This window comes from Candidatus Uabimicrobium amorphum, from assembly GCF_009002475.1.
Lineage (GTDB): Bacteria > Planctomycetota > Uabimicrobiia > Uabimicrobiales > Uabimicrobiaceae > Uabimicrobium > Uabimicrobium amorphum.
In genome coordinates this window covers 2941245-3171930 of the sequence record NZ_AP019860.1, presented here as the reverse complement: position 1 = coordinate 3171930, position 230686 = coordinate 2941245, and the positions used below count along the sequence as shown (strand labels likewise).

At 39.5% G+C, this 230686-nt stretch carries 168 protein-coding genes, 1 tRNA gene and 3 pseudogenes (2 of these 172 only partly in view); 84 read left to right on the top strand and 88 right to left on the bottom strand.

Translation table 11 applies throughout. From position 1 onward, the window contains the following. The 6 genes from UABAM_RS11290 to UABAM_RS11265 all read right to left on the bottom strand — a co-directional run. Positions 1-191, bottom strand: the 5' end (the start) of a protein-coding gene (locus tag UABAM_RS11290; RefSeq protein ID WP_151968108.1) for an aromatic ring-hydroxylating oxygenase subunit alpha. The gene continues 925 nt to the left of window position 1, outside the view; only the first 191 of its 1116 coding nucleotides appear in the window; its start codon is at positions 189-191; the stop codon falls past the left edge of the window. Next, entirely contained in the window at positions 192-1781 is a 1590-nt protein-coding gene (locus UABAM_RS11285) for an ATP-binding cassette domain-containing protein (protein WP_151968107.1), read from the bottom strand. Between the two features lie 74 nt (positions 1782-1855). Then, a complete protein-coding gene (locus UABAM_RS11280; protein WP_151968106.1) occupies positions 1856-3118 on the bottom strand; it encodes a hypothetical protein in 1263 nt (420 codons plus the stop codon). Further along, on the bottom strand, positions 3108-5156 hold the full coding sequence (locus UABAM_RS11275; RefSeq protein ID WP_151968105.1) for an adenylate/guanylate cyclase domain-containing protein: 2049 nt from the start codon (positions 5154-5156) through the stop codon (positions 3108-3110). The genes UABAM_RS11280 and UABAM_RS11275 overlap by 11 nt, the downstream gene beginning before the upstream one ends. A 102-nt stretch (positions 5157-5258) precedes the next feature. Beyond that, the gene (locus tag UABAM_RS11270; protein ID WP_151968104.1) at positions 5259-6965 is read right to left on the bottom strand and encodes a HEAT repeat domain-containing protein; all 1707 of its coding nucleotides are present in this window, start codon (positions 6963-6965) and stop codon (positions 5259-5261) included. 84 nt (positions 6966-7049) lie between these two features. Continuing rightward, a complete protein-coding gene (locus UABAM_RS11265; protein WP_173013251.1) occupies positions 7050-8648 on the bottom strand; it encodes a DUF4331 domain-containing protein in 1599 nt (532 codons plus the stop codon). Between the two features lie 364 nt (positions 8649-9012). On the opposite strand from UABAM_RS11265, the gene UABAM_RS11260 reads away from it, so the two are divergent. From UABAM_RS11260 to UABAM_RS34160, 6 genes and pseudogenes are all read left to right on the top strand, one after another. Further along, positions 9013-9684: a response regulator transcription factor gene (locus UABAM_RS11260; RefSeq protein WP_151968102.1), complete on the top strand. Its 672-nt coding sequence runs from the start codon at positions 9013-9015 to the stop codon at positions 9682-9684. Then, positions 9668-11050 carry a sensor histidine kinase gene (locus tag UABAM_RS11255; RefSeq protein WP_151968101.1) on the top strand — a complete coding sequence of 461 codons (1383 nt, stop codon included), beginning with the start codon at positions 9668-9670 and terminating at the stop codon, positions 11048-11050. The genes UABAM_RS11260 and UABAM_RS11255 overlap by 17 nt, the downstream gene beginning before the upstream one ends. Positions 11051-11097: 47 nt before the next feature. After that, positions 11098-11451, top strand: coding sequence for a hypothetical protein (locus UABAM_RS11250; protein WP_173013250.1), 354 nt, complete (start codon positions 11098-11100; stop codon positions 11449-11451). A 22-nt stretch (positions 11452-11473) separates the two neighbouring features. Then, positions 11474-12292, top strand: a complete 819-nt coding sequence (locus UABAM_RS11245) for a tRNA pseudouridine synthase A (protein WP_151968099.1) — start codon at positions 11474-11476, stop codon at positions 12290-12292. Between the two features lie 144 nt (positions 12293-12436). Further along, positions 12437-13120, top strand: a pseudogene (locus UABAM_RS34165) (endonuclease I family protein); the annotation flags it as partial. Continuing rightward, a complete protein-coding gene (locus tag UABAM_RS34160; protein WP_229759421.1) occupies positions 13115-13432 on the top strand; it encodes a DUF6359 domain-containing protein in 318 nt (105 codons plus the stop codon). The pseudogene UABAM_RS34165 and the gene UABAM_RS34160, both read left to right, overlap by 6 nt. 39 nt (positions 13433-13471) lie before the next feature. Here UABAM_RS34160 and UABAM_RS11235 read toward each other — a convergent pair whose 3' ends face one another. The 7 genes from UABAM_RS11235 to UABAM_RS11205 all read right to left on the bottom strand — a co-directional run bounded on the left by UABAM_RS11235 (position 13472) and on the right by UABAM_RS11205 (position 25544). Further along, on the bottom strand, positions 13472-15088 hold the full coding sequence (locus tag UABAM_RS11235; RefSeq protein WP_173013249.1) for a tetratricopeptide repeat protein: 1617 nt from the start codon (positions 15086-15088) through the stop codon (positions 13472-13474). Positions 15089-15288: 200 nt separating this feature from the next. Next, positions 15289-16002: a transposase gene (locus UABAM_RS11230; protein ID WP_151968096.1), complete on the bottom strand. Its 714-nt coding sequence runs from the start codon at positions 16000-16002 to the stop codon at positions 15289-15291. A gap of 566 nt (positions 16003-16568) precedes the next feature. Next, complete coding sequence (locus UABAM_RS11225; protein ID WP_151968095.1) at positions 16569-17774, bottom strand: PQQ-binding-like beta-propeller repeat protein; 1206 nt, start codon at positions 17772-17774, stop codon at positions 16569-16571. Between the two features lie 9 nt (positions 17775-17783). Then, entirely contained in the window at positions 17784-18881 is a 1098-nt protein-coding gene (locus UABAM_RS11220) for a coiled-coil domain-containing protein (RefSeq protein ID WP_151968094.1), read from the bottom strand. Positions 18882-18896: 15 nt separating this feature from the next. Next, positions 18897-23738, bottom strand: a complete 4842-nt coding sequence (locus UABAM_RS11215) for a serine/threonine protein kinase (RefSeq protein ID WP_151968093.1) — start codon at positions 23736-23738, stop codon at positions 18897-18899. Between the two features lie 59 nt (positions 23739-23797). Beyond that, complete coding sequence (locus UABAM_RS11210; protein WP_151968092.1) at positions 23798-24892, bottom strand: hypothetical protein; 1095 nt, start codon at positions 24890-24892, stop codon at positions 23798-23800. A gap of 10 nt (positions 24893-24902) precedes the next feature. Then, entirely contained in the window at positions 24903-25544 is a 642-nt protein-coding gene (locus UABAM_RS11205; protein WP_151968091.1) for a hypothetical protein, read from the bottom strand. A 291-nt stretch (positions 25545-25835) separates the two neighbouring features. On the opposite strand from UABAM_RS11205, the gene UABAM_RS11200 reads away from it, so the two are divergent. Further along, positions 25836-27254: a sodium:solute symporter family protein gene (locus UABAM_RS11200; protein ID WP_151968090.1), complete on the top strand. Its 1419-nt coding sequence runs from the start codon at positions 25836-25838 to the stop codon at positions 27252-27254. Further along, positions 27238-27633 (top strand): hypothetical protein, encoded by a 396-nt coding sequence (locus tag UABAM_RS11195; RefSeq protein ID WP_151968089.1) that lies wholly within the window; start codon positions 27238-27240, stop codon positions 27631-27633. The genes UABAM_RS11200 and UABAM_RS11195 overlap by 17 nt, the downstream gene beginning before the upstream one ends. Before the next feature lie 69 nt (positions 27634-27702). Here UABAM_RS11195 and clpA read toward each other — a convergent pair whose 3' ends face one another. From clpA to UABAM_RS11180, 3 genes are read right to left on the bottom strand one after another with little or no spacing between them, the layout of a single operon-like run. Next, positions 27703-29943, bottom strand: a complete 2241-nt coding sequence (clpA, locus tag UABAM_RS11190) for an ATP-dependent Clp protease ATP-binding subunit ClpA (protein ID WP_151968088.1) — start codon at positions 29941-29943, stop codon at positions 27703-27705. Between the two features lie 13 nt (positions 29944-29956). Then, complete coding sequence (locus UABAM_RS11185; RefSeq protein ID WP_173013248.1) at positions 29957-30304, bottom strand: metal-sulfur cluster assembly factor; 348 nt, start codon at positions 30302-30304, stop codon at positions 29957-29959. 12 nt (positions 30305-30316) lie between these two features. Next, entirely contained in the window at positions 30317-33421 is a 3105-nt protein-coding gene (locus UABAM_RS11180) for a hypothetical protein (protein WP_151968086.1), read from the bottom strand. A gap of 217 nt (positions 33422-33638) precedes the next feature. Between UABAM_RS11180 and UABAM_RS11175 the strand changes: the two genes are divergently transcribed. Both UABAM_RS11175 and UABAM_RS11170 read left to right on the top strand, forming a co-directional pair. Beyond that, a complete protein-coding gene (locus tag UABAM_RS11175) occupies positions 33639-35828 on the top strand; it encodes an alkaline phosphatase family protein (RefSeq protein WP_151968085.1) in 2190 nt (729 codons plus the stop codon). Between the two features lie 5 nt (positions 35829-35833). Further along, positions 35834-36454: a hypothetical protein gene (locus tag UABAM_RS11170; RefSeq protein ID WP_151968084.1), complete on the top strand. Its 621-nt coding sequence runs from the start codon at positions 35834-35836 to the stop codon at positions 36452-36454. A gap of 32 nt (positions 36455-36486) precedes the next feature. Here UABAM_RS11170 and UABAM_RS11165 read toward each other — a convergent pair whose 3' ends face one another. From UABAM_RS11165 to UABAM_RS11140, 5 genes are all read right to left on the bottom strand, one after another. Next, the gene (locus UABAM_RS11165; RefSeq protein ID WP_151968083.1) at positions 36487-37404 is read right to left on the bottom strand and encodes a leucine-rich repeat domain-containing protein; all 918 of its coding nucleotides are present in this window, start codon (positions 37402-37404) and stop codon (positions 36487-36489) included. A 17-nt stretch (positions 37405-37421) separates the two neighbouring features. Then, positions 37422-38435, bottom strand: a complete 1014-nt coding sequence (locus tag UABAM_RS11160) for an SGNH/GDSL hydrolase family protein (RefSeq protein WP_151968082.1) — start codon at positions 38433-38435, stop codon at positions 37422-37424. A 152-nt stretch (positions 38436-38587) separates the two neighbouring features. Continuing rightward, a complete protein-coding gene (locus UABAM_RS11150; RefSeq protein ID WP_151968081.1) occupies positions 38588-40717 on the bottom strand; it encodes a molybdopterin oxidoreductase family protein in 2130 nt (709 codons plus the stop codon). A gap of 10 nt (positions 40718-40727) precedes the next feature. Further along, positions 40728-42212, bottom strand: a complete 1485-nt coding sequence (locus tag UABAM_RS11145; RefSeq protein ID WP_151968080.1) for a serine/threonine protein kinase — start codon at positions 42210-42212, stop codon at positions 40728-40730. Between the two features lie 42 nt (positions 42213-42254). Further along, on the bottom strand, positions 42255-43631 hold the full coding sequence (locus tag UABAM_RS11140; RefSeq protein ID WP_151968079.1) for a S1C family serine protease: 1377 nt from the start codon (positions 43629-43631) through the stop codon (positions 42255-42257). Between the two features lie 331 nt (positions 43632-43962). On the opposite strand from UABAM_RS11140, the gene UABAM_RS11135 reads away from it, so the two are divergent. Together UABAM_RS11135 and UABAM_RS11130 are read left to right on the top strand one after the other, a co-directional pair. Beyond that, positions 43963-46479 carry a TIM-barrel domain-containing protein gene (locus UABAM_RS11135; protein WP_151968078.1) on the top strand — a complete coding sequence of 839 codons (2517 nt, stop codon included), beginning with the start codon at positions 43963-43965 and terminating at the stop codon, positions 46477-46479. Positions 46480-46542: 63 nt separating this feature from the next. Further along, positions 46543-47085: a hypothetical protein gene (locus UABAM_RS11130; RefSeq protein WP_151968077.1), complete on the top strand. Its 543-nt coding sequence runs from the start codon at positions 46543-46545 to the stop codon at positions 47083-47085. Positions 47086-47300: 215 nt separating this feature from the next. Here UABAM_RS11130 and UABAM_RS11125 read toward each other — a convergent pair whose 3' ends face one another. The 6 genes from UABAM_RS11125 to UABAM_RS11100 all read right to left on the bottom strand — a co-directional run bounded on the left by UABAM_RS11125 (position 47301) and on the right by UABAM_RS11100 (position 52398). Further along, complete coding sequence (locus tag UABAM_RS11125) at positions 47301-48686, bottom strand: leucyl aminopeptidase family protein (RefSeq protein ID WP_151968076.1); 1386 nt, start codon at positions 48684-48686, stop codon at positions 47301-47303. A 101-nt stretch (positions 48687-48787) separates the two neighbouring features. Then, positions 48788-49213 carry a Fe-S cluster assembly sulfur transfer protein SufU gene (gene sufU / locus UABAM_RS11120; RefSeq protein ID WP_229759388.1) on the bottom strand — a complete coding sequence of 142 codons (426 nt, stop codon included), beginning with the start codon at positions 49211-49213 and terminating at the stop codon, positions 48788-48790. Then, positions 49203-50420, bottom strand: coding sequence for a cysteine desulfurase (locus UABAM_RS11115; RefSeq protein WP_261343981.1), 1218 nt, complete (start codon positions 50418-50420; stop codon positions 49203-49205). Before UABAM_RS11115 ends, sufU begins: the two co-directional genes overlap by 11 nt. 184 nt (positions 50421-50604) lie before the next feature. Continuing rightward, positions 50605-50916, bottom strand: coding sequence for a hypothetical protein (locus UABAM_RS11110; RefSeq protein ID WP_151968075.1), 312 nt, complete (start codon positions 50914-50916; stop codon positions 50605-50607). Between the two features lie 4 nt (positions 50917-50920). After that, positions 50921-51988, bottom strand: a complete 1068-nt coding sequence (gene hpnH, locus UABAM_RS11105; RefSeq protein ID WP_151968074.1) for an adenosyl-hopene transferase HpnH — start codon at positions 51986-51988, stop codon at positions 50921-50923. Between the two features lie 14 nt (positions 51989-52002). Beyond that, positions 52003-52398 (bottom strand): RrF2 family transcriptional regulator, encoded by a 396-nt coding sequence (locus UABAM_RS11100; RefSeq protein ID WP_173013247.1) that lies wholly within the window; start codon positions 52396-52398, stop codon positions 52003-52005. Positions 52399-52639: 241 nt separating this feature from the next. Here UABAM_RS11100 and UABAM_RS11095 point away from each other — a divergent pair, with 241 nt between their 5' ends. The 7 genes from UABAM_RS11095 to UABAM_RS11065 all read left to right on the top strand — a co-directional run bounded on the left by UABAM_RS11095 (position 52640) and on the right by UABAM_RS11065 (position 60586). Continuing rightward, positions 52640-53485, top strand: coding sequence for a serine/threonine-protein kinase (locus UABAM_RS11095; protein WP_151968072.1), 846 nt, complete (start codon positions 52640-52642; stop codon positions 53483-53485). 32 nt (positions 53486-53517) lie between these two features. Beyond that, the gene (locus tag UABAM_RS11090) at positions 53518-55548 is read left to right on the top strand and encodes a trypsin-like peptidase domain-containing protein (protein WP_151968071.1); all 2031 of its coding nucleotides are present in this window, start codon (positions 53518-53520) and stop codon (positions 55546-55548) included. Then, entirely contained in the window at positions 55545-56333 is a 789-nt protein-coding gene (locus UABAM_RS11085; RefSeq protein WP_151968070.1) for a MotA/TolQ/ExbB proton channel family protein, read from the top strand. Before UABAM_RS11090 ends, UABAM_RS11085 begins: the two co-directional genes overlap by 4 nt. Then, positions 56330-57772: a hypothetical protein gene (locus tag UABAM_RS11080; RefSeq protein ID WP_151968069.1), complete on the top strand. Its 1443-nt coding sequence runs from the start codon at positions 56330-56332 to the stop codon at positions 57770-57772. Before UABAM_RS11085 ends, UABAM_RS11080 begins: the two co-directional genes overlap by 4 nt. Positions 57773-58148: 376 nt before the next feature. Further along, positions 58149-58397: a sigma factor-like helix-turn-helix DNA-binding protein gene (locus tag UABAM_RS11075; RefSeq protein WP_151968068.1), complete on the top strand. Its 249-nt coding sequence runs from the start codon at positions 58149-58151 to the stop codon at positions 58395-58397. 15 nt (positions 58398-58412) lie between these two features. Continuing rightward, positions 58413-59615 (top strand): hypothetical protein, encoded by a 1203-nt coding sequence (locus UABAM_RS11070; protein WP_151968067.1) that lies wholly within the window; start codon positions 58413-58415, stop codon positions 59613-59615. A 146-nt stretch (positions 59616-59761) separates the two neighbouring features. Next, positions 59762-60586: a hypothetical protein gene (locus UABAM_RS11065; protein WP_151968066.1), complete on the top strand. Its 825-nt coding sequence runs from the start codon at positions 59762-59764 to the stop codon at positions 60584-60586. A gap of 43 nt (positions 60587-60629) precedes the next feature. Here the strand turns inward: UABAM_RS11065 and UABAM_RS11060 are convergent. Next, a pseudogene (locus tag UABAM_RS11060) lies at positions 60630-60836 on the bottom strand (hypothetical protein); the annotation flags it as partial. Between the two features lie 18 nt (positions 60837-60854). After that, the gene (locus tag UABAM_RS11055) at positions 60855-61571 is read right to left on the bottom strand and encodes a hypothetical protein (RefSeq protein WP_151968064.1); all 717 of its coding nucleotides are present in this window, start codon (positions 61569-61571) and stop codon (positions 60855-60857) included. 223 nt (positions 61572-61794) lie between these two features. Between UABAM_RS11055 and UABAM_RS11050 the strand changes: the two genes are divergently transcribed. The 4 genes from UABAM_RS11050 to UABAM_RS11035 are packed head-to-tail and all read left to right on the top strand — an operon-like array spanning position 61795 to position 66199. Continuing rightward, positions 61795-62823, top strand: a complete 1029-nt coding sequence (locus tag UABAM_RS11050) for a potassium channel family protein (protein WP_151968063.1) — start codon at positions 61795-61797, stop codon at positions 62821-62823. 21 nt (positions 62824-62844) lie between these two features. Then, on the top strand, positions 62845-63402 hold the full coding sequence (locus UABAM_RS11045; protein ID WP_173013246.1) for an LON peptidase substrate-binding domain-containing protein: 558 nt from the start codon (positions 62845-62847) through the stop codon (positions 63400-63402). Then, positions 63399-64973: a sulfatase-like hydrolase/transferase gene (locus UABAM_RS11040; RefSeq protein WP_151968061.1), complete on the top strand. Its 1575-nt coding sequence runs from the start codon at positions 63399-63401 to the stop codon at positions 64971-64973. The genes UABAM_RS11045 and UABAM_RS11040 overlap by 4 nt, the downstream gene beginning before the upstream one ends. Next, entirely contained in the window at positions 64973-66199 is a 1227-nt protein-coding gene (locus tag UABAM_RS11035) for a glycosyltransferase family 4 protein (RefSeq protein WP_151968060.1), read from the top strand. Before UABAM_RS11040 ends, UABAM_RS11035 begins: the two co-directional genes overlap by 1 nt. A 474-nt stretch (positions 66200-66673) precedes the next feature. Here the strand turns inward: UABAM_RS11035 and UABAM_RS11030 are convergent, their stop codons facing one another. Beyond that, on the bottom strand, positions 66674-68302 hold the full coding sequence (locus tag UABAM_RS11030) for a hypothetical protein (RefSeq protein ID WP_151968059.1): 1629 nt from the start codon (positions 68300-68302) through the stop codon (positions 66674-66676). Positions 68303-68397: 95 nt separating this feature from the next. After that, complete coding sequence (locus tag UABAM_RS11025) at positions 68398-71430, bottom strand: serine/threonine-protein kinase (RefSeq protein WP_151968058.1); 3033 nt, start codon at positions 71428-71430, stop codon at positions 68398-68400. Positions 71431-71692: 262 nt separating this feature from the next. Here UABAM_RS11025 and UABAM_RS11020 point away from each other — a divergent pair, with 262 nt between their 5' ends. The 3 genes from UABAM_RS11020 to UABAM_RS11010 all read left to right on the top strand — a co-directional run bounded on the left by UABAM_RS11020 (position 71693) and on the right by UABAM_RS11010 (position 76176). Beyond that, a complete protein-coding gene (locus UABAM_RS11020) occupies positions 71693-72823 on the top strand; it encodes an RNA polymerase sigma factor (RefSeq protein ID WP_151968057.1) in 1131 nt (376 codons plus the stop codon). A 171-nt stretch (positions 72824-72994) separates the two neighbouring features. Next, positions 72995-74959 carry an SUMF1/EgtB/PvdO family nonheme iron enzyme gene (locus UABAM_RS11015; protein ID WP_151968056.1) on the top strand — a complete coding sequence of 655 codons (1965 nt, stop codon included), beginning with the start codon at positions 72995-72997 and terminating at the stop codon, positions 74957-74959. Beyond that, complete coding sequence (locus UABAM_RS11010; RefSeq protein WP_151968055.1) at positions 74956-76176, top strand: serine/threonine protein kinase; 1221 nt, start codon at positions 74956-74958, stop codon at positions 76174-76176. The genes UABAM_RS11015 and UABAM_RS11010 overlap by 4 nt, the downstream gene beginning before the upstream one ends. Before the next feature lie 64 nt (positions 76177-76240). Here UABAM_RS11010 and UABAM_RS11005 read toward each other — a convergent pair whose 3' ends face one another. Next, on the bottom strand, positions 76241-77053 hold the full coding sequence (locus UABAM_RS11005; protein ID WP_151968054.1) for a YceK/YidQ family lipoprotein: 813 nt from the start codon (positions 77051-77053) through the stop codon (positions 76241-76243). 279 nt (positions 77054-77332) lie between these two features. On the opposite strand from UABAM_RS11005, the gene UABAM_RS11000 reads away from it, so the two are divergent. From UABAM_RS11000 to UABAM_RS10980, 5 genes are all read left to right on the top strand, one after another. Then, positions 77333-79291, top strand: a complete 1959-nt coding sequence (locus UABAM_RS11000; protein WP_151968053.1) for a Kelch repeat-containing protein — start codon at positions 77333-77335, stop codon at positions 79289-79291. Positions 79292-79346: 55 nt separating this feature from the next. Then, complete coding sequence (locus UABAM_RS10995) at positions 79347-80375, top strand: Fe(3+) ABC transporter substrate-binding protein (RefSeq protein WP_151968052.1); 1029 nt, start codon at positions 79347-79349, stop codon at positions 80373-80375. Next, entirely contained in the window at positions 80356-82011 is a 1656-nt protein-coding gene (locus UABAM_RS10990; protein ID WP_151968051.1) for an ABC transporter permease, read from the top strand. Before UABAM_RS10995 ends, UABAM_RS10990 begins: the two co-directional genes overlap by 20 nt. Continuing rightward, on the top strand, positions 82008-83033 hold the full coding sequence (locus tag UABAM_RS10985; protein WP_151968050.1) for an ABC transporter ATP-binding protein: 1026 nt from the start codon (positions 82008-82010) through the stop codon (positions 83031-83033). The genes UABAM_RS10990 and UABAM_RS10985 overlap by 4 nt, the downstream gene beginning before the upstream one ends. A gap of 219 nt (positions 83034-83252) precedes the next feature. After that, positions 83253-83906, top strand: coding sequence for a hypothetical protein (locus UABAM_RS10980; protein WP_151968049.1), 654 nt, complete (start codon positions 83253-83255; stop codon positions 83904-83906). Between the two features lie 77 nt (positions 83907-83983). On the opposite strand, the gene UABAM_RS10975 is transcribed toward UABAM_RS10980, so the two are convergent. Together UABAM_RS10975 and UABAM_RS10970 are read right to left on the bottom strand one after the other, a co-directional pair. Continuing rightward, the gene (locus UABAM_RS10975) at positions 83984-87709 is read right to left on the bottom strand and encodes a hypothetical protein (RefSeq protein WP_151968048.1); all 3726 of its coding nucleotides are present in this window, start codon (positions 87707-87709) and stop codon (positions 83984-83986) included. Positions 87710-87712: 3 nt separating this feature from the next. Continuing rightward, a complete protein-coding gene (locus UABAM_RS10970) occupies positions 87713-89014 on the bottom strand; it encodes a DUF5690 family protein (protein ID WP_151968047.1) in 1302 nt (433 codons plus the stop codon). 109 nt (positions 89015-89123) lie between these two features. Here UABAM_RS10970 and UABAM_RS10965 point away from each other — a divergent pair, with 109 nt between their 5' ends. Further along, entirely contained in the window at positions 89124-90086 is a 963-nt protein-coding gene (locus UABAM_RS10965) for a CDP-alcohol phosphatidyltransferase family protein (RefSeq protein WP_173013245.1), read from the top strand. A gap of 66 nt (positions 90087-90152) precedes the next feature. Here UABAM_RS10965 and UABAM_RS10960 read toward each other — a convergent pair whose 3' ends face one another. Both UABAM_RS10960 and UABAM_RS10955 read right to left on the bottom strand, forming a co-directional pair. Beyond that, entirely contained in the window at positions 90153-93077 is a 2925-nt protein-coding gene (locus UABAM_RS10960) for a calcium-translocating P-type ATPase, PMCA-type (RefSeq protein WP_315854379.1), read from the bottom strand. 68 nt (positions 93078-93145) lie between these two features. Then, positions 93146-94057, bottom strand: coding sequence for a serine/threonine protein kinase (locus tag UABAM_RS10955; protein ID WP_151968045.1), 912 nt, complete (start codon positions 94055-94057; stop codon positions 93146-93148). A gap of 306 nt (positions 94058-94363) precedes the next feature. On the opposite strand from UABAM_RS10955, the gene UABAM_RS10950 reads away from it, so the two are divergent. From UABAM_RS10950 to UABAM_RS10915, 8 genes are all read left to right on the top strand, one after another. After that, on the top strand, positions 94364-94720 hold the full coding sequence (locus UABAM_RS10950) for a hypothetical protein (RefSeq protein WP_151968044.1): 357 nt from the start codon (positions 94364-94366) through the stop codon (positions 94718-94720). 15 nt (positions 94721-94735) lie between these two features. Next, entirely contained in the window at positions 94736-95635 is a 900-nt protein-coding gene (locus tag UABAM_RS10945) for a hypothetical protein (protein ID WP_151968043.1), read from the top strand. Positions 95636-96015: 380 nt separating this feature from the next. After that, on the top strand, positions 96016-97623 hold the full coding sequence (groL, locus tag UABAM_RS10940; protein ID WP_151968042.1) for a chaperonin GroEL: 1608 nt from the start codon (positions 96016-96018) through the stop codon (positions 97621-97623). Positions 97624-97665: 42 nt separating this feature from the next. After that, positions 97666-97953: a co-chaperone GroES gene (gene groES, locus UABAM_RS10935; RefSeq protein WP_151968041.1), complete on the top strand. Its 288-nt coding sequence runs from the start codon at positions 97666-97668 to the stop codon at positions 97951-97953. Positions 97954-98051: 98 nt separating this feature from the next. After that, positions 98052-99659, top strand: coding sequence for a chaperonin GroEL (groL, locus tag UABAM_RS10930; protein WP_151968040.1), 1608 nt, complete (start codon positions 98052-98054; stop codon positions 99657-99659). 150 nt (positions 99660-99809) lie between these two features. Beyond that, a complete protein-coding gene (gene dnaJ, locus UABAM_RS10925; RefSeq protein WP_151968039.1) occupies positions 99810-100940 on the top strand; it encodes a molecular chaperone DnaJ in 1131 nt (376 codons plus the stop codon). Positions 100941-101028: 88 nt separating this feature from the next. Next, on the top strand, positions 101029-101694 hold the full coding sequence (locus UABAM_RS10920) for a nucleotide exchange factor GrpE (protein WP_151968038.1): 666 nt from the start codon (positions 101029-101031) through the stop codon (positions 101692-101694). 188 nt (positions 101695-101882) lie between these two features. Then, positions 101883-103580: a SpoIIE family protein phosphatase gene (locus UABAM_RS10915; protein WP_151968037.1), complete on the top strand. Its 1698-nt coding sequence runs from the start codon at positions 101883-101885 to the stop codon at positions 103578-103580. Here UABAM_RS10915 and mnmH read toward each other — a convergent pair. The 3 genes from mnmH to UABAM_RS10900 form a co-directional block, all read right to left on the bottom strand. Continuing rightward, a complete protein-coding gene (mnmH, locus tag UABAM_RS10910) occupies positions 103557-104570 on the bottom strand; it encodes a tRNA 2-selenouridine(34) synthase MnmH (RefSeq protein WP_151968036.1) in 1014 nt (337 codons plus the stop codon). The two genes, UABAM_RS10915 and mnmH, sit on opposite strands and share 24 nt — an antisense overlap. An 87-nt stretch (positions 104571-104657) precedes the next feature. Next, on the bottom strand, positions 104658-105977 hold the full coding sequence (locus tag UABAM_RS10905; RefSeq protein ID WP_151968035.1) for a family 10 glycosylhydrolase: 1320 nt from the start codon (positions 105975-105977) through the stop codon (positions 104658-104660). A 118-nt stretch (positions 105978-106095) separates the two neighbouring features. Further along, a complete protein-coding gene (locus UABAM_RS10900) occupies positions 106096-106734 on the bottom strand; it encodes an HD domain-containing protein (protein WP_151968034.1) in 639 nt (212 codons plus the stop codon). A gap of 169 nt (positions 106735-106903) precedes the next feature. On the opposite strand from UABAM_RS10900, the gene UABAM_RS10895 reads away from it, so the two are divergent. From UABAM_RS10895 to UABAM_RS10870, 6 genes are read left to right on the top strand one after another with little or no spacing between them, the layout of a single operon-like run. Then, positions 106904-108835 (top strand): protein kinase domain-containing protein, encoded by a 1932-nt coding sequence (locus UABAM_RS10895; RefSeq protein WP_151968033.1) that lies wholly within the window; start codon positions 106904-106906, stop codon positions 108833-108835. Next, the gene (locus UABAM_RS10890; protein ID WP_151968032.1) at positions 108832-109992 is read left to right on the top strand and encodes an aminotransferase class V-fold PLP-dependent enzyme; all 1161 of its coding nucleotides are present in this window, start codon (positions 108832-108834) and stop codon (positions 109990-109992) included. The genes UABAM_RS10895 and UABAM_RS10890 overlap by 4 nt, the downstream gene beginning before the upstream one ends. Continuing rightward, positions 109985-110365: a TFIIB-type zinc ribbon-containing protein gene (locus UABAM_RS10885; protein WP_151968031.1), complete on the top strand. Its 381-nt coding sequence runs from the start codon at positions 109985-109987 to the stop codon at positions 110363-110365. Before UABAM_RS10890 ends, UABAM_RS10885 begins: the two co-directional genes overlap by 8 nt. After that, positions 110365-110772 carry a type II toxin-antitoxin system death-on-curing family toxin gene (locus UABAM_RS10880; RefSeq protein ID WP_151968030.1) on the top strand — a complete coding sequence of 136 codons (408 nt, stop codon included), beginning with the start codon at positions 110365-110367 and terminating at the stop codon, positions 110770-110772. The genes UABAM_RS10885 and UABAM_RS10880 overlap by 1 nt, the downstream gene beginning before the upstream one ends. After that, on the top strand, positions 110773-111933 hold the full coding sequence (locus UABAM_RS10875; RefSeq protein ID WP_151968029.1) for a THUMP-like domain-containing protein: 1161 nt from the start codon (positions 110773-110775) through the stop codon (positions 111931-111933). Next, a complete protein-coding gene (locus tag UABAM_RS10870) occupies positions 111920-113218 on the top strand; it encodes a serine/threonine-protein kinase (RefSeq protein WP_151968028.1) in 1299 nt (432 codons plus the stop codon). The genes UABAM_RS10875 and UABAM_RS10870 overlap by 14 nt, the downstream gene beginning before the upstream one ends. A gap of 41 nt (positions 113219-113259) precedes the next feature. On the opposite strand, the gene UABAM_RS10865 is transcribed toward UABAM_RS10870, so the two are convergent. From UABAM_RS10865 to UABAM_RS10825, 9 genes and pseudogenes are all read right to left on the bottom strand, one after another. Then, positions 113260-113778, bottom strand: coding sequence for a roadblock/LC7 domain-containing protein (locus UABAM_RS10865; protein ID WP_151968027.1), 519 nt, complete (start codon positions 113776-113778; stop codon positions 113260-113262). A 254-nt stretch (positions 113779-114032) separates the two neighbouring features. Further along, positions 114033-114611 (bottom strand): annotated as a pseudogene (locus UABAM_RS10860) (GTP-binding protein); the annotation flags it as partial. A 20-nt stretch (positions 114612-114631) separates the two neighbouring features. Next, positions 114632-114991, bottom strand: coding sequence for a roadblock/LC7 domain-containing protein (locus UABAM_RS10855; protein ID WP_151968025.1), 360 nt, complete (start codon positions 114989-114991; stop codon positions 114632-114634). A 33-nt stretch (positions 114992-115024) separates the two neighbouring features. After that, positions 115025-116113, bottom strand: coding sequence for a tetratricopeptide repeat protein (locus UABAM_RS10850; RefSeq protein ID WP_151968024.1), 1089 nt, complete (start codon positions 116111-116113; stop codon positions 115025-115027). Between the two features lie 593 nt (positions 116114-116706). Continuing rightward, positions 116707-119901, bottom strand: coding sequence for an outer membrane protein assembly factor BamB family protein (locus UABAM_RS10845; protein WP_151968023.1), 3195 nt, complete (start codon positions 119899-119901; stop codon positions 116707-116709). An 83-nt stretch (positions 119902-119984) separates the two neighbouring features. Continuing rightward, positions 119985-120485 (bottom strand): hypothetical protein, encoded by a 501-nt coding sequence (locus UABAM_RS10840; protein WP_151968022.1) that lies wholly within the window; start codon positions 120483-120485, stop codon positions 119985-119987. A 79-nt stretch (positions 120486-120564) separates the two neighbouring features. After that, the gene (locus UABAM_RS10835; protein ID WP_151968021.1) at positions 120565-122028 is read right to left on the bottom strand and encodes a serine/threonine-protein kinase; all 1464 of its coding nucleotides are present in this window, start codon (positions 122026-122028) and stop codon (positions 120565-120567) included. Between the two features lie 2 nt (positions 122029-122030). Further along, entirely contained in the window at positions 122031-122396 is a 366-nt protein-coding gene (locus tag UABAM_RS10830; protein ID WP_151968020.1) for a response regulator, read from the bottom strand. Then, positions 122371-125358, bottom strand: coding sequence for a response regulator (locus UABAM_RS10825; protein WP_151968019.1), 2988 nt, complete (start codon positions 125356-125358; stop codon positions 122371-122373). Before UABAM_RS10825 ends, UABAM_RS10830 begins: the two co-directional genes overlap by 26 nt. 604 nt (positions 125359-125962) lie before the next feature. Here UABAM_RS10825 and lepB point away from each other — a divergent pair. Genes lepB through UABAM_RS10805 form a run of 4 tightly spaced genes read left to right on the top strand, consistent with a single transcriptional unit; the run spans position 125963 to position 128513 of the window. Next, a complete protein-coding gene (lepB, locus tag UABAM_RS10820; RefSeq protein WP_173013244.1) occupies positions 125963-126490 on the top strand; it encodes a signal peptidase I in 528 nt (175 codons plus the stop codon). Positions 126491-126510: 20 nt separating this feature from the next. Next, positions 126511-127995, top strand: a complete 1485-nt coding sequence (locus UABAM_RS10815; protein ID WP_151968017.1) for a hypothetical protein — start codon at positions 126511-126513, stop codon at positions 127993-127995. A 12-nt stretch (positions 127996-128007) separates the two neighbouring features. Further along, positions 128008-128337: a hypothetical protein gene (locus UABAM_RS10810; RefSeq protein ID WP_151968016.1), complete on the top strand. Its 330-nt coding sequence runs from the start codon at positions 128008-128010 to the stop codon at positions 128335-128337. Further along, on the top strand, positions 128334-128513 hold the full coding sequence (locus tag UABAM_RS10805; protein WP_151968015.1) for a hypothetical protein: 180 nt from the start codon (positions 128334-128336) through the stop codon (positions 128511-128513). Before UABAM_RS10810 ends, UABAM_RS10805 begins: the two co-directional genes overlap by 4 nt. 30 nt (positions 128514-128543) lie before the next feature. On the opposite strand, the gene UABAM_RS10800 is transcribed toward UABAM_RS10805, so the two are convergent. Both UABAM_RS10800 and UABAM_RS10795 read right to left on the bottom strand, forming a co-directional pair. Further along, positions 128544-129458: a ribonuclease Z gene (locus tag UABAM_RS10800; RefSeq protein ID WP_151968014.1), complete on the bottom strand. Its 915-nt coding sequence runs from the start codon at positions 129456-129458 to the stop codon at positions 128544-128546. Between the two features lie 70 nt (positions 129459-129528). After that, positions 129529-130950 (bottom strand): ICP22 family protein, encoded by a 1422-nt coding sequence (locus UABAM_RS10795; protein WP_151968013.1) that lies wholly within the window; start codon positions 130948-130950, stop codon positions 129529-129531. A 219-nt stretch (positions 130951-131169) separates the two neighbouring features. Here UABAM_RS10795 and UABAM_RS10790 point away from each other — a divergent pair, with 219 nt between their 5' ends. Both UABAM_RS10790 and serA read left to right on the top strand, forming a co-directional pair. Further along, positions 131170-132480 (top strand): TPR end-of-group domain-containing protein, encoded by a 1311-nt coding sequence (locus tag UABAM_RS10790; RefSeq protein ID WP_151968012.1) that lies wholly within the window; start codon positions 131170-131172, stop codon positions 132478-132480. Between the two features lie 47 nt (positions 132481-132527). Then, complete coding sequence (gene serA / locus UABAM_RS10785) at positions 132528-133751, top strand: phosphoglycerate dehydrogenase (RefSeq protein WP_151968011.1); 1224 nt, start codon at positions 132528-132530, stop codon at positions 133749-133751. 150 nt (positions 133752-133901) lie between these two features. Here the strand turns inward: serA and UABAM_RS10780 are convergent, their stop codons facing one another. The 3 genes from UABAM_RS10780 to UABAM_RS10770 form a co-directional block, all read right to left on the bottom strand. Further along, on the bottom strand, positions 133902-134696 hold the full coding sequence (locus tag UABAM_RS10780) for a DUF11 domain-containing protein (protein WP_151968010.1): 795 nt from the start codon (positions 134694-134696) through the stop codon (positions 133902-133904). Positions 134697-134777: 81 nt separating this feature from the next. Further along, entirely contained in the window at positions 134778-136142 is a 1365-nt protein-coding gene (locus tag UABAM_RS10775; RefSeq protein ID WP_151968009.1) for a M56 family metallopeptidase, read from the bottom strand. Position 136143: 1 nt separating this feature from the next. Further along, complete coding sequence (locus tag UABAM_RS10770; RefSeq protein WP_151968008.1) at positions 136144-136524, bottom strand: BlaI/MecI/CopY family transcriptional regulator; 381 nt, start codon at positions 136522-136524, stop codon at positions 136144-136146. A 380-nt stretch (positions 136525-136904) separates the two neighbouring features. Here UABAM_RS10770 and UABAM_RS10765 point away from each other — a divergent pair, with 380 nt between their 5' ends. Genes UABAM_RS10765 through UABAM_RS10755 form a run of 3 tightly spaced genes read left to right on the top strand, consistent with a single transcriptional unit; the run spans position 136905 to position 139779 of the window. After that, positions 136905-137480, top strand: a complete 576-nt coding sequence (locus UABAM_RS10765; RefSeq protein ID WP_151968007.1) for a hypothetical protein — start codon at positions 136905-136907, stop codon at positions 137478-137480. Positions 137481-137484: 4 nt separating this feature from the next. Then, the gene (locus UABAM_RS10760; protein WP_151968006.1) at positions 137485-139056 is read left to right on the top strand and encodes a tetratricopeptide repeat protein; all 1572 of its coding nucleotides are present in this window, start codon (positions 137485-137487) and stop codon (positions 139054-139056) included. 27 nt (positions 139057-139083) lie between these two features. Next, complete coding sequence (locus UABAM_RS10755; RefSeq protein WP_151968005.1) at positions 139084-139779, top strand: rhomboid family intramembrane serine protease; 696 nt, start codon at positions 139084-139086, stop codon at positions 139777-139779. 508 nt (positions 139780-140287) lie between these two features. Here UABAM_RS10755 and UABAM_RS10750 read toward each other — a convergent pair. The 3 genes from UABAM_RS10750 to UABAM_RS10740 all read right to left on the bottom strand — a co-directional run bounded on the left by UABAM_RS10750 (position 140288) and on the right by UABAM_RS10740 (position 144546). Beyond that, entirely contained in the window at positions 140288-140899 is a 612-nt protein-coding gene (locus UABAM_RS10750; protein WP_151968004.1) for a hypothetical protein, read from the bottom strand. 1 nt (position 140900) lies between these two features. Continuing rightward, positions 140901-142289, bottom strand: a complete 1389-nt coding sequence (gene rlmD / locus UABAM_RS10745; protein ID WP_173013243.1) for a 23S rRNA (uracil(1939)-C(5))-methyltransferase RlmD — start codon at positions 142287-142289, stop codon at positions 140901-140903. A gap of 79 nt (positions 142290-142368) precedes the next feature. Then, the gene (locus UABAM_RS10740) at positions 142369-144546 is read right to left on the bottom strand and encodes a hypothetical protein (RefSeq protein WP_151968002.1); all 2178 of its coding nucleotides are present in this window, start codon (positions 144544-144546) and stop codon (positions 142369-142371) included. Between the two features lie 294 nt (positions 144547-144840). Here UABAM_RS10740 and UABAM_RS10735 point away from each other — a divergent pair, with 294 nt between their 5' ends. From UABAM_RS10735 to UABAM_RS10700, 8 genes are all read left to right on the top strand, one after another. Next, positions 144841-145128 carry a hypothetical protein gene (locus UABAM_RS10735; RefSeq protein ID WP_151968001.1) on the top strand — a complete coding sequence of 96 codons (288 nt, stop codon included), beginning with the start codon at positions 144841-144843 and terminating at the stop codon, positions 145126-145128. A gap of 10 nt (positions 145129-145138) precedes the next feature. Beyond that, a complete protein-coding gene (locus UABAM_RS10730; RefSeq protein WP_151968000.1) occupies positions 145139-146077 on the top strand; it encodes a potassium channel beta subunit family protein in 939 nt (312 codons plus the stop codon). Between the two features lie 36 nt (positions 146078-146113). Next, the gene (locus UABAM_RS10725) at positions 146114-147433 is read left to right on the top strand and encodes a 6-phosphofructokinase (protein WP_151967999.1); all 1320 of its coding nucleotides are present in this window, start codon (positions 146114-146116) and stop codon (positions 147431-147433) included. A gap of 70 nt (positions 147434-147503) precedes the next feature. Then, positions 147504-148754, top strand: a complete 1251-nt coding sequence (gene tyrS / locus UABAM_RS10720; RefSeq protein WP_151967998.1) for a tyrosine--tRNA ligase — start codon at positions 147504-147506, stop codon at positions 148752-148754. Between the two features lie 63 nt (positions 148755-148817). Further along, complete coding sequence (locus UABAM_RS10715; RefSeq protein WP_151967997.1) at positions 148818-149540, top strand: hypothetical protein; 723 nt, start codon at positions 148818-148820, stop codon at positions 149538-149540. After that, entirely contained in the window at positions 149524-149916 is a 393-nt protein-coding gene (locus UABAM_RS10710; protein WP_151967996.1) for an HIT family protein, read from the top strand. Before UABAM_RS10715 ends, UABAM_RS10710 begins: the two co-directional genes overlap by 17 nt. A 1-nt stretch (position 149917) precedes the next feature. Beyond that, positions 149918-153052 carry an isoleucine--tRNA ligase gene (ileS, locus tag UABAM_RS10705; RefSeq protein ID WP_151967995.1) on the top strand — a complete coding sequence of 1045 codons (3135 nt, stop codon included), beginning with the start codon at positions 149918-149920 and terminating at the stop codon, positions 153050-153052. Between the two features lie 61 nt (positions 153053-153113). Next, on the top strand, positions 153114-153563 hold the full coding sequence (locus UABAM_RS10700; protein WP_151967994.1) for an MAPEG family protein: 450 nt from the start codon (positions 153114-153116) through the stop codon (positions 153561-153563). 411 nt (positions 153564-153974) lie between these two features. Here the strand turns inward: UABAM_RS10700 and UABAM_RS10695 are convergent, their stop codons facing one another. The 7 genes from UABAM_RS10695 to UABAM_RS10665 form a co-directional block, all read right to left on the bottom strand. Next, the gene (locus tag UABAM_RS10695) at positions 153975-154619 is read right to left on the bottom strand and encodes a chloramphenicol acetyltransferase (RefSeq protein ID WP_151967993.1); all 645 of its coding nucleotides are present in this window, start codon (positions 154617-154619) and stop codon (positions 153975-153977) included. Between the two features lie 36 nt (positions 154620-154655). Next, entirely contained in the window at positions 154656-156056 is a 1401-nt protein-coding gene (iscB, locus tag UABAM_RS10690) for an RNA-guided endonuclease IscB (protein WP_151967992.1), read from the bottom strand. Positions 156057-156315: 259 nt separating this feature from the next. Further along, a complete protein-coding gene (locus UABAM_RS10685) occupies positions 156316-158817 on the bottom strand; it encodes a DUF4132 domain-containing protein (protein WP_151967991.1) in 2502 nt (833 codons plus the stop codon). A gap of 4 nt (positions 158818-158821) precedes the next feature. Continuing rightward, complete coding sequence (locus UABAM_RS10680) at positions 158822-159214, bottom strand: hypothetical protein (protein ID WP_229759385.1); 393 nt, start codon at positions 159212-159214, stop codon at positions 158822-158824. Positions 159215-159434: 220 nt separating this feature from the next. Further along, complete coding sequence (locus UABAM_RS10675) at positions 159435-159962, bottom strand: flavodoxin domain-containing protein (RefSeq protein ID WP_151967990.1); 528 nt, start codon at positions 159960-159962, stop codon at positions 159435-159437. A gap of 16 nt (positions 159963-159978) precedes the next feature. Further along, on the bottom strand, positions 159979-160929 hold the full coding sequence (locus UABAM_RS10670; RefSeq protein WP_173013242.1) for a Kelch repeat-containing protein: 951 nt from the start codon (positions 160927-160929) through the stop codon (positions 159979-159981). Between the two features lie 145 nt (positions 160930-161074). Continuing rightward, a complete protein-coding gene (locus tag UABAM_RS10665) occupies positions 161075-161950 on the bottom strand; it encodes an ankyrin repeat domain-containing protein (protein WP_151967988.1) in 876 nt (291 codons plus the stop codon). Between the two features lie 108 nt (positions 161951-162058). On the opposite strand from UABAM_RS10665, the gene UABAM_RS10660 reads away from it, so the two are divergent. After that, on the top strand, positions 162059-162898 hold the full coding sequence (locus UABAM_RS10660) for an EamA family transporter (protein ID WP_151967987.1): 840 nt from the start codon (positions 162059-162061) through the stop codon (positions 162896-162898). A gap of 17 nt (positions 162899-162915) precedes the next feature. Here the strand turns inward: UABAM_RS10660 and UABAM_RS10655 are convergent, their stop codons facing one another. The 4 genes from UABAM_RS10655 to rsgA form a co-directional block, all read right to left on the bottom strand. After that, positions 162916-164259, bottom strand: a complete 1344-nt coding sequence (locus tag UABAM_RS10655; protein ID WP_151967986.1) for an SBBP repeat-containing protein — start codon at positions 164257-164259, stop codon at positions 162916-162918. 110 nt (positions 164260-164369) lie between these two features. Beyond that, positions 164370-168488, bottom strand: a complete 4119-nt coding sequence (locus UABAM_RS10650) for a serine/threonine protein kinase (RefSeq protein WP_151967985.1) — start codon at positions 168486-168488, stop codon at positions 164370-164372. Positions 168489-168550: 62 nt separating this feature from the next. Then, positions 168551-169159 carry a YigZ family protein gene (locus UABAM_RS10645; RefSeq protein WP_151967984.1) on the bottom strand — a complete coding sequence of 203 codons (609 nt, stop codon included), beginning with the start codon at positions 169157-169159 and terminating at the stop codon, positions 168551-168553. A 60-nt stretch (positions 169160-169219) separates the two neighbouring features. Further along, the gene (gene rsgA, locus UABAM_RS10640) at positions 169220-170284 is read right to left on the bottom strand and encodes a ribosome small subunit-dependent GTPase A (protein ID WP_173013241.1); all 1065 of its coding nucleotides are present in this window, start codon (positions 170282-170284) and stop codon (positions 169220-169222) included. 319 nt (positions 170285-170603) lie between these two features. Between rsgA and UABAM_RS10635 the strand changes: the two genes are divergently transcribed. Further along, positions 170604-172757, top strand: a complete 2154-nt coding sequence (locus tag UABAM_RS10635; protein ID WP_151967982.1) for a helicase HerA-like domain-containing protein — start codon at positions 170604-170606, stop codon at positions 172755-172757. After that, positions 172754-173392: a thiamine diphosphokinase gene (locus tag UABAM_RS10630; protein WP_151967981.1), complete on the top strand. Its 639-nt coding sequence runs from the start codon at positions 172754-172756 to the stop codon at positions 173390-173392. The genes UABAM_RS10635 and UABAM_RS10630 overlap by 4 nt, the downstream gene beginning before the upstream one ends. Positions 173393-173728: 336 nt before the next feature. Here UABAM_RS10630 and UABAM_RS10625 read toward each other — a convergent pair whose 3' ends face one another. From UABAM_RS10625 to UABAM_RS10605, 5 genes are all read right to left on the bottom strand, one after another. Then, positions 173729-174466: a lipopolysaccharide kinase InaA family protein gene (locus UABAM_RS10625; protein ID WP_151967980.1), complete on the bottom strand. Its 738-nt coding sequence runs from the start codon at positions 174464-174466 to the stop codon at positions 173729-173731. A gap of 17 nt (positions 174467-174483) precedes the next feature. Next, positions 174484-175269 carry a lipopolysaccharide kinase InaA family protein gene (locus tag UABAM_RS10620; RefSeq protein ID WP_151967979.1) on the bottom strand — a complete coding sequence of 262 codons (786 nt, stop codon included), beginning with the start codon at positions 175267-175269 and terminating at the stop codon, positions 174484-174486. 140 nt (positions 175270-175409) lie between these two features. After that, positions 175410-176120 carry an FAD-binding domain-containing protein gene (locus UABAM_RS10615; RefSeq protein WP_151967978.1) on the bottom strand — a complete coding sequence of 237 codons (711 nt, stop codon included), beginning with the start codon at positions 176118-176120 and terminating at the stop codon, positions 175410-175412. Positions 176121-176156: 36 nt separating this feature from the next. Continuing rightward, a complete protein-coding gene (locus UABAM_RS10610; protein WP_151967977.1) occupies positions 176157-177392 on the bottom strand; it encodes an MFS transporter in 1236 nt (411 codons plus the stop codon). A gap of 114 nt (positions 177393-177506) precedes the next feature. Next, entirely contained in the window at positions 177507-180113 is a 2607-nt protein-coding gene (locus UABAM_RS10605; RefSeq protein ID WP_151967976.1) for a GAF domain-containing protein, read from the bottom strand. Between the two features lie 629 nt (positions 180114-180742). On the opposite strand from UABAM_RS10605, the gene UABAM_RS10600 reads away from it, so the two are divergent. The 7 genes from UABAM_RS10600 to UABAM_RS10570 all read left to right on the top strand — a co-directional run bounded on the left by UABAM_RS10600 (position 180743) and on the right by UABAM_RS10570 (position 193182). After that, positions 180743-186064, top strand: coding sequence for a hypothetical protein (locus UABAM_RS10600; protein ID WP_151967975.1), 5322 nt, complete (start codon positions 180743-180745; stop codon positions 186062-186064). An 8-nt stretch (positions 186065-186072) separates the two neighbouring features. Beyond that, on the top strand, positions 186073-187839 hold the full coding sequence (locus UABAM_RS10595) for a P-loop NTPase family protein (protein WP_151967974.1): 1767 nt from the start codon (positions 186073-186075) through the stop codon (positions 187837-187839). Positions 187840-187856: 17 nt separating this feature from the next. Beyond that, positions 187857-188336, top strand: coding sequence for a hypothetical protein (locus tag UABAM_RS10590; protein ID WP_151967973.1), 480 nt, complete (start codon positions 187857-187859; stop codon positions 188334-188336). A 14-nt stretch (positions 188337-188350) separates the two neighbouring features. After that, positions 188351-190141 carry a hypothetical protein gene (locus tag UABAM_RS10585; protein WP_151967972.1) on the top strand — a complete coding sequence of 597 codons (1791 nt, stop codon included), beginning with the start codon at positions 188351-188353 and terminating at the stop codon, positions 190139-190141. Between the two features lie 219 nt (positions 190142-190360). Next, complete coding sequence (locus UABAM_RS10580) at positions 190361-191599, top strand: coiled-coil domain-containing protein (protein WP_151967971.1); 1239 nt, start codon at positions 190361-190363, stop codon at positions 191597-191599. Between the two features lie 124 nt (positions 191600-191723). Further along, entirely contained in the window at positions 191724-192908 is a 1185-nt protein-coding gene (locus UABAM_RS10575; RefSeq protein ID WP_151967970.1) for an ArnT family glycosyltransferase, read from the top strand. Between the two features lie 67 nt (positions 192909-192975). After that, positions 192976-193182: a lipopolysaccharide assembly protein LapA domain-containing protein gene (locus UABAM_RS10570; RefSeq protein WP_151967969.1), complete on the top strand. Its 207-nt coding sequence runs from the start codon at positions 192976-192978 to the stop codon at positions 193180-193182. Positions 193183-193280: 98 nt separating this feature from the next. On the opposite strand, the gene UABAM_RS10565 is transcribed toward UABAM_RS10570, so the two are convergent. Beyond that, entirely contained in the window at positions 193281-193742 is a 462-nt protein-coding gene (locus tag UABAM_RS10565; protein ID WP_173013240.1) for a Dps family protein, read from the bottom strand. A gap of 394 nt (positions 193743-194136) precedes the next feature. Between UABAM_RS10565 and trmB the strand changes: the two genes are divergently transcribed. Next, on the top strand, positions 194137-194802 hold the full coding sequence (trmB, locus tag UABAM_RS10560; RefSeq protein WP_151967967.1) for a tRNA (guanosine(46)-N7)-methyltransferase TrmB: 666 nt from the start codon (positions 194137-194139) through the stop codon (positions 194800-194802). Between the two features lie 14 nt (positions 194803-194816). Here the strand turns inward: trmB and UABAM_RS10555 are convergent, their stop codons facing one another. The 5 genes from UABAM_RS10555 to UABAM_RS10535 all read right to left on the bottom strand — a co-directional run bounded on the left by UABAM_RS10555 (position 194817) and on the right by UABAM_RS10535 (position 201597). Next, complete coding sequence (locus UABAM_RS10555) at positions 194817-197279, bottom strand: serine/threonine-protein kinase (protein WP_151967966.1); 2463 nt, start codon at positions 197277-197279, stop codon at positions 194817-194819. Positions 197280-197288: 9 nt separating this feature from the next. After that, positions 197289-198797, bottom strand: coding sequence for a TolC family protein (locus UABAM_RS10550; protein WP_151967965.1), 1509 nt, complete (start codon positions 198795-198797; stop codon positions 197289-197291). Positions 198798-198911: 114 nt separating this feature from the next. Further along, a complete protein-coding gene (locus tag UABAM_RS10545; RefSeq protein WP_151967964.1) occupies positions 198912-199727 on the bottom strand; it encodes an FkbM family methyltransferase in 816 nt (271 codons plus the stop codon). 1 nt (position 199728) lies between these two features. Then, the gene (gene gcvT / locus UABAM_RS10540; RefSeq protein ID WP_151967963.1) at positions 199729-200820 is read right to left on the bottom strand and encodes a glycine cleavage system aminomethyltransferase GcvT; all 1092 of its coding nucleotides are present in this window, start codon (positions 200818-200820) and stop codon (positions 199729-199731) included. Positions 200821-200832: 12 nt separating this feature from the next. Next, positions 200833-201597, bottom strand: coding sequence for an SDR family oxidoreductase (locus UABAM_RS10535; protein ID WP_151967962.1), 765 nt, complete (start codon positions 201595-201597; stop codon positions 200833-200835). 308 nt (positions 201598-201905) lie between these two features. Here UABAM_RS10535 and UABAM_RS10530 point away from each other — a divergent pair, with 308 nt between their 5' ends. From UABAM_RS10530 to UABAM_RS10510, 5 genes are all read left to right on the top strand, one after another. Next, positions 201906-202568 (top strand): succinate dehydrogenase cytochrome b subunit, encoded by a 663-nt coding sequence (locus UABAM_RS10530; protein WP_151967961.1) that lies wholly within the window; start codon positions 201906-201908, stop codon positions 202566-202568. Further along, positions 202565-204481, top strand: a complete 1917-nt coding sequence (locus tag UABAM_RS10525; protein ID WP_151967960.1) for a fumarate reductase/succinate dehydrogenase flavoprotein subunit — start codon at positions 202565-202567, stop codon at positions 204479-204481. Before UABAM_RS10530 ends, UABAM_RS10525 begins: the two co-directional genes overlap by 4 nt. Continuing rightward, complete coding sequence (locus UABAM_RS10520; protein WP_151967959.1) at positions 204481-205236, top strand: succinate dehydrogenase/fumarate reductase iron-sulfur subunit; 756 nt, start codon at positions 204481-204483, stop codon at positions 205234-205236. The genes UABAM_RS10525 and UABAM_RS10520 overlap by 1 nt, the downstream gene beginning before the upstream one ends. 114 nt (positions 205237-205350) lie before the next feature. Further along, complete coding sequence (locus UABAM_RS10515; RefSeq protein ID WP_151967958.1) at positions 205351-206640, top strand: efflux RND transporter periplasmic adaptor subunit; 1290 nt, start codon at positions 205351-205353, stop codon at positions 206638-206640. 20 nt (positions 206641-206660) lie between these two features. Then, entirely contained in the window at positions 206661-209954 is a 3294-nt protein-coding gene (locus UABAM_RS10510) for an efflux RND transporter permease subunit (RefSeq protein ID WP_151967957.1), read from the top strand. 31 nt (positions 209955-209985) lie between these two features. Here UABAM_RS10510 and UABAM_RS10505 read toward each other — a convergent pair whose 3' ends face one another. The 7 genes from UABAM_RS10505 to paaI form a co-directional block, all read right to left on the bottom strand. Then, a complete protein-coding gene (locus UABAM_RS10505) occupies positions 209986-210918 on the bottom strand; it encodes a hypothetical protein (RefSeq protein WP_151967956.1) in 933 nt (310 codons plus the stop codon). Positions 210919-210988: 70 nt separating this feature from the next. Continuing rightward, entirely contained in the window at positions 210989-211627 is a 639-nt protein-coding gene (locus UABAM_RS10500; RefSeq protein ID WP_151967955.1) for an EI24 domain-containing protein, read from the bottom strand. 523 nt (positions 211628-212150) lie between these two features. Further along, on the bottom strand, positions 212151-213107 hold the full coding sequence (locus UABAM_RS10495; RefSeq protein WP_151967954.1) for an SDR family NAD(P)-dependent oxidoreductase: 957 nt from the start codon (positions 213105-213107) through the stop codon (positions 212151-212153). Positions 213108-213471: 364 nt separating this feature from the next. Beyond that, the gene (locus tag UABAM_RS10490; RefSeq protein WP_151967953.1) at positions 213472-214278 is read right to left on the bottom strand and encodes a TerD family protein; all 807 of its coding nucleotides are present in this window, start codon (positions 214276-214278) and stop codon (positions 213472-213474) included. Positions 214279-214332: 54 nt separating this feature from the next. Then, complete coding sequence (locus UABAM_RS10485; protein WP_229759384.1) at positions 214333-214779, bottom strand: acyl-CoA thioesterase; 447 nt, start codon at positions 214777-214779, stop codon at positions 214333-214335. Then, the gene (gene pcaF, locus UABAM_RS10480; RefSeq protein ID WP_151967952.1) at positions 214779-215990 is read right to left on the bottom strand and encodes a 3-oxoadipyl-CoA thiolase; all 1212 of its coding nucleotides are present in this window, start codon (positions 215988-215990) and stop codon (positions 214779-214781) included. Before pcaF ends, UABAM_RS10485 begins: the two co-directional genes overlap by 1 nt. Before the next feature lie 11 nt (positions 215991-216001). Next, positions 216002-216415 (bottom strand): hydroxyphenylacetyl-CoA thioesterase PaaI, encoded by a 414-nt coding sequence (gene paaI, locus UABAM_RS10475; RefSeq protein ID WP_151967951.1) that lies wholly within the window; start codon positions 216413-216415, stop codon positions 216002-216004. A 538-nt stretch (positions 216416-216953) separates the two neighbouring features. Between paaI and UABAM_RS10470 the strand changes: the two genes are divergently transcribed. Continuing rightward, a complete protein-coding gene (locus tag UABAM_RS10470; RefSeq protein ID WP_151967950.1) occupies positions 216954-218939 on the top strand; it encodes a protein kinase domain-containing protein in 1986 nt (661 codons plus the stop codon). A 99-nt stretch (positions 218940-219038) separates the two neighbouring features. On the opposite strand, the gene UABAM_RS10465 is transcribed toward UABAM_RS10470, so the two are convergent. Both UABAM_RS10465 and UABAM_RS10460 read right to left on the bottom strand, forming a co-directional pair. Continuing rightward, the gene (locus tag UABAM_RS10465) at positions 219039-220400 is read right to left on the bottom strand and encodes a M1 aminopeptidase family protein (RefSeq protein WP_151967949.1); all 1362 of its coding nucleotides are present in this window, start codon (positions 220398-220400) and stop codon (positions 219039-219041) included. 98 nt (positions 220401-220498) lie between these two features. Next, the gene (locus UABAM_RS10460) at positions 220499-225748 is read right to left on the bottom strand and encodes a HEAT repeat domain-containing protein (protein ID WP_173013239.1); all 5250 of its coding nucleotides are present in this window, start codon (positions 225746-225748) and stop codon (positions 220499-220501) included. Between the two features lie 39 nt (positions 225749-225787). Between UABAM_RS10460 and UABAM_RS10455 the strand changes: the two genes are divergently transcribed. From UABAM_RS10455 to UABAM_RS10440, 4 genes are all read left to right on the top strand, one after another. Beyond that, positions 225788-227695 (top strand): serine/threonine protein kinase, encoded by a 1908-nt coding sequence (locus tag UABAM_RS10455; protein WP_151967947.1) that lies wholly within the window; start codon positions 225788-225790, stop codon positions 227693-227695. Positions 227696-227790: 95 nt separating this feature from the next. Further along, on the top strand, positions 227791-228261 hold the full coding sequence (locus UABAM_RS10450; protein WP_151967946.1) for a hypothetical protein: 471 nt from the start codon (positions 227791-227793) through the stop codon (positions 228259-228261). 151 nt (positions 228262-228412) lie between these two features. Beyond that, positions 228413-228485 (top strand) — tRNA-Ala (locus UABAM_RS10445). Positions 228486-228588: 103 nt separating this feature from the next. Further along, positions 228589-229569, top strand: coding sequence for a hypothetical protein (locus tag UABAM_RS10440; RefSeq protein WP_151967945.1), 981 nt, complete (start codon positions 228589-228591; stop codon positions 229567-229569). A 99-nt stretch (positions 229570-229668) separates the two neighbouring features. On the opposite strand, the gene UABAM_RS10435 is transcribed toward UABAM_RS10440, so the two are convergent. Then, a protein-coding gene (locus UABAM_RS10435) for a serine/threonine protein kinase (protein WP_151967944.1) crosses the window boundary here: on the bottom strand, positions 229669-230686 show its 3' portion. The gene runs 17 nt beyond the window's last position; the window shows 1018 of its 1035 coding nt (coding positions 18-1035); its start codon lies off the right edge, out of view; the stop codon is at positions 229669-229671.

Genomic DNA, 230686 nt, shown 5'->3' with positions numbered 1-230686 from the left:
CCGCTGAAATAGCTCCCAGGCTCCTGGAGTTCGTCAGAGCGCCCCACGTAAAGCCAGCTATCGATAAAAACACTACGTTGTTCTAGTTCTAAAAATCGCGGATCAGTATACCACGAAGACGGGGGAGTAAAACCGGATTCTACGGTTTTCTCGATATCAAAGACTTTTAATTCACGTTGTAAATAATCCATTTAATACACTTTCTTTGAAAATTCAAGAAAAGCAAAAGCTGCATGCGTGACCATCACAAATAAGGTTCCCCAGATAACGGTAAATGTGATGTCGCGACTAATGTCCTTTGCCGAAGATTTTGCACGCATACCAATGTAATAACAAATATTGGCAAGTCCCCAGCCACAAACGAGACTCTTGGCAATGAGCCACCCTGTTCCACGGTAGAAAAAACTACTTCCCTCACGCAGTAATTTATGAAAAATGGCATCGCCCAATATGGGGTGGTATTCGGGATGCATAATGGAAAAGACACCGAGGCAGAAAAAGCGCGCGACAAGAAAAGTCATGAATGTGAGTAACGGAATCGATACGAGAAAGGCAAGAATACTTCCTGTTTGTAAATACGACGATGGAGCACATGCCATCGAACGCATGGAGTCTGTTTCTTGTAGATATACGCGATTACCAATATCAGATGCTACCGCGGCACCACTACGGGCTGCGATGAGAATCGAGGCAAATATTGGTATGATCACGCGATATAAACCAAATCCCAAAGCGGTGAGCACGTCTTCGGTAATAAGTTGACGCGTAATGTGACGGTACGGTAGAAATTTAAAGCTAAAATAAGCACATACACTGCCAATAATCGCTCCGGCCATTGCCAGGTAAAAAATAGATGATAAGAATGAGAGCATTTTGAAGTAGTGAACAAAAAAGCGCGTTCCCCATTTAAATGAACGCCACAGAGGTAAAGTTCTCATGATTGCCTGCGCAAGGCGTATAGGTGTTTGTATACTCCAGTTGCAGGTGGCGATGAAAAAATGTTCCGTCTTGCGTAGCCATTTATTTTTTTGCGTTTGTTTTTCCATAGGAACTTGCAGGTATCCCGCAGTAATGAGTTCTTGTAATTGATCTTTGGATACTTCGTAGACTCTTTTTTTGGCAGGATCTAAGAACAATACATGATCGGCGATGGGCAAGAATTCTTCATAGTCGTGGGTAACGATGAGTGAACCTTGCTTGCTAAATTCATTGTGGGTTTTTTGTATGAGTTGTGCGACATTCTGTGCCATCTGTGGGTCGAGTCCTGCGGTGGGCTCATCGTAGACAATAACTTCAGGATTGTATGCCAATGTTCGCGCGATCGCGATACGACGCTTTTGCCCGCCGCTGGCATGTTGAATGTGTAAGTGGGGATTTATACTGAGTTTTTCTGTTAGACGTAAAAACATCGCCTTGCGTTGTTTTACTGGAATTTTGTTGCGACTATGGCAAAAGGCAAAATCAATGTTTTGCTCTATGGAGTAGTTGTCGAGTAACCCATAATCTTGGAAAACAATCCCCACGTCTTGTGCTTTGGCATGGTTTTGCCACTGTAAAATATTCTTGTCTTCAAATAGAATTTCGCCGTCTATATAAAAGCTAGGATGACTTTTATGCAGTAAACCGGACAATATTTTTAAAAGTACTGTTTTTCCCCCACCACTTCCACCGATTAACAATGTGATCTTACCGCGGTTAATTTGGAAATTGGTTTGGGTTAAAATAGAACGTGTTTCTGTACGAATACATAAGTTTTTTACTGTAATTAGCGCTTCGGACATGAAATTTCTTCCTAAGGAAAACTAGGACGTGTATGACGCCCTAAGCTGGAGGGATGTAGCTTTTTGCACTAAAACTATTCATTTGATCCACGAAACTCGAGTGGACTAGAGGTGTCAATGGCGTTGTGTCCCATCGTTGCCATCAGAAAGTATTTATCTTTGTAAAGGATTTGACGCCGCAATACTTGTGCTAGCTCTGGACGAATTTGGCGTTCTTCGTCAATGAGGATATGGTTGATCATTTTGATTAAGTACGGTTCAAAATTGTCAGAGATCTCTGCCAGCGAGTTGCGTACTTGGGGATCACTCCATTTTTTCTTTAATTTTTCGGTTAGAGTATCACGGTTGATTTTGTACAGCTCTATCATGGTATTTTTGAGTATTTTCAGGAGCGCTTCATCGGTGAAAACATTTTTGAGCATTTTGAGAAAACTCGCCTTTACTTTTTTTTCTTTACTCAAACGGTTGGTAATGGTAACGAGTAATTTTCCCAACTCTTCTTTATGTTCTTCCACGATGGGAATCGCCTTGTCTTGGAGATAATCTTCTACTTTCTTTTGTACATGATCATTGTCTGTTCCTGGAAGAGATTGATAAATCCATAGCATGACAATTTTTGCTTTGGGAAATTTTCCCCATAGTTTTTGAACAATCGGAGCAATGACCGGGTCACTTTCCTCTAAAACAATGGGCCAAACAACATCATCCCACAATTTTTGTAGTTCTTTATCGATATGTTTTTTCTCGGCTTCTTGTAAACGCTTTAACAATTCGTCCTTATTTTTTTCCATAATGACTGAAAAGTTTTTTTGTAGTAGAGTGTAGGACTCTTGGGCCACTTCGGTAAAAATGGGAAGCAATTGTTTTTGAATTTCTTCGGTGTGTATACGTAGGTATTCGTCGATGATGTCTTTAATATCCTCGCGACGCTGTTCAGGTAGCAATTTACTCACTACCCAGGCCGGTGTTCCGTGTTCACTTTCCAGATAGAACTTGCTGTCAGAACCAATTTTACTTTTATGTTCTGGATAAATATTGATATACAGATTCCACACCATGTTTTTCTCGGAGTAATCTTTGGCGTAAACGGCTCCTATTTCTATACGCTCATCTTTTTCTATGGTGTAAACTTTGTCCCCCGCGCGAAGGGCGATCCAGTCATCAAAAATTACCTTGAGTTTAAAGGGCAGGGAAAAATGCCTACGTTGTTGTTTTTCTATCCAAGAGGTCGAGGATTGCCAAGTGTCTTGAGGTATTAAAATCCATACCGCAAGAAATGTCGAAAAGCAAACGCCCCAAGCGACACAACCAATGATTATTTTGGTTTTATTTCTCATTGCTCATTCCCAGAACTTCGTCGAAAAACTTGCGTAAGTCGTCGGGTAAATCAACGACGTTTGCGCAAACTTCGATATAGTCATCGCGATCATTGTATTTTTCAAACACGCACTGTTCTACCTTTAGGGTAATCGGTGTTTCTGGGATAATTTTTGGCATGTCAATGATTACCTTTAGTTCACAGCCTTCGGTAATACTGTCGCATGGCTCTATGTGCAAAGTAAACTTGTTGAAATCGAAAATGTCTATAAGTCCTTCGAGTTTTCCTTCCCCATTGGGTTTTTCGACAAGTATGGGGAGAAATTTGCACAAATAACCATCCATCTCAATTCCCACAACCCCAAAAATGCGAATAGGACGATCTATTCCTTTCACCTTTGTTGGCTCCAACTCTACGCATTTTACGATACCTTCGGTTTCGTTATAGGTATTCTCGGAGATCAAAACATGATTGCGCGATGTTAGGTGCTCGACACGCGAAGCTAAGTTGACATCAGGGCCAATTACAGTGTACTCCATACGCTTAGGAGAACCCATATTCCCCACAACGACATCACCGGTGTTGATACCAGCCCCCATTTTGAGGGTACTTTTACCGATTTTGCGTTGCGACATGTTGAAGTAAAACAATTCATTTTGCATTTCAATGGCTGCTTGAACCGCAAGCCCCGGATCTTCTTGGTGAAAAATTGGAAGACCCCAAATTCCCATAATCGCATCACCCATGAATTTGTCAAGGGTTCCTTTGCGTGCAAAAATAATGTCCACCATGCGTGTAAAGTAATCGTTTAAAATCGATACCACCGCTTCCGCACCGATATTTTCGGTCATTGAGGTAAAACCGCGTAAATCGGTAAACAGAATGGTCGCTTTTTTTACCTTTCCGCCCATGTCGAGGTCGATTTGTCCGTTGACCACCCGTTCTACTAAGTCGGGTGAGAGATAACGCTGTATATGACCGCGAGTTTCGGTTTCGCGTTCGATGTCTTTGATGAGTTTGGCATTTTCAATGGCAATGGCCGCTTGCCCTGCAATTCCCGTGAGAAGTTCTAAGGTGTCTTCGTTAAACGAAGCTGATTTTTTACTGGTGTCAATGTGTAGTACACCTAAGAGGTTATCTCTGGTGATGAGTGGCACACTCATCGCCGAGCGTATTTGCCCCATGACACTCGCCGCGGTTTTTAAATTTTCGTCGAGCATGGTGTCCATCGTAAGGACAGACTTGCGTTCCTTGATAACACGGTCCATCAATGTGTTGGAGATATGAATGGTTTTTTGCTCTTCGGAGTTTGCCACTTTGGTGACCGCAGTGTGTAACGGTGGATCATCTTTCTCATTGTACATGAGAATCGCTCCGCGTTGTGCGGGAATGTATTGGAATACCGTTTCCAAAATGAGAGATAGTACCTCTTCCAGAGGCAAAATCGATCCAATGGCATTGTTGACTTCGTAGATAATACGCAGTTTTTTGTTGGCCTTCTCTACTTCAATAATAGAGTTAAAGTCATCTTGCGACATCATAAACGAGTGTTGGGTGTTGTAGTTTAGCTCTGCTTTTGTCAGTTCATACGCAGATTTTTGCCCTAGTACTGCTTTTGGTAAGTCTTCACTTGGGGTGTTAACAGGAGAATATTGGTATTGATTGCGAAACATTAGGGTCGCGTCACCAATGCGAATTAAGTCTTTGTCATTTACTTCGACAGAAGCAATCGCGGCACCATTCACAAAAGTACCATTACCACTATGTAGGTCTGCGACACGATAGCAACCGTCGGAAAATTTGATGGTAGCATGCTGACGTGATGCCTTGGGCTCCATAATTTTGATGGAGTTTTGGTTCCCGCGCCCAATGGAATTTTCCTCGGTAATCGTAAATTCTTTTCCCTTATTGGCTCCTTGAATTATAAGGAGTTTTGGAAGATAGTCCTCTAGTTTTTCCAGAGGAATTTTCGCACCACAAGATGTGCATGTAAGGGATTTATCGTTATCTTGTGCATGGTTACTCGTTTTGCAACTAGGGCATAATATGCTAAACATGGATACACCTAACTGGATCAGGTCTGGTTTGAGAAATTGTGGAATTTTTATTTATTATAACATAGGTGAAAATGCCATGTCAATTTAAAAGGAAGACACCACCTATTGTGATTTTCCTTTGTTTTGTTGACGTTGTTTTTGTAAATGTTTGTGCAGGAGTTTGAGGTACCTTCTAAAAAGAGGTGACTTTTCCTGTGCAAGAGCTTTTTCTGTGGCTCTCCAAACTTCATCTGTGGCGGACACTTTCTTTAAGCCTGATACGGAATAAAGTCTGACGATATTGCTTGTTGAATCAAGACCTTTTAAGAAATGTGGAGTAGCTTCATCACCTATACTGATCATCGCATGCAGTGCGGCATGCTTGTTGCGACGTTTGGGGTCGTTGTGAAAAATTTGTGCAAGACGTGGCAATGCCGGTAATGATTTGGGACCAATTTGTTTCAGGGTATTTGCCGCCATAACTAAAAACTTTTCTTTGTTTAAAAATTCAATGAGTTTTTCTACGGCAGGGGCACCTTTTTCTCCCATCGTACCTATGTCAACCATCGCCCATTTTGCCGTCTTTTCGTCTTCCGTAAATGCTTGAAGAAGGATCTCTAGTATTTCGGGATGTTTAGGGGCAAATTTTCCGAGCACTCTATACAAAACTTTGCGTAGATTCGTATTGTTTTTCCATAACTCTTTTAATTGTGGAACAAAAATATCGAGATTTAGTGCCGAAATAGCGGAGATAGAACGTTCTAGTGTTTCTTTTTCAGTAAACTGTTTTTTTATATACTCTGTAATTTCTTTTGGAACACTTTGTGGAGACCTAATAGCCCCAAGGCAAGCTCTATGGACGAGATTACTTTTGTCTTCAATACACATTTGCGTAAACCGCAACATGAATTCGTGGTGGCAATTAATTTTCTTTATCATCGAGACCGCTTGCGAACGTTCTAAATCATTTGTACTATCAAGTAGTTTTTTCAAATGTGGTAAACAGGGCTTTCCTATTTTCCCCAGTGTAGTTTCGGCATAGATGTATAAATTTTTATGTTTTAATAATTTGATAATATTAGGTACAACAGATTGCGAAAGCTCTTTGACCATTCCAAAATCAATCAATACGTTCATTGCCACCTTGTTATCTGGGCTGTTTAAGAGTTCCAAATACAATGGTTTTACTTGTTCGAAATTTTGCGCAGACAACCGAAATAGCTGTGTCGATAAGAAGCGAACGTCTTTATCTGGATGTTTCAAACTGGGGATGAGTATTTGTGAAACATCTTCGTTGTACGGGCGAAGTCGTAAACTACTGATGATTGTTTTTTGAACAATGGCGCTTGGATCTGCCGCGTGCTTTTTTAGGATTTCAATAAAGTTATTGGGCGAAATGTTATTGAGTGACCAAATAGCGGCGGAACGCATATTGGGATCTTTGTCTTTTAATGCGTTTGTAATGACATGTATAGGTCTTTTGCTTTTTATGTCGCCAAGGGCAATGATGATGTAGTAGCGCAGTGAAAAGTCATTACTCTTTTTGTATAAGGCCACAAGATCGTCGACATACGGAGAAGATTGACTCCCAACATGCCCTAGGGCCCTAACCGCTAAATATTGGGTTTGTCCTTGTGTCGTTTTCACTATGTGCACTAATTCTGGTAATAAAGGAGCAGCTTTTTCGTACATGAGAAGAATTTGTTGTAAAGTTTGAGTTTGCAAGGCAAAATTATTTTCGCGTAAAGCTTCGCGCATGTCTTCAAGGTTGTTTTCAGCAAGTGGCAAACTGATAGATAAAAATAGCAAAAGAAAAACGATAAACTTCATATTTAGCTCCTATAAATAATAAAGCACAGAAAACGATAACTGTTTCCTGTGCTTTACGATTACAAATGTGTTGTTTATTGGTTGTTATGGATTTCCAGAGATCGGAATACCTAGGAATGGGAATTCTACAACACCATTGCCAAGCGGATCATCTAATCCCTCAACACCATTATCAACATCTGCGGCATCTGCTAGAGCACCAGCGCCTGCATCACCATTGATTTGTGTTTCACCAGCGGTTGGCACACTATCAGTCAAATCGTCTGCAAGTAGACCGCCTACTACCTTAACCGCGATATCCACGACATCATCACCTGGGCGACGACCATTCGGAAATCCCGCGTCATCTCCTGCTGCGATTCCTAGAGTTTCCTGGTTACCAAGTTCTACAGGAGGAATAGAAACATCAAGTCTTTGGTATTCGGCAACACCTGGACCAAATACATTGTTTACCTGACTGTTTAAATTCGCAACTCCTCCATTGGCATCATTAGGAAAGTCAACACCTTGGGCAAATATTTTCACTAAGTCAAGACGGTTTTCTTCCGGAGCGTTAGCTGTTAAACCAACAATGTTAAAAAGTGCCGCCAAGCTAGAGTTTAAAACGAAGTCTGCAAACTGAACATCGCCACTTGGAACGCTGTTGTTGAAACGATCTTTAAAACTAACACCAATAACCGCTTCGTTTACAAGGGGCATTCCCAAACGCGATACTTGCTTGAATATTGTTCCACGGTCAGGCAAACCGTTGTTTTGTAGATTTGCGGACCCCACAGCATTGAAAACAACTGTCTTTCCACGAGCAAGAGTGGTTGCCCATCCTGCAAATACATTGTTGGTAACAGCATCGCCATCAAGAGCGAGAAAAGAGTTGGGAACTTCTATACAAATAGAAGTCACATTTTTTACTGCGATGGCATCACCACCATCAGCGATTGCTAAGCCGTCAAATATTTCGCCAAGATTCACAACGAAAGGATCGTTTCTTTGTCCAACGAAAACTTTTCCTTGTTCACCAAAGGCTCCGAATGCGTATACGTGTTGCTCTACATAATCATTGTATAGAGGTATTGTGGTTGCACCAATATTGTCAACAGGTTTGACAAAAGTGGTTGTGCCTGCAAATTGTGAGTTAAGGGTTAGGTTGTTTAAATTTGTTGCATTGGCGATCGCACCATTTTTTATTACAGTTAGAGTATATGACTCTACTATGTTAAGGTTGGCATCGGCTTCATCGGCAACTCCAGGAAGGGCGATCAGGGGAATTTCTGTGTTTACAGCACCTGTTGGAACTGCAAGTTTACGGAAGTTGTCGCCTTTGAAGTTGAATTGAATCTGGAAAATGATATCTTCGACACCATCACCGTTGTTATCGATATTGATACGATACGCAGCGTTTTCGTCAGCGAAAAAGTAGTTTGGGCCACCGAAAGCATCCTGTAAAGGATGAAAGTTCATTATAAGAGTGGTGTTGCGCTGATTTACATCATTCTCTGCAACGTTAGCAGCATCATAAGACTGAAACATATAGAAGTCGGTGATGTCTAACTTGGGAGCAGTTGTCATAAACGGTGCTTCGCGGTGACTAGAAGCTTCGATCTTATTTGGGGAAATAAGGGAAAAAATTGCGGAAGAAACCACAAGGCATATTGTTGCCTTTGCGATAAAAGACATTTTATTCATATGTAACTCCATGGTTAAATATCTAATGTAAGAATTAGATACACAGTAGTTTTATTTACATTGATTTATAATCTAAGGTTTTTGTGATTATACAAAATAAACATTACAGGAACATTAAACAAACATTAAAGATCACGGCAAATGTTAAATTGTAGTTTATCTTTAATGATGTGTTCATATAATAGTGTTGGAAAATATCCGGTATATTTCATAAATATAAAATACTTATCTGTGGTATAGAACTATCAACATTGTAAGTGAAAAACAAAAAAAAACAACTATTTAAGCAATAAAGTTAAAATAATTTAAATTCGGCAAAGTTCATAAATAAAACTAGTTATGTATGTTTTAGCTCGGAGAAAGTATGCGTATTTTGCTTGTCGAAGATGACCATAAAATAGTTTCCTTTGTGAAAAAAGGACTACAAGAAAGCGGTTTTGCTGTAGATCATGCACCAGATGGTGAGGAAGGTCTGCATATGGCTTTAAAAGAATCATATGATGTAATGATTATTGACTTAATGCTACCCAAGAGAGACGGACTTAGCCTTATTGAGACATTGCGCCTACAAAAAGTCACAACACCGATTATTATTCTCAGCGCGAAACGCTCCGTAGAAGAGCGCGTAATAGGATTGCAAAAAGGCAGCGACGACTACATGGTAAAGCCATTCGCTTTTACCGAACTTCTTGCGAGAATCCGCGCTCTTTTGCGCCGTGGAACGAGCAACGTTAACAGTTATAGTTTGCAAGTGGGGGAACTATACTTAGATCGCTTGACATATACCGTGAAAAGAGGAGAGGCAGATATCGAGCTAAAACCCAAGGAATTTGATATTTTAGAATATATGATGAAACACAGTGGCCAGGTAGTGACGCGAACCATGTTGATGGAACATGTGTGGAATTTTCAATTCGACCCATCGACAAATGTTGTTGATGTACATATGTGCCGTTTGCGCGACAAAATAGATAAAAAATTTGCTCATAAAATGATTCACACAATAAGGGGAGTTGGCTATGTTATCAAAGAGTAGGTTGTTTCACTCGATCGCATTTCGCAGTACCATCTTGTACACAATAATTTTCGGCGTTTTTCTCTGTGGAGCCTTTGCCAGCATTTATTTTTTTGTCGCAGACTACATCGCAAATATCGAAGACCAGTGGCTTATCCAAGAAGCCAAACAAATACACGAAATGTCTAAAGACCCTCAATCCCTACCTAAAACACTAGCGAAAATGAAAGAAGGTACAAAAGCCTTAGGTGCATACCAAGTATTCTATTGTTTAAAAGATGCCAACAACAAAATAATTGCCTCGACGGACCAGTCTATATGGAAAGAAGTACTCACATCGACATACCAAGACATGGGAAGTGGTTTTTTTATAGAAACGCTACTAATAGCCCAAGGTCAGCATCCTCTACGCATTATCTACTTTCCCTATAAAGATGGTCGTATACTACATGTAGTCTACTCACTACGCAACAGCACCGCATTTCTCAATCGCTTACTGCGATCTTTTATTTACATTTTCCCCGGCCTACTGATAGTTTTTTATATTTTAGGCTTTATCATGATGCGCAATACCCTAAAACCAATAAGAGACATGACGCAAAGTGCACACAAAATAGCCATAGACAACCTGAATCAGAAGATTCCCGTAAAAAATCCCAAAGATGAACTAGGGATGCTAGCCATAACTCTAAACAAGATGCTGTCACGCATTGACAGCCTAGTAAACAATATAAAAGAAATGTGCGACAACCTAGCACATGATATCCGTACACCCATTACGAGGATACAAGGAGCATCCGAAGTCGCCCTTATGCAAAAACGCTCTAGTGAAGAATACTGCGAAGTACTGTATGACTGCGTTTCAGAAAGCAAACGCTTACTTCACTGGCTAAATACCCTACTAGATATTTCAGAAGCCGAAGCGAAAATATCTATTCACAGAGAAAAGTTTATCATTAACGACCTTATCGACGAAGTTGTCGAAATGTTCGAACCAATAGCACAGCACAAAAATATCGAGTTATCTTACGAAAGTGTTGATGAAAAGATATGCATATTTGGCGATATAAAAAAATTACGCCGTGCAATAGTGAACTTAGTTGATAATGCCATAAAATACACCTCTACAGGAAAAGTGACTGTGGGTATCACAAAAGAAGAAGCGCGTGTGGGACTTTTTATTAAAGACACAGGGATGGGTATTCCCAACAAAGATCTACGCTTGATTTTTAACCGCTTCTATCGCTCCGATACTTCCCGGTCAATGTCTGGATCTGGTTTGGGACTTGCACTTGTTAAAGCCATTGTTCATGCACACCGAGGGAAAATATTGGTTCAAAGTAAGGTAAACCATGGTAGTGTGTTTAAGATATTGTTGTCAGCTTAAACTGTGTGGTGTTAGAGCAAAAAAAGAGTGGTGTCAAAAAAAGAGTGGTGTCAGAGCAAAAAAAGAGTGGTGTCAGAGCAAAAAAAGAGTGGTGTCAGAGCAAAAAAAGAGTGGTGTCAAAAAAAGAGTGGTGTCAGAGCAAAAAAAGAGTGGTGTCAGAGCAAAAAAAGAGTGGTGTCAGAGCAAAAAAAGAGTGGTGTCAGAGCAAAAAAAGAGTGGTGTCAGAGCAAAAAAAGAGTGGTGTCAGAGCAAAAAAAGAGTGGTGTCAAAAAAAGAGTGGTGTCAGAGCAAAAAAAGAGTGGTGTCAGAGCAAAAAAAGAGTGGTGTCAGAGCAAAAAAAGAGTGGTGTCAGAGCAAAAAAAGAGTGGTGTCAGAGCAAAAAAAGAGTGGTGTCTTTGTAAAATAAGTTTGTGAGTAGTCGTAATGAGATATTTTTTTCACATTGGGTACTGCGGCGCTGACTATCGTGGCTGGCAGCGTCAACCTCAATCTATAAGTGTACAGGAAACTATTGAACAAGCCTTGCGGAAAGTTTTTGCTCGTCATATTGCTTGCATAGGCTGTGGGAGAACCGATTCACTTGTTAATGCTCAGCAATATTTTTTTCACAGTGATATACCTGAAGGTTGGAATTTTGATTTGGTATTTCGTCTGAACAAAATATTACCTGATGATATAGCAATTTTTGATATTCATCCTGTTTCTCTGAAAGCGCATGCACAGTTTAGCGCTACTCATCGGACTTACCACTACTACATTCACACCCAAAAAAATCCTTTTTTAAGTCGTGTAAGCGCTTTATATTTAGAAAATCATTTAGATCTTGAAAGGGCAGGAAAAGCGTGTATGCTTTTGACACGTTACACAGACTACGCTGCTTTTTGTAAGTCGCCAAAAAAACACAATCATACAACATGTAAGGTATATAACGTTCGACTATCCACGAATATTACACAAACGCGTATTCGTTTTTCGATACGTGCAGATCGCTTTTTGCGTAGTATGATTCGCATTCTTGTTATGAGGATACTTTTTGTTGCTCAAAAGCGTCTATCTATCCCTGAATTTGAAAATTTATTTTGTTCACCGTGTGAGGGACAATTCTCTACTATTGCTTACCCTCAGGGACTACATCTTGCCAAGGTAGAATATCCTTTTTTGACAGTGCCTGCACAGTCATCTGTCTCAGAGGTTGAATGGATTGATGTTTGCCATGTAAAGCGTGGACATGAAAATGTTTGATGATCATAGAAAACGTGCTATAATAAATATGCAAGCTTACTAGACTATACCTATATAAATCTACTTATGAAGGTCAGAGTTATGAAACAATATTTATGTATTTTTGTTGTTTTATCATTACTTCCTATTTGGGGACAGGGAGACTACTATGAAGGAACAACCGGTTTAAAGGGGAAAGCCTTAAAATCGAAGCTTCACCAAATTATTAGCGGACATAAATCATATTCTTATGGTGAGTTGTGGAATCACCTTGCCTACACTGATGCCGACCCATCCAATGCAAATAATGTTATTTTATTCTATACTGGATGGTCGCGTTCTAAAAATGCTCATGGTGGAGGGGTTTCGCAGTGGAATCGTGAACATACTTGGGCAAAATCAAGAGGACAGTTTGGGACCGCACAACCTGCGGGTACTGATTTACACCACATTCGTCCTACAGATGTTTCTGTAAATAGCAAACGTGGGCATCTTGATTTTGACAATGGTGGTGAAATCTATCAAGACAACGACGGCCTTACTGAATGTCGTTATGATAAAGATTCTTGGGAACCAAGAAAAGCAGTCAAAGGTGATGTTGCACGCATTATTTTTTACATGGCGACTCGTTACGAAGGGCAAGAAGGAAATGTACCTGATTTAAAAGTGACCGATATAATTATGGTTGATACCAAAAAAGGTTTTCATGGTAAGCTCTCTACGTTATTAAAATGGCACAAGGAAGACCCTGTCGATTATTTTGAGCGACGTCGCAATGAGCGAGTGTATGAGCTGCAAAAAAATCGTAATCCATTTATTGATCATCCTGAATTTGTAGATCAGATATGGAACGGTTCTGATCCAGACCCAGATCCGGACCCAGACGCATTAACAGTTACTCAGGCTCTACAAAAAGCCCATGATCAAAAAGTTATTGTAGAAGGTGTTATCTCCGGTGGTTTCAATGGCATATATGGTCTTTCTATTGCTGATAGTAAAAGTACACTAGTTATACAGCTACCTTCACAATATCGTCAACAATTCAATCCCAACTTAAACCCTGCTGCTTCGGGAAAAAGAGTTCGTATTGTGGGTACACGAGATCTTTATGCTAGTGAAGAGGGGATAAAAAAACTTGAGAGTATCGAGTTTATTAAATAAATAACAGAATTCAGTAAGTCGTAAAACAGAAAATTTGTTTTACGGCTTATTCTTTGCCTTAAAACTCTCATACAAATCGTAATATTTTTTTGCCTCTTTCCATTTGTTTTGCGCAGTATATAGCATTGCTATATTGTGGCATGCAACACTTAAACCCTGTACGTCTCCTAACGAGCGTGATATTTCTTCGTATTGTTTATAGTATTCTAGGGCTTTGTCTATTTCCTCTCGTTTGGTATACACATATGCAATGTTATTTAAGCGTGCTGCAAAATTTTGTCGATCTCCACGATCAAAAGCTATCTTTTTTGCCTTCTCATAACATTCGAGTGCGTCATCATACCTATGTTGTTTACTGTAAATAGCCCCAATGTTATTGAAACTCGCAGCAATTTCTTTTTGGTAGTTGTTGTCTAGAGCAATTTGTTTTACCTGCTCAAAGCATTGCAGTGCTTTTTCGTAGTGATTTTGAGAACCATGAACTACACCTGTATTGTTCAATGAGGCCACTGTTTCCTTAATATAGTGATTTTCCTTTGAAATAATTCGCGCTTTTTCAAAATACTCAAGAGCTTTGTTGTATTGTCCCCTATGTTTACAAACAACACCTATGTTTAATAACGCTTCTACGTTCTCAATATTAGGTGATTTGCAAATTTCTAAACAGTGATGGAAACAATATAGGGCTTCATCTAGTTTACCGCTATGTAAAAGCAACCTCCCAAGCATATTTGAAGATTTCTCTGAAGTTAAGTATTTTTTACTCCATTCTTGCAAAGCAATACGTAATTCTTCATTTTTATTCTTTTGCCACTCACGCCTTTGTTGGTTACTGTATTCAACAATATCTGTTTCTTTGATAAAATTGTAAAATAATTTCGGCAGTTTTCCTTGTGTAATAACAGCTTTTTCTCTATATAAATGAGCTAGTCTTTTTACATAAGTATTTTCTTCATCTTTTTGCCAAAAATCCCACATAAATCCTTTGGCGTTATCTACACAACTCTCCATTTGTAGATAATCAAGATTAATTTTTAAATCCGCGCCACTGTATCCCCAAAATAGAAAGTAGTATTTTCCAAGTAAATAGCGAAGAACTTCCCTTTTCGGAGAACATAAACCTTTTGCTTCTTGTTCTATTGTTGCAGTAATGGAGCGAGGTTCACTAATACAGCCATGCAATTTGAATAAGTGAATACCCCGATCGTTTTTATCAAACGTTGCAAATTCTTCCGCAAAACGATACGCTTTAAATGTAATATTTTTTTCTAAAAGCGCTTTTTCAATAAAAATATCAAAATTAGTAGTAACGATATAGCGCAAGCCACTAGCAGCAATGCAGAGATGGTTTACATTTTCTTTACCATTACGCAGAGAGCGAAAACTTTCAAAATAACCATTGCTGTGGTTGGCAATTTCAGACGCGACAACTTCAGGGGTTAGACCTTTTTTGCCAGGATCTGCAAGCATGTCCATGTTTAGTAATACAGGAACAACAATTTGTAGGTGTGGATCTAAAGAAGCAACAGCTTCAAGAGTATAATCTCGCAATTTATGCCAATCTGGTAAACCGGCCGGAGGATCAAGACTAATACCTGCTCCACAAAATAATACTAATTGTTTTTCTTGTAACATTTTGAGTATCTTTTGTTCCATAGTTACTCCACGCATTATAATAATTTAGTTTGGACGTACTTCACTACGTAAAATCTACTATACTGTGAAAACATGAAAAAACACCAGAAAATTTATAGGATGTTTGACTCAAATCGCTAGTTATATCTGAGAAGTTTTAGAATGTTACTAGTCCATAGCCTTTACAAAAGTAGTTAAAATTTTTATAAAATTTTAGCTTGCTAACTGGAATCTACCTTACCTCTATAGAGGCCATTGGATGTAAAGAGCCGATTACTCTTGTAGTATGAATGATTCGTATATTTATTTATAATATCTTCGATAAATTGTTGTGAACCACAGATAGCCACTTGGAACATATGTGTTTGTTTTTGAAGCAATCCTTTTTCTTTTATTTTTAAATTCATTATGTTTTCATATTTTTTTTGCCTTTCCATACTAGATTTACCAAGTAGCATGTATTGGTGATGGTAATCTATTTGGAAAATGCCTTTTCCTTCAGCGTGTTGAGAATAACTAGAGTATTTCCAGTATTTTGGATGTTTTTTAGCAACATTACGAACCATGTTTAATTCTATGTACATTAAACAATTCATATAGTATTCTTCTGATTCTATTACTGTCGATTTATAACGACCACTCCAAAAACTACCCATTTTATTGTATTTTTTATTATATGCTCTAGCAAAATGGCCTTGAGCGTACTGCATAAACAGTGATAAATTTTTATTATGTGGTGTACCTATGATTAAGTGCACATGATTGTTTGTTAAACAAAAAGCATGTATAGAAACATTATATTTTTTTCGGGCTTTACCAAGTATCTTTAGATATAAATCGAAATCTTCATCTTTTTTGAAAAAATATTCACGGTTGTTACATCTAGCAATAATATGATAAACACCGCCGACATAAATAATTCTGGGGGGACGCATCTTTTCTCCTTTTCTCTTGAGTACTTACTAATGGATTTTTAACATTATATATACAACTTTGACAAATTAGCATTTTGTGATGCATGAATTTATGTTGTAACCACAGATAAAATTGGCAAGGTGTCATTCGTTGTATATGAATTAGCAAGGTCAGAGTAGATAAAATTAGCAAGGTGTTAGAGCAAAATAAAAATTAGCAAGGTGTCAGAGCAAAAGTAAAAATTAGCAAGGTGTCAGAGCAAAAGAAGGTGGTCCTTTGTATATAAGGGAAATAGAATAGGCGTCAGAGCAAATGTGTGCCAGAGTAGAGAAGGTGTCAGAACAAATGTGTGCCAGAGTGAGCAGGTGTCAGAGCAAGTGTGTGCCAGAGTAGAACAAGTGTCAGAGCAAATGTGTGCCAGAGTAAAACAGGTGTCAGAGCAAATGTGTGCCAGAGTAAAACAGGTGTCAGAGTAAGTGTGTACCAGAGCACTATGCCAGAGTAAATTTGCGCCAGAGTGTTATAGTGTTACAGTGTTAAAATATGAAGTAAGCGTCACCGTTTTTTATAACGGAACGCTTAACGCCTATTTAAGAAAGTTAATGCACATTATTTCTTCTTCATTACGCAAATAAATACAATTATTGGCAATGGTTGGTACGCTCCAACATCTTGTGTTTGGAAATGCTGCCATTTGCGCTTTTTCTTTGTAGCTTTCAGAGTTTATCTCAGCTAGGGCTAATTTGTTGCCATTTTCACTTAAAATGAGTAAGTGGTTGTTGACCGCAATTAAGGATCCTTTACGAAAACCACGTTGTCGCCATTTTACTTTGCCGTTTTTTAAGTCGATGCATGTTAGAATTGAGTTATGAAAGCCATAAAGGTGCTCTTTAAATAGGATTGAGGAGGAGAAGTGATTTTTGAGTTTTTGGGTTTCCCATATTTTTTCGGTGGTGAATTTTGCTTGTTGCTGTTTTATGGCGAATAGTGCGGAGCCACTGCTGTATCCTGAGGAAATAAAAACTTTATTTTTGTGTACAATGGGGCTTGCGGCGTGGACATTGTAGGATGTTGTCCATGGGTAACGCCATAAAACATTTCCATTGTCGGGGTTGACTCCTACTGCTCCACTTGCACTAAAAAAAACAGCGTGGTCCATATTGTGTATTTTTGCTATTAAGGGCGTACTGTAGGCCGCTTTATCATTAGCACTTTGCCATATTACTTCACCGCTATTCTTGTCGAAGGCAACAAAAGCGTTTTTGGGGCCACCTACATTGTAAAGAACTTTATTTTTGTAAATGATTGGAGATCCTGCAAAGCCGTGGTGAGGTATTGATGTTGTGAACTTTTTAAGTAAGTTTACATGCCATATACTTGTACCGTCTTCTGCATTTAGACACCATAATTCTCCACGGCTGCCTATGGTGTAAATTTTATTTTCGTGAAATGTTGGAGTGGAGCGAGGTCCATCTCCCCAACTACTGGTAAACATTTTGCCAACACGTTTTTTCCATATAATTTTACCTGTGTCACAGGCATAGGCGGTACAATACACATCGCTTTCTATACCGCAAAGCGTATACGCACGAGAATTTGCCACGGAAATTCCTGAATATCCGGCACCGCTTTTGGCGCGCCATAGTACGGGAAGACCACTTTCTGGCCATTTTACGGGGATATTTCTTTTTACTGAAACAATACCATCTCCGTTATTACCACGCCATTGTGGCCAGTCGTCTGCAACTAAGAACGAAATTGCGATTAGAAGGGGAAGTAATACCTTTTGCATGTAACTCTCCTACACGGAATTCTCTGTGGGAATGCCTTGTGAACGGTCAATTTTTCTTTGTATTTTCGCTTCAAATTTTTGTAGTACATCCAAGTATTGCGCCATAATGCTATCGCGGTTTTCTAAATGTTGCTTGATTTCACTGACAACAGCGTTTTCTTTGTTTTTTTGTTCTTTGACAAGAACTTGTTTCTTTAAATCACCTTCTAGGGTGAATTTGCGAGTATTTTTTAAATTGGTATTCATGATACTATTTGGTGAAGGTAAGCTGGTTAACCTCTGTAGTAGAGCACTGATTTCCTGTAGAGTTTTACTACGCACTTGGAGATTTTCCTCATATTGTTTCTCCAGTTGAGAAATAAAATCTTTATGCTCTTGCTCCTGCTCTGTTTTGTTTTGCAACTGCTCTTTTAGTTGGGTATTTTTTTCTTCGCGTTGTTGGATTTGGTCCATGAGTTGTTGCTGTTCTTCATTGCGTTTTTGTTGTTCTTCGTTACGTTTTTGTAGCAGCGAACGTATTTCTTGGTCTTTTTTCTCCACTAAGCTATCTTTTTCTTCTAGCTTTCCTTGCCATGCTTCTTGTTCTTTTTTGGCTTGCTCAATGAGATTTTTTTGTTCTTGTAACTTATTTTCGAGAACCTCTATATTTGCTTTAAGATCTTGTTTTTGCTGATTGGTTTGGCGTAGTTGTTCTTGAAAATTTTTACTATTTGTTTCTAGCTCGTTGAGTTGGCTCTCCAATATATTTTTTGTTTGTTGCGCGGAAGCCGTTTTGCTTTCTATTTTCTTTTGTAAGGTATCTACTTGTTGTTGATGCGATTTTTCTAATTCTTCGTTTTTTTCCAAAGCTAACTGGCACTGTTGCGCTTTTTCCTGTAGCTGTTGGTTTAGCTCTTCTATTTGACTGGTACTTTTTTCTAGTTGTTGCTTTTTTTCATCTTGTGTTTTCGTCAATTCTGTTTCAACGATCGATTTTTGATTTTGTAACTCATCGAGTTGTTTTTCGATATTTGTTAACTGATCCTTGTATTCTTGTTGTTGCTTTTGTGCAATTGTGTAGTATACGACTAAAGCTAGTACAGCTACACCAAATAGAGCCATCCACATTTCTTACTCCCTACTCTACTTACCTTTAAAATTTTTCAATATTTGTTCAAAACTCTTTTGTCCGTTTGTGAAAAGTTCTGCCTTAACCAAACCTATATTTGGAGCATAGTACTCATAACGAACTACTTTGAGATCAACTCTTTCAATCTTGACTTTCAGGCATTTCACATTTTTATATTCTTTTACTGGTACATTGTAACCTACTAGACGTGCTCTAAAAGGCTGAGCTATTTTTCTCTTCCATTTTGATTTGATATTTACTTTTTGCGGAATGATCTCAAAATAAGCGTTGGGTATTACTATTTTCTGTTTGATCATTCCCTTTTCAATAAAAATGGTTATTCGTGCAGCAAACGAGTCCCCTTCGTCTTGCTCTAATCGTGTGTAAGTATTGCCTTTACGTTTTTCAATAGTATGCACCGGTTGTTTAATATTTTGGTCTTTTAAATTTCGCGTTTCATATGCCCATGCATAGCCCACTTTTAAAGGAAAGAAGTTTTGCAGAGCTAGCCACTGATTTATTACGTAGGTGTCTGTTTTTGTAAGCTTATCGCGAATTAATAGACCTTGGGTTTTCTTTTGAATTGCTTTGAGATAAAGAGAAAAATATTTACTGGCTTGCGACTTACTTTTACGTAGTTTCATGTCTCCTAAATCTTTGTAGTACTTGTATTGACTAGGGAACAAACGAATAAATTTTAAAATAATTTTCTCTTTGCTTTTTGACATTTTAATCAATAATTCAAAGGCTTCCTGGTATGCTTTTCTCTGAATTTTATCCATGTTGTCAATTTGCAAATCGCGCAGGTGGCCTTTCAAAGATGACAACAATTTTTCTGAAGTAGAGCGATTTTTTTTGCTGTAGGCAACCGCTAGATATAGTCTTGCTTCCACTGTTCTGTTATCACGAGAAAGATGTAGGGATTTTCCCAATAATTGTTGCCATTGTTTTTCTAAGGCAAATATTTTTTTGTCGCGATTGAAATAATAAATTCGCTCTAGCATAGTTAATGCATTACTTTGAAGACTTTTGGGTGTGGTCGCAAAAATAGGGCTACCTACAATATTTTTTACTATTTCTAGAGCGGTGTCATACTTTTCTGCAGCGTATTTTTGTTGTGCTTTTTGAAATTTTTCCTGTAAATCTTCACGCAATACCGATTCTATTTGATAACGATGCTGTGTTCGTGGAGCCGCGGATAAAAACAGTTCGTACGCCTTGATTCGATCTTTCTTGGGTTGTTTTTTTATCGCTAAAAATCGTTTCTCCTGCGACAGGAGCTCACTGTATTTTTGCTTTGTCTCGTAAGGAACCCCTTGAGACTGGTCAAGTTCTTTTAATAAGCGTTCTACTTTTTTTGTTTTGCTTTGTTGCAATGCTTTCTCAATGTTCGCAATAATGATTTTTGCTTTGGCATTATCTTCATTTTGATTGGTTTTGTTTCCTAGTTTTTGCGAAATTTGACGAACCTTATTGCTGAAGTTTCGCAAAGAAAATTTACTACTTAGTATTGATAGGCCAGGTGAAATGTCTATCTCAATGATGCGTTTTGCTTCTTCATACTTTTTGTTACGCAGACTTTCTTGCAGATTAATGTAGTAAGTAATTAGCTCGTTGAGTTTTTTTCCATTTTTTGTTTCGAGCTTGCGTAGCATTTCTTGGGCAGCAACAGGCTGTAGTTTGTTTAAAGCTCTGACCACTTGGTAGAGAGCAAATTTTTTATTGCGCAAAGTATCCAATTGTTGTTGCAATTGGATAAGTAACTTTGGATTGCTTGAGGGCATTTTTTGTATTTGTGTATATAAGTTTTGCGCCTTGTTCAGATCTTCATTGTGCAGGGCACGTTGGTATTCTATTTGTAGTGAAAGTCGCGCAATTTTATTGGGGAATACAAATTTGTTAACGCCAAAAAAAGCGTTTTTAATTTCATCTAGATAAATATTTGCTTGTTGTTCACTAAAATTGGCAACAGCAACTTGAAATTTTTGCTCTACTTTACGATTTTCTTTGTCAATATGCAGGAACAAAAATGCAGTGGCGGCGATGGTCGCTAAAAACATGAGGCTCGCAACGAACCGCATAACCCGACGTACTTTATTGCGGCGAAGGAGTTTCTTTTCGCGTTGTTCTATGTTGTCAATTGCAGCAATAAATTCTTCGGCATTGGCAAAGCGCGCATTAGGATCTTTTTGCAATGCCCGTAGCATGAGTTCTTCAATTGCCAAAGGTAACTGAGGCTGTAATTTTGAAGGCTGTGGTGGTTTTTTTAGCATGTGAGCCACAAGAACCTCTTTCGTACTTCCATCGAAAGGAACTTTGCCTAACAACATTTCGTAGAAAATGACACCTACAGAATAGAAGTCAGTTCGGAAATCTATGCTTTCTCCACCAGCTTGCTCCGGAGACATGTAGTGAGGTGTACCAATCACACTTTCTTGGGTAACTTTTTGCGAGCCATCATCATCCAAAATTTTGGCAATACCGAAATCGAGAACGAGAGCATGGTCACTACTATTGCGATTTTCAATAATAATATTGTCTGGTTTCAAATCGCGGTGGGCGATATTTTTTTTATGGGGACCTTTCAATGCCGAAAGTACTTGACGTATAATGCTAAGAGAACGCTTTGTACTTAATTTACCATTTTTTGCAATAACATTTGTGAGTGTTTGACCCCGTGAATAGTCCATTGTGTAGTAGTAATGACCTGCGTCTGTATGCCCAAAGTCACGTATCTGGATGACGTTTTCATGAGTAAATTCCATCGCCATTTCGATTTCGCGAACAAATCGATCTTTAAAACTACTATCTGTGGAAAGTTTGGGATCGAGTAGTTTTAAAGCAAAAAAACGTTTACTGGAAGATAGCTCTAAATGTTCTACTTTATATACGATTCCCATACCACCTGAACCAAGAACATCGACAATTCGATAACGGTTATTAACAACATCTCCCGGAGTAAATGCTTGATGTGCTTGTAGGGTATTAGCGCTTTTATCTGCTGCTTGGAAAGTTGATGAATCCAAAGCCGCGTGGATTGCTTCGATAAACTCGTCGGCAGATGCATAGCGCTCATCTATTTTTTTGTTCAAAGCTTTGAGAACTAAAGCATCTATTTCAGGTGGTATACCTTTACGTACATAACTCGGTGGTAAAGGATTTTCCTGCACAATTTTTATAATAACTTCTTGTTGTGTTCCTATGAATGGCGGACGACCTGTCAACATATGGTACAGTGTTGCCCCTAAAGAATAAATATCGGTGGCTATTGTAAGCTCTTGTGCAGTTGCTTGTTCCGGTGACATATACAACAGAGTTCCAATAACTCCCTGAGTAAGTTTTTCGGTATACTCTGTGGTTAAACTTTTTGCGATACCAAAGTCAAGAACATAAGTAAATGGTTCATCATTGCGCATTTCCAACATGAGATTTTCAGGTTTTAAATCGCGATGAATGATATTTTTTTTATGCGCCTCATTTAAAGCTTCTAGAGTTTGCATCGTCACTTTTAACGCGACTTCAATATCAAGGGCACCATGCTTTTCTATCAGGCTTTTGATAACATCGCCACTGCAATAGTCCATGGTAAAGTATGGTTGATTATCGGGTGTTACGCCAAAATCGCGAATAGGAATGACATGAGGATGCGAAAATTCCATCATTACCGCTACTTCGCGTTTGAAACGTTTGGAAAACTCTTGTTGTTTACCTGCGTAGCCACCTAAAACCTTCAGAGCAAAATGTTTGTCTCCGGCCAGTAGTTGATGCTCCACTTTGTATACATATGCCATACCACCACGGCCTAAGAACTCAACAATCTTATAGCGATTGTCAAGAACATCTCCGATGCCAAAAGGACTTGTTGTTGGCATCGGAATTTGTACGCGATTTATCTCATCTGAGGTAAATGGCATATCTTGCGTTGGTAAGTTTTGTGAAGAACTCGCTTGTAGCGAATAATCCATATCTTTGGTTTGCCCGAGATCTGATTGTGCCTTTGGAATAAATTTTGAGGCTAAATCTTGTGTGGGAGCGGCCTGGGCTGATATTTCGCCACTGCTTTGTTCAATGTCATTTGTGGATTTTGTCGCGGCTAGAAAAGTATCTTCTCCAACGGATTCTGCCACAAATGTGGACGAAATTGTACCATCGGCATACATTGCCTCTTCCACCGTCACATCTAGTTCGTCGACTTCCTGGGCAGCAAGAATTGCGCTATCCTCCGCTCTGTCTTCAAACAACGCAACAACATCAGGATCTGCAACTGTTGCTTCCATTGCCGAATCTAGTATCCCTGGGGCAGTTTCGGTATTTCCGACTTCTTCTGTGTTTAGAATGGCCTCTTTGCCCACGGTGGGAATTTCTGGAACAGAGTCTTCCTCTTCGATATCTGTAGAACAGATAATCGTATCGGCGATAGGGTCATCCTCTTCTTCTTCATACTCGTTTTTTTCAGATAATTTGACGTTTTCAGGCTCTTCGAGAATGGGGGGGCCTTCAAACTTTTTTACGGTAACTTGAAAATCACTAGGTAATGCAAGATATTGTGAATTCATTAATTCTGGTTGTTGGATGTTGGAATCTTCGGAATCTGATTTGTCTGACGAAGATATGATATCAGAGTAGTCTTCATCTGATCTATCGGATGAAGATATAATATCAGAGTAGTCGTCGTCCGATTCGTTCGGTGTAACTAACTCGCTATCGACGGGTACGGCGTCCATGTCTAAATTGCTAATAATTGAGTCATCTTCAGCATCAAATTCATTCGAGGGAATTGCTTCGATGGAGTCGCCATATAACTGGATGTCTTGGTTCTTGTTTTTTTTCTTTTTATTCTCTGAGGAGCGTTCCATTGATTCCTCCTAACAATATCAAATTTATTATAGTGATCTCAAATACCGCAAACAACAAACTATTCTTCTGTCAAATCAATTAGAGGAGTCCCGTCATAATCGCATGTTTTTTGTTTCCCGTCCTTGTAAATGCGGCCGCATACAGGGCAGGTGAGTATTTTTGTAGATGTACCGGTATTTTTTAGCAACGGATCGTTCAGGTACTTAGCATTTTCGGCTTCGGCTTTGGCTTTTTCCGCTTCGGCTTTGGCTTTTTCCGCCTCAGCATCGGCAATTGCTTTTCGTGCTTCGGCATCGGCTAAGGCTTTTTGCGCTTCTAGTTTTGCCTGCGCTTTGGCTTTTTCTACCTCAGCTTTTATTCTTTCCAGCTCTATTTGAGCTTGCTCCGCCGTTATTTTTTGTTGTTCTACAAGTTGTTGTTGTTTGCGAATTTGAATTTGTTCGTCAAGGTATTGTTTTACTTCTGGAGATTTACCACCTGCGGCAAGATATTCTTTGTAATGCTTTATGGCTTTATTAGGAACATCTAGTTGTCTCCAGGTATCTCCTATACTTTTAAGGACGTCTGTGTCTGTTGGATCTTGGCCAAGTACTTGTTTGTACTCTTTTATTGTGAGGGAGTTTGGGCCCATTTTTTTTTCGCGTAACAGCGCGTTTAAATAAATGATGCGTCTGCTATCGGGGGAAACTTTTTTGGCTTTATCTATGTAAGTTTGAGCATCCTCGTGCAAGCCTAAGTTGATTTTTGCAATGGCTTTTCCTAGATAGATTTCAAATTTTTGCTCTGTCGATGGTTCCAGTTTTAACGCTTTATTGTACTCTCCCTGGGCCTTTAAATTTTCTTCGAGCTGTACAAGAGCTTTTCCTCTTAATATAAATGGTTGAGGAATGCTATTATCTAAAGCAAGAGCTTTGTCTATACTTTCCAATGCCCCATGTGTCTGACTTCTGTATACTTTATACTCTGCTAATTTTAAATGTGCGTCTAAAAATTTTGGGCTATCGGCAACCGCCTCTTCCAACAAAATAATCGGATCGTTGTAGTTGCCATCATTCCATTCGTTAATTGCTTGGTCGTAATTTGCTTGTGCTTTTTTTGATACACTTGAGCATCCAATGATACACAAAGCAGCAAAGATTAACAACTTGTACATTTTTTTCCCTCTAATCTGTAGATAGTGATAAGATACCTTCTAGTGTTTCTGCCATTTCGCCTTGCTTTGCTTTTTTGACTACATTCACTTTCAAAATAGCATCACTTAGAGATGCTTGTTCTTTTCCTGCCGGTATTTTAAAAAATACAAATCCAAAAACTTTTTCCCCTTTTACAATATTAAAATCGCGTAATGATTTTGCATTGTAATCTTTTTCTAATTCATAGTTGGCACTAGAAACAGAGGAACCAATTATGAAGGCGGGGAAAATCAGCAGTGGTATTCCGAGCAAAGCACGTCCATAAGAATTTTGAGTGTCTTCTATTACACTTTTTGCGCCGACTAATGTTGCTTGAGAGCCGTCTTCGTAAAAAAATGTAATGTTATCTTGGCGTACGGTAAACTCGTAATCCGAATCGTTTGCAAAACTCAAATATATAGGTAGGTAACCATAATCTCGTAGGTCGCGATCGAAATATTTTTGTGATTTTTCTACCGATGAATAATCTTCTGCCGCAACAACTAAACCTTTTAAGTCTTTCTTTTTTACGTGTTGGTGAGCTGGGCGTGAAATATCTTTTTCGTAAGCGCGGTAAGACGCGCAACCTACAAAAATACAACTTAAACTAACAAGACACAACAGTCTTAACATGTGATTATCCTTGAAAAATATATTGAAAAATGTATTCATAATCAATAAAAATTTAGTAGGTATTCTTGGTTATACTAACTCTTTTTTTATCTATGTCCCTTATAAACACTTGCTCTGTTACTTTTTGGAGCCATAACTTAGCTGTGTGAGTTTTTTCTGTGTTTTCTGAATTTACAAGACCCAAAACAATATTAAATTGGTGACACACCCTATTGAGCGCTGGTATTATACCACTAGAATTATAACATATTTACAGCTAAATTTAAAATTTTGTTTATCAAAGGAGAAAACATGACTTTAGGAACGGGCGACTGGATTGTTATAGCTGTATATGTCGGAATTGTTGCCATGATAACTATTTGGCATACCAGGAAAACAACAACCACAAATGAGTTCTTGTTGGCTGGAAGACGTTTAACACTACCGGTCTTTGTCGCAACTTTGGTCTCAACTTGGTATGGTGGCATATTTGGCATCAGTGAGTTTACGGAATATTATGGTTTAGGTGCATGGCTAGTGCAAGGAATATTTTGGTATATTATTTATGCGGTTTTTGCGTTATTTTTAGCTGAAAAAATTCGTAATATGCCCTTTTACACAATACCGGATATACTCGAAAACAACTACGGGAAAAAGGTGGCTTTTGTCGGAGGTATTTTTACCTATATCATGGTAAATCCCGCTCCTTATTTATTGTCCCTTGGTATTCTCATTGCTTACTTTTCTCCTTTATCTCTATTACATTCCATTATTATATCTACCTCTTTGTGTATAATCTATACTTATTTGGCAGGTTTTCGTGGGGTTGTATATACCGATTTTTTTCAATTTATATGGATGTTTTTGGCGTTTATTGTTCTTTTCTACTTGGCATGCGACACTTGGGGAGGAGTGGAGTTTTTACAAAATAACTTGCCAAAAGAAAAATTACAAATTACAGGAGGAATGAGTACCTCGGTAATTTTAGTATGGGCAGGTCTTGCATGTTGGGTGTTTGTCGACCCCAATTTTTACCAAAGGTGTTCTGCGGCAAAGACACCACAAACAGCAAGGCGTGGGATTCTCATTTGTATTGGTTTTTGGTTAGTTTTTGACATTGTGGCAATTGGTTCGGCCATGTACGGTTTTGCAGCACTAAATGCTAAAGAGTTGTCGGTATCTCCGCAAGACCACAAATATATGTATTTGATCATGGCGGAACATTTGATGTCTTCGCCAATGAAAGGTCTATTTGTCGCCGGAATCGTTTCTACAATTATGTCAACAACAGATTCCTTCTTGTTTGTGGCAGCGGTGAACATTTCTCGTGATTACTATTGGCGTTTTTTGAATCGTGAAGCGAACGACAAACAAATCATCACCGCAACGCGTGTCGCCATTATTGCAACAGCACTACTGTCGGCGTTACTGGCAATAGCTCTTCCCAAAGTGACGCAACTATGGTATGCTCTAGGTAATATAGGACTTAGTGGTCTTCTTGTTTCTATGCTGCGTACTTTTTTTGGTACAAAGCGCAGTGCGGATGCAGCTTTGATGTCTATGTGGGGTGGGTTCATCAGTGCGTGCGTGTGGTTGGCGATCGGTCTTTTTAACATGCAGGGGGGATTTCCCGTTTACCCTATGGGCATAGAACCTTTGTATCCAGGTATAATTACAAGTTTAATTGCATATGAATTGTTTGGAACGGCACAACATGAAAAAGAAAAGTAATTTACAAAGAAAATTGCGCAAAATGAAAAGAAGAGCCTCTCGCAAATGGAAATCCACAAATATAAAGTGGAAAAAGACATGGCGAAGGACAAAGAAAAAGATTTTGGCGAAGAGAAATCGACCTAAGTTAATCGCGGCATGTGCAACGGTTGTATTTTTAGGTGCATTGTGGTGGTATAGCCAGACAAAACCTTCATATGCGCCATATACAACATATTCGAATTCGAATTTAAATTCAACAACGCGAAAACAAACACCGCGTAGCTCTACCCAAAAAACAGGCATGAAAAAGCGCCATGATTCTGTTTATTACAATAACTCTGCCCCAAAAGCAAAGAATTCAACGACGCAAAATTACTCATCGGCGTATGGTAATTGAGTAATACAGGAGGTTTGTGAGTGGTCGCATTGATTCTCACGGATAATACCGTGAGAATCAACATGCAAGTTACTTATAACGAAAATCCAATTCACCGTCCTTTAGACCAATGGTGATTTTTTGATCTTTGGCGAGTTTGTCAAATAATATTTTTTCTGACAATACCTGGGCTATGTCTTTTTGAATTAGCTTTTCGATAGGACGAGCACCATAGGCTGGTTCATAGCCTTTCTTCGCGAGATGTGTTCTCGCGGCTTTTGTTAGAGAAACAGACAGCTCTTTTTCTTTCAAACGATCATTGAGCGCTTTAATGGCCTTGTCTACGATTTTTTCAACAAGTTCAATCGTGAGCGACTTGAAGCGAATGATGTTTGTCAAGCGGTTGCGAAACTCAGGAGAGAACAGTTTTTCTATTGCTCCCATACTTAGCTCTGCTGTTTCTATTTCCTGATTAAAACCAATTACCCCGCTACTCATTTCCTTGGCACCTGCGTTGGTGGTCATAATGAGAATTACATTGCGGAAATCGGACTTGCGACCATTGTTATCTGTTAAGGTGGCATGATCCATCACTTGTAGTAGTATATTAAACAAATCTATGTGTGCTTTTTCTATTTCGTCTAAAAGTACTACGCTATGTGGGTGACGGTGCACTGCGTCTGTGAGTAGACCACCTTGGTCAAATCCTACGTAGCCTGGAGGAGCGCCAATTAATCGCGACACGGTGTGTTTTTCCATGTACTCACTCATGTCAAACCGAACGAGTTCTATTCCCATAATGCTAGAAAGCTGGCGTGCTATTTCTGTTTTTCCAACACCTGTTGGGCCAGTAAACAAGAAGCTACCTATTGGTTTGTTTGGCTCGGTAAGACCGGACCGCGAAAGTTTAATTGCCGTAGTGAGTTCTTCGATAGCATTGTCTTGACCAAAAACAACTTTCTTAAGCTCTTTGTCGAGGTCTTTGAGTTTTTTCTGATCGTCTACCTGTACTGTATTTGGTGGAATTTTTGCCATTTTGGCGACCATATTTTCCACATCTAACTTTATGATGGTGTTTTCATCGCTATCTAATAGTTTTTTTTGTGCACCAACCTCATCGATAACATCAATGGCTTTATCGGGGAGAAAACGATCGTTGATATATTTTGCGGAAAGTTCTGCTGCTGTGCGAAGAGCTTCATCCTTATACACAACTTCGTGGTATTCTTCGTAGCTCGACTTTAAGCCTTTTAGAATTAAGTAGCACTCTTCGATACTTGGTTCGGGAACCTCTACTTTTTGAAATCTGCGTGTCAAGGCGCGGTCTTTTTCAAAATATGATTTGTATTCTTGGTAGGTAGTTGAACCAATACAGGTCAGCTCTGAGTTCGCAAGCGAAGGCTTTAAAATATTCGAAGCGTCAAGACTTCCTCCTGAAGTTGCTCCCGCACCAATGATGGTATGAATTTCATCAATAAATAATACGGCATGCTCTTGTTTTTTGAGTACGGTCAAAATCGCTTTGAGTCGTTCTTCAAATTGTCCGCGAAATTTTGTACCAGCGATAATGCCACCCATATCCAATGAGTAGATTTTCTTCTCAAGAAGACTTTTGGGAACTTCCTTCTTGACAATTTTGAGCGCAAGGCCCTCGACGATCGCGGTTTTTCCCACGCCGGTGTCACCTACTAATATAGGATTGTTCTTGCGTCTTCTTGCAAGTATATGCACAATGCGTTCGATTTCGTGTTTGCGTCCAATGAGAGGATCTAATTTGCCATCTTTTGCTTTTTGATTTAGGTCAACGCAGTAGCGTTCGAAGACTTTCTTCATATCGATGTCTTCATCTTCGGAGCCCTCTGGTAATGCTGGCTGCAGATCATCTTCTACATCTACTTTGGAAATACCATGAGAGATGTATCTCGTAACATCTAGACGTTTTATGTTTTGTTTACCCAAAAAATAAACAGCATGGGATTTTTCCGGCTTAAAATGAAAAAAAGCGACCAAAAGATTGCCACTATTTATTTCTGCTTTACGCGAGGATTCTACACTGTACGCTGCAATTTGCAAAACTTTTTGTACAGTTACCGTGTAGTTAGGATCAGGTTCTTCTTTTTTGGAAACTTTGAGGGTAAAGGTTTCCAAAAAACCTTCTAAATCTTTGCGTAGTTTTTTGATGTCGGCACCACAGCTTTTTAGCAACTTTGAGCCATAGGGCTCAAAAGTAATTGCATATAGCAAGTGTTCTAAGGTAATTGCTTGATGACGGCGATCAAAAGCTTCCTTGTACGCTCGTTGTAATGTTTCTTCGAGTTCTTTACTTATCATTAAATTTCCCTATTTACCAAATACCTAGCTCCATTTTTATCTCATCACTTGCCATTGTTTTTGGGTCCCATGCAGGCTCCCATACAATGTCTACTTTGGAATTTTGTATTCCTTCTGCAGCAGAAACGATATCTTCCACTTCCTTTACAATAACAGGACCAAATGGGCACATTGGGCTAGTTAGAGTCATGCAAACTCTCGCTTCACTATTGTCTTCATTGCAGTGAACTCCGTAGACTAAACCTAAATCCACAATACTTTTGTATATTTCAGGGTCTTGAACTACGCGAAGTGCTTCAAATATTTCTTGTTCTTTTTCTGTTCGTGTTTCAGGCTTTTGAAAGTTTTTATGTTCAACCATCTCCATACCTTTCTATAGTTTGCTCATAATATTGTTCAGTAATTTTTGGTCTTGTTTGAGATATTGTTGGAATTCGTTCCACATAATTTTCCACTCATAGCGATTGATTTGCGGTGGAAATAAATCAAAGCTTGTTACCCACGTATTTAGAGTTTGTGATTGCGTGTTTACATATTCGCCTAGAGCAATTAATTGTTGCTCTGTTTTGGGAAAAACAGGTATAAAATATTTCACTTGCAGCTCTTTGTTTATTTTATCTTGTTTTTCTTGCCATTTTTGATGCCATTCTGGATATATTTGTCGAATTTCTTGGGGTTTTCGTTTTAGCATTCTTTCGAGACTTTGGTTTTGCTTAAATATTTTTTTTGCCAATTGTTGTATGCGTTGTTTTTCTGTACCCAGTGAGCGTGCAATATCATTTTTTGGTTGATTGGATTTGGAGTGCAAGTAAGAAATCCACCACTCCTTGGCTTTCTTCAGTTGATAAAACCTACGAATGCCATTGGTTTGCTCGCTAGGAATAATCGATACTTTGATATAGTATAGCCCCGCACAAAGAGTTTTGTCCAGTGGCCCGACAATAATATTGCATTTTCCATCTTTCGTTTTCCCGTACTCTTGTTTGTAGGGCTTATTTTTGAAGGCGTCATATAATTGTACTTTGATGTTGAGCTTGTAAGCCCCAGGAGGCTTTTCCATATCGAATAGTAACGAGACAATAACACCATAAGAGGAGTTGCGTCGTAGGAACTCAATGCGATTTTTTTTCAGCGATATCGGAGTTGAAGCGCGCTTGTTTTTGTTGGGATCTTTGATTTTATTTAGTTGATCCTTTTTCAATACGATACCTTTGATATTGACATTGTCTTTTTTAGGTTTGGTCGTATTTACTTTTGTGTTGGTATTCGTATTTGTATTCGTGTTTGTATTGTTTTTCGCCACTTGGTTCTGGTTTTTTTGGCTATTATTTTGATTACTTTGATTATTTTGTTTTGTAATTTTTGAGCTGGATCTTTCAATGGCGACACCGTAGTAAAAGTTGAAAAAATTGTAAAACGAAAACCCAAAAAGTAAGACAACTCCTACCACAAGGCCTACCGAATACTGTGTGCTTTTTTGCGCTGTTGATTTTATAGGCTCATTCGATAGTTGCATTTCTTGATCAGATACGGATTTACGCAAAGATTGTTTTATTTTGGCAACGACAGGCTCAACAATGTCTGCAGGAGCTATTTTCATTTGTGTTAGTAAACTATCTACGGATTTTGAGATAAACATATGCTGCAAAATACGTTGTACACGAAGCACTTTTTGAACTTGTTCTCTCGTTACCATGTTGTGGTTAATGAGTTCGTTGCTGATTTTTAAGTCCATATTTTTTGAAAGTATGGGTAGTTTCGCTTCGGCATCTTCGAGAACACCGTTGATCAATTCATCGTATTGTTCTTGGTTGAGGTGGTTTTCTGCGTGTAAAATGTCTACGACTTTAGCACCGTAGTGAGAAGATGAATTGTCACCCTGTAGGATGGCAGCATCGATCACCATTTCTTCCGTCAAATATTCCTTCTTTAAAGCTGCCCGCACCATAAGGGAGTATTTGGATATTTTTGCTTGAATGGTTTGTATAGAATCTTCTTCTAAGTGTCCCTCCACAGCAAGAACCGTTAAATCCTCTTTCTTTTGCTGCGCTTTGAGTACTCTTTGACGTATTCTTTCCGCCGCTGATGACCGCGTGATCGTCTTATCTAGCGATTGCATATTTGAATCAGGCGCGCTTGCACTGCCCTTGAGAGGACCAGTGCGCGAAATGGTTTTGTCCAATGATTGCATGTCCGCGTTTGCCGTATTGCTTCCTTTTAAAGAGCCTGTGCGTGAAATAGTCTTATTCAAGTCCTGTAATTGGCCGGAACGCGAAGCGGTTTTGTGTACGCGTTTGTTACGTCGTGGGCTTAGATTGTCTAGTGACATTGTTTTGTTTAGATAACCCATTTGATCGTTACTGGAATTGGATGATAAAGAGATATTCATAAGAGGAGGTGCTTCCTCTATTTTTTCATCCACATCTTCGCTGTATACGGTGTTTACAAAAGTTTTTGCTTGTTTTTCTGGTACATTGTAAATGTTTTTCAGTATTTCAAAAAATATTTTGCCCTCGGAAACAACGTTTGTAAACGCAACAATCTTCAACAGCGAAAAAGGAAACTTTTTTTGCGCGAGTTGTTTACGATTATTTATTGCTTTATTCCACTCGTTAGGCAAGGCGTATTTTTGGATATTTTCGACAACAACAACTTCTTTTTCCAAGCGAAAACCCAAAGAATGCATCACGAATGAAGTTTCGAGAAATTCGGTCAATGTTTTTTGTGCCGTTAGAAATTGTTTTTTTGTCGCGGCATTAATATTGTGACTTGAAATAAAATTGCCACCCAACCACAGTTCAATTTTATCGCTCTCAATACGTGCTTGCGAAATTAATATGGCATGTAATAAGTAAGGCTCTATTTTATATTTCTTTACTAGGACATGGATGAGCGGTAAAGACATTTGCTGTGCGACTTTTTTTTGTAAATTTTGTGCTTTCTCTATGGTTTCAAAGGGAATCGTTTTTCCGCACAACTTTTGAAGAGTACTATTTAGAGGCATAAGTTGTTTGTTTTTTACCGTTTGCAGTAGGTTAGATATATTGATATCCCATTTGTCTAAATTATTACGACGGATTTTTAGCTCTACCAGTGAACGCAACTCACTATTCTTCAATACGTTTGTATAGCTTTTGGGAAATACCACACCGTTTGCAAGCAAACTTTTATGTAGTTCTGTGTCCTCGGCTTTGTGACTTGTGAAAATATTTTCGCAATTTTCACCTAGTTCAAGGGTGCAAGGGTCTATTAGTTTTGAAATCTCAGGGGTTTCTAGAATATGGATTAATATTTCTAGATAGTTTTGCCGGCTGAAAAAATGTTTTGGAAATTTGTGAATGATGATTTCGTGCAATGAAAGTTCCATTCCTAAATCATTGCAAAACTTTTGAATTCCAAAGCATTCTTGAAGGCCTGCGTCATCTACAAAACCTTCCGTTATCAAGCGTTGCTTTATTTTTTGTTCTATCCCAACCATTCTTGCACCTCAAATTACTCTTGTGTTATAATCCGTAAATTGTTAAATAAGCCTATTGTTTTTAATAATACTACATTTACAGGGCGACCACAACGAAAATTTATGTCATGTACAGGGTTTGATTTTTAAGTTTTCCGTTTTTTATTTAGGGCGTGTTGAGTAATAACCAACAAAATAAATTTTGCATGATGATATACCTAATCACAAAGGAAAAATTATGCGGTATACAGTTTTAATATTTATCATGATGTTTGTAATTGTTAGCGAGTTTTTTGCCAAACCACGAGTGATTGTCCTTGGCTTCGATGGTGCAGACCCTCAGCTCATTGAAAAGTGGATAGAACATTTGCCCAACATTCAAAAATTACAGCAGCAGGGCACCTTAACTTCTTTGACCACTACAAATCCATCGCATTCACCTGTTGCTTGGGCGACTTTTGCAACCGGAAATAACCCAGGAAAACATCGCATTTTTGGTTTTTTAAAAAGAAGTATTGGTGAATATAAGCCACAGTATGCTGTGGCCAAAGCAGAAGATACGCTTTTTTTAACGTTATGGCAAAAAATTATGTTAGGGGCCGTTCTCGTCGTTGTTGTTTACATCATTCTTTTTATTTTTTTGCGTCGCAAAAAATGGGGGAAACTCATTTCGTTGGTAATAGCTACTTCACTGGGTTTACTGTGCTTTTACATTAGCGGTTATCTTATCCCGCAAAAAATACCCCGTGCTGTTCCCTTAAAACAAGGAACTTCCTTTTGGACGCGAACGGGAGAAAATAATATTAAAACCGATGTGATTATGGCTCCAATTGCTTTTCCTGCTGAAAAAGTGGCTTGTGGGCATCTTTTATGCGGTTTTGGCGTACCTGATGCGTTAGGCACCAACGGCACTTGGGTGGTGTATAGTAGTGAAAGTCGCAAAGTTCACAGCACTGAGACGGGGGGATGGTATCGACCTCTTGTATGGAAAAACAACGTATACAATGGCGTTCTCAACGGACCAAAGAATTTGCTTGCCCATGAAGAGTATCGCGAACTACGAAAAAAAGAACAAGACCTTCGCGCAAAAAAGAACAAAGATATAAATCTTCTCTCCCAAGTCCGCAATCGCATTTCGCAAGTGCGGCAGAAATTACATTTGAAATTACCCATGAAGGCAAGAAAAATTTCTAACAATGAGGTGGAGATTGTCATTCAAAACAACAAGCAAGTTGTTAAGAAAGGACAGTGGAGTGAGTGGTTCTTTCTACGTTTTGATATGACGCTAGCTATTTCGCTTCATGGTGCCATTCGCATATATGTTTCTTCGTTAGAAGAAGAGGTCAATTTATACGTGACACCTATACAGTTTTCACCAAGAAATTTACCGCCAAATGTAAAACTTTCTCATCCGCGAAGTTTTGCAAGTGAGGTAGAAAAGCGTGTGGGGATGTACCCTACTTTGGGTTGGGCGTCGGCAACAAATGCTTTGAAAGACGAAGCGATATCTGAAAGAGCTTTTCAGCAAGATTTGCAAAACATTTTACACAGTCGCGAGAAAATTTTCCAACATACCCTAAAGCAAAAGCAAGATTTGCTGGTGGCTGTCTTTTATTTTACAGACCGCGCTAGTCATATGTATTGGCGTTTTATCGATGAAAAACATCCCCTACACGAACCAAATCTCGAACACAAACTCTTGGATGTTTATAAAGAGATGGATCGCATCATTGGAATTGCGCACAACAAACTCAACAAAAATGACATTCTACTTGTTGTCTCTGATCATGGATTTAAATCATTTCGTTGGCAAGTAAACGTAAACACATGGTTACAAAAAAATGGTTACTTGTTTTTAAAAGATGACAAAGAGCGTAGTAATATGCAGGTGAGAGACTTATTTGAGCGCTCGCGTCTGTTGCAAGATATCGACTGGAAACGCACAACAGCTTATGCCATAGGCTTGGGGAAAATATTTATTAATTTGCAAAATCGTGAACCACAAGGTGTTGTGAACCAGGATGATTATTATAAATTGCGTGAGGAAATAGGACGGAAGTTGAAGAGCTTTACGTTCCGCGGTGAAAAAGTAGTGAATGAAGTTTTTATGCAAGAAAAAGTGTTTATCGGCCCGTACTCGCACGAAGCAGCAGACATTGTTATTGGTTTTGCCGATGGATACCGCGTTTCGTGGCAAACATCGCTTGGTGGTGTGCCGAATACGATTGTTGAACCAAATAAATCGAAATGGAGCGGTGACCATTGTAGTGTTGACCCTCGTTTAGTTCCTGGAGTTTTTATGTGTAATCATAAAGTGTCCAGACAAAATATTCACTTACAAGACTTAGCACCCACCATTCTCGGTATTTTTTCCGTAAAAGGACAAAGCATGGATGGGAAAAAATTCCAAATCTTAAATGAAAAGTGAGCAACATGAATCATAGGCAAATATATTTTATAGGAGGTGCTCCTACCTTAGGAAAATCAACGCTTGCACAAATGTTGTCGCAGTATTTGGGGATTCCATGGATTTCAACAGACCAGATACGCGATATTATACGTCGCGCGACAAAATACGAGGAGTTACCAAAACTTTTCCCCCCGAAAGATTACGATTTAGAGCGTTTTTTTTCGGAGTTTTCCCCGCAACAAATAGTACAAATGGAAATAGAACAAGGTGAGTGTGCTTGGCCGGGAATAGTAGATTTTATTGAGAATGACTATACCTGGACAGATGGTTTTGTTGTCGAAGGGGTTAATGTTTTACCACATCTTGTTCATCGTAGTTTCTCGGAAAGGACAAATGTCAAAACGGTATTTGTGAAAAAAAGCTGTTCCGAAAGTATACGTAAAGTTATTTTTGAACGCGGTATTTGCGACACGCAATCGCAAAAAATTAAAGAAAAAGAATTAGAGTGGGTGCTACTTTTCGATCAGAAAATTCAACAGTTGGCGGTGGAGTATGGCTTTTGTTTGCTAGAAATGAACAAAAACGCCAGTGATTTCAGTGACTTATTGCGTTTGTTTGGCTTTGAATCACTGAATCGTTTTTGAGTAAAGAACGGGTAATTTCCTCAAACGATCATTTAAAATTCGGTGAGAAATGCGTGAATTGTACATTGCGGCGGCGTACTGTTGATCAATGTGCGCAGGCTATCGTGTGTAATGTTGGTATTGTTGAGGTTTAGCAACTCAAGGTAGGGAAGTTGTGCTAAATATTCCACTTGCGCGTCACCGACCTTCGTGTATGCCAAGTTTAAATGTCGCAGTTGTTGTAAGTCGACTATGGGTTGTAAATTATCTATATTGACTTTTTGTAAATTTAGATTGCGTAAATTTGTAAGAGATACTAGATGTTCCCAGGCGAAGTTACTAATATTTGTTTCTTGTAAATCGAGTGTATGTAGATGGGAAAGTGGCAACAAGTATTTGAGGCCTGCATCGTTAATTCGCGTTTGTGCCAAGGATAAATGTTGCAAAGTGTCCATTTTGGCAACGGTACGTAATCCACTATTGGTAATGGTTGTGTAGGTTAGATTTAAATTCTCCAGCCGTGCGAGAGGCAAAAGGTGTTGTAGACCCAAGTCTCCTACGGAAGAGAAAGATAAATCTAGATGACGTAGTGAGTGCAGGGAACTAATATGTTGTAGACGGCGATTGTCGAAGGAAGCATTACTCAAAACCAGATGATGTACGTTGGCGAGTTGCCCAATGTTTTGCAATTCACGATCCGTAGCAAATGCTTCACTGAGGTCTAGTATGGCAATATAACCACCGTTGAATTCCACATCGTACATGCGACTTTTAAGGCGAAGAGCATTGAAATTGCAATTGGTAAATTGACAATTGTATACGTTCATAAAGACCGTGTGGTCGTTGCGAAATGTACAGTTTTCAAAACAACAATTTTCTAAATTAGTGACATGTTGTTGTAAATAAAAAGCACAGCCTTGGTATGAATGGTTGTTTTCAATATATTCTAAGTTTTGTTTTTTGTATAGCATGGTTGTTCACTGATCGTTTATAGCTCATTTTTTATGCGAGTGAAAATATAATGGGCGAGTTTAGTTGCTCCTTGCGCGGAGTAATGAACTCCTGTGTGGTAAAATAGATCCATTTTGTTTCCGCGATATTCATCGACAAATAATTGCGCATTTATAACCGTGCACCCTAACTTTTTGGCAGCTTTTAGCCCCTGAGTCGAGTACAAAGTAAGACGCTTGCGTTCTTTTTTTCCGCATGCTTGGGACACAAAAATAACTTTGCCATTATATTGATTGACAAGGCGAATAAAATTTTGGAGAACTTGAAGGTAGTTCTCCAATACATGCGGAAGTGGATTTTCTAAAATTTTTGTTGATACCTTTTTTGGGGAGGGCTTCTTGAAGAGCTTCTTGATTCGATAATCTAAAAGTCTTACGATAACTAAATTTCTCTTAGCCCAACGATTCTGATCGAGATTTTTTGAAAAAAGGCCGTACTTTTTTGAGTGGACATGAGATGATAGATCTATTCCCGCAGCAGCGAGTGTTGTGGCATTTGTTTCCTCGTTTATTCCCGAGTATATAATCACAAAATCGGGCTGTAGTTGCGGAATCTCTTTTTGGGCCCTTGCAAAAGCATGCCCTAATGACCAAGATATGGCCCCGGCGTTTAGAACTTGGTTTTGTCGATGGTGCTTTTCGCGCAGTATTTTTTGCAGTTGTTGTGGCCATGTTTTTTCATCGGATAGGTTGTAGCAAAATGTTGTTGAACCCCCATAGGCAATAAACCTAAGAGCATTTTTCGGTTTGGGCTTTATCACGTCTTCACGATTGCGAAATCCATGATCGTTGGTTTGGGTTAGAGTGTTGTAACCGTTTTCTTGGTGTTGTGCACCTAGTGTTTCATCATAACGCCACAAACCGTAATTCTTCCCAGGTACAGAATACATGGCATACATATAAAACCTAAGGGCTAACTCGGTAAAAACTAGTAAGAATAGTGGGGACATGACGAGTATTATTTTGAACCATTTTTTGCGTTTGTTATTCATTGTTTTGCCCTTTTTACAATTGTCGGATACCGTGAATTGTAATCGTAGTATTCAAATTTTGGTTACGGTCACGGTCACGGTCACGGTGACGATTACGGCTACGATTACGGCTACGATTACGGCTACGGTTACGGCTACGGCTACGGTTACGATTATTTCACAGGAGAGATCTCGACAGGGACACCATTGAGAGCGGCATTACCACTTACTGTATCAATGTACAACTCGTCTGTTAGGTCGTTAATACTCACCCCCGCGTGTTGTTGCGCTGTTTCCAATTGTACACCTTTGCGACCGTGCCCCCATCCATGAGGTATGCTAACAACTCCAGGCATGACCTTGTCGTGGATTTCGACCTCTATTTTTATTTCACCTACGCGCGAGGTTACCACAACAAAATCTCCGTTTTGAATATTTAAATCATGTGCGTCGCAACTATTGATCCACATTGTGCAACGGTTCGGTCCTTTTACTAGGCGTTTACTATTGTGCATCCATGAGTTATTACTGCGTAAATTACGACGGCCAATTAGCATAAATTTACTGCTAGTGTGATCGTGTATTTTGCTCGCAATGCGCTTTTCATCCTCGACGAAAAGTTGTGGTGCGACATCTACTTTTTTATCTTTGGTCATTAATCTTTGTGGTAAACACGCTTCTAGCGCGCCCAAATCTATGCCATGAACACTTTTTTTAACTTTGCGAAGGGAAAGTCCACCAACTAACTTTCCATAGGGGCCGAAACGTAGTCCTAGCGCGATAATTCTTAATGGATTTATGAGTGTATACATGGCACGTAGTAGTAGGGATTTTATCTTGCCACTGAGGCCGCGGTTTACCATTCGTATGTGCAATTCGCGAAAAATTTGCCAATCATGACGCATGTATTTAGGGGGAGGGAATACGGTGGGGGAATATTTGACAAAGTTGCGAACCGCGAGTAATAAAAACACAAAATCGTAATGATCGTGTTCTAGTGTATGAGTGGGAGGCAGAATGATATTTGCATGACGGGTGGTGGCATTTATATAAAAATCAACGGCAACCACATAGTCAAGTTGTGCGATTGCTTTGTCGAGTTTTTCACCATTGGGAGTAGATAGAACAGGGTTTCCAGCAACAGTAAAGAGCGCTTTTACTTGTCCTTCACCCGGAGTAAGTATTTCATCGGCTAGGGTGGCCACCGGGGTTTCCCCATTAAATTCTGGTAGATTGCGCACGCGACTCTTCCACGAAGCAAACTGCCCGTCGCCTGATTTTTGAGAAATATCAACCATATCAAATGCGGGCTTTGAAAACATTGCTCCTCCTGGTTGATCAAAATTATTTGTTACAATATTTAGGGCGGTAATTAGCCACTGGGTTGTGGTCCCAAATTCTTGTACAGAAACACCTAGACGTCCGTAGCAGACGGCGGACCGTGCTTGACAAAATTCTGTTGTTAGCTGTTGAATATTTTGCGCAGATATGCCGGTGATTTCTTGTACTTTTTCGGGCGTGTACTCTGCAACAACATCGTGTAAAACGTGAGCATTTTTATAGTATTTGGGCAAAGAGTCAATACAGTCCCAGTTGTTGCTAAATACAACATTCAACATTGCAAGCAATAAAAATACGTCGCTACCTGGCCGTATAAAATGATGTTCGTCGGCAAGTTCGGCCGTACGGGTGCGCATGGGGTCAATAACAACTACTTTGCCACCACGTTTTTGAATATTCTTTATGCGTTTTGCAATGTTCGGGGCAGACATCAAGCTACCATTTGAAACCGCTGGGTTTGCGCCCATGATGAGGAAAAAATCTGTGCGATCAACATCAGGTACAGGTAGAAGTAAGGCATTACCGAACATCTTGAGCGCAATTAAGTGGTGAGGGACTTGGTCTACTGTGGAAGCGGAATAGCGATTTTTTGTATGTAGGCTTTTGGCAAACAGCAAGCCAAAAATAGATCCGTGGTTGTGTACCACTGGGTTACCCAGATACAACGCAATGGCGTCGTTGCCATGTTTTTTTTGGATTTCTTTTATATTTTGTGTCACTTCTTTGTAAGCTTGTGACCAAGTAATTTTTTGCCAGCCATTTCTTGTGCGTTTCACGGGTTCTTTTAGACGGTCTTTGTCCTCGTATACGTCTTGGAGAGCTACTCCTTTCGGGCAAAGATACCCTTGACTAAATGGATCTTTCTTGTCACCACAAATACGTTCTATTTGATCGTTATTGGTGTGGATTTCTAAGCCGCACATTGCTTCACACAAATTACAAGTACGATAGTGAACCGCCATTGCTTCCCCTTTAAATGAGGTGTCCGGATATTTTCCAGGTATTGCCTTTTTTGGTTAGAGCATCCATTGCGATTGTTTGTTCGCTGTCTATTTTGGCAATATGTCCGTTTTCAATAAATACTTTTGCTAGTAAGCTGTCGTTGTAAATTTCTATCGCAAAAGTCCAGTATTTGCTCTGTGCTAAACTGAGTACCATGTCAACATCTACTTGTACTGCTGTCGATAATGTTTGTGTTGTTACTAATTGATTGAGTTTTTCAGATAAGTCTTCGTAAGGAACGACTTGTATACAGTCTTGCAACTTTCCCGAAATATTTTTTGTTAGTAGTAAAGAAAAACTTTGCGGATGGTTGTTGGCCATTACCGAACAAAATTCCACCGTTTTATTTTCTAGGTAATCACAGTCTAAAATGACAATGGCTTTGCGACGCTCTAGATATAGTTTTAACTCGGCAATGCTACCCATAAAATGTACGCGTGAAAAATGGTAGAATGTCTTGCGGATGTGTTCAACAGGCCACTCACCCACAATAACAATATCCGTATCGTCGTCGAGGTCGAGTTGATGCAACATCGACTCGGTAAATACCTTGAGTTTTTGTGAAATTTTCATCTTTTTGTTACTAACGTGGTTTCTGGCATCCAGAAAGATGTTGTAAGCTGCGTTTTTTGTGGCAAATTTAGCGGATTTCATTTCTAGTAAACAACGAATGTCTAACATTAAATCACCATAGGATTGGTAGCGATCTTCAGGATTTTTTTGTAACATTTTTCCCAGAATGATACTACTTGTGTAGCTAACGCTTGGGTTGTGCATTGTTGGAGGTTTTATGAGAGAGTTTTGATGTTTTTGTTGTATATCTTCTGGACTTTCTCCGACAAAAACGTGCTCTCCTGTAAGGATGTAGTACATGGTAACCCCTAGGGAATATATATCCGCGCGAAAATCGGCACTTTCTCCCGTGTATTTTTCTGGACTAATGTAGCCAGGAGTCCCCAGAATTACCTCACTCTCTCTCTTATTTGCCAATACTTCAGAAATTCCGAAGTCGGTCAATTTGATAAAATCTCCCCGTACCATTAAAATATTTTCTGGTTTAATATCGTTGTGAACAATACCTTCCTGTAGAGCTGCTTGGAGAGCTTGGCAAATCTGAAGAGCAATGGCCCATGCTTGCATTTCAGACAAACCGTCGTGATCCACTTTTTGTTTTAACGATCCTTTGGAGATATATTCGATAGCAATATAGTGAAAATCTTCTTCTTGTCCGACATCATATATACTGACGATATTTGGGTGTTGTAAGGCCGCCAATATTTTAGCTTCACCAAGAGGTTTTTGTGGGTCCAACTTGAGAGTAGGATGCGATGTAGGAGTAACTTTTAGAGCGACTAAACGTCCTAACGGCTGTTGTTTTGCTAAGTATACGTCTCCTGTACCACCTTTGCCCAATAATTTGACTATTTCAAAGCCCTTAAAGTTTTTTCCTATCATATTCTATCCTGAAAATAAAGTTACTTTTTATATATCCCAAAGTTACGAATACAAAAGGTCGGCAGAACGATCACTTTTTATGTTGTAATTTTGTACAATGCGTTCGTTTGCTTGTTGTACTTGTTTGACATCGTAGATGATGATACGACCACTCACTGTTTTTATGGTCACTGTGGTGTCTGTATTTTTTAAGACACGTACGAAATCTTCTATGTTTTGTGGAGAATGATCATTTACTGTCTCGACGACTTCGTTGTAGATATTTTGATAACCAACATTGATCTCGTCGGAAAGTACTTGTGTGAGAATGATGACTTCGTGACGTTGCGCTGTGCGTACACCATAATAAAATAGATCCAAAAATTCAACAGGTGCTTTGTCCCACCACTTGTTCCACGTTGCGATGTAGTCTAAACAGAGTTTTTGGAAAACAAGACCACCATATATGAAATACGAAGGGTTGTTATCATAGTTCCAAAACGGTACAAGCGGTTTACATTCTTTTAAAGTAATTTGTAATTCCATCGTTTGTCCGTTGCGCATTATTTTTAGTGGAATTTCGTCTCCCACAAAATAATCTCCCATGACAACACCATAGGTCGTTCGATATTTATCGCGGTATTTTATGGTACCATTGTTGGCTATTTTATAGCCATCTATTTCGATAAGCACATCTCCACGTTGCAGTTTTTTCCAAGTAGAACCGTCGTATTCGACAGTGGTCACCAAAATGCCGCTGTCGTTCTCTGCTAAGTTTTTATACGTGCGCAGCATGGGGTTTTCCATATTTTGTGTACGAATGCCAAGATGAGGAATTTTGACCACAGGTAAAGATTTTTGTAAAAATTGTTTGATGAGATTTGGTGGTACGAGCTCCCCTATATTTTCAGCAGATTTTAGAGTTTGGAATGCAATACCTATAATTTTGCCTTCCTTGAAAACAGGTCCACCACTGTTTCCTTCATTGATTGCTGCGTCAACGGTGACCGCAAGTAGATTGCGTCGCGAATGACTATATCTTTGTACTTCGATTCGCGAAACAACACCTTCTGTCACTGAAATTTCTCGACCACCAATCGGATATCCTACCACGGTCACGCGGTCTTGTAATGAGGGCAACTCTCCTATCTCCATGATTTCAATACCATCCATAAAATGCGGCTCTTTGACTTCCAAAAGAGCTAAATCCGCGTCATGGCAGATACTTAAAATTTGTGCCGTGAACTTGTTGGGGTCGGAAGTTTTTTGTACTTGTAAAAATGTCGAATTTGCAACGACATGGGCACCCGTTAAAATTTGTCCGTTGCCCACAACAACACCCGAACCTGTACCACTGGAAGGTGTATCTGATTGCCAAGGATTATCATAATCAACTTCTAATGTGGTTGCAAAGATGCGAATTACGGAAGGGTATGGCATAACTATTATTCCTATGTCTAGCTTTAAATGAAAAGATAAGAGGCTTATTGGAAAGCGCTAAATGTACATTAGATTTCAATATCAACGATGCAACTATTTATAACCATAACTAAACACTATTCGCCGAATTTATCAAGTAGTTTGTGACAAACGCAAAAAAATTTTCCGACATATCGTAATTTATGTTATTATAGTTTTTTGAGATAATATACATTTTGTTAATAATATCTCATGGTTTCAGATAGAGACCAAAAGACGTGTTGGCAAATGAATTATTGCAACACGCCTTTATAAAACTATAACGTCAGAGTTTTATTAGGAAGAGATAATTATGCGTTATATTTTCATGGTTTTATTTCTATTCGTACCACTATTCGCAACTGATGTCGATGTATATGACAATGGTAATGAGCTAATTATTCAAACAACAGCTATAAAAATTTCCATTGCAAAAAATCCATGGCATTTACGTGTAATGAATAGTGGTGGAGCTGTTCTAGCTTCTGAGGGAGAAGTTCGCAAAGGTGGATCTTTGCCTGAGCCTCCTGATACTCCTCTTGGATACTACACGGATGAGCACACCTTTGGTCCTTTGGTTTACCGCGTACGTCGCGATAAGCGTATAAAAGCCTTGGGAACCAAGATTAATAAAGGTGAAGCTTTTCACGCTAAAGATGTTCTTGATTGGAAAAAGATTGACAATGGTGTTGAAATCAACTGTAGTACTACAGAAGTAGATGATCCAAGTATTGTCACAATGCAAGTAACAGTGAATTTTTCCGCTGACAATATTTTTCTACTTAAAGCAACACTATCAAACACAAAACAGGTTTGGAACTTTAGCGAAACGTTCAATTCGAGTGAAGATGAACATTACTTTGGGCTCGGTGAGCATTTTAACGCCGCCAATTCTAAGGGATATGTTCGTGGAATGCAGCCAGAATATGCACCAGGAAGTAAATCGGAGCACAGTAAGACCCACTTACTCGTACCTTTTTATATTAGCAACAAAGGCTATGGGGTTTTTGCACCGATTAGACGCCGTGGTTATTTTGATATGGGCGCCTCTTTTGCAGATTTAGCGCGTTTTACTTTTGATACCAATACTCTTGAGTTCTATTTTATCGTAAATGAAGATCCCAAAAAAACCATGACGTCATACATGGAAATGGTAGGAATGCCGCCGCTATACCCGAAGTGGGTATTTGCTCCACACCAATGGCGTAACGTACATAACCATGCCGATGAAGTTTACGATGACATGGAAAAAATGCGCGGTTACGATATTCCAGGAAGCGTTATTTGGATTGACAATCCTTGGCAAACCGAATACAACGATTTTAAATTCAATGAAGAACAATTTCCTAAGATACAAAATCTAATTAAAGACATGCGTGGCAAGGGCTATCGCGTCGCACTGTGGTCGAGTGAATTTTTAAATAGCGAAGCGACAGAGTTTGGCGAAGCAATGGCAAATGGTTATCTACTCAATATGGATAAGAACCACACGCCTTTTGTCATGCCTTGGGCGAATGGATGGGGTGCTCCTGTGAACTTTGTTAACCCTGAAGCTCGCAAATGGTGGCAAAAGAAAATCGATTCGTGCATGGCAATGGGTGTCAGCGGTTGGAAGTTAGACTATGGTGAGATTGAAGACGGTATTACCTCTTCTTCTATTGGTGTTCGTTTTTACAACGGTACAAAGAAAATGGTAGATGTTGGTGAATATCGCATGAATTACCATCGTACCTTTAACGAAATGTTGCAAAAATATGACGGCGATGGTTTTTTGATTTGCCGTACGGGTGCTTTCGGTGACCAAGTAAACGCTCCTTGTATTTGGCCTGGAGACCTTGACAATGACTTTAGCTTCAACGGTAAAGGTGTTGTCGGAGGCTTGCCTGCGGGAATTGCCGGTGGAATTAGTACTAGCATGTCGGGATTTCCATATTATGGTCCGGACATTGGAGGATTTCGCAAAGGAACACCTACGAAGAATTCTTTAATTCGTTGGGCGCAGTTTGGTGCATTTTCTCCGGTGATGCAACTAGGCGGTGGTGGAAATCACTTGCCGTGGGATTTTAAACAATTCGATCGCGAAACTCTCGAAATCTACAAAAAATATGCGCGTTTGCACATGGATCTATTCCCATACCTTTACACTTACGCAAAAATAGCGAGCGAAAAAGGTCTTCCTATTATGCGACCGATGTTTTTAGAATATCCTAACGATGTAGAAGCTTGCAAAGCGCGTTTTCAATATCTATTTGGTGAAAACTTTCTTGTGGCGCCTATCTACCAAGATAACACGCAACGCGAAGTTTATCTTCCACAAGGTGTTTGGGTAGATTACTGGACCGGCAAAAAATATAATGGTCCGGCGAAAATAGAAGTTCACGCTCCTCTAGATACCTTACCTCTTTTTGTAAAAGATGGTAGTCTAATCCCAATGGCTGATCCAACAATTGATACCTTAACAACAGCTACAGATCCTAATATTGTTACTTGGGAGCAGAAACGTGATCATCTAGTTGTTAGAGCGTTTCCTCAGCAAAATTCACAATTCACACTCTATGATGGTACTGTACTGCGTAGTAGTATGCAAGACAAGTCGTCGATTAGTTTCCAAGCGCAAAGCTCTGAATCTAGACGCTACACATGGCTTGTTCGCATGACGCAAAAAAATGCCATTCAGCAAATAGAGAGCAATACAGCTGTTTTGCCTGAATATACTGATAAGGAATCGTTCGAAAAGGCAACTCATGGATGGTTCATGGATGAGGATATGTTAAAAGTTAAAGTGGCCCCAGTAAAGGGCAACTCTAGCGTACGCGTCGTTTTCAAGTAAATAAAAACACAATAAAGATGATGCACTTACAAGTGTGTCGTCTTTTTTTTTGGGGATATGAAAGTGGAATTTGAAGACTTTTCCAAAAAATTAAAGCAGCAAGATCTCATGACAATACTGATTTTACAATTTGCGTTGACAATGGGAGTAATTTTATTTAGTGGGGTTATTGGTGGAATGTTCTTTATGATGGAGAACGAAGTGGTGAATGATAATGTTGATGTTCTCAATATACTCTCTGCTATGGCAGGTGTACTTTCATTCTCGGCGATTATGTTTTTTGTCATGCTTCCCAAATTGCGTTACAAAGAAGACACTTTACGTGGAATTTTTGAAAGTGAAGATCCCGTTGCTAGTTTTATGACACAATTTAGAACCACACGCATTGTGCAAATGGCTGTTCTCGAAGGTGCGGCTTTATTGGGTTTAGTGGCATGCTTACTGGCAATTGTTTTTGGGATTATGGCGGAGAATAGTGCGTATTGGGCGAACTTGATTCCGGCGGTTATTATGGTTTTGATTTCGGCAACGAATTTTCCGACGAAATCTCATCTTTATGGCCATTTTAAGCACTTGCAAGATAATTATTCTTTGGTAAAGCGCTAGGTTATTTTATTTGTAAGTGTCATCCCGTAAAAGCTTTCTTCGTAAAAATTTACAAAGCCGTGTCATTCCCGCGTAAGCGGGAAACCAGCAATATAAAGTTGTCTTATAAGACGCTGGATCCCTGCTTTTGCAGGGATGACACCATAAGAGTTTTACATCTTAACTTAACACGTATGCACTTTTACAGGGATGACGCGTTGTTGATCTATAGCGTTTTACAGCACTTCTAACACTTTGGCCAATAGTTTTACTGGCTCTCCAGAAGCACCGCGTGCTAGATTTTCATCTGACATCGTTGTCATACGTGGAGCGATATCTAAGTGGACCCACGGACAATCGTTTTCGACGAAATAGCTTAAAAAACACGCTGCGGTAATAGGGCTTCCATAACGTGGGTTTAGGGTTGTCGGAATGTTCGCGATGTCCGAATAGTTTCCCTTGAGTTCTTTTTTGTATTCATCCCACAGTGGCAGTGGCCATACATACTCACCGGTTTTTTCTCCCATGTCGCGGAATAATTTTTCCAACTTTGGTTCGTTGGTAAAAAGAGCCGATGCTCTCAAACCTAAGGCAATTCTAGCTCCACCTGTCAGTGTCGCTGCATCGATAATACAACGCGGTTTGTAAAACTTTTGTACATAAGTTAGACTATCTGCGAGGATTAGGCGACCTTCGGCATCGGTATTTAGAATTTCGACTGTGGTTCCCGACATACTGGTAATAATGTCATTCGGACGATAGTTGGTCATGGAAATTAGGTTTTCCACAGAAGGAATAACGGCGACGATATTCTTCTTTAATTTCATTTTTTCTGCCAAAGCAATGGCGTGAATCATCGCAGCCCCACCGGCCATATCCATGTGCATTTCGATAAGAGCAGGTGTTGGTTTTAAGCATAGACCACCGGCATCGAATGTTACTGCTTTTCCTAAAAGAGCGATAGGAGCCTCGTCACCACCGTTGTTATATTCGAGTACCATAAGTTGTGGATGTTGCTCTGAACCACTTGCTACTTCAAGGAGACATCCCATTTTATGTTTGAGAATCTCATCGTACTCTAATACCTTTACCTTGACTTTGGTACCTTTAAACTTCTTCTTTACTTGTGCTGCCATTGATTCTGGACGTAAAAAGTTACTTGGAGTGTTGACCATCACGCGACATGCATTGACTTCTTCCCCCGCAAGCGTACCTTTTTTGACACCGTCACGCATTGCTTTAGTGATGCTTTTACTAATTAAGTGTACCTGTTCAACGAAATTCCAACCTGATTTTGGCGCAGTGCGGTGGGCAACAAATTCAAAATTAGCCATGTGCATGTTGGCAGCGATAATCTCCAACCACTCTAGAGGTTCCATTTTTAGATGTTTGAAGTTCAAATCCTCTAGCTGTACGGCAATTTTCTTGAAGTTATACTCTCGGGCATATTTGACTATTTTGCGTACGATGAGGAAAAAGCTACGTCGATGTACTTTTTGTTTGCCAATACCTATTTTGAGAGTTGCCACATTGTTATTTTTCTCTAAATAAGATTGTTCCTCTTTGGTAAGAGAAACAGTCACTACGTTTTTCTCTATCGTTTTTTTTAACTTTATTTCCATATAAATTCTCTAAATAAAGGTCCTAGAACTAGAGCAGCACAAGGAAAAGTCCAGTTCTATCGAATATTGAAACAGTTGTCTAAAGTTTGGGATAGATTATACTACTCTTGCATCTTTTTCAAAATTTCACGCAGAGCGCTCCAACTTAGACAAGCACACTTTACCCGCAGGGGGAATTGTTTGACGCCTTCAAATATTTCTAGGTCTTCCAGGTCTATTTTTACTTCGCCTTTTCCCGTAATAAAAGAACGGAAACTATCAGCAATCTCTTGAACTTCAGCAAGATCTTTTCCTTGGATGATTTCCGTCATCATCGAGGCCGATGCCTGACTTAAAACACAGCCGTGCCCGTCGAATTTCACTTGTTCTATCTTGCCACTATTTACGATGACTTCAAGATCAATTGCGTCTCCACAAGAGGGATTGTTCACATGTACATGGTAATCGGCGTCTTCTAATTTTCCAAAGTTACGCGGGTCACTGTAGTGGTCCATCACTATTTCTTGATATAATTCTCTAAGAGACACGACGAAACATCTCCTTTACTTTTTGTAATCCTTTTACGAATTGATCGATTTCTTCTATGGTGTTGTAAAAGTAAAAACTTGCGCGTGTGGTTGCAGGGACAGCAAACTTTCTCATGAGTAGTTGTGTACAGTGGTGTCCCGCGCGAATAGCAACTCCCTCATGATCGAGAATTGTCGAAATATCATGGGGATGAATTCTGTTCATGGCAAATGAAATAACTCCCACGCGATTTTGCGCATTACCAATGATTTGTACATCTAGAGATTTTAATTTTTCTAGCGCAACTTCCGTCAATTGCTGTTCATGCGCCGTAATGTTATCTAAGCCAATTTCCTGTAAGTAATCTACAGCAACTCCAAGTCCGATTGCTTGTGCAATGTTCATTGTTCCTGCTTCGAATTTGTTCGGCAACTGAGCATAAGTAGAATAGTCTAGATGAACTTCGTCTATCATGGAACCACCACCTAGAAAAGGAGGCATTGATTCAAGAAGTTGTTCTCTTCCCCATAAAATTCCGACACCAGTGGGGCCGCACATTTTGTGTCCGGAAAAGGCATAGAAGTCACAGCCTATTTTTTTGACATCAATTGCCATATGTGGTACGGCTTGCGCTCCGTCAATGAGGACTTTAGCGCCGTTGGCATGAGCCGTTTTGACGATTTCTTCTACTGGATTGACGGTGCCCAGTGTATTCGAAACATGGGTTATGCTAACGAGTTTTGCACCTTTACATTTTTCTGCTAGGTCGTCGAGTTGCAAAGAACCGTCTTCATCTACTTGTAGAAAGTGTATTTTGAAGCCTAAGCGTTTTTGTAAAAGATGCCACGGAACAATATTGCTATGGTGCTCCATTTCGCTCAATACAACGATATCGTTTTCTTTTAAATTTTCTTGTCCCCATGAATTGGCAACTAAATTAATGGAAGCTGTGGTACCACTTGTGAAAATTACTTCTTGGGGTGCGGCTCCTATGAAATCGGCTACTTTTTTACGGGCATTGTCGTAAGCTTCTGTCGCCATTGCGCTTATTTTGTAAAGTCCTCTATGTACATTGGCGTTATATCTATAGTAGTAGTCTGTGATTGCCTCTACGACAACCTTGGGTTTTTGAGAAGTCGACGCATTGTCGAAGTAGACAAAAGGGTTCCCATTGATTTTTTGATGTAAAATGGGAAAATCTTCTCTTATTTTTGTACTGTCAATCATATTATTTTCCAAATTTAAAACGGCAATAAATATTGAGAGTAAGAAGTGAAAAGCTCGCTTTAGAAAGACAAAGGTAGTGCAGAATTTCTGCACTACCCTTTAGAAACGCATTACATGTATAATGTATTTTTGTTTGTATAGCAACTATTATTTGAGGATGTTTTGAAAATAGTTTTTAAAACCTTTATTCCTCGTTTTGTTGCTGTTCTTTTTCTTTTTTCTTTTTCGCCACCCAGGCTTCCCAACTTTTACCTTCTGCGGTATCTTTACCGGTGACCTCTATTTTAGAGACTTCGGTAAGGGGAATTTCTTTTTTATCACCTTCAATGGGGTAGATATGTAGAGTTTCCGCCACTACGTCAAATATATAGCCTTCCACTGTTGACCCATCTTGCATAAAAACGGTAGAATCACCACGATAATCGACTATCTTATCTAGCGAGTTGCTAAACTCTGTGTCGTCTTTTGCGACGCTGTATCCTTGTTTTACTTCCACTGTTCTACTTACCTCCACTCACACTTGGGATTTTTTGGCTTTCGGGTTTGGGAATTTTCGGACCGAGAAATGTTGCGCGAACGGTTCCTAAGAAACCACCCAATGTTCCAAATGTATGGTCTACTGTTGTGGCTTCATGTCCACTATGTACCATGCAGTTGGCACATTCCGGGTTATTACTTTTTTGCCCATATTCGTCCCAATTGGTTTCGTCGATAAGTTCCTTAAAAGTTTTTGTGTAGCCTTTTTGCAATAGATAACATGGTTTTTGCCAACCAAATATGTTGTAGGTTGGATTTCCCCATGGGGTACACTCGTAATGCCTATGACCGGCTAAGAACTCTAGGAATAAAGGCGAATGGTTAAATTTCCAACTTTTGTTTGGACTGTGAAATATTTCACGGAATAGTTTATAGGTTTCTTTTCTTTGTAAAAAGCTTTCTTGGTCAGGGGCTTTGGAGTAACTGTAACCAGGAGAAAGCATCATTCCTTCGACACCTAGTTTGGTCATCTCGTCGAAAAACATGCGTGTTCTGTCTGGTTTCGCTCCTAAAAACAACGTAGTATTTGTTGTGACTCGAAACCCTTTATCTAAAGCTACTTTAATACCAGCAATGGCTTTTTTGTATATTCCATCACGACATACCGCTTCGTCATGCTCTTCTTCTAGTCCGTCCATGTGAATTGAAAACGTTAAGTATTTGCTTGGCTTGTACTCTTCAATTTTTTTCTCAAGTAAAATGGCATTTGTACACAGATATATGTACTTTCTACGTTTTACTAGTTCTTCAACAATTTTCGGCATGTCAGGATGTAAAAGCGGTTCTCCTCCTGGTATACTAACGATAGGAGCACCACATTCTTCTACAGCTTGAACACACTCATCAACAGATAATTGTCTCTTGAGAATATGACCAGGGTATTGAATCTTACCGCATCCAGCACAACTTAAGTTACAACGAAATAATGGTTCTAGCATTAAAACGAGCGGGTAATGTTTGTTTCGTTTTATAAATTTTTGCTTGAGGACGTATGTTGATACAGTCCACATTTGTGATATAGGTATGCCCATACTTTACCTTTCTCTCATCTGACAAGATCTACCAGGGTAATATCACCAAAGAATTCGCAAAGTTTCTCTTGTACATTAGAAAGAGGACCTTGAATATTGCACACCCCGCATTGCGGACAATGGTCTTTACCTAATACACAGTCTACAATTTCTATGGGGCCATCAATGACTTCGATAACATCCTTCATGCTTATTTCTGCAGGACTGCGCACTAATTTGTACCCACCTTTGGCTCCTTGAATACTCTGAATAAATTGCGCTTTGGCAAGACCTTGAAGAATTTTTGCCATGACTTCGGGAGGAATGCCAAACTTTTTAGAAATTTCTTTTGATTTACACAAAGAGTCTTGTGAGTGTAGATACTTTAAGGCTATAATCCCATATTCTACTTTGCGAGAGATTTTTAGCATTTTTATTCTTTCAAAATACGACTTATAAAGTCGCAATTGTAAACGAATTTTTACCGGTGTCAAGGTAAATTTGTGGGAATAATATTTTTTAAGGATTACAAACGAAAATTGCCTATTGATGTATTGCATGTTATAATTTGCAGTAGTGGAAACCTTGCTGTTGTCTATTTTGTTAGGATTACCCTAGGGCGTGTCACGACTAGCCCTAATTGGGATTTGAAACTAGAGAGTAATATAAATTATGTCTTACATTGTCACAGGATATAAAATCGAAAACCCCATTAAAAGTGGGGGATTTGCCGAAGTTTATTATGCTCTTCGCATAAAAGACAAAAAACATGTTGCGATTAAAGTACTTAACCAAAGTGGTTGTAACAATTCACGTATTCGCAGGCTATTTCAAAATGAAGCCAAACTCATGGCATCTCTTGATCATCCAAACATTATCAAGGTAGACTCCGTCATAAAGGAGTCGAAGCGTCCTGCAATCGCTCTGGAATATTTTGAAAGTGAAACTCTAAAAACATGGATACTCAATAAAAACCCGCTTATATTCCAAAAGGGAATGAAGGTTTTTATCCAAATGGCGAAGGCCCTGAATTATGTACATGAACAAAATATAATTCATAAAGACATAAAGCCTGAGAATATTTTGGTGAACAACGAAGGCGAGTCGCGATTAATTGATTTTTCCATCGCCGAAAAAATAAGTTTTCTTTCAAAATTACGTCCCAAAAAGCGTGAAGGTACACCGTTATACATGGCACCTGAGCAGGTACGTAAAGACAATCTTGATGGACAGTGTGATATTTACGCTCTAGGAGCCACTTTTTACGAAGCTTTCGCTGGTACGCCTCATGTTCAAGGGAAAAGTGAGAAGGCTATTTTGCAAAAGCAACTCAAAGGCCAGGTGCCTAAGATACGTCAATTCAACAAAAATGTTTCTCATAAACTAGAAACAGTTATTATGCGTATGCTGGAAAAAAATAGAGAAAAACGCTATAAAACCATGAGAGAAGTTTTGTACGAATTGGGAAAGTTTGCAGATGAAAATTATCAAATCTCGGTAAACGAAGAAAGTCAATAGGCAAATTTCATAGTTAAGAGGAGAAGATTTAGATGGACGAGCCGCAAGAGGATGTCATTTTTGATCAAAAAGAGCAAGATGAGGAGCAAGAGCAAGAGCAAGAACAAGAAAACTCAAGCGAAATAGAAGCTGGACTGCAATCATCTATGGAACTACAAGGGGTTGTTATTGCTGAATTTAATCTACTTAGTTTAGATTCTCCCAACGCTGCACCAAAGACTTGTGAAATCATCACAACAAAACCTTACTTCTTGATAGGTCGAAGTATACAATGCGATTATCGTATTACTTATAAAGACAAATATGTTGCGGAGGAACAAGCATCTATTGCTTATTCTATTGAAGATGAGAGTTATGTTATTCGTTGCCTTGCAAAAGACAACCCTCTTTTTATCGACGGAAAAAAAGTTGGTAATGACAGTAAACTACAATCTGGAAGTGTCATTAAGTTAGGGGTTGCGGTAAACGCTCCTAAGATCCGTTTTTATATTGAAGGGCATGAAGAAGTTCACAAAGTGCACAAGCGCTTGTCTGATATTGTAGATTCTCTAGAGCGCGACAAAGAGTATACTCTTGGGGGAGATTCTAAACACGATATTTCTATTTCAGATCCTTCCATATCGGGAATGATCGCGCGAATAACCGTACCTGCGGAAGGCAACCATGTCGTTTTGAATAAAGACGATAATTGCAGTGTTGTTGTAAGTATCGATGGTAGCGAAGTTCACAAAAATGAGAATCGTATTTTAAGTTATCAAAAGTGTTTGCAGGTGGGAAGTACATTTACCCTCCTACACGATGTGAACAAATTCCATATGCCACGAATACCTCAGAAGTGTTTAATGTCCGACTTTATCCCCTCTCCAGAAAGAGGTAACGTATATACGATAGGCAAAAACGATGAAGCGACATTCCACATTAACGATGAGCATGCTCCTTTTCTCCTTGCGGAAATAGAAGTGCCTCTTGAGGGGGATTATTTTTCCATTCGCAAAATAGGTGGTTTAGACATACCCGTTGTTATAGATGAAAAGACAATAGACGCCGACCCACGTAATGGTAGTCGTTTTGGGGTAAATCAAATTCTACGCATAGGTGATTATTGGGAAATACGCAACAACCACCGTTCGCTACCGGCGCTAAAAAAATCATTGGGAATGAAAGCTCTCATGACGGGACTCATTACCACGGTAATTATTGCTTTGGTAATTTTAGGTACCGTGTTTGTTTTCAAAAAATATTCCTCGAATTTGCAGCGAATGATCAATCCTCCGAATACAATGCAGCTGTATCAAAAAAATATCTATTATATCGCAACATTTGACAAAAATAGCAAACAGTCGATGGCTTCGGGTACGGGTTTTCTCATTGCACAAAAAGATGCTCAAGAAAAAAACATCTACTATGTTGTCACTTGCAAGCATGTCATCGAATCGTGGAAGTTTGAAAAACATCGCAAAAAAGATGGCAAAATTTTTGATGAGAAGGGTGTTGAGATTGCCGAACAGCATATCGCTCTTTGGCCGTACAATAGTCAAGTGCTAGATCCTAAAAAATCTACATATCTTTTGCAAAATAGTTTCAACACTTTCGGTAACAATACAGGAATTGGTTCTGTAAAAATTCATCGTATGGCCGAGGATGAATACGAAGAGGTTGATGACTTTCTCGTTCACAAAAAAAACAGCAATGGAGATCTTGCAATTTTGAAGATTTCGCTATCCGACAAAGAGAAAAAACAAGAGTATAGTGAATGGCGCATCATTGAAGAAACACAAATCAACGTCGGTGAAGAAGTGATTGTTTTGGGTTATTCTTTAGGTGGGGGAAGGCTACTCAATAAAAATGGGGTAGCAAAACCTGTTGTTTGTGAAGGCAAGGTTTCTAGTGAATCCAAAGCTCCTGATTTTGTTGAATTAGATGTCAATCAAACCAACGGGTCGTCTGGAGGACCTATTATCAACAAAAAAGGAAAGATTGTGGGGGTTGTCTCTTTTTCTGATGGAAAAAAGAACCTCGTTTACGGAATCCATAGCAAAATACTTGAGGAATTAATGCGGTGAGTACGAAAAAAACTTTTTTAGTCCCCAACACATCAGCTTGTTTTTTTATGGGACTTGCAAGTGGTGTACTTTTTTACGCCATACTTTTCTTTTCCGACAAATTTTTAGATGTCTCTCTAGGAAGAATGCTGGGACCAATTGATGACTATGCATTTGCGATGTTTATCTATGCGTCTTTGTACATTCTATTCTTTTGGGGACTCATTAGCATTATCAATAAAAATATATTGATCAACTCCGAAAGAAATGCCTTAACCACCTTAGAAAAAAATCTGGATAGCTGCCGTATTATTAGCCAGAGAAGTGAAGTGGACAATCTACGCAATCGGATTCTTCATGGGGGAACTCAGGTACAAAAAGTACGCAATTCCATGGTTGTGCAGACGTTATTGTTTTTAGTAGATCACTGTCTGGTAACGGAAACTTCCAAAAAAGTCCTTGGTATTTTTACCAAACGACTTGATACTCTAGAGAAACATATAGAGTCTTCCTATAACATATTGCGTTACATCGCTTGGGCGATCCCTTCTTTGGGTTTTATTGGAACTGTTATGGGAATTGGCGCCGCATTGTCAAATGTCGACTTTATCGCACAAGACATTACTTTAGTAACAAAGCCCTTGGGGACAGCATTTGACACCACGCTGATTGCTTTGGTGGAAAGTATGGTTCTAATGTACTTTTTATATAGTACACAACGCAAAGAGGAAGATTTACTCAACTCTGTTGATTTATTTTGCCAAGAAAAATTTATTATCAACTTGAGTCTAGGTGAAAAGAAATGAAAAAACAACGCGAAATAAGTGTTTTTAGTATTTCCTTTATTGATGTATTTTGCTGTGCATTAGGGGCGATGATTCTTATTTTTGTGATCAATAGCCAACACCTAAACAGCACAGTAAACACCACTGTTGAAAAGTATCGTCAGAAAGCTGCCGAAGCAAAAACGGAACGCAACCTTGCGCGAAAATCCCGCGAAGATGCACAAAAAGCGCGCGACATGGCCAACGAAGCACGTAATATCGCGGAATATGCAGAGAAAGAAGCGTTGCATAGTAAGTTTCTTGCAGAACAATCGCGACGTAAGGCCTTAGAAAAAGCCCATGCTGCGGAGCAAGCTCTCCAGCAAGCCGAGGCGTCAAAAAATCAAGCGCAAGTCGCGATGGAAAAACTAAAGAAAGCGCAAATGCGCAGTCAAATAGTCAATCAGGATTTGCAGAGAAAAAATAAATTGTTGGAGGAAAAAAATAACGCTTTGGAGGCGATTACCCAGCAAAAAGAAATCACCAATAAAGAGCTGCAAAAGCTGATGGCACAGTATACAAAACTACAAGCACTATACGATGTTTCGCAAAAAGCTCGTGATGAATTGCGCGAAAATGCCACAGAAGTTGCTTCGAAAAACAAGGAGTTGCAGCAAAAAGTGGAAGATATCAATGATCAGAAACTAGTTGCCCAAAAACAATTAGACGAAATCAATGCTGTTTCCGAAAAAATTGAGCAGCAAAACAAGTCGTTGATAGATCGTCTTACTAGTAAGGAAAAGCAATTAAAGAGCATTGAGGAGCAAATACAAAAACGCGAACAGGAAATAAAAGAAAAAGAAGATGCGATAGAGACTTTAGAAAAGACCTTGCAAAAAAAAGGCGACAAATCTCTTTTTGGTATAAAGCTCAAATACAAACGCATCGTATTTCTTTTAGATAAATCGGGAAGTATTATTGCCAATCATTGGAAAAAAGTTATTATCGATACATGTGGCGAGGTTTTACAGCATTGCGATGTGGAAGAATTTTCGGTGATCGCTTTTTCTTCTACCATGAGGTTTTATCCTTCGAAAAAAGGTCTAATGGCTGCGGGGGATGATTTAAATAAAAACAGGGCTATGTTTTGGTTAAAGAAAAAGTTGCGTTTTGGTGGCTCCACATACGTGCACGAAGCTTTAAAAATTGCCTACGAAGATTATGGTAATCTGGACGCTATTTTCCTCTTAACCGATGGTTTGCCATACGCCCCGAAAAAATCTTCTGCAGATTTACAAAAAGAAATCTTAGACTATATCCGTAAAAAGCAGGAAAAAGGTAGTAAGACGCGTATTATTACTATTGCGATTGGTTACCCCCCTACGGAAGACGGAAACAAAGAAAAAACAGCGTATTCAGACATATACAAATACTTACATACGCTGTCTGATTTGACAAATGGACAGTATGTGGGACGATAAAATCCAACACATTGTCTTTTGTCTACGTTTTATAATAGGTGAAAACACTAAAAGAAAATACTAGTGTCATTCCTGCGAAAGCAGGAATCCACAACACAAAATTTAAGTTTGAAACGTCTGGATCCCTGATCAAGTCAGGGATGACCGTGCCCAACAGCTCGCTGTTGTTTTATTAAAATGAAACTACTTCAACTTGCTGTTGGAATTGCACAATTTGATCGTATAAAGTGTTGTACAGTTATTACTTACGGTCAAAATTGCAAAACCATTTTGTTTTGTAGTTCCAGAGAACATTGCGATTTAGCTTTTGTGTAGAGGAAACCCCAAAGTGAGTTTTCTCGTCAACATAAATACATTTAAACCTAGGAGAAGACAAATGTCTGCCGAACTATACGATTTTCAAGATAAAATTGCCAAGATACCCGAGCAAGAGAAAAAAGCTTTTGTTCTTTACGATGTTTTAGGATATAAATACAAGGAAATCGCCAAAATTATGGACATCAAAGTAAATTCTGTTGGCGTGTATATCCATCGTGCAAGAACTATCTTTTTCGAAGAAAACGACGACAGTAGTTGCCGCTCGCGGAGGCCAATGATGAGTATGGTTTGGCGCCTAGTAGCCTAAAATCATAAGGTAAAAATGAAGCAAAAATTAAATTTTCGTATTCCACTTTGCATCCTGCTTTTAGTAACAGGTTGCTCGTGGAATACATCCCTTCAAGACATTGAGTATTTTTCTTCGCATTCCCCCCAAGAATTACGTCAAAGATTAAGTAAAAATGATCGCATTATAAGTCGACATTTTCGCAACAAAAAAATTTCGCGCAATTTGCGCAAAGCAATTCATAGTAACATACGTATTTATAGTGCTTTGGCATCCTCCCCCAGTTTCTCTCCACAGAAAATTCGCATATCAAATACCGGGGAGACATCGCTTTTTAATCCTACACAAGGCTATGTCTACTTTTACAAAGATGACTTGCGTTATTTCAATATTCATGGTGTCTTGATTCACGAGAGCGTGGGACACCCTGCGGATGAAAACGTCTATCCTCTACGACGTTTTATGAATACACTACAGATTTTTAATCCTTCGCCTTTACGCTTACTAGAGTTTCGCGCCATTGCTTCTGTTCCTGCGGTGTGGAGAAAATTACATGACCATCTACACATACCTTATAAACCGTGGAATATTCTACATCCAGTTGCCGGGAGTCTTGATTGTGAAGACGTCTATGAATGGTTTTATCGCGATAAGCGCGTTTCGTGGGAAGAAGCAAATAATCTTCCACAATTAAAAAGACTAGTTCGTCGTTTTCCCACAGATAGCTTACCCCATCTTTTGGCGCGTATTTACGTATTGATTCTCAGCTTAGACTTCAATGAAAATGAGTTATGGAATTACGCGGCCAATAACGATATTTTTACCATCGAGGCGAAGGTAGATCATATCATCAAAAAACAAAAAAATGCGGAGTTAGCCTTGCATCACGGTTTACAGAAAAAATACCAACAATATTTAGAAGCAACGCAGTTAAATACGATCGCGATCACACAGCATTTGGCTCAAAAGTCTCCTGATACTACACGCGAAAACCTCCGTGTATATCGTCATTACACAACAACACGCGGAATAACTTGGTACGATCACGCTCCTTTTGGAATTACCGCGAATGATAATATCACTTGGAGTTTTTCGCCTACGGACTCTTTTGAAGACCAAGGGGGCGATGGACCGAATTATGAAAATGTGTTAGGCAATGAGGATTGTGACGCAAAACAGTATGTAAGAATTTGGAAAAAATGTGCTGCGTTAAGTGAATTTCTTATGCGGGACCTGTGAAACTTTCCGAGCCCGCTTCCGAGCCGGGAAAATAGGTAATACTTCAAATGATGGCAGACCCTGGTAATTCGCGAAAAATTTTGTATAATAAAAACACATCATTTGTACATTTCAACATGATTTTATTTTATAAGGGGAGTAAGTTTATGAAATATATAACTCTATTTTTCATTGTCATGAGTTGTGTTTTTGCGAACGATATTCAATTGACTTGTTCAGCAAAAGACAACGGCAATATGGGAATTGAAGTTAAGTTACCAGAGAGTCTCGATGGTAAGATTTGGGACACCTACATGTACTACACTGTAGATGGACAAAAATACTATATCACTCTTGAAGGTAGTAGTACAGAGCGTAAAGTTCTTGGTATGCTTCCACAGCAAATGGAACTTGCGGTGCACAATTGGGCGCAAGGAGCAGAAGTGAATGTTGTTGTTGAAGTATGCAAATCAAATACACGCGAAATATTGTCGACAGCAAAGTGTACTGCTCTAGCATCAGATACACCGGCCATTGCTGGTAAAAAAGCGAGCATTGAGTTTGTACAAAAAGTTAGCGATGAGACAGTGCGTTGGTACAGCAATTACAAACAATTTGACTCCAAGTGGAAATATGACAAGATGGGGCAGTACAATGGTACAACGATCGGTAAAGACGGTTGTGCGATGAGTTCTGCGGCAAATATCATCAATTGGACACCACGAGATCTTAACAATCGCTTGAAGAGCAATGGTGGTTATCAAAATAACCTAATTATTTGGACAAAAGTTCCTTATTTGTCTTATTCTGGAAAAAAATCACTTTCTAGCTCATTGTTCTCTAGTTATCACGTGATTGGTTACGTTGGTGGGCATTTCGTACTTCTAACTGGTGCAAAATCAGGCGGGTATGGTTCTCACGATCCAGGAAAAAGTTCAAATCCTGTCTATTCTTCCGGTCAGATATATTCTACTCGTTGTTATTCTAAGTAGAAATGTAAATTACTCCGTGGAAACACGGAGTAATTATAAAATTTTACTTTGCGAACATTTGTTGGTATTTTCTCAAAAGGTTTGATCCACCCTTGTCTACCACTTGTCCTCGTTGATCTGTAATAACAAAATATGGGATACCACGTAGTGAAAATTGTTTCGCAACAGGAGATCCCCATCTTTCAATATTTACCTTACGCAAAGCAACCATATTACTATTTTTGTTTACCATGGCCTCAACCTGAGGCTCTAATTGTACGCAGGCACGTCACCACGGTGCACCAAATTTAAAAATAGTGTATTTGCCAGGAAAAGAGTTCGCCTTTACATCCAATTCACTGGAACCAAGGGATTTGATATTGGGTATTCTTGAGCGCTCTTTTGCTAAGCGTGATTGCTTCTTTTCCTCCCTCGCTTTTTCCTTCGCCTCTAACTCATCTTGTTTTTCTTTTTCCTTAAGTGCAAGGAATTCTTCACGTTGACTGTCGAGGTCATCGGCTACACGGCTTGCATATTCTTTAGACTTGCTATACTTTTGCTTAATAGCGCGATCAAAGTAAATTTTGGCAAATTTTTTCTCGCCTTCGTGTAAGGAGATTAAACCGAAAGAGTGTAGTACCATGCCGTCTTGTTGTTTACTTGGAATGATTTTACTTAGGTATGAAGTACGAATTTTATTGTATTTTATCGTATGCTGCTTACCTTTGTAATCGACAATGGTAAATTTGGTTTTTCCTACTTTGATCACATCGCCACGATATAATTTTCCACCAAAAACTCCCACACTTACTTTGCGTTTTTCTGCGCGCATTTTTTTGAGAGCGGGGTTTATTTTTTTATAAACGTGGATGCGTTCTTTGTTAGAAATCTCCGCTGGCCACTGTGTTTTTTTCTCGTCTGCCCAAGATAAAGAGGTTGTCACAAATGCAAAACACAGTAATACAAGCAGATGCTTCTGACAAAAAAGTGAAAATTTATTTGTCATCTTTCATCCTTTTTTTATCCATAAAACATTATGGAAAAATTATTTAAATAATTTTTGTATTTGATCTCTCATTATTATTCTAAGTTTTTTTATACTTACAAACAAATTTTTTTTAGGATATACTTGAACAAATAAATTTTTACAATAATATATCAAGTGGTTTGGCGGATATGCGCTCCGGAGTTTTTGGTCGCATTCTAAATTTAACTAGAAAACTTGCAAAATGATAATAAGAAAACCTTTTGGTGTCCGACAATCTATCAATCTCGAAAAGAGACTTTTTTTCGTATTTTTTCTGCTGATAATGGTTATCGTTGCTGGTACATTCGGCTATAGTTATATAGAAGGATGGAACATGCTCGATTCGTTTTATATGACATTGATTACGGTAACGACTATTGGCTATGGAGAAATCCATGAATTGTCTGTCTATGGGAGAATGTTTACTTCTGTGGTAATTGTGACGGGTGTGGGAGTTATGGGTTACTTTTTAGGTACCTTTACTCAATATATCGTCGAAGGTGAAATTCGCAGAACTTTTGGACTGAGAAAAATGAAAAAAGATATAAAAAATCTCGCCAATCACTATATTGTGTGTGGCTACGGTAAGGTCGGACGTCAAGTTTGTGAAGAACTTAGATCTCGGGGTATTGAAACAATTGTCATTGAATCAAATCAAGTGATGGCAGAGCACGCTCTTCACGACGGTTTTTACGCAATTCACGACGATGCTGCGGCAGACGATGCTCTAACCAAAGCGCGTATTCTTCATGCAAAAGGTCTCGTGGGGGCTGTTGGTTCTGACGCGGATAATGTATTTATCACGCTAACAGCAAAAGAGATGAATCCTGACATTTTCGTTGTTGTGCGTGCGGAGTCTCCTACTTCGCAGACAAAATTGCGGCGCTCCGGAGCGAATCGTGTCATTTCTCCCGACTTAATCGGAGGAAAAAAAATGGCTCTTGCCGCTATTCGACCAAATATAGTCGAGTTTATGGATATTATCACTCCTGATGAAAAGACAAACTTTACCATTGAAGAAATTATCGTTGCTGACAGTTCTCCGATTGCAGGGATGACTCTTCGCGAATCAAAAGTGCGCCAAACAGCAGGGGTTATCATCATTGGTATCAAAAAAGGTGGTGATTTTATTTTTAATCCTCTCGCCGATGATCTTATTGTTGGTGGAGATATTCTTATTGTGGTGGGCAATGAAAAACAATTGGACGCCATGTACAAAATTTGTAGTTAGGTTGATATGATGGAAACAGTAGTGATTGATCTTTTCCCTTTGCACACAGTTTTATTTCCCTATCAAGTAATCCCTCTGCAAATTTTTGAACCGCGTTATTTAAATATGATATCGCGCTGTTTTGAACAATCACAATCTTTTGGGATTTGTTTGATTGAAGAAGGAACCGAGGTAGGACCTCCAGCGATTCCTCACAAAACAGGAACTTCTGCGCAAATAATTTCACTGCGTTCGCTTGCCGAAGATAAAATATTTGTCTTTGCGCGTGGAGAACGACGGTTTTTGATTCGCAAACTATTGCAGGAACAACCATACATACGCGTAGAGGTTGAGTGGATTGATCCAGAGTTACCATCATTTCCTGGGGACTATGCACATTTGAAGGTGTGTATCGAAAATCTCTTGAAGAAATTACCACAGCAAAATCTCAAAATACCACAAAACGACAACCAAATATTCGGCCTAGTCAGTGCTTTGCTATCTGGACTACGCAACGAAAAACAAGAGCTTCTGCAATTAAACGCGGATGAGATTGTACCGCAAATGATCGAGATCTTAGAGCGGACTACGACATCATGAAAAAAATCGCTATTTTTCTTTGCGCATTTCTATTGCTAAATATAGTCGCAAATATTGCGAATGTATGGCAACACCACAACGTACTCTTTGGGCTGTTTGTCGCTCCCGAAATTTTCGCGGTACTTCTCGCTCTTTTTATTACCATAGAAATATTTCCTTCAAAAAATCCGTGGTTGTATTTTGTTGCGAGTACCACCATTGTTTTGGTGACATTGTGTAAATTAAGTTTCTTTGCTGTGCCGAAGTTTTTTCATCGTTCTTTTAATCTCTACATTGATCTGGCATATATTCCCGATCTTTTACACTTTGTGTACCATTCGCTGCCTTTATGGAAATTCTTATTAGGAAGTGTGGTCACTGTTAGTGTTGTGGGATTTTTGTACTGGGTGCTCCATAAATGTTTACATTGTTGTACAGCCGAGATAAAAGAGCACAAAAAAATTAGTTTGGCGACGATGTCTTTCTTATTGTTACTACATGCAAGCGGGGTGTATGTATTTCATCCATCTTGTGTAAGAGAAATTGCCGCACAAGTCGATTTTCTGAACAATAAACCGCATTACGAAAATCAGTACCGGCAGCTAATTGAAAATGTTGAAGAAACCGCAAAAAATACCTCTTATGATTTAAAATATTTACGTAAAAATAACGTGTTGCTATTTTTTGTGGAATCATACGGAAAAACAATTTTCGACAAAGCCCGTCATCAGCAACTTCTTCAACCACGCTTAGACAGCTTTTCGGCTATGTTAAAAGAAAAGCAATACAATGTGTGTTCGCACTTTATTATTTCTCCGACATTTGGAGGAAACTCATGGCTCGCTCACGGGGCCATGTCGTGCGGAGTGAAGACATTCAATCAAATTATTTTCGATATGCTACTCGGTTCAAAATTGAAGACAATGGCGCATTATTTTCGTCAGGCCGGATACCGTGCTATTTCTGTAATGCCAGGAACAACGAAGCCATGGCCTGCTGGTAAATTTTTCGGTTTCGATCAAAAGTACCATGCGTGGCATTTCGATTACCGTGGACCAAAATATGGCTGGTGCACAATGACCGACCAATATGTGATTGATTATATTCATCGTGAGGAAGTACAAAAAAGCTCTCCGCCTTTATTCGTTGAGTATGTACTTATTTCAAGTCATGCTCCCTTTCACATTCAACCACCGTATATAGAAGACTGGAAAAATTTGAAAGATGGAGCATTGTATCACGATACACAAACAATAACCTATCCGATTGTATGGCCGAATTTGTCAAATGCCACGGAAGGGTATGTGCGTTCTATTGATTATGTACTTCATTCTATTGAAGATTATTTAGCGCAAAAAATAGATGATGATAGTCTGATCATTGTCTTGGGAGACCACCAACCACATGGTACGATCACCGGAAGCAATCCTTCATGGGCAGTGCCTATTCACATTATTTGTCGCGATTCTAAACTCTTGGAACCTTTTATTCGCCAGGGATACACGCCAGGGCTCATTCCCACACAAAAACCGCCATACACCGGAATGGAAAACTTTTTGTATCCTTTTTTACAAAACTTTAGCAGCAAGTAATGAGAAAACCGCAAATTGTCGTTTCCACACCTTTTCGTTTACACTCCCACCAACAAGTATATGCATTGCAACAACAACGGTATTTGCAAAAATACATTTGTTCTACATGGCACAAACCGCAAAGTTTTCCCTATAAGTATTTTCGATATTTACCCAAAGCGCTACAGCGAAAAATAAATGCATTTTGTGCAAAACGTTCCTATGAACCGATAGACGCGTACTATGTCGAGCAACATCCTTTTGCCGAAGTTGTACGCGTGTTACTCAATGAATTGACACGAAGCCGTTTTAACAAATATCTAGTAGACTGGCAACACCAGACTCATGATTCCATTGCCGCAAAAAGGCTCAAAAAATTACATCCTGATATTGTTGTTGGTTACGAAATTTCCTGTGCGGAAACTTTTCGTACCGCTAAAGAAATGGGAATAACCACGGTCTTAGATCTAGCAAATGTACATTATGAATATTGCACACCTTTGGAAAAAATTTTCGATGGTGACGATTTTGATCACCAGTTAACCAAAGCCATTAACCAAAGAAAAGAAATCGAATACCGGCACAGTGACTATATTTTGTGTATTTCGCAGTTAGCATACAATTCCCTGCGTGACAACGGAATACCCGAGGAAAAAATACGCCTTGTGAATCTGGGGGCGGATTTGTCTATTTTTCAGTGCAAAAAACACCAGCAAAATGAAAAGTTTTCGATGTTATTTGTTGGATCTGTTATCAAAAGAAAAGGTGTTGATTTACTACTGGAAGCCCTTCAAGAGCTACAGCTAAAAAACAGTGAGTTGACGATCGTCGGTGCCAACGACCACAACGATATTCTGTCCAAATACGATCAAAGCTTATTTACGCATATTCCTTTTTTGCCGCATAGCGAGCTGGTACAACACTTTCACAAAGCACATGTATTTATTTTACCTTCCTATCTGGATAGCTGGGGAATGGTCGTGAATGAAGCCATGGCTTGTGGAACGCCTGTGATCATTAGCGATAACGTGGGAAGCAAAGATCTCGTGACAAAAGAAAATGGTTTTGTAGTGCCACATGGGAATGTGAAGGCACTACAGGAGAAGATATTGTATTGTTATCACCACCGCGATGAACTTTTCGCGATGGGGCAAAAAGCCGGTGAGAGTGTTGTAAAATTTACCTGGGAACAATATGCACGCAATTTATGTGTGGTTATCGACGATATCTACAAAAACCGAAAATAGCGATCCCGTTTCCGATCCTGGCAAGGTAAGTTTTGCATAAAATATATGATAAAAGGTACTTGTAGTAAAAACAGATGTTGTTTCAAACTACAGTTTCTCCGGGTGTCATCCCTGATCAAGTCAGGGATGACCATGCCCAATAGCAAGCTGTTGTTTTATTAAAACGGAACTACCACAAGGTGTCATTCCTGCGAAAGCAGGAATCCACAATATGAAGTAAACTTCAAAGCGCCTGGATCCCTGATCAAGTCAGGGATGACACTCCTATGGTGGTTTTGTAGTTCCAGAGAACACGAGTAGGCAAGTCTTTTATTATAAGTGTTTACCCTTAAGCCAATGGGCTTGGGATGACAACCTGGGACTTTTTAGTGAAAGAGCTTCTGTTTTTTCTTTATATTTGTTTGACAAAAAACCTACCCCTAACAGGATCGCTACTCAAGAACGGGATCGGTCTGTTCTTTCTCTACAATCGCTTCACTCCGAACATTTTTCATAATCCACAGTGATTTTCGCCAGCCACGGTTGCGCCACATTATTTTTTTTCACAGGGAGAATATGTACTTGCACATTGCCTTGTGGGGTTTTTATTGTGGTAAAATCAACTTTTTCCTGGGTTAACGGTGTAATATTTACATTGTGCAATATGCAGTTTTTCGGCAGTGAAATTTTTATTTCATAAGGAATTTTCTTACTGCCCCACAGGTTTTTATAACGAAAAAATCCTGGTTTGTTTTGCGTAATGAGTCCATGATAACTTATGGAAAATTTTGTATATTCGTTGTCACAATTGTATACCAAAGATCTATTGGTTTTTATCCAACAACTAGTGTATGCTTCGGCGTTGATTACTTTTACATTCTTTTGCTTTGAAAAATAAAATTTTAGAGCTAGTGGACGAGGTAAATCGGCAGAAGGTGCATCTTTTAACCTATTGGTGACAAAATCGTTATCATCAATTTCAATATCTACGGTACGATACCAACCTACAAAACTGGTGTTTGATGTTACTTTCAGTTGTTGGGTGAGAAGTTTTACATATGGCTGCCAAGAGGGAGAGTCTATTTTTTGTAAAATGGTGTACATGTGTACCAATGAATTAAAAGGCAACCGTTGCTGCAAAATTAGGCGATGTTGTTTGACAAGTTCTATGAAGGGTTTTTGAAATTCTTGTAGATCACAAGAAGTCTGTTCGATTACTTTATTCGTTGTAGAGAATAAATGCTTTATGTAACTGCTATCATCATGCTTATGGTAGTTGTCGAGCGCTGGCGAAATTATTTTGGTAATTTTTTTCCATGCATTCGCATTATTTTTTTTGATGTATGCTGTTTCAAGTTGCCCTAAGAGTATATCGAGGTCTAGATTTGACCATGTTTTTTGCTGCGTTTGTTTCTGGTAATTACACACTGTTGGAGTTAGTTGTGATTTTTTTTCTGGCAGTACAGGAACTGACGAAGCTTGTGTAAAAGAGATAGATAAATCGACAATGATGGCAATACCTATGATAAAAAAAACAGAATCATAATGATAGAGTAGGTATAGGGGGCCAATAATTAAAAACGGTAACATACATAGTAATATGGTTGAGAAAGTTTTGTGTAGATATTCATTATGAAACACATTTATACGCTCTAGGAGCCATGCTATAAATATGGAGTAGAATACGACAGGGTGCAGCCATAGATAAATGTTAGGGGAAACCACATGACACAAAGCAACCATCGTCAAAGAGAAAAAACAAGATATCGCAATTAGCTTTTTATTTTCCTTGCCAAAAGCATATAACTGAAAAGTGAGAAAAGAAAATACAATAACGATAATAAGATGATAATAACCGATCACACTGGTGAAGGCATTGGCAATAATTAGTTGTGGAAGTAAGTATAAAGTCATCGTTAAGCCATTTACGTCTTTTATATCTTTTAATGCAAAAAGGCAAACAAGTGACATGATACAATTGGCAACGGGAAAGATATATAGAAGTAAATATGCGCCTAAGTAGTCCAGTAAAGGAAATATCAAAAGCAGCGAAACCATCGTGAAAAACGTAATTTTTTGATGGAAAATGTATGGAAAGTATCCGTTTATTTTTGAATAAAACATAGTACCACCTATGAGAATAATATTTCTATTTTGTTTTTATTTTGTATTCTATACGAGGTGGCTATGCTTTTAGTTTGTTTTTATTTTTTTTTTGATTATTTTATATCTCTGGTCCTATGGCCAAAATCCCACAATAGAATTTCACGGCCTACGGTAACCAATTGACTGCGTTTTTCGAAATAAACACAGTCCTTTATATCGTAGTTGGTATCTAGTTCTAGCAGTAACCTATCTTTCAATAAGTACCCAAAGGTAATGTTCCAAAAAATCACACGATTTCCTTCGTCTACAGACACTAACTTTTTCCCTTCTTGTACAGCAGAAAAACACCTAACGTTATAGCTATGTCTACTTAATGAGAGATGGACATATTCGCCATGCAATAATTGATCGAAATTCCAAACTTGAATGTTTTTTTCAAAAGATAGGATGAGTAAGTTACACTTCTTTGTTTGCGAAATTTGTAAGCGCACGTTGTTGCCGCGATATGGTAGTTTGATTTTGCGATATTTTTGTGTTTTGGTGTCGAAAACAATAATAAAACTACCTTTTACAAAAAAATTAAATGCAAATACAATGTAACGTTCATCTGGACAGATAGTTGCTTCAGGGACATAAACAGTTTTACCTACCGCAGGGATTTTATCGATAACTTTTTTTCTTCGTAAACACCACACATCAATACCCAGTTTGCGATTGTAAATATATAACAAGTTACTTTTCGGAGCATAAATCGTTTTATAAACTCCATCGGGAAAAAGATGTGTAATTTTTTTTGTATGATTGTAAACTTCTTTCGGAGAGGTGGTCATATAGAACACTTCGTTACTTTTAGGTTTAAGAAAGTAGTGATACATACGCGCAAAAGGTTTTGGGGATACGAAAATCTTTGTTGATTTATGATTGTGCAATTCGTAGTGCAGTAATTCATTTAACCCAGGATTTGTATTGAAGGAATTATTATTTTTAGATACAGATGCGGCATCTGTTTTTTCTTTTAGCTTTTTTGGGTTTTCAAGATTGTTGTAGTCATAGACAAAAAGTGTTTTTTGGCTGATACTAACTAACATTTTCTCGTATATGACAAAATCAATGAGTTTCTGTTCGTTGTTCATGCGTCGCACTTTTTTTGTTGTTTTGTTGACAATAAAAATTTCCCCGCGTTGATTTAGTATAAAAATATAATCTTTACTTGTGGATATTTTCACCGGAGTATGAAAATTTTGTTTGGGAACTACCTTTTTCTTGGTAAATGTTTTACTATCCAAAAAATACAGAGTATCAGATGTAGCAGCAACTAAATTGTTAGAGTCGCGATCGTATGCGCTAGTGATAGAATGATTTCCTGAAAAAATAAAACGATGGGAGTTTTTTCTAGAAAAATCGTAGTAAAAAATTCGTTCACCATGAGTGTAAAGTAGTACGTTGCCTTTTTGGGTTATTGACGTTACATGAAATGATCCTTGGCGATGAGAAAATTGTTTTATTTTTAGGAGTTGTGCGTTTTTTATTTGGAAAATTTTGACGTACTTGTTTCCTGATAAAACCAGAATACTGTTAGAATAAAAATAACACTGTGACTCATGCTGGTAATCAAAATTATCGCGAAAAAGAATTTGTTGTGATTGTAAATCATACAGAGTGATAAAGTAAGATTTTTGTCCGTGAACCACAGCCATTGTTTTACTATCAGGGCTGATCCCTGCCGTCATCACATGATCGACAAAAATTTGTTTTTGGGGGTGTAATTTTGCATTATAAAATACAATCGACGATGACTGTATTACAGCAAAACCAGTGGTCATCGTCACAATTTTTCTCCCCTCTACAATTCTTGATTTGTTTTTGTAAAGAGCAATTTTATTTTGTAACCAGTTAATTTCTACCGCCTGTTCGGGGTATTTGTAATGAGCTTTTGCTTCATCTAAGTATTTTTGCGCGGCATTGAATTTTCCTTGTTGCGCTGACAGATAGGATAGTCGTAGGTCTTTTGTTACGTATAGTAGCTCTTTTTGACGTTGTAATCTCTGTTCTGCAGTGATTTTATTTTGGGCAGCCTTTAGTTGGTAATTTTTCTCTTTAAAAGAGATGTACAGCAATAGAGTTACAATGCCAATAACGCACGCTAAAGTGGTTGTCAATAATTTATTTCGCGCAATCCACTTCAACGATTTTTCTATCTTACCAACGGATTTTGCCGAAACCGGTTTACCCGCCATGTACTTTCGTAGATCTTTCGCTAGGCCAGATATACTGGAATAGCGTTTATTTACTTTTTTGGCTAGGCACTTAAAGCAAATGGCTTCGAGTTCTTTGGGTACTTTGGGGTTAATAGACCTAAGTGCAATGGGTTCGTCATGTATGATTTGATAAAATAAATTGACAATTGTATCGTTTTGAAAAATGCGTTGTGCTGAGATTGCTTCGTAAAGGGTAACACCCAGAGAATAAATATCAGTGGTGAAGGTGACGTTTTTGCCGCGTATTTGCTCCGGAGACATATAGATTGGTGTACCAGAAAATTCGTTCGTCATGGTCTTTGTGTCTATTTTGGCGATACCAAAATCCATCACAATAGGGTTTAAGTCACGATCTAACATGATATTCTCAGGTTTTATGTCGCGGTGAACAATACCTTTGCGGTGAACGAAATTTAAAGCATCCGCTATTTTCGCAAAAATGGTGGCTATTTTAAAAAAGTACTCTTTATTTTTGACGTACTTACTATGGTTATATATGAATTGATGTAAAGATATTCCGTTTATTAGCTCCATGGTAAAAAAGAATACCGGACTGTGGTATACTTCAAAAATGCGAATAATGTTTTGGTGACTTAATTGTGCGACAACTTTTGCTTCTTGTAGCAGTTGGTCGGCGCTGTTGCGATTGGGCAAAACGATAATTTTTAGCGCAACTTTTCGGTTTAATTTTGTGTCAAGGGCACTAAATACAACTCCCATCCCTCCGCGACCTAGCTCACTGAGTAAAAGATAGTGATTTATTTTTTTTCCGCAGGACAAATCCAGTTCTAAATCTTTGGGTAGGTTCAGATCCTTAGAAGTTGCATCGTGTTCGTTGCTGAACATTCCTAAACCAAGTAGATCATGTATTTGCTGTGAGTCTCTCATAAGTTTCTTTCTAACGTAAAGTCTTATTCTCCCAGGAGTAATATTTTATTGTTAACACAATATTTGACATGGTTCTCTACTTGTATAGTTGGAAGGATATATTTTTTTATCTGAAGTTTTGCAAAAAAAATGAAAAAATTTTTGCCGTAATAAAATACTATGGTAGTCATATTATATAAATAATATAGAATGAAAAAATATAATAAAATATCAAGCCAAAGCCAACTTGAAAAAATACCACCATTGCAAAAGTAGGTAAATTATGTGGAAAACTACCCATTGGTCGCAAATACTCGAAGCTCAAAATAAGAATAGCGCAGCACTTGAAACACTATGCCGTGACTACTGGTTACCTGTGTGTAAATCTGTGCAAAGATATGACAAGGAAAATGCCGAAGATCTGACCCAGGAATTTTTTACTACTTTTCTAGAAAATAAATGGATTCAAAGGGTGTCGCAAACAAAAGGCAAGTTTCGTACATTTATATTGGTGGCCCTAGCAAGGTTTCTGAAAGATAAGTTTCACAAGAAACAAAATGCATTTGAAAATAGCATAGTGCACAGCTATGACTTTTTAGAAAAAGAAATGGAAAAAGGATTCAATCGTTACTGGATTGAAAAGCTTTTAGACATAGTTGATAATCGCATGCATGTGCAATACGAAAAACAAGCAACCAATGACTATTTTATTTTTAAGTCTTACTACCAATACAGTCATCGTATTTTATTTCAACCTTCCTCTTTTGTACAGATCGATGTGTTGATTCACGAATTACAGAAAGAAAATGTGAATATGCGCAACTCAAACGTTTTAAGTTTGACAAGACGGCAAAAGTACGAATTCATCTCTCAAGAGTTAAATCGAATAATTGAAAACGATCATTTACCGCATAAAGTATTTGAAGAAGACTATTGCTTTTATGGGATCGATTTTAAAAATCGCGATTGGGGTGTTTTAAAAAAACGCCTGGAGGAACATTTTCAACACTTGTCGCCAAATAGCACAATAGTAGCAAACAAGAAATCAATTTGTGCGTATCTCAACAACTTTATTTTAACGAAAAACTCTATATGTGGTTCACTCACAAATTCTGTTTATGATAAACGTTCTTTTTTGGAAGACACATTCTCTGACTATATTGAAAAGTGCATTTTGCGCCACAATCGTGAATATCTAAGTCAAAAATATAAATCTTTCTGCATGCCTCTTTTCCGAGAAAAGCCCTCCTTCTTAGCATTAGCAGAATACTTTTCTATGACGAAATACCAAGTGGAGCAAACCTTGGAAAAAATGATTGACATGTATCGGCAAATTATGCGCGATGAAGTGTCCAGGTATGTCTGCCCTGAAAATGTATCTGAAGAAATAAAATATTTACAGAATATACTTTGATGACAAATGACGACACTTGGTGTTATGGTTTGCAATAATGATATGTCTACTTCAAAATCGCGATGTTATGTGGTAAGATGTACGAAATGATGAGTTGTGTCGTTTACCACGATACTATACTTAGTTATTCGGTGCGAAGACTTAAAATAATTGAAAAAAAGGTATGTGTAGATGACAAGAAAAATTGCTATTGTGGGAACAATTGCGTTGGTAGCGGTGACTGCAACTTTTCTGGCGAAAGAACGACTGTATTCTCATCGCGAGGACATGGAAGAACAGTGGAAGCAGGTTTCTGATGAAGTACAAAGTCGCAAAGCGCATCTAAAAAACATAAAGGCTCAGATCCGCGGTCTCGATGTCGAAATTACCACCATTCAAGAATCTATTTCTACGGCGAAAAATAATCAGGTAGTGACGAATAATACTACGGTGCAGCCCACGGTACAGGAAAATAAAAAAGTGGTAGAAGAAACAAACGTTGTCAAAGAAAACATTGTCAGCGACACAAAAAAAGAAATTTTGCCCAAAAAACCACTTATAGAGAGACTACGCGTAAAAATAGAGGAAGCAAAAGAAGAGCAGCAAGAAGTACCTATTTTCTTAGAAGGCTATACCTACGAAGGAATACGCGAATACACTTGCGCCCGGGTGACAAATGCAGTTCACGAGTACCGCCATACAAAGACTGGGGTAGTATTTGCGCTCATCGAAGATGGTGAATTTCGAATGGGGAGTCGTCGAAGGGCGGAGAGTCCCATACATACTGTGGAACTTTCGGCATACTTGATGACAAAATACGAAATTACACAAGGAGTATGGACAGAAATAATGGGGGAGAATCCTTCCAAAATAAAAGGGCGTAAGCACCCTGTTGAAAACATCACTTGGAATCAAGCGCACACTTTTTGTAAAGATTTAGGGTGGAGTTTGCCATCAGAAGCACAGTGGGAATATGCTTACTACGCAGGTAGTAAAAGAAGACCTTTCTTTTGGGGAGACAAATACAATGGAAAATACTCGTGGACACGACATAACGCAGGGAAAGGTCATCATGCTGTGGGAACGAGAAAATCAAATGCATTTGGCTTACATGACATGGCCGGCAATGTCATCGAGTGGTGCGCGGATACTTATTCCCTTTACGAAGAAGAATACGAGATAAATCCAGTGGTGCGCCGCAAAAAAGGAGCAAAAGTTATGCGCGGTAGTTCGTGGTTTATATCTCCTCAATCTGGCACAAAAAGGCATAAACGCCCGGCACACATCCCTGATAACTTTGTTGGTTTCCGTTGTGTGAAGAACCTTTCTCCTGAGCAACAACAGCAATGGCAAAATTTTAAGGCTCTAAGCGAAGAAGAGGAGCATCGTGACGAACGTCGCGAAGATCGCTTAGATGAACGTGATGAAGATCACTTAGATGAACATCCTGATGAGCATATCGACGAAGAACATCGTGATGACAATGTGATAAAACGTGGCTTAGATATCCTTGATGATGTTTTTGAATTGGTGGAAGGAAACGTTCTCGACCTTGCCAATCGGAATATTAATAATGCGCAGTTGAAAATGATTTTTACGCGTTCGAAGGGGATTTTAGGAGTGAAGGTCCTCAATCTAGAAAACACCAAGATAACGAGTAAAAGTTTGGTACATATTTGTCGATTGAGAAACTTGACATCTTTGAATCTGGCAGGAACGAAAATAACGGACGGTTATTTGGGAAGACTTAAATTTCTTCCTCATCTCCAAGAACTCGACTTATCAGAAACACATATTAGTGGGAAAGCTCTGGAAAAGCTACCCAAGATGCAAAAATTGCACTATTTGAATGTTTCCGCCAATAATATCGGAGATGAATATCTCGCACATTTGGAAAAATTTCCTAAACTTTATTATTTAGGTATGCGTTATTGTCGTATTACGGACGAAGGTGTTCAACAAATACCACATTTAAAACGTTTGGCAGAGTTAGATTTAAGAGATAATAAAATCGAAGGTCATACCATCGAACAGATATTTGGAATGCCACTGAAGAATTTAAATTTATTAGGCAATGAATTGTTGACGCCAGAAATAATCGAACTTTTAGATCGAGGGTTACCTCACTGTACAATAGAACATGAAAGCTTAAAATGACCACACAACTTCTCAAAGAACGATACGCACTAAAAAAAGTAATCGGTAAGGGTGGTATGGGGAAGGTGTATCTGGCACTTGATGTCGTGAGCAAAAAGCATGTTGCCATCAAGCAGATTATCTTAAATGAAACTGCCGCTGTTACGGAACGTTTCAAGCGCGAGTATTATTTCTTGTCCTCTATTCAGCACACCAATGTGATCAAGGCATTAGACTTTTTCCAACAAAAACAATCGTTCTTTCTGGTACTAGAGTACATCGATGGTCTTTTAGTAAAAGATTTTATTTGTGACCACGGTGCACAAACGACTTTGAAAGCGAAGTTAGCGATTGCTTTTCAAATGGCAACTGCGATAGACGTCATCAATACCGCGGGGATTATCCATCGCGATATCAAGCCGACGAACATCATGATTGACCGCCACAAAAAAGTGATCAAAATACTCGACCTTGGTATTGCACGAGCAATACAAAACGAAATGGATGGCTTGACAAGAACGAATACGCCCATTGGTACGCCTGGTTACATGAGTCCTGAGCAAGTGGCTGGGGAAGTTTCGGCGAATAGTGATGTGTTTTCTTTGGGAATTGTTTTATATCAACTGTTTTTGAATATAGCAGACTCTCCGTTTGCGACAGGCAATAATATTGTATCCACCATGGCGGCAATTACTGGCAAAGATTTACCTCCTCTAATAGAGCAAATTTCGCTGGAGATTAGTTGGGAAAGAGAAATTTATACTGAGATATCACATCTTCTGCAAAAGTCATTGCAAAAAGAGCCGGAGCAACGTTTGCCAAACGCACGTATTATGGCCAAAACATTTTACAAGCTGTATAAAGAGTGTAAATCGGAGGATAGTTGGTCACTAACACAACAGTTAGATCCACAAAGTATTGCACATTTGCAGCAGCTGGGAAAAAAATACGGAAAAGATGTTTCCTCTCCCGAACAGGCTCAGCAAACATCAGAATTACCGTTGGGAATTAGCGAAAATCAGTATATCGTTCTCATTGTTATAGTTGTAATGTTGGCAATTACAACTATCGTTTTCCAACGCACTTTTATCGCGGCGAGCATTTACGATTGGGAACAAAAAATAAACGACAAAACGGAAGAACTACAAAAAGTGGAACAAGAAATTGAGGAACAACAGGAAAATCTCCAGCGCAAAGTAGACGAAAAAAAGCGGCTAGAACAAAAAATGAAGAAATGAAGAAGTTGGAGTGCATTAAGAGAAAAAGCCCTTAGTTTTCTAAGGGCTTTTTTTGTGAGAACACTTATTTTTTATTCAACTGTTCTTGGGCATATTTACGAATGACTTCTTCGCTGTCTTTGGTCAGTTTTTGTAATGTCTCTTTGGATGTTGCGGGATTACGTGCCACAGATATGCGTATATCGACATAATCTTCTTCCGCCAATTTGGCTAAGGCTTTTTGCGGAGCATGGGTGTTTTTAGATATTAGCAATTTCACCTTTTTGTTGCGATCATATGCTAAACGCAACAATACCGGTTTGTTTTTTCTCTCGGCAAGACGTACTTTCACATCCAATCCTTCGCTTTTGGCCATTTCGACAAGTGCTTTTTCTGGTGTGTTGGGATTTTCTGCGACGAGCATTTTCACTAAGTTGGAAGGGTCTTTTGCCAATTGTGATAGTGTCTGCGGTGGGGTGTTTGGATTTGCCGCTACTGACATTCTTTTTTGTTCATCTTTGTCTTGCGATAATGTCATGAGTTGTTGCGGTGACTTTTTTTCTATTTTTTGCTCTTTTACCGCAGCAATTTTGCGCTGCGTTTGTTCCTGCTCGCGTACATTTTGCTGCTCATTGGATTCCCAAAATGGAATGAGTGGTAGTGTCAAAGTATCGACCACTAAACTTCCGGGAGGATCTAAAAACATCAGAGGAAACGCCAAAGCAGCGGCATATCCCCAATTGCGAAGATTTAAATCTTTACACGAGTCACCATAGTGACGAAGAGTGATGGCGTTTACAAATCCACCGTAGAACTGCGGCTCTTTTGATCTTAGGTTGCAATACGAACCACAGCCGGTGCATATGGCCAATATCGCAATTATACATATTTTATTCATTTACTTTTCTCTTTGTCGTTAGATATCAAATGTACTTTACTTTTAGAAATCAATATAAGAAATCACAAAACAATTTTCAAAGTCTAATTTAGGTTAGATTTGAGTGAAGTGTGAAATTTTTGTTTTATATATTCATAGAAATGGTTACATTTTTTTTATTTGACTTACATGTAAAAATAACTTAAATAACTAAGTTGTACAAAAATTATCATTTTTTGCGCACCTTTATTGAGACTGATTCTCGATCGCAGAAAAAGAGACTTAACCAAAGGAGTAAAAATGAGAAAATATCTCATTACTTGTTTGGCGCTTTCTTTTATCGTAAACATGTTTGCTGAGGATAGCCTTGTTTTCATGAAAGAATTTGACAAACAAAAGCAAATTGTTTTGGCCAAAGCCAATGGTAAAAATCAAACGCTAGTCACATCTGGCGAAAATTGGCACCTATACCCCGATCTTTCTTCTGATGGACAAAATATAGCTTACATGCAGTCGACAGGAGAATACGGTTTTGCCATTCTCTCCACGAACTTACAAAGTAAATCCGTGCGTAAGTGGAATAAAAATTCAGGCACACATTTCCATCCTCGTTACAGTCGTAATATGCGTTATCTCGCCTTTAGTCAATCTCAAGACTATAAAAATCAAATCGCCATAGTTGACCTACTCAAAGCACAAAACAAAGGTTTGTGGACAACAAATAGCGATAATGTCATGCAGTACAAGGGAAGCTATGAAGTCGTTAAGGATCGAGCTTCTTGTTACTTTCCACATCTTTCTTCTGACGCTTCGTTTTTGGTATATCATAGGACGAAATCTGATGATGGCAGAGAAGTTGTGTTCTATGACCGTGCAAAAAAATCCAAAACGGTGATTGCTCAGGGAATGGCCCCTTCGGTATCTTTCGATGATCGTTGGATTGCCTACACAGCGAAGCAAGGTGAGCATTGGAACGTGTGGGTGTATGATCGCATAGAAGGTAAGCGCTTTCGCGTTACGGAACATGGACATAACGACTATGCGCCGAGTTTTCGTGCTGACAATAGCTTGTTTTTCGCTTCGGATCGTTCCGGTTCTTTGCAGATATATACAGTTGCTAACTGGCAGGCAAAAAATCCAAAAGCAGAGCTGTTTGTAAGTGCAGACAATGCCACTTTTTATGCTCCGCGTTTTAGTGGAAACGCAGTTTACAAACACGAAACTTTTGAACCTTTTCCAGCACCATCACGTTCTTCTTTTGGCTCGACTGTACACAACGGCTATATCTATGTGGCAGGAGGTCATCAAGGGAAAGAACATACCTATCCTCCTGAATCGTTCTCTAATCAAGTGCATCGCTACAATATTGAAAAGAAAACTTGGGAAGAAGTGGCACGGCGTAATCATAAATGTCATGGATTTACTTTGTCTTCCCATGGAAAATACGTATACGCTTTTGGTGGTTTTACCTATTCACCAGACTATACCCCTAAATGGACTTCTTTAGATGTTATCGAAAGATATGACACCGAAAAGAATGTATGGGAAATTGTTGGTCGAATGCCGCGTAAACGTTCTTCTAACGTTGCGGTGAAGGTTCAAAATAAAGTTTACCTCATTGGTGGTTGGGACAGCACACCTAAATTTGAGCATGACTACGATGGAAAATTTCATCGCGAAATAGATATTTTCGATCTCGAATCGGAAACATGCTATGAAGCAGATGTTCTTGCACCTTTACCATTGCGACGTGCTTTTACGGCGGTCGCTCATGACAATAAGATATATCTCATTGGTGGGCTCAGTATTGGAACTCTAGAATTTAATTTTTTAGATAAGGTTACGGAGTTTGATATTGAAAGTGGTTTGTTTAAAGATATGCCACCGCTACCTTTTGCTACGTTTGCTCCTGCAGCAGAGGTAATCGGGGATGATTTATTTGTTTTCGGCGGCATGTTCGAGGTTGGATATTTTTTCGAATACGAATATGCATGCAGTATATACAAATATAACTTCAATTCGCGTAGCTGGAAAAACACCGGACGTTTTTTAACAGAATCTAAGGGGTTTTCTCAGGTAGTTAAACACGATGAAAAGCTATTTATCCTTGGTGGACATTCATATCATTACAATGATAACGGTTTGTTTTTACCCGATGGGATACCAAATACTTTTCGCAAGAAAAGTAAAGAAGCACAAGCAACAAATGACCGAAATAACCCTGTGAGAACTACAGAAATATTCTCTATACAGAAGTAATTTTACCTTTGTTATCTCTACGATTCGTAGAGATAACTACCTAACAGGAGACACCATGAGAATTTTAGCTATTGTTACTTTGATTTTTCTACTGGCGGCCTGCGACCAGAATTCGCAAACACAACAAGATAAAGAAACGGTTACCATTTACACTCATCGCCATTATCCTAGTGATAAAGAACTTTACAAACAATTTACAAAAGAAACAGGTATTGAGGTCATTGTACGTAAGGGCAAGGCCAATGAACTTATCAAAAAAATTGAGATCGAAGGCGAAAAGACCGAAGCCGATATTCTAATTACGGTTGACGTTGGCCGACTACATTTTGCACAACAAAAAGGCGTTTTGCAGGCAGTTTCTTCGGAAACCTTAACTAAGAACGTTCCGGAACATTTACGCCACAAAGATGGTTATTGGTACGCGTTGACAAAGCGTGCGCGTGTTATCGTACATCACAAGGATCGTGTCAAACCTGAAGAACTTTCGACGTATGAAGATTTGGCTTCCGAAAAGTGGAAAGGCAAAATTGCGATTCGTTCTAGTAGTAACGTTTACAATCAGTCCTTACTTGCGTCTGTTATTGTTGCCAATGGTAAAGAAAAAGCGCAATCGTGGGCGAAAAGTGTGGTAAACAATATGGCTAGGAAACCAACGGGGAATGACCGTGACCAAGTCAAAGCGGTGGCCGCAGGAAAGGCCGATCTTGCCGTCGTGAATACCTATTATTTGGGGAAATTACTCAATTCGGACAATGCAGACGAAGTGAGTGCAGGCAAAGCAGTCAAGATATTTTTCCCTAACCAAAACGATCGTGGAACACACGTAAATATTAGTGGTGCGGGCGTTACAAAGCACACAAAAAATAAAGAAAATGCCATGAAACTGATCGAATTTCTCACGGGGAAAGAAGCACAAAAAACTTTTGCTCAAGTCAACTATGAGTATCCGATTCATCCTGAAGTCAAACCTTCTGAGCTTGTTGCCTCTTGGGGGGAATTCAAGGAGGATAAAGTGAATCTGGCAGAACTAGGTGCCAATAACAAAGAGGCGGTGAAAGTTTTCGATGTTGTGGGATGGAAGTGATTTGTTCCACAAAATAAGAAATATACTTTTTCATAGTTGGTACAGCAAGAGATACTTTAACTCTTGGACAATTTCAAGCTTAGCTGTATCTTTACTCATTGCAGCACCGATTTTTTTTATCATTAGCCATGTTTTTTTAGAGCCAAGTGATGCTTGGCTCCACATAAAGAAAACATGGTTAAATGAATATATTCGCAATACGTTATTGTTGGTTGTGGGTACAGCTTTTTTTACGTTTGTGTTGGGAGTTGTTCCAGCATGGCTAGTGAGCGTATACCGTTTTCCCGGACACAAATTTTTTGAGTGGGCGTTCGTTTTACCTTTAGCGGTTCCTGTCTACATTATGTCATATACCTACGCTGATATGTTTAGTAGTACAGGACTTATGCGAAAAATTTTTGGTCGCGAAAGTTTTTTATTGTTTGAATTCAAATCGCTGAGTGGTGCTATTATCTGTTTCTCTTTCTCTCTGTATCCCTATGTGTACTTGATGGCAAAAAATGCTTTCAAGCAGCAGTCCGCTCTGGTACTCAGTGCATGTCGCTTGTTCTGCCATTCTCACTTTTCTATTTTCATCAAAACAGCTATACCGCTGGCTTTTCCGGCAATTAGTGCTGGTTTGCTGCTCGTTGTGATGGAAGTGATGAGTGACTATGGCACTGTTAGCTATTGTACATGTCCTACATTTACTGTTGGTATATTTAAGGCATGGTACTCTTTAGAAGACAGTCAGGCAGCGATGCGCCTATCTGCGATATTACTTTGTCCCGCGTTTTCATTGTGGATTTTACGTTGGTTTGTTGTACGCAACAGGCTCCACGATCATGACGTAAATGTTGGGGAAAATCGTCGATTCGGAAGACCGTCGTTTTTGGCAAATACGATCATCGTGTCTTTGTGTTCGTTGATGTTGTTTTTTACCTTTGTTTTACCAGTATCGCAGTTGATATACTGGGCGTACCAAACAGCGGGTGAAGTGGTGAATTCCGCTTTTTTGTCTTTGGTGAAGACAAGCGTATGCTTGGCGTTGGGTACGGCTTTTATTACGTTAACGATTGCGGTGCTTATCACATATACCGTCAAAATTCGCCACACTTACCTAGCGCAAGGAGTCGCGTTTGTCAGCAAAAGCGGTTATACTCTTCCCGCAGCCGTGGTGGCGATTAGCGCAATGACTATGTGTAAGTGGTTTGATGATAGTATCGGAGAATGGAGTGGCTGGTTTTTGAGTAATAGTACAGCGGCTTTAGTATTCGCTTATGCGGTACGCTTTTTGGCCGTGGCATTTGAACCTGTTAACTCTGGCTTCGTAAATGTGGGACACAGTGTAACCCAGACATGCTTTTCTTTAGGAAGCAAACCACTGCGTACATTAGTTGTTCATTTGCAAATGATGAAAGCATATTTGTTTAGTGCACTGGTTCTTATTTTTGTCGATATTTTAAAGGAATTCAATTTAACTTTCTTAGTGGGACCAACTTACGAAACACTCGCAACAGATGCTTACAGCAGAGCCATTTCCGAAGAGGCCATTCCGCATTCATCGTGTTCTGCGCTAACGATTATTTTTATCAGTAGTGTGTTTTTGTTGTGTGGTAAAATGGGCCTCAATAGATTGAATAATAAACAGTCATGATCGCTTTACATATTGAAAATATTTATAAAAAATACCAGGGGAAACCGGTGGTCGTTGATTTCTCACTCCAAGTTGCTCCAGGAGAAGTCGTGGCGCTGATAGGCGAAAGTGGTTCAGGCAAATCGACGATTTTAAAAATGATTGCTGGGTTTGAAAAACCAAGTGCAGGACAAATTCATTTATATGGTAAAACCGTATACAGTAATGAAATCTTTGTTGAACCAGAACAGCGTCAAGTGGCAATGGTATTTCCCTATCACGCATTGTTTCCTCATTTGAGTGCAGAAAAAAATATCGCGTTTGCATTGCAACACCATAACAGACGACAAAAAAGAAAAATCGTAGAAGATATGTTAAACCTAGTTGGGTTGCTTGAATTTCGCAAACACAAACCACATCAGCTTTCCAGCGGACAATTGCAACGAATTTCGTTGGCACGCTCATTGGCAATAAAGCCCAAGCTCTTACTTTTAGACGAGCCGCTAAGTAAACTAGATGTCATGTTGAAAAAATATATGCGCGAACAAATAAAGCGCATTATCCAACAAACACAGACCACAGCGATTTTGGTTACTCACGACAAAGAGGACGCTTTTGTCATCGCTGACAAGGTTGTGGTCATCAAGGATGGAGTCACACAACAGATTGACACGCCACAAAAAATTTACACTACGCCACATAACGAATACGTGGCGCACTTTTTTGGTGAGGTCAACTTTGTAGAAGGCAAAAAAAGTTGTAATGGCTACAATACACCTCTTGGAATGATCGAAACACTACCTACGACAGAGAATTGTACGGTACTGATCCGTCCCGAAAATGTAGAAATTACGACAGAGAATAGCGATACCATTCCTGTTACCATAGTCAAGACAGTTTTTTATGGAGCGCAACAGGAACTTACGCTTGAGTTAGAAAATGGCAAAAAAATAACTGTTTTTATCCCTCAGCAACAAAAAATAGAAGTAGGGGAGCAACTCTTTTGCAAATTGAACGCTTGGGATAAGATTTTTGAGCGTTAGGCCGAGGTGTAAAAAAACTTTGATACGTTCCTTTCTTTAATAATATGAAGTTTGCCACAAGCCTCCGGTTTTTATACCAGTAAATTTAAAGCTCAGAATATGTATGTTTCTTTCGATTCATATTTTTCAAAGGTTCACGGCTTTGTAGGCAAGACACAAATTTTTGTTTTATAGTTAACTGTACGAAAAACAAAAAATATATTGTATAGAAAGGTTTGTATGAAAAATTCAATTATAGAAGAAATGAAAGAGTTTGGTTTAGACACCAATGAAGCATTCAATATACTTGTAAAAGCAATTTTTCGTTCAACAATGTTTCGCGGAGCGGAATATGACGGTACAATGTATAACGAATTGCCTAATATTTGGGGAAGCGCTAGTGAAAAAGGCGTCGAAAAGAAATATTGTTGCAATTCAGATCATTCTTTTGCAGAGTACTACGAAAATGCAGAATGTGCGATGGATGTCATCGATCGTGTAGAAGCTGACTTTTCTGATATACAGTTTTGCTGGGACTGGGAAGGTGTCGATTGTGAAATCGACGAGTACGAATTAGAAAACGAAGAAGCGATTCTTGAGTATTTGGAAAGTCTTCCCGACAAAGAAGATCAAGTGGTCATAGACAGTATTGTCACCATGAGAAATGATATGGGAGCGAATAGTGATCACCGCGGTTCAGATCATTGTCTTTTGGTGTTGCCGTTTACCACTAGAACGCAAATGAAGTCTCCGACACTACGCGAGTTTATTTCGCATCTTTATTTGCTAAAATCACACAAATTCGATGGTTGGTACGAGATGTATTGTCGTCTATCAGCAAAAGAGTTGGAGTATACTTGCGAGCTAGATTTGAGTTTTGATCACGGATCGTAATTGTTATATAGAAGTCGGTTTGTCACCTCTTGTGCTGTCAGCGCGGGAGATGACAAACCAATTTTTTGTTGTTATATTTAGTGGGGTATTTGCGCTTGTAGGCTAATCACAGGGCTTGAAACCTCGCGATATTGTTGTTCAAATGCGCGCTTGATGGCATCAAGTGCTCGCAAATACTGGCGCAGAGTTTCCTCTTCTATCCATCCTCCTAAACGCAATTCACCGCGTAAATTACTTACCGCAGACTGTAGTTGAAAAATTTCACTGTCTACATTTATATCGATATTTTTTGTCTGTAGGTATTTCGCCAAATCTTTCTTTTTACCTAGTGAAATTTCGTTGGCAATATTTTTGCCTTTTTGTTTGATAAATTCTAGGCTATAGTCGATTTCCGCGATTTGTTGCGGGTATTCGCGGATGGTGCGCATGCGTTTTTGTATTGTCGAATGCACAAAGCGACTTCCGCGTCCTTTTAGAGAACCGACAATTTGCGAAGAAAGCTTTTCGTATTGGTTGAAAACCTGTGTCACGTTGTCATACCAATCCCCAGGGGAACGCTGTAGGTCTTTGAGTCGACGTTCTTTTTGTTGCTGTGCCAACAATTTCTTTTGCACTTGTTGCTTTTGCTGTGGGTTTTGCATTTTCGCGATGAGACTGCGTGAATTCTTTTGCAAAGTTTCTAATGTCGACAACACCGAAATAATCTCTCCGCCTTTTGTGTAAGGTTTTAAGAGTGTGACTACGGCGCTATATTTCTTTTGTACCATAAACAGTTGCGATTCTTGTAGCAGTTCGTTGATCTCTTCGATTTCTTGTTGTGCAAACTGTAGATACTTTTCTGCTCCGCTAAATCCTACGGTTTCTTTTAGAACATTTGGATAGAGGTTGCGCAGAGTCGCCAAGTCACTTTTCAGTGTTGGAATGATTTGTTGTAACTTGGCACGTCTTACGGTTAATTCATCGATCAAAACTTGTGCTTCGTTGGTTTTTCTATTGCTCTGTTTTTGTAACTTTGCTTGGCCAAGTTTGTTATTCAGATCACTTTGCAAGTTCTTGAGATCTTGGACAAAATTGGCAGGACTTAGACGTTTCCCTTCGTATTTAGCCAATACATTAAGGGCTTTTTCGTACATCTTCTTGTTGGTAAATGTTTGGCTTTCTGTTAATTTTTTGCGATAAAAACTATATATGCGACGTGCCAATTTCAATGTTTGTTGCGATGCACTATTGATGTCCTGATAACCTTTACTTGTTGGAAATTCTTTACGCAACTGCGACGCCTTTTTCTCTAGTGGTAGCAATATGTTTTGCAGTCGACTCGTATAGGTTTCTAACTTCTTTTCAATGTGTAGAACGCGTTTGGCAACCTGGAATTGTCGCTTTTGTTGTTCTACCACAGTGATGAAGCGTTTTATTTCGCTAAAAGATTGTGTCATTTCTCCAATACTGTTTTGCGCTTGCTTTGTCAGAGCATTTTTTTCTTTTAAGTGAGTAAGTGCTTCGTTAATTTTTTTATTTTCAAAGTAATTATCGGCGACTGTCAGTTCTCTATCAATGGTTTTTGCCAAGCGCTCGAAAGAAGTATATTTGTTCATGTAACGCTGTAACTCTTTACGGAATGCATGGCTTGGTGGAAGTACTTTGTTGAAATTGTCGATGTTCTTTTTGAACGTCAGCAACATGTTTTGCAAAGTACTTTGCTGCTTGCGCATGTAAACGATGCGTTTGGAATATTCCTTCGCGCGTTTACTATTTTCTATTTGTAAAGCTTTTGCCGTTTGTTTTATTTCTCTCATAATGTCGGATGCGGCAGTGAGTTTTTCCATGATTTTTTCGTATTTGCTCGCGCTTTTTTCCAGCTTTTCTTTTGCGTCCGCGGTTTTGTTGTTGGCCAAGTCTTCATTGGCCGCGGCAATTAAACTTCGTAAATTTTGCGCATAGTTTTTGGCCTCACCAATACTCGCAGCTATTTGTTTGGGAGGAGCAGCAATTCCTAGGTTTTTTGGAATACTTGTCACCTGTCGTAGCAGACTTTCTACCTGCGGTGTCTTATCTTGTAGATCACTGTATTCTTGCGATTTCTGCGCAATCATTTTTAACACTTCACCTTTACTGCTTTTTTTCTGGCGCAATGTTTCTAGCGCTTCAATCTTTTGGTTTATGTCTTCATATATATATGTAAGACCCTTGATAATATCTGATTGAAATTTTTCGTAAGGCTGTAAAATTTCCTCAGCGCTTTGTGAAGACTTTTCACTTCCGCTTAGTATTTTTTCTGCGGCCTCACGATCGTTTTCTTGGAGGAATAGCTTTTCCGCTTTGCGTATAGTGTCCTCTAACTTTTCCACTTGACTTCTGTATATGTTCATCTTGACCGCGACATTAGGGTCCTTAGGGATAGTGTTTTGGAATTCTTGGTACTTTGTGGCGATGAGCATTTGCTCTTCTTCGATGCTATCGATGAGTTCTTGTGCGCTAAAAACATAATTGCGCAACTTACGGAGTGCCGTATTGATATTTTCTTCTTGTAGCCATTCATTTTTCAAAGCGCGATTGATATAACGCGTTGTTTTTAATTTCGAAACAACGCGGCGAATGATGTCAAGGCGTACTTGATATTTATCGTGTTCGTCTTGATGTGGTTGTAGGCTTTTTAAAACTTTTTCGTACTCTTCTTTGACGAGAAGCTCTGCACTAGCGGTTACCATTTTCTCAAAGGTCTTGACATAATTTTTTGTTTCGAGAATCAGAGGCTTAAGTCGTGGGTGAGGATCTATGTAGCCTAGTGTTGCGGGATACTCTTTGACGATCAGTTTATACAAATCTTGTGCTTGCGATGTAGCTTCACTGATATCTTTTAGTTCTTGTTTTGCATTGGCTGCATCTAAGTTTGCGCGTATTTTGTATGTTTGTTGGCCAAAGTAATAACGTATGGCCGGGCCATAAAAATGCCAAGTCACTCCGCCGAGGATGGCGAGAAAAATGACAGAAATTACGAAACGTTTGAACAACATCGAAGGGGTTACTGGTAGGCGAATTTTGCCTTTGGCCTCTCCTGAAGGAGCAAATGTAATGCCGTACTTGCGAAATACCGCAAGGTCTTCGGGAGAAACGGTTACTCCTAGTTTACCATCTGTACTGCATTTACGTACTTGGTCGCAAAGTGTTTTGTATTTGGTCTTACCACAATCCACATGGAAACCATAACGTGTAAATACGGCGCTGTCGTGTTCGTTAATTTCAATGTCGTCTTTTTTGCTTTCTTGCTCGAAAACCATCAATAATGGTTCGATGGGTTTCGAGTATTTGTCCACTACTTTTTTTACGTCGGGTAGCACCTGTTCCTTACCGGTGATCGTTTTCGCGTAAGCATCGAAGAGAAATTTGCGCGTGGTTTTTTTCTTTTCTACTTTGATATTATGTCGCGACAAAATCTCGGAGTCTTCACGACTGAGGTTGATTTGCTCTTGCATATAACGGTGACTATCGAACCATATAATCAATTCGTTCAGTGATACTTGATAGCAAGAAACGCTATAATTTTTTGATTGATAACGCAGTGGTGAGGTAACATGCTTTTCTTTGTAAAATTTATTTTTGTAAAAATAAATGACCCAGTATTTATTTCCAAAAGGAAATAAAACAGCTTGTTTGTTGTCGCCACTGATGATTAAAATTTTACTTTGTAAACCATATTTATCAATGAGTTCGGGTAAATTTATAGCATTCTTATTTTCGTATACCGCAACCTGGGTAATACCCTTGATAAAATTTCGACATTCACTATAAGTTAAGTTTTTCATCGATTATTCCTTTTTGTGTCGGTCCTTAGCAAAATACATGAAGTACACTAAACTTGCAATAAAACACGCACTACACAATACGGATGTTATGTACGAAAAGTATCGGAAAAACGATAGCATGGACATTTCGTTATATGAAAAGTTTTTATACAGGTTAATGGCGATTGTTCCTATGTAGCCCACAGCATCGGTAACATAAATCATAAAAACGGCAGTTGCTGTTACGCCAAATGCCGCGATCAAACGGTCAAAAAGAACACAGCCATAAGGTACATACGCAAGATATAGCCCCAGGCCAACTAGAATCATCCACACCGCTCCATTGATTACTTGGAAATCATAAAGTAAAGTACTGATTCCGATGAGTAGAGTACCAGCAAGCATGATATAATGAGTCACAAATAGCCCTATTCGATTATTCTTCACCAAATACAAAAGGGCAAGAAAAATCATAACGACAAATGGAATGGGGAGTTCTGCTTGGGTAAAAATAAGCGGTTCTGCTCCGTATCCTAAACCAGACCAAATTTCTGCGGCGAAATCATCGCGTACACCACGATAGGCTGTCAAAAAGAAATACAAAATAGTTAAAAACAACAGGCCAGGAAAAAACATTTTGATGAATTCTCTACGCTCTTTACTATTCATCGGAGCGCGTTTGGTTCTTTGCCTTTCATCTTCTGCACTTGGAGCTGGCATTAGACTGAGGGCCCATAGAGAGAGAATAAAAACAGGAAAAAAGCACAAACCGGTTACAAAAGGCATCCAATATTGTGAAACGCCATTTTCTAGCCATAAGGCTCCTACAGTTTTCACAGCACCGCTTGCGATAATATACGAGCAACTAAGCCCCGCTCCTAAAAGCTCTGAAGTTTGACGACCTTCTAGATAACTAAAGACCAGTCCCCACACCATCCCCAAAGGAATACCATTTAAAAATAATGCCACAACGCGGATGGTAGGATTGTCTACAACCGCAAATAAAAATAAGGCCGCTTCTGCCCAAGTGATCATGAGGACAAGTCCCCAAGCACGGTAGTTTGCCTTCATCTCGGATACAATTTTGACACCGAGGCATTTAGACAACGCGTATCCAATGAGTTGGCTAATGATCAGAGCAATCTTAAAATCGATTCCCCAGATACTTAAATCGGTAAATTTTGCGGCGGTGTATGGTTTGCGGAAACCATACATACAAAAATACGTCATAAACGCGGCAATAATAGCATACGCGCAGAAAACAAATACCGAGGAATTTTCTAAGCGCGTGGTGACGTTTTGATTTATTTTTTTGATTATTTTCATGTTTTTTCTCTTCTATGAATATGTTATGCTGGCTGGCCGTACAATTTTAGAGAGTGCTGTACTAGAATTTAGATTATTTTTATACTTATTTCCTACATTTGGATTTGTTATGGAAGAATACAAATATACTGTAGATGAAAAATCTCTAACGCAGGTTTTTCTTACGCGGTTTGTGTGGAAACCTATTGTACAATGCTTACCAGCGAAGCTCAAACCAAATACGATAACTATTTTTGGTTTTTTTTGCATGATACTCAGTGGGATAAGTGTGTGGTTGACATTTTATGGATATGATATTGGGTTCTTGGCAGCGGTACTATTTCTGTTTGCCTATACCGCATGTGACAATGTCGACGGAATGCACGCACGAGCGACAGGGCAATCTTCACGCTTAGGAGAGTTTCTCGACCATTGGTTGGACTCCTTTAGCTGTATTGTTGTCAACATGGCCATGGCGATCGTTTTAGGATTACATGGTTCTATCCTTATCGTGTATTGCATTTCTATTGGTATTGCTTTTTTCTGTACTATCTGGGAACATCACTATACAGGGGTATTCCACAGCGGACGCCTTGGAACAAATGAAGGTTTACTGACAGTTATGGGTGTGTACTTAGCGGTGTTTGTATTTCAAAGACCGTCTTGGTTGCAATACAACGGTACATTGAATCATTTTGTTACCATTGCAGTTGTTTTTGCAATTACCGTTAGCTTTTACACCGCTTTGGCTTGTATATGGCGTGTGAAGAAGCATCTTGGTGAATGTATACTTCTCGTTGCAGCAATGACGACAATCGCTGCTGCAAATCACTACAATTACATTCCTGATATTTTTGCTGCTACTCTAATTTTAGCATGTAATACGATGTTCTGTGGCAAGTTAATTGTGGAGCATTTATTAGAGAAAACTTCCCCATACCGCCACCCCGTGACGCTTATTTTTGTTGTTGGGGCTATTGTGTTGATGTTAACGGGAATAAACATTGACATTTACATGGTGTACACCGCTTTTTCCATGGTGGCTTTCGCTTTAGTCCTTGATGGTGGGCGGGGCATTTATTATTTGCGATAGTCAAAATAAGGTTCAAAATAGTGAAATGGCAGTTGCGATGTTACAACTACCATTTCACAGAATTTATTAGTATTTGTGCCCAAACATGAGACGCAATATCTCACCAATCCACAGTACCGCAGATGTATAGCCAATAATTTTTAGCCAGTCATTGGCTGCTAGAGGAATCGTGCGGAATAATGTGCCTCCAAATTGAACCATAAGCAGCTGACCAACGACAATAATTGTTGTCACTGCCAAGAAGGCTTTGTTTTTGAACAAGGTGCTAAAAACACTTTTTCCCGTACCAAACGCTTTGGCATTGAGCATATTCCACAGTTGTAAAAAGATGAAGGTGTTGAAAAATATGGTCAGGCGATACTTGTACTCAAATGGTTGATCTTCCCATGGAATTCCCTGGGTTCCCACACCTTTTAAGTAGAATAGCATAAAGCCTAACATCACACATATAAAAATGAATCCCCAACCTAGAATGAGCCAAGTCATTACTTTATTGATGATGAAATCATCGGGATGACGTGGAGATCGCTTCATCAGTTTTGAGTTTGGTGGTTCTGTGGCTAGAGCGAGAGCCGCGAACGTGTCCATGATCAGGTTTACCCACAGCATTTGCATTACTGTTAGTGGAAACTGTGTACCGACAAATGGACCAATAAGTGCTATTCCAAGTGCCGCAACGTTGATGGTGAGTTGGAAAATCAAAAAGCGTTGTATATTTTGAAATAAAGAGCGCCCCCACAAAATTGCTTTGGTGATGCTGGTAAATGAGTCATCTAAAAGGACAATGTCACTGGCTTCTTTGGCAATCGACGTCCCGCATTTACCCATTGCCAAACCTACATCTGCATGATTGAGTGCTGGGGCATCATTGACACCATCACCTGTTACCGCAACAACTTCGTTTTGTTCCTGTAAACTTTTTACCAAACGCAATTTGTTTGCTGGGCGTGCACGATATAGTACTTTGATACCTTTTGAGTTTTCTTTTACCTTGTCATCATCCCAGGCTTCAAATTCTTGGCCGCTCACTAACACATTCTGCTTTTCATTATCTTCATCTTGCCATAGATTTATTTGTTTGGCAATTTCGCGCGCCGTTTTTTCGTTGTCTCCGGTTACGATTTTTATATCGACACCCGCCTGCATACATGAAGATATGGCTTCGGGAACATCACTGCGAATGGGGTCACTAATTGCGGTGAATCCCAACCAGTTCATGCCGTTGACTATTTTATCGATGTTAATATCGTCTGTATAGTTCTGAATTTCTTTGTAAGCAAATCCAATGGTACGCATCCCTTTGTCCTGACAAGCGACAAGCTGTTCGTTGATTTCTTTTTCCATGGAGGTGACAGATTTTAGCTTTTCATTGGTTTGTACCAATGTACATTTCTGTAACACAATTTCTGGGGCACCCTTGACGAATAGTACAGGGTTTTCGACATCTTTTAATTTAGCCACTGTTGCCATGTACTTACGTTCGGTGTTGAATGCCCATTCCTTTAGGCTTTCGTGCGTCTTGCGCAGTGGTAGATAATCAACATTGTTTTTGTGCAACCACAGAAGCAGCGCTCCCTCTGTCGGATTACCAAGAACTTGTGGATGAGTTTGCGAGTGAGAGAAATCAAGGTTTGCTGTACTGTTGAGTGCGATAGAGCGTACGATCCATTCGTCATTTTGTAATTTTTTGTCGGATTTGTAGGGAATTTCAAATTCGGTAACATGCATGTTGTTTTGGGTGAGGGTACCGGTTTTATCAGAACAAATTACCGTAGCGGCACCGATTGTCTCACAGGCATGCATTTTTCGCACTAGGTTGTTGTTGGCGATGAGGCGGCGCATACTGTACGCTAGACATAATGTCACGCTAAGTGCTAGCCCTTCTGGTACAGCAACAACAATAATGGTTACAGCAATCATAAAGTATTGCAGAAATTCCAGTAATATTTTTTCAGTGATCCATTCCTGAGGCACAGTGGAGATGTAGCCATTTTGCGTGAAAAGGTAAATTCCAATTCCCCATATCGCTCCTGCGACGAAAATAGTGGTCATCCATGGAACAAAACCACCCTTTTCTAACCATTTAGGCGGTGAAATGGGTATTTTGAAAATTTCAAAAGCGTCAAAAAGAACAGGTCCCCACATCATGGTGAGGGAAATATAGATGGCAAATATCGATATTCCGGTGAACATCCATTGCGCTTGTGTCAAAACCAGAGTGCCATTGCCCATTCCTTGTACAACAAGTGCAATAAAAATAGCGGTGGCAACCGTGAACGCAACCACTTCGATAAGGCGACTGAGTTTTGCTAGTTGTTTGTTCAGTGGTGTTGTATTTCCCGATAATACCGCTGCGTCGCGAGCCGTTTTTCCTATCTCGGTGTGGTCCCCTACCGAAGCTACTCTTAAAGTAGCATGCCCATCGACAACAACCGTTCCCTTGTATAACATGTAGTCAGGATAAGGTTCTGTCACTTTGCTATTTTCACGGATACACTTATTGATCGGATGTGATTCCCCTGTTAGTTTGGCTTGAGAAACTTGCAGATTGACACTTTTCATCACCTCGCTGTCTGCGGGAACTTCTTGTCCGGTGCCTACGAGTAAGATATCATCAACGACAATCTCATGCATGGGAATGGACATAAATTTGCCGTTGCGGATAACCTCTATCGGAATTTCATTGTTCACTTGGTTGAGTATGTCAAATTCGGCATTGGCTTTGTATTCGTTAAAAAACGCAATACCTGTGGCCAAAATAATAGCAACGACAATGGCAATGCCTTCAGTGTAATCGTTGTGTATAGCGCCAATAGCGATGGAAAGAACTGCTGCTATAATGAGAATACGAATAACTGGGTCTTCGAATTTTTCTAAAAATAATTTCCACCATGGATCTCTCGGTGGTGGGGTGAGTACATTTGCACCGTGTTTTTTTCTGCTTTCGATAACTTCAGCGTCGGTTAGACCCATCAGATGTTTATCAGACAAAACGTTACCTCTCTAGATTGAGGCGCAGAGAATTCTCTACGTCCTGGGTACCTATGCGCATTAGCGCCTTATTTTCTTTTGCGTAGAATCGTTTTTATTTCTTCTTTTACTTTAGTAGCGGTAAGGCGATCTTGTTGCTTTTTTTCTGTCATACCAAATAACAATTTGCGTACCTCCGGTGAAAAAGAGCCTAAAGCGTTTAGGTTTATCGGCTCATAGATATGACGGCGCATAACTTCTTCACCGCTATCTCCTTCAAAGGGAAGTTTACCAGAAATCATGTGAATACAAGTGATTCCCAAAGAATAGACATCACTGCGACTATCCAACGTTTTTTCCCCTTGGGCTTGTTCTGGAGAAATATACTCTACGGTTCCGCAGGTCGACTCTGTTTCTTCGAGATTTTTTGTCTCTACGGCCAGGGCCAAATCACATAACTTTACCTTTTCACCCAAAAGCAGTATGTTGGCAGGTTTTATGTCGCGGTGCACGATGTCTCTCTTTTCCAAATATACCAGGGCACGTGCGACTTGTAAAGCGACGCGTAAGGCATGTTCTTCGGTAAATGAAAAGCCTTTTTCTATAAACGAAATAAGGCTTTCTCCTTCAACGAGTTCGATGGCGAGAAAGTAAAAACCTTTCGATATTCCAAAGTCTAAGCCTTTGAGAATGTTCGGGTGCTTTAGGTTTATTAACATCATTCCTTCGTTAATAAACTGTTGTAAGATGGTTGGGTCGTTGTTATGTCCGGGATAGAGCATTTTGATGGCCACAAGCTCTCCGGTATCGACATTTTGCGCTTTAAACACCGTCCCCATTCCTCCACTTCCCACTTTGTCGATGATACAGTAGCCAGATATGGGTTGTTCACCGTCAACAGCTATGGGATTTAGGGGTGTCTCTTGGAGTCTTTTCTGGGTTTTTTTCGCATGCTTTTTCAAAGTTTCGAGAACTTTGTTGGTCTTTTGATCGAATTCCACTGTTTCCCCGAAAGAATGAGTTAGAAGGGTAATACAAATAAATTTTTTCGTTCAAATAGATTTGGTCGTCGCATAGAGTAATTTATGCTGACCACCGAAAAAGTTTGAACGGATAAATTTTGATATGTAAGCAACTATAAGATGACCTTTTTACTACTATACTGTAATATAAAAATGATTGCAACTCTTTTAGCTATAACGACAAAAACCATAGTAAGTAGTTGTTACAAACATGTTACATTGTAAATGGCGTAGTTGTGGTAGGATGAGAGTATAACAAATATCACAACTATGAAAGGAAAAAACATGCGCAATATAACAATCATGATGATTTTGCTACATTCATTGTTGTTCGCAGAGAGAAATCTGGGCACTCTGGCTTTCCAAAATAATGAAAGTGCTATTCTTGAATTACGCAGTATGGGAAACGATGGTTTGCAGTTATTGTTACAAAAGTACCAAGAGTTGCCGCTTGTGTTACGAACACAAAAACAACAGCAAATTTTTGATATTATTGATCGAGTGGCGGGACAAAAACACGCGGTATTTTCCGGTTTGTATTGGTATACGGACATAGATACGGCAAAAAAAGTTGCCGCGCAACAAAACAAACCGTTGTTGCTTTTAAGACTTTTGGGGCGACTAGACGAAGAGTTTTGTTGAGCGAATGGACGTTTTATGCGTACCGTGTTGTACGCGAATAATCAGCTGTCGTCATATTTACGCCGTAATTTTGTACTGTGTTGGCAGTCAGAACGCCCCGTACCTGTGGTAACTATAGATTTTGGTGATGGTCGTGTTGTTAAGAGAACGATCACGGGTAATGCGGCACACTATGTGATGGATCATCACGGAAATTTACTAGATGTAGTTCCTGGTATATACGGTGCAAATGCTTTTCAAAGAGTGATTTCCGGGAGCTTGCGTTTGTGGTCTCAACTACAGAACGTTAGTGACTTTAAACGCGAAATAATCATAGAAACATACCACAAAGTGCGCTTAAAAAATATTCGCAAGTCATGGAGTAAAGATTTACGCACGCTCGGTATTTTCGCAAACGTTAACTTAAAACCATCGCGCGAATCTTTGGCGGTGCGTGCGGCAATAAGAACCAAAAGTAAACGCGGTATAGAACTTCCCGTTATACGATCGGTTCAAGTACGCAAAAGGTCGGCGCAAGTACACAAAATTACTACCTTGCGGGAAAAAACATCGCAAAATGTATGGCAACAAATAGCGCGTTTGCATTACCGTGACGCAAAATTGGATCGCGGTAGTCGTAGTGTCATTGAGTGGCAAAATCCTATTCAAATTACCGCTTCGAAAGCACTTGTCGAAAGCCCTGTTGCTCGCTTAATCCGCAGTTTCGAAAAATCATTGGCCGAAGATACCATGCGCAATGAATATGAATTTCACGCCAAAATTCATCAATGGTTTTGCGATGGCGAAGCGCAAAAAGGTTTCGGCTATATGAATGAACGCGTATTTCGCGAAATATTTCTAACACCCGCGAATAAACCGCTTATCGACTTAGGTGAAGCATATACAGGTTTACTTGGCGATGGTTTGAACAATTAAACAATCGCAACCGTAATCGTCACCGTGACCGTAATCGTAGCCGTAGTCGTCACCGTAATCGTGATTACGACTATGGTCACGATTTTAAGCATCTACCATGCACAACTCCCACACCCTCAATCCAATGTCAAAATGTCGTATCGGTTGTTTGCCACTATGACATACTGGCAAAAAAATAAAATCTCTGTATATTACACAAAAAAAATTCCCTCCTAAATAGCTCATCTTTCTAGCTTTATATATTTTCTGCATATTTAGGTACACATTTTGCAAGGATAGAGAAAAACGAAATTATGGGTATCTTTACAGCAATATTGTTTTATGCAAGATACCAAATTTTACAGACATGCCGTTAATATGTAATGTAAGGAGAAGGATTTATGGCTAAACAATTAGCCTTTGATCAAGAAGCACGCACTGCAATCCGCGAAGGAGTAACAAAACTAGCGCGTGCTGTTAAAGTTACCCTGGGTCCAAAAGGACGTAATGTTGTCATTGATAAGGGATGGGGAGCTCCCAATGTTACCAAAGATGGCGTAACAGTTGCGGAAGAAATGGAGTTGCAGGATCCCTATGAAAACATGGGTGCACAATTGGTTAAGGAAGTAGCATCTAAAACTTCAGATGTTGCTGGTGACGGCACAACTACGGCAACTGTTCTTGCCGAAGCTATTTTCCTCGAAGGTTATAAGTATGTAACTGCAGGTGCAAACCCCTTGGTTCTTAGCCGAGGTATTGACAAAGCAGTGGCGGCAGTCGTCGAAGAGTTGGGAAAGCTTGCCCAAGAAGTTAAAGATGACAAAGAAATTGAACAAATTGCAACTATTGCTTCCAACAATGATGCCAAAGTAGGGCACATGATTTCTGACGCGATGAAAAAAGTTGGAAAAGACGGTGTTATTACCGTTGAAGAAGGTAAGGGAATGGAAACAGATGTTGAAGTCGTGGAAGGTATGCAATTTGACCGTGGCTACATTTCTCCACACTTTGTCACCAATCAAGATGCAATGGAAGTTGTTCTTGACAATCCTTATATTCTCATTTGTGAAGAAAAAATATCTGCAATTAAAAAAATCGTTCCTCTTCTAGAAGCCATTTCACAAGCAAAAAGATCGCTACTTATTATTGCCGAAGATGTAGATGGCGAAGCCCTAGCGACTCTCGTTGTGAATAAAATTCGCGGCGTTGTTCAGTGCTGTGCTGTAAAAGCTCCTGGTTACGGAGATCGTCGTAAAGCGATGATGGAAGACTTGGGTATTCTTACAGCTGGTAAGCCACTTTTTAAAGACTTAGGTGTTGACTTAGAGCAAGTTGCCCTTTCTGAACTTGGTACAGCGAAAAAGGTTACTATTACCTCTGACAATACTACAATTGTTGAAGGTGCAGGTAAAAAAGAAGAGATTGAAGCGCGCGTAGCAAAAATCAAAAAAGACATCGAAAATACCGATTCAGATTATGACCGCGAAAAATTACAAGAGCGATTGGCTAAACTAGCCGGTGGTGTTGCACAAATTAATGTTGGGGCTGCTTCAGAGGTCGAGCTTAAAGAAGCCAAAGCACGCATTGACGATGCTATCCATGCTACAAGAGCCGCAATCGAAGAGGGGACACTTCCTGGTGGTGGTGTTGCTTTGATTCGCGCAGCAAAGTCACTTGACGATATGAAGTTGAGTGGTGATGAAGACTACGGTGTTAGTATCATCAAAGCAGCTCTTAGCATGCCTATCAAACAAATTGTTGAAAACACTGGTGGAGAAGGCGGCGTTGTTGCAAAACAAGTCTTGAAAAAAGACGGATTTTACGGCTACGATGCTGGCGAAGATTCTTTTGGCGATTTATACGAAAAAGGAATCATTGATCCTGCAAAAGTAACGCGTAGCGCATTACAAAATGCGGCAAGTGTTGCTTCTTTGTTATTGACAACAGGTTGTCTCATCGCAGAGGCTCCAAAAGACGATGATGACGGATATGGCGACGACATGATGTAATATTTTTAGCTTAGGAATAAGTTTTTTGATAGGAGATTAAAAATGGCTCTTCAACCAATTGATGATCGCGTAGTTGTAGAAATTGAAGCGGCAGAAGCAAAAACTCAAGGTGGAATCGTTTTACCTGAAACGGCAAAAGAAAAACCACAACGTGGAAAAATAGTTGCTGTAGGAAATGGAAAGCTATTGGCAAACGGTGAGCGTGTTGCATGTAGCCTTAGCGAAGGCGATCGCGTTATTTTTGGTAAATACTCTGGAACAGAAGTAAAGTACGGTGGTTCTGAGTACAAAATACTAAAAGAAGGTGATATTTTAGCGAAACTTGGGTAAAGGTGACTGGGAAGCTTTGGCTTCCCGTAAAAGTTATGTTTAAAGCTCACTAAAGACAAAAGCAACGACTTTTGTTTGTATAAAAAAGGAGAATTTTCATGGGAGCTAAGCAGCTTTTTTATAGTGAAGATGCGCGTAAGAAATTAAAAGACGGTTTAGATAAATTAGCCAAGACAGTGACAGTTACAATGGGACCAACAGGACGCAATGTAGTCATTCAAAAAAGTTTTGGTAGTCCAACGGTAACCAAAGATGGTGTTACTGTGTCTAAGGAAATAGAACTAGAAGACCCATTTGAAAATATGGGTGCTAAGATGGTGAACGAAGTCGCCTCAAAAACTTCTGATATTGCGGGAGACGGAACCACAACTGCAACTCTTTTAACACAAGCGATTTACTCTGAAGGCTTAAAGTATGCAAGCACAGGCGTAAATGCCGTTAAAATCAAAAGAGGTATTGACAAAGCGGTCGACGCTGTTGTCAGCGAAATCCAAAAGCTATCACGTGAAGTAAAAGGCAAGGAAGAAATTGCCCAAGTCGGAACCATTTCGGCGAATAGTGACGCTGAAATTGGAAGTTTATTGGCCGACGCCATGGAAAAAGTTGGTAATGACGGTGTGATTACCGTTGAAGAAGCAAAGGGAATTGAGACATCCATGCGTTGCGTGGAAGGTATGCAATTCGATAAGGGATATATCTCTCCTTACTTCATTACCGACGTGGAAAATACTTGCGCAGACCTTGAAGATGCGCATATCTTGCTATACGAGAAGAAGATTTCCAACGTAAAAGAGCTAATACCTGTACTCGAAAAAACGGCGCGTGGTGGAAAACCACTTTTTATTATCGCAGAAGATGTGGAAGGTGAGGCATTAGCAGCGCTTATTGTAAACAAACTTCGCGGTGTTCTCAATGTGTGCGCCGTAAAAGCTCCTGGCTTTGGAGATCGTCGCAAAGCGATGCTGGAAGATATCGCTGTACTTACCGGAGGTAAGGTAATTAGTGAAGATCTTGGGTTGAAATTAGAAAATGTAGAGCTAGAAGACTTGGGGAATGCCAAGCGCATTACCATTACGAAGGATGCGACCACCGTTGTGGAAGGATCTGGTAACAAGGAAGATATCGCAAGCCGCATTTCTCAAATCAAAAACCAAATCGAAAAAACCTCTTCCGATTACGATCGTGAGAAATTACAAGAGCGTTTAGCCAAACTTTCTGGTGGTGTTGCTGTTGTCGAAGTTGGGGCAGCAACCGAAGCAGAAATGAAAGAGAAGAAAGCACGTGTTGAAGATGCACTACACGCGACAAAAGCAGCCGCAGAAGAGGGAATTGTTCCTGGTGGTGGTGTTGCTTACATTCGTTCTTTGCATGCTTTGGATAATTTAGAAGCATGTCCAGAAGAAAAGTTTGGTGTGCAAATCATTCGCAACGCACTTAGTGCGCCTATTAAAAAAATCGCGTCAAATGCTGGATACGATGGAACCGTTATTGTTGCTGACGTAAAAGAAAAAGAAGTGAACATTGGTTTCAACGCTCGTAGTGGTGAATTTGTTGACATGCTAGCCGAAGGAATTATTGATCCGACAAAAGTTGTGCGTGTTGCTTTGCAAAACGCTGCTAGTGTTGCTGGTATGATGTTGACAACAGAAGCAATGATTACCGATTGCGGTGGCAAGGATGACCAAGTTTCAGGAAGTGTTTCTTAGATACACTCGTATTTTAAGACAAAGCAGTGCAAAGACCGAACAGTTTTTGCACTGCTTTCTACATTGGTTCATATAAAAAACTATGAGTCGACGTGTTTGCCTAAAAAACCCATAAATTTTTGGTTTAATATTTTATGAAAATAGGTAGCTATGAGCGAAAAAAGAGATTATTACGAAGTTCTCGGAGTAGAGAGAAATGCCTCTACCGATGAAATCAAATCAAAGTACCGAAAACTAGCCTTAAAATACCACCCCGACAAAAACCCTGGTGATGCAGAGGCCGAAAAAATGTTCAAAGAAGCTGCAGAAGCCTACGAAATTTTGTCGGATTCAGAAAAGCGAAGTCGCTATGATCGTTTTGGACACGCTGGGACATCTGGACAAGGAGGCTTTAGTAACGCCGAAGACATTTTTAGTGCCTTTGGAGATATTTTTGGCGGCGGAATCTTTGAAGATTTGTTTGGTATGGGTGGTGGAGGACGTGGAAGACGTCGCCGTGGAAATCACTTACACTGCACGATCGATATGGATTTTGCCGAACCAGCAGAAACCCAAGAGAAATCGATTAATATAAAAAGACGCGAAGGCTGCGAGACTTGTAGTGGCTCAGGGTGTGCACCTGGAACGAAAAGAAATGTGTGCGATCGTTGTCAAGGGCGAGGATTTATTCAGCAATCACAAGGTTTCTTTAGTCTACGTACCGGTTGTCCATATTGCAATGGGCAAGGAAGTATCATTGCTAAAAAATGTAAGACGTGTAGCGGATCAGGAAATGTTCCTGTGGCTCGCGAGCTAGAGATAAAAATTCCCGCTGGTGTAGAACACGGTATGCAAATTCGCATTGCGGGAGAAGGTGAAGCTCTCGAACAAGGTGGTGAAAGAGGGGACCTGTACTGCGAAATTAATATTCGACCGCACCCATTTTTTGAGAGACAAAGTGATAGTGTCATACTGCAGTTGCCTATTTCTTTTACTCAGGCTGCATTGGGAGCCAACATTGAAATTCCCACTATTTACGGCAAGACAAAGCTGACGATACCGGCAGGTACGCAAAATGGTGATGTGTTGAAGTTAAATGGCAAAGGTTTTCCTAATGTTCGTGGGCGAGGCAAGGGAGATCAGTTAATCGTCATTCTTGTTGAGGTTCCCAAGAAATTGAGCAAAGAACAACGACGCTTATTACAGGAATTTGATAATCTAGAAACAAAAAGCAACAGCAATCCTCAACAAAAGTCATTTTGGAAAAAAGCAAGTGAGTGGTTTAAGTCGTTAGATGTTTAGCCAGAGGTTACGTCTGGAAGACCTCTTATATTGACGACTTCAATTGTTTTTAGATTCTTCACGGTTGGTTTTATGAAAAGGTAAAGTCATGGAAGAAAAACATTCAGAAAAGCCCGAAGAAACAAATAATAATGTAGATAATGGTGACGTAGATAGCGCTGCGCAAAACGACACAAAAAATGAAGACGAGCAAAATGCTGAAGAATCGCAGAAGGAAGAAAAAGTAGACTTCCGCCAGCAGGTCGATGCTATGAATGATGAGGAATTACAGACCTTGTTTGAGAAAGCAAATGAATCTGCAAATTACTTAGATATGTTGCAAAGAACTAAAGCGGATTATGAAAACTATCGCAAGCGCCAAGAACGAGACCGGGCAACTTTCTTAAAGTATGCAAATCAGGATATTTTAAAGCAATTACTCAATGTGATGGATAATTTAGGAAGAGCTATCGAGCTGGGGAAACAATCTGAAGTAGACAGCAACTTCTTTGAAGGTATTTGTTTAGTTCAGAAAGAATTAGAAAAAACATTGCAAGATAATCACGTAAAAGAAATAGAAGCCAAAGGCAAAGCCTTTAACCCTAACTATCATGAAGCAGTGTCGCAAATAGAGTCTGCAGATCATCCCGAGATGACGGTTCTAGAAGACTTCGACAGAGGTTATGTTTACCACGATAGGGTCTTACGTCCGAGTAAGGTCATTGTAAGTAAACAACCTCAAGTTCAAGAACAAAAAGAAGAGAACGAATCGTAAACATCACAACGATATTATAGAACAAAATTGCGCGCAAAACGGAGTAATATGCAAAATATTGCTCCGTTTTTTATTGTGGTGAGCTATATATTGGAAATAAATTTTTATTGTGACTTCGTGTTCTATGTATTAAAATAAAAGTATAAATCTGCTTTCCTCTACACATAAAAATTTTAGGGCCGCGTAACGTGAAGAAAAATTATACCGTCATTTTGTGCGTTGATTACGAAGAAGAAGTATTAAAACGATATTCGAATTTATTGCGCAGTAGCCAAATTCAGGGCAAATCAACACGTCGATTTGGTAGTTTGTACATAAGTGAACGCCATCTCCAAGTTTCTTTTACCTCCAGTATTAGTTATGATCTCATTTTGGCTTTTGGCCAAGACGATGCAAATGATATCGCAGACCGGATATACAATGAGGGCGGTGAAATTGCGGTAGCGTTTTTTGATTTAAATGCCACGGAAGTACAAGTACGTCCACTCATTCGCTCTATGCGCGAATATTTTCCTTCGTTGATTTGTGCTGTTGCTGTTCGCGACGAAGATGAAGCTACGCGTCCTCAGGATCTTTTTTCCTCACCTAGTGAATGGCTATATTACCAGAGCCGCCATGGTATGCAAGAAATGGAGCAACTTATTGCCCATTTAATTTCCTCTTTTGTTTTACACCGTGAAAAAGAAACGGCACTGGTGAAAAACGAATTTCTTTGCGAAGGCTTACGCACCATTCTCGATGCTTCTCCTGAACTTCTACAACAACAGAATACTGTGCAACTGGCACGTGAAGTGTTAAAGCACCTGTGTGCCATTACTAGTTCTCAGAACGCCTTTGTATTACTTGTCAAAAATAACGACCTCGTTTACTCTGGTGGGATCGGAGAGTTTGCGACTATCGATGGTTTTCGCAAAAAGGAATACCATCACCAAGAACATTTTTTCCAAAATGTGTTGGCAAACAAAAGAGTGATGCGCTTAAAAGAAGGTGTTATTACACCTTTACTGGTGAAAGATCGGCGTGTAGGGGTGATCTTTTTCGACAATGAAAAAAACGAAATGCGCGACTCCGAGTTACTCGAGGTTTTCTCGCACCACGTTGCCTTTGCGATTGAAAATCAAATGGTGCAACAAGAACTAAAGAAAAAACAGGCTTTGGAACATGAGTTAAAGCTTGCGTCTACCATTCAAGAAAGCCTGTTACCCAAAAAATTTCCTGAGTCTTCGAATATGAATATTTACGGAGTGACACGCAGTGCAAAAGAAATCGGTGGAGATTATTTTGACGTGATTGAAGCGGAAAAAAATCTATACTTTTGTATTGGAGACGTTTCAGGGAAAGGTGTTGCTGCTGGTTTGATCATGAGTGAATTGCGATCTTTTGTGCGTGCTTTTGTCGAAATATACCAGTCGTCCAAAGATATCTTACTCAACAGTGCAAAATTGTTACTAAGAGATATCGCTGGCTCTGGTAAATTTGTCAGTATGTTGCTTCTGTGCTGGGACGGCAACAAGTTGTCCTATTCTTCCGCAGGTCACGAGCATATTTTGCACTATCGCATCGCAACAGGTAAATGTGAAGCATATCGGTCCGGTGGGGTTGTTCTTGGAGTTGATTTCAAAAACTTTTCGCGCTTGGTCAAAGAAAAAGAGCTGGAACTGGAAAAGGGTGATGTTGTTGTATTGTTTACAGATGGAGCAACGGAAGCGCACAACATCAAGAAGGAAATGTACAAGCTCGAGCGTTTGCGCGAAAAGATTGAAGAATACCACCAAATGGACATCAAAGGAATGATCGAAGCGATACTAGCAGATGTACAAAGTTTCATTGGAAAAGCAGAACAACACGATGATATCACGCTTTTAGGAATGCGCTATTTGGGGTAACCAATTTATAATTTTGCCATATATCTGTCGCGGGCTGTCTCCACAAAATTTATTCACGATTCGCTGATTGTATTTTTGTTTGTGATGTGCATAGCTTCTATCGTAATAATCCAAAAGTATATCGATCCAGTCGTAGTTTCCCAATTCTAAACTGCGTTTTATATTTTGTAAACGCAGTCCTCCTAGCCGTTTTTGTAGTTTCTGAGCGCACGCGTAGATATCTTGTTTGGCAAAATGCGCATATTCTTTTCTTATGCGTTTTTGGCGAATTTCACGTGGTAGTTCGATATACAAAACATTGTGACTTTTCAATTGCGTAAAAATGCATTCGGGAATAAACAATTTACCGATCATCCGGCTCTCATTTTCCACAAAAATAGGCTCGTTTTTGAACGTATTTAATTTTTGGGCGAGCCGATTTTCAAACATTTCTTGTAGAGGTTGTGGGGGGTTACCCAATCCGCCAAATACCGAGCCCTTGTGGTGGGCTAATTTTTCTAAATCGAGAACCTGTAGTCCTTGTTGTTCTAACAGATATAAAAGCTGTGTTTTACCAGAACCTGTCGCTCCAGACAACACATAAAACTTTCGCTGTTTTTGTGTGGTTTCACGACACCATCTGCGGTAGCTACGATAGCCTCCCTGGATACATTGTACCTCCAATTGCATTTCTTCGGCCAATTGACAACTAATTTCGGACCTTTTTCCACCGCGCCAACAGTGTATGGCTAGCTTATTGTCATGACTAATGTCTTTCAATTTTTTCTTGATTTTGGCAAATTTGGGACCCACAAGTTTGTAACCTAAGTTCAGGGCAGATTGACTGCCTTGTTTTCTATATTCTATACCCACTAATTTTCGTTCTTCATTATTCATTAGTGGTATGTTATGCGCCTGGGGTATATGCCCCTTGGCAAACTCACCTTCACTACGTACATCGACAATAGGAATCTGATTATTTAAGGCTTGAGATATATCAATGTGCTTCATCTTTGTGGCAATCCTAGTGTGAAAATAATTACGCGGTGTTTAGACGAAACGCAATATCAAAGCGTTTCGCCTAGTGATCAATTCAATTTATTTTACAATAATGGTGCTACTCATGGCAACTTGTCCCCCACGAACGTCAACATTCATGGTTTCGTGGCCACAGTTTATGCGATACGAGCCTTCTCTCAGGTAAAGAAAACTAAAACGGCCATTGGCATCGGTTGTTGTCTTTAGCCCCAATTCAGGTATTGTAACCTCTACCTGCTCTTTGGCAATAACTTGCCCTAGAATATGACCGGTATTTTTTTGAGACTTCCATGGCATGTCGGGAACGCTTGCGGTTGTTTTGAATACTTTATCAAAAATGGCTTTGTAACCCGAAGTCGACTTACCCGATTTCGCATTGTTTGCATAGCTGAATAAAATAACACCGTGACTTTTTTGTTGTTGCGCATAGAGCAATTGATGCACAGAGTAATCGACGGTTAAAAGGTAGCTACCAATGCCCATGTACACATGACGATTGTAACTATGGTTCATAATATCATCAGCACGTTTTTCAAATATGTCGTGAGTGCGCGCGTAGTTCATCGGGAAATTTGCATCAATAATGCCGCGTTCCATCCATGTTGCCCAGTCTTGAAAACGATTATGAAATGCGTCTGAACGACTGGCAAAGGTTGCCGCAGTTACTTTAACATGAGGCTTAACTTTGGCGATTTCCACGTACATATTTTGTAACCAATCGGTAATTTGCGCTCGTCTCCACTGGCTAAAAAGAGGATCGCTTTTAGAAGGTTGTCCACTTTTGCCATACTTTTTATTGAAACGCGCGACGGAGACAGGGTTGAAACCAGCGTCTTGTTGTGGAAAACGAATGTAGTCAAAGTGATAACCATCAATGTCGTAGTTATTGACAATATCAAGGACAACTTTGCGATTCCATTCTAAAGCCCCAGGATGGCCGGGGTCGAGATAGTACCCTTCGCCTATTTTTTTCTCACCGTTGCTGTTTTGTGTTAGGTATTCATTGTGTTTATGATAAACGTGTTGCGGTGAACTCGGTGTACTACTTGCCACTAAGAATGTTGTCGCCCATGCATGCACTTCTATTCCCATCGAATGTGCTAAATCGATAGTAACTTGCAGTGGATCGAAATCGTTCGCCAAGTTTCTTCTACGAGGCTCTGTATTGGGGTATTTGGGGAAATATAGAGCATCACCACGACAACGAATTTGGATGGCAACGGCATTGTAACCATATTTTTTAGCTGTTTGCAACATTTCTTGTATTTGCTGTTTGTTGTATAAACCTTCATTCCACGCATCTACCCATATACCGCGCCATTGTTGTTGTGCGTAGATAGATATAAGAATAAATGGTATAAATAAAATGAAACGTTTCACTCTTTAAACCTCCACATTGGATAGTTTTCGTTACGAGCCCGCTTCCGAGCCCGAGCCCGCTTCCGAGCTCGTAATATATTATACTCTAGTCTAAACTATATTTGAAAATAATGAAAACTTAATTTTCTTTGTCATCGATTTCCTGGAAAGTATTCTTTAACTTGTCGGTCAATAATTTCCAGAATTTATCGATGAAGGGATCTATTCCCAAAGCGCGTTCTGAATAAAGGATGGTGAAGTCAAGGTGTTTTTTGAACATGCGTCCGTCTGTCCAAGATAGTATTTGCAGCAAGGCTTCTATTTTGTCTAAGGCTTTGACTACTTTGGCTTCAAAACTTTGCTTTTCTTCGCACTCTAGCCATAAATCGTAAAACTTCTGACCGTCCTCTCCTAAGGGAAGAAATATTTTTTCTGCGGCATTGCATTCGCGTTTGAAGCGCTCTTGTGCTATCTTTTCGTTAAAAGAATGAGAATCGTCTCCTGTACCTGACTCACCTAAAGGACTCGCGTCACCTGCAATAATCTCTGGAATATCATGGACTAAAGCCATTTTTAGTGCCTTATCAACGTCTAATTTCTGGTGCAGTTTCTTTTCCACAACAATAACGAGTAAAGCTAATCGCCAACTGTGGTCGGCGACGGATTCATATCTTTGTGGAAATGGATAGTCACGCCAATACACAAATCCTTTGTAACGCTCCAGTTTTTTTAAACCTTCTGCCACAGTTAAAAAATCAAAAATTTCTTCTAAATTCATCTTGGGCCTCTTACTGCAAATTGGTAAAATATTTTACTAGAATGCTTCTACAGCGCTTTTCTATTGAGTGAATCTAGTGTAGGGGAACTGTGTTCCATAAGCAATTACAGCGAACTGTAAATTGCAATAATAGTATAACATATTTTTTGATAACACAGGATGATATTCCATGGATGATCTCACAACTTCCACATCGCAAAGTTTTTTCATTCCCAACAATTCTGTTGTGGGAGACTATATTTTGCAAGAAGTCATTGGTTATGGTGGAATGAGCGTTGTATATCGTGCTTACCATAATCAACTGCGAAGAACCGTGGCATTAAAGATAATCAATAAACAACTACAAAGTTTTCAAAAGTTGGCCGCCGAAGCGCGAACAATGGCGCAGTTAGATCATCCCAATATTGTGCGTATCTACGATATTGGAACAACACCATACTTTTATTTTGCGATGGAGTTTATCAAGGGTACGACTTTGCACGAGTGGCTTCGTCGTAACAATAATTACTCTATCGAAAATTTAGCTCCGATTTTACTCCAACTGGCCACAGCCCTCGAATTTATTCACAGCAAAAACATTATTCATCAAGATATAAAGCCTTCTAATGTACTCATTACACCAAACAACCAGTTGAAAGTAATGGATTTTGGTATTTCGCGTGTGGCTCCACGGATGGTACCAACTCAAAAATCGGAATTTACTCCTGTGGGGACTCCTAAATATATGGCACCGGAGCAAATATCTGGTAGCGCAAGTTACAAAACGGATATTTATGGTTTTGGAGCCACTTTGTATGAAGTCGTTTGTGGAAAGCCACCCTTTCAGGGACGTTCCTACAACGTTATGGTGGATGTACTGACTAAAGAGCCTATTACACCATCTGTTTTAAATCCTCAGGTCTCGCCTGAAATCGAGGCAATTTGTTTGAAATGTTTGCAAAAAGTACCAGCAAATCGCTATGCCAGCGTAAAGCAATTGATCCGCGATATTAAAAATGCCCAGGCGCACCAACCAATACTCGCCAAAAAATATACAAAGTGGCAGGCCAGCAAAAAGTTTTTTAAGCGCCACATTGTAGCTATAACAAGTATGATAGCTGTTGTGTTTATGCTACTGTGTTTTTGTGTGTATTTATTCTGGCAAAAAAATAGAATCGAACTGTACGCTAATAATATTCATGATCTCAAAAAAGAAGTAGACTTGGTTCGCGATGCCACAACACAAACATTAAAACGCGCATTCGAGGAATATTCTACGCTACAACAAAGCGATACTTTTTTACAACCACTACGCAAGTTGCTGTTGAAAATACCCCAAAGTGACAAAAAATATCCGGTGATATATGGTATGTGTTTTGGATTGAATTCTGGTAAATACGCCTTAAAAAAAAGTTTACAACTTTTACAACAAAAAATAGAAAAAGATCCTGATGATATGGAATTATTTATCACTCGTGGAAATATCTATTTGCACAATAATATGGTGGATAAAGCCATTGCGGATTTTGACTATGTTTTGCAAAAAAAACCGCAAAGCATTACCGCTTACTTGAATAAGGCAAATGCTTTGACCAGAAAGCTTGAGTATGATAAAGCAAAACAGTTGTATGACAAACTCTTAAAAATGGAACCCACTTATGCAAAGGGGTACTACAATCGCGGTAGGTGGTTTTCTATACAAAAAAAGCTCAAAGAAGCGATAAAAGATTATAAATTAACAACTATGTATAACCCTGCTTATGCACCGGCATACAATAACTTGGGGTATGCCTACATGCGTACGCGACAGTTGGACAAAGCAGTGGAAAACTACACAAAAGCCATATCGTTGGACAAAAAAAATTGGCAATCTTTATTTAATCGCGCGATAGTGTATATGCAACTAGGTAATTATGAAAAAGCAACTGTAGATCTGGAAGCTGCGCATGCCGAGAAACCAAAACAATCGCAAATTCATTGTTACCTAGGAATGGTGTATTTTAACCAAGGTACTCTAAGCAAAGCAAAAAAGTATCTACAATTAGCTTTAGAAAACGCCGAGTTGCCACGGCATCTTCGACAGCGTGCGGAAAAGATCCTGAGACATATTAGGAATAAATGATGGTTTTACCTTGCCAGAAACAATTTTTCGAAATACCAGATGATGTCACTTATCTCAATTGCTCGTATTTATCTCCGATGTTCGAATCGATAAAAAAAGCGGGAATTGAGGGGGTGATGCGCAAAGAACGTCCATGGGAAATAAAACCCAAAGATTTTTTTGAGCAAAGTACACAACTAAAACAATTGTTTGCCAAAATTGTAAATGCCGCAACGAACGACATTGCGATCATTCCGTCTGTGAGCTATGGTATTGGAATCGCCGTAAATAATATTTGCATGAATCCCAAGGAAAACATTGTTGTTTTAGAAGAACAATTTCCTTCTAATATTTATCCGTGGAGAAGTCGCGATGCAAATATCATCACTGTCGAGCGTCCGCAGAACCATGATTGGACGCAAAGCGTTCTCCAGGCAATTGATGATGACACAACGGCTGTTTCTGTTCCCCAATGTCATTGGACGGATGGTTCGTTTGTTGATGTCGAGAAAATCGGTGGTGTATGCCGCAAGAAAAACATTCCATTGGTTATTGACGCGACGCAATCGCTAGGGATTTTTGATTTCGATGTACAAAAAATTCGGCCAGCTTTTGTCGTTGCCGCAGGCTATAAATGGCTATTAGGGCCATACAGTCTTGGTTTTATGTATGTGCATCCCGATTATCAGCGCTCGCTTCCATTGGAACATAATTGGTTGAGTCGCAAAGGTAGCGAAAATTTTTCCCAATTAGTGAATTACACAGACGAATATGCCCCAGGAGCGTGCCGGTTTGATGTCGGAGAGCGCAATAATTTTGTTCTGTTGCCCATGGCGATGGCGGCTTTACAACAAATACTAGATTGGGGAGTTGAAAATATTTATCGCAGTGTGGTATCTCTTGTAGATACCATTATTGAACGTATTCACGATGGTAATTTAACAGAGAAGCACGATTTTGAAATTATCCCGCAAAGTTTTCGTTGTGGTCATATCTTAGGGTTGCGCTTTCGAAAATCTTTGCCGGAAGGTTTTGGCAATAAGATGTCAGAGCAAAATGTATTCGTTAGTATACGTAGCAATGTAATTCGCGTATCACCTTATATTTACAATTCGATATCGGATTGTGAAAAATTTGTACAAATTTTAGATGAGGTTTTAGAGGTGCAAAATGCGTAAATGTCCTATATGTACAATAGAGTTAGTCGAAATTGATTTCCATGGCCAAATGGTGGATCGTTGCAATACTTGTCAAGGAATTTACTTTGATCGCGGGGAATTAGAATCCATTGTCCACCTTGTGGAACTTTTTGGTCAGGTAGATTTACAGGAGCAAGAAATAGATACTATTCTGGAAAAGGAAAAGAACAAACAATTGTGTTGTCCCGTGGACGGGGAGGTAATGAAAAAACGCGAAGTCGTTGGAGAAGTGATTGATATTTGTCCTCAATGCCAAGGAATATGGCTCGACAATGGAGAAGTTCTCGCTTTAAAGTCTGCGGAAAAGCATATTAAACAAAATTTGAATCTATACATACGTTTGGGGAGCTAATGCGAGAAAAATATATCAATAAACGCATGGTGATCGCCATCAATAAATTATCGATTGAGCTAGCGGGAGGAACAGGACACAGCAACAATGTTCGTCCGGGAATGTCTTTGGGATTTGTTGAAAATATACACACCAATGAGCTATTTGGTGCAAAAATATATCCCGATATTTTTCATCAAGCGGCAGCATACATGTTTTACATTATTAAAAATCATGTATTTCACGATGGCAATAAACGTACAGGGCTTGCCACGGCGATTACATTGTTAAATTGGAATGGGATTCAGTTTCGCGCTTTCGAAGAAGACGCTGTATTTGACTTTGTGATGGATATTGCATCGGGAAAAAATGAAGCGCAAGAAAATATTGAAAGAATCGCGCTGTGGTTGCGAGAAATGAGCGAGTAAATGCAACCAGCACAAATTAGATTTTTACAAAGTTCAGAAGGTCAAAAATTACTTGGTGTGGCGCATCAACATTCTGATATTCATAAACGACTAAATATTTTACGTAAAATGGCAGATGCCGATGCAGCGGCATTGGTGTCGTCGCAAATAGAGTTGCGCAACAAAGCAAAAGGTAAATTTTCTCATTATGAACAAATGCTATTTGATCGCGAGGGTTTAGAGCAATCGACTTCTGAATCTGTTGCGCGCTACATAAGTCGCCGCTATGAGAAATTTGACATTGTTGCGGATTTGACATGCGGAATAGGAGGAGATGCGATTCACCTTTCACGGGTAGCAGATCTTATTGTGGTGGACAAATTTATTCACAAAGTTATGATTTGTGCACACAATTTACGTGTTTATCAACGCAATTTCGCTGCGGTTGTGGCAAATAGCAGTAATTGGTTTCCCAAAGCCGACGCCTATTTTATTGATCCGTCACGTCGCCACAGTGGACAACGTTGGTTTCATCTGGAAGATTACGAACCTGGTATCGCTACGATTAAAAAACTTGTAGAGAAAAGCACAGCTCTGGGAATCAAGGTCTCGCCAGGGCTTAACTACGACAATTTAGAACTTCCTTGTGAGATAGAAGTCATTTCTCTGAATGGTGAATGCAAAGAAATTATGCTATGGTGTGGTGATTTGGCGACGACAAAACGGCGTGCGACGTTACTACCGCAAAATTTGACGATGGAATATAGCGATGATGAAGTCGAGATCAGTTCTGTTGGGCAATTTATTTACGAAGTACAGAAAGCTGCTTTGCGGGCAGGCCTAGTACAAGCGATTGCAAAACAGCACGATTTGCACTTGGTCGATGAACGCTTATCTTATTTAACAGGAGATAAATTGGCGAATACTCCATGGTTGCAGGCTTTCGAGGTGAAACGAATCATGCCATTTAGCGAAAAAAAAGTCAAGGCATACATTCGCAAGGAAAGACTTAGCAATATCACCGTGAAATGTCGCGGATTTTACGGGGAAGCTGTTTCTTGGCAAAAACGTCTGCAATTGAAGAGAGGGGATAAAAAATCGCCGTTGACCACTGTGTTTTTAACGCGCATCAACCAAGATCCTTGTGCCATTTTCACGGAAAAAATCAATGCTACAGTATAAAATATTATTAAAATGTGTAAAAGGGCCTGACAAAGGTCGTAAATGGCGTTTTACGCTAAAAAATGATACCATTGTCATTGGACGTTTACATGGGTGCCATTTGTTGCTGAAAGATTCCAGAGTTTCTCAAAGTCATTGTCTGATCCAAATTCAAAACAGCGATCTTACTATCATCGATATGGGTAGCTCATTTGGAACATGTATTAATGACAAACCTTTGGAAAATATACAGGTGCTACGTAACGATGATGTTATACTCTTGGGTGATACGTCTTTGGTTTTACAAATACTCTCCCCCAGCGTTGTCGAAGCGAATTCTCCTATCATCAAAAACGAAGAACAAATTGTGGAAGAATTTCTAGCTCCACAGAGTAAAATACCCAAAGAACCCTATCATTCAAATACTTCGATCACCAATCTCGATATTGTGGAAGAAACGAATCTCGAAATTTCCACGCAAAAAAAGTGCACTTTTTGCGAAAAAGAGCAACAGGTTTCCTCTATCGGAGAACATTGTCCATGGCTTTACTGTGAGGAATGCAAAGAATTTGCTTGTTTTGTAAGGTTAACCTTGGCAGAGGATTATCAAATTATCGGTGTTCCTTTGCAGGTGAGTTTTTATGGGCTATTGGTAATCGCGATTGATTTATCACAGCAAAAAAAAGTTTATCTGCACGCCTACAAAAAAGGCTTCTTTCAAGATAATGTTTTGAAAAATAACAAAATGGCCCCCTTACGTTTTCTTAATAGGGATGGCTATGTTTGTGCTGTGTTGCCGTTTATTCCTGGTGAATTCTTAACAATTCAATTGTTCAATAGCCTGAGTTCTTCACAAAAAATGAAGTTGATTATAGATATGGCACAAGCATTGGAGTGGTGTCACAAAAAATGGGGGGTTCACACACAGATAAAACTCGATTCTATTTATATACACGTAAGCGGTGAACCTTTGATTTATGGATATGGATTACTTCCCTCAAAGTTAACCCCGCAGCATATGGCCAATCGATTTCAATCACCAAAAATGATTTTGGATCAGGAAGCGAATATCGAGAATGATATTTGGAGTTTTGCCTCTGTGTTGTTGTATTTACAGACAGGACAATATCTTTACGAAGGTTCTACATTTGATGAATTGCATCATGAGGCGCGGAATTTTGTGGCCGAATGGCCTCACTCTACGGTTTTTTTGCCGTTTTTCAAAAAGATATTTACAGAAGATGGTTATAGCGGCTGGGTAGATGTTATTGATGCATTAAAAGTATGTATATTACTACTGCGATGAAATAGTGGTCTTACCACCCCACAAAAGTGGCGTGATAAGACTTAGTCGGATCCAAAAATATTATCTAGTAAATCATCTGCAGCTTCGCCTAGTTTGGCTATACCTTCTACCATGGAGTCATCTGGATTTTCTTTACGGTTTTCGGAATCTGCAAATATCTTTTCGAGTCTTTTAGATATTTTTTCACTAATTAATTTTACTAAACCTAATTGAGTTCTATCATCAAAAATAACTGCGAGAAGAGTTCGATCACCAACTAAATTCACTTGTATACTGTCTTTCTTACCTTTGTGAAAAAGTACGGAAAACTCTTCTTCACCTAGTAATCTTGCCCACTCTCTTGTTGCCGCAAATGTTCCCGCAAGTAGAGTACATACGGTGTCTAATTCATATGCTTGAGTTTCTCCGTGATGAGTAATCAAGTGTCCTTCCTTGTCTATGAGAATACAGCACTTAGCCTGGCACTGTTTTAAGAACATTTGAAGGACTTTGTCAATTAAATCGACATCTTCTTTGTAAAAAATTAATCTGTTTAGTTTTAGGTTTTGGCTATCACTCATTTAGCATACCCCAACTTAGTAACGTTACTATTTTGTTTATTCTGGCTTTTATCAAAATTGGACTACTTTTTGAATTTCTTTTCAAATTTTTTGAATATAGGTTTCTTTTTGTTTTGGTTGAAACCAGCCTTATTTTGGTTGTTAAAACCAGCTGTTGGTTTCTTTTCTTCCGTCTTGGCTATCGGCGTTGGATTCGTGCGTTTTTGAAGTGGAGAACTCGAAGTAAGAGTTTGCTGCCCTGCCTTTTCCACTTTTTTACTAACAGAAGATAACACCATTGTAGCACAAGCTTTTAGAGTTGGGAAAACACCTTCTCCTGTAGGAGCTACTGCTGGTACAGTTGGGACACCTAAGTAGTTGATTTCGCGTTCGAGATCCGGGATTTCCAGAATGTTTGGCATATCGCGTTTGTTCCATTGGATAACCAGTGGAATATCTCGAATATTAATTCCATACTCAGCTAAATTTTCCTCTAAATTCTTTAGAGATTCAAGATTTTCTTGAATTTTCTTTTCCTGACTGTCAGCTACAAAAATTACGCCGTCAGCCCCTTGAAGAACTAACTTTCTTGTGGAGTTGTAAAATGGTTGTCCTGGTACGGTAAATAAACGCAACTTAGTATTCATTCCTGCGACTTTTCCCAGTTCAATAGGCATAAAGTCAAAGAATAGAGTACGGTCTTGTTCTGTTGATATGCAAGTAAGATCACCACGGTTGTTTCCAGGTGTTTTTTGGTGAACTACTTCCAAATTCGTTGTTTTCCCTGATAATCCAGGACCATAGTATACTATTTTACAGTTTACTTCTCTTCGGAAAAAATTAAACTGGACCATATCCAGCCTTCCCCCATATATCACTTTTTCATTAGTAAATTTTTAATTCTTATGGCTGCTCCATCAATTGCAAGAATCGTCAGATCGATGTTGATATTTTTATCTGTTACAGCTAGTAGTATAGCAGGAGCAGGATCTAAATCAACAAAAACCATTCTTCCATGTGCTGCCATTAAAATAATACGATCAAACTTAGATTGATTTAGTAGTTGGAGTGCTCTTTTGGTGGAGCGGATAGTACTAGAAGCCATAGCGGCGACAATTTCTCCATCTAACTCTTTACCTAATTCAGTAACGGCTGGTAAACCGTCTTGCTCGACTATCATACTTCCCTTTACACCAACTTCTTGATTGAGTTGCTGCAAAATTTTTTGCATCATAATACTATCCCCAATTTGCCAAACAAAATACCACTAACTACCGTGAATGATTGGAATTTTAGACACAAAATTTTGTAGTTCTTGGTACACAGTTTTGCTTCGACTTTCAGATGATCCGAAGGCAGTGTATAAAATATTATCTGCTGCGATCATTTGAATACATCCAAACGGGCCTGAAACTTCACTTCTCTGAAATTTACCTATGTCCATATGTCTTGTAGAATTTTGCACATTTTGATATATACAAGAGGTTACCTCATAGTATATGTTGAAATCTACGTTTTCTCTTGCATAGTGAGCAATTAGAGTACCTTCCTCATCACAAACAAGAAGACATAGTACATCTGTTATAGAATGTAGTGAATCCAAGGCATTTTGAAAGATATCCGGTGAGAGAACCATTTCCCGTTTTTGACTACGCCCACCATCTAAACTATAAAACAAACATCTGTCTTGTTCTACAGTTGTCAGTAGAAAGTCGACATCTTCAATGCTTGGTTTTTCTAGATCGGATATGATGGCATTTAAACTTTTAATGTTCTCATCTTCAGGTGCAAACCTCAGAATATCTCGCAATTTTTGTTCGGCTTTTTTCAAAGCACCAATTTGTATGTAAAATTTGGCTAGAGCTATCAACGCTTTGTAATTTTGAGGATTTATTTCTACTGATCTTTCCAAGTGTTCGCGAGCAAGAAGACCATCTTTTTCAAAAAAGTCTTTGTAAAAACGTTCTATACGAATTTGACCAACTATAAGATGTGGTATATCATCCTTATCATTTGTTTCTATCGCTTTTACACATAGTGATAAGGCCTCTTCTTCTTCGCCTAACTCTTTATAAATTTCAGCTAGCTGAACAAGTGCAACGGAGTTCGTTCCCTGTGAAATTAGCTTTTTTAGACGTTCAATTTCTGGACGCCACTTGTTTTTTGCCAATGTCACGTACAAATCTGAAACTTCTTTCGATCTTGGAAATTTTTGTTTTGCTTGTTCTACAAACTCCCACGCTTTTGCTACATCGCCTTTTGTTTGTAAAGATTTGACTACTGTACAATAAGTTTCAACTGTTGGAGATTCTTTTACAGTATCTTCTGGACTTTTTTTCCAACCCCAAAATTGCATAATACAAAAAACCTTAAATGGAAATTCGATTTATTGGCGAAAATGTTATTGTAAATAGCTGCCAAAATATCATTTTTCGCCATACTAACAAATATTACAAAAAGTGTCAACAATACATAATTTATTTACAACTATCATAAGTTTTATTGCGTCGAAAATAGAATCTTGTAATAACAATAAGTTGATAATGCAAATCCATACAACAAAATACTTATATTTACAAAGGTTTTATTTTTAATTATTACTGGCAAAAGCCTATTTGTAGTAACTTTTAGACCTCTTGCCAATAACAAAAGCACTTTTTATTTATTATACATTGCCCAGCAATACAATGTAAAGTGAATTTTATCGATAGATAAATCTAATTCTTCGCCTTGTACTAGTGAGTGACAAGAAACGCTCTTGATTCCGATTCCGATTCCAATCCCAAAAAATCAGCAAGCAAAAGAGTTTATCTCTATTAAAGTTCTTAATGTTTACAAAAGATTCTTCTCCAGAAGAATCTTTTGTTTATTGAAATTCGCTTGTTACGAGGCGGTTATTTTTCTCAAAAGAGTAAATCCTTTTCGTTCGAGATCGGGTAGTACAGGTCATTAATTATTTGAAAAGGCATATATTGTTTTGTATGACCCTACAAATAATTTGTCTTTAACTAAGACGATAGGGGAAGTTACTTTTTGCTCTATTTTTTTTACTTTTTCGATAGAGTATTTCCAAACTTCTTTACCCGTCTTGCTGTCGATAGCATAAATAACGCCGTTTTTACAAGCAATGTACAGTACACCGTCCTGGTTGAGAACAGCGGAGTGTTCAAACTCGTCTCGTGCTCTTATTTGACGCCATAATGGTTTTCCCCTGTGCGATATTCCATATATGTGGAATGCGGAGGTACCGAAGAAAATTCCACGACTGTTGACGGCGGGTTTTCCAGCTATACGACCTTTTACTCTCTTCTTATTTAGTATTTTACCATTGTTTCTATCGATAAAATATAAAAGGTTACTCCCGCCTAAATACACTCGTGTACGATAAATACTCGGTACGGAGTCCGAAGATTGTTCTACTGCGGTGCGCCACTTTGTTTTGCCATTTGTGGCGTTGAAACAATACAGATGACTATTTTTTGCGTGCACAAATATTTCGTTGCCATCTACCGCAGCGAATAGTTTACGTGCAGGACGTAAAGATTTTTTCCATCTAGGTTTCCAGTTTCTCGTTCTATTTTTTAGTGTGGGCATTGCATAAATGGCACCATTTTCCGTAGTGAAAAATACCAATTTTTTGTCTTTGGATAGAACAACAGGTGCTGAAATGAGAGCATTACTTGGTAAAGTGTAACGGGCATATAGGTACTTACCTTTGACAGCATACAGTTTGTAGTTGTTACCTGCCAAATATAAAATACCATTGTGAAAAATGGGTGAAGAACTGAAAGATGTCAATGGATTTGGTTTAAATGGTTGCCAACTTTCTGTTGGTATAGAGTCTAGCGATTGTATCGTGTATATATTGTCATCCCTTGCGGCGATGTATAATTTATCGTCACCAAAACAAGGAGCGGCTTCCACAATACCATTGACATCATATGACCACAAAGTTTCTTTTTTGAAAACAATGCGAATCTCCGGTTTCTTTAAAGGGTATACCTTGCCTTCATTACTTTCTTCTACGTCATTGGAATTGTTTTCAAAAGCGTTATAAAACAAGTATGGTGCATAGCCATCGGTTTCGAGTTTTAATTTTTGGAAATTCGGTGGGAGTCGCAATACGTTATTTCGCACTTTGGTTTTTTCACTATCGACCCAAACATCTGCTTTTTTAGCATCGAAATTAAGTAGTTTTATCGGCAGTTTAATGGTGTTTCTCTTGGGATGTCTTTGGTAATCAGGCATCGACCATATTTTGAGATACAGTTTTATCGCGGCAGAATATTTTTTTTCTACTTCGTACTGTTGTGCTAATTTTAAATCGCGGTCAAAATTTGCCAGGCTAACCTTGACTTCACGTTGTAGATCCTTCATCCCTTTTAGACTGTCAGGTTCTATGGCAACGTTTATTTTTAATATCCCCGCTAAAATTTCTTGGCTTTTTAGGAGATCTCCTCCTTGTTTTGCCACAATGGCATTCTCAAAATCCCTGTCAATTTTTTTGAGAAGCATTTCTTCTTTATTTTGTATTTTTCGCAAGAAACTATCTTTTTCTAACTGGTCCAAAATTTTACTATCGAGGACCATCTGCTTTACGTTGCGCAACATATCTTTCGCAATAAGTTGCTCTACTTGCATCGTGAATTGTCTCTTACTTTGTTGTTTCTGTTGCAAGAAATCATTGATGTAGTACACACCACCTGCGAGAATTCCCAAAATCAAAACGGCGATGAGAAACTTACCTACGGCGCTTTTTTGTCCACTTTGCTTCGCACTTAAGCGATCAAATTTTTGTTGTATGTCTTTGCGTCTAGGATCTAAACGCAACACTCTCTGGTATGTAGCGCGAAGTTCTGCAACATTACCGCTTATTTCTTGCAAGTACATTACATGTTCATATTGCTCTAGCGCTGCGTCTTTCTCATTAAGATCAAGATATACATTGATAAGCTCACTGCGCAAAGAGACATCGTCTGGAGCTAATTTCGTTAAATTTTGTAACACTTGTTTTGCTTTTTGGTCTTTGCGTTGAGTTCTGAAGTATTGAAATAAAACACGGCCATCTTGAACAGGGGCGTATCCGATCATTTCGGGATCAATATTGGAATTGACAACCATATCTAGCAAATGCAACCGCGCCTCGATACCTTCTGGAGCATCTTTCTTTAAATCGCTATACCTTTTTAAATAAAACGCTCCCTGTACTTGAAAGTTGGGATCATCAGAAGATATAAAGTTGCTAGCGATCTGCTCATACAGTTCTTCGAGAACCTCGATGTTACCAGCCGCTTCATTAATGTGGATAAGAGCTTCACATGCTTCGTTGTTGTATGGGTTACGGCGTAGGAGTAACCGATAGCATTTTTCTGCTTCCATTACGTTATCTTGTTGTTCTAATTCACTGGCATAATGTTGTAGCTCATCATCTGTTAAAAAGCGCAGACTGTTTTCTTGGTATAATGTAGCAAGTATTTTTGCCGAATCGAACTCTGACAAGTAAGAAAAAGCAATAACTTCTTGGAAGTTTTTGTAATTTGCTAAATGCCACACGTTACCTAGCGGCTCATCTAATGCCGCCATCTCTTCTGGAATCCCTTGTTCCACAGCATGGATTAGTATTTCGTGTTTGTCGGTAATGACATAATCTATTTCTTTGTTTTCATCTAGTCTGCGTGCTGCATCAAGTAAAATGGTCTCTGCTTCAAATAGCTTACCTATGGGGCTTGCTTCGTCACCAGGTTTTTGATCAACAAACTCAAAATAACCTTCCGTCCAAGAGAATAGATAGCATATTTCATCATAATAGATAGTATTCAAAAAATTTAATATTGTATCGCTATCAACCAATTCTTCTAAAGTACCCAGAGGATCTTCGCTTTCTATGATGGCTTGATATTGCTCTACGGATATACGGTTTGAATAATAGAGTTTTTCTGGTATATAGCTCAATTTTTCTTCCGGCAAGGTAACTAAACCAACTAAGTCACCTTGGAAGTACAAAACAATCTCTTCATTCTGATTTTTTAAAGTTAGCCACCCGTACCTGTTCTTAGTACCCAGGGTTTCAAAAACTTCTGCGAGTCCTATGCTTCCTAACTCCCCAAGGAGTTTAGCTTGAAGACTTTCGTTATTTTCTGACATACTTTTGCTCTCAAATAAAAATAAATGCTGTAAGTTCGCTATGTAACTTACATACTACAATATTTCAAACCGCACTAGTAAATTTAAGAGCGGATAAATAATTCTTCTACTGTAGGGATTAGCTGGTGGAAAGAATTTGCCACAGCTTTCTGTAAGGCTTTATTCCCATCTTCCGCCGAACCAAAACCATAAATCTTTAGGGTCTTTAATTTTCCCATATTTGCGTCAAAAATTTCAATTTTAAGAAATACGCGAATATCAATTACCAAGCCGGATATAGGAAATATAGACGTATCTAAACTCGTTACATGAATGTTAGTTTCCGTACGTTTTTCTTTTAAACCACCTTCAAAAAGTTTTTGCAAACTAAATTCATATTGTTTGGTGATGGCTTCTTTCAACTGTACATTGTACTTGTATAGCCCTAAGTTATCTTGGTATTTAGGGGGAGAAAAAACTTTGAGGTTCACATATCCCGGTAACGTTTTCTCAATGGGGATTTCTTGTGGTTCTTGTAAACGATATTCTCTTGTTCCACCACAACCATACAGAAAGAGAATAAAAAAAATAGATAAGTATTTCACTGTATTCTTCCTTGTATAAAAAAATAAAACAATCTTTTTTATTTGTCAAGGGCATGCCCTTGATCGCATCTCACTGCAACTAGACTAAATCTCCCAAAAATAATTTGTACTGTTGTTGTAAGATCTCGTCAGGTAAAACGTTATCATACAGAAGTACTTTGTACATATCAACGTAACTATCTGACTGTTTTTGTAAAACAGCTTGAAATTCTTCATAGGTCATAAGGCCTTCTTTTACGGTAATATCTCCAAAGTATTTGCCACTACTTTTTTGCAGTTGCAAAATCATATTGACGTCATCTTCTGTTAAAAATTCTAATTCAATGCAAATTTGTCCAACTTTTCGATTCAAGGTATCTTGCAAAATTTTTGCATGTTGTGCCTGTTCTGGTGTTAACATACCTTGTTTCACTAGGTGTTCTAAAAAACCTTGATCTTTGGAGGAAAATGTTTCTATCATCATGGAGTTTGTCACCAAATTGCTGTGTGGTGAAGTTGATGTAGGTTGCTGTTTTTTTTCTTCCAAATCTTTTTTGGCGTTGGCTTCTTTTTCTAATATATCTCTTTGAACCCTACGAGTGGTAAAACTTCTTTTAAGAGGAGCTGACCTACGCTGCGTTTTTCTCAGTGTACCTTGAGAAGAAAACATGCTGGAAAAACCACGTTTCTTCATACGGAAATTGTTATAGATTTCCTTGGCATCGATTTTTCCAGTGGACATTACGTTTTTGTTGACAAAAAATGCTTCTATATCTCCGATAATTTCTTCGTAGCTTTGATAGCGTTGTTCGGGTTCTTTGCGTAACATTTTTGCAATAATAAAACACACTTCATCGTCAAGATTTGGGTTGAAGTTTCGCGGTGAATTTACTTTTTCAAAACGATGTTTGTAAATCATATCGGCGATGGTGTCGGCTGAAAAAGGCATCCGCTGTGTTAACATTTGATAAAAAGTTGCCCCTAGAGAATATATGTCGGCACGAAAATCTACTTTTTTTCCTATTGCCTGTTCTGGACTCATGTATCCAGGAGATCCCAAAATCATACCTGTTTTCGTTATGTCCATACCACCATCGGTGCGCTTTGACAAACCGAAGTCGGTTATTTTTATATTATTGTTCTTGTCTATTATTATATTGGCAGGCTTTATGTCGCGATGGATTATGTTACCTTTAAGTGCGGTATTTAATCCCTCACAGAGTTGTAGCAATATTTTGAGTGCCTCTTCTTGTGGCATCAATTTTTTATTTATGTATTCATCAAGAGACGTCCCATCGATATACTCCATGGCGATGTAGGCAAAGTTATTTTGAGATCCTACGGCATATACTGCTGTGATATTCGGGTGATGTAGGGAAGCGGCTATTCTCGCTTCACGCATAAAACGTTCAAAATTTTCGTTAGAATTCGAGGGGTGTTTGGTCATAATTTTTATGGCAACTTGTCGTGCTAAGGAGTTTTGCTGTGCTAAGTATACTTCCCCCATATTTCCAGCGCCTAGTAACTTTAGGATTGTAAAATCGTCAAACGTTCGATGAATCATGTTTATTCTTTCTCGAAAAAGCGTTTGACTCGAACTTGAAGCAGTTCGTCGTCTAAAGTTTTGCAAATGTAACCGTCTGCTCCCACTTGTTCGACCTTTTCCTCTAAGTCATCGGCGTCCATGGCAGAAAAAAGAACAACGGGAATTTCCTGTGATTGTTTACACATTTTTAGCATTTCTGTCATTTTGTCGCCTTGCAGAGTAGGCATGTTGACATCCATGAGTATAAGATCTATCTCTTGTGAAGAAATACAGCGGTTCACATCACTAAAATTAGTTGCGGTGTGTACTTCGTACATCTCTTCAAGTATTGCTGGTACAAGAAACAATACATCTTCCGAGTCATCTACCAACAAAATCTGTTTCATTACGCATCCTTCTTATTTGGTCGGTTATTATACTTTTTTTTACTTGTGTTATAAATGTTTCTGGGCTAATTGGCTTTACAATAAAATTACAGCATCCTGCTTGAAAAGCACGTTTGCGAAATTCATCCATGGCAAATGCACTGCACGCAATGATTGGTATATCAGCAGTCTGTGGATTTTTTTTGAGTATGCGTGTTGCTTCAAACCCGTCCATGCCTGGCATTGCTAAGTCCATGACCACACAGTCTGGTCGGTAATCTGTGCAGATACGAATGCCTTCTTTGGCCGAGGATGCTTTGTAAACTGTGTATCCTGCATCTTGGCATACCCCGGAGGCTAAATCCAAATTCATGTTGTTGTCATCAACAACGAGAATCGTGCTGGTACGCGCAGTTTCGATGTCATTAATGACTGTGCGTACGTTTTTCTTTAAGTCTTCAAAATTGTCTTTCTGCAAAAGCAAATAGGAACCTTTTTCCAAGCGCTGTTGTTGCTCCGCAGATAGATCCTTATCTATAGTAACAACGATGGGGATTTTACGCCAATTTTGGGTGTTACGTAAACTATCCACTAATTTGAAACCATTTCCCGCAGGCAGCAATAAATTTACGATGCAAACTAAAGGATTTTTTTTATTTTGCAAATACTCTAGAGCGTCAACACTGCTCGTTGCCATATGATAGTTGTATCCCAGGCTTTCAATAATATTTCTATATATAGTATGGCAGTTTTTATCATCATCTACAACAAGAATTTCGCTACTGTTGTTCTTATTTACATTTGCTAAAACGTCTACAAGTTGCTCTTCATCAATTGGTTTTGTTATGTGTTCGATTTTCCCCCAGCTTTTTACAGATCTCTGATCTTTGCTACACATAATAACCGGGATTTTTTTTATTTTTTCGTGATTTTTTACACGCATCAAATGTTCAAAACCAACACAGTCTGATTCAACAATGATTGCCCACAGCGTTTGCATGTTTGTCGATTCTATTAATGAATCTACGCTTTCAATATGTTCAAGGACCATTGGCAAGTCATCAAGTAGTTCTTTTAATGTTTGAAAAGTTTCTTTTTGTACGATGCAACCGACCCATACATTTTGCATCATAACATCTTTTTGCCCAATAGCCAATTTTTGTTTTTTTTCTGTGACGATATTTGTTTGTTGATTTGTTGTGCGTTTGTTTTCCTTTTGACTATTCTCTATTTTCGGATCATTTTCAATTTTATTGTCCGCGCGGCAGTCTAAGGCCGTATCTGTGTGAGGCGTATTTTCCACATTGTTGTGAACACTTTGACTGTTATGTAAAACCGCTTTGTTGTTTTTTGGAGAGAGATTTTGTGCGTGTTGTGGTCTTTCAAAAACTTCTTTGAATACGGGCATTTGCGGAGCGGTGGTTGCGTCTTCTATTTTTTCGGTATTAAAAAACTGTGTGGGGATTACCAACCAAAAAATACTTCCGCGGTCAATTTCACTGTGTACACCTATTTCAATTCCCAACATATTGCATAGTTTTTTTGCAATCGCCAAACCAAGTCCAGATCCACTAAATGATTTTTTTGTCGAGCTATCTACTTGAGTGAATACTTCAAATACATTGTCAATATTTTCTTTGGGAATGCCACAGCCTGTATCTTCTATTTCGAGGTAAATAGAGTCTTTATTTCTCATGTATGTAGCGCGAATTTGTATTTTACCTTCTTTGGTAAATTTTGCAGAGTTGTTCAAAAGATTGCGTAAGATTTGCTCTATTTTTGTGCGATCACTTTTTATTTTAGGGATATTGGAGAATAGTTCCATTTCTAATTTCACTGGTTTATTCACCAACATACCTCTTGTGGTGATGGCACAATCTTCGATTACCTCTCTGAGGTTTACTGTTTTAGGAGTGATACGAACTTTTCCGGTTTCTATTCTAGAAAAATCGAGAATGTCGTTAATGAGGTGTAAAAGTGTTTTGGCTGCTTGTTGAGAAAATTGCAAATTTTGTAAATGACGTCCTTCTATTTTGTTTTTTAGAGCTTTTAAGGTAATTGTTGTATAACCAATCATGGCATTTAGTGGCGTTCGTAACTCATGGCTCATATTTGCTAAAAATTCGGTTTTGTGCTGTAGGGCTTCTGCCAAATCTTGGTTTTTACTCCTAATAATTTTTGTGTGCTCATGAATTCTTTTGCGATGATTTTCTAGCATGCGCGCCATATGATTGAACGCTTGGGCAAGCTCCGCAAACTCGTCCCATGACTCTATGGTAATCGAGTGGCTAAAATTTTCTTTGGCAATTTGTTGTGTTCCTTTTTTCAGCGAATTAATGGGGGTTATAATTCCCTTGTATAAAAATAAAGCCAAAACCACGGCAATAAAAGTCGTCAATATGATTCCCAAAATGCCGTATGTAACACTTTTGTCAATAAGTACTTTTGCTTCCGTATCTCCACGCACAAAGTTGTTTAGGTTGATTTGGGTTATCTGATTTACGGAGTTTTGAAAGTTATTTTCCAAGTCTTGTAATTCTTTTTTAAATTGCAAGACTTTATCAGGGGTACTACGCTCAGAAATAACCTGTAAACAGATCGCAAATATTTTTTCTCCTTGTTTTACAGTTCGCATATACATTTCTTGGTGCGCTTTATTGGTAATGGAGTTTTTCAGTTTTTGCGACCATTCAATAAAATTTTTATTTATACTGTAGATCGAATGGATTTTTTGCTGTTGTTCACTACGGAGAGTTTTGTGTGCTGAGACTTCTATCACTAGAATTTTTAGTGTATCTTTTATCACGGAAAATACATAAAAGTTCATTTGATTTAAAGCGATAATTTCTGCGGTTGTTTCCGCCGTGATTTGTTTGAATTTCGCTGCAGTTTGTTGCTGATGGTTGATGTTCATAGAACCAACCCACAAAGACAACAACACAATCAACAGAAAGCTACAAACAAGCTTCAGTTTTATCGACATACCTTTTTCCTTGTTAGTATGGATCCCACCCAAAAGAAAATTTATTTAATTGACGACACTTTCTAAATTTAAATACTTCAAGGTAAATATCATATCATCTTTCAAGAGTGTAGAGCAATGAATTCTCTACGTGGCGTTTGCTAAATTTTCAACGAATACTTGAAAATAAAACGAGAAGCTGTAACAATAGGGCGTGTCATCAATTAACCTTCATTCACTATTTAGCCCTTATAAATACTAGCGTCGTTGCTCCTCATTTAAATAAACTGGTTATGATGCGTTCGGAGCGCCTAGCTAGAATTTACAATGATTTTAATATTAAACAAACTTTAATTGATGACACGCCCTAATGAATAATTATTTTAGAAATAATCTTATTTAATAAATTTTCGAAGGGAGACCTTTGTCGGCATTCACAGTAACCTTAAGTTGATTTGGGGTTTTGTGCAAGTAACTACAGATGCCAGTATTTGATAATCATTATTGATTTTCAGAAAGGAGATACGAGGTAGACCACATGCATGTTTGACACCGGTCTTTTACCCAAACACAAAAATGGAAGCCTCGTTATAAACGGATGAAAGAAGGCGAAAGAAAAAAAGAAATGATACTCTACACACAGATTGCGGTGTTATTTATCATCATTGATGTAGCGATTATTGTGTGGAGTTCCTACGACTGGATTGGTATTCCAGCAAAACATGAACAAATGTCTCCTGCTTATGAGGAATTTGCCGTCCATATAGCAGAAACTGTAAAGGTGGGGAAACACCTGAATGGTTTTGAATCACTTGAGTATGGCGATGTGGTGTTCTATATGTTTTCCAATGCTACTGTTGAAAGCGACAAAGACAACCTATTCTTTTCTCGGGTTGTTGGTCTTCCCGGAGATACCGTTGGCATAAAAAATGGTCGACTTATTCGCAATGGTAACGTTGTGGATGAATCCCATGTCGCAGAACCAAATATAAATCCTGAGGAGAATTTCCCTGAAATGTTAATTCCTCGAGATCATGTATACCTACTGCACGACAAGAGAAATTCTATAGGAAAGTATCTTTATTTGAGCGATAGTCGTTATTTCGGTCCAATATCGATGCACGTCATTAAAGGTATTCTAGGAAGAAATTAATTTCTACAAAGGACAATCACATGGAAATAGGTAACTATAAATTTACGCCGAAATCTATAGGAATATTGCTGCTAGGAGCTGTACTTTTTCTCGTTGGAATTAAGCAACTAATTAACAGTTACAGTGAAATGCAGTACGATCAAAATATTTCTAAAGGACTAGTATTTTTTCATTCCGGTAACTACGGGCAAGCACAGTATAAATTCTCAAGAGCGTTGAAAATTCAAGACGGAGAAGTAGGACCTATCGCACTGTCGGCAAAAATGCAGCTTTTCAAAAAGAAATACAAAGATGCTCAAAAAATGTATACGCAAATTGAAGAATTCGCTTTTGGAGAAGATGCGTTTGCTGGACAAATCGGGAACATTGTGTGCCAATTGTATATGCACAGCGGATCAGGGGCGAAAAACAACGCTCAGTTGTATCGTTCCTTAGAAAGCAAAATTAAAGTCCTGTCATCCGATAACCCTGAAACAACAGATTTTTATATTCTTCACGGGCACTTATTTTTACTACAGTCAAAATTTTTTAAGCGCAACAATGACGCTGATAAAGCACTTTCATATATGAAGCTAGCGTTAGAAAAATTTCAAAAAGCGCAAAGACTTTTGTCGGAATCTGCGCCATCAAAAATGTCTAGTTTATCTCTTTATGCAGGTTTGGGAGAGGTAAATTACTGGCAAGCACAATATGTATTGAAGCAAACTCCATTTCCCAAAGAGGGATCTTCGGCAGCGACAGATATATACAAAAAACTCTTGAGCTCTTTAACATATTACCGAACAGCATTTCTATATCGCAATAGAACTTACCCAAACATCGTTTTGAATATTGGATATATTTTTGACGAACTACTGAGTTATCCATGGCTTACAGAGAAACAACGCAACAATGTTATGCAACTTGCGGCGAATTATGAACATGAGGTGAAAATTTTCGCCAAACATTTGTATATTGAATTTTCGCGTTCGCGAAAAGCGCAACAAGATTTGCAATTGGATAAATCTCGGGCATATGCACAGCATGGTACGGGAGTTTCTCACATATACTCAAAGTCGTACTCCAAAGCGAAGTTTCGTTTGGCCAAGCAGTATAAAATTCCCCCGAGTTCAAGCAACGAACTCTATGCTCAGTCGATGAACTGCAAGATGTTGATTAAACAAAAAATCTCCAAGCAAGAAGTTGGTGGCTTTTTGGATGGGTATAGTAAAATTGCGGGCCGGATACTTGGCAAAAAGAAGAGAGAGGAAGAATTTACGGAACTTGATACCATTGCGTTGGCCAATTTTTACTATTTGTCAGCTCTCGCAAGGTACAGTCGTGCTGTGGTTCACGTGGCAACAACAACAAAACTAATTTCTTCCTTAAAAGAGAAAGATTACATTCGCAATGGACGTAGGTTATCGAGCAAACGTATTTTGTTGAATAATCTATACTACTTATGTAAACGCGATGAACGCTTGAAAAAGTATATTCCGAAATTACGTAAATACATTATTAAGTAAAGGGATTTTGCTATGAAGTGTATAAAATGCCATCAGGATACGCCAGATACCGAGTCATATTGTATCCACTGTGGATTTAAGATGGATGTTACCTATGAAGAAATAACCAAAAAAATGGCAACAGACAACAAAAAGCAAAAGGAAGAGGAAACCGAAGCTTTTGCGCGTTGGTGCCTTGTTATAGGTATTGTGGTATTCGTTTCAGGTATGATCTTTCGTTCTTTGTGGACAAATCCTCCGTATCCCGACGTCATACCTAACTATGTTCCTTTAGAGGAACTGCCGCACAAAAGTGTGTATTTAATACAACCAGAGTATGTAAAACAAGGTGATGTAAAGTGAAGATTGATGTTCGAGAGACCTTTTTACAATTGCGGGCGATGTTCCGCATTTGTTTTTTGAAACCCAATAGTTGGCGTGAAATAGCTATTGCACTCATTGCGGTTACTTTTGCACCTTTAGTTGTGCTGGTGTGCATTTTGTCGAATACTAAATTTGTGGGTGATAAAGATTGGTAAATAGGCGTGGGCGTGTTATAACGCCCACGTTTATTTTTTGCGCTTAGGCATGGCAATTTTTTCGCAGTCTTTGGCGACATGAACGTTGTCAAAAATAGATTTTGCTTCTTGTAAAATTAAATCTGTATGTGGATAACGTTGCGAAAAGTGACTTAAAACTACTTTACGAACACCAGCGTTTTTTGCTATTGTTGCCGCTTCCTTGGCGGTAAGGTGACCACGCTCTTTTGCTTCTGTGGCATGCTGACTGAGGTATGTTGCTTCGCATATGAGTAGGTCTACGTCTTGTGCTAATTCTTCTGCGGCATTACAAACTCTTGTGTCCATAACAAAAGCCATGCTTTGGCCTTTTCTAGGAATACTTACATTTTCCACCAATATACGTTCGCCATCAATATCTAAATAACCCTTGCGCTGCAATTCTCCAACTTTAGGCCCTTGTATATTGAATTGTGCTAACTTATCCACAAGCATTGTTCGTCTGTCTTTTTCCTGAATGCGATATCCAAAAGTTTCTACACTGTGGCTGAGAAACTTTGCGGTAATCACAAATTCTTCGTCTTCAAAGATTACCCCTTCTTGTGAAATGGGACAATCAATAATATGTGCAACATCGTGAAATATTGTTGACTTTCGCAAACGTTCATAAAATTCTTGTCCAGAAGCCGGGTAGTAAATTTCAATAGGGTGTGCAACTTTATCCAGAGAAATTCTTTGCGATAAACCTGCTAGTCCCAGACAGTGGTCTCCATGAAAATGTGTAATGAAAATTTTGGTAATCATGGATGTCGATACATTGGAGTATATCATCTGCCTTTGTATACCTTCTCCTGGGTCAAACAAAAAACCCTGTTTATCCCATTTCAAAAGGTAACCGTTGTGGTTTCGATAGCGTGTGGGAACTTGTCCAGATGTTCCCAATATAGTTAGCTCTCTTTGAGACATGTTTGTTTCTTTCTAGGAACGAGCATTTTTTTGGAACATAAAAAACGCCCATTACGGGCGTTTTTATTTGTTAGTTTCGTTTGTTGCTACCAGGAGGTAGTAGGTTCCTCAACAAAGAACGATTATCTTCGCCCGCTTCTTTTGTTTCTTCTTTTTCTTCTTCTGCATCATCACCCAAGCTCGCAAATGTTTCATCTTCAAAACTAGGGTCTTGAACAATTTCTTTCATATCGCAGGCAACTGTAGCTTCCACATCGTCGAAGTCTGGTTGCTGGGGAATTGCGATTTCTCCGGATGCTTCCGCTTCCTTAACTAAATCTTCCATATCACATGCGATGGTTGGTTCTACATCGTCATCTAAGTCTGGACCCGAAGGAATATTCATCGAGCTACCAGTTAGTTCTTCTATGGAAGAGGACATGGTGAAATCACGTTGTCTTTTAGGCTTTGTGGGTATGATGACTTCCGCTTCGCTAGAGACTGTTTGTGCCCGAGCAACGTCATCGTCATATCCTTCAATAGGAGAAGAGGATGTTATATGTGTTGGCGGAATCTCTTCGCTATCATCGGCCAATGGATCTTCTTCTTCATCAAAAAAACTTTCATCTGCTTCTTCTGCCGCAACCGAGCTTTGCGATTGGGTATATGCAATAGCCACATAGTTTTCTGCTGTGTCTTGTCCTACTTCGCTTTCCGAGTATGCTTCTATGTATTGTTTGTCTTGTGCGTAGTCTGCTGAAGCTGTTTCTGCTGATGATGCTTCTTCCGCAGCGTACTCCGCGGAAACATAGTCCCCCGAAGCGTACTCTTCAGAGTCACTTACAGGAATATATTCTTCCGAGTCAGGGTCACTTGCAGAAGCGTATTCTTCCGAGTCATTCGCGGAAGCATATTCTTCCGAGTCATTCGCGGAGGCATATTCTTCCGAAACATCTCCAGATGCATACTCCTCGGAAGCGTATTCCTCAGAGACTTCACCAGAGTCGTACTCTTCTGAAGTGTATTCATCAGAGCTTTGTAAATCGCGACTATGTTGTTCAGACTCAGAAGAATAGTGAGTTGAGTGGTCTAAATCATTATCTACAGCAGAATCTATGTCATCTGTTTCTTCCGTTTGTCTATTAGCAACTTCGCTTTCTGCTTTAAATCGCCCTGCAATAGCAGCAACGATACAAATTTGAAATAGAAGTACTAATGATAAATTGTAATCGGCTATTCCTGTATTTTGCCAAGTAGTGACAATGTCACTTTTTACTTTTACGATATCTTGGAAATTGGGCATAACAACAAGAAGCGTATCTGGAATTTGAGAAATCCCTTCGTAAATGTGATAAAGAAACATTCCCAAACAACCGAAAGCCCCAAGTAGCATTTTTTTATACTTTGTAACCTTTGCTAGTGAGTAGAGAATTCCCCATCCCCACATTAGGATAATTAAAATATCTAACATAAAGTTACTGTATGCTTGAAAAAAAATATCTGCTGTGTTCAAAATAATCTCCTGAGATTTTAGGGTCTTAAGGCATGTTATAAATATTTGAGGTACTATAAAAATTATAGTAGTGCGCTTAAAAACTTCCAACGAAAAAATAAAAATATGCTTGGTTCGCTGCAAAAAAAAAATCATAATTATCTGCAAAGTTTCAAATGTATTTGGTGTGCGACACCAAGCCTAGTTGTATTCTGGCAATAACGATTAAGGACTCTAAGCATGTTCAAAAAAATTACTCTTTTTGTTTTATTTAGTTGTATCGCATTGTTTGCCGACAATAATGTAAAGGATCAAATCGAAAGTCTTCTCAAAGAACGCGAAAATCTTCTCAAAGAACGCGATTTATCGAGTAAGGCCCAAATGCGCCACTCTTCACACCCACAAGGTCTGGAAAAAATACAAACGTGGACACACTTAGGAGCAGCAGTTTCTGAGATCACTTTACAAGAAACAGCCGATATAAAAGTTCGTGTTTATGTTTGCGCACCGTATAAACGATACTGGTATCGTTTGCAAGGTTCTATTTTAAATGTCGATTTGTGGTATGGGTACTATCAATACAGCTATGGCAACAATGATCGTTCATTTTTCAAAACGCAATTTCGCAATAATCACGCGCAGCAAGTTCCTTCGCTCCATCCACGTCAACTTCAATTTTCCGTGCAGTATCGTACCACTGATTACGGAAATATTGTCACGAAATATTCTCATGGGCCAATTTTCCCCGGTTACAATGCGTTTTCATACTATTGTAATCGCGGTAACAGATACTGGGTAGAGTTGGTGGAGATTCGTACACAAAGATCATATTGGTATGGCCCTTACAACTATTACACACCTACGCCAGCAACAAAATTAAAAGTTGTGGTGGAATTGGATAAGCCTCAATATGAAATCAACGAGTCGCCCAATGTAAAAATATGGGTATTTAACAACTCTTCTCGGGCGGTGTGGTTAAAATTTTCACGTGGTCTACGTGGAGACTACATGATGGATAATCGCTATACGTGGTCAAAAGGAAGAGTGTTTACACAAGTTCTTGGACGAGAACTTGTACCTGCTTATGGTAAAGTACAGCTTTTTCACCAGTACCATCCAATACAGGAATATCCTTTGGCTCCAGGGCAACATAGCATTGTGGGTATCGTCCAAACGCGAAATTATGGAATTTTACGCAGTAAAAGCATTACGTTTTCGGTTCGTCGTCCAGCGATTCCACCGCACAATTCACCATCGACAGGTGCGCTGATGCAAAAGGCGATTAATTTGATGAAAAAAGGTAAGTACAACATTGCGCGTAAAATACTGCAAAAAATAATACAAACGGAACCAAATAGTATTATTGGTCATTACAACCTAGCATGTGTAGAGGCGATTACTTATAATGAGGACCTTGCTTTGGATTATCTTGCGCGAGCTTTCGAGTTGGGGTACCGTGATTTTGCTCATGTTCGCCAAGATCCAGATCTAAATAATATACGTCATTTACGTCGTTTTCGAAGATTGATAAAAAAGTATCAGTACAAGTAAAAATTAGGAAGCCTTACGTAGTGAGGCTTCCCCATAAGGAATTTTAGATGAAATTTTCTTTTCCGAAAAACAAGATCAAAGTATTACTTCTTGAAGGCATTCACCCAGATGCTGCCGAAAAACTTAGAGCCGAAGGTTATCCAGTGGAATTGATTTCTGGTAGCTTAGAAGAAAATGAACTTGCGGAGAAAATTAAAGATGTATTCATTTTAGGTATACGTTCGCGTACAAAAATTACCAAAAAAGTTTTAGAGAATGCACAGCGCTTGTTAGCGATTGGGGCATTTTGCATTGGAACCAATCAAATTGACCTGAAAGCAACCGCTCAAAAAGGTATTGCGGTATTCAATGCGCCATATAGCAATACGCGTAGCGTCGTGGAACTTGCCATTGGTGAAATGATAATGCTAATGCGCAGAACTTTCGATATGAGTAGACAGTTACATGAAGGAAAATGGAATAAATCCGCAAAGAATAGTTTTGAAATTCGCGGAAAAACTTTGGGGATTATTGGTTATGGTAATATTGGCCAGCAGCTATCCGTAGTGGCCGAGTCATTGGGGATGCAAGTTTATTACTACGATGTAAACGAAAAGTTGGCGATGGGAAATGCTCAAAGTTGTACGTCGCTGGCGCAATTACTTCAGGTATCTGATGTTGTTTCCATCCACGTTGACGGACGCGAGGAAAATGCCAATATGTTTTCAACAAAAGAATTTGATGCAATGAAAGGTCGATCATATTTGCTCAACTTAAGCCGTGGTTCTGTTGTTGATCTCGAAGCTCTAAAGCAAAATATGGAAAGCGGGAAAATTGCTGGGGCATCCATTGATGTTTATCCAAAAGAGCCCAAACAAAAACAGGCAGATTACACCACGTGTTTGCAAAATATGGCGAATGTCATTTTAACACCACATGTTGGTGGGAGTACAGAAGAAGCACAACGAAATATTGCTGACTTTGTTCCAAAGCACATCATACAATATGTCAACACCGGTAACTCGTCACTAAGTGTTAACCTACCGCAAATAAGTCTGACACAGCAGAAAGATTCGCATCGCATGTTGCATATTCATCACAACGTACCAGGAGTTATGGCAAAGATAAACACCATATTTGCCAAATACGATTTGAATATTGTGGGACAATATCTAAAAACAAATGAACAAATTGGTTATTTGATCACGGACGTAAATAAAAATTACGATGTTGAAGTTATTAATGAACTCAAAGAGTTGCAAGATACTATAAAATTGCGTGTTTTATATTAAGAAAAGAGTATCGTTTTCGTATTGGTGCCCTCACCATCGTCTTGCAGATTTCAGCTTTGCTGAAAGCAGCAAGCCTCATGCCTCTCCCACGGGAGAGGCGTAACACGTCTAACTTACTTCCATTCGCTTTAATGGAAGCTAAGAAAATATCTACTTCTTATCTAACACCACGGTTCCTTCTTGCTCGGTGGTGTGAATAGAACCATTTGCAAGCTCTAGCAAACTTGTATTGATGAAAAAGCCTGCCTGCTCAGTGACAACGGTGATTCTGTAAGTCACTTTTTCGCCTGGTTGAATAGAAACCGTCGAAAATACAATATGATCGTTTTGAACATTGTACTTGGTGTCATCTTTATTGAGCGTCGCTTTTTGTAATTTCATGCCTTTGGGAAGAATGTTGCGCAAGACAACATTTTCACATGGTTTTTGGCCTTCGTTGCGAACTTCTATAACATACACCGTACGCCCACCCACCTTGAATACAGGATCTTCGGTGTCATAACTCGCAATGTGCAGTGCCCAGTGTTCGCGTGTTTCACTCACTGTGGTCATTTCTTCTACTTTGATCGGTTTAGGTAGTTCATGGCAAGAGATGACCGCGGTATTTTTCATCGTACCTAGCTCGGTACTTTTTACACGAACGTAGAAAGTAACTTTTTCGCCGGGGGCCAGAGATGCGATTGGAGAAAAAACAACACAGCCTTCGACAAATTCATGCTTGTGCTCGCCCTTAATACCTACAAATGCCGAATTTTTGGGAATGTAATTTTCCAATACCACTTGTGTGCAGATTGCCGTTCCTTCATTGCGCACTGTGATGATGTAAAGAGTGGTTTTACCTACCTGGATACACTCATCCGTGTCATAGCTACTTACGTGTAGTGCTGGTGAGTTGGCCAAGATTCCACATAGCAAAATAGACGACATTAAAAATATTCTGATCATAGTAAATTCCTTAAAAAGTATATTAATTCTTTAGTATTAATTCTTTAGTATATGTTGTGAAATAAAAATGGTGAAGATTTCTCATTCACCGTATACAGTTGTTCCTTCTTCGTTGCGCATTGTGTAGCTAAATTCATTAAACTTAACTAGCGCTGTATTTTTTGCAGACCCTGATGTACGTGCACGAAGTGTTATTTTGTAATTCAGCACTTTACCGGGTGCAACATTGTCAACCGCATTAAATTGAATTCGCGAATTGTTGATAGAAAAGTTACTAGGACCTGTTGCTTTTACAAATTCCATCTCTTGCGGAATATTGTTGGTAAGAACAATATCGGTGCAGTTCGCTGTGCCTTCATTGCGTAGCGAAATCACATATGTTGTCGTTTGCCCAACTTCAATAGGGTCTTCGGTGTCATAGCTACTTATATGCATTGCGGCGTGTCCGAGTTTCTGTTGTGGATATTTTCCATTTCCCCAAGCGTATAAAGAGCCACACCAAACGAGTAAAATGGTTAAAATTGCTGCTATGTAGCGTTTGCGTGAGATCGGTATTGGATTATTTAATAAAACATCTACGCGTTGTTTTACGTGGGCAAAATAGCCTATGGCAAAACGAGGCGAAGGACAAAATGTGTTTTTGAGTTCTAAGAAACGCACAAAAGATTTTGTGTAACCTATACTGTTTTGTTCATGGAGCACAACTTGTCTGTCGCAACAAATCTCCATGCTTTGTGCAGCTTCTTGTGTAATCCACCATGCCAAAGGATGAAAGAAATAAATCGAGAGAAAGAGTTTTTGTAAAAATACAAAAATTTGGTCACCGCGATGAATGTGTACCAATTCGTGTAAAAGAATGTAACGCAGTTCTCTTTGGGAAAAATTTGTCAATAAAAATTCGGGAACGATGACCACAGGTTTAAAAACGCCAAAAGTACCTGGGGCAGAAGTTGTGGACTTGTGTAAAACAACACGTCTTTTTATCGATAGCTCTTTACAAAGTTGTTGTAAATACTTTTGTTGCTCTGGTGTTGCTACTGGTTGTTTACGGCACCAAAAATATGTAATGTAAAGCGTTGTCAACAAGGTGTGTGTTAACATCAGCCCGCTTATAATGATCCACGGCCATACAAAAGAAAAGTGAAATTGTTGTTCTTTTTGAGTCTTTAAGTTTGCCGATTCAGTCAGTGAAGGAGCGTTTTTTACCGGTTCCACTATTGTTGTACGGGACTTTTCTGCGGGACTGCTTGCTGTACTTTTTGCAAAGCCTGGGATGAAAAGAAGCAACCACGGTAGAAGTATACAAAAAATCATTGCCGATATCGCTAGTGGAAAACGCAAGTGATGGCAGTTGGCAATAACGTATTTGTTGACAACGAAAACGATGAATAAACACATTGTTAAAGGTAGCAAACTATGGCCAATGTTTGTAAAAATTTCCACCATACTATTTCTCTTCTTCTTTTGAATTGATAATGTCTCGTAACTCTTGTAATTGCTCTTTTGATAAATTGTCTCCCTGGACAAGATGTACAAGCAGCGACTTTACCGACCCTTCAAAAAAACGTTGTGTAATGTACTTCAACACATTGTTTTGCTCTTTTTCTTTTTCGCGTAAAGGAGAATAAATATACGTGCGTCCGTCGACGACATGTGATACATATTTTTTCGATTCTAAAACGCGTAGCATCGTTGCGACGGTTGTGTAGGCTTGTTTCGATGCTAACTCATTGCAAATTTCCTGAACAGAAGCTTGTCCTTTTTTCCATAAGATTTGCATTATTTCTGCTTCCACCTCTGTTAGAATTTTAGATTTTCGCCTTGCCATAAATTTTTCTCCGTATTCAATACTAATTTTTTAGTACTAATATATTAATACTTGTTATTGTTGATGTCAAAGATCTTTTTAGAGAAATGATAAATAAATTATTAAGGTGTTGATATACAACGTTTTACTATTTAGATAGAGATGGGCTTGGGATCAGAACGGTTTTATCATTTGTGTGGAGCTCAGAGCCAATATTGGATTTGAAAAATTCTGTGAAAATAACCGTTGCCGACGGCAAAATACATTTGCAAAAAAAAGATTTTGTGCTACTATTTATGTAATAGGAAATAATTACTTGCTATTGTGTCACTTATAACAGTGACATAGAACTTATATTCTACAAAATCCTTATCTAAAATTAACTTAAGCGAGGAATATATATGAGATTATTTGCAGTAGCTATTGTTTTATTTTCCATGCTATTAGTTACAGGTTGTGGTCGCAATGTATTTGTTAGCAACGACGACTATGATCGTGCGTGGGTTGCTTCACAAACAGTAATGCACCGCCATGGTTTAACTGTAAAACCTTCTAAAACAAGAGAAGATACTCTTATTGCTGTAAGTCGCGTAGAAGGTGACTTTGGAACAAGCAAGAATCGCGTAAAAGTGGTTACTAGAATCGTACAAGATGAAGATGGTTATTATGCTCCTTCTGTACGTGTTTTAGAACAACTAGACGTATCTGAACCTAATGCATGGGGACATTCAAACTATCAGCCTAATCATCATTGGGTAAACGTTGGTAACAACGCTGCGATGGAAGCTCGCTTGTACAATGAAATCATGGATGTCATGAGCGCACAAGTCAACACATACAGTGGCAAAGCATGGCAACCAGTTACACATTCACAAGAAGCTCCTAAAAATTCAGCAACACCAACAAATGCGGGCATAGAAAAAGAACAGGAAACAGAAGAAGCGGATGCTTTAGACTTCTCACCAGAAACATTCTAAATTTATGTTAAGATATATAACTTTTTCCTTTATAATACTTGTCGCAACGTTGCAAGCTCAAAACATCGATGACTTGCATCGCTATGCCAAAAAGCAAAATATCACGGATGTCCAGCAGCAAATTGTTGCTGGAGAACGGCTTTTTCGAAGCGGTGACTACAGTGAAGCAAGTTTTGAGTTTGCTTCCGCCGCTTTGAAAAGCCCCAACCATCCTGTTCCGCTATTCTACCTTTCTCTTTGCAGTTTCGCGAATAAAGAGTATGTTCTGGGCGGAGATATTCTCCGCCGAACTATTGGTCTTTATCCGCACTGGCAAAAAACAAGGTTTAATCTTCTCGCTATTTTCCCCGATAATTTTGAGTTTTTGCGCAAAAGAGACGACTTTGAACGCTGGCTTTTGCAGACAAATCGCGACGAAAATGCCTACCTTCTTTTTGGTTTTTTGTGCCAATTTTCAGAAAACCGCAAAAAAGCGCAGACGGCGTATCAACTTGTACTAGCTAAAAACCACAGTCACATGGAAGCGCAAAAATTGTACGAAATTGTTAGTGGTGAAAAAGCCAATTCTTTTTATCTCAGCTATGAACAAATCGAGCAAGTTGGATATAGTTATCTACGCCAAGGAAAGTTTGTTGAAGCTGTTGAACAATGGGCAACCGCTTTTGCTCTATATCCTGAGAATCCGCAATCTTTGTACAATCTAACTCACAGTTTTGCTGCCACCGGTAAATTTGCTCACGCGTCAAAGTCGTTACTTAAGGCTTTTCAATTAGCGCCGAAAAACTTTTCTAAACAATTCTCGATCAATAAACAGTTTGGTCAACGAAGCCATTTGGAAGACACAGTGGCAAAACTTGAAGAAAAAATACAACAAAATCCCGAAGACTTAAACTTACTTTTTCTGTGGTCATATTTATCATTTTTACGTGGTGATACACAGCGAGTACAAATCGCTATTGAACATCTTCGTCAACAGCAATATCATCCTGCGCAGGTGGAGTTTCTGTGGGAACAATTTCTCGAGGGACCACAAACATCTAAAAGAGAAGTGGATGATGAAATTACACCACCCATTAGAAGAGAACAACCACGACGCCAGCGACAACCTAAATCACAGCGTGTCAAAAAAGACTTTTCTCAATACAACCCTGTCTTGCGCGAAGGAATAGAACTTTTCCACCAAGGAGAGTACCAGCAAGCGGCAAAATTTTTTACAAGGCAAATAACAAGTAGCCAAGGAAAAGAAGCCCTATGGTTACTGTGTATGACAAGCTTTGCCATGAAGAAATATGAAGGTACATATGGTCTTCTGAAAAAAACAGTTGTGGAGAAAGAACTCAGTTTACTAGACTGGCCGCAGTACTATGCAAAAAATACCACATTTAAAAATCATCTTAAAGCACTTGCTGAAACAGTAAGGCAACAACCTACCAATACAAAAGCTCTATCCATTTTAGGATACATACTAGCAACAACTGGAAACCAAGATCAGGCAAAAGTCATTTTCGAACGACTTATACAACGGATTCCCAACGACGAATTTGCAAGTTTCATATTACAACTTCTACAAAAATAATAGTTACACCAATAGAGAGCTGGTGATATGGATCGACTAGGAAGTGTCGTAAAAATTATTGCTATACTATGGATTGTACATGTCATTGCACTTATCTTCCCCGACATAAGTAGATATGGTATTATTCCACGAGAAACAATTGGAATTGCCGGGATTTTTACTGCGCCATTTTTACATGGGGACATGTATCATCTCATTGCAAATACAACGAGTTTCTTTATTTTCGGCTGTATTCTGGCGCTGATAGAACCGGCACTATTTTTTTCGATATTAGCAAATCTTATGATCGTCGGTGGTTTTGCGACGTGGATTTTTGCACGTGAGGCCAATCATATAGGTGCGAGTGGCGTTATTTTCGGCCTTTTTGGATACATTGTCGCTGTCGGTTTTTTTCGTAAGAAATTCTTGTACATTTTGGTGTCGGTTTTGATTATTTTTATCTACGGAGGTATGGTATTTCAGGTACTTCCCGGAGATCCTGGCGTGTCATGGGAAAGCCATTTGTTTGGATTTTTAGCAGGCATATTTACAGCACACCGTTTTGCTCATAAGCCTTCACAAAGAGTGGTGGTTATTGCCAAGCCTGTGAAAAAGCGCAAACCTAAGACAAACAAGCCAAAACCAAAGAAAAAGAAACCCACGGTGATTAAAGTGAAGAAACCCACGAAAAGTACCAGCGGAAATGCCTTTCGTAAAAATATGAAGATACGTAAGAAGTATTAGGGGCGTTTTGAGATTGGTGCCCTCACCATCACAGATTTTAGATATCGATTAAGTTAAGAGATTCGTTTTGAGATTGGTGCCCTCACCATCACAGATTTTAGATATCGATTAAGTTAAGAGATTCGTTTTGAGATTGGTGCCCTCACCATCGCAGATTTTAGATATTGATTAAGTTAAGATATTCGTTTTCCGATTGGTGCCCTCACCATCGAATTTAAGGTTTTAGCTTCGCTAAAAGCCTTAATTCTCATGCCTCTCCCACAGGGAGAGGCGCAACACGTCTTATTTGCTTCCATTTGTTTTCTTTGATGCATATCGCAGGCACACCTTCGCTAAATAGTGTATTACATCACTACTTTTGTCCCGCAACTCAAGTGAATTTTGTTTTTAGCAAAAGAGAAGCATTACACCTCTCCCCGTGGGAGAGGTGTGAGAATAGCAGGTTTCAGCTATGCTGAAACTGCTAATTCGATGGTGAGGGCATCAATATGAAGATGATACTCGTTTCCTACAGATTCGAACCTTCGGTATGCGATTCGCTCTCAGAAGAATCTGACTTGTCCTGTGGTGTATCTTCTGATGGTTGTTCTTGTTGTTCGTTGGTGGATTGTGCGGCGCTCTCTTGTTCCTTTTTCTGTTCGTCTTCCACCTGCTGTATGCGTTTCTGATGTTGCTTAGGTAGAAGATTTTCCCACACAAAACTTCCTCCTACCACAACGCCAAGGAAAATGGCTAAGCAAATTCCCATATAATTTGGGATTCCAAAAGAAATGACCGACATCATCAGCGCGGAAATAGCGATACTAAAGGTTAAGTTTGCTATTAAATGAATGTTTCTTAATTTGGCAAACGGTATTGTGAAGTTGTGTACTTTGTAAACGAGAATAATCATGATGGTGGATAAAAAGCAAATTGTCGAGAAAAATAGAGTATAGAACGATGCATAAAAGCCGAGAGATAAATCTCCCGAAAAGTAATGGACAATTTTCGAAAACATTTCTTTTTCTATACCAGGCAAAGAAATGAGTCCGCTAAATGCAAAACCAGCCAAAATACAACTCGTTGTCATTAGCTGATTCAAAGATCCAATATAATCAGATTTTTTTTGTTGTATAGACATTTCATTTTACCTTTACTAAAAGCACTATATTTTCAATATGGTGTGTGTGAGGAAACATATCTACTGGTTGAATTTGTTCAATGGCGTATTTTTCTGCTAGCAGCTCTAAATCCTCTACTTGCGTTTTAGGATTGCAACTTACATAGATAATTTTTTGTGGGGCGATATCGATAAGTTCGCGACATGTTTTTTTGCGCATACCTTCACGTGCAGGATCAACTATCACGATTTCAGGGGATCCATGTTCTTCCACAAAATCGCTGTTGAGCATCTCTTGAACATTTCCCGCGACAAATTGCGCATTTTTTATATCATTTAAGGTGGCGTTTTTTCGCGCATCATCAATGGCATCTTCGACATAGTCGATTCCCACTACTTTTTGTACGTATTTTGCAATAAATAACGCTATGCTCCCCACACCCGTATACAAATCATAGACGACTTCTTGCCCGGTAAAGTTGGCAAAATCTAATATTTTTTCGTATAGCCTTAGACATTGCTGGGTGTTGGTTTGAAAAAAAGAACGCGGTCCGATGGCGAATTGCAGTGAATTCAGGTATTCTGTAATGTAATGTTGCCCCCAAAAGTGAATGATATCTACGCCATCTAGTGAGTCGTTACCTGTCAAATTTACGGCATAAAAAATGGACGTAACATCGGAAAATTTTTCTTGGATGAGTTGCAAAAGGGGAAATATTTCTTCGCAGTCTTTTTCTGCCACAACAACGATGACCATAAATTCATTGTTGCTGGTGTTACGAATGACTAAACTTCGTATAAAACCTTCATTTTTATGTATGTTGTAAAATGACCAGTTTTTTTCTCGTGCATAATCGCGTATGAGTAGTCGAATGTCGTTAGAGGGACCTGTTTGCAGGTAACATTTTTGTAAATCGACAACTTTATCGTACCGTCCTGACACATGAAATCCAACGCCATTCTTGTGTTGTAAATCACAGTCCAACTCATCTTCTGTTAACCAACGTGCGTGAGAGAATGAAAAATTTACTTTATTGCGGAAATACTGCGTTTGTTCACATGATATGATCGGTTGTATTTTTTGGCTTGAAGTAAGTTCTGTGAATAAAAGGCCTATTTCATCTTGTTTGTAGCGTAATTGATTTTCATAGCCAATGTTTTGCCAACGACAGCCACCACATACCCCAAAATGTTCGCAAAATGGTGAAACTCTTACTGAAGAAAGAACATGGACTTTATCAATGACGGCTTGTCTACATTTTTTACGTCGACTGACAATACGTGCATCGACGACATCTCCTGGTACAGCATTACGCACCGCTACTTTTTGCTTTACATCAGCTAAAAATTTTCCCTTATGGTGCTTTTGTTGTATTACAGCCTCTTCGTATACTTTACTTTTTCTTTTCAAAACTTTTCCATTCACAAAAAAAACTTGCCGGCAATTTGCCGACAAGTTTTTGTGTTAATATAAATTTTTACAGCATAACTTAGTTTAGTTCGTCTTCTAGCTCGCCTAGAATTTCATCCATAATGTCTGTTTCATCTGTAGTTGTGTCGATGATTTCTAACTCTACTTCTTCATTGACAAACTCTGGCTTTAGTTCAGCTTGTTGTGAACTGAAAGACGATTTGTGGTGGTGCTTCTTGGATTTCTTTTGTTTCCACTGATACTTTTTGTATTTGTGGCGCTTAGAACCATGATGTTCATGACCTTTGCTGTGGTATCCATATCCGTATCCACGTTTTCTATGGTATCCATGACCTTTGCTGTGGTGGCCATGAGCACTGTGGTATCCATGTCCACGTTTTGTATGACATCCATGACCTTTGTGATATCCACGAGCGCTATGGCATCCATGTCCACGTTTTGTATGACATCCATGTCCTTTGTGATATCCACGAGCGCTATGGCATCCATGTCCACGTTTTGTATGACATCCATGTCCTTTGTGATATCCACGAGCGCTATGGCATCCATGTCCACGTTTTGTATGACATCCATGGCCTTTGCTGTGGTAGCCATGAGCACTGTGGTATCCATGCCCACGTTTTGCATGACATCCATGACCTTTGTGATATCCACGAGCGCTATGGCATCCATGTCCACGTTTTGTATGACATCCATGGCCTTTGCTGTGGTAGCCATGAGCACTGTGGCATCCATGTCCACGTTTTGCATGACATCCATGACCTTTGCTGTGATATCCACGAGCACTGTGACATCCATGTCCACGTTTTGCATGACATCCATGACCTTTGCTGTGGTATCCACGAGCACTGTGACATCCATGATGCTTGTGTGCATGATGCTTGTGTGCATGATGCTTGTGTGCATGATGCTTGTGTGCATGATGCTTGTGTGCATGATGCTTGTGTGCATGATGCTTGTGTGCATGATACTTGTGTGCATGATGCTTGTGTGCATGATGCTTGTGCGCATGTTTAGCTTTGCCTTTGCAAGTACCACAGCAAGATTTTGCCTTAGCTTTAGCTTTGCCTTTGCAAGTGCCACAGCAAGATTTGGCTTTTGCTTTTGTGGAGCAAGCAGACTTTGTAGAGCAAGCAGACTTTGTAGAACAAGCAGACTTTGTAGAACAAGCAGACTTTGTGGAACAAGTAGCTTTTTTCGCTTGACCTTTGCAAGTACCGCAACAAGACTTAGCTTTCGCTTTAGCTTGACCTTTGCAAGTACCGCAGCAAGACTTAGCTTTTGCTTTTGTGTTGCAGCTTGAATCAGCGCATGCTGCTTTTTTAGCTTGGCCTTTGCAAGTACCGCAGCAAGACTTAGCTTTCGCTTTAGCTTGACCTTTGCAAGTACCGCAACAAGACTTAGCTTTCGCTTTAGCTTGACCTTTGCAAGTACCGCAACAAGACTTAGCTTTCGCTTTAGCTTGACCTTTGCAAGTACCGCAGCAAGACTTAGCTTTCGCTTTTGTGTTGCAGCTTGAGTCAGCACATGCCGCTTTTTCAGCTTTTGCTTTGCAGGTACAGCCTTTAGATACTTGTTTTTTGATCCATGGCTTTAGTTGTGCTTTCAATTCTTGTAAAGTCATGTTCTTAATTTTTTTGCCACCATGATGTGCATGGTGGTGTCCATGACCATGGTCGTGATGTTTTTTCTTCTTATTCATTTCAATTTCAACAGAAAAACCATCTTTCTTCTTGCGAAGTTTAACTTCGGTGTCGTACTGCTTTAGTTTTTTGCGCATTTTGTCTATTTTGGACATCGCACCGTGAATCATTTTGCGTTTTTTCTCTTTAGGTAACGCTTCCCATTCTTTTTTCATTTGCTTAGCAAATTTTTCAAGATCTTTTAAATCTTTCATCCCACGCATTTTGCGCATTACACCGCGAATGAATTTTTTATTTTTTTTGCGTACATCTTTTTTTACATTTTCTTTTTTCTCTACGTTGTCTTTAATCTCTTTTAAAGCTTCTTTTTTTTCTTCATCGCTCATAGCTTTTAGAGACTCTTCGGCTAACTCACGTTCTTCCTTAGAGAAAGTTTTTAAGATCTCTTCATCTTTTTTTTCGCGTTTATCCTGTTTTTCTACAACAGGTGCTTTTTCTGAATTTTCAGCTTTTTTTGGTTGTGTTTCATTTTGTGCAAATAAAATACTTTGCAAAAAAATAAAACACATAAAAAAAACGGTTATTTTTTTCATTGAGAACTTCCTTAATCATTTTTGCGCACAAGCATCACATATCATGCTTTATTGTCTTTGTTTAACTGTGATGATATCGACGAAAAACGTATCAAAGTGGCATTTTGCGCGCATAGCAAAAGTTTGTTGAAATTATTTAATTTTGTATTATGCTAATAACTCAATTTTGTATTATACTAACATCACCAAAAATATCAACCTCTCAACTCCCATTCACGTAAACCAAACATTGAAGAGAAGATAAATGTCTTGAAGTGTACAAGCCCTCTCCTTTTGATGAAAGGACATTTAACCATGAAAAAAATATTGCCCCTAATTTTGATTTTAATTTTTCTCAGCGGATGTTTTTCCAGCCGTACAATTGTAGGACAAGGTGTTCACAAAACCATTAAAGAAGAGTATACCCAGTGGTACGTTTTTTGGGGAATTCTTCCTATGGGAAAAGCTGGAAATATTGAACTCAATGAAGACATCGTTGATGCGCGAATATACGTTAGATTTACCATTTGGGACTCGTTATTTAACATCTTTGTTGGTCCTTTCACTAGCGTCGGACGCAATACAGTAACTATTGAAAAATAAGGAATTAAAAATGCAATATAACAGACTAGGAAAAGCAGGTATAAAGGTTAGCGAATTGTCTTTTGGGTCCTGGCTCACCTTTGGTAAACATATCAATGTGGAAGTAGCCAAAAATTGTATGCGTGCTGCTTTTGAACACGGTGTCAACTTTTTTGATAATGCCGAAGTATATGCACGAGGGCTGTCCGAAAGCGTAATGGCACAAATTGTAAAAGAATATCGCCGTGAAGACCTAGTTATATCCACAAAAATATTTTGGGGAGGTGAAGGTCCTAATGACAAAGGACTTTCATGGAAACATTTAGTCGAAGGAACAAAAAATTCATTGAAGCGTTTGGACTTAGAATATGTTGATTTGTTATTCTGCCATCGCCCAGATCCTGAAACTCCTATAGAAGAAACTGTTCGTGCTATGGATCATATCATTCGTTCTGGTTGGGCATTTTATTGGGGTACCTCCGAATGGAGTGCTGACGAGCTACAGCAAGCATACGATATCGCAGAAAAGTACCACTGTATCCCTCCGACAATGGAGCAGCCGCAATACCATATGTTTCACCGTGAGCGCGTGGAAGAAGAATATGCGTCTCTTTACGAAAACCATGGGTTAGGAACCACAATTTGGAGTCCTCTTGCCTCTGGTATTTTAACTGGAAAATACAACGAAGGAATTCCAGAAAACAGTCGTTTACAAAGAGAGTCGTGGTTGGCAAAAGAGTTGACCGAGGATAAACTTGAAAGAGTTCGCAAGCTTACGAGTCTTGCCGGAGACTTAGGGTGCTCCATGGCACAGCTAGCGATTGCGTGGTGCTTAGTGAATCCTAATGTAAGTACTGTTATTACCGGGGCAACCAGTGTTGAGCAAGTTCATGAAAATATGAAAGCTATCGAAGCGAAAGAAAAGCTCACCAAAGAGGTTATGGACAAGATCGACGAAATTTTAAACTAGGAGATGATTCTGTTTGCGAACAGAACTAAAAATTACATGAGTATATCTATTCAAAGAGGTAAATTGGGAATTTTGGTGGGAGGTGGACCCGCTCCCGGTATTAATGGCGTAATTCGTGCGGTGACTCTCGAAGCTTTAAAGCGCAATTGGGAAGTTGTCGGGTTTTATGATGGCTACCAGTGGTTGTCAGCGGGAAACATTGACGATGTGTGCGAAAAAAGTGCCAAATTAACAGTGGAAGATGTGTATAAAATTCACTTCCAAGGTGGATCTATACTACGAACGTCGCGGACAAACCCACGGAAGATAGAAAATGGTGTGCAAAATTGTGTGACCATGTTAAAAGAAGTTGGTATAGACAAGATGGTTACGATTGGTGGTGACGATACTGTTTATGGTGCGTACTTGCTGTCTGAAGAAGCAAAGAAACAGGGGTTAGATATCCAGTTTGCACACGTACCAAAAACTATCGATAACGACTTACCCCTTCCTGAGAACATAAATACGTTTGGCTTTGCAACCGCGTGTCATGTTGGTGCGACTTTAATGAAGAACTTAATGCACGATGCTAAAACGACAAATCGCTGGATGTTGGCTGTGGCAATGGGGAGACATACCGGTCACCTTGCTTTGGGAATTGGAAAAGCTTCAGGAGCCACTTTAACAATAGTGCCCGAACAGTTTGAAAATAAGACAATTACTATTGATGATGTTTGTGACCTTATTCAAGTTGCGATGGTGAAGTGCAATGTGCGTGGACAAAATCACGGTGTCGCTGTTATTGCCGAAGGAATTAGTGAGCTGTTACCCGACGAAGAAATCGAAAAAATTCCTGGATCGAAAATCACACGTGACTCTTTTGGAAATAGACGTCTTGCTGATGTGAACTTGGCGTTGGGAATTCGCACCAACTTGGAAAAGCGTTTTTCGGAATTGGGAAAAAGTACGCGCTTAGTTTCTGTAGAGCTAGGTTACTTATTGCGCTGTGCTGATCCTATACCACAAGATCAAATTTATACAAAAGATCTTGGGTATAGTGCCGTGTATTTCCTTCTCAATAAAGATGATAAGTGTCAGGGAAATGTCGTCATTTGTTTAGATAACGGTGAATTAAACCCCATACCTTTCCAATCTATCATAAGCCCCGAAACGGGAAAATCGAAGGTACGTTATTTAAATACCAATAGCTACGTTTACCGAATTGCACAAGAATACATGATGCACTTAAACGACCGAGATTTGGATAATACAAAATTTTTGGCGCAAATGGCCGCAGAACTCAATATGAATCTCGACGATTTCAAGGAGCGTTTTAAGCATACAGTTTTTCATTCACCAAAGGATATTAGCAGTTAGTTAGTCTAATAATACGGCAGCAAATACCAACGATTTTCTACACCAAAGTTACAACAGGAGTCAAAAAAATATGAATGCGTTTGATGTTCTACTGGAGAGAGGTTTTATCGCAACGGAAGACGATGGAACCCCTAAGCAAGTTACCGATATGAAAATACGCGATATTCTAGAAAAAAAGAGCATTGCCTGCTATATCGGATTCGATCCCACGGCAACATCTCTCCATGTAGGTAGTCTAGTTCAAATTATGGTTCTTGCTCACATGCAACGTGCAGGTCATCGTCCTATCGCACTCGTAGGAGGTGGAACAGCGATGGTCGGAGATCCTTCTGGCAAATCAGAAATGAGAAAAATGCTCACTGCGGAAGATATCGAACAAAATATGGCCGGGTTAAAAAAACAACTCAGTCGTTTTATTGAATTCTCTGATGATAAAGCCATAATGGTGAACAATGCCGATTGGTTGTCCCCCATTAATTACATTGAGTTTTTACGCGACTACGGCGTACATTTTTCCATAAACAGGATGTTGGCCGCTGAATCTGTAAAATTACGTCTAGAAAAAGAGCAAGGTTTGTCGTTTCTAGAGTTTAACTACATGCTGCTTCAGGCTTTTGATTTTCTTCACCTTATCAAAAATAACGATTGTATATTACAAATGGGTGGTGACGATCAGTGGGGAAATATTTGTGCGGGAATAGATCTCATTCGTCGTGTCGAGCGAAAAACGGGATATGGAATTACTTTTCCTCTGATTACTACTGCTTCCGGCGCAAAGATGGGAAAAACCGAAAAAGGAGCTGTGTGGTTAGATGGAGATCTATGCTCACCTTTGGATTACTACCAGTTTTGGCGTAATGCCGACGACCGCGACGTCAAAAAATTCTTGGGACTTTTTACTTTCTTGCCAATGGATAAAGTCAATGAGTTGGGAGAATTACAAGGAAAAGACATCAACGAAGCAAAGAGAATACTCGCTTTTGAAGCCACCAAACTAAATCACGGCGAAGAGGCCGCAAAAACAGCCCAAGAAACCGTCGAAAAAATATGGAGTGGTGACAAAAAGGGTGCGGATATACCTAGTCTTGAAGTCGAATCTTCTGAACTAGAAGAGGGAATTTTAGCGGCAGAGCTTTTCTTTAAGTTGAATCTTACACCATCAAAAAGTGAAGCGAAGAGACTCATCAAAAAAGGTGGTGCTTCTGTTAACGATGAGCGTATACAAGCTTTTGATTTTAAAATTACAACTTCCCACCTCCAAGAGGGAGAAATTTTATTGCGCGCTGGTAAGAAAAAATATGCCAAAGTCGTTGTTAAGTAAATTGGTCTAGTGTAGCATTGCCAATATTTTGGCAATGCTACATTCCTTCATTCAGATAACAAAATGGAAAAATTACAGTTAAAACAATCATTACTTGCCTGCAAAGATCATGTTGATCGCGAATGGCTACAAAAACATAGTGCACTATTTGTCGAAGAACACATGGCAAAACTATCGCAAAACTTGTTGGATTTCCACAAAAATGGAGTCCGTGATACTCAACCACTTCCGCACTTTCATGTAGAGTGTACACCGCCCCTTAGTCAAGCCTTTATCGATTTTCAAGACGCACTTTCCGCGTTACAGAAAACTCAATTTGCGACAACAACTTCTAACTTGGCACTTCTTGGCAGTTGTTTGCAAAAAGCAGGATGTATGAAAATACTTATGTTGTTGGGACAGCGTCATACTCCGGCAAGCATCACGGATTACACTGCGATACCTCCCACAACAGAGCTATTGATGTCTTCGGCATTTATGGAAGGTAAACAAGGACTAACAATTGCTGCGCGAGCATGGACGAAACACGTTGGCCGTTCCGACGATAATTTTTGGGGCGAAGTGAAAGGCTCTGCGCAAACAAAGAACAATAACGCGCGACAAATTGTCTTGTCTATTTTACAAAACACCACATGGTGGAATATTTTCTATCATTACAAACACGCGCTTGTTTACGAAGCTAGGGTATCAAGTGGACATGGAGTTCGCTGGGGAAAAAAAGGCGAAGAATTTATTGGTTTTCTAGAACCATTTCTCGAGGAAGAAAAAAATGGCGACAATTTTTGAAAAAATTATTTCGGGTGATATCCCCTGTGCAAAAGTGTATGAAGATGAACGTTTTCTGGCATTTCTAGACGTTCGACCTGTAAATACAGGGCACACTTTGGTAATCCCCAAAGAACCACATCCGTATATCTTTGATCTTGATGATGAAACATATACCGACTTAATGAAATTATCAAAAAAGGTAGCAAAGCATCTAAAAGAAAAACTCGACTGTCAACGCGTATGCATGACAGTGATTGGTTGGGAAGTGCCGCATGTACACGTGCATTTAATTCCCACAAATGAAATAAAAGAACTGCCGTTAAACGGACCAAACGTAAAGAAAGCTACACCAGACGAGTTACGCGAAATCGCTGAAAAATTACAAGGATTATAAAATGAGTTTTAATGAAGTGAGTACTCAAGTAAGTTTTCCCGATGAGGAAAAGAAAATACTAGAGTTTTGGAAAAAAGAACAAGTGTTCGAGAAAAGCGTAGAAATGCGCTCGGAAGACAAATTGTATAGTTTTTATGATGGCCCGCCTTTTGCCACAGGTCTCCCGCATTACGGTCACTTACTCGCGGGAATTATCAAAGATATTATACCGCGTTATTGGACAATGAAGGGCTACCGCGTCGAACGTCGTTTTGGTTGGGACTGTCACGGCTTGCCTGTCGAATACGAAATTGATAAGAAACTCGATATCAAAGGCCGCAAGGGTGTAGAAGAGTTTGGTATTGCTAATTATAACGATGAATGCAAGAGCATCGTTCAGCGCTATACATCTGAATGGCGTCAAACTGTGGAACGAATTGGACGTTGGGTCGATTTTGACAACGACTATAAGACCATGAATCCTGATTTTATGGAATCGGTATGGTGGGTTTTTAAACAACTTTGGGAAAAAGACCTAGTATACCGCGGCTATAAAGTTTTACCGTATTCCACTGCGGTGGCAACACCACTTTCGAATTTCGAAGCGAGTTCCAATTACAAAGATTTACAAGATCCTTCAATTACGATTGTTTTTAAAGCGATTGGTGAAGAAAATACTAGCTTTTTAGCTTGGACAACCACTCCGTGGACCCTACCGAGTAACTTAGCACTTTGTGTGGGACCAGAGATTGAGTATGTGAAAATCAAGACCGATAAGCACGATGATTTTCTCATCATGGCAAAAGAACGACTCAAGGCATACTTTCCCAAAAACAAAGGTTTCGAAATACTCGAAACTTATGAAGGGAAAGATCTTGAAGGCAAGGAATACGAGCCACTATTTCCATACTTTAGCGAAAAGCGCGAAGAAGGTGCTTTTAAAGTACTCGTTGGCGACCATGTGACCATTGAAGACGGTACAGGAATCGTTCACACCGCACCGGCATTTGGTGAAGAGGACTTTACGATTTGTCAAAAATACAATATTCCCGTAGTGATGCCGATAGACGATGATGGGCAATTTATCGAGCCAGTGAGTGATTTTCTGGGACAACATGTAAAAGCAGCAGATAAAAATATTATCAAGCATCTCAAGGAGAAAAAACTCCTATACAAGCAAGATACCATCCAACACCGCGTTCCTGTATGTTGGCGTTCCGATACACCGCTTATTTATCGCGTGATTTCGACATGGTTTGTCAAAGTGGAAGAAATCAAAGAGCGCATTATCGCCAATAACAAAAAGACCAATTGGATTCCCGAGCATTTACGTGACGGACGTTTTGGAAAATGGTTAGAAGGTGCTCGCGACTGGGCAATTTCACGTAACCGTTTTTGGGGAAACCCTATTCCTCTATGGATGAATGAGGAAACCGGAGAAACACTTTGCGTGGGTAGCATTGCCGAACTTGAGGAGCTTACGGGTAAAAAAATCACTGACATACATCGCCAGTACATCGACGATTTGGAAATCCCGTCACCGACAGGCAAGAAGCCTCTAAAGCGAGTGTCGGAAGTACTCGATTGCTGGTTCGAGAGTGGATCGATGCCTTACGCGCAAGCGCATTATCCTTTTGAAAATAAAGAAAAGTTTGAAAAATCATTCCCTGCAGATTTTATCGCAGAAGGTTTAGATCAGACACGAGGCTGGTTCTATACATTATCTATTTTAGGAACGGCATTATTTGATTCTATACCATTTAAAAACGTAATCGTCAATGGTATCTTGCTTGCCGAAGATGGCAATAAGATGAGTAAGCGTCTAAAGAACTATCCCGATCCGAATTATGTTCTCGACGAATACGGTGCCGATGCACTACGCCTATATATGATTCAGTCTCCTGCGGTACGCGCGGAAGACCTGCGTTTCTCTGAAGCGGGAGTAAAGGAAATTGTACGTCGCGTTATCCTCAAGACATGGAATGCATACAGTTTCTTCTGCAATTACGCGGCAGTAGACAAATGGAAACCTTCCGACAAAAAGGTTGAAACCACAAACTTGTTGGATAAGTGGATTGTGTCACGTATGCAAAGTTTACTAAAGCGCATAGAAGAAGAAATGGCTGCGTATCGTTTATACAATGTAGTACCAGCTATCCTTGACTTTGTGGAAGACTTGACCAATACCTACATTCGCTTTAACCGCAAAAGATTCTGGGAACAAGGCCAAAGTGACGATAAAGAAGCTGCTTATCAAACATTATATGATGTGCTCATTAATCTCTCTAAAGTAATGGCGCCATTTACGCCGTTTCAAGCGGAAATTATTTACCAAAACCTATCGCAACATAGTGCGGATAAAAAAGAAAGTGTACACCTAGAAGATTTCCCGACTGCACAAGACGAAAGCATCTTGCCAAGTTTGGAAACATCGGTGGGTATCATGCAACAAGTATTGGTTATGGTGCGTAACTTACGTGAAAAAGCTAAAGTAAAGGTTAAAATTCCGCTAAAGCGCATGACGATTATTCACCGTACAGCAGAGTTTTTAGAAAACGTAAAAGAGCTAGAAGGCTACATGAAAGAAGAACTCAATATTCGCGACATAGATTACTCGCAAGAAGAGGAGAAATATGTCGAGTTGCAGGCAAAAGCCAACGGACGCGTATTGGGTAAAAAGCTAGGCAAGAAGTTTGGCGTTATCAATAAAAAAATCCAAGAACTTTCGACGGAAGAGCTCTTTAAGCTAGAAAGTGGCAAAGAAATCGAAATCGAAGGCGAAAAGATCACCAGTGAAGGGGTCAATGTACACCGCACTCCACAACCGGGACACGAATACGTGGCGTCAAATATTCACATCACTGTAGAGATCGACGCAACCGTAGATGAAGATCAAATGCTAGAAGGTCTGGCACGCGAAATCGTCAATCGCGTACAAAAACTACGCAAAACAGCTGATTTGAAGTTAGACGACAATATTCATATCGAATATAGCGCTGAAAAAGACTTGCAAAAAGCCATCGATAACCACCCAGACTATATACAAGAGCAAACTCTTGCTAAATCTCTAAAACAAAGCGATGAGCCTCAAGGAGATACCAGCGAAGAGTACACCATCGACAAGCAAAAGCTAGTGCTAGCAATCAAAGTGGCATAACCAATTATTTTCGTTCCCGTTTCATACGGGAACGAAGTAACCAATATTTGTGAGGTACGATATGTTACGCGACAATCCTGCATTTCACTACTGGGTTTTCCTATGTGTGTTTTTCTTTTTCAAAATGTTCGTGAATTCCATGATACAAGGTTACAGTCGCTTCAGAGGTAACCACTTCATCAATCCCGAAGACACCGAAAGATTTGCCGATAAAAACAAAGAGGCCATGCAAAAATACATTGACCGCGACGAACGCGCTGCAAGATGCTGGCGCAATGATTTGGAAAACATTCCGATGTTTTTGCTGTTGAGTCTGGCACTAGTAATCTTAGGTGGTAACCCGCAATATTGCTTGATTTATTTTATCACGTACGCCTGTATTCGCGCTTTACACACCACATTTTACATGTGCGCAAAACAACCACATCGCGGAGCGATGTTTGCGTTAGGTATTGCGGTAACAGCCACAGTAGCGGGAAATTGCGTGTATTTAATTTCGCTTACTTGGTAGGTGTTTTGGTGTGATTTTCGTTTCCGGATTGGTGCCCTCACCATCGAATGAGCAGTTACAGCTGTGCTGTAAGCTGCTATTCTCATACCTCTCCCACAGGGAGAGGTGTAATGCTTCTCTTTTGTTAAAAACAAAATTCTCTTGAGTTGCGGGACAAAGTTGTGGTGCAGCAAACTAGTTCATCAATGTTATGTTGGTGATATGCATCAAAGAAAACAAATGGAAGCAAATAAGACGTGTTACGCCTCTCCCTGTGGGAGAGGCATGAGAATTAAGGCTTTTAGCGAAGCTGAAACCTTAAATTCGATGGTGAGGGCACCAATCCGGAAACAAATTTCTTTTGTTATGTTGCTTACAGCACAGCTGTAACTGCTAATTCGATGGTGAGGGCACCAATATGAAAACGAATCTCTACACCAAAAAATCACCACAACCATCAAAAAAGCGTTGCAGTTTTTCCAAGTACTGCGCAACGTGAAAACCATCCATTAACGCATGATGAACCTCTACGGCAACCGGCATATTGACCTCATCTTCTTGCTGTTTGTATTTACCAAACACGATACGCGGTACGGAGTCGTTCCGTGGCATGCGATGTGCGTGCGATAAACCGGTAAAGTGAATCCACGGCAAGACCGAATAATACACTAAATCATCGCGTTGTTCATTGGAATCAAAAGGAAGGTCTTCAATATTGCGTGTAATTTCTTCGATTTGTGCGCGAAAGTTATCAAATTCTGTGGTGTAATGCAGATAACAAAAACGTATACTTCCATCTTCTTTCATCATCACCCAACCCGCATCGATATGGTCGTGTATCACAACTTTGTCATTGTGTATGCGATAGCGCATTTCTGATACTTCGTTGACCGCTTTCTGCGATAGATAAAAATACGCATGTGATAGAGGGATGCTGTTGTCTTTGCAATATGTGAGTAAATTTTTGATGTTGAGCATAGTACAAATATTAAAAAATGGATTTTCGTACGCTTTAAAGAAATAATATTGTTCACGGCGCGACCAGTTATCAATATCTAAGTATTGTTGTGCAGGCATTGCAATTCCTTTTGTGTAAATTAGATTTCTATTTCATCAATTTATGGCGAGGATACCCCGACTTCTATAAGTTGGGGAGGAATCGCCACTCTGACGCGAATGCGCGAAGCATGAGCACGATGCCTTTTTCAATCTCGCATCTCCTTTCTGGAAATAAAAATATCCATCAACTTGTTGTATCAACTGACAATAACGATAAGAAATACCTTGTACTGTAGAATTATTCGTTTTGATATTGAAATATCCGTTAGATCTTACGGCAACACGACCAACATAAACACCCTTTTTCTTACCTTTTGTCACAATGGCTTTTACGATGTCACCGGTTTGAAAGTCTTTTACCCTTTTTTGACTTTTCGCTGTTGTACGAGGGAATCCAAATTGATCCATGCGACACATTTGCCTACTGCCCCTACCTTGAGATTGGATACCCAAAGGTATTAGGTCTTGAGAAATAGTTACATTCTCTCCACTCTCTCCTGCACAGGCAGCATCAATCCAGTGTTGTTTGTTGAATCCGTTGTGTCGACGATTTGCTTTTGTTTTTCCTCCACTTGCAAATTCTACATCTATACCGAGTTTCTTTAACTGGTTGCCGATGACGTAGCGTGTTGTGTTGATACTTGCAGCATCCCGCAGTGTTTTTTTACTATAAGACACAATTTTCTGTAATCTTTTGTTGTCTTTGCTTAGAAAATTGTGGATATCACCATTACCTTTGTTTTCGTTGCACTTACGACAACTAATGGTCAGATTAGATACACGATTACTTCCGCCTTTACTTCGTGGATGAATGTGATCTATCTCCAATGCAACATTTTCTGCATCGCAATAGACGCATTGATGATTCCATTTGTAAAGTAGGTATTCGCGAATCTCGTAGCCAAACAGTGTTCCTTGTTGATACTCGACGCCTGAAATCTCAGGATTTTGTAGCTTCTGGGTATCAAAACGATTTGTTTCTACACACAAGTTGTCAATTGGTGTATAAGTGAGTAGTTTTTTCGTCCAATTAAAGATGTTATCTACTTTTGATTTTAAAGAAGGTGCAATCCATTCTTTTTTTCTTGTACGATTACTGAATCTTGGTGGGCGATATCGTGTTTTACGATTGCGACGACTACGGCGAATTGCACGCCTTTTGCTTAGCAAATCGACTATTTTTTCGCCACGATGTTCTAGTTCTGCTGCCCAAGTAACGATTGTACCTTTTTGAAAAAATACGACAAGAGCCATCCCCGTAATTTTGCTTCCCGGATCAAACTTGAGTTGCACCTTTTGTAAGTCTCCCTGTGTTCTTTTTTGGAGAATGATGGTAAAGGGCTCTTGCCTGTAGACACTTGCTTTTCTTTCTTTTAACAATTGTCGTGCTCTCGCTGGAGAGCATGGCATTAGAGGTTTTCTATTTTTACTGAGTACAAACACTCTTCTTTGCATCAAAGCTATCTTTCTTTGTAAAGTACCAAATTACTTTGGTTTCTCGGTTTAGAACCGGTAAAGGTCTCCTCGCTAATGTTATGAAACGGTTTTGTATGTTAGCAGCACTGGCTTAACCCACTACACCTGTTTAACTACTAACCGTAGAGTCTGGAGCTGGAGAAGCACCCCAGAGTACCTATATTTTCGTTTCTAACGCTTATCAAGTTTGTTACACTTGATATAAGCTGGTCAACAACTGAGCTTACAAGCTCCCACTTCAAGTACCGTTAGGTACTAAGTGGGGGTAGTTGACTTCGATCTGTGCGAGAATAGTTTTGTCTTTTATTTTGTCGTCTGCGGCAAGCATGAAAGCTTTACTCAAAATGAGTGCCAAACGATTGTCTCCAGCAAATGGTAGAAAAACATTGCCTTGTTTACGCTGTTTTATGACATCTTGGACAATGCACAGATATTGATCGTTGGGTGCCATTAATATGTTACCGCTGCCTAAGTGAATCTTATAGTGACGAATCTTTCCCTTTACGTAAAGATATTTGCCTTCAATAGAACATACATCGGCTATTTTGAGTTTGGGTATTAGGCGCTCCAGTGTATCTTTGCGCATGGCGGCAGATTCGGATAAGTCACCAAAAGAATAGCTTTCCCAATATTCGTAGTGGTCACCATCTTGCCATTGGGGATCGTTGCCTATGCTGGAAATGCTAACGAAAAGATCAATATCACGCATGACTTCACTAAAAATGAAAGCCGGAACATCACATAAGCGTACATAATCTTCTGCTCCGACAAAGTGTACGCGGTCTGTAGAAACATAGTTTATAACGCCTGCGGGAGATGTGGAGTCATCTCCGCTGTAGTGGATCATGAATTCCGCAGTGAGGTTCCATTTCTCCAATTTGAGTCGCGCCACTCCCGCATCACCACTATCCCAGGACCCTAGAACGTCGTATTGCCAATTTCGTTGTTGGCAAAGAGTCGTGAGAAGGTGTTGCTTGATAATGTGTGCCGCAAAACGGTTGGAGTATGTATCTGTGGTGAATTCGGCATCGGTAATGATATATACTTCACGGTGCGCTTGTTTAAAAGGTTGTACGATTTCTTTGTGTTCGAGAAATTCGCGCCACTTTAGCACCTCGTTGCTTGAAAAGCCAATGGGGTGCCATAATTGTACGGTGGTTTCTTTGTCTAACCATTTGATTTGTTTGCCATTTACATCGATGATTTTGCCGTCGTGGTAGATACCACAACTATGTCGTTTATCTTTTTTGAAGAGCCAAATCAGTTTTTTTGTCAATACGGAAAGTAGGCTTTGATTTAGGTATCTTTCTTGCCATAAGGAGTAACTCCAAGAGATATCAGCTAAAAATAGTCTTTCGAGGCGCGCTTTTTGTGCCACCAGCATTGTTTGGGTGTCTTTCGCAACTTTTTTGATATCTTTTAGTTGTTGTGGGTGTTGTTTTTTTACTTGGACAGGTACAGATTTTTGCGTTTTGCCCGACGTATTAAACCATTGCACACTTGTTTGAGTACCGGTGATGACAATTTGTGCACGACATCCGGCGATTTCATATTCTAACTTGCTCAGTTGCGGAACGGCAATTTCTTGTATTTGTTCTTCGGTCATTTGATGGCGATCTTTTAATTTATCAATGACGAGTTGTATTTGTTCCAATCCCCAAGGGCTTTTAATTCTCATCTTCAAACGAATCAATTGCATCAAAGCTTCCATAGTGCCTATTTGTTCGAGAGTATAAAAACAAGCGGCGGCGATTTTGCTACATACTAAACCCTGTGGTGTTTTTTTTAATCCCCCTTCTACTGCATCACCGATCGCTTGTAGCGGTGGTTTACTAACGAGAGAGCAGTACCACACAAAGCCTTTTAGGATGTGAGCATTTTTGTCTTGCAAGCGTTTTGTCTCTCGTTTTAATTCGCTCAACCAATTCCCCACATATTTGCAAAACTGTTTGTCATCCACATCTTTAATGAGTTTTTGCGCTTTTTTTAACCACGATGTGGAGGGAGAATTGCGGTTTGCTACCGGAGCGTGTTGCAGCAATTTATACCAAATCTTCGGCAATTTATCTATTTGTGAGATGAGCAACTCTGCCCAGTGTTCACCTCCTTTGGGGAGAGATTTTATTTTAGGATCTTGGGACTCGCTATCTTCCAAAAAATTGTCAAGTGCTTTTAGGGATTTTTCGCCACCATAAAGAAAACTGGCAGCATAAGGCTCTTTTAATTGTTGCAAAAGTGGCTTTGCCATGGGAATACAGTTTTGATTGCGCTTTTTCTTTAGGTGTTTTAAAATTCCGGGGATTAGCCCGGGGGTAACCGCATGATGAGGATGCTTTAAGTTCAATTGTGCAATATTCACTGCGGCGATTAAAATGTCTTCCACATCTTCGGGAGTATATGGCTGAGTTAGCGACATAATCTCTTGTACCAATGTTTCTATTTCGGGATAGACAATATCTAACACACAACCTATCCTATCATTATAATCTTGTTCGTGTTTTATTTTGACTAGGGTTATTAAAAAATGATTCTTTTTGGGGATGTGAGCCCATGTAATTCTTTCCAATGCAGCATGTAAGATAATAATCTGTGTAGGTTTTTCTTGCTGCATGATGTCTTTTTTGTCGAACCCTGGTCCGTTAAGGCCACTTTCAATAAACGCGTCTAAAAACTGATGTCCTAGGGCAAAAGGAGAATTGGTGTAGTCGAACCTGTCAGGGCCTATTTTTTGTTGCGCCAATGTTCTAGCCTCCGACCAAAGGTACTAATTTGATAAAACAGACTTCTGTATCCACACGCAATTCTATTTGAGTGTCCAAGTCCTCTATTTGTTGATGGTCGACCAATACAAAATATCCATTTTGCGTGAAGGCGTCTATCGCCAACTTGTACTGCTGCTCCCAATCAATTTTGCGCTTTTCGCGCAACTTATAACCATTGAGCACTTTTTCGGCTTCTTTAGGCTGTACAAGCCCCTGAAAATATCCCGGAGTGGAATTGTTATAGTCTTTTACTTCTTGGTAAACTCTGCGGCGAATCAATTCGCGCAAGGTAATGTGAGTGGTGAGCATGTCAATAGTCAGTGTGTGAAACCGGTCACCGTTGGCGTACTCGTCGTGAATACTTACTTGTTGCACAATTGGTCTCCAAAAATATATACTTTGATCTACCATCGCATTACAAAAGAATAACTCTAACAATTTGCGATGTAGGGGCGGACCTAGTGTCCGCCCGTTATATCAATTTCGCGATAGATGTAATTATCTTTAAGTGTACAAACACCGTAAGTTAAATGCCAAAAATATTTTTATTTTTGGATAAATTTATCTAGAGCGCTCGAAAGCGCTCTAGCAGTTATTACCAATCGTCTATATATTCACGTAAATGATTTACCCAGGTTTGTATTCGTTGTGGTGTGAGGTTTTTTTCGTTGTGTTGATCAATCGCCAAACCGTGGATTTTTTTTTGTCCAAGGAAAGCGCTTTTCGTGTAGTGGTAATCTTCGGGTGTGCATTCTCCTAGAAAAGCTATGTCGTAGCAATTTTTGAGTTCGTTGTGCATTTGGTTAAGTGCCAGGGCAAATTTTTTTGGATAATTCTTGCGATCTCCCAAAGTGAATAGCGCTACGTATCTTTCGGAGAAGTCGAGTTTTTTCAAGAACGGAAAAACGCTTTTCCAACGAAAATGCATCGTCCCTCCGGTGTAGGTGGGAGAGCCGAAAATTAAAAAATCATATTCATCGAAGATGCTGTAGTCCTTTTTCTTGATGTGGAAGATGTCGAAAATATCGGTGCGATCTTCTCCAAGTTCTTTTTGAATTTCTTCGGCAACCGTTTTGGTATTTCCGGCACCTGTCGCATAAAAAATGCCTATGAATTTATCCATTGTTGTACAAATACCTCTATTTTGTAACTTTGACAACGTCCAACTTCGCCGTTTTCCCCATCATACTGCCACCGCCGACCATAACAAAACCATCTTTGATCGGTAGCATTTGATGAAAAAATCTCGGGCCAATTTCACTAACGACAACCCATTTATTGTCTTTGGTGTCTAATTTTTGCAAAGAGCCCGTAACAGTACTCACGTAAAGTTCACCGTTTAACACCGCTGCCGAACATCCAAAGCCTGTCATTTTGGAACCTTGTAGCTGTGGTCCATCTGCCCAGGTATTCGTTTTGATATCGTACACCCCGACTTTTGTTGTCGGGCCTCCGACCTCTTGCATTCCGCCAATCACGTAAACTTTATCTTGGAATGCGATTACGGCAAGCGCTCTTCTCGTAAAAGGTGTGTCGGCAAGTTTTTCCCATTTTGCACCATCGCTGTTGGTGTCGTATACATATACCGTTTTGTGCCAGGTTTTCTTTTTGCTTTCCATGCTCCAGCCACCAGCAATGTATATTTTTCCATCGGCAATAGCCGCTCCATGAGACGAACGTCTTTCCGGCAAGTCCGGTAGTTGTTGCCATTTGTCGGTGTAGCAAAAGAACTCCTTTGTGGACCATAAATCGTGCTTTTCTCCTGTGCTATTTTTGGCGGAAAAGCCACCGATACGGTAAAGAGATTTTCCGTGAGCAACCATCGCCAATCCTTGCATGCGTGTGGCTCCTTCGGATATTTTTTCCCAACCAGCGTCTTTTTTCAGCTCTAGTTTCCATAAACGGTTTGATTGCTCTTCTTTTGAGTAACTGTGAGGTTTACCTGCGTGACCACCATATAGATATATGGTATTGTCCACAATGACACCGCCCAAGCTGGTAAGCTTTTCGGGCATGTCGGGAAAGTTGTACATTTGATCATTGGCACACAAGGCCGTTATCATTGCTAAAATACATAGAATTTTTTTCATTATTTTTTCCTTGTTTAAAAAATAGAGATAGAGACTCATTCTCAATTAAGAAGTGGAATATATATAGAAGTACACTAAAGATACGAAATAACTTGGTGATGTCAACACAAATTTAGCGAGAAACGTTTTTGCTGGAAAATAAACGTTATTTAAATGCAGCAATGATGGCCTTATTTTTTTGTGCTTTGGCATAATCTAGTGCTGTTTTGCCTGCACGATCTTTTATATTTTTCTTTGCCCCAACGGCTAAAAGGCGTTTGATAATTTGCAATTGTTGTTGTTCGGCGGCAATCATGAGAGGTGTGACACCTTTGTCATTTTGTGCATCAACATTTGCCTTGGATTTTATGAGTAGCGCAACTGTTTTTTCATGCTTTTCGGAAACGGCAAAAATGAGAGCTGTTTCACCAAATTTATCTTTGGTATTGACTTGTGCACCTTGGGAAAGCAATTTTTCTACCATTTCGTGATCGCCCAAAAGAGAGGCAAACATCAGCGGGGTGCGTCCGTTTTGTTTTGCAGTATTTACATTTGCACCTTTTGCGATCAATAGTTGGGCAACATTACTGTGTCCGTTCCATATCGCGAAACTCAGAGCGGTTTCGCCGTTCGCGTCTTGGGTGTTTATGTCGCATTTTGCCTCAATGAGAGCGCTAATAATGTCTCTGTATCCGCCTTGAGCGGCGACCGTGATGGCTGTTTCTCCTGCTTTACTACGCAAGTGAACATCGGCACCAGCACTTAAAATGGATTCCACTACTTGTAGGTGTCCTTCACGAGAGGCGACAATAAGCGGTGTGTACCCTTGGTCATCTTGCATGTCAAGGTCTGCACCTTGCAAGATAAATTCGTATACCGTTTCCGCGTCACCTTGTTTCGCGGCGTCTATCAATAAGATTCCATCGACTTCGGGATTTTCTGAGTCGACAATTTTCGCTGTTTTTCTTTGAGGAAGGTCGTTGTTGAGTGTTGATGTACACCCTGATATTAGCATAAAAAAAATGAGCGCGTATATTTTCATCGTAATTTCCGCCGTAGTGTTGTGTTAAAGAGGTAAAGTTGGTTTACTATATAAAAATATATCGCACATTTTGTGAAAAAGCGCAATAACAATTTTCAGGTGGTAATTATGCATAGTGATATTTACTTGTTAGTTTTTCTTTCGGCATTCATGCATGCGTTGTGGAATTTAGCAGCGCGGAAAGTCAAGGGAGACATGGGAGTGTTGTGGCTGAGTGTTCTTCTCGCTACTTTGGTCAGTACACCAGTGTATTTTCTAATTCCTTTTGATTTTTCTCTTTATCTTAGTGCCTTACCCTACATCATTGCAACAGGTGTGATTCATGCCTTTTATTTTATTTTTCTTTCCAAAGCGTATGAAGAAGGACACATTTCGTTTGTGTATCCCATTGCTCGTGGAACAGGGGTTGCGGGGACCGCAATTCTTGCTTTCGTTTTACTGAACGAGCAAATTTCTTTGTATGGCGGTATTGCCATTGCCGCGATTCTCTGTGGAACGATCACAATGGCGTTGGGAAATTTTACGAGTGATAAAAAATCCGCACTTCTTGCATTTAGCGTTGGTGTTAGTATCGCTCTTTATTCTATTGTTGATAAACTCGGCGTACAAAAAATACACCCCGCGATTTACATTGCGCAGATGTTTCTGTTCTCTATACTTCTTGCGGCACCGTATGTGATGCTTAAACACAAAAATAAGTGTTTAAATGCTCTTCGGAAACATAAAAAATATATTGCGATTGTTGGCTGTGGATCTATATCCACATATGCCCTTATTCTTTTTGCCTTTCGTTTGGGACATGTAAGTTATATCGTTGCGCTACGCGAATGCTCTGTTGTGTTGGGAGCAATCTTTGGCATTTTGTTTTTTAAAGAGCACTGCAATGCAAAAAAAGTAATGGCCATTACCATGATTGTTTGCGGAGTGATCCTATTGAAGATGGGATAGTGTACCCATCGATAAAATTATTTCAATTGTAATAACTGTAATACCAGTAAGTATGCGTCGTAGTCACCCGAGAATGGTGTTTTCGGAGATGCCCAACTTGTCGAACTGCTACCCACAATATAGCATTTGTCGTCTTTGTGGACGATGCTTGCAATGCTTTCAATTTCTTGAGATCCGATAAAGGTATGCCATAGCATATTTCCTTTCAAGTCGAGTTTTGCAAGAACACCGTCTCTACGACCTTTATGGGGTTCTAACGGATCGCCCCATGCGCCCCAACTTGATCCTGACACAAAGAGAGAGTCTTTCGCGACAGAAATACTATAAGATCTGTCGTCGTGATTTTTTGATCCAAGAAAAGTATTCCATTGACGAACACCATTGAGGTCCAATTTGGCAACAAAAATGTCGCATTCGCCTTCGTCGCCTTGCCCTACGTGTGGACGGATTGGATTTCCCCATGTTTTACAACTAAAACCGGAAACATAAACTCCGTGTTGGCCCACGGCGATACCAAAACCAGAATCGTAGTCTGTGGAACCCATAAACGTATTCCACTCGCGCTTTCCAGAAGAATCGATTTTAGCGACAAATATCTCTGAAATAAAAAAACTCGAGTGTGGATGGATTGGTTCTCCCCATGAAGCATAGCTATACCCTGTTACATAAGTATTTCCCATGGAATCAATGGCGATACCACCGGTCACATCACTATCATGGCAACCCATAAAAGTATTCCACAATAGAGTCCCATCGGTAGTAAATTTAGCGATAAAGGTATCAAAGGCTTTGTAATGCTTGTTGATTGGCTTTCCCCAGGAGTGATAGCTTCTACCAGTGACGTAAATATTACCTTGATGATCAACGACTAAAGTGTTGCCAAACTCTGCTGTTTGGTCGGAATCTTTGGAGCCTACAAATGTATTCCAGCACAGTTTACCGTTTGTATCAAATTTGGCGAGAAACACGTCTTGCCACCCTGCGTATGGGCGGAGAGGATCACCCCATGAGGCAACACTTTTACCTGCAATATAAACATTGCCTTCTTGGTCGACCACGATTCCGGCGACATCGTCATATTCGTTTGCGGCGCCAATGAAAGTGTTCCACATAAGTATTCCTGCGGGAGAGTATTTCGCAATGAAGATATCGGATTTTCCCGTATGAGATTTTAGAGGTTTTCCCCAGGTATCAAGGCTTTTTCCCGTTATATAGATATTGCCTTTGTGATCAATAGCAACACTACGTCCATAGTCTTCGTAACGCGATCCAGAAAAAGTATTCCAATCTATTTTAATTTGATTTTGGGCGGATAATAACGGTAGAAAAAATATAAAAAGTAGGAGGTATATCTTGTTCATGATTCACTTTCTAATGTATTTGTTTTCGATTTAGACAAAATCATAAGAGAAAAGGTGTACTTTAGCAATTATTTTATCTGATCCATCCTGTTAATCCTGTCAATACAGGCTTACTTTTTGATTTTCGCGGCTATAATTTCAAAAAAGCTATTGTATAACGGATTAGAGTTTTCGCTTAGAGTAATGAGCCGTTGAAGTATTTGATATTTCTTTTGGAAGAGTTCATCACTACTCTTAAATTTTTTGTTACATAACAATTCGAGTTGTTTGCGCAAAACTTTTTTGAGTAAATCTTTATATTTTTCTTCCTGAAATTTTGCCAATGTCGTTGCGATGGTTGTGAGGCTATCAGGATTATTGATGTAAAATAGATGTTTTTCGATGATACTTTGTACCTCTTGGCGGTGTAACGGAATATTTGAACTGAGAATGGTGGCTTTTTCAAATTGGTAGCGTACCCAAGTATCGAGCATACTTGATTTTAAATCTTTTATCAAATCAATTGCCTTATTGATATGATGGATGGCTTGTGGTTCTTCCAGGCTTTTATGGATGACAGCTAGTTCATAGTGAAATTGAGCCTTGCGAATATCTTCGTTTGTCAACTCCGCAGCACAGCGTAGTAGAGGGATGTAATGTGAGTTTTTTGCTTTGCGTAAAAAGTCAATGTAAATATCGTAATAAGGAACCGCTCGTGCTTGAGATTTTTTTTGGATAGAAACGTTCTTCATTACGTCATTGAGCACAAAGCGATTTATTCCCCAAGAGATTCCTTCCCGAATGTATACATCTTCTGTTTTCTGGCCTTGCTGATATAGTTTTTGTAATTGATGGCGATTACTTAGGTATGTTTGGGCGGCCCAGGCACTCATGCGCACGTGGGGATTTTCGTGTTGTAAATATGGCACAAGCAACTTTTTCAATGATGATTTGGAAACACTTTTGTTGCCGAGTACCAGATCGAAAAATGGTTTTGTCTTTTGCGAATACAAATAGCTTGTTGTTGCGCTCATGAGAAAATTGGCACCAAGGTTAGAGGAGGCAATTTTTAAATTTTTGAAACGAGAAACTCCGAAAAGTGCTCCGGTTTTGCAAATAAAATTTTTAAATTCATCAGGTTCATTGCGATTCGTCATGATAGTGAAACCCATATTTCGTAAATCATGAATACTTGTCTTCGTTACCATCCCACGACGCGAGATTTCATGTATTTCGAACACCTTGAATAAGTTTCCGAGCATGTAGACGATGATTTTTACTGTCAACGGTATTTTACCAAGATACAGATTTTGTTGTTTTTTGGGGTCGGTAGATACAATTAGAGATGAAGCTTTTGTTTTCACATAGAGATCCTCTTCTTGGGCGAGTTTTTGTAATGCCTTGATAAATTTTTGTTTTGTTTTGGGATTGTCAAGTAGCACTTGGTTTAAATTTTGATTGTTAAGTGCAATGTGCTTTATCTTCGCGGTACTATTTTGCAAAATCTGTAAGAGGAGATCGAAATACTTATCCTCGTAGTCAATCGGATAGGAAGATTTCCAGTAATAGTAGTTAGCAAATGTGGCAAGCGGACCTTTTTCATGAAGAACCGTGTGTAAAATGGTGTTTAATTCTGAGTCACCTGTCCATCGCCACAGCAGAGCAGCGCAAATAACTTTTATGACCTTATCCTCATGAGCCAGATTTTGCCGTAGATTTTCTACGATTCCATAAATGGGGTGCTCTTTAGAAACAGGGGTCGTGTCTCTAGGAATCAAGTCAAAATAGCGCATATGACGTTCGGGAAAAATTCGCGCATAAATAATCGCTTTGTAACGGGAATCCAGTTTAAAATTCAATTTTCCAATATAACGTAGATCAAATACAAAGTTTACTTCGCTAAGAGCGGCAGAGCACACAACTGCCGTTTCAGAATTTTTAGATTTCATTGCCGCGGCTACCGTTTGGTATAATTGTATCCTTGCCAGAGCTTTTGCTGCTAGATAACGAATGAGGATGGTTTCTTTTTCGTTGTGTAGTATTTGTTCAACACTGCGGTGATGCTTGTGCAAAAGATTTTGTATATCAGGCGTGTTATACAAATAAGTGTGCGCGATCAAATAGATGATAAAATTGCGCATATTTTTTTGTATACGCAGTAAAATTTTCTTTTCAAGGGACTCTTTGTGCAAGAGATGTGAAAAATCTTGTTTGTATCCCGCAAGCAGAAAGGCTTTTACTGCTTGTTGCCTTGTTTCACTGACCGATAAATATCGCTGAAAAAGTTTACCGTCTATTTTTTTACTGTTATTATATTCGCGATAATGGACTTTATATTTTTGTGAAAGTTCTATGACATCACTTTCTAACAAATCTGGTAGATTTTGTTCGTCATAAAGAGCGACCATGCGCAATAAAAACCAAAAAACATCGTCTTGGTAGCGCGCATCTTCAAGTACTAACTTGAATAGCCCCTCTATGGCTTTTACCTTCTCTTTACCACGAACCATCTTGAGGTTGATGTTGGCTAAATCGTAATTTTTCGTGGCAGCATATGCTTTTCCCAAAAGAAGTCGATAGGCAGAATTTTGCGGTTGCAATTGGCAACAAACTTCTAAATATTTTTGCGCATTTTTTGGCTGTTTCAGTTTGAAAAGGCACACGCCTATCTTATAAGCCACTTGTGCTTTTTCGGGAAATAGGTCGTATATAGATGTAAATATTTCGTATGCCTTTTGTAGATCAGTTTTTGATTGAGATTTTTTATACTGTTGTAAATAGCTTTCACCAATGTAAAACTTTAAGTCGTTTGCATAAGAACGTTCTCTAAACTGAGGGGTAAGATATCGTTTTAATTCAAAAACTTTTTGATACATTTTCTTGTGGTAAGCAAATAGAATCGCATGATACGTGGCCTCGTCTTTGATTTTTCGTAAATTTTGCAAACGTTTTGTGTTTTCGTCCTGTTTTTCCAAAGCGCTAAGTTCGTCATTTTTATAAATAAGCTGTAAGTACTGCGCAATGACAGGATAGGAAGCATTTAAACGTACCAGTGCTTTTATTTGTAACAAAGTTGCTTCTATTTGGTGTTGTGCTGCCTGCGTGTTTTGTTGAATAATTGCTGTGTATTCTCCGCGACTAAATAAAATTTGTAGTCGTAGTAGCTGTATTTTTTGTCGAGAGTGGCGGTATTTTTCGGCTTTTTTTAAGGCCGACTCTGCTTCTGTAAAAAAACCAAGATTAATCAGATTTTCTGCTTCAAGAACAAAATCATTTACATAGATTATTTTTTTATCGTTGTCTCGAAAAAAAGAGGGGTATAAAGCCACAAGAGTAATACTCACGGACATGGCCACAATTATAATGTGACTGTGGTAACGCAAAAAGCGCTGCACTCTTTTTGTAAACGGACGTTTTTTTTGAGTTAGGTAATGAGCAATATCCTCAGACATCTTTTGCGCATCAGCGTAGCGTTGATGACGGTGTGCGACACTGTTTCGCCAGATATTTTCAATTTCCTTTGGAACTTCTGTTTGTTCTTGTATAGGCTTAAAATTGTAGGTGGCTATGTTGGAAAATATAGAGATACGTCTTTTGCCTTGTATCATTTTTTGATTTGTTACCATCTCGTACAATATAACCCCTAGGGCATAGACATCTGTACGCATATCTATGAGACTATTTTTTCCTGACAATTGCTCTGGAGACATGTATCTTGGTGTTCCGAGAAGACTACCGTCTTTTGTAAGATCATTTACCTCTCCATTGGCCCACTTCGCTAAACCAAAATCCATAATTTTTGGCTCGCCTTCTGGAGTCACAAGTATGTTGTCGGGTTTTAAGTCGCGATGAACAATTTTTTTGCTGTGAGCATATCCCACAGCCTTTGCTATTTTATGAAACAAAACCATCTTTTCGTGGAGTTCTAGACTCTGCCAATACTCATCAAGCGGTTTTCCATGAATATACTCCATTACAATATACAGACATTTATTCATAGCTCCAGCGTCAAGCACCTTCACAATATTATCGTGTTGCAATTCCGCGCTGATTTCCATCTCGCGACGGAATCTTCTTTTGGCCGTTCCCCGCTCTAGTTTTATCAACTTCATTGCCAGTTTACGATTGAGAGCATCTTTTACTAAATAAACAACGCCCATGCCACCACTACCTATTTGTGAAATGACCTGGTATTGATTTATTTGTGTCTGCGGTTTGATATTAAAAAACTCTAAATGATCTAAAGACATGACGATCCTGTCCGATTATTTTGCTGTTAATCCTGTCAAAACTCTTTCGCTGTTTCTTCAGTCTAACTATTTTCCGGTGAATTCTTCTTTTCACTTTTTATAAAGTGCTGATTCTTTTGTAGAAAATCTTGTAAACCACGGTGGTATTTTTCTTCGGCACAAAGGTGCAAAACGACATTGCTAGAGTATTCTGTATTCGCAATATCAATGTGGAGTTGTTGCAATTCGTATTGTATTTTGTCGTTGTGTTGGTAGTCGCATTCGATGGTGTACTCGAACGTTTTTATTTTTTTGATTAACGTTGCGGAGTTTATGGCTTCTTCTGTAGCACCCCCGTAAGCATCGATAAGGCCACGAACCCCCAATTTTACCCCACCAAAGTAGCGGGTAACCACTGCAAGAACATTGGTCATTTCGTATTTTTGCAGCATGCGCAAAATGGGTTGTCCTGCCGAACCAGATGGTTCTCCGTCGTCGGAGCAGTGTGATTTTTCGCCATTTTCACCCACAATATATGCCCAACAATGATGTCGTGCTTTGTTGTGTTTTTTGGCGATCGGTTTTATATGGGCTTTATTTTCTTCAGGGTTTGTTATGGGAATGAGATGTGCAATAAAACGCGATCGTTGTATTTTGATTTCTTCGCTCACCGTTTCTTCTATGATATTCATAAAAACTCCTTGGTATAAGGCTTTGCAGGTATATAGGTAAACCCACAAAGCCTTATGGGGTTAATCGCGGTACTTCATTTTCATTTTTTTGCGTACCATTTTAGAAAGTTGCTTTGCGCGTTTTTTCTTCTCGCGTTTGCTTTTTCGATCATCTTGCTTGTGGAAATACTGCACTTCACGCTGCATTTTGTCATAGTTCGCCAAACGCTTTTTATCTATCTGACCTTTTTCTAAGGCTTCTAGTATAGCACATTGCGGCTCATTTTGGTGAGTACAATTTCGAAAATAACACTTCTCGGCCAAAGCCTCTATTTCGCCAAAAGAGTGATCTACCGATTCGCTGGTACTCCACAATTGTAATTCGCGAATACCAGGTGTGTCGATTAAAAGACCACCATTTGTCAGGAGAAACATTTCGCGATTTGTCGTGGTATGTTGTCCCCGATCGCGGAATTTTCGAACTTCTTTCACTTTTTGTACATTTTCACCTAATAGAGCATTGACGAGTGAAGATTTTCCTACCCCAGAAGAGCCGACAAACGCAACTGTTACACCTTCTGCAATGTGTTCTTTGAGTTGTGAAATTCCATCGTCTTCTATTGCCGATGTGGCAACTATTGGTATATGAGGATAGGTAAAGCGTAAACCTTCAATGACTTTTTCTACGTGGAAACAAACGTCGCTTTTGTTGAGAACGATGACCGCTTCACACTTACTTTCGTATATCAGAGCGATAAATCTCTCTAAACGCCTTTCATTTAAGTCGTAGTCTAAACCCATGACAACAAAAACCTTGTCGAGATTTGCAGCAACGAGTTGCTCTTTTACTTTAGATCCAGGTGCTTTACGCGAAAACTTACTCTTGCGTGGTAGCACAGCTGTAATTTGAAAGTGACTATCTTGTTCGTGGATGACTACCCAATCACCAACTGCGGGAAAATCTCCTTCAAGTTCGTAAAATAGTTTTCCAGACAAAACGGCTTGGACAGTTCCCTGTTCTGTGTAAAGTGTGTAAGCGTTTTTGTATTGTGCGGCAACTCTGGCAACATTATTGTTGTCTAACAAAAGATTGTTTTGTTTATGATGAGAATGAAATTGACACCATCCTAGGTTATTTATATTCAATGTCTTGTTTCCTAAGTAAATAAAAATTTGCATACCGATGCTGTGATTTAGCATTTACAAATGTTTTTTAGGAAGCAAGATGATGGTGAGAGGAAGAGATTAAGGAGAGGAAAATAGGAGAATAGTATTTTCTCTTTTTAACTGTGTATCACTTAACAACCATCACCTCGCTTCCGTTTTACTATACTTTTTATTGTCTTCATAAAAACACTCCTTTAAAAAAGTGGGGAAAAATGTATTCCTAATAGATTTTTGACATGTTTCGATGATACAATGACAAATACCACTATGCAAGATTTTTTTTGTGAGGAAATAAAAAATGAATATAAGTATTGGTAAAACAGAGGAAGCGGAAGATATTCAAATTCGCCATAAAACTCTTTTACGTCACATGGTATGTTTAGGGGCTTCGGGAAGCGGAAAAACGGTATTGTGTAAAGTGATATGCGAAGAGTTTATACGCAACCAAATACCTGTCATTGCCATTGATCCACAAGGTGACATTGCGAGTCTTTTACATACATCGCTTTACGAAGATGTCGCGGACAAAGGTATTTCGCAGGATATGATCGACGAATATAAAAAAAATGCCGAGGTTGTTATTTGGACTCCGGCGAGTTCTATTGGTGTTCCTCTGTCATTAAATCCCATCGGATTGATTCAGGACATTGTCGCCCAAGATAAAAATTACGAAGAATGTCTGCGTTCTATCTCTCTTTCTGCAGACAGTATTATCAGTCTTGTTGGTGAAGAAGTGGACAGTGATACGGGACGTTTGTTGTCGGCGATTCTAAATATTTCTCTGACATACATTGTCGAAAATCGTTTGGAAATAGAAGGTTTTGCGAGCCTTGCGGATTTATTAAACGATTGTCCCGAAGATCTGAGTTCAAAAATTGCCCCCATCGCATCACTAAAAGAAGTGACACGCCTTTCCAAAAAACTACGTCTCTTAACCGTGGGAGCTAAAAAATTACTATTTGATTTGGCAAAGCCACTTAATGTGGAAGAATTGTTGGGTTTATCTGCAAAAGGTAAACGCAAAAAAACGCGTCTTTCTGTGATCTATCTCAATACCCTTTCCTCACAAGAAGAAAAAGAATTTTTTGTGGCACGTATCACAAGTGCTCTTTACGACTGGATGTTGGCAAATCCAAGTAACGAGTTGCAAGCACTTTTTTATATTGATGAAGTAGCGCCGTTTATTCCCCCTGTGCGCAAACCAGTGTGCAAAGATATTTTAAAGATACTCTTAAAGCAAGCGCGTAAGTACGGAGTAGGGTGTTTGATCGCTAGTCAAAACCCTGGGGATATCGATTACAAAGCTATTTCACAGTGCTCTACCTGGAATCTAGGCAGACTTATTTCGCGCCAAGATATTAAAAAAGTGGAGAAAATTTTGCGTTCGATATCTCCTGGCGAGTCAGAAAATATTGTGGCAGAGCTTCCTACCTTAAGCGCAGGACAATTCCTACTCTTTGCTCCCGATGAATATGAATCTATGAAGAAGTTTCAGGTACGTTGGTTGATTACGCAGCATAAAACTTTAGACGAAGAGCAAGTAAAGAATGCTGTCGACGATAAGATGCGTAAAAAATACCTAAATAAGGCAGAAAAAAAACTAAGTACAACTGTGGCGGTAAGCGAAAGTGAAGTAGAGGAAGAAGAAGAGGATGGCACAACGACCGCTGAGGAAAATATTCAAATTAGCGAGCGCATTTTATTACTATTGGCAAAAGAGGTTAGTTGTTTAACTTGCGCGGAAATTGCCGACCGTTTGGAATTAAACGTGGCTACAATTCGCAAATATTTGAACAAGTTAAATCATAAAGTCGCGCGCACTCGATACGGGCGCTCTTTTATCTACTGGTTACCACAATACAATTTCCTACCACAATACGATTTAATTCAGCGCATCGAAGTGTCGAAATTGCAAATTTTAGAGCAACAGGCAATTGCTCTGGCACAAAAAAGATTGAAAAAGCAATTGATTTTTTTCGAGACCGAAAAAGTTACGCATAGTGATCTGCAGTATATTCCGTTGTGGCAAGTGCATTTCACGGAAGAAATAGAGTCTTCTTTTTTGATATTTTCCAAGACAAGTAGCAAAGACGAAAATATTTACTTTCACGCCTTTAGTGGAAAAATAGCGGTGTACAATCGCAATAGAGGGTTCTCCTTTGTCGATACGCCGCGAGAAAGTCCGTCGGTTCTTTGTGACCTTGATGATGTGTGTACCTTTCAGACCGTCTTTCCTGGTGAAATAGATTTTGAGTGGTCGCAGTGGAAGAATATACTTTCGCGCAACGACATTCAAAAACGAATTGCACGAAAATTTCACATCAATGTACACCAGATAGCCATTACATTTTTACCCGTATGGCGTTTTGAAATTAGCACCAAAAACGCACGCAAAAAGCGTCTGTTGGTTTTAGATGGTGTTACGGGAATGCCTGTGGAGGAGATTGTGTGAAAAGAGCTGCGGTGATGTCAGGAGGGACAACCCCAGAAGAAGATCCTTTCTACAAAAACGTTTTTGACGACTATCAATTTCGCGTTGCCGTAGATATGGGAATGAATGTGTTCCATCGTCTTGGTTTACAGCCCGATATATTGGTGGGAGATTTAGATTCTATTTGCCCTAGTATTGATATATCACAAATAGATGTGCACAAGTTTCCCCAAGACAAAGATAAAACGGACACCGAGTTGGCCATTGACTTGTGTATGGCAAAGGGGTTTTCGCACATTGATATTCTCGGTGGCATAGGAAATCGTTTGGATCATACTCTGGCCAATGCATATCTTCTTGTGTATGGTAATCGACCTGATAACCAAATACGTTTGCGTAACGCACACAATACGATTTACTTATTGACCGGTGAAAAGTCAGTTTGCTTTGAAGGAATGAAAGGCGATACGGTGTCTATTATACCACTCACCAAAAAAATACAGGGAGTGACAATAAGAGGTTGTCACTGGGAAATAGACAATAGTGATATCAATCGCGGTCAAAGTCGTGGTGTCAGTAACTATTTGGAGAGTGACCAGGCAGAGATATCCGCAAGAGAAGGCATGGCGTTTGTGTTTCATATTTGCGGTTTGTGAGATATCCGGAACATTCATGTCATCCCTACAAAAGCGGGAAACTAGCAATACAAAGTGGACCCTGCTTTTGCACATGGCTGTCAAGCTAAGACATAAAGTACTACAAATAAAAGAATTACATTTTTTTCTCTAAAACTAAAAACTACCTTACCAGTGTCATCCCTGACTTGATCAGGGATCCAGGCGCATACAATTTAACTTTGTTTTGTGGATTCCTGGTCAAGCCAGGAATGACACGGTTTTGTAAGTCTTTATTTAGAAATATTTTACATCTTAGCTTGACAGGTATGTGCTTTTGCAGGGATGACACGGGAGGAAGTCTTTTTATACTCACGGTTATTTGCGTATTTTCTTTTGATAAGTGCGGTCAACGATAGGAAGTAGTTTATCTTTGTTGGCTTTGGTATGTGAACAATAGGTGTCAAAAAAGCAGGTCCATTCCTCTGCGGAACAAAGTTTGGAAATGTCGCGATAAATAGAGGCCAAGTCATAGACAAAAGAACGACCTAATGGCAAGTGGCGATAAGAGCCTTCGGGACAGTCAATAAGATAGACTTTTTGTTCAGCAGTACAAAAAAGAATATTGCGCAGGCGGTGTGTATTGTGCACAAATTTATTGTTGTGTAAAATTGCGGTGAATTCCGCTATGCGCTTCATGATCTCCATACGTTCACTGGTGTTTTGTTCCTGATGATCTGTAAAATATTTATAAAGATCCACAGTGTTTGGAATTTCTTTTGTGATAATAATTCCCCATTTTAAACAACCTAAGACGCGCAAATCACCGTGCGCGACCACTTCGGCATGGGGAATTTTCATCGCGGAAAATCTACGATATGAGCGCGTTTCTTTTGTGGCGCGACTTTTGCGACCAAAGTAGCGATAAATGCTTCCTTTGCTTTTATATTTTTTTACATACAAGGTTGTATCGTTTATCGTACATTTAAACAATTCGACCACTGTGCCTCTTACAAGTATGTTTTCGTCGCAGGTAATTTTTTCGAAATCATGGATACTTTTGATTTCCAGATCTTTTTGTAGTTCTGTATACAGAGGGTTCCAGTAGTATTTCATATTCTTTCCTAGTTTTTCTACTTATTTTTTTTTTGGCGTTTTTTACGTTTTTTGTCTAGGCGCTTATTGGTTTTACTCGTAATTCTTTTCTCCCAGTAAGCCTTATTTTGGGCGATTTGTGGATTTTCGTTTAGATAATATTCCCAAAATATTTTTTGCTCTTTTACTTCTACTTTTCCTGGAGCAATAAGGTATAATTGCACGAGATTTTTAATGCGTTTTCTTTTCGGTAAATTTTTGTAAAGTGTCGTTCTTTCGTTATCGATAAAGGCAATGTCTGTTTGATCATTTGCAAAGTCAATGAGTATATTTCTCCACCGCAAATCGCCATGAAAAATTCCACTGGCATGCAATTTCCCTATGGTAGTGCCTAGTTCTTGAAGAAAGCGCTGTCTCTTTTCCTCATCCCATGTGTATATTTCCAAAAGACATTTTTCCAACTCGATGGCATGATCATAGCTCTCCATGAGAATGAAGTTGTAGTCCTTTTTCTTTCCCAATAGTAGAACCTTCGGTGCAGAAAAACCATGTTCTAGTAAAACTTGATGGCCGTTTAGCGAACGATGTGCCCGTGAGCCACGTAATTTTTCTTTTAGATTTTCTGACCACTTACGTTGCAAAAAAACTTTGTAGTAGTAGTCTATGTCATTGTGCGCGTATCGATAAACATGTGTATTTATCGAACTATGTACTTTGTGAAACTGTTGGTTTTGACTGACGTCAGAGCAACATGTTTCTATAATTTCTTTGTCTAAAGGCTCGAAAATTTCGATGTGGAAATTGTTTACAATTTTAGGATGCATGATAACTTTCTCAAACGGTCGATACTGAATGAATGTGTGAACTCTATTTCTTAGCAAATGATAAAATGTCTATGTTATCCTAACAAAATTTAGATATTTTTCGCACTTTTTTTTTCATCTTTGCGATTCTCACATTGGGTTTACTTTGCCTGAAGAAAGTCACAGTAGCATTTGTATATGTAATCATGTTCGGCTTTGGGTAGTTCAGGGTAATATTTTTTTACGTAATGCATGGAACGATCAAAACTTTTTTTGGCGCGTTTAGGGGTATACCTCCTCGGCCAAGGCCAGTTTGTCGAACGGTCAATTAATGCAAGTTTTAACTCACCATTTTCTTTTTTCTCACGACAGATAATATCTTTAAAACGTACGGGTGCAAAAAAACCATTGATATGTAAACTGGCCAAAAGTTTAGCGTAGTAAAGGTAAATGTTGTGTCGCTCTTCCGGCGTGGCTGCTGAAAACATATCTTGAACTTCCGTACCATCTATCTTTTTAACTAGTAGGAAACCACGCTTGGGAAAAATAAACGTTCTTTCTTCTCCCCAAGCAATAATTGTCATGGTATCGATATTTTTTTTATTGATTTCTTCGACAGATATCTTTTCGCGATAACAGTCGGCATGAGGTATGCAACCACGCATTAGCAAATCAAAAATCTTTTTGTTTTGTACTTTCAGAGTACGTTTTAAAAACATGGGCGGTTCAATATCTATTCGAAAAATTTGCGAGCGATTGGCATCGGAAATTAACTGTCCAACGTTTCCATTCATGAGTTTTTGGTAGCTGTCTAATTGTGCTTTTTTTAAAATTTCTTTGTACTCAGGTACTATGTGAAATTCAATTGACATGAGGTATTCCTCTCTAATTTTTTGTCGAATTTGCGATTATGTCGAAGTGGTTAATTGCGGCAATGAACGTTTTTCAAAATTTACAATGAGGATGTGATACCCTATCGCACCACAAATATATAAAACCGCAGTGATTAGGAAAATGTAACCATAGCCTAAGTCATATGTTCTCAAATATTTAAAAACTTTTCCACTCAAAAACCAACTGCCAGACCAAGTTGCCGAAGCAAGAGCACTGGTAATTTCTTGATTTTTTTCACCGACATACTCCATGGTCAAAAAAGCGGTCATTGGTCCCGCCATATTCATGAGTGGTTGGCGTACTACAAAGCAAAGTAGAGCAACGTAAAGTGCGAAGGGAAAATGAAAGACATCCGTAGATGCGAGGGCAACCAATACTACAATAGCGGCGCTTTGTGTGCTAACAATGGAGGCATGCAACCCATAATTTTTTTTCATTTGTGGAACATATACCACCGCCATACCCACAAAACTCGCGGTGACAAAATTGAGTAATGAAAAGGCATCGTAATCCATGCCGTGTACAGAGTAGAAAAACAAATTCATGTAGGGGATTGTCAAACCGGCGCCTACGGCAATGATAATTCTGGGGAATAATGCGGTGAATACAACTGCCCAATCTGTGGTGTTTTTTTTCTTGTCTTCATTTTGTGGAATGTATTCATTTTTATTGATACGTACCACGAAATACAAACTGAGAAATCCCATTAGACTAAAGGCGGTGAGGATCGTTTGTTCATTTACGTACGGAATGTTACCAAAGATAAAGATGAGCAAGCTGCACACGACCATGCTAAAGCTAAAAGTTGCGTGATGTAAAGCAATGGCTTCAGGTTGTTGTCCAGACTTTGTATTGCGTACAATAAACGGAAGTACGATAATTTGCATACAGCTAAAAAAGACTCCCATCAGGAAAGAGGTAATTTGTAACATCGAAGTGTATTGATGGTATGCGGCGTATAGAGTAAAAAAAGCAATAACCGGCATCCCACATCCCGCATAGAAAAAAAAGGGGCGTAGTGCTTTACCTTTTATGTATAAGCCTAGAGGAAATGCACAGCATAAAATTCCCAAAAAGCGGTACGAGGTAATATCGGCAATGAGTGCGTCCGACATTCCTTGTTTTGCCAGGTAAATGTTGAATATTAGGATAAAGGATGTATTGATGAGATTTAGACAAAATTGTGCGCAAATTAGAAATAAGATATCTTTTTTTACTAACGAATAGCTTTTGAATATGGTGTTTAGCATTTGTAATTTCTAGTGTAAAGGTGATCGTTCAGAAACTAGGTGGTGTCATCAGCAGTTAAAAAGCGATAGTTTGGTCGCCGTAACCGTGATGTTCACGGCTACGATGACAAATCTTTATTTGATATCATCCTCTTTTAGTTTCACAATGCGATGGATATCGTTTATGTCAAAAGGCTTTCGGACATAACCATCGGCTTTCTTTACATACTCTAAAACATTGGCATCTTCCGCTCTTCCCGAGAGAAAAATGACTTTTATTTTGGACGAGATTCCACGGATTTCTTCGATTAAATTACAACCCTCTTCTTCCAATTGGCTGTGAATGTTGATATCGAGAAATACGATATCTATCGGTTTTTCTTCACATAACTCCAAAGCCTCGCGTCCTTCTGTCACCGAAAAAACACCAAAACCTTGCTCTTCAATAATGGTGGAGAGCAAATCTCGTGTTTCATCTTCTCTCTCAAGAACAATAATATTGCGTCCGACATAGTGTTTGATACGTCTTGTTGTTGAATGGCGGCCACGTTCTTTGTTAATGGGAAGAACCACAGTTACGGTTGTACCTTTTTGCAATTCGCTCTGTAGAGAAATATCACCATTTAAAGATTTTACTATGTTGTAACAAACGGATAGTCCTGTTCCTGTTCCTGGTTGCGTTCCGCTACCAAAACTACCTTTTGTCGTATAGAAAGGTTCAAAAACTTTGGCGCAATTTTCCGACTCTATTCCACGGCCGTTATCGGCAATAGATGTGCATATTTTGCCACCTTCTTGCCAGGTTTTTATGGTAATGACGCCATCATCTTCTTCGATCGCATCGCGGGCGTTAATAATGAGATGCAAAAATACCTGTTCTAGTTTGTCAGGGATCGTGTATGTTTTTGCTGAGGTTTGAAAATCTTTTACTACTTTTATGTCTTCCTTTTCCAGTGCTGGTTTTGTCAACTTAAGTAGTGTTTCGATGATATCTTCGACTTTGATGAGTTCTTCGACATCACCGCGTTGTTTGGAGAACGACAGTAAACCTTCGGTGATTTCACAGGCTCTTTGACTTTGCTCTATAACGATATCGACTAAACGGTCTTTGTACTTGTCATTTTTCTTGGCTATTTGTGAAAATCCATACATGCTGGCGATGATGTTATTAAATTCGTGGGAAACTCCTGCAGCAAGTAAACCCACGGCCGCCATTTTTTCGGAATGAATTAATTTGTCTTGCATCGATTTTATTCGCTCTGTTCGTTCAATGACGCGTTGCTCTAGTTCTTGGTTCCAGCGGGCGATTTCCTCTTCCTTCTTTTGTAAATCTTGATATAACTGCGCGTTGGTTAAAGCTACCGCGGTGTATCCAGCTAGAATCGTAAGTATTTGCATGTCTTCATTTTTGAATATCAAACCGTTCTTTTTGTTGCTGATTCCCAGTAAACCCATGGTTTTTGTTTGCACATTGTTTTGCAGTGAACTTACGACAGGAACGATTACGAAGGCGTTTCCTAAAATCTCCTGTTCTTTGAGAGACTCTAAACCTGTACTTGGTTCCTCTTCGTTTTTGACCAAAATGGATTTGTTTTCGTCGATAACCTCGTACAATTTTTTAGGGATGTTAATTTGACCATGCTGATCTTTGGGGATTCCTACAGAGGAACACAGTTGAAACTCGTTATTTTTGTGTAGAATCAAAAAACTTTTTTCGCAATTGAGTACCTGGGAAGCATACTCCACAGCATAGTTGGTAATGGTCTTTTCGTCTAAGGACGATGAGAGATTTTGCGTGGCATGGGACAATGAAATTAAATCTTCGTTGAATTTTTGATGCGCCTTGTACAAGCGGGCGTTTTCAATAACAACCGAAGCTTGCATGGCAATCTTCGTTAAAAGATCAAGATCACTTTCCATAAATAAATTTTCGCGGTCCGAATCGAGATATATAATCCCTAAAATATCTTCTTTACGCAGTAATGGAACACAAATGGCCGAAGTAACGTTTTGTCCAATGAGACTGTCTTTTTCTTTGAAGCGCACATCTTTCATGATATTTTCGCAAAGTAGTGACTCGCGCGTTTGTAAAACTTCGTTGAGGATACTTTGGCTGATTTTGGCGTTGGCATCATCCTGGTTTTTACTATTGTTGTGGACAGCAACCGGCTCTAAATTTTTTTTCATTTCGTCAAAAAGAAGTATAAATGCGCGGTCTGCGGGAAACTCTTCGAGAATGATATCCAAAAATCTTTGCAATACTTGGTCAAGGTCAAGTATACCGCTGATGGCATTGGATACTTTGTAAAGTACAACCAGGCGTCCGTGAGATTTATCTATATTACCAAGGCTCTGTAGTACATGTTGTGGACTATCATAATGTTTTTGGCGCGATTCTATTCGCGATTGCATTTTCTGATCCACAACTGCGGGGGCTGTTTCTACGGTTTCTTGATCGTCGAACAATAAAATATAACTGCCAATAGTGACGATGTCTCCGTGTTGTATGCGTAATTTTTTTTGTGCAACATCATTGACAAACAACTGTTTGTTTTGCGATATATTTTCAATCCAAAACTCCCCATCAGTTGTTTCCAACGAAACGTGATAAGGCGAAATACTTCCGGAGCTAAGAACAATACTATTTGAGGGACTTCTTCCTATGGTAGTTTTACCTACAATATTAAAGCATTTGTTTTCCATCTCGGCGTCTGGAGCAGAGATGATTATAATTTGAGCCAAGGTGATACCTTTCTAACAAAAACCTGACATCCTTCCGTTGCTACCGTCTTAAAATAACAAAAATATAGGTGTTTGGGAAAATTTTTTTTATGGGTAGAACACACCCTATTTGAAAAGCTTAGAAAAGTCTTGAAAAGGCTATAGAAATAGGCTACAATCCTGTAGCAAAACAATCACTTCTTCTCTAAGTACCGCATATCTTTTGCTTAACAGTGTACTACAAACACTTGGTTATTTTACAACATATTTTAAAAAGATCTCAAAGAGCATTCAAAATGTTCAAAGCCCTATGACACTCAAAATAAAATTTAACATGACCTTAGTAAAATAAGATTATTTTGAGTTTTATTTTGTTATCTAAGGGAAAACGATTTTTGAATAATGAATGTAAATGATTGTCTTAAGTAGTTAGATAACCAAATGTTGTGGTTATTTTGCTATTATTAGTTGGTGCACCAACTATGGGAGACGCAAAAATTTACGCTTTTGTCTTAATACTACTGCAAATAAACGAGCACGGCAAAACACCGTATAAATTTGCTAATCCCAAACTTAATTTTTGACACTAAATCATTACGTAAAAACTTGTAACAAGTTGTAACTATTTAGAAAGGTAGATATAAACACCTATGTCAACCGATCCTTCAAAAGGGATTCAGCTAAAAGACGGTAGTTTTACCTTTCCTACAACATTAAAGTGTAGGGTAGATAGAAAAGCTCTGAAGGCAATCCCTCGAAATTTTGAAATTTGCAAACAAGGGATCGAAGCACTCAATGATCTCTTTTACGAAGCTCCGCCTGAAAAAAAAGAAGGTGTTCTCGTACAGAAATCCATCTGGGAAAATGTCGAAGAACGCATCCAAAACGTTCAGGTATTTAATGCCGGAGCAAACTATACCGACTTAACAAATCAAACACTTCCCATTCGTGTTAATTTGCCAAAGGGAAGTCAAAGCTATCCCTTAGATCAAATCTTGACAAAAGATTTGAGCAATCCTTACTTGGAAATGAAAAAATTCGCTCGCGAACTACTTGATGTTGTTGCGGCAATTCGCGCTCTTCGCGAGGAAAAACTTTTCAAATATGACGACTTTTTCATATACCCAGGAAAAGAAGCCTTCGTACTTACTGACAACGAAAGTGGTGAACGTCATCTAAACGTCGCAATACACTCTATATGTCCTGATAGTATTGCGGAAAACACTTCTTCAGAAGAGTTGTGTCTAATGGCGATTAAAGACCTCATTCGTCAACGTTGGGATTTTAGCCTATTCAATCGTGTATTAAAAGCCAATGACTTACAAACTGCATTTGCGGCTCTTCGCCACTTATCACGCGATGTTCCTACTCTAGAACGTATTGCTGTGGGAACCGGTTATGCGGCGGTGTATGCTTTGATTGGTTTTGTGGCGTTTTCTATTTTGATGTTCTTTTCGGGCTTGACTCCGTGGAACAACGCCGAGCTACAATCTGTTAGCTATCAATTTTACAACAACGACGGTGAGGCTCTAGAAGTCGACGCTAAATCAACTGTTGTGAGTAGTTTAAAGCGCGATAAACAAGACAAAAAGAAGTACAACGAAGTTGACAGTTATCGTATTGTACTCAATCGCAATGATGTAAGTGGCGATGTCGTCGAAATGGTAGGAACCTATGAGTCACCACTACGCCTAGAGCAAATGGGCGGACTTTTTATTTTTGATAAACTTGGCCTAAGTAAGCCTCTCGATCAGGTATACGGTTTGAACAAGAATAAACCTATTGCTTTAGATCAGCTCAAATACAAAGAGCTTGACATGGTAAAAGCCGCTACCAAAGAATTCGAGAGCAACGGCAAAAAAATTACTTCGCGTTTTATCATTAAAAGTCAAAAGAAGTGGGGACGTGAAAGATTCGATCTCGCACCTTCTAGCAAAGAAGAAAAAAGCTTACCTCTTGAAGTTATCGTTGCGAAAAAAGGTTGGAAGTTAAGTTCACAACCTACCTCGGTAACTTTTAAGCAAACACAAGATGAAAAGACTTCTAGTGTTTCCGAAGAGCTTCGCGTATTTGCTAACCCACCAAAGGGCTCTAAAGAGAAAAGTGCGGAAATCAACAAACGCGCATTCTTTCGCGTAACTTTTAAAAATCCTGATTTGCCAACAGTACCCATCGAGATTCAGTATTTAAAATCTCCGAAAGGACCTGTTGTGGCAACAGTTAGTTTTTCCGAAACATACTACAATGGTGGATTGCCGACAACTCGCTCTGTTCGTATTCGAACGAGAAGAAGTCGTGACTTCGACGAAGATGACGAAGAAGATGACGAAGACTTCGACGAAGACGAAGATGAAGATGAAGATCGTCCACGTCGCGGACGCCTAAGTCGCCGTGATCCAGATGTTTTCCAACTTAATGGACATAAATACTACGCTCTGGCACAACTTCCTGAATTTACGACGGTAAAAATAGCGAACAAGCAACTTCCAAGTGAAGACATCGAATGTTCGGTACACATCGCAGTACCAGGGATTGAAAAAACAACGGAAATTCCTATTACGTTTAATCCAAAGGAAGATTTCCTATTTAAAGAAGACAAGATGGTGCATGTACGTAACCAAGTATCTGGCTTAGCGTACCCCATTGAAATACAAAAGCGTTTATGGAATCGCAGTCCTCGTAAACTAGAAGCGGTACGTCTAGCTGATTTCACGTATGAAATAAACGACGGACAAAGTAAACAACCTCTTGATAATTACGGTGCGATGGGGATTGGTTTCCAAATCCAGTCGGACAGAACACTGTATTTTTACAATCCAAAAGACGGCAAAACAAATGCCATCGAAAACTACACAGTAAAAGACAATGTGTTGTACTTCGCAGCCAACGAAGATAATTACAAGGCAAACGAGTCTGGATGGTTCCAACCAACCAAAGAAAACTTGAATGCTGTTAATATTCGTCGTCAAACTGCCGAAGCAATTACACAACTCTATGTTGTGGTTCTCACCGACAAAAACGTAGAAAACGCGATGCTAACTCTGAAGAGAAATAAGCGTACTGAGTTAGAACTTCCTATTTCTGCGAAGTCTGAAGAAGCTCTAAAAATTGTTACTTGGCGTCAACTTGCTCCTAACCAAACTTACAAAAAAGAAGACTGGTTAAATCAAGAAGATCCTAAAGACCAAAAAGTGGTAAACATCAATGGCCCACTGGGTGGTTTGCGTTACAATGTAATTCTTTTTGCTGGTGACGAAGCTGTTGCCGACGTATCGAATCAGGCGTATCTGAAGATTGAAGATTCTTCTGTTCTCAATATGATCTACCAAACAGTGGACAGTGACTGGTTTACATACAACAAGAGTGATATTGATGGCATTAAGTCCTTAAATAAGCCAGCAGTACAACTCAAGTTTTTAAAGCGTTCTCAAGATAAGAGACCTCCATACACACTACTTGATCACAAAGAAATTGGTTCTGTTGCAACAAAAGATCTCTATTTCTTGGCAGACCAAGATATTATTGGTAAAGTGGTTCAGTACTACGCTGTTGCTGGAAGTGGCGTCAAGGCAGGTGAAAAGGATAAGAAAACAAAGCTAACTTTTTACCTACCAGAAAAAGACATGGAAGCTTCTATCGAAGTGAATGTTTCTCGTGCCGCAGAACATGAAGTTATGTGGGATGTGAAGCTAAATCAAGAAGATAAAACATTTAGCATCTCTGTACAAAACTATAAAACCGCAAACGCGGACAGTTTGGCAAAAGAAATGCGTTTTCTTCTAACATGTGCAGCGACACAGTTGGTGCACAGTGGTTATCACAAGAGCGAAGGACAAGTCTACAGCGATGACGCGCGTTGGGCAAAAATTATTGCTTGGGCACTTCAATCTGTGGGAACAAAAACCCCAAGTGCTCCTCCGACAGATGTTCTTGGTACACTTGCGGAAGAACTAGGTACTTCTCTTGGTAACAAGGAAGAATTTGCAACTAAATTAGCGTACCAGTTAATGCGCGAAGCTCTTTTCTTGGCGTGGAGTGGTAAAAGTGAAGATCTTCTTAATGATTTCCTTGGCTTAACAGGTCTAGAAGAAGATATCGCGGCAGGTAAAAAAGTTGCCAATGACTACTATACCCTAGATGTCGAGTTCTATCCGACACGCGTATTCCCAATACTTGTTGATTCACCAACACGCTTTAAGAGTGTGACTTTTAAAGTTCCATTTGATAAGGTTTTATTGGACAAGACAGCGATCCAACTGCACGAACTCAACGAAAGTTATTATCGCGGTGTTCCAACACACTTCGACGCAGTACCACGTGTAAAATCTTACTTGGGGAACATATATCCTCATAGCGATGCTTTTCCTGAGCAAAAGCCTCAAAATGTGGGAAGTGGTATTCAAATTTCTGAAAAGTTGTACCACAACTTGTTACAGTACTCTCTATGGGAAGAACGTTTGAAGAACTCTGTGAAACCAAAATCGAAATTTTGGGTAGCAATTCAAGGGATCAGTAGAGAATTTACTGATGTTGATGGAAAAATCAACTTAACTCAGATGAATAATATCGCAGACGAATTCCGCAAGAGAATTGAGTCTTATCTTCTAAGTCCTGTAGAGGTTCGCCGTGTTTTCTGGCAAGAACTACAAAACAAAGTACGTACACCAGAAGAACGCGACAAAAACCGTGATGGTTTGAGCAAGCAAGAACAAGAAGGTTTGCTTGACTTCGTTGAACGCTCTATGATGCCACAATTTACCGTGGATGAGAGTTGGTATTCTAGTTTTGAGATAGTCATTGACCGTCAGACTCTTGATAAATGTCCATTTGGTAGCAAGTGGGTATACATGAAGACCTATCGTCCACAAGCGGACGGACTTCAAGGAGAGGTAAAGAAGATCAAACTATTCAAGCGCAATGGTTTGAGTCTAGATCCTTGGCCAAGTCAAGACTACAAAGTGGAAATCTTCAACTATGGTGATAACTGGGCAGGTAATGCGGACACCAAAATCGTACGTGTGACCGGCGTTGACGCTTATACCGCTTTTTATGAAGATCATACTTCTTCGGAAGTAAAAGGTGGTCCAGATAAGCGTATTCGTCTAGACATTTTCTACGAAGATCGTACTGGCGAAAAGAAGATTGCTCGTGCGGGTGACATAAGTCCTCCGGTTATTGATTTCAGTGTACATCCAAAGAGTGTGGTTCTTTTTGAAGTAAGTGGATATCAGATATCTCCAGATCGTTTACGCGAAGTTATGCGTACCAAGGGCCTTGAGATGTATGTAAAACGCGGCACAAAAAACTGGAAGTGGAACTTTTCTGTAGACAACGGACCAGTGATTTCTCCGTATGCTTTCAATATCCAAGCAACGGAAATGACAGAAAACAAAGAAACTCTGGAACTAAGTTGGAAAGAAGAACCTGAGCCAGCGAGTGATTCACGTAGCTTTACAGCATTGCAAGAAAACTACGATATGGAATTGTTGTACTTAGACGCTAACGAAAAACTTCCTGAAGAAAAGTTTTTCCCATACCGCGATTATGCAAATATTTGTGGTAACTATGATGAAGGAAAGATTCAATCGCGTCGTATGTTCGACTTATTGAACAAACTATTTGCCAACAGCTCACAGCTAAAGTCATCTGAAAAGTTTGAATGGTCTGAAGAGTTGGCAGAAGTATACGATAAGAAACATACTCTAGAAAACAACAATGTGCAAATGTTCCAGTATAAGTATGACGAATCTCACGTGATTACGACAACGATATACGAAAACATCTATGCACCAGAGGTATTTAAGGGCAAGCACCCACAATTGAAGGTTCCTGCAAGTCCTACCGAAAGTGCAAAGAGAACTCTTATCTGGAAGATTTCGCCGAAAGAAGGAAAGAGCCTTCGCGGTTTTCCAAAGTATATCTTGCAAAAGCAACTTGTACCAACCAGGGAACGTATAATTAGTAATGAATAGGAGATGAAATGTCGTCTTACGAAGAACATTGTCGCAATCTTGGACAACTAACCGAAGTGTTAGTTGAGGTAGTAAAAGATTCACTACCTTTGCAGACTTTCAAAGAAAGTATTGATCCCAAGAGCAATAAAATTCTCCAGGAAGTTTTCGACGAGATGACTTGTATAGGCAATGACGGACTAAGCGCAGTGGATCGGGCCAAACGGCCCCCCTGTGCTATCCTGCTAGGTACAAGTTCGGCTGGTAAAACAGAAATTCTCGGTAGTTTTCTTCCTAAATTGAGAGAATTTGCAGGTTCGACTGCGCGTGATACCACTCCGATGTTGGTGCGCATGCGCTATCCTAATGAAGATATGGATCCAAAAGATCACGGTCGTGTAACGTTCTTGATGCCACGTGACTTAGTGCAGTTGATGTCTAAACTGCAAACGGTAAAAAGCGCATATTTGAAAGATGCACAACTCGGGGACAGCTGGGATCGCGTAACAAAAATTCAGCGTGATCCGAATGCCGTACGCAACGAAGTATGGGAAAAGAAGCTCTACACTGCGACGCGTGAATGGATTCGCGAAGCGTTTATGTGGGCAAAATCGGAAGATCGCAAGGACGATGCGAAGTATTTCGAAACACTAGGAAATATAGCGGATCACTTTAATCCAGAGTCGACTTCTTTTGATCGTTTTAACCCAATTCCACGCAACTTGATTCTTTCGTTCTTGGACAAGGGTGAAGATGGCAAAAAGCTATCGAAAATGCTTCAAGACAAACTGGGTCGTGCACGCGGTGAAGCGGACCAAGAAGGTGAAACTTACTACAACATGAGAACTGCAGGGGCGATTACCGACCTATTTGTAGAAGAAGATATTCTAAAAGATATCGATATCTATGACACTGCAGGGGTTCGCGTTGGTGGGGACGAGACCGAAGCAAAAGACCCTAGTATTAAAGTACACTCGCAAATCCAAGCGTTTAAAAACCGTTGGGGATTTGAGCGTTTGATTCCATCTGTTGACATCATTATCTTTATTTTGGTAATGGAAGAACAACAAGTGGATACCGAATTCCAAGAGTTGTTTGCGGAATGTGCAAAGCACGGTGCACTTGACAAACGTCTATTTATCTTGATGAACAAATTGGACAAAGCGGTTACCCAAGCGGTAAACAAAAAAGACTATACCAAGAGCGATGGCCAAATTATACCTAATGAAGAAAACACGTGGAAAATTTGGATCGAAACCAACGTGATGGACAAAATTGGTGGTCTTGGTTCTGGTTTCCGCAACGTATTCTTATGCCACGCTCCAAAGTTCAAGATTGATGGTGACAATGAAGAAGAGTTCTTATTAAATAGTGCGGACAGTCCTACTTTGAATAAGTACTTGTACGATGCGAGTAAAAACATTCGCGCCGCTCTTGATGATGAAGACGGTGGTGTACGTTTTGCATGGCGTACCGTTGAACGCGTTATGCGCAAAGAAGGTAGCGAAATTCGCTACGACCGTTTAGGTAAGCATATCTTACCTTATACCAAAGATGTTCTTAACATTCTTGGTGCAAAGCGCGTTGTAGAAGCGAAGCCTACGGACAAAGAAATCGATGAGTATCTAGAAAAATTACTCAAAGATTTAAAACAGCTTAACTGGCGTCCAGAGGAATTCCGTCTACCAGAGCGTTTTGGTGAATTCTGTATTATGAGAAAACTTTGTACTTCTAAGCAAGTAGAAGAAGGCCTAGAAGAACAAAAAGACTGCTTGACGATACAGGACGCAAGGTAAAAATTGGTCAAATTCTTGTGGACAAAGGCTACATGACTCTTGAGCAAGTACGCGAAGTTGTACAGCTTTCCGAAGAGGAAGAAGAGGATTGGGAAGTATATCAAAAGAATACATTTTCCCATATTCGCGAACGTGTCACCGAGCAAATAGTCAGTTTTATGGAAGACAAGAATCGTCCGATCATTAAAGGTAATAAACCAGTAGAAGCGGTTATCAATTATCTTACCGAGCCAATTGCTGCTCTTGAGGACGAGCTAAAGGGTATTTACACCAATAGCGAAAGAAAAGCATTCCAAGAAGGTGTACAAAACGTAATGGAATGTCAGTTACTTGCTTCTTTATGGAACCAAAACCGTCTACGTAAGCACTTGTGGGCGCAAAAAACCAAGATCACTTCGTCTTTTGATATCCGCGACGATATCTCCAAAGAAGAAGCAGAAGCAGTGACCAAGTCATACGATAAGTTAAACGAAGTTTTTGAAAAACTTCCCTCATAAAGGAGATTGCCGACATGAGCGTATGGGATAAAGTATTTAAAAACCCCAAAGCGGCTGCTGAGTTAACGGACGATTCGCTTACCGTCCCTAACTTGACATTGCCTACAAGAGGGCAGTCTCTACCAGCCTTGGTATTTGGGCTGTCTCTTGGAACTACGTATACAAAGAGAGCACTTTTTTGCCAACTTGGTAACGATTTGCTACCTTGGAAACCAGAAATGGAAAATCGTACACTTGACTTTTCGGTATATCGCTCTGAAAAAGTTCAAAGTGATACGGATCAAGAACTTTCTCTTGGAGAAGACGCTCTTGGTCAATTTGTGAGTGATCGTGGAGATCCATCTTGCACACTATTTTTACAACCTAATCGTTTCTTGTTGAACTTGACAAAGTTGCCACATTACATCACTACTTATGATGGCAACAAGGTTAAGTTTCAATCGCCAAATAACGATACGGTTTTCGAAAATTACATTCGTGCGCAATACGAATTCTTATGGAAAAATGCACACGAATATTTTTCTGAAATCCGTCGTTTTCAAATGGGAAGTATTGTGGTGGAAACACCAGATCATTTCTCTGAACAAGACAGCGAAAGATACCGTAGTTGGTTTGTGAACGCCGGTGAGAAATTTTTTCCACCGATTATGGACCCTAAGGGCGACCATGAAATTGGTATGCAAGAAAAAGTGGTTAGTTTACCTGAGTCAGCGGTAACTTTGATTCACTGGCTGACAGATCAAGTAGAGCCTAAACTTGCCGCAAATGAGCTAGAAATTAAGAAGCTCATGATGCGCCACGGTCTTCTACCACGTACCGATGATCCGATTAACTTCTTAGTGGTAACTATGGGTGCTACTCACTCGCGTGTTGTGCGCCTTAAGGTAGATTCTATTGAGCACTTAGCATCAGCTAAGCGCGTAGGTGAAACAATCACCATCTATCAAAACTACCTTGGAAAAATTGGCTTTGGTGGTGACCACATCAGTTGTTCTTTCTTAGAAGAAGAAGAGGAAAGACGTTTTGGAGCAACCGCGGCACACAAAGTGAGTACTTTGAGCCGCAAGGTTCTAGAAGACTGGGGAAAACTCACCACAAGCGAAGGCAAAAAGCACTTTGACGAGTTAATTGGTGAGCATTACCAAAAAGCTGTGGAAAAACTCGGTGATTTGGCGATCAAAGGTTTCGCAGAAAGCCCAGAGAATACAGTAATTCTTCTTGGCGGACGCGTTTTCGAAATACCGCATTTACGCGATATTTTCGCGAATCATCTCAATGCGAACCGCGTTCCACAATCGCGTGTTGTCAACGTGAGTACTGAGAACTCTTCCATTGGTAAGGTATGTGAAGTTCTACAGTTTCACCAAAAAGGCTTGGGAAGATTCTTTACCTTTAAGAGTAGCCTTGAAGAAGAAAGCGCTGGAAAGCTTTCGTGGTGCTTTGGTAAGGTGGTCGAAGGGCAATTGGTCGAAACGATACTAAAGCCTGATCACAATGCCTGGGATGCAGACAATACACGTGAATTTTCCGTTCCTTTTGAACGCGGTGTGCGTCGTTTAAATCTCGGTTACCGCAAATCAAAAGATGGTATCAGCCAGCTTTGGGCAAATGTAACCATGAGCGCGCGTGTCTCTGCACGTGTTGATGTTACTTTTGTGACCGAAGGGCCGAGTAGCTTGAAAGTGAAAGAAGTGAAGTGTGATGGTGAAAAAGTAAGTGTTGAAGACTTCCAGGTCGAAATGCTACTTGCTGGTGAACCACCTTCGCAGTTTCCTCTTTACGACAAGTTACTTAAGACCGGATAAGGTTTTTGCGTAAAATTACTGAATTGCTAAAACTCAAGAAACATGTCCTCTTCAATAAAATGGAGGAGGACAGTTTTTGACAAGCAATCAAGGTATCAATTATTTCTAGACGCAAGTTGCAAAATTTTATATGATAGATGTCATTTCGATAAAAGTAGTTACTGCTTTGTGAAATGGCATCTTTTTTTTATACTAAAATTACCTTAGAAAGGTTGTTTGATGGAGTTTTTATTATACGGAGCTATCGGTGCTGTTATCGGGGCTATTCTCACCGCGTTAGGAATAAGCGCTCAAGCAAAGAAACAAGCTAAAAATAAACAAGAACAATTAGAAAAAGCGCGTAGTGAAATTCTAGGTAAGACAGAGAGAATACGTCTTCTTGACAGCGATAAAATCGGTTTACAAAAGAAAATCAATGACCTGGAAGAAAAGCTCGAAGATCAAGTTGAGGGACACAATGAACAACTCGAAGAAATAAAGCAACAACTACGCGAAAGAACAGAGCAAGTTGAGAAATACGAACAACAGTTGGGTTCTGCCAATGAGTCTTTAGGCGAAAAAGGTCAAGAAGTAAATAATCTAACAGAAAAAGTGAACGAACTTGAAATTGAACTACAAAGTGCTAGTGAAAAAGTAGAAAGTAGCGAAAAACAAGTACAAGAAGTACAAGGTAACTTAGAGGCAAAAGACCAAGAGTTACAAGAAGCACAAAAGCAAATTGAGTCTGTCGAAGAAGAAGTTCTCAACAAAGAACAAAAAATAGAGGAACTAAATTCTGAATTAGAAGAACTTGGAAAAGTCAAAGACGATTTACAAGGCAATTTACAAGCTGCGGAAGAGAAAGCGCAATCTGCAGAAGAAGAGCTGGAAAAAACAAAAGAGAGCAATCAACAAAATATACGTTTGCGTGCCCGAGCTATTCGCGAAATTAAGCGTATTATGGATGATCTCGATAGTATTCCAATTCCTGAAGATTTAGATGTGGGCGAAGAAAGCGTTGTCTTTTCTTTGGAAGAAGCAGGTGGTACAGAAGAGCTGACTATGCGTCTTTTGGAATCTGAAAAGCAATTAAAAGAAAGCCAAGAGTTGGTTGCTGAATTGCAAGAAAAGCAGCAAGAACAACAAGAAAGTTCACAAGATACTTCCGAAATGGAAGAGCAATTAAATGCATCTAAAGAACAATTATCAGAAAAAGATAGTAAGCTAGAAGAATTGAACCAAGAACTCGCTGCTTTACAAGAAAAACTGAATGAAGCCGAAGAAAAAGCGGCAGCAGCAGAGGCTGATGCTGAAGCGAAAGCAAAAGCCGCGGAAGAATCTCAAGCGGAAGAGCAAGTATCTGATGAAGATAAAACAAAAGTCACTATTGAAGAGGATCCGTCTTTAAACGATACACAAAAGAAAACGATTCTCATGTTGTATTCTCAGTACACAGCAGGTAAGAAAAGCGAAGAATAAAGTTTTGTCTAGCAAATGTGCGAATGTAGGGCGGCCTTGTGTCGCCCGTCGTACATATTTCCCACAAAAATATTTGTACTCACTTTCCAACAGAGTAGCAAACAATCTACACTTAGGTACTTAAATGTCACGCACCACAAAGATTCTTATCGCCATTTTCTTTTTTGGCATAGTTTTACGAACATTTGTCGTTTTTTTCTCCCCTGATCATTTTGTTTTTCCCGATTCCACTTCATACGATCAAATAGCAAAAAACATTCTAAGCGGTAAAGGTTTTATTGAAAATCCTAACTCTCAAGCGGTTCGCCCTCCAGTGTATCCATTATTTTTAGCACTTATATATTTATTTAATAGCGATTTAGTCACCATCAAAATAGTGCAAGCCGTGATCGGAAGTTGTAGTGTTTTTCTCGTTTTCTTTCTCGCCCATTTATTACTCCATAATGTACGTGTCGCTCTTATTGCAGCATTCTTGTTTGCGATTGACCCTCTGCAAATAGCGTTTTGTTCCCTTGCCCTTAGCGAGACGTTGTTTTGCTTTTTATTTCTAATGATTTTAATATCACTATTTAAAACTTGTGAGCATAACAGTTCGAAGTATGCTATTTGTTTGGGTGTGTTGTGTGCAATTGGTAGTTTATTAAGGAGCGTGTTGTTACCTTTTACCATATTTATTGGCTTTTTTTGGCTGTGGCGTGATCGTCGCCAGTGGCATTTAATTTTCGTGTTTTGGGTAAGTGTTCTGGTGACAATGAGTCCGTGGATATTACGCAATGCATTTATTTTTCACGATTTTATTCCGACAACGACTAAGTCAGGTATCAACTTGTACGAGGCTCTCGGACCAGGAGCAACAGGGGGGCCTAGAATGTTAAAGATGAAACTTCCCGAAAACTATTGGCAATTGGGTGAGATACAACGCGATAAGCTACTGCGTAAAAAAACTTTGCAATTTATAAAAGATGACCCTTCACGTCCGTTATATTTGGCAATGACAAAATTTTTACGTTTATGGAATATGGGATTTAACGATTATAAACTGCGCAATTCAAATTATATCAATCACGTTATCGTATTATTTAGTGTCGGACTATATCTATTTTTTTTATGTGGTGTGCTGTGGCTAGATAAAAGTAATTACTTCTACTTATTAGTACCCATTTTGTATATTAGTTTGGTTCACATGGTGTTTTTGGGGTCTATTCGTTATCGAGTACCCGTTTTGGCTTGTTTAGATATAGTTGCAGCTATTGCATTGGCAAAGCTCTACCGCTTTTATGAAAACCGTATAAGCGGAAACAAGATGTAGGTATCTTCCTCGTTTGTTAGGAAGAAATTTAAAATATTTTCCACATAGTTTAAGGAGATTGTACGCTATGAAAAAGATTAGCGGAATTATCAATGTTGTCATTATTACTTTTATTGTTCTTGTTTGCGTAAAAAATAGTGCGAGCACACCTGTAGATTTTATCTTTGCGACACCTACTATGCCGCTATTTGCTTTACTTCTCATTACATTTGTGCTGGGAATGATTTTTGGGCGTACGCTATTTAGTATGCTTACCAAAAAACAGAAGAAGTAGTCGCGAAAATTTATGGGCTACAATAAAAAAATGCTCTCTTGTTTTGCGACAAGAGAGCACAAAGCTGCTAACTAAACTCTGCTATATTAGGAGAAATTCTAACTGACGGCAACGGGAGCCTCTTTGAGCCATGCTCGCAACATCCAAATCCTTTTTTGTTGCGCATCATTGATGCTGTCAAGTAGATTTGCAGTGCCGCGGTCACTTATTTTTTCGGCTTCGGTAATGATTTCATTGATACTTTCAACGATATATTGTAAATCCTTGGTAATTTCGCCCACCATTTCTGTCGATGACTCAAAGCCTCTGTACTCCTCAATACTAGAAACCTCCATCATAGACTTCAATGTGTTTAGTGGTACGCCCTCTATCATTAAAATTCTTTCTGCAATTTCATCAATGTAAACTTCCCATTTGCTATACATTTCTTGAAATACTTCGTGTAGGCGGAAAAATTGTTTTCCTTGTACGAGCCAGTGACAGCTACGCAGTTTTTGGTAGTATACTGTGCTGTCCGCCAATAAGTCATTCAATTGTTTGATAAGCTTCGCATTATTCATTTGAATCCTCCGTGTGTGGTTACGATAGCCTTTGTATTTTGTATGGTTGTATTTTTGTATGGTTGTATCTTTGTATTGTTGTTTGACTATGTATGTAAGCATATAGTGTGCCAAAGTAGAAAAAATATTTTGCTTTTGCCTTGTAAGGCTTATGATTATTGACTTGCAATTTTTTGGGGTTTTGCGTTTTTATTTTGATTTGTGAAAAAGGCCATTTGCGATCAGCGATATATCGTTAATTGAATTACGAAATATCGTTATTTGTGATGTTTTTTTTCATGGGCGGGAACGGGAACGGGATCGGGCATTTTTATATATTTATTATTTTATTCGTTTTTGTTAACATCTTATATTCACAACTCAGTATCTGCTTATTTTCACAAAGGTTGATAGGATGGAAGAAAAAAAATTACGTACTGTACGTAGCTATGTACGAAGAGAAAGTCGTTTGACCAGTGCTCAACAACGTGCGCTAGACGAATTTATGCCTCAATGGGGATTAACGGTCCCCACAACTACTTTTGATTTTCGCAGCATTTACGGCAACGACAACGAGGTTGTTTTGGAGATTGGTTTTGGCCCTGGAACGTCCTTGGTAGAACAGGCTATTGCGGAGCCGCAGACTAATTTTTTAGGCGTGGAAATTCATGGACCAGGTGTTGGTAGTTGTTTGGCAGGAGTTGCGAAAAATAATTTGCAAAATGTTCGTGTTATGCGTGAAGATTTTATGGATGTGCTGCCATATATACCTGACAACAGTTTACAAAAAATTCAAATTTTTTTTCCCGATCCGTGGCCTAAAAAGCGACATCACAAACGACGTCTTATCCAAGTGGAGTTTGTCGTTGATATTACTTATAAATTAAAGTCGCAAGGCATTATTCATCTTGCCACAGATTGGGAAAATTATGCCGCGCATATGGTAAATGTTCTCAATCGAATCGGCAATTTGCAACAATTTTCAACGGAAAGATTTTCTCGACCGAAGACTAAATTTGAAATACGTGGCGAAAAGTTAGGACATGGTGTTTGGGATTTTCTTTATCGTAAAACAGAATAGTTGATATTGCCATATCACTTAATGGTGAAGTCAAGAACGGGAATTTTTTGCTGGTATTCGTTTACGAGCGATTGAAATTTTTCGCTATTGCGCAGTGAGTTCCAACTATTGTCTAGCTGCAATTGTGTAAAATCGTAGAAACCATGTTGCAAGGCTTTTTCCAAGTACGAAAGTGCTTTTTCTTGTTGTTGTTGCTCGCTAAGATATGCGGCATAGTAGTAATATGTAAAATGGATTTGCCCCTGATATTTCGTTAGTTCTTTGTATATACTACTTGCTTGTAAAAGATTTCCTCTTTTCCTTTCCAGCATGGCCAAGGTTCTATATATGCTTTCATCCGAAGGATACCATTTGGAGGCCTCTTTTATTTTGCTTAGTGCTTGTTCAAATTCACCTTTGGCAATGTGTATTTCTGCAAGGGTATTGTATGCAGAGGCGGCATAAAAACTAATTAAGTTAGATCCACCAAGGTATGGGATCATGTTTACTGCCGTTTCTGCATATGCTTGTGCAGAACGCACTTTTTTTTGTAGAGTTAGAATTTTAGCTTTATGAATGTTGGCAAACAAGGTGCTCTCTTTGGCATAGTAATTTTGCCGATTCAAAATATTGTCAAAAATGCGTAAGGCCGTGGTGTAATCGCCCAAATCTTTGTATATAATACCGACCCATACCCACTTATCTTTTTGCGAGATGCGTTTTAAGTCTCCAATCGCAGGATCATATTTACCATAATCAATGAAACACTGTGCGCGTATTAAGTACAGCATTTCTAATGGAAAGGGTGATTTGTCGGCAAGATCTATTGTTTTATCCAAGTCCTTGAGGGCCTCTTTGTAGTGCCCTTGTATTATATGACAAACGGCACGTCCCAAATATGCCGCAGAGTTGCTCGAATTGCGGTGGATATGATCGGTAAATGTCGCAATATACGAGTTGGCAACTTTATTACGTTCTTCTGTATCTTTAGGTGTAATTTGTTGTATATCGAGAATGAGACCCGTACATTCCTGTAAATCAAACAACAAACGATATTCTTTATAAGATGCATATACAAAAAATGTGATGCACAGTAGTAAAATAGAAATAACAGGAAAAGAGATCATACGGTGTGTCATAATGGTTTTTTTTATAGACGCCATCATTGTCGGGGCTTTGGCTAGAGTAGGCTTTCCATATTTGTAGTTATTGAGATCTTGAGCTAAGGCATAACCACTAATATAGCGCTGTTCTTGTTTTTTGTTCATCGCTTTTATGCAAATGTTTTCGAGGACCTGTGGAATCTGTGGAGAAAGCTTGCGTGGTGGAATAGGGTCTACGTTTAACACTTGTAAAATTACCGCAAGAGAAGATGATCCCTTAAAAGGCATTTCGCCTGTTAGAATTTCATAAAACAAAGCACCTATCGAATAGATATCACTTTGTTCATTAATGAGATGCAATCTTCCTGCGGCCTGCTCGGGCGACATGTACACTGGAGTACCTAAAATGGCGCCGGTTTGTGATATTTTTTCATTTGCCTCGACAACCTTTGCAAGTCCAAAATCCATCAGCAACGGTTTTCCTTCGTTATCAATCATGATATTTGACGGTTTTATATCACGGTGAATAATGCCGTGTTGGTGTGCATATGCCGCTGCTTCTGCTATTTTTTGAACGACATCTACAGACTGTTGCATGGTAATGGATCGTTTTTCGATGAGCTCGCTCAAGTTTGTTCCGTTTACCAAGTCCATCGTATAAAGAATGAGGCCATTGTGCTCTTCTATATCGTAAACACTCACAATGTTGGGGTGACGCAACTTTAACATCAATTTTGCTTCGCGCATGAAACGCTTATAATTGTTTTGTTGGTCTTGTAAATTGGTCAAAATCTTAAGAGCAAGTGTACGATTTTTTTCTACGTCCTTAACGCGATAAACGCGGCCCATTCCTCCCTGACCTATTTCTTCGAGGACTTGGTAACGCGAAAAAATGGTATCGCCCATTTTAAAGCGCTTAATGGTTTTTAGTTTGGCAATTTTACTCTTGCTTGCCGTTATGTTCGAGTGAACAAGCGCAGCATTTTTTTCCAACAAATTGTGTTTGATTAGGTCATTTTCTATTCCAGCAAACGTTTTATCATTCATTCCTTGTTGAACAAAAAGGCTACCGATGATCTGTTTATTTCTTGTCGCGTTAAATCTTTTTTGCATGTAGTCATTGGCTTGTTGTTTCGAAATTACTCCTTTTTTACGAGCGTATTCCACAAACATGTATTCTCGATAACAAATATCGAGAAGCATAATTTCTTCTTCCGACAACAAATCACCAAGTATTTTTTTGGCAGTTGTCCATTTTTTTTCTTCGAGGAGATACAGCATATTGAGCTGCTCGTAAGCATTGGGGCTAACAAGACCTAACTTTACAATTAATCTCCCGATCGTTTGTATGCCTGCTCGTTCTATTTTTGTAGGAATAATCTGCGAAATCGCCATTGATACACCTTATTTAATTCGATATTTTTTATAAATGGTTTGTAAATATTTTGCTTGGGCACGTTTGAGTTGCGCCATAGCTATTTTATATTGCAAAATGGCTCGGTACTGATTTACCTGTGCTTCCGTACGCTGAACTTCCGCATCTTGTACAAAAAAGATTAGGTTGAAATCGTAGGGGAGTGGCTGTTGGTAGCGTCTTTCTACTCCAATAAGTCGTTCTTGGGCTTTTTGTAGAAGACTTGTGGTATTGTTGTACTTTCGAAGGGCCTCTTCTACAGCATGGCGGCTTAACTTTATTTCCAAACATATATCGTATTCTATTTGTTTTTTCTGCGCCTGAGATTGTTGTTTCTGTAGAAGTGCTTTTTTGTAATCGCTACGCACACCAAGTGTCCCTAATGTGTATTCAAATTCAACTCCCAAATGCCACTGGTAGTGGTTACCATCGATGGTGTTGGCAATAGCTATATTTTCTTCTTGAGCTTGCCCAATAAAAGTATAACGGCCGACGAGATTCACTTCGGGAAGAAGTTGATTTTGTTTTTGCTTTGATAAAATATGGAAGGCTTCTGCTTGTCCTTGTATTTGTTTCAGCTCAGGACGATTTTTCAGAGCAGTTTCGTATTCAAAATCTGGCAACTGGAAATTTGTCAACGTGAAACCTGATAAACCATCTTGCCAGATAGGAAGTGTTTTTGATAAAGATTCTTTCTTCGAATCTAAGGGGAAAATTAATCTTTTTAATTTGTCTTCCCACTCTTTGATTTGTCTTTCTACCGTAATGAGTTGGTCTTTACGCAGTTGCACATCTATTCTGGCTTGGTCAACGTCACTTGGTAAAACTCCTTCGGTCAATCCCGCTTTAGGTTCAACATACTTACTTTTGTATTTTTCACCTTCTCTAATGGATATTTGTAGAGCTTTTTGAATTTTCAGAAATGAAATCCATGTCCAGTATGCAATTTCTACTTGGGTAAGAGTATCATTTATTTGCCTTTCAATTTCAGCATTGGCAATTTCTTTTTGTTTTTTAGCTATATCAATAAATGCCGAGTTCACATCAAACCCAAAATTTCTTAAGAGAGGCTGTGTTACTTGAAAGGTCAATGCTGATGTACTTATCTTGTCGACAATAAAATCATCGTCTCCAATTACCGCGCCTATCAGCGCAGCTAGTTCAAGATCTGTGGTGTCGAGGTAGTCAATGCGATAGTCTACAGCGACTTCTGTTCCCAGTAAAAATCGTTTGGCAAGATTTACACTAAAATTTGCTTGTTCACTCTGTTCTAGTCGAGAGTCTAGCTTTGTATATGAAGCTTTTGCGCCAATAAAAATATCGTGAAAAGGACTCGTTGCTAGGCCTATATCTTGTTCCGCTATTCTCGGGCCAAACTTTGTCACCTCAATATCTACGTTGTTTTGTAAAGCCCAATAGAAACACTTTTCCAAAGAAGGGACTTCCTGTGCCGCGACAAAAGTAAAAGTAGCGACTAGGAATAAAAATAAGACTTTCATGCGGTGGATCCTAAAAAAAACACTATTGTTTTCGTTTATGTAAATAGTACATAAACCTTTATTTTATCACGTAAGAAGTTGTAAGTCAATTGATGCTTCAAGTGACAAATGAAGTTACCTTTTCGTTGCTGGGATAAAAACAATGTTCCCATGAATCTTTTGCTGTTGTTTGTAACCAAGGCCTAAAATATTTGTGCGAAACCATTCTCCGGTGATGAGTTCACTTGTGGGAGAAGTTTCCACAATGATAATAGGCAAACATCTACGAATCGTTGCGATCCCTCCCTTAAGAGCATATTCTTCGTAACCCTCAACATCTAATTGAATGACAGATACATTGCGTTCGGTGCTGATGATGTTGTCGATGGTCATAAGTTGCACTGTTTGTTTTTGCCCGGGAGAATCGTTATCTACAATTTTGCTCAGGCCACCGAGTGCTTTACCACTCGGTGAGGAGGTCACTACATACGAGTTTTTGTCTTCGCATCCCAATCCAGCATTGTGCAAAACCACGTTGTGCAATCGATTAATGAGTACAGTGACATTTGCGCACTCGTAGTTTTCGATGTTGGGTTCAAAGGCCCAAATAGTCGCACCTTGTGCAGCGTTTTTTGCCAAAGCAGGTAAAAAGTCACCAAAGTATGTTCCTGCGTGTACGATATCCCCGTTGCCGCAATTTGCGATCAAATACTCAATTGTTTTCGGTTCGTATACATCGCGAAAAAGTATTTTTTGAGCGGCGGGCCTGTGTTGCGATGACTCGGGAACACAGTAGCCACCATACTTGTTGTACGCAATCGTACACTTTAGCGCCGGGAGTTCATTATACTCTTTTTGTGAAAGAGGGTTGTGCCACTTTACGTATATTTTCTTAATGAGTGGACGCCATTTTTTTGGGATAAACTTTTGTAACTGTTTTGTACGTAACATACTACTTTTCGCGTTTGTAGAAAGGAGATTTTACCACGGTAAACTCATGATTTCCTTTTCCTATTTTCACATGAAAAACATTTCCTGGCTTGCTTTTGTCTGCGGGAACATAGCCCATGGCAATGCTTTTTTCTAAAGACGGCGATTTGGTTCCGCTTGTGATGTACCCCACTTGTGTTTCTCCGTCAAAGATTTCGCTTCCTTGTCGTGCAATGCGCTTTCCTTCGGAGATAAGGCATACCAATTTGCGCGTTAACCCCTGTTCTTTAACTTTGAGAAGAGCATCGCGGCCAATAAATTCTCCTTTTTTGAACTTAACACCAAAACGAAGCCCCGCTTCTAGTGGATTTGTTGTTTCATCGATTTCATGTCCATAAAGAGGCATGCCGGCCTCTAAACGAAGTGTATCGCGGGCAGCAAGACCTACAGGAGCAAGTCCGTGGCTTTCCCCCACCTCTAGGGATTTTTTCCATAATTCGGGGATGTATTCACTGGCCACGTACAATTCAAAACCGTCTTCTCCGGTGTAACCTGTACGTGCTACCATACCTGCGCGTCCATTGATGTTCGCTTCGCAGCAAAAATAATACTTCATGGGGGATACATCAGTATCTACAAGTTGCGAAACAACTGCAAGAGAAGTAACACCTTGAATCGCGATCATACCGATCTCGTCACTTTGGTCTTGAACCGTTACTTCAAAATTTTGCTGTTGTTTTTGCATCCAGGTGACAACCTTGTCCAAATTTGCGCCGTTACAAACTATCATATAATTTTCGGGGCGTCTATAAACGATGATATCATCGAGAACAAAACCTTCTTCGTTTAAAATTAAGGCATAGTGCGCTTGTCCAACGTCCATTTTTTCGATATTGTTTGTTACCAAGTGCTGTAGATATTTACAATCTTCTTTTCCACTGACCGTTATACGACCCATATGGCATAAATCAAATAAACCAGCAGCACTACGTACTTTTAAATGCTCTTCGGTGATATTGCCATAACGAATAGGCATCGCAAAACCTGCAAACGGAGCAATCTTTGCACCTAATTCTTCATGCACTTGTGTTAAGGGAGTTGTTTTTAATTCCATGGTTTGTCCTTCTTAACTAAATAGTTTCATCATCGTTCTGCCAAGAAAGGGAAATGCATTTCCCAAGTAAGATAAAAATTTCATTTGTAGTGTAGGAACCCAGTGAACTTTTTTCTTATGTGCTGCCTTCCATACAACTTTCGCAATTTGTTGTGGGTTTAGTTGCGCACCAAAGTTTTTAAGACTGTTTGCTTTATGTTCTTGGCTTTTTACCATGTGTGTATTTACATACGGAGGCATGAGATCAGTCACGACTATTCCGTCTTTTTCTAGCTCTATATTCAAGGCTTCGGTAAAGCCACGCACGAAAAATTTTGTTGCGGAGTATGTGGCCAATTCTGGGGTCCCGTAAAAAGCGGATGCGGAACACATACTGACAATATGTGCCCCTGTGGTGTTTTTGAGAACATCCAAGGCGGCATAGACACCATTTACCACACCCAATGAATTAATTTCTATTGCTTTTACATGGTCCTTGTAGGGAATTTTTTCGAAAAAATCCATATGCATGATTCCTGCATTGTTAAAAAGAACATGCATTTTATTATCTGTTTTCTGTGCAAAAAATGTTACTGCTTGTTGCATTTCTTCGAAGTTACTGACATCTACTTTTTTGTAACAACATTGCTCTTCACCGATTTGGTTTGCTAGTGTTGCTAGTCCTTCCTCATTGACATCGAAAAGACCGACAAACCAGCCTTGTTTGGCAAAAAGAAGTGCTGTTTCTTTACCGATTCCCGAAGCAGCACCAGTAATAAATATTGATTTTCTCTCCATAATACCAAGCCTTAATAGTTTGTTATTTTTAAATTTTTTATTATAGCGTTTAAAGAGCAAATAAGAAACTCTTATTTCGGCATAATTACTTTATTTCATGGCAAATTCAACAGAAAACAGTTGCAAATTTACATAATATACTTTACTATTAAAACTAAATTCAATACAAAAAGAAATATAGGTTTAGTAACAACAATATTTCTTTCATTGTAATCAAAATATTCCATATTTGTAATCGCGTCTATGGGTAAATAAATTATTAGTTATCAGAGGGGTAGTAAGCTCGAAACAGCTTACTTTATTAATCTATGGGCAATAAAAAATTTTTAAATACATCTGTTGGTAAAAAAGTCGTCATGGCGATTACAGGGCAATGCTTTTGTGCATTCCTTGTCGTCCATCTCGCAGGAAACTTAACGTTGTTTTTAGGACAATCACACTTCGATAAGTATGCGAAACAACTTGAAAATTTACCGATGTTGATATATCCCGCAGAAGCAGTTCTTATTCTTTTAGCTCTGTTTCACATAGGGGCAGCGCTCAAGCTTACTTTGGCTAACAAGAGTGCGCGTCCTGTAGGATATGCTGTTTACAATTCTAAGGCAGGTGGTGACTGGGCATCTTCCAAGATGTTTATCACCGGAGTATTTATCCTCGCGTTTTTAATTTTACACCTAGTGCAATTTAAATTTGCTGAACGCCCGGATGACTCGTTATACAACGTTGTGTTTAACGCCTTTACACAACCACTTTGGGTAGGTGTTTACGTTGCTTTTATTGCAATTTTAAGTTCACACCTCGCACACGGTTTCCAAAGTGCATTTCAAAGCCTGGGGATCAATCACCCCAAATATACACCGCTTATCAAAAAATTGAGCTATGTCTACGCGTTTGTTATGTGGGCTGGTTACACCACTATTCCGCTCTGGATCTTTATAACCGATTTTATCGCAAGGAGTAGTCAAACATGAAACTAGATTCGAAAGTTCCAGAAAATATTCCGATAGACCAAATTTGGGATAAGCATCGCTTTAACCTAAAATTGGTGAATCCCGCAAATAAGCGAAAATATAAAGTGATTGTTGTGGGAACAGGATTGGCCGGTGGCTCTGCATCTGCATCTCTAGCAGAGTTAGGGTATGAAGTGAAAACTTTTTGTATTCACGATAGTCCACGCCGTGCACATAGTATTGCTGCTCAAGGAGGAATCAACGCCGCAAAGAACTATCCTAACGACGGTGATTCTGTATGGCGCTTGTTTTATGATACCGTAAAAGGTGGAGACTATCGTTCTCGTGAAGCCAACGTGTATCGCTTAGCACAAGTAAGTAACCATATTATTGATCAATGTGTAGCACAAGGTGTTCCTTTTGCGAGAGAATATGGTGGACAACTCGCCAACCGTTCTTTTGGTGGAGCACAAGTTTCGCGAACATTCTACTGTCGTGGACAAACTGGGCAACAATTGTTACTCGGTGCTTACAGTGCATTAATGCGTATGGTAAATACCGGTAAAGTCGAGTTGTTTACTAGACGTGACATGCAAGACATCGTCCTTATTGATGGTGCGGCACGTGGTATTATTGTTCGTAACCTCATTACCGGAGAACTCGAACGACATATGGCGGATGCGGTTGTTTTGGCAACAGGTGGTTATGGTAACGTATACTATCTATCAACAAACGCAAAAGCAAGTAACGTAACCGCGGCATGGCGTGCTCACAAAAAAGGTGCTTTTTTTGCCAACCCATGTTTTACACAGATTCACCCTACATGTATTCCGGTATCTGGAGAAAGCCAATCGAAGCTGACACTGATGAGTGAAAGTTTACGTAATGATGGCCGTGTTTGGGTTCCAAAGAAAAAAGGTGATAAGCGTAAAGCGGAAGACATTCCTGAAGATGAAAGAGACTATTACTTGGAGCGCAAGTATCCAAGTTTTGGTAACCTTGTTCCTCGTGATGTGGCTTCGCGTAACGCAAAAGAAGTTTGTGATGATGGACGTGGTGTGGGTGAAACGCAAATGTCGGTTTATTTGGATTTTGCCGATGCGATTAAGCGCGATGGCATGGATACAATTCGCCAAAAATACGGTAACCTTTTCCACATGTACCAAAAAATTACCGATGAGAATCCGTACCAAGTTCCGATGCGTATTTTCCCCGCGGTACACTACACAATGGGTGGACTATGGGTGGACTATAACTTGATGACCACCGTTCCTGGATTGTTTGCTATCGGCGAATGTAACTTCTCCGATCACGGCGCAAACCGTTTAGGTGCATCGGCATTGATGCAAGGTTTGGCAGATGGTTATTTTGTTCTTCCTTACACCATCGGTGGCTATTTAAACGAAGCACCGCTGCCGCAAACAACGACAGATCACGAAGAATTCAAAAAAGCTGAATCAGAAGTGAACGAACGCATTAGCAAAATGTTGGCTTCAAAAGGTAAGAAAACAGCAATGGAGATTCATCGTGAACTAGGTAAGACCATTTGGAATTACGTAGGAATGTCGCGTACCGAAAAAGATTTGAAGAAAGCACTAAAGGAAATACCTAAGATTCGCGATGAATTTTGGAACAATGTCAACATACCAGGTTCTGCGAAAGATCTAAATGTTGCTCTTGAATACGCTGGTCGTGTCGCTGATTTTCTTGAGTTTGCGGAAACTCTAACTACAGACGCCCTTAACCGCAAAGAGTCGTGTGGTGGTCACTTCCGTGAAGAAAGCCAAACTGAAGAAGGTGAAGCAAAACGCGATGATGAGAACTATTCGTATGTAGCAGCATGGGAATTTACTGGTGTAGGTAAAGAACCTAAATTGCACAAAGAAGAGTTAACTTTTAACAATGTGAAATTAACTCAGAGGAGCTACAAGTAATGAGTGAAACTATCAATGTCACCATCAAAGTTTGGCGGCAAAAAGACAAAGATAGCAAAGGGGAATTTCAAACTTACGAAGCGAAAGATATTTCGACTCACATGTCTTTTTTAGAGATGTTAGACGAAGTAAATGACGTGCTCATTAAAGATGGAAAAGAACCCATTGCTTTCGATCACGACTGTCGCGAAGGGATTTGCGGATCATGCTCTATGGTGATCAATGGTCGTGCTCATGGCCCTGAAGGAGGTATCACCGCGTGTCAACTACACATGCGTAAGTTCAAAAATGGTGACACCATTTACATTGAGCCATGGCGTGCAAAAGCATTTCCTGTACTAAAAGACCTTGTTGTTGACCGCACAGCGTTTGACCGCATTATGACAGCGGGTGGATATGTTTCGGTAAAAACAGGTGGTGCACCTGACGGAAACGCTATTCCCATTCCAAAGCAAAATGCAGAATTGGCGATGGATGCTGCGGCGTGCATCGGTTGTGGAGCATGTGTTGCTGCTTGTAAAAATGCATCGGCAATGCTTTTTGTTTCTGCAAAGGTGTCGCAGTACGCATTGTTGCCGCAAGGCCAAGCAGAAAGTGCAACGCGTGTGAAAAATATGCTTGCACAGATGGAAAAAGAGGGCTTTGGTAACTGTACCAACAGTGGCCAGTGCGAAGCCGAATGTCCGAAAGAGATTAGCATTTCGAATATCGCTCGTTTAAATCGTGAATTGATCAAAGCCTCCGTAACATCGTAAAACATTGTAGAGTGCACTGAATTTCAGTGCACTCTTCCCCTTTATTTCCTCCCACATATTCGTAACTATTACGGATTCCAACATCTTCTGAAAGTACCTTCTTAGGAGTTCATCATGCAACATTTGTTTTGTGTCCTCGTTGTATTTATTTTTATCATAGGCTGTGGTCAAGGTGAAAATAGCACATCACCGTCGAATAAAAAAAGTGGTGGGGCCAAAAAATCAACGAAGAAACAAGCGTCCTTTCGACCACCTGTACAAGTGGAAGTGGGCAAAATTAGAGAAAAGCATTTAAAAGTTAAGGTTGATATCGTTGGGACAACAACTGCCCTACGCAAAGCAGTGTTGTCAGCGGCAATTGCCGGGGAAATAGTAAAAATCAATCTACAAGAAGGAATGACCGTAACCAAAGGACAACCTCTTGTTCAAATAGACACATACTCTTGGAAAGCCAAAGTTGCCGAAAAAAAAGCGGAGTGCTTGCGCTGGGAAGCCGAAATTGAAAAGTTAAAAAACGGTTACATCGAACAAGAAATAAAGCGCGCTGCAGCGGTATTACAAGAAAAAGAAGCGGCATTAAAAAGACTGGAAGCCGAGAAAAATCGCCAACAAGATCTATTAAAACAAAATGGTATCGCACGTTCGGAGTGGGATGCAGCGCGTTTTTCGTTTGACGAAATGGCAGCGCAAGTAGAGCAAGCACGTGCCGAACTAAAGAAAATGAAAGACGGTTCGCGTTTTGAAGATATTAAGATTGCTTCTGCACATCTAAAAACGATGCAAGCCCAACTTCGTCAAGCGGAAGATAGTTTAAATAATACCACCATTAAGGCTCCATTTTCCGGAATGATTTCTAAAAAATATGTAGAACTAGGTGAATGGATTTCCAGTGGAACGCAAATCGCTGATTTAGTCGACTTATCGCAAGTGCGCGTTCAGGTCTCGATTCCCGAAAAGTATATTTCTTTAGTGCGTTTAAAGATGAAAGCCAAGGTAAAAATGGACGCTTTTCCTGGATGGGAAACTTGGGGAACTGTTTCTGCTATTATCCCTCGTACGGAAGGCTTGGCGCGGAATTTTCCCGTAGAACTGATCATCGATAATCCCAAAGGCAACATTTACGAAGGAATGTTTTGTCGTGTGGAAGGTGTTTTGCGCGAAGAAGCCGGAGTGCTCTTGGTTCATCGCGATGCATTTATTCACCAACAAGGAAAGATTTCCTTGGCCCGTATCACGAAAGAACGCTCTGTGGAAACCATTGAAATAGTTACGGGTGTTCGCGAAGGCGAATGGTTTGAAATCGTATCGAGTTCTAGCCCACTAAAAAAGGACGATATTGTGGTCGTGACCAATAATAATAATGTATACCCCGGGGCCAAAGTTATTATCACCAAAGGGCTGTAAACCTTAATTGAGGAAAGAAAATGAAAATAGCAGAGGTTGCTGTAGATCGCCCTGTGACCACGGTCGTTGGTGTACTTCTTGTGGGATTGTTTGGCTGGCTAGCACTTATATCTTTACCGATCCAGATGAAACCTACCGTCGATAAACCTATTATCCGTATTCAAACGGCATATCCTGGGGCAGCACCTATCGAAGTTGAGCAGCAGGTTACCGATATTTTTGAAGAAAAAGTCAATGCCATCCAAGGGCTCAACAAGTTGACGTCCACTTCTGCAGAGTCCGTATCTACCGTTTCTTTGGAGTTTGATTGGGGAGCAGACCGCGATGCACGTTTTTTGGATGTGATCGAAAAAGCCAATCAGATTAGCGACTTGCCTGAAGAGGCAGAAAAACCAGTTATCTCCGCGGTTTCATCGGTGGAAGAAGACCGCATTATGTGGTTGATGATCTCTAGTGATGTGCTCAATGTCGATGACATCACTAAATTTGCCAAAAATGAAATCAAGGATGCCATTGGTAAAGTAGATGGCGTAGGAGATGTCACTGTCTTTGGCGGTCGTGAACGTCAGATCATTGTGAACTTAGACCCCAAATCGATGATCTCACGTGGTATTACCATTGATAAGTTACGCAACACTATCTTGTTGGAAAATCGCAATGTGCGCGGAGGGTTCATTGATGAAGGAAAAATGCGCTACACACTGCGCACCGTCGGCCAATTTACCAAGATAGCGGATATTGAAAACATCGTTTTATCGCGTACAAGTTCGGGAACGGTGTATTTGCGCGATGTGGCATATGTGGAGGATTCTTTTGAACCGCGTAGTTCCACCGTGCGCGGTCTCAACATGCGTTCGGAGATTGCCTTAGGGATATCGCGGAAAATTGGTGCCAACGTTGTCGAAACCATTGAGCGCATTCAACAAAAAATTGACAGTCTTAACACACGATTTAGTGCGATGAATTTTAAAGGGCAACAAGCCTCTTTGCGTTTAAAACCGGCTTATAATGAAGCTGATTATATTTGGCAATCGATGAGCTTTGTTTCGCAAAACTTATTTTTTGGTGCGGTACTTGCCGCTGCGGTTTTGATTTTTTTTCTAAAGAGTTTACGGTCTGTACTGATTGTTTCGGTGATGATTCCGGTGTGCTTTATCTCAAACTTTATTTTTCTGAGTATACTGGGACGCACGATCAATATTATCTCTCTCGCAGGTATTGCATTTGCTGTAGGAATGACTTTAGACAATGCAATTGTGGTGATTGAAAACATCTATCGCCATTTGGAAATGGGAAAAAAACTACGCGAAGCTTGTCTTGTTGGTATTCAAGAAGTGTGGGGAGCAATTCTTGCATCAACATTGACGACAATGGCGGTATTTTTACCTATTTTGTACATAAAAGAAGAAGCGGGAGAACTTTTTAAAGATATTGCCCTGGCCATTTCGTGCAGTGTTGCTGTTTCTTTGGTACTTTCCTTCACGTTAGTGGTGATGATGTCATCGCGTTTAATGAAAAAGAGCCAACCGCTCGCGATAACGCGCTATTTGTTTTTGCCAAGTGATTACATCGGGCGTGGTATTGGCTTTGCCTTCCAATTTTGTGTGAAACTCATCACCGGACAATACCTGCGCAAGCTTTCTTTTGGGAGCAATGTTCTGTTACAGATTGTGTTTAAAACAACACTGATTGCTCTGTTGGTGATTCCGATCTTTGTGGTGACGTTAAAATTTATTCCACCGATGGAATACCTGCCCACCGGAAACCGCAATATGATTATTTTGATCTACAAGGTACCCCCGGGAACGAATGTGGAAAAAAAGTCGCAAATTTCGGCAACCATGGAACGCAAGGTGGAAAAAATACTCTTTGATCCACGCAAAGGGAATAGCGAAGACAATATTGCGATTGAGAGAATGGTGGCGATTACCTCTTCTGGGTTTAATCTGATGATCACGGTGTTTAAAGAAAAATACGCACGCACCCCTGTCGAAAATCTACCTATGTCGATGAATCCGATGACGCAAAAGCCGTTTCGTTCCTCGATGGATTATCTGGCTTTTCTACTTACCGGAGCGACTTTTGGTACGCCAGGGACCGAATACGCTTTTGCAATTCGTCCCGGGTTATTTGGACGCTTCGCCAACAAAGGTTTTAACGTAGAAGTAAGTGGACCCGATATTGAAAAGCTCAAAGTTCTCGCCGATGAGGTAGAACAACGAATCAATCAAATGGGGAAAAATGCTGGCTATGGTCGCGTAACACGCGATTTTGAGGTAGGTTTACCAGAAATCCGTATCAACATCGACCGTGAGCGCGCGTCAGAATTGGGTCTTAGGGCCTTTGAAGTGGCAAGTGTCGTGGAAACTTTTGTTGCCGGGAAGAAAACCGGTAAGTTTCGCGATGGATCAGACGACATCGATATCGTGGTGAAGGTTCCTGAGTACATTATCGATGACATTGAGCAACTGAAAATGGTGCAGTTTTTTGTGGAAGGTGTTGGCACAACAAATCTCGATAGTGTCACCGATATATACACAACCAATGGACCAACGCAGATCTTGCACAGTGAACGTAGCCGTGCCATTACCCTGAGCATTAACCTGGATGAAACAAAACCGCTGGAAGAAGCGATAGATGAAGTGCGCAATGAGATTATTGCTCCGATGCTAAAGAATCTTCCTGGAGAGTACAATATCGACGTCTCTGGATCGGCGTCGGATTTAAAACGAACACAAGATGCTTTAAAACCTAATTTCTTATTGTCTGTAGCAATTATCTATTTATTGCTCTGTAGTCTATTTGAGTCGTTTTTCTTTCCGTTTATTATTATGTTTTCTGTACCTCTCGCCATATCTGGAGGAATTTTTGCTATTGTGTGGAATGAGGCACCTTTCGACATGCTCACCGTGCTGGGTTTTTTCATTTTGGGGGGAATTGTGGTGAACAACGCTATTCTCGTCGTGCACCAAGCACTCAATTTTATGAAAGAAGAAGGCTATGAACCACACCTCGCCATTAGTGAGAGTGTGCGCACGCGTCTACGTCCGGCTTTCATGAGTACTATCACCACGGTATTCGGTTTAATCCCTATGTGTATACAAGGTGCGCCTGGTTCGGAGCTATACAGTGGATTGGCAACGGCGATCGCTGGTGGATTAGTGTTCTCCACATTTTTAACTTTGGTACTTGTTCCAGGTATCCAGTCTTTGCTTATTGATTGCGGTACGTTGTTAAAAATTTGTTGGGGAACGATCAAGTCGTTGCCGCATAAAATGATGAATTTGTTGGCAAAGAAAAGCAAAACACAGTAGTGCATTGTTCCCGTTATAAAACGGGAACAATTTATTGTTCTTCTAAGTCCATCTTAACACCCACATCCATTCCCCAGATGAACATGCGGTCTTTTAGAATCATCGCCAATGTTTGGAATTTTTGTTGGAACTCTTCAAAGTCATATAAATCAATTCCGGAAGATAAACAAACTTCACCTCCGTCTCTTAGTTCACCACATAAACGATAGTCAAACTTGCGATGGTCAAGCATTCCGTTTTGGTACACATCCCATACCTTGATATAACAACAAATGTTTTGTAGTAGAGAGATGGGCTGTGATGCCGCAGCAACATAGCGCTCGTTTTTCCAGTTCCCTGTGGAGATTTCTGTCGTGGACAGTAGGGCCGCTTCTCTGCATACAAACATGACGAAAATACTTAGAGACCATACTACTAGGCTAACGGTCCACGACCAAAATGCGCAAACAAAACCAAAACAGACGATGCCAGAAATGATGACAAACTTATCTACAAGAGTCGGACCTGATTTAAAAGTGACTTCATCGTCGTCTAAGATGACTTCCGTTTTTCCCATAACGAGAGATTTTTTTTCTTTTGACTGTGTAGCTCTTGGCGTAGACAAATACTGTTGTGCTTCTTCCGTTCCTTTTTTGACCCCTTTTTCTAATGACGCGGCAAGTTCCTCATCCAACTGTTCTTCTTTTGAGGAATTGCCAAATCCACTGATATAAACAGCGCATAAGCCAATAATAAGTACGTGAATCCCTGACGAAGGTAAGAAGGATAGTAGTATGAAGGCACAAAGCCATACCAAGCAATGGAAAGCAATATTTCGTGCATTCATGAGTAAAGAAAGACACAGGCCGGTTGCGAGTATAATGATTCCACGCTGACTTTTGGTTGTTGAAAGATCGATTAACCATACAAAGGCAACTGCAATAGCGGCAAATGCCATAAATTTCATGATTTTTTTGGCGTTCATTTTATTTCCTTAGTAAGAGTAGATGTTGTATCACTACTCTACTATTGGTCGCCAAATTCAAAAAGGTGACTTAGGCATCTATTTTTTCCAAAGTCATCAACGTACCACCAACAACACACATTGGGTGAGAAATAATCGTGAAGGGAGGAATCATCATGAGAGTTGCGGTAAAACCAAAGGTAATAAATCCCAAAGCGTTTTGCGATACTTTTTTCTGGGCGTTTTTATCTGTACGTAGTTCCAAAGGAAAGCTGGTGTAGTTACGTCCGAGATAGTATAAGGTAAGGATTTGTCCCACTACTGGCACAAAGTTTAGAGCGAGAATTAGCAGAAAAAAAGGTATGGAGCGAATGGCGTGGAATATACCTTTGATCATTTGTCCAAAGCTCACTTTGGGTTCTTGGATCTCTTTTTGTAAAACAATTTTTTCTACATGGCGTGACAGAGCCTTCATGAAGCGTGCTGTCAACATACTGTTGATCGCAAAAAAAATAATCGCAGATATGATCGTTAAAAGAGTCGTTAGTATGACTTTTTTTAACATAGGTGTTTGGGCAATGTGTAAGGTGTAATGTTTCGATGCACCACCGATCACTAAAAATAGCAATACAATCGAAATAAAAATGGATTTGATCAAATGTTTCCACAAACTGCGATGCTTCAAAAAAAATAAGCAACCTTTTAATGGATAAAAAAAACCGGATATCATGGCAATGCTCCCAAAATACGGCGTAAAAAATACGCAACATTATTTGATTTTTGTACCTTAAACTCATCGAGTGAATAACATTGTATGGCATAAACGAATAGTTATGCAATATAAAAGAAGCTTTTCACCACAGTTTTGATGAATTTGTTTTACAGGAGCTTTTTATGAAAATGAGAGTATTAGGGCTGTCATTAATTAGCAAATTTGTTCCGTTCTCGTGTCATCCCTGCGAAAGCAGGGATCCAAGTTAATAAAAAGAAATATCAAAAATAAAAAGAAATATTTTTAGAAATAAGAATGCCTTATTTTTTACAGCTTTTCTAATTTTATTTGTGGATCCCGCATCAAGTGCGGGATGACACCTAGCGCATATATTATCTAGTATTTGTATATGTTATTAATTGATGACACGCTCTATAATTCGGCAATGGTCGAAGGCTAAATAAAAAATCCGATCCCATTTGGGATCGGCATCCACCTCTAACTTTTCATTAGGAGAAATTTTCACTGTTTTTGATGGTGACTATTCTTCGTATTTCGTCAATTTTTTTAGTAAATCCCACAGCTTTTGGAAGTCACCTTCCTCTTCCTTTGTTTTTTCCGAGACATGTTCGGGAATAATCGAACGGTCGAACCACAATTTTCCCGATTGCGGTGGTTTTGATAGGGTCGCAAGCCATAGAGCTGTGTCTGCCCCAGCGTCTGGTGTTCGCAATATTTTTGCGAAAATTTTATTAAAGCGCGGTAGCGATTTTTCTAAGCCGACGGTTCTCACCCAACCAGGGTGCATACAACTGCACGTGATATTCTTATCTCGGAAAAAATCTGCCCATAGCTTGTTTAGCATCACCTGCGCTCTTTTACTTTGCGCATAGGCCTTTACCCCACGATAGTCTTCGGGGCCGTGTTGTAGAGTATCCACGTCTATTTTTTGCGTGTACATTCCTCCCGAAGAAACTTGTATAATATGGGGATTGGGAGATTTTTCTAGCAAAGGGTATATGCGCATGGTGAGCAAAAATGGGCCGACGACGTTGGTGGCAAATGTGCGTTCGATGTCGTCGTCTGTCGTTTCTCTTTCCTGAACCATAACGCCTGCGTTGTGAATCAAGCAGTCTATATTTGGATACCAATTACTAAAACGATACGCCAGTCGCTCCACGTCGTTTATTTTTGATAAATCGGCTATTTCCAACATGACATTGCGATTACGGGCGGTCATTGTCAATTCTTTTTGCGTTTGTTTACCTTTTTCTAAATTGCGACAAACCAATATAACGCGTGCTTGGCGTCTTGCCAGATGTTGGGCCATTGCCTTGCCAATACCCGAATTCGCTCCCGTAACGACGTAAGTATTTTGCGATAAATCGCTGTCTAAATCGCACCAATACTTCTTTTGCAAACGATAGCCCGGCATCCCGTAAGAAAAGGCCACCGTTTTCTTGTAAACATTGTTTAGAACCCGATCAGTAAAGTTCATGATGTTCTCCCGAGGAAATGATGATTATATGTTACATATTTAGTTAAATGTAGCATATAATCATCCTTTTTGCAATTTTTTTGGAAAATAACATCTGCAAAAATAATACAGCCACCAACCGTGACCGTAGCCCTGACAGTCAATACCATTGACTTAAGAGGTAAGTGTAAAACAGTAAAACATTTACACACTTGTCATCCCGTCCCCAAAAACCAAAAGTTTTTGGAAAGAGACGGGATCCAGCAATACAAAGTCGACTTCTGTTCGTGGATCCCTGATCAAGTCAGGGATGACACGGGTAAGGTAAGCTTTTTTTTAAAAGCATTTACACTTAATTCGATGGAGTTGAGCCGTGACCGTAACATTATTCCTCTACTGCACGACGGTTGTCTTCTTTATCTTTTAGCAGCATATCGCAAACTAATTTCGTGACGAATTCCGATTTTTGATAATGGATGTGCTCCAAGTCATGATCTTTTCCTATGGAGGCAAGTGCTATGGTGAACATGTGTACTATTTGTGGCAATAAGAAAACAACACCAATAACGGATAGCAATATTTGCCAAATACTCAGAGTTGATATTTTCGTGTAAAAAAATAATGCGACACACGGGTATACGATGGGTGTTAATATCCACTCGTAGATACGACGATGTTTATTGAACTTGGCAATGAACGATTCTATATATTCCGAATATTCCGCGGAAGACAGATTCTTTTGTTGTAATTGCCAGCCGTGCTTGGTACGTACTAGGACGACGGGAATCGTTGTTTTTTGTTGCGCAAAAGAAGGTAAATCCTTTTCAAATTTGATGTCATTACCATCTTTTACCACAAACATTGCCTGGGAAATGCTCGTAAAATCTTGCTTGCGTGATACCGCGCCGAAGATGTCGACGACAAGGACAAGTTGTTGAACTTTATCAGCAACTTGTCCTAAATTGATTTGCATTTTTTCCGTGGCAATTTCTGTATCAACAGCACGACTTTCTTCGGCGAGAAACACACCTTTGCACTTTTTTACGTCATATGAAATCGTTGTGTAGACGCGGTGATCCTCTCGCAGTAAAATGCAGTATAAGTTTAGATCACAAATAATACGTGTTCTTTTCTTTTTGGCCCACGCTATTACAACAGTGATTTTGTCATTTTGTAAATTTTGATTATCCATTATACGATGCCTGTTTTGGGAAGTAAGAATTTCGTTTTTAGATGGATGCCCAACTTAGAATTCGCGGCCCTCAACATGCGAAATATGCTCGCGGATTTCATTAGGAACCTGCGTTTTACTGTTTTTGCCGTAATCATAATAGACAACAAGTCCCGTACCTTTTGCCGCTACTTTGTCGAGTTTATTGCTATAAACGATATACTCCATCGCAAAGCGATCTTTTTGCAACTCAGTAACGCGTGCACCGACGGAAACAGTGTCGGGATATGTTAAGGGAACGCGGTAACGGCAATATGTATCGGCGAGAATAGGACCCAATTTTGTTTGTTGCATATGCTGGGTAATATTCGTTTGTTCGAAATAGGCAATGCGCGCGTTTTCGAAATAGCGAAAATACATAATGTTGTTGACGTGTTGAAAGGCGTCCATATCTCCCCAGTCAATGGGGAAATCGATGACGACGGGAAATTGTTGCATATGCGTATCTTTAGCGGAATTCATTACACTCTCTCAATAATAGCGGCCATTCCTTGTCCCACCCCGACACACATGGTGCAGAGTGCGTATTTTTTTTGCGTTTGCTGTAATTCTAGCATTGCGGTTTGCACCAGTCGTGATCCGGACATGCCTAGTGGGTGTCCTATGGCAATGGCACCACCGTTGGGATTGACGCGTGGGTCGTCGTCCTGTAATCCTAACTCACGAAGGCAGGCGATGCTTTGTACAGCAAAGGCTTCGTTGAGTTCAATGACATCTATTTGTTCTAAAGACAATCCGCTCTTTTGCAATACTTTTTGCACGGCGGTGACAGGGCCTATGCCCATATAGCTTGGTTCTACTCCCACTGCTGCCGAAGCAATAAAACGCGCCTTGGGTGTTAATGAATACTTTTCTAACGCCTCTTCAGAAGCCAAAAGAATAGAACAAGAACCATCGTTAATACCCGAAGCATTGCCCGCGGTGACGGAACCATTGCCATCTTTGCGGAAAGCGGGACGCAGTTTGTTTAATTTTTCTAGCGTGGTGTGTGGCTTGATGAATTCATCGTGTTCAAATATAATAGGGTCGGCCTTGCGTTGTGGTATGGATACGGAAATAACCTCTTGTTTTAGTCGACCACTTTGCAGAGCTTTTGTCGCTTTCATTTGAGAATTGTAGGCAAATTTGTCTTGGTCTTCGCGAGAAATTGCGTATTTTTCTGCCAAGTTCTCTGCGGTTTTTCCCATGCCTTCTACACCATAAAGCGCCTCTAGTTTTGGGTTGGGAAAACGCCAACCAATACTCGTGTCATACATTTCGCTTTGACGCGAGAATGCCGTAGATGATTTGGCGAGAACAAAAGGAGCGCGGGTCATGTGCTCTGCTCCACCGGCAATCATGATATGTGCCTCTTTTAAGCGAATCGCTTGCGAAGCGTGGACAACAGAGCTGAGGCCTGATGCACATAGTCTGTTTACGGTCTCTCCTGGTACGGTAACGGGTAAACCCGCTAAGAGAAGCGCCATACGTGCGATGTTGCGGTTGTCTTCCCCTGCTTGGTTTGCACAACCAAAAATAACATCGTCGACGACATCTAAGGGAACAGATTTATTGCGCTGCATTAATTCTTTGATGGTTAAGGCGGCCAAATCATCTACGCGAATTGTGGAAAGTGAGCCACAATATTTACCAATGGGCGTACGGATCGCATCTACTATATAGGCTTGACTCATGGTTATCCTCTTTAATGTTGTTTTTTTGTTTTATATACCATGCCGCGAAACAAAGCGACAACTTGGTTGTTGTGGTTGCGTACTTCGACATCGTAAACTGCGAGGGTTTTGCTATTACTCTTTTGCACTGCGGTCGCGGTGAGTTCATCATCAACGAGAACCGCTGCTGGATAGGAAATGGAGTTCTCTATGCTGACAGCTATGTTACCATATGTGTTACTGGCAAATGCAAAAGCACTATCTGCAAATGCAAAAGTGACACCGCCATGACATATGCCAAAGCCATTGACCATGTCATTGCGCACACGCATCTTAATAACAGCACGTGCTAACTGTACTTCGATAACCTCAATGCCTAGCCACTGGCTAAAAGCATCTTTTTCCATCATTTGCTTCACGATGTCTTGTGGATTTTTGTTTGTCATTGTGTTTGCCGTGTATGATTTTCGTGAATTTTAGTATTTTACTGGCGTGTTGTCGATTTTTGGATACAATCTATATAGAGCGTGTCATTAGTTTGTTAAAAAACTATAAAATTTGCTGTTGGAATCGTGACGATTACGGTCAGGGTCACGTTGTAATGCCATTGACTTAAGAGGTAAGTGTAAAACCGAAAAAGGTTTACAATACTTGTCATCCCGTACCCAAAAAACTTTGTTTTTTGGAAAGATACGGGATCCAGCAATATAAAGTTGACTTCTGTTCGTGGATCCCTGATCAAGTCAGGGATGACACGGTAAGGTAAGCTTATCATTAAAAAGTATTTACGCTTAAGTCAATGGCATTGAGGGTCACGGTGGACGATTACGGTCAGGGTCACGGTGACGATTTTCAGTGATGACACACCCTAGTTTATTACAACACCATGCCAGGAATTTTAGCAAAACATACACAGAGAAACAATTTATAAATTGGTGTCTAATTCACTCCTCGGTTATATAGTTACTACGGGAGATAATCAAGATGGATATACATGGTATTTTATTTGTTGAGTTTAAAAAATATTTAAATGCAAAATTTGGTGGTGACACATGGGCAAATATGCGACGCAATATCAAACTAGATTGTGACACATTTAAATCTCCGCAAAGATACCCATATGAAGATTTACTAAAGATTGTTCAAGCAACATGCCAAATAACAGGGCTATCTCAAGAATTTATTTTTGAAGATTTTGGAGAGTATATTGGCCTTAAGTTTGTGGATATGTTTTGGTATGTGGTTAACGCAAAGTGGAAAACCCTAGACACCTTAGAGCACTCCCTCGAAATAGTTTCTATTATTGCTAAATCAGGCAAGTATAACTTTCACATGAAATGCGAGCGCACCTCCGCCAGTGAAGTAGTGGTCGTTTGTAAATTTCTTCCCGAAGTACATCTTATGTTAAAGGGAAGTATTAAAGGACTCTCACGTTACCACCAAGAGCAAATAAAAATAGCTTCGCGTTCCATGGACGGCGACGCATGGGAGTTTACGGTTACATTGGTTTCCGAAATGTCGCAGGAATTTATCGAAAAACAATCGCAAATTCTCGATCAACTTATCGAAAGTGTGGATAACTCTACGGAAGAAATCTCTGCGTCACAACTGGAATACGATAGTGACTTAGTGACTGCGTACGATCCGGCTTCGAAAGTGACCACCATTGTTACTCCAAAAACAAGTACATATTTTCCTGGCTATGAAATCGTGAAAGAAATTGGTGCGGGGGGAATGGGAATTGTGTATAAGGCGAAACAACATAGCCTTGACCGTTTTGTCGCCATTAAAATGATTGCCCCCTCGCTGAGTAGTGATGAAATTTTCGTGAAGCGTTTACAAACAGAGGCCAAAGTAATGGCTCAGTTGCAACATGCGAATATCGTTTCGGCGATTGATTTTGGTTTTCAAGAGGATTCGTATTATATTGTAATGGAGTACGTTGAAGGACGGTCGTTGCAACAGCACATCAAAGAAAACGGTCCACTCTCCGAAAAAAAAGTTTTAAAACTAGCGCTTGCTATTGCCAACGCTCTGGAGTGCTTGGATGAAAATCAATTGGTACATCGCGATATCAATCCGAGTAATATCTTGATCGACAAAAATAATATCCCCAAACTTACGGATCTTGGTTTGGTGAAAAGCTCTGAGTTTGAAGATGAATTGGGAACCTCGAGTGACATGTGGGTCGGAACCCCACAGTACATGTCTGCGGAGCAGATCCAATCGGAACAGGATCTTGATATTCGTTCAGATATATATTCTCTAGGAGCCACTTTGTACTATGCGATTACTGGTAAACATCGCTTTCGCGCCGCCTCGTCGGTTGCGGTTGTCTATTATCAAATGCTTTTAGAACCACCGCTTCTCGAAGAAGATATGAATGTGTTTCCCCCGCACTTGGGTGACATCTTGTACAAAATGTTAGAGCACAAGCCGGAGAATCGCTACCAAAATCCCGAAGAGCTCATTGTGGATCTCAAACTCGCTCTAAGTGGATCTTCACGAAGAGTTAAGAAGTTGCGCGAAACCAAAAAGTCGAAAAGAAATAACGTGAAACGCTTATCCAAAATTCACTGCGTACGGGGAAATGAATTTTTCCATCAGCGCGACATTGAAGCGGCCATCGACTGCTACAACAAAGCCTTGGAAATTGATCCCGAGTTAGCCGTGGCCTACCACAATAGAGGAAAAGCTCACCACCACTGCAATGAAATGATGGACGCCATTGTCGACTACAGTGAGGCCATCCACTGCAATCCTTGTCTGGCAAAAGCATATAAAAATAGAGCTGTGGCTTTTTTGCAGACGAAAAATTACCAAACGGCCATTTCCGATTTTCGCAAATATCTCGAATTAAAACCGAATGCATTGGATATACATAAAATTAAGAAATATATACGTCAATGCTCCAAAGCGTTAAGCCGGCATTCCAAACGCAATAGTGTGGAGTACGAAAGCCAACATTAATTACGATGTGTTTTATTTGTCAAGATATTCATTGGGAGGCTTGTTATTTTCGCGTAAAATAGGGGTGGTACCTCAGGCATGTGCCTGAGGTAAGTTTGCTTATAGATTGTCGCGCAATTCTTCTGCGGTAAAAGGACGGCATACAGAGTCGTGATTGTCGCAAGCGTGTTGCTCGCTCATAAGAGCTTCTTCGCCTTGTCCGTATATGTAACGATCAAAACGATCGAATAAACTCTTACCTGCTTTTTTCTCAATAAATGCTTTGAATTGCTCGGTGGTGATATTTTTATGATGATTGTTCGCGAAAAGTTCGCGTAATTGCTTTTTCATACCACCTTGTGCGCTTAAAATATAATCTAGTTCCGCAATAAAAGTCATACCTGAGCTGTAAGATGCATATGGTGTATGACGACGATACTCAGAGTGACCTGCAAGGTTTACGGGAGTACGGTTTGCAGGAGCTTTACGTGGATAGCCTTTGTCTCTCCAACTTGCAATAGCTTCGTCCATCCATCCAGAGTTACCACTTGATGGCATAACGCCACGTGCGAACCACGAGTGAGTAAGTTCGTGACCTAACGCCCACAATGAAGTGATTGTTGCTCCACAGTGTTCCATTCCTCCGCCGCTTGGTGTCATATACGCGATGAATTGTGGATGGCAAAAAGGACCGAAAGTACTTTCAAGTTCCGCCATGTATTTCTTCAAATCACGCATACCGTTGTTTGCCAAAGAAGAGCTTTTCGCATAAACAGTTAGCGGAATTGTTTTTTCCATGCCTTTGTAATCATACTCGACAATTGTCATTGCATTTGGATTGACAATGTGTAAGTAGAAAGAAGAAGCGGTAAAGTATTGTGGAAATGAAATAGAAAACTGGTTGCTACCTAGTTTTTGCATCGTTCCATTTGCCATAACGCGATGTTCATAACTCGCATTCAATATTTTTAACTGTAGTTGTGTTGGGTACTGATCGAATTCCAAGTTACCTGGAATGTATTGTTCGATAAAAGTACGCTTACTCAAGTCAGACATAAAAAAACCAAGCTTAACACCTTGAGAAGTGAACTCTAGGTTTTTGGTGAATGAGTTGGTGATTTGTAACTCATGCATACCTGCAGCAAGTTGCTTGCGTACAACGCGTACAGTTGTTGCGTTGCCAGGTGAATTGACTGATGGGCAGCTTTGTGCCGATAACTCTTGACCATCCACTTTCGCAGAACTTACTGAGGGAACAAGATCAAATATAGGATATCCATCTTGTGGTTGGAAAAAAGAAATGCTTGTTACCGCGGTAGCCTTACGAGCTTTTACATCTAGAACTAGATCAACTTTAACTTGTTGGAAATCGACAAATACTGCTTTTCCATCAAATTGGTTAAAGTTCTGTGGTGCTTTGTCTAGATCGTTTGCCACAAGACTGACACACAAAACAATACTTAAAAACAATAGTTTTTTCATAAAGAAAAATCCCTTCAATAAGATTTTCATAAACGCGGTAAGTCCGCGCTTTAAATTTTATTATGAAATCATTATATCAGGGATTTTTGATTGTGTCATCAATTATCTTGCGGCGACTTGTTGAGTAGTATGTCGATGACTTCTTCTGCCTTACGTCGTACCAGTGGATTGGAGTCTTTTGCCATCTCTTCGAGGATAATTTTGACACCAGTGACACTTTTCATTTGTGTAAGTGTGTGCATTGCTTGCTTTGCACCAATGCGATGGTAACGCTCGCGCATCGCTCTTTTTAAATAAGTGGTCACGTACTGCGGAGAAATGTTAATAAGACGCTGTAAAATTTTCAAGCTATTGTCTTGCGATACTTCCAAAAGCTCGGTGAGGTTAATAAGAGCAATTTGTTTTTCTCCGATAACATGCATTAAATTCCAGTAGATAATGCGTGTTTCTTCGGAGCGCAGGGTCATTTTTTGCAAAGTAGGCAACACAAGAGGTTGAAAACGAATAGTTGTGTGCTTTTCCAAAGCCTGTAGGAAAAGTAATGTAAAATTATCTTCTTTGCTACCAATATGCTTCGCGATTGTTTTTATGGCAATCTCTGCTTTTTTGGGAGCCATATTGTGCAGAGACGCGATGGCATTTCTTTTCTCGCGAGCGACATCACTTTGGAGCGCATCTTCAATAAGTGGAAGTACCATTTTTCCCAGTTGTGCAAAGACGATGATCACCGCTTCTTGTACTTGCTTACTGTCATCATTGATTAATTTGCGAACGACGGGAAATAATGTTTTCGCACGTAGTCCCATTTTTCCTACGGCTTTTACTGCCGCAGATCTTATCTTGGGGCTAGGGTCTTGCAACGAGATACGAATATCTTCGACATTGTACATCGACGTCATTTCCAATAAAACGCGTTGCGCCTCACTACTAATTTCTTCGTCGTTGGCCTGTGCTAGGTCTAACAAGTTGGACATGGCTTCTACTGGCCAAACCTTTAATTTAGGTAGCATAGCTGTCGCATTAATTGCCGCTTGTTTATTTTTGCCCTTCATCCACATAAACAAAAATTTTGTTATCTGGTTTTGTGGAAGGTTTCTTTTTTGTTGTAGTTCTAACACAATTTGTGGAAATTTGTGTGTGGCGTAGGAATAACTTTGTGCTATCTGGTAGCAGTCTTCTACTGTAGATATACTAGCCCATTGCGGAAATAGATGTTCTGATATTTGTGGTTTATTTTCTACCGCTGTTGCTAGTTGAGAAAATATTTTGTCGATTTGTGGTTTATTTTTGTACAAAATAATCAAGTCGATGCATGAACGAACAATTTCTGCATCGCGATGTTGTAGAAGCTTTGCATATGTCGTGAATAAGCGTGGGTGTTGTAAACGAAAATGGTGAGCGACTTTGCATGTTGCCTTTTGCGAAATATTCTTATTCAGGCCGCGAAATATGCTTTTTATATCCGCTGTCTTCCACAAATATGGTTTTTGTATAGATGTAATGGCTTTGGCGAACGAGTTGCGTACGATTTCACGGGAGTTTTGTAAAAACTGCAAACATACGGGCATGGCAATTTTCGGTTTTTTGCGCAGAGCGAACTGTATGCAACTAATAGCCCTTTGGCGTTTACTTTGATTCTTTTGCTGAATTACTTTACTGCAAAAAGTGATGAGTGGTAAAGCGATTTGTGAAAAGTTTTGCTCGCGAACCATTTCCTCTATCATGAGTTGTGCGGCATCGAGAACATGAGAGTTTTGCTGTTGAAAAGCGGCACGCAACAGTAGTAAGTTTTTGTCGATACTTACAATTTGCGATAAAATGCTGCCAATGACACGGCGTTGATCTTTGGAACTACCTATTTTCCAACGTTGTAAGACGGTGTTGATCGCAGGGGTTTTGTCTTGCTGCCACAATTCATAAGTGTTGACAAGCCAAATGGCCATCTGTAATTTTTCGTCGAGGTTGTTGGAACTAAGAGCAAGTTTGGTTTTTTCCTCAAGTGATGAAGATAATTTTGCATCGTTGAGAATTTGTGAATCTTTATAAATAATGAGGCGTAACGCTGCCCATTTGCGATTTTGCCCGTCCTTGTCGTGCAATAAAGTTTTGCTTAAAAAAGGAACTAAATCTTGTTTGTGTTTGACAAAAAGAGAATTGTAATACTTTTCAATTTCACTTAACGCTGCAAGACGCAAGTCACCATCTTGATGTTCAAGTGCAGTTGTGGTAAGCGCTTGTTCGTTATGTGGAGCACCTATTTGCCGTAAGGCCATAAAGGCCGCAAAGCGTACCATACTTTCGTTATCCTTTAGTAGATTTTGCAACTCCTGAGTGACATTTTTCGCAGCAGTACCCAATTGCGCGAGCGCGTATGCGGCATCACGACGTACATATGTGTTATCGTTTTGTAGAGATTTTGCTAAGGGCTCAATTCCTTCTTTACCCCACTGCGCGAAAACTTTAATACACAGAAGACGTATGTCTTCTCGTGGATTTTGCAACTCCTTTTCGACATGTTCTTTCGCGACCACACTCACTTTTTGTATCGCGACCATGCCTTCTAGTGCGATCTTTTTTAGCTCATTGTCGCTTTCTTGGATGGCTTGTGTCAAAAAGGGAATAAAATTTTTCGGGGATACAATTTGCTGTACAGTTAGTGCGCGTATGGCGCGCTTTTTATTTGCTTGGTAAGGACTTTGCATAATAAGCTTGAGGCCTTCAATTGCTTTTTTCTCAGGTGAGATAATATTTTGCAGTTCGCGATATATCAAAGTATTTAGTTGCGAGAAATATTGTCTGTCAAAGAATAGATCTGCTTGGTAGCTCTTTCCTTCTAGAAGTATTTGCAGATTTTCAAACTCTATTTTACTCTGGTGATACTCTAGAAGTTGTGTCTGCCCGAGTGATATTACGCGACGTAAGTAGTTTACTGCTTTGCCAAAAGATTTTTGGCGAATATTTTGTAGAGCTAAGTAAAAGTAGGCGATGGTTTGTTGCTGTTTACTCAAAGAAATATCCCATGAAAAAGTAGCATCTTCCAAAGATTGCGATGGTAAGTTTTGCGCCAGATATTTTGTTACATATCCTTTTAAATGCTTGCGTACGGGATAGCGGTCGATGTGGTCAAGAAGTTCAAGGGCGGACTGTTTTTTGCCCAATAGAATGTAGGTGGCGAGTAAATATCCTTCGTAGGAACTGTTGCGTGCGCTTTGTGGTAGCGAAAGTAGCAAGTCATCCATTTGTTTATATTTTTTTTGCAAACGATACAAATTGGCGAGACCCAGTACGGCTTCCAAATTTTGTGGTTGGGCACTTAAGACTTCACCAAAGTATTTCTCTGAAGTGGCATAGTGGTCACTTCCTTGTCTCATTGCCGCTTGGGCGAGATAAAGTGAAAACTTTTGTCGTAGCTGCGGATTATCTATTTTTCTATTTTTGAAAATGTACTTTAGTTGGTAAAGCACTTCATACCATTTATTGCCATTGCCATCAATAATCGATTGTAACAGTTCTGCATACAAAGCCGAAGGATTCTCTTGGTCAAACCCGAGCGCGACATAAGCATTTTCCAAAAGCTCACGCGAATTTTGTTCAAATAAGTTGTGGGAGGTTTGTACAAGCATAACATTGAAAATTAAACGACGGTTTTCCAATGTTTGCCGGCGTCTAAGTTCGGCAATGGCTAAGTCAATGCGATTTTGCAATAAAAACGCTAGGCCTCTTAGCCTGTATGCTTTAGGTTGTAACTCTGTTACTTGCTGTTGATATAGTTCTTCGTATTGTGGAGAGCGCCGTAAGTGTTCAATTTGCTCAAAGTATTTTTCGATATTATTGAGTGCTTCATCTGTATCTAACAAATTTAGATTGGCATCGGTCATTTGCAAATAAGTCTGCACAGATTTCCACCGCGCCGGGTGATAGGTCTCATCTTTAGAGAGAGCTTTTAAGTAAAAATTTTGTCGTGCGATGGGGTCATGTTTAAACTGTTCGCGCTCTGCGGCGGCCATGAGTAGAGATATTTCGTGTGAAATAACATTGCGAATAAAAGAGTTAATACCCAGCGAAAAAGAAGATGCCCAAGCACAAACAAATGCAATGGCGAGTATTCTTTGTAAAAAGTGTATAGAGTATGGTTGTTTCTCTTCTTTTTGTGGGGTCGGTAGTTTTTCAATTTGCACAGTACATTCTTCCGCAGCTTTGCGATCGATCTCGTCGTGCGCTACCTGCTGAACACTTGTGGCATAAGGCTTTACTTGGTGTACAATATCAAGTACTTTTTCGAGGTTCTCCTTGACGTCGTGAATATTCTTAGGACTCCCCGTACGTACTAGGTTTTCTAAGTCGGTTAGGGTTTCACCTTCGGTGATGTTTTCTACTTTTTCTCCGGTAAATTTATAATGACGCGCACGCTGAAAACTATCTACGGCCATTTGAATTAACATGGCGATTAATGCGACATCAATGACCAGTCGTGTCGCAAAAATAGCACTGTGTGTCAAGAAGGTGGTGGCGCTCATGGTGGTAATACCTAGGTCATAAACTTCAAAGAGATCCATGAAGAGTTGTGTGCGAATTAAATTTTCAATTCCCATCCACAAAAAGCTCGATTGGTCTGGTATCAATGACATATCTTTGGCAGACAAAAACCACGACCAACGAAAAATTTCCACCATACTGACATAGTAAAGCGGTATGACGAGAAAAATGGTTCCTTTTTGGTATGTGCGATTTTCTTCGTTGCCAAGAAAAATGAGTGCCAGGATATACACCATGATAAATACGGCAATGATGAGGCCCAGCAAGTGGTCACGCCCTAGTAGAAATACCATGAAGGGGATGGCGCCAAAAAACAGTGATAAATACAAAATAAATTTAGCGAATAACATGATCGGATGAGTTTGCGAACGTTTTTTGTACAAAAATTGGAATGTCAGTGTTTTGAACATGGGTAGCAAAATTTGCTGGAAGAGAAATAAGTCGAAGAAGTAAATAATTGCTTGAATATTCGACGCACGTTGTGCAATAATATATCCTTGTTCGCAGTAAGGGCAATCTTTTGTAATCCAAGAGCGTAGATGCGCTAAGATATTATAAAAATAGTGTGCCGGAATTGCAACAATAGCGCTCAAAATAGCTGTTAACAACAATTGTTTCCATCTCGGGTCTGTTAAAGGGATTTCTTTGTCTACTAGTTTATCAGCGACTACAGAAGCCGCAGTTGTAAAAAAAAAATAGCCTGCAATTACAAAGAAAATCATAAGCGAAACGTTAATCCACCTGTTTTTGAGTGGATAGCGCGCTATTTTTCCTTGTTGGCAACGCTGACATGTTTGATAAATATTTTCCATAGTATATTCCTGCATATTCTTTGATGTAACGGGGGCATAATGTCCACTTTAACTCTATTTTATCAAGACGTACAAAAAATTTCTGGGTACACAGTCGTCGAAGAAATTCATGCAAAGTCGACAACCAGAATCTACAAAGTACGGGCGAATAGCGAGTACTTTGCGCTAAAAATAGTCGACCAGAGTTCTAAACCTCAACGAATACAACGCTTCAAAAGAGAGCTTCAGTTTCTTCAATTATTTGCTAGTGTATCCGGTGTACCGTGTGTATACAAGTATGGCAACATCCATAACAATCCGTATTATGTAATGGAGTATGTTGAGGGATCATCATTAACTGCTTGTGCAAAAAAATGTTTGGCAGAGCGCGAAGCTTTGCAGATTATAAAAAATCTATGTGTTGTTGTAAAACAAATACACGAAAAACAAGTTTTGCATTGCAACCTTTCTCCTGCGAACATTCTACTTTCTCAAAATCAGGTTTTTGTCATTGGCTTCGGATCTTGTGTACGTTGCGTTGAGTTAACACAAAGTACCGATATTGTTGGTCGCTTGCACTATCTTTCTCCTGAACAAGTAAATGGCAATATTGAAAAACTTGGTCCATGGAGTGATACGTACTCTCTGGGGGCTATACTGTATTTTCTGTTAACGGCCAATGCCCCATTTGATGCTCCTTCAGAAGTGGAAGTAATTCACAATCTCGCCACATGTAACTTACGTTCTGTAAAAGATTATGGCATACAAATCTCGCAAAAGTGTCAATCAATTGTAGAAAGAGCACTATCACAAGATATTTCTGATCGTTATCAAAGTATGAACGAGTTGTTGATTGATGTAATGTGCTGTATGGATATACAAGGCTCTTCCAATGCGACGATTGTGCAACAGAATATCGATCCGTCTGCTATTTTTAGAGAAGAACCGCAAAATTCTTCTTCCCAAGCAACAAAACCTTTTGCCATAAACGATTTACCTCCTTTGCCTGACGATTTATCGTTGGTGGATCGCTTTGCGATGAATGATTTACCTCCCATAGCGAATGACTTACCATTGGTGGATCAATTTGTAGAACGAGATCCTTTACCAGTAGTGAGCGAATCACTACCTAATTTTTCACCAACAATAGATGTTGCTGACGAAAATAAAGCACTTCTACCAGTAACAGAAAACAAGTTTGTCGAAAAATCCGTTGCAAAAGAAGCGCCTAAAAGACCGCGAACGAAAACGAGGCGTTACAGTAAAATGCCAGCAGAAAAACCACGTCATCGTAAAAACAGTGCTCCATCTAAAAGTCATATGCCTTTGTTGTTGTCATTTTCTATCGGTATTGCCATTTCATTGGTGTTTGTGTATCCCTTTTTGGGAAAACGTACAACATCGCAAACAAACAATGATATCAAAAAACCGGGAATAGAAAAAACAGTGGCAATAGAGGAGAAAGAAAAGCCTCAAAAAGATAAAACACCACAAATATCCGCGCCGACACAAAAGAGTGAATACCAAAAACTAAGTAAGGTTTCTTCTTTGTATAATGCACGGTGGCGCTTGCAAAATGGTATATGGGTTGGTACCGCGCAAAAATCTTTTGGGTTGATGACCATTTCCGATTTCCCCAACTGGAAAAACTACGAATTTAAAGCAGATGTTTTGATTAAAGAGGGGCGGTTAGGTATTTTTGTGCGAAATTTTACACAAACAGCGCAATTTCCCAATTTTTTAGGGCAAATGGGGATATTTCCCCATAAAAACCGTTGGTTTAGTGTAACGGCCACTGTGCGAGGAAATCAGTTATTGATCCAAGTGGATAATACGGATCGACGTCTTACTCGTTTTAGTATACCATCGGCAAATCCTGGAGTGGTTGGTTTTGGCTTGGCTATCGAAAGAGCCAATAAAAATGCTTTGGCATATGTCAAAAATATTCGAATGAAAAAATTACCCTAGGGCGTGTCGCGCCCTAACTGTCGTTTTGAGAAAGGAAGAATATTGGCGTCTTGCGCGCCTTGTTTTTACATACGATGAAATATATCCTTTTTGTTATGTTAATTTTTGTACTGTGTGGATGTGGCGGTGGGGAGAGTGTTAGTACTACTGGGACCAATAATGTTGTTGATTTGAGTTACCAAAGCTCGCTGAATCAAAGCTCGGTAAAGAAAAAAACACGAAAATCTTCGCGTTCGAAGAGTAAAAAATCCCGAAAGCCCAAGAAAAAAGCGAAAAGTGTTGTCGGTAGTTGGGAGACTAGGGACGGAAATTTTCACATTCAATTTAGCAGTGGTGGAAAGGGCGTCGCCACACGCGATCGAAGATACAACGGTCATCTTTACACGTACTATCGCGATTTCTCGTGGAAGCAAAAAAGTTCGAAGATTTTGTTGAAATATACCTCGGAAACGACTATTCGCGATGGAGTGAACATTGTGCGTGAGAAAAGCTTATCTGAAAAGGCAACTTTTCGTATATCCGGTAATCAGTTACTTAGAAAGGGCAGTTCACTATATCGTAAATAGCCCAAACGCATAGGTAGTCCTTATACAATTTACCAATAAAAGCTTGGCGAAAAACACATGGAAACAAGACATGTTTTTTTGCCAATAAGTTTTTTAAAATTTTGCTTGACAAAAAATAGAGATTTACGGTATTATTCTAGCTCAAAATACAGGGGAATTAGCTCAGTTGGGAGAGCGCGACAATGGCATTGTTGAGGTCAGGGGTTCAAATCCCCTATTCTCCATCTTTCAAATCTTCTATTCCACTCAATTTTAACAACACCACCTATTCTCTATACATCCCTATTCGCCCATATTGCAAAAGCTATTTTTTTTAGGAAACGAAAAATGAAAAATATTGCATTTGTTGTTACTATCATGATTTTTTTTCTACTATCATGCGTTGAAAACACCGTGACGCGTCCGATCAATGATTCGGGAAATCGAACTCCTGTATACATGGGAGACAACAACCCACCTGCTGATGATCCTGTGCAGGATGATTCGAATTCTTGGCAAGAGGAAGAGCTGAGAAGAAAGGTAAGAGAGTACCCTGTTATCCTTGCTGTAGACCCTGTAAAAGAAGTTCTTGTACAACCAGAAATGATTTTTGCAGAAATTACACAATCGCTGAGTGGTACTTTTACGATTAAAGATGCGCATCAACTCGATCAGGATATCAAAAATGAAGTGATGTCAACCACCGGCAGTGGTATGCTGACTTATCAAGACATTCTTTTCCGCAAATTTAGCGCTGCGGATATATGTGTTTACCTGTGGTGTGAAGTCAACCCATATGATGGTAACGTTCAAGGAGTACCCAAAAGATTTTACGAAGCGCGTTTAGGGTGTCGTGTTGTGGACATGTTTACAAAACAAAGCTTGGCAAATATTGTGAAAAGTTCTGGAAGAAAATATTACCCAAGTGGTAGTGTTGACGACAAACAAAGACGAGCAGTGGAGACAGTTTTGCCAGAGTTGTCTTCGGAGCTGCAAGCAACTCTGGACGGTCGTTTACAAGATATCATCAAAAATAGTTTCCGTATACGCGGTGTGATTGAAATACCTGAAAAATTGCAGACCTTCAAAACAGTACTTAAAGACCTAGAACACGAAAATTATTTTCGAATCAAAAGAGTCATCAATGAATCGGCGCACTTTGAATACGAGATTTCAAATCCTTCACGTAGTGTAAGCGGAGTAGCTGAACTACTAACAGATTCCGCAGAGTCCGAAGGACTGTTTATCAAAGTACGCGCAACCGAGCGTGCAAATACTAAATTGATACAGGTCAGTTTACAAGAAGAAGCTGACGACTCTGATTTTTAAAGTCACCCGTTTTTCTCATAGACTATGGGAATCAAAATGGAAATGTAGGGGCGGACCTAGTGTCCGCCCGTCGCTCAAATAATCCCATCTAAACCACACCTATAAAGCGGTCAACGCTTCCTCTATCTTTGTCTTTAGCTCTGCATAATCCGCATAGCGATCTTCTTTTTCAACCGCCATGGCCTTTCCCGCTATCTCAACGATCGGATCAGGAATGTCGGGGTTTAGTTCGCGTATGGGTTGCAATTTTCCACTCTTGATCGCATGCATTATATCTACGACATCGGTGATTTTATAATACGGTTTGTGTTTGGTCGCCATAAAGTATAAGGTAGCACCTAGTGCGTAGATATCTACTCGGTGGTCCATGTCTCTCTGTATAAAATGCTCCACAGGCATAAAATGTGGTGTGCCAGCAATGACTCCGTCTAGAGTGAGTGCATGGTAATGATTTCCCAAACTTTTTGCCAAACCAAAATCGACGAGCATGGGCATATTTCCCTGATCGCGATGCATGATGACATTTTGTGGTTTAATGTCACGGTGTATGATTTTAAAATTTTCGTATCCATATTCTAAAGCAGAGGCTAAGCGATGGATAATAAGTAGTTGCATCGAATAGTCGCTATAAAGCTCGTCTACGGCCTCATCAAGCGTTTTACCTGGTATATAATCCATAGATAGGTAAGGGTTGCCATTAATGTTTCCGGTGTCTTTGACCTTGACAATGTTGTGATGATTTAACTCCAGTAAAATTTGTGCTTCGCGTATAAAGTAGTTGACAAAACTACGCGACATTTCTGATTTTCTTTTCTTTTGTGTGTATTTCTTAAATTTGAGAAGTTTTAAAGCCACTCTTTCATTGCGGTCTGGATCGTATGCTAGATAAACCTTGGCAAAAGTTCCCTCTGATATTTTTTTGATGATTTGGTACTTCCCAAGGAGCATTGCAGAAGTTCCCTGTTTGAGAAGCAACGGAGAGTTATTTACTTTGCGCGTATGTGCTTTTTCTTCCGCACCAGGGAAACTGAACATAACTTTACCACACTGTGTACAGCATAACTTTACCACCGAATTCTCTGTTACGTTCACTTCCACTTCATTATCACAGCAGTTG

What these genes read in the sequence shown, in the direction of transcription:
- UABAM_RS11225 (WP_151968095.1), bottom strand. Translation starts at nt 17,774, where the DNA reads ATGCAAAAGGTATTACTTCCCCTTCTAATCGCAATTTCGTTCTTAGTT.
- UABAM_RS11025 (WP_151968058.1), bottom strand. Translation starts at nt 71,430, where the DNA reads ATGAGAGACTCACAGCAAATACATGATCTACTTGGTTTAGGAATGTTC.
- UABAM_RS11210 (WP_151968092.1), bottom strand. Translation starts at nt 24,892, where the DNA reads ATGTACAAGTTGTTAATCTTTGCTGCTTTGTGTATCATTGGATGCTCA.
- UABAM_RS10580 (WP_151967971.1), top strand. Translation starts at nt 190,361, where the DNA reads ATGGAGTTTTTATTATACGGAGCTATCGGTGCTGTTATCGGGGCTATT.
- tyrS (WP_151967998.1), top strand. Translation starts at nt 147,504, where the DNA reads ATGAATGCGTTTGATGTTCTACTGGAGAGAGGTTTTATCGCAACGGAA.
- UABAM_RS11090 (WP_151968071.1), top strand. Translation starts at nt 53,518, where the DNA reads ATGGACGAGCCGCAAGAGGATGTCATTTTTGATCAAAAAGAGCAAGAT.
- UABAM_RS11165 (WP_151968083.1), bottom strand. Translation starts at nt 37,404, where the DNA reads ATGCTATACAAAAAACAAAACTTAGAATATATTGAAAACAACCATTCA.
- UABAM_RS11030 (WP_151968059.1), bottom strand. Translation starts at nt 68,302, where the DNA reads ATGTTTTATTCAAAAATAAACGGATACTTTCCATACATTTTCCATCAA.
- UABAM_RS11260 (WP_151968102.1), top strand. Translation starts at nt 9,013, where the DNA reads ATGCGTATTTTGCTTGTCGAAGATGACCATAAAATAGTTTCCTTTGTG.
- mnmH (WP_151968036.1), bottom strand. Translation starts at nt 104,570, where the DNA reads ATGAAGCACATTGATATATCTCAAGCCTTAAATAATCAGATTCCTATT.
- UABAM_RS10920 (WP_151968038.1), top strand. Translation starts at nt 101,029, where the DNA reads ATGGAAGAAAAACATTCAGAAAAGCCCGAAGAAACAAATAATAATGTA.
- UABAM_RS10975 (WP_151968048.1), bottom strand. Translation starts at nt 87,709, where the DNA reads ATGAAAAACTTAACTTATAGTGAATGTCGAAATTTTATCAAGGGTATT.
- UABAM_RS10620 (WP_151967979.1), bottom strand. Translation starts at nt 175,269, where the DNA reads ATGCATCCTAAAATTGTAAACAATTTCCACATCGAAATTTTCGAGCCT.
- UABAM_RS10890 (WP_151968032.1), top strand. Translation starts at nt 108,832, where the DNA reads ATGATGGTTTTACCTTGCCAGAAACAATTTTTCGAAATACCAGATGAT.
- UABAM_RS10770 (WP_151968008.1), bottom strand. Translation starts at nt 136,524, where the DNA reads ATGGCAAGGCGAAAATCTAAAATTCTAACAGAGGTGGAAGCAGAAATA.
- UABAM_RS10800 (WP_151968014.1), bottom strand. Translation starts at nt 129,458, where the DNA reads ATGTCTCAAAGAGAGCTAACTATATTGGGAACATCTGGACAAGTTCCC.
- UABAM_RS10575 (WP_151967970.1), top strand. Translation starts at nt 191,724, where the DNA reads ATGTCACGCACCACAAAGATTCTTATCGCCATTTTCTTTTTTGGCATA.
- groL (WP_151968042.1), top strand. Translation starts at nt 96,016, where the DNA reads ATGGCTAAACAATTAGCCTTTGATCAAGAAGCACGCACTGCAATCCGC.
- UABAM_RS11065 (WP_151968066.1), top strand. Translation starts at nt 59,762, where the DNA reads ATGAAATATATAACTCTATTTTTCATTGTCATGAGTTGTGTTTTTGCG.
- UABAM_RS11115 (WP_261343981.1), bottom strand. Translation starts at nt 50,420, where the DNA reads ATGATTGACAGTACAAAAATAAGAGAAGATTTTCCCATTTTACATCAA.
- ileS (WP_151967995.1), top strand. Translation starts at nt 149,918, where the DNA reads ATGAGTTTTAATGAAGTGAGTACTCAAGTAAGTTTTCCCGATGAGGAA.
- UABAM_RS10565 (WP_173013240.1), bottom strand. Translation starts at nt 193,742, where the DNA reads ATGAATAATGCGAAGCTTATCAAACAATTGAATGACTTATTGGCGGAC.
- UABAM_RS10850 (WP_151968024.1), bottom strand. Translation starts at nt 116,113, where the DNA reads ATGCAATTTTGGGGTTGGAAAAAAAGTCCAGAAGATACTGTAAAAGAA.
- clpA (WP_151968088.1), bottom strand. Translation starts at nt 29,943, where the DNA reads ATGATAAGTAAAGAACTCGAAGAAACATTACAACGAGCGTACAAGGAA.
- UABAM_RS10750 (WP_151968004.1), bottom strand. Translation starts at nt 140,899, where the DNA reads ATGTCTATACAACAAAAAAAATCTGATTATATTGGATCTTTGAATCAG.
- gcvT (WP_151967963.1), bottom strand. Translation starts at nt 200,820, where the DNA reads ATGGAATTAAAAACAACTCCCTTAACACAAGTGCATGAAGAATTAGGT.
- UABAM_RS10970 (WP_151968047.1), bottom strand. Translation starts at nt 89,014, where the DNA reads ATGAAAATAATCAAAAAAATAAATCAAAACGTCACCACGCGCTTAGAA.
- iscB (WP_151967992.1), bottom strand. Translation starts at nt 156,056, where the DNA reads ATGCAAAGAAGAGTGTTTGTACTCAGTAAAAATAGAAAACCTCTAATG.
- UABAM_RS10730 (WP_151968000.1), top strand. Translation starts at nt 145,139, where the DNA reads ATGCAATATAACAGACTAGGAAAAGCAGGTATAAAGGTTAGCGAATTG.
- UABAM_RS10665 (WP_151967988.1), bottom strand. Translation starts at nt 161,950, where the DNA reads ATGAAAATATACGCGCTCATTTTTTTTATGCTAATATCAGGGTGTACA.
- UABAM_RS10825 (WP_151968019.1), bottom strand. Translation starts at nt 125,358, where the DNA reads ATGTCGATAAAACTGAAGCTTGTTTGTAGCTTTCTGTTGATTGTGTTG.
- UABAM_RS10875 (WP_151968029.1), top strand. Translation starts at nt 110,773, where the DNA reads ATGCAACCAGCACAAATTAGATTTTTACAAAGTTCAGAAGGTCAAAAA.
- UABAM_RS11205 (WP_151968091.1), bottom strand. Translation starts at nt 25,544, where the DNA reads ATGTTAAGACTGTTGTGTCTTGTTAGTTTAAGTTGTATTTTTGTAGGT.
- UABAM_RS11255 (WP_151968101.1), top strand. Translation starts at nt 9,668, where the DNA reads ATGTTATCAAAGAGTAGGTTGTTTCACTCGATCGCATTTCGCAGTACC.
- UABAM_RS10710 (WP_151967996.1), top strand. Translation starts at nt 149,524, where the DNA reads ATGGCGACAATTTTTGAAAAAATTATTTCGGGTGATATCCCCTGTGCA.
- UABAM_RS10810 (WP_151968016.1), top strand. Translation starts at nt 128,008, where the DNA reads ATGAAGTGTATAAAATGCCATCAGGATACGCCAGATACCGAGTCATAT.
- UABAM_RS11000 (WP_151968053.1), top strand. Translation starts at nt 77,333, where the DNA reads ATGAGAAAATATCTCATTACTTGTTTGGCGCTTTCTTTTATCGTAAAC.
- UABAM_RS11100 (WP_173013247.1), bottom strand. Translation starts at nt 52,398, where the DNA reads ATGCTAAAAATCTCTCGCAAAGTAGAATATGGGATTATAGCCTTAAAG.
- UABAM_RS10595 (WP_151967974.1), top strand. Translation starts at nt 186,073, where the DNA reads ATGTCGTCTTACGAAGAACATTGTCGCAATCTTGGACAACTAACCGAA.
- UABAM_RS10625 (WP_151967980.1), bottom strand. Translation starts at nt 174,466, where the DNA reads ATGAAATACTACTGGAACCCTCTGTATACAGAACTACAAAAAGATCTG.
- UABAM_RS10660 (WP_151967987.1), top strand. Translation starts at nt 162,059, where the DNA reads ATGCATAGTGATATTTACTTGTTAGTTTTTCTTTCGGCATTCATGCAT.
- UABAM_RS10760 (WP_151968006.1), top strand. Translation starts at nt 137,485, where the DNA reads ATGTTAAGATATATAACTTTTTCCTTTATAATACTTGTCGCAACGTTG.
- UABAM_RS10845 (WP_151968023.1), bottom strand. Translation starts at nt 119,901, where the DNA reads ATGTCAGAAAATAACGAAAGTCTTCAAGCTAAACTCCTTGGGGAGTTA.
- UABAM_RS10460 (WP_173013239.1), bottom strand. Translation starts at nt 225,748, where the DNA reads ATGGAAAATATTTATCAAACATGTCAGCGTTGCCAACAAGGAAAAATA.
- UABAM_RS10670 (WP_173013242.1), bottom strand. Translation starts at nt 160,929, where the DNA reads ATGAAAAAAATTCTATGTATTTTAGCAATGATAACGGCCTTGTGTGCC.
- UABAM_RS10615 (WP_151967978.1), bottom strand. Translation starts at nt 176,120, where the DNA reads ATGTCAATTGAATTTCACATAGTACCTGAGTACAAAGAAATTTTAAAA.
- UABAM_RS10790 (WP_151968012.1), top strand. Translation starts at nt 131,170, where the DNA reads ATGTTCAAAAAAATTACTCTTTTTGTTTTATTTAGTTGTATCGCATTG.
- UABAM_RS11145 (WP_151968080.1), bottom strand. Translation starts at nt 42,212, where the DNA reads ATGATAGGAAAAAACTTTAAGGGCTTTGAAATAGTCAAATTATTGGGC.
- paaI (WP_151967951.1), bottom strand. Translation starts at nt 216,415, where the DNA reads ATGACAAACAAAAATCCACAAGACATCGTGAAGCAAATGATGGAAAAA.
- UABAM_RS10570 (WP_151967969.1), top strand. Translation starts at nt 192,976, where the DNA reads ATGAAAAAGATTAGCGGAATTATCAATGTTGTCATTATTACTTTTATT.
- UABAM_RS10455 (WP_151967947.1), top strand. Translation starts at nt 225,788, where the DNA reads ATGTCCACTTTAACTCTATTTTATCAAGACGTACAAAAAATTTCTGGG.
- UABAM_RS10470 (WP_151967950.1), top strand. Translation starts at nt 216,954, where the DNA reads ATGGATATACATGGTATTTTATTTGTTGAGTTTAAAAAATATTTAAAT.
- UABAM_RS10490 (WP_151967953.1), bottom strand. Translation starts at nt 214,278, where the DNA reads ATGGATAATCAAAATTTACAAAATGACAAAATCACTGTTGTAATAGCG.
- UABAM_RS10500 (WP_151967955.1), bottom strand. Translation starts at nt 211,627, where the DNA reads ATGATATCCGGTTTTTTTTATCCATTAAAAGGTTGCTTATTTTTTTTG.
- trmB (WP_151967967.1), top strand. Translation starts at nt 194,137, where the DNA reads ATGGAAGAAAAAAAATTACGTACTGTACGTAGCTATGTACGAAGAGAA.
- UABAM_RS10645 (WP_151967984.1), bottom strand. Translation starts at nt 169,159, where the DNA reads ATGAATATCATAGAAGAAACGGTGAGCGAAGAAATCAAAATACAACGA.
- UABAM_RS10725 (WP_151967999.1), top strand. Translation starts at nt 146,114, where the DNA reads ATGAGTATATCTATTCAAAGAGGTAAATTGGGAATTTTGGTGGGAGGT.
- UABAM_RS11245 (WP_151968099.1), top strand. Translation starts at nt 11,474, where the DNA reads ATGAGATATTTTTTTCACATTGGGTACTGCGGCGCTGACTATCGTGGC.
- UABAM_RS10980 (WP_151968049.1), top strand. Translation starts at nt 83,253, where the DNA reads ATGAAAAATTCAATTATAGAAGAAATGAAAGAGTTTGGTTTAGACACC.
- UABAM_RS11015 (WP_151968056.1), top strand. Translation starts at nt 72,995, where the DNA reads ATGACAAGAAAAATTGCTATTGTGGGAACAATTGCGTTGGTAGCGGTG.
- UABAM_RS10830 (WP_151968020.1), bottom strand. Translation starts at nt 122,396, where the DNA reads ATGAAACAGATTTTGTTGGTAGATGACTCGGAAGATGTATTGTTTCTT.
- UABAM_RS10855 (WP_151968025.1), bottom strand. Translation starts at nt 114,991, where the DNA reads ATGATGCAAAAAATTTTGCAGCAACTCAATCAAGAAGTTGGTGTAAAG.
- groES (WP_151968041.1), top strand. Translation starts at nt 97,666, where the DNA reads ATGGCTCTTCAACCAATTGATGATCGCGTAGTTGTAGAAATTGAAGCG.
- UABAM_RS10585 (WP_151967972.1), top strand. Translation starts at nt 188,351, where the DNA reads ATGAGCGTATGGGATAAAGTATTTAAAAACCCCAAAGCGGCTGCTGAG.
- UABAM_RS11080 (WP_151968069.1), top strand. Translation starts at nt 56,330, where the DNA reads ATGAAAAAACAACGCGAAATAAGTGTTTTTAGTATTTCCTTTATTGAT.
- UABAM_RS11140 (WP_151968079.1), bottom strand. Translation starts at nt 43,631, where the DNA reads ATGCCATACCCTTCCGTAATTCGCATCTTTGCAACCACATTAGAAGTT.
- UABAM_RS11280 (WP_151968106.1), bottom strand. Translation starts at nt 3,118, where the DNA reads ATGAGAAATAAAACCAAAATAATCATTGGTTGTGTCGCTTGGGGCGTT.
- lepB (WP_173013244.1), top strand. Translation starts at nt 125,963, where the DNA reads ATGATACTCTACACACAGATTGCGGTGTTATTTATCATCATTGATGTA.
- UABAM_RS10505 (WP_151967956.1), bottom strand. Translation starts at nt 210,918, where the DNA reads ATGAACGCCAAAAAAATCATGAAATTTATGGCATTTGCCGCTATTGCA.
- UABAM_RS11035 (WP_151968060.1), top strand. Translation starts at nt 64,973, where the DNA reads ATGAGAAAACCGCAAATTGTCGTTTCCACACCTTTTCGTTTACACTCC.
- UABAM_RS11275 (WP_151968105.1), bottom strand. Translation starts at nt 5,156, where the DNA reads ATGTTTAGCATATTATGCCCTAGTTGCAAAACGAGTAACCATGCACAA.
- UABAM_RS10895 (WP_151968033.1), top strand. Translation starts at nt 106,904, where the DNA reads ATGGATGATCTCACAACTTCCACATCGCAAAGTTTTTTCATTCCCAAC.
- dnaJ (WP_151968039.1), top strand. Translation starts at nt 99,810, where the DNA reads ATGAGCGAAAAAAGAGATTATTACGAAGTTCTCGGAGTAGAGAGAAAT.
- UABAM_RS11265 (WP_173013251.1), bottom strand. Translation starts at nt 8,648, where the DNA reads ATGAATAAAATGTCTTTTATCGCAAAGGCAACAATATGCCTTGTGGTT.
- UABAM_RS10885 (WP_151968031.1), top strand. Translation starts at nt 109,985, where the DNA reads ATGCGTAAATGTCCTATATGTACAATAGAGTTAGTCGAAATTGATTTC.
- UABAM_RS11020 (WP_151968057.1), top strand. Translation starts at nt 71,693, where the DNA reads ATGTGGAAAACTACCCATTGGTCGCAAATACTCGAAGCTCAAAATAAG.
- UABAM_RS11125 (WP_151968076.1), bottom strand. Translation starts at nt 48,686, where the DNA reads ATGGAAATAAAGTTAAAAAAAACGATAGAGAAAAACGTAGTGACTGTT.
- UABAM_RS11075 (WP_151968068.1), top strand. Translation starts at nt 58,149, where the DNA reads ATGTCTGCCGAACTATACGATTTTCAAGATAAAATTGCCAAGATACCC.
- UABAM_RS11230 (WP_151968096.1), bottom strand. Translation starts at nt 16,002, where the DNA reads ATGCGTCCCCCCAGAATTATTTATGTCGGCGGTGTTTATCATATTATT.
- UABAM_RS10610 (WP_151967977.1), bottom strand. Translation starts at nt 177,392, where the DNA reads ATGCTAAACACCATATTCAAAAGCTATTCGTTAGTAAAAAAAGATATC.
- UABAM_RS10780 (WP_151968010.1), bottom strand. Translation starts at nt 134,696, where the DNA reads ATGATCAGAATATTTTTAATGTCGTCTATTTTGCTATGTGGAATCTTG.
- UABAM_RS11285 (WP_151968107.1), bottom strand. Translation starts at nt 1,781, where the DNA reads ATGTCCGAAGCGCTAATTACAGTAAAAAACTTATGTATTCGTACAGAA.
- UABAM_RS10555 (WP_151967966.1), bottom strand. Translation starts at nt 197,279, where the DNA reads ATGGCGATTTCGCAGATTATTCCTACAAAAATAGAACGAGCAGGCATA.
- UABAM_RS10545 (WP_151967964.1), bottom strand. Translation starts at nt 199,727, where the DNA reads ATGTTACGTACAAAACAGTTACAAAAGTTTATCCCAAAAAAATGGCGT.
- UABAM_RS11270 (WP_151968104.1), bottom strand. Translation starts at nt 6,965, where the DNA reads ATGAAGTTTATCGTTTTTCTTTTGCTATTTTTATCTATCAGTTTGCCA.
- UABAM_RS11050 (WP_151968063.1), top strand. Translation starts at nt 61,795, where the DNA reads ATGATAATAAGAAAACCTTTTGGTGTCCGACAATCTATCAATCTCGAA.
- UABAM_RS10865 (WP_151968027.1), bottom strand. Translation starts at nt 113,778, where the DNA reads ATGAGTGATAGCCAAAACCTAAAACTAAACAGATTAATTTTTTACAAA.
- hpnH (WP_151968074.1), bottom strand. Translation starts at nt 51,988, where the DNA reads ATGGGCATACCTATATCACAAATGTGGACTGTATCAACATACGTCCTC.
- UABAM_RS11180 (WP_151968086.1), bottom strand. Translation starts at nt 33,421, where the DNA reads ATGGTTGGGATAGAACAAAAAATAAAGCAACGCTTGATAACGGAAGGT.
- UABAM_RS11150 (WP_151968081.1), bottom strand. Translation starts at nt 40,717, where the DNA reads ATGGCGGTTCACTATCGTACTTGTAATTTGTGTGAAGCAATGTGCGGC.
- UABAM_RS10440 (WP_151967945.1), top strand. Translation starts at nt 228,589, where the DNA reads ATGAAAAATATTGCATTTGTTGTTACTATCATGATTTTTTTTCTACTA.
- UABAM_RS11135 (WP_151968078.1), top strand. Translation starts at nt 43,963, where the DNA reads ATGCGTTATATTTTCATGGTTTTATTTCTATTCGTACCACTATTCGCA.
- UABAM_RS11185 (WP_173013248.1), bottom strand. Translation starts at nt 30,304, where the DNA reads ATGGTTGAACATAAAAACTTTCAAAAGCCTGAAACACGAACAGAAAAA.
- UABAM_RS10495 (WP_151967954.1), bottom strand. Translation starts at nt 213,107, where the DNA reads ATGAACTTTACTGATCGGGTTCTAAACAATGTTTACAAGAAAACGGTG.
- UABAM_RS10655 (WP_151967986.1), bottom strand. Translation starts at nt 164,259, where the DNA reads ATGAACAAGATATACCTCCTACTTTTTATATTTTTTCTACCGTTATTA.
- UABAM_RS10755 (WP_151968005.1), top strand. Translation starts at nt 139,084, where the DNA reads ATGGATCGACTAGGAAGTGTCGTAAAAATTATTGCTATACTATGGATT.
- UABAM_RS10465 (WP_151967949.1), bottom strand. Translation starts at nt 220,400, where the DNA reads ATGAAAAAACTATTGTTTTTAAGTATTGTTTTGTGTGTCAGTCTTGTG.
- groL (WP_151968040.1), top strand. Translation starts at nt 98,052, where the DNA reads ATGGGAGCTAAGCAGCTTTTTTATAGTGAAGATGCGCGTAAGAAATTA.
- UABAM_RS11170 (WP_151968084.1), top strand. Translation starts at nt 35,834, where the DNA reads ATGAATCATAGGCAAATATATTTTATAGGAGGTGCTCCTACCTTAGGA.
- UABAM_RS11040 (WP_151968061.1), top strand. Translation starts at nt 63,399, where the DNA reads ATGAAAAAAATCGCTATTTTTCTTTGCGCATTTCTATTGCTAAATATA.
- UABAM_RS10965 (WP_173013245.1), top strand. Translation starts at nt 89,124, where the DNA reads ATGGAAGAATACAAATATACTGTAGATGAAAAATCTCTAACGCAGGTT.
- pcaF (WP_151967952.1), bottom strand. Translation starts at nt 215,990, where the DNA reads ATGAGTCAAGCCTATATAGTAGATGCGATCCGTACGCCCATTGGTAAA.
- UABAM_RS10765 (WP_151968007.1), top strand. Translation starts at nt 136,905, where the DNA reads ATGAGATTATTTGCAGTAGCTATTGTTTTATTTTCCATGCTATTAGTT.
- UABAM_RS10950 (WP_151968044.1), top strand. Translation starts at nt 94,364, where the DNA reads ATGCGCAATATAACAATCATGATGATTTTGCTACATTCATTGTTGTTC.
- UABAM_RS10945 (WP_151968043.1), top strand. Translation starts at nt 94,736, where the DNA reads ATGCGTACCGTGTTGTACGCGAATAATCAGCTGTCGTCATATTTACGC.
- UABAM_RS10735 (WP_151968001.1), top strand. Translation starts at nt 144,841, where the DNA reads ATGAAAAAAATATTGCCCCTAATTTTGATTTTAATTTTTCTCAGCGGA.
- UABAM_RS10635 (WP_151967982.1), top strand. Translation starts at nt 170,604, where the DNA reads ATGAATATAAGTATTGGTAAAACAGAGGAAGCGGAAGATATTCAAATT.
- UABAM_RS10510 (WP_151967957.1), top strand. Translation starts at nt 206,661, where the DNA reads ATGAAAATAGCAGAGGTTGCTGTAGATCGCCCTGTGACCACGGTCGTT.
- UABAM_RS10525 (WP_151967960.1), top strand. Translation starts at nt 202,565, where the DNA reads ATGAAACTAGATTCGAAAGTTCCAGAAAATATTCCGATAGACCAAATT.
- UABAM_RS10450 (WP_151967946.1), top strand. Translation starts at nt 227,791, where the DNA reads ATGTTAATTTTTGTACTGTGTGGATGTGGCGGTGGGGAGAGTGTTAGT.
- UABAM_RS11235 (WP_173013249.1), bottom strand. Translation starts at nt 15,088, where the DNA reads ATGGAACAAAAGATACTCAAAATGTTACAAGAAAAACAATTAGTATTA.
- UABAM_RS10600 (WP_151967975.1), top strand. Translation starts at nt 180,743, where the DNA reads ATGTCAACCGATCCTTCAAAAGGGATTCAGCTAAAAGACGGTAGTTTT.
- UABAM_RS11095 (WP_151968072.1), top strand. Translation starts at nt 52,640, where the DNA reads ATGTCTTACATTGTCACAGGATATAAAATCGAAAACCCCATTAAAAGT.
- UABAM_RS10535 (WP_151967962.1), bottom strand. Translation starts at nt 201,597, where the DNA reads ATGGAGAGAAAATCAATATTTATTACTGGTGCTGCTTCGGGAATCGGT.
- UABAM_RS10675 (WP_151967990.1), bottom strand. Translation starts at nt 159,962, where the DNA reads ATGGATAAATTCATAGGCATTTTTTATGCGACAGGTGCCGGAAATACC.
- UABAM_RS11175 (WP_151968085.1), top strand. Translation starts at nt 33,639, where the DNA reads ATGCGGTATACAGTTTTAATATTTATCATGATGTTTGTAATTGTTAGC.
- UABAM_RS10900 (WP_151968034.1), bottom strand. Translation starts at nt 106,734, where the DNA reads ATGAATTTAGAAGAAATTTTTGATTTTTTAACTGTGGCAGAAGGTTTA.
- UABAM_RS10995 (WP_151968052.1), top strand. Translation starts at nt 79,347, where the DNA reads ATGAGAATTTTAGCTATTGTTACTTTGATTTTTCTACTGGCGGCCTGC.
- UABAM_RS10835 (WP_151968021.1), bottom strand. Translation starts at nt 122,028, where the DNA reads ATGATTCATCGAACGTTTGACGATTTTACAATCCTAAAGTTACTAGGC.
- UABAM_RS10695 (WP_151967993.1), bottom strand. Translation starts at nt 154,619, where the DNA reads ATGCCTGCACAACAATACTTAGATATTGATAACTGGTCGCGCCGTGAA.
- UABAM_RS10550 (WP_151967965.1), bottom strand. Translation starts at nt 198,797, where the DNA reads ATGAAAGTCTTATTTTTATTCCTAGTCGCTACTTTTACTTTTGTCGCG.
- serA (WP_151968011.1), top strand. Translation starts at nt 132,528, where the DNA reads ATGAAATTTTCTTTTCCGAAAAACAAGATCAAAGTATTACTTCTTGAA.
- UABAM_RS11160 (WP_151968082.1), bottom strand. Translation starts at nt 38,435, where the DNA reads ATGAATAACAAACGCAAAAAATGGTTCAAAATAATACTCGTCATGTCC.
- UABAM_RS10985 (WP_151968050.1), top strand. Translation starts at nt 82,008, where the DNA reads ATGATCGCTTTACATATTGAAAATATTTATAAAAAATACCAGGGGAAA.
- UABAM_RS10775 (WP_151968009.1), bottom strand. Translation starts at nt 136,142, where the DNA reads ATGGTGGAAATTTTTACAAACATTGGCCATAGTTTGCTACCTTTAACA.
- UABAM_RS11215 (WP_151968093.1), bottom strand. Translation starts at nt 23,738, where the DNA reads ATGGAACGCTCCTCAGAGAATAAAAAGAAAAAAAACAAGAACCAAGAC.
- UABAM_RS10880 (WP_151968030.1), top strand. Translation starts at nt 110,365, where the DNA reads ATGCGAGAAAAATATATCAATAAACGCATGGTGATCGCCATCAATAAA.
- UABAM_RS10870 (WP_151968028.1), top strand. Translation starts at nt 111,920, where the DNA reads ATGCTACAGTATAAAATATTATTAAAATGTGTAAAAGGGCCTGACAAA.
- UABAM_RS10700 (WP_151967994.1), top strand. Translation starts at nt 153,114, where the DNA reads ATGTTACGCGACAATCCTGCATTTCACTACTGGGTTTTCCTATGTGTG.
- UABAM_RS10515 (WP_151967958.1), top strand. Translation starts at nt 205,351, where the DNA reads ATGCAACATTTGTTTTGTGTCCTCGTTGTATTTATTTTTATCATAGGC.
- UABAM_RS10990 (WP_151968051.1), top strand. Translation starts at nt 80,356, where the DNA reads ATGTTGTGGGATGGAAGTGATTTGTTCCACAAAATAAGAAATATACTT.
- UABAM_RS10815 (WP_151968017.1), top strand. Translation starts at nt 126,511, where the DNA reads ATGGAAATAGGTAACTATAAATTTACGCCGAAATCTATAGGAATATTG.
- UABAM_RS11220 (WP_151968094.1), bottom strand. Translation starts at nt 18,881, where the DNA reads ATGTGGATGGCTCTATTTGGTGTAGCTGTACTAGCTTTAGTCGTATAC.
- UABAM_RS11195 (WP_151968089.1), top strand. Translation starts at nt 27,238, where the DNA reads ATGAAAAAGAAAAGTAATTTACAAAGAAAATTGCGCAAAATGAAAAGA.
- UABAM_RS10650 (WP_151967985.1), bottom strand. Translation starts at nt 168,488, where the DNA reads ATGTCTTTAGATCATTTAGAGTTTTTTAATATCAAACCGCAGACACAA.
- UABAM_RS10740 (WP_151968002.1), bottom strand. Translation starts at nt 144,546, where the DNA reads ATGAAAAAAATAACCGTTTTTTTTATGTGTTTTATTTTTTTGCAAAGT.
- UABAM_RS11055 (WP_151968064.1), bottom strand. Translation starts at nt 61,571, where the DNA reads ATGACAAATAAATTTTCACTTTTTTGTCAGAAGCATCTGCTTGTATTA.
- UABAM_RS10530 (WP_151967961.1), top strand. Translation starts at nt 201,906, where the DNA reads ATGGGCAATAAAAAATTTTTAAATACATCTGTTGGTAAAAAAGTCGTC.
- UABAM_RS11010 (WP_151968055.1), top strand. Translation starts at nt 74,956, where the DNA reads ATGACCACACAACTTCTCAAAGAACGATACGCACTAAAAAAAGTAATC.
- UABAM_RS10520 (WP_151967959.1), top strand. Translation starts at nt 204,481, where the DNA reads ATGAGTGAAACTATCAATGTCACCATCAAAGTTTGGCGGCAAAAAGAC.
- UABAM_RS11005 (WP_151968054.1), bottom strand. Translation starts at nt 77,053, where the DNA reads ATGAATAAAATATGTATAATTGCGATATTGGCCATATGCACCGGCTGT.
- UABAM_RS11070 (WP_151968067.1), top strand. Translation starts at nt 58,413, where the DNA reads ATGAAGCAAAAATTAAATTTTCGTATTCCACTTTGCATCCTGCTTTTA.
- UABAM_RS10485 (WP_229759384.1), bottom strand. Translation starts at nt 214,779, where the DNA reads ATGAATTCCGCTAAAGATACGCATATGCAACAATTTCCCGTCGTCATC.
- UABAM_RS11200 (WP_151968090.1), top strand. Translation starts at nt 25,836, where the DNA reads ATGACTTTAGGAACGGGCGACTGGATTGTTATAGCTGTATATGTCGGA.
- UABAM_RS10715 (WP_151967997.1), top strand. Translation starts at nt 148,818, where the DNA reads ATGGAAAAATTACAGTTAAAACAATCATTACTTGCCTGCAAAGATCAT.